This is a genomic window from Klebsiella sp. BDA134-6 (assembly GCF_015601345.1).
In the GTDB taxonomy this organism is placed as follows: domain Bacteria; phylum Pseudomonadota; class Gammaproteobacteria; order Enterobacterales; family Enterobacteriaceae; genus Klebsiella; species Klebsiella grimontii.
The window spans coordinates 5057189-5285496 of record NZ_CP064784.1; the positions used below are offsets into that span (position 1 = coordinate 5057189).

Here is a 228308-nt window from a genome sequence, read left to right on the forward strand (position 1 = left end):
TTCCCGCATGGCAGTTTGGCCATCAGCGTCAGTGCTGGCAGGACGGCGGGCGCAAAAACTGCGCTAAAGATCCGGAATACCGCAAGATGGAAAGCGACATGCATAACCTGCAGCCGGCGGTCGGCGAGGTCAACGGCGATCGCGCCAACTTTATGTACAGCCAGTGGAACGGCGGCGAAGGCCAGTACGGTCAGTGCGCAATGAAGGTTGATTTTAAAGATAAAGTTGCCGAGCCGCCGGCGCGCGCACGTGGCGCCATCGCCCGTACCTACTTCTATATGCGCGACCGCTACCAGCTCAATCTTTCCCGCCAGCAAACCCAGCTGTTTACCGCCTGGGATAAGATGTACCCGGTCACAACCTGGGAGTGCGAACGCGACGCGCGTATTGCCAAAGTTCAGGGCAACCATAATCCTTATGTCCTGCAGGCTTGCCAGGCGCAAAAGAGCTAACCTACACTAGCGGCAATTGTTAATTTGCAGCTTTACTCCTCCCCCTTTACTGGGGGAAGAGACATCTGCGCTAAGAACGGAACATCAAGCATGCGCATTCCTCGCATCCATCACCCGGAACGCATTACCACGGGTAGCCAGATAGCTCTTTCCGACGACGCGGCCAACCATGTCGGTCGCGTTTTACGGATGGGTAAAGGCCAGGCTATAGAGCTTTTTGACGGCAGCAATCAGGTCTTCGAGGCGGTTATTGTCGAGGCCGGTAAGAAAAATGTTCTGGTTGAAGTACAGAGCAGCAAAGTTGATAACCGTGAATCCCCTCTGCATATCCATTTGGGCCAGGTGATGTCCCGCGGCGAAAAAATGGAATTCACCATCCAGAAATCGATCGAACTTGGTGTAAGCCTCATAACGCCACTGTTTTCCGAGCGCTGTGGCGTTAAACTGGACGCCGAACGTTTGCAGAAAAAGATCCAGCAGTGGCAGAAAATCGCCATTGCCGCCTGCGAGCAAAGCGGCCGCAACGTGGTGCCGGAAATCCGCCCGGCCATGCAGCTTGAAGCCTGGTGTGCGGAGCAGGACGAGGGCCTGAAGCTTAATTTGCACCCTCGCGCCAGCGCCAGCATTAATACGCTGCCGCTGCCGGTCGAACGTATCCGGCTGCTGATTGGCCCGGAAGGCGGGCTTTCGGCAGAAGAGATAGCGATGACTGCTCGCTACCAGTTTACTGATATCCTGTTGGGACCGCGCGTTCTGCGTACAGAGACAACTGCGCTCACTGCCATTACCGCCCTGCAGGTGCGTTTTGGCGACTTAGGTTGAAGCGTTAACGGAGAAGAACAATGATTAAGCTCGGCATCGTGATGGACCCCATCGCAACCATCAACATCAAGAAAGACACCAGCTTCGCCATGTTGCTGGAAGCGCAGCGTCGCGGCTATGAACTCCATTATATGGAGATGAACGATCTGTACTTAATCAACGGCGAAGCCCGCGCCCGTACGCGCAAGCTAAGCGTCGAGCAGAACTACGACAACTGGTACGCGTTCAACGGCGAGCAGGATTTGCCTCTCGCGGAGCTTGACGTCATTCTGATGCGTAAAGATCCGCCGTTCGATACCGAGTTTATCTACGCGACCTACATCCTCGAACGCGCCGAAGAGCAAGGCACGCTTATCGTCAACAAACCGCAGAGCCTGCGCGACTGTAACGAAAAGCTGTTTACCGCCTGGTTCTCCGAGCTGACCCCGGAAACGCTGGTCACCCGTAATAAAGCGCAGTTGAAAGCCTTCTGGGAAAAACACGGCGATATCATTCTCAAACCGCTGGACGGTATGGGTGGCACCTCTATTTTCCGCGTAAAAGAGGGTGACCCTAACCTCGGCGTCATCACCGAGACGCTGACCGAGCTGGGCAACCGCTACTGCATGGCGCAGAACTATCTGCCAGCCATTAAAGATGGCGATAAGCGCGTGCTAGTGGTTGACGGCGAGCCGGTTCCTTACTGCCTGGCCCGTATCCCGCAGGGCGGCGAAACCCGCGGTAACCTTGCTGCCGGCGGTCGTGGCGAAGCGCGCCCGCTGACCGAAAGCGACTGGGCCATCGCCCGCCGCGTTGGCCCCACGCTGAAGGCCAAAGGCTTAATCTTCGTCGGTCTGGACATCATCGGCGATCGTCTGACGGAAATTAACGTCACCAGCCCCACCTGCGTCCGTGAAATCGAAGCCGCCTTCCCGATTTCCATTACCGGGATGCTGATGGACGCCATCGAGAAGCGCCTCAATAAATAAAGCGCTTATTCCGGCTGCAGGCCCGCGCCTGTAGCCTGGAGCCAGCGCAGGCGATTCGCTTTCAGGCTCAGGCAGGCAAGCCCCTGAAACCTGAAAGATAAAGTGAATCGACACTCCCTTGCTTTACCCGCATACTGGGTGCTGCTTTTTTGAACCAGGAACAGAACCTCTGACAATGAATTTACAGCATCACTTTCTAATTGCCATGCCTGCTCTCCAGGACCCGATGTTCCGTCGCTCCGTAGTCTATATCTGCGAGTATAACGATGACGGTGCCATGGGCATCATCATCAATAAGCCGATGGAAAATCTGCAGGTTGAAGGGATCCTGGAGAAATTAAAAATCACGCCTGAGCCGCGTAATCCCGAGATCCGCCTGGATAAACCGGTGATGGTTGGCGGTCCGCTGGCCGAGGATCGGGGTTTTATACTGCATTCGCCGCCTTCCGATTTCTCCTCCAGCATCCGTATTTCCGATAACACGGTGATCACTACCTCCCGCGACGTGCTCGAAACGCTGGGTACGGATAAACAGCCGGAGAACGTGCTGGTTGCGCTGGGCTATGCTTCCTGGGAGAAAGGCCAGCTGGAGCAGGAGATACTGGATAACGCCTGGCTCACCGCGCCGGCCGATCGGAATATTTTGTTTAGCACGCCGATAGCCGACCGCTGGCGTGAGGCTGCGAAGCTGATTGGCATTGATATCGTGACCATGCCAGCCGAAGCGGGGCACGCGTAATGAGCGGAACGTTTTTAGGCTTCGATTTTGGCACCAAAAGCATTGGCGTCGCCGTAGGGCAGCGCATCACCGGCACCGCCCGCCCCCTCCCCGCGTTGAAAGCGCAGGACGGTAAGCCTGACTGGAACGTTATTGAGAAACTGCTGAAAGAGTGGCAGCCCGAAGCCGTGATTGTCGGCCTGCCGCTGAATATGGACGGTACGGAACAACCCCTGACCGCCCGTGCGCGCAACTTCGCGAATAAAATCCATGGCCGCTTCGGCGTGCAGATAATCCTGCATGATGAACGTCTGAGCACGGTTGAAGCCAGAGCCGGGCTATTCGAACAGGGTGGATTCCGGGCGCTAAAAAAAGGCAGCGTGGATTCCGCTTCTGCCGTCATTATTCTGGAAAGCTACTTCGAGCAGAGTTACTGAAGCTGAATGATGGCGCCCCATACCAGCGGCAGGCGCCATCATCCGGATTTCATGTTTAGTGGCGCAGATGTTCATTCGCCCAGCTTACCGCCTGAGTCCGGTTCTTCACGCTTAGCTTACGGAACACGTTATACAGATGGGTACGCACCGTGTTTTCACTGATAAATAGCGCGCGGGCAATATCCAGATTTGTCGCCCCGCAGCGAAGTTCATTCAGAATTTCACATTCACGCTCGGTCAACGGTGAATTTTCCGCAGGCGCCGATACATGATCCGCAGCATACATCGCCGGGTGCATCACGCTCAATTCAGCCGTCTGTTCGCCGTTCAGCACAGCCCTAACGCCCTCAATTAAGCGCGATTCATCATCGTCATGACGGAAAACGCCGTACAGCGCTGGCCACTGCGCCATTTCGTAGAGCTCATACTTTTGTGCGCTATTGATAATCAATAAACGGGGGTTATCTCCCTGCATGCGAATAATATCACGCCATACGCTATTCAACTTTTTATTTGAAACCGCAATATCAAATAATATTACAGAATTTTTCAAAAGGCGTTGCGCGAGGGGTTTGTTAATATTTTGCAGAATGACCGATGCGGATAACCTTTCGGCCAGCCAGGTCGCAAATGCTTTGCTTTGAATGGAGGGGTGAGTAATAAAAGTAACCTGGTGAGAAAAAGCCAAATCCTCAGATAAATTAATCACTTAAAACTCTCCTTAGTTGATTTCCGCCTTCATAGCGGTTAAATGAATTAACAAGAATACGATCGTCTGTGTATTTATAAAAACAAACCACTTTTACACATTGAAACAATATTCCATGGGAATTTTCCTATCCCTGTAAACAGCATAAATCGAATGCCTTAAGAGAGTCAAAAGATTATCAAACTTTTTTCCTGGTTATGAGAGGTTTATGTCAATTCGTTTTTCATGGAATACATTATTCGGCTTAATCTTAGGTGTTTATTTGTAATATCAAATAAGGGTAGCAAACATTAATAAAACATTATTATAACAAGCTATTGGTAGGATCTCTGAATATAAAAAGCGCAGCTACAAAAGCCCGGCGGCCGTACGTTGCTGAAAGCTTTGCGTAAATGTTTGCATGCCCGATTGCTGCCCGGTTTGCATTACGCCGGGCAGCTGATGCGTTTTCCCCTCTCGGATCAAATTAGCCACCGCCGGGGTATTAACCAAAAGCTCGTATAACGCAACTCTGCCGCCAGCAGCATCTGGAAACAGTTTTTGTGCCAGCACCGCGCACAAACTTCCCGCCAGCTGACTGCGTACCTGCTCTTTCTCCTGCGCCGGAAAGACGTCCACCAGCCTCTCAACCGCCTGCGCCGCGCCGCGCGTATGTAGCGTCGCCATCACCAGATGTCCGGTCTCCGCTGCCGTTAATGCCAGGCGGATCGTTTCGCTGTCACGTAGTTCTCCTAACAGAATGACATCCGGGTCCTGACGCAGCGCGGCGCGCAGGGCAGCGGCAAATGAGGGGCAGTGGCGGCCGATTTCCCGCTGCTGAATCAGACAGCGCTCGCTGCGGTGAATAAATTCAACCGGATCTTCCAGCGTCAGGATATGACCGCTGAGGCGCTGGTTAAGATAGCCCACCATCGCCGCCAGGGTGGTTGATTTCCCGCTACCGGTAGCCCCCGTGACCAGGATAAGTCCGCTCTCCTCATTGAGCAGCTCCGTTAAGGCGGCCGGCACACCGAGATCCGCCAGCTGAGGGCAGGTTTCCGCCAGCAGACGCAGCGCCAGCGACAGACCGCGATTGTGCACAAATGCGCTGGCGCGCAGACGCGGCCCACCCGCCGGAGTCAGCGCGAAATCAACCTGTCCGCAGGCCTTCCACTGGTCGAGCTGCTCGGCGTTGAGCCAATCAGTGAGTATTTTGCCAATATCAGGGGAGGTAAACGGCGCGGGCTCCAGCTTGCCCTGGCGACGCCAGCGCGGCGCTGAAGCATTGCACAGGTGTAGATCGGAGACGTTATGCTTTACACTAAGGGCCACTATTTCTTCCAGTTCCATAACTCATCCTCGGTATATGAACGATATTGCGCATAACCTGGCACAGGTCCGGGACAAAATCTCAGCCGCTGCCGCACGCTGCGGCCGTGCTCCAGAAGAAGTTACGTTGCTTGCAGTCAGTAAAACGAAACCTGCGAGCGCTATCGAAGAAGCGATGGCTGCCGGCCAGCTCGCGTTTGGCGAAAACTATGTCCAGGAAGGCGTGGATAAAATCCGCTACTTTCAGGGAACGGGCGCAACCGGTCTACAGTGGCACTTTATTGGTCCGCTGCAGTCCAATAAGAGCCGTCTGGTGGCCGAGCATTTTGACTGGTGCCATACCGTAGATCGTCTCAAAATCGCCGTCCGCCTGAGTGAACAGCGCCCGGCTCAACTGCCGCCGCTCAACGTGCTAATTCAAATCAACATTAGCGATGAGCAGAGCAAGTCGGGTATTCCGCCTGAAGAGCTGGACGCGCTGGCGGCAGAAATCGCTAAACTCCCTAATCTGCAGCTACGCGGTTTAATGGCCATTCCCGCGCCAGAGTCAGAATATGTAAGGCAGTTTGCCGTCGCCCAACAAATGGCGGTAGCATTTGCGCGGCTAAAAACGCACTACCCTACCGTCGATACGCTGTCGCTGGGAATGTCGGATGATATGGAAGCCGCCATCGCGGCGGGAAGCACTATGGTGCGCATCGGAACCGCAATTTTCGGCGCGCGCGACTACAGCAAAAAACAAGGAATCTGAGGAACGCCATGAAGACGTTGACTTTCCTGCTCTCAACGGTCATTGAGCTTTACACAATGGTCGTGTTGTTACGCGTCTGGATGCAGTGGGCGCGCTGCGACTTTTATAACCCGTTTTCGCAGTTCGTGGTCAAGGCTACGCAGCCTGTCGTTGGGCCGCTGCGCCGTATTATCCCGGCGATGGGGCCGCTCGACAGCGCCTCCCTGCTGGTCGCATTTATTCTCTGCGTCGTGAAAGCTATCGTCCTTTTTATGGTCGTCACCTTCCAGCCGATTATCTGGATCTCCGCGCTGCTGATCCTTATCAAAACTGTCGGCTCGCTGATCTTCTGGGTTCTTCTGTTAATGGCGATCATGAGCTGGGTAAGCCAGGGCCGCAGCCCGGTGGAATATGTTCTGATGCAGCTGGCAGACCCGCTGCTGCGCCCGATCCGCAGGCTGCTGCCCTCAATGGGCGGCATTGATTTCTCGCCGATGGTGCTGGTTCTGCTGCTGTACGTAATCAATATGGGTATCGCCGAACTGTTGCAAGCTACCGGCAACGTTCTGCTTCCGGGGCTGTGGATGGCGCTATGAGTGCCGTCGAAGCCTGCGCTGACGGGTTGGTCTTACGGCTGTATATTCAGCCCAAGGCCAGCCGCGACAGCATCGTTGGTTTACATGGCGACGAGCTCAAAGTCGCCATTACCGCACCTCCCGTTGACGGCCAGGCCAACGCCCATCTGGTAAAATTCCTCGCCAAACAGTTTCGCGTAGCGAAAAGCCAGGTGCTTATTGAGAAAGGCGAACTGGGCCGCCACAAACAGATAAAAATCATTCATCCGCAGCAGATCCCGGACGGGATCGCCGCGCTGACAGAATAAACAGGATCTCATATGCAAAAAGTTGTTCTCGCTACCGGCAACCCCGGAAAAGTGCGCGAGCTGGCCTCGCTGCTGGCAGATTTTGGCCTCGATATCGTGGCGCAAACCGAGCTGGGCGTGGATTCCGCAGAGGAAACCGGCCTGACGTTTATCGAAAACGCCATTCTGAAGGCGCGCCATGCCGCGCAGGTGACCGGGCTCCCGGCCATCGCCGATGACTCAGGTCTGGCCGTCGATGCATTAGGCGGGGCGCCCGGCATCTACTCCGCCCGCTATTCCGGTGAAGATGCGACCGACCAGCGCAATCTGGAAAAGCTGCTCGACGCGCTGCGCGACGTGCCGGACGATAAGCGCCAGGCGCAATTCCACTGCGTGCTGGTCTATCTGCGTCATGCGGAAGATCCAACGCCGCTGGTTTGCCACGGCAGCTGGCCGGGCATCATCGCTCGTGAAGCCGCAGGCAACGGCGGCTTTGGTTACGACCCAATATTCTTTGTTCCGACGGAAGGTAAAACCGCAGCGGAGCTGAGCCGTGAAGAAAAGAGCGCCATTTCCCACCGCGGACGCGCGCTAAAACTGTTACTGGAAGCCTTACGTAATGGCTAATTTGCCGCCCCTGAGCCTCTATATTCACATCCCGTGGTGCGTGCAAAAATGCCCGTACTGCGATTTTAACTCGCATGCGTTAAAGGGCGAGGTACCGCACGACGACTACGTTCAGCATCTGCTGAACGATCTGCGGGCCGACGCCCACTATGCGCAGGGACGTGAAATCGGGACTATTTTCATCGGCGGCGGTACGCCGAGCCTGCTCTCAGGCACGGCGATGCAAACCCTGCTCGACGGCGTGCGCGAATCTCTTCCGCTGGCATCCAACGCGGAAATCACCATGGAAGCCAACCCCGGCACCGTGGAAGCGGATCGCTTTGTCGAGTATCAGCGCGCAGGTATTAATCGCATCTCCATCGGCGTACAGAGCTTTAGCGAACAGAAGCTGCAGCGGCTCGGACGTATCCATGGGCCACAGGAAGCCCGGCGCGCGGCAAATCTGGCAAGCGGTCTGGGACTGCGCAGCTTTAACCTCGATTTAATGCACGGTCTGCCGGATCAGTCTCTGGAAGAGGCGCTGGATGACCTGCGCCAGGCAATCGCGCTCAATCCGCCGCACCTCTCCTGGTATCAGCTGACCATTGAGCCAAACACCCTGTTTGGCTCGCGTCCGCCAACCCTGCCGGACGACGACGCGCTGTGGGACATTTATGAACAGGGGCATAGCCTGCTCAGTTCGGCGGGCTATCAGCAATATGAAACCTCCGCCTACGCTAAGCCGGGCTATCAGTGCCAGCATAACCTGAACTACTGGCGCTTTGGCGACTACCTGGGGATTGGCTGCGGCGCGCACAGCAAAGTGACGTTCCCGGATGGGCGCATATTGCGGACGGCGAAAACCCGGCATCCACGCGGCTACATGGAAGGCCGCTATCTGGAGCGCCAGCACGATGTGGAAGATGCGGATAAACCGTTTGAGTTCTTTATGAACCGTTTCCGCCTGCTGGAAGCCGCCCCGCGCGATGAATTCAGCCGCTACACCGGCCTTGATGAGCGTACGATCCGTCCGCAAATCGATGCCGCCATCGCCGAAGGCTACCTGATGGAAGATGAGCGCTACTGGCAAATTACCGAGCACGGTAAGCTATTTTTGAATTCCCTTCTCGAACTTTTCCTCAGCGAATAATCTCCTCTCCACTTATCCCGTTATAAAAATAGCGGGATAATTAATTATTCGTTTTTTACGAAACATCAATATCACTATTCCCGAAGCATCTCAATTCAACATTTCCAGTGAAAATAAATTCACATTCATTTATTGAAAATAAATATAACCAACCGCACAAAAATATCTTTTTGATCGACTTATTGAGAAAAAGTGTGAGACAGATAGCTTAAAGATGTACGACAACAAGGATAATATGTCATACAGAAACAAAGATTACCCCTTAAGATATTGACCAATTACCCCAAGTGCATGGAGCCGACTCATGAAAAAATTCTCTTTTTCTCGTTCTCTGGTGTGTGTATCTTTGCTTGCCCTGCTCTCCTCAGGCGCAAGCGCGGCTGAAAAAGTCACATTAAAACTGGCACATAACCTTGAACGCAGCCATGTTGTTCATCAGGCCTTTGAGGAGATGTCCAAAGAGGTTAACCAACTTTCCAACGGGGCTATAAAGATCCGTATTTATCCCAGTAGCCAAATGGGCAGCGCGCGTGAAACGCTGGAGTTATTACAAAATGGCGCGCTGGATATGACCAAAGGTTCCGCCAGCGATCTGGAGTCCTTCGATAACGTCTACGCGATATATAATTTACCGTTCCTGTTTAAAGACCAGAATCACTTCAATAAAGTCGTCTTCGGTGAGGTGGGTAAGGAAATAATGGAGTCTACGAAAGATAAAGGATTCTTTGCGCTTTCCGCTTATGTTGCCGGGACCCGCAGTTTTTACGCCAAAAAGCCCATCACTAAACCGGAAGATTTAAAAGGATTGAAAATCCGCGTCCAGGCCAGCCCGACAACCTTAAAAATGGTCGAATTAATGGGCGGTTCGCCAACGCCCATTTCCTTTGGTGAAGTTTATACCGCCATGCAGCAGGGCGTGGTGGACGGCGCGGAGAACAATGTGCCTTCCTGGGTGCAAACGCGCCATATCGAAATCGCGAAAGTGTTCTCTGAAGATGAACATGCCTCCATCCCGGATTTCCTCGTTATCTCCAGTAAAACCTGGGACAAACTGACGCCGGATCAGCAGCAAATCCTGATCAAGGCGGCAAAAGCTTCCGAAGCGTATCAGCAAAAACTGTGGGACAAGATCGACGCCGACACCCGCGCGCAGGCCAAAGCCATGGGCGGCGAAATCATCAAAGTGGATAAAGCACCGTTCCGCGCCGCCGTGCAGCCGCTGTTTGATGACTTCAAAAAAGATCCGAAGCAGGCCGCCCTGCTGGACAAATTTGAAGCTGCCGCCGAATAACACTTAGCGGGCCAGCCGCTGGCCCGCTTTCATCGGGAAAACAATGATGATACTTAACCGCATAAAGCTGGCGGTGGACCGCACGATCGCCGCATTCTCCGTCGCCGTTATGATTGCGCTGGTGGTCTGCGTCGTCTGGCAGGTGTTCAGCCGCTACGTGCTAAACCAGCCAAGCACCCTGACCGACGAGCTGGCGCGATTTTTGATGATCTGGGTCGGGCTGCTGGGTGCGGCATATACTGTCGGCGCCCAGCGTCATCTGGCGATCGATTTACTCGCCATGACGCTTCCTCCCCGCAAGCAAGCGCTGCTCAGCGTCATTATTAATCTGCTGATCTTTATTTTTGCCGGGTCAGTAATTGTAACCGGCGGCGTGAAGCTGATTGAAAAAACGCTGTCGACATCCCAGGTCTCGGCCGCGATGCAGATCCCCATGGGCTACGTGTATCTGATCCTGCCGCTAACCGGCATCATTATGATGTTTTACACGCTCTGTTTTATCAGCAACGGTCTGAAAAATATGAAAAACTATGAAGCGGGGGCAAATTGATGGACAGCTATATCGCACTGATGCTATTTGGCTCTTTCTTTATTCTGGTTTTTATTGGCGTCCCCATCTCCTTCTCCATTGGCATCGCGACCGTCGGCTCGATGCTGCTGATGTTCCCGTGGGATATTGCGGTGATTACCGTTTCTCAGCGCCTGGCGAACGGCCTCGACAACTTCGCCCTGCTGGCGATTCCATTCTTTATCTTTGCCGGCACCCTGATGAACAGCGGCGGGATTGCCATCCGCTTAATCAATCTGGCGCAGGTGATGGTCGGACGCGTGCCGGGATCGCTGGGCCACGTCAACGTGCTGGCAAATATGATGTTCGGCTCGATTTCAGGTTCGGCGGTCGCCGCGGCGGCGGCGGTAGGGGGAACGCTCAACCCCATTCAGACCCGGAAGGGCTACGACCCGGCGTTCTCCACGGCGGTTAACGTCTCATCATGCATCACGGGCCTGCTCATCCCGCCGTCAAACGTCCTGATCGTCTTCTCCCTGACGGCCGGGGGCGTCTCGGTTGCGTCGCTGTTTATGGCCGGTTATCTGCCGGGCATTCTGATGGGCCTGGCCATCATGGTGGTGTGCGCTTTTATCGCTAAACGTCGCGGTTATCCGGTTTCTGAACGTCCCACATGCGCCCAGGCAGCAAAAGCGTTTTTCGACGCCTTGCCCAGCCTGCTGCTGGTGATCATTGTGATGGGCGGGATCCTCGGCGGCATTTTTACCGCGACCGAAGCGTCGGCTATCGCCGTGGTTTACACCTTTATCCTGTCAGTGCTGATTTACCGGGAAGTGAAGTGGCGCGATCTGCCGAAGCTGATCCTTGAATCGGTGGTGATGACCTCCATCGTGCTATTGCTGATCGGCTTTTCCGTCGGCATGTCGTGGGCGATGACCAACGCCGATATACCCTACATGATAAGCGATGCGCTAATGGGGATTTCTGAAAACCCGGTGGTGATTCTGCTGCTGATAAATATCGTGCTGTTAATCGTCGGGATCTTTATGGATATGACCCCGGCGGTACTGATTTTCACGCCGATATTCCTGCCCATCGCGCAGGATTTGGGGATGGATCCGGTGCATTTCGGCATCATGATGGTCGCTAACCTGTGCATCGGTCTGCTGACGCCGCCGGTAGGCAGCGCGCTGTTTGTAGGCTGCTCTATTTCCGGCGTTAAAATTCAGCAGCTCATTAAACCGCTGCTGCCGTTCTACGCCGCCCTGCTGATCGCGCTGATGATGATTGTCTATATCCCGCAGATCTCGCTGTTTATTCCGCAGCTGCTGGGGCTGATGTGACCGACTGACCATAATCGCTACCTGCGCCCGCAGGTAGCGAATTAAAACTTACTTTAACGACCCCACCAGCGCTTTGCGGCTCTCCTCAAGGGAGACCACGCGGCCGCAGACGTCCTTACCAAACTGCTGGAAATCTGCCTCCTGGTTTTTCCATTCGTCCTGAATGGCCGTTTGCAGGCCGCCAAGGCTACCAAGGATCCCCTGCAGCGGGTTACCGCCGCCTTTGAGAACCGCCTTCGCGCCCATCTCGTTGATGCTGTCCTGCAGAATACCGCCCATCGCCTGGTTTACCAGCTGCTGGCCGTCGGCGCGCACCTGATCGATGGCTTTATAGTGGAACGTCAGCCCATCGTTGCGATGTTCAATAATACGGCCCATTTGCGCTTTCAGCTGCGCATCAAGCTTGGTCAGGCGGCTATGCATGCTGCTGCTGGCCCCCACCTGTTCGGTAATGATTTTATCCAGCGCGGCGCGGCCTTTTTCTACCCGCGTGCGGGCGCCTTCATCAATCCACGGCAGGCTGCTGCGCAGTCCAGCCTGATAGTCCTGCGCCTGCTCGCGCTGGGCGGCATTCAGCGCATAGGCTTTCCCGTTAAAGGTCAGATTGCCGTCCGGCTTAATCACCAGATCGCCGTTTTCGCCTTTCACCTGCACCTGCTGCGGGCTGAGGATGACATCGTCACGCGGCGTGACGCTACACTGGTAGTCCGCATGCGCGGACAAAGCGGTGACGGACAGCGCCACTGCCAACAGCGTTTTGCGCATCATTTAACTCCCTTCAGACAAAACGGGCCGGCAGTTGCCGACCCTTGTCAAACTTAGTCCCACCAGATATCAAAAAGTTCGCTGGTGCGTACATCGGCAAGCCCGCGATCTTCCAGCCATTTACGCACGATGGCCTGGTGTTCTTCGGTGCATTTGCCGATTTCCTGCAGGCAGATCAGCCCTTCCCAGGAAAGATAGCCGCTGCCATCAAAGGCCAGCTTATTAGGCTCAATCACTTCATCAATCAGATCGTTAACGGTCTGGTCGATCTGCTCTTCGCTGGTTCCTTCCGCGAAGCGCCACGCGACGGAGAAACCCACTTCCTGAAACTCGTCGATATGCATTTTTTTACGCAGACGACGGCTACGATTCGTTGCCATTATTTCACCCTCTCGAACATTAAGTCCCATACGCCGTGGCCAAGACGATGGCCACGCTGTTCAAATTTGGTTACCGGGCGCGATTCCGGGCGCGGCACATAGTCGTTGCTTTCAGACCGGTTACGATACCCTTCAAGCGAGGACATCACTTCCAGCATATGCTCGGCATATTGCTCCCAGTCGGTCGCCATATGGAAGACCCCCCCCAGCTTCAGTTTACTTTTCACCAGTTCGGCAAAAGGCGGCTGAACGATACGGCGCTTATTATGACGCGCTTTGTGCCACGGGTCAGGGAAAAACAGCTGCACCATGCTCAGGGAGTTATCCGGAATCATGGTATGCAGCACTTCCACCGCATCGTGGCACATGACGCGCAGGTTCTGCACGCCCTCTTCTTCGGCGGACGCCAGGCAGGCGCCGACGCCCGGCGAGTGCACTTCAATGCCGAGGAAATTCTGCTGCGGCTTCTCTTTCGCCATCGCCACCAGCGACGCCCCCATGCCAAAACCAATCTCCAGCGTGACCGGCGCTTCACGGCCAAACAGGGCGGCGAAATCGAGCGGCGCTTCGTTGAATTCAACGCCCATCACCGGCCAAATAGTGTCCAGCGCGTGCTGCTGACCTTTGGTCAGGCGGCCCTGACGACGGACGAAGCTGCGAATACGGCGCAGCGGGCGGCCGTTTTCATCGAATTCCGGAGATATGACGTCGTTTTTCATAAAAGTTAAGTCTGCTTGTGAGATGTGTTCGGAAAACGGGCATTATCCAAAGTTACCCGGCGGATGCAAGGGTTTACAGCCCCTCGCCCTTGTGCTGCAATCTGCCACCTTATAATCGCTTTCCCGGAGCCGTAGCTTTGACTTTTCTCGCCGCGCAATTTTCAGCCCAGGTGCTGGACTGGTACGACAAATACGGGCGCAAAACCCTGCCCTGGCAAATTGGCAAGACGCCTTACAAAGTATGGCTCTCCGAGGTGATGTTGCAACAAACGCAAGTGGCGACGGTTATCCCCTATTTTGAACGCTTTATGGCGCGTTTCCCAACAATTACCGATCTGGCGAACGCACCCCTCGATGAAGTCCTGCATCTTTGGACCGGACTTGGCTATTACGCCCGCGCGCGCAATCTGCATAAAGCGGCGCAGCAGGTGGCCACCCTGCACGGCGGAAAATTCCCGCAGACCTTCGATGAAGTCGCCGCACTGCCAGGCGTGGGCCGCTCCACCGCCGGCGCGATTTTGTCCCTTTCTCTCGGTCAGCATTATCCGATTCTCGACGGCAACGTGAAGCGCGTGCTCGCGCGCTGCTATGCTGTCAGCGGTTGGCCGGGGAAAAAAGAGGTTGAGAAACGCCTGTGGGAGATCGCCGAGGACGTCACGCCGGCCAAAGGCGTCGAGCGTTTTAACCAGGCCATGATGGACCTTGGAGCGATGGTATGCACCCGCTCAAAGCCGAAATGCGAGCTTTGTCCGCTGAATAACGGCTGCGTGGCCTACGCAAATCATTCATGGGCTCAATATCCAGGCAAAAAACCGAAACAGACGATCCCCGAGCGTACCGGCTATTTCCTGCTGATGCAGCACGGCGACAAGGTGTTTCTCTCCCAGCGCCCACCGGTGGGATTATGGGGGGGATTGTTCTGCTTCCCGCAGTTTGAAGATGAAGATACGCTGCGGGAGTGGCTGGCCCAGCGGCAGATCAAGGCTGAGAATCTGACGCAATTAACCGCGTTCCGCCACACTTTCAGCCATTTCCATCTGGATATTGTGCCGATGTGGCTTACAGTGCACTCATCCGGCGCATGCATGGATGAAGGGGGCGCACTCTGGTATAACTTAGCGCAGCCGCCGTCCGTCGGTCTGGCGGCCCCCGTGGAGCGCTTGTTGCAACAGTTAAAAGCCGGAGCACCGGTTTAGCTTTCTGGCGATTAAAGAGGATTAAGAATGAGCAGAACGATTTTTTGTACTTTCCTGCAGCGTGAAGCCGATGGCCAGGATTTTCAGCTGTATCCGGGCGAGCTGGGCAAACGCATCTATAACGAAATTTCCAAAGAAGCCTGGGCCCAATGGCAGCATAAGCAGACGATGCTGATAAACGAGAAAAAACTCAGCATGATGAACCCTGAGCATCGCAAACTGCTGGAGCAGGAGATGGTTCAGTTCCTGTTTGAAGGCAAAGACGTGCACATCGAAGGCTATACGCCGCCAGAAAAACAGTAAGGGCCTGACGGCCCTTTACAACAATAAACACAACACGCACTCCCGGAATGATGAAAAAATACTTAGCGCTAGCGCTGATTGCGCCTTTGCTCGTTTCGTGTTCCAGCTCAACCAAAAAAGGCGCCGAGTATAACGAGGCGTGGGTGAAGGACACCAACGGCTTTGATATCCTGATGGGCCAGTTCGCCCATAACATCGAGAACATTTGGGGTTATAACGAAGTTCTGCTCGCCGGGCCGAAGGACTACGTTAAATACACCGACCAGTATCAAACCCGCAGCCACATCAACTTTGATGCGGGGACGATTACCGTTGAAACTATCGCCGGTACCGACCCGGCCGGGCGCCTGCGCCAGGCGATTATTAAAACCCTGCTGATGGGCGATGACCCTAACTCCATCGACCTCTATTCTGACGTCGATGATATTCAGATTTCAAAAGAGCCGTTCCTGTATGGCCAGGTGGTGGATAACACCGGCGAGGCGATTCGCTGGGAGTGGCGCGCCTCGCGCTTCGCCGACTATCTGCTGCAAACACGCCTGAAAAGCCGCAGCAACGGCCCGCGCATGATCTACAGCATCACCATTAACCTGGTGCCGAACCACCTCGACAAACGCGCGCATAAGTACATTGGTATGGTCCGTCAGGCATCGCGCAAATACGGCGTTGATGAATCGCTGATCCTGGCGATTATGCAAACCGAATCCTCCTTTAACCCCTATGCGGTAAGTCACGCCGACGCCCTGGGGCTGATGCAGGTGGTGCAGCACAGCGCCGGGAAGGACGTGTTCCGTTCGCAGGGGAAATCAGGCCTACCGAGCCGCAGCTACCTGTTCGATCCGGTCAATAACATCGACACCGGCACCGCCTATCTGGCAATGCTTAACAACGTCTATCTGTCCGGTATCACCAACCCGACCTCGCGTCGCTATGCGGTCATCACCGCGTATAACGGCGGCGCGGGCAGCGTACTGCGGGTCTTCTCCAGCGATAAGGTTCAGGCGGCGAATATCATCAACAACATGACGCCGGGCGATGTTTATCAAACCATCACCAGCCGTCACCCCTCCGCCGAGTCGCGTCGTTATCTGTACAAGGTTAACTCTGCGCAGAAAGGCTATCGCCGCAGGTAATCTCCCTCCAGCGCCCTTGTTTCCTCAAGGGCGCCTTGCTTCTGCTATACACAATAGAGTTGCGCAACTGTTTTGCGATTTTCTGCGGCAGTTAACAAAAGCATCCGCCGCATAAATGATAGAATCCAACCAAAATAACGCTATAAATGTTATTTAAAACACAAAACAATTCTATATCCGTGAGGATCAAAACATGAATCTTAAGCTGCAGCTCAAAGTACTGTCGTTCCTGCAGTTCTGCCTCTGGGGAAGCTGGCTCACCACGCTCGGCTCGTATATGTTCGTCACCCTCAAGTTCGACGGTGCGGCCATCGGAGCGGTCTATAGTTCGCTCGGTATCGCCGCGGTATTTATGCCGACGCTGCTTGGTATCGTTGCCGATAAATGGATCAGCGCCAAATGGGTTTACGCCATTTGCCATCTGGTCGGCGCGCTGACGCTGTGGCTCGCCGCCCAGGTCACTACGCCGGGCGAGATGTTCCTCGTCATTCTGCTTAACTCGCTGGCCTATATGCCGACGCTGGGGCTGATTAACACCATTTCCTACTACCGTCTGCAGTCTGCGAACATGGATATCGTGACCGATTTTCCGCCGATTCGCATCTGGGGCACCATCGGTTTTATCCTCGCCATGTGGGGCGTCAGCTTCTCCGGATTTGAGCTAAGCCATATGCAGCTTTATATCGGCGCGGCGCTCTCCTTGCTGCTGGTGCTCTTCACCCTGACGCTGCCGCAAATTCCGGTGGCTAATCAGCAGAAAAACCAGAGCTGGACCGCCATGCTGGGCCTTGATGCCTTCGCGCTGTTTAAAAATAAACGTATGGCGATCTTCTTTATTTTCTCGATGATGCTGGGCGCCGAACTGCAAATCACCAATATGTTCGGCAACACCTTCCTGCACAGCTTTGATAAAGATCCGCTGTTCGCCAGCAGCTTTATCGTGCAGCACGCCTCGGTGATGATGTCGATTTCGCAGATCTCGGAAACCCTGTTCATCCTGACCATTCCGTTCTTCCTCAGCCGCTACGGCATCAAAAACGTGATGCTGATTAGTATTGTGGCGTGGATGCTGCGCTTCGGCCTGTTCGCTTACGGCGACCCGACCCCGTTCGGCACCGTGCTGCTGGTGCTGTCGATGATCGTTTATGGCTGCGCCTTCGACTTCTTCAACATCTCGGGTTCGGTGTTTGTGGAAAAAGAGGTTCGCCCGGAAATCCGCGCCAGCGCGCAGGGGATGTTCCTGATGATGACCAACGGCTTCGGCTGCATACTTGGCGGGATGGTAAGCGGTAAAGTGGTGGAGCACTTTACCGTCGAAGGGATCACCGACTGGCAAACCGTATGGCTGATTTTCGCCGGCTATTCGCTGGTTCTGGCTTTTGCCTTTGTAGCGCTGTTTAAGTACAAGCACGTCCGCGTACCAACCGGGGCGCAGACCGTCGCACATTAAATAATCGGCTTACCCCAGATTTATGAATAAAAAAACGCGCCCCGGTGTTATCAACGGGGCGCGTTTTTTATGCTTTCAGCACATAGCCATATAGCCGCTTAATGCCGTCAGGGTCCGTTTCGCTGTAGACCCCCTGGAGCTCCGGCGAGAAACCCGGCAGCATATTGACCCCCTCCTCCAGCGCCAGGAAATAGCGCAGCACCGCCCCGCCCCAGATCTCTCCGGGCACCACACACAGCACGCCCGGTGGATACGGCAGCGCGCCTTCCGCCGCAATCCGTCCTTCCGCTTCGCTTAAGCGCACCAGCTCAACGTTACCGCGAATAAACTCGCGGTTGGCGTCCTGCGGGTTCATCACCGCGCGCGGGAAGCTCCTCTTGCGGAACATCTCTTTTTGCAAATCCTTCACGTCAAAGCTGACGTACAGGTTATGCATCTCCTGGCACAGCTCGCGGATGGTGTAATCCCGATAGCGCACCGGATATTTATTAAAGATGGTCGGCAGAACGTCGGCCAGCGGGGTGTCGGATTCAATATGCTGCTCAAACTGGGCGAGCATCGCCACCAGCTGCGCCAGCTTCTCGGCGCTCTCTGCGGGCGTCAGGAGGAACAGAATGGAGTTCAGATCGCACTTCTCCGGCACGATGCCGTTTTCGCGCAGGTAGTGGGCCAGAATGGTCGCCGGGATACCAAAATCGGTATATTTCCCGCTCTCCGCATCGATCCCCGGCGTTGTCAGCAGCAGTTTACAGGGGTCAACGAAATACTGATCGCTGGCATAGCCTTCGAAGCCGTGCCAGCGCGCGCCCGGCTCAAAGCTAAAGAAGCGCCGTTCGCGGGCGATGGCTTCAGTGGGATGATCCTGCCACGGACGCCCCGCCACCACCGGTGGAATAAACGGCTGGATCATTTTGCAGTTGGCGATAATCGCCTTGCGCGCTTCAATACCCAGCGCCACGCACTCCGCCCACAGGCGGCGCCCGCTCTCTCCTTCATGAATTTTGGCATTCACGTCCAGAGCGGCGAACAGCGGATAAAACGGGCTGGTCGAGGCGTGCAGCATAAAGGCGTTGTTGAGCCGCTTATGCGGGCAAAAACGTTCCTGCCCGCGCAGGTGGTTATCTTTTTTATGGATCTGCGACGTTTGCGAAAAACCGGCCTGCTGTTTATGCACCGACTGCGTGACAAAAATGCCCGGATCGTCCGGCGTCAGGTCCAGCAGCAGCGGTGAACAGTCGGCCATCATCGGGATAAACTGCTCGTAGCCGACCCAGGCCGAGTCAAACAGGATGTAGTCGCACAGACCGCCGATTTTATCGACCACCTGGCGGGCGTTGTACACCGTCCCGTCATAAGTACCGAGCTGAATCACCGCCAGGCGGAACGGGCGCGGCGCATCGGCTTTTTCCGGCGCCGTCTCGCGTATCAGTTCACGCAGGTATTTCTCATCGAAGCAGCGATCGTCGATACCGCCAATAAAACCGAACGGATTGCGCGATGCTTCAAGATAGACCGGCGTTGCCCCGGCCTGAATCAGCGCGCCATGATGATTGGATTTATGGTTGTTACGGTCAAACAGCACCAGATCGCCGCGCGTCAGCAGCGCGTTGGTCACCACTTTGTTCGCCGCCGAGGTGCCGTTAAGGACAAAATAGGTTTTATCGGCGTTGAAGACCTTCGCCGCAAACTTCTGCGCGTGTTTGGCCGATCCTTCATGAATCAACAGATCGCCAAGCTTAACGTCGGCGTTGCACATGTCGGCGCGAAAGACGTTTTCGCCAAAGAAGTCAAAGAACTGCCGTCCCGCCGGATGCTTCTTAAAGAAGGCGCCGTGCTGATGGCCCGGGCACGCGAAGGTGCTGTTATCCATCTCAACGTATTGGGTCAGGGTATCGAAGAACGGCGGCAGCAGGTTCTCTTCATAGCCGCAGGCGGCGGCTTCCAGTTCGAGCCACTCCTGCTCTTTGCCGCTAACGATGGCCGTCACGCCTTCTGGTTTTTCGTGGTCAGCGTCACTGAACAGATAAACCGGCAGGTTGAACCCGGTGCGTTTCAGTAACGCAAGGATGCCGCTGCGGCTGTCCGCTACGGTAATGACGACTGCCGCCACATCGGTAAAATCGGTACTGTCCAGGGCCACCACGCGACGGTGGGTGGACAGGCGGGATACCAGCTCGCGGCTGGCGGCAATGTGCATTGATTTCATGAGCGCGAATACCCGTTTCCGGAGAGTAAAAGGCTTCGGCCAGGGCGTCTGGGCTCTGGCCAACGAAATGTCAGGGTCTGACTGGATCCCAGCTCCGACCGCCAGACATCAGTAAAAGCAGACCGCGTCCGATCTTACTGTTGTCCTGCAGTGAGCCTGCGTTACGCTCACCGCATGGCGGGCAGAAGTTGCAGTGTAAGGGTAGCAAGACGAGGCTGCCTGCGCATCTGTACGCAGCGGCACTGGTGATGTAGTGGCGATGTCGTCATCCCGGCGGCCTCATTCAGGAGAGGAGAAAATTCGCGCAATCATGTCACCTTTAAATCTACCGCGCAAGATGAATTACGTATGCAGCCACACCACGGATGCGCAAGCCTTTTTGCCCGATTGGCGTCATAATAATGCAGTCATTAGGGATAATTAACAGGAGTCATGTTGTGGTTACAGGGCCATTTATTAACGCCGGCGCGGTCCTTTTGGGCGGCGTACTCGGCGCACTCTTAAGTCAAAGATTGCCGGAACGGATTCGTACATCAATGACCTCTATTTTTGGCCTTGCGTCGTTGGGCATCGGCATTCTGCTGGTGATCAAATGCGCCAACCTGCCGGTGATGGTGCTTTCAACGCTGGTGGGCGCGCTGCTCGGCGAAGTGTGCAACATGGAGAAAGGCATTAATACGCTGGTCAGTAAGCTCCAGCAGCTGCTTTCGCCCAAAAAGGGGCAGAAAAAGGTCTCAGCGCATGAGTCCTATATTCAAAGCTACGTCGCGATAATCGTGCTGTTCTGCGCCAGCGGAACCGGGATTTTCGGCGCGATGCGCGAAGGAATGACCGGCGACGCCAGCATTCTTATCGCCAAAGCGTTTCTCGATTTCTTTACCGCCACCATCTTCGCCTGCACCCTGGGGCTGGCGGTCTCGGCCATTTGCGTACCGATGCTAGCCATCCAGCTGGCGCTGGCGGCCTGCGCATCGTTGATTATGCCGTTAACCACGCCGATGATGATGGCGGATTTCACCGCTGTCGGCGGGATGCTGCTGGTTGCCACCGGTTTGCGCATCTGCGGAATTAAAATGTTCGCCGTGGTTAATATGCTGCCGGCCCTGGTGCTGGCGATGCCGATTTCAGTGGCCTGGACGGCGTTTTTCGCCTGAAGATGCGTGCTTTTGACGCAATCTGGTGATAGATTGTTCAGTCTGCTGCGAAACAGATAAATTTCGTTGACGAGGTGCGGTGAATCAGGTTTAATGCGCCCCGTTGCCCGGATAGCTCAGTCGGTAGAGCAGGGGATTGAAAATCCCCGTGTCCTTGGTTCGATTCCGAGTCCGGGCACCACTATTTAAAGAACCCGCCCAAAAGGCGGGTTTTTGCTTTTCTGCGACCGGACTCTCCATCGAACTCCGTTCGATTATTCGCCGCACAGCGGCTCACCCCTTCGGGGCCAGCGCGACAAGCGCGCTGTTCAACGCCTGCGGCGTTAGTCCGAGTCCGGGCACCACTTATTCAGAGAACCCAGCCTATGGCTGGGTTTTTGCTTTTCTACGACCGGACTCTCCATCGAACTACGTTCGATTATTCGCCGCACAGCGGCTCACCCCTTCGGGGCCAGCGCGACAAGCGCGCTGTTCAACGCCTGCGGCGTTAGTCCGAGTCCGGGCACCACTTATTCAGAGAACCCAGCCTATGGCTGGGTTTTTGCTTTTCTACGACCGGACTCTCCATCGAACTGCATTCGATTATTCGCCGCTCGGCAGTCTTCATTTGCAAGATATTGGGTGGAAACTCGCTTATCAAAAGTTATACCCAAAACAACATGCTAAATCCGGTCAAAACGACGATACAGGCGATATTCAAAAACAGGCCGGCGCGCATCATCTCCTGCTGCTTGATATGGCCAGTGGCGAAAACGATAGCGTTTGGCGGCGTCGCCACGGGCAGCATAAAAGCGCATGAAGCCGCTATGGCAATCAATACCGACAGAATCACAGGCGACATGCCGAACGCTTCGGCCACTGAGGCAAATACGGGAATAAGCAAAGCGGCGCTGGCCGTATTACTGGCAAACTCGGTCAGAAACACCACGAATGCTGCAATCACCAGGATAATAATAAATATCCCCATATGAGCCACCATCCCGCTAATCTGGTTTGCCAGGAACAGACTGGTACCCGTCTCTTTCAACACATTACTTAAGCAGATACCGCCGCCGAATAATAACAGCACGCCCCAGTCAGCCGTTTTCTCTATATCCTTCCAGTGAACTACCCGAGCGAAATTGACTAATATAATGGCGCCTAAAGCCACAATGGTATCGAAGGATTTAAAACCGCCCAGCAGATCGTTAATGGGTCCGCTGAAAATCCAGAAGAATACGGTAAGGCCAAAAATAGCCAGGGTGACTATTTTGCCTTTATCCCAATCGACCTGTTCACTATTCGTTTCGAAGGTCCCCTTAAGTTCCGGCCTGAACACGAGGTAAAGAATCGCAATAGCGACTGGCAGTAAGACGATCATTGCCGGGAAACCGAACTTCATCCAGTCAAAGAAGGAGAGCCCCACCTCAGCGGCGGCAATCGCATTCGGTGGACTGCCGACGATGGTCGCCATTCCGCCAATGCTGGCGCTATAGGCAATACCGAGGAGCACAAACACATAGGTTGAATGGCGGTTTTTGCCATCGACTTTACTCAGGATCCCCAATACCAGCGGCATCATCATTGCGGCCGTCGCCGTATTACTGATCCACATTGACAGCAGCGCCGTCACGCCAAATAGCATAAAGACCGCGAGGCGCATTTTGCCCCTCGCCATCGCTAATACTTTATCGGCAATGACTTTATCCAGCCCCTGCACATGCATCGCCGCCGCCAGAGCAAAGCCGCCGAGGAAAAGGAATATCGTAGAGTTAGCGAAACTGTTTAGCGCCGCCTGGGTATTAAATACCCCCAACAGCACGGCCATAACGGGAACCATTATTGCCGTAACGGTCACGTGCAGCGCTTCCGTTAACCATAATACGGCGATAAAAGCGAGCATACTCAGTCCCATGACCACCTTCGGCTCATAGGGTAGCGTGTTGTAGAGAACGATAAACAGAACAATATCGAGCAAAATGATGATGCTGTTACGATTAAAAAACCACTCGTGGGTATTGGTGGGTAAAGGACTCATGTCGTTTTTATTCATAGTAGCTTCCTTGTAACTGGTTACGACTGAATCATTACATGTATATGTCTATCAGGTATAAATTATGTTCCTGTTCTGTTAACTGGATCGTACCAGACAATTTCCCGGCTGAATGACACCCAGGTCAGGATATTTCCGGAAAGAGGTTCCTGATATAGACGATTTATTGAAGCGAGCAGGCCGACTTTATTAGCTTTAATTTCCTGCACCTGAATTTAGATCGTTGGCTACTTTGCCGGTATACGCGGCATTGATAGTTTCACCAACACCTAAACTAACCCCAGAGATCCATCGAATATTTTCGGCAATCTATTTCTGAAATAGAGATAAAGCAGCGCGTAAAAACGGATAATTCGGTGAAAAACCGGGCAAAAGCGCGCTATTCTGGAAATCAACACGCCCAGGCGGCTAACAACCTTTCCCTCCGGACGGCTAAAAAGCATCTTATATTCCTTTTTGCTCTTAGCGGCAGACAAAAGTTCTTTAAAATGCCAATTTTGCAGCCCTACCATTCAAATCATCTCGATACGAATGGGCAAAATGTTATGTCAGTTTTTCATTCCGTTAGCGACCTGATTGGTCATACTCCCCTGCTGCAGCTTCATAAGCTGGATACCGGCCCCTGCGGCCTGTTTCTAAAACTGGAAAATCAAAATCCCGGCGGTTCGATAAAAGACCGCGTCGCGCTATCCATGATTGCCCAGGCAGAGCGCGAAGGAAAATTAAAACCCGGCGGCACGATTATCGAAGCCACCGCCGGCAATACAGGCCTCGGGCTGGCGCTGATCGCCGCGCAGAAAAATTATCGCCTGATCCTGGTGGTGCCGGACAAAATGAGCCGTGAGAAGATTTTCCACCTGCGCGCGCTGGGAGCGCAGGTGCAGCTTACCCGCTCGGACGTTAACAAAGGCCATCCCGCCTACTATCAGGACTACGCCCGGCGTCTTGCCGACGAAACGCCAGGCGCCTTTTATATCGACCAGTTTAATAACGAAGCTAACCCGCTGGCGCATGCCACCACCACCGCCCCGGAGATCTTCCAGCAGCTGGAAGGCGATATCGACGCGATTGTCGTCGGCGTCGGCTCCGGCGGAACGCTCGGAGGGCTACAGGCCTGGTTTGCTGAGCACTCCCCCAAAACGGAATTTATCCTCGCCGACCCGGCGGGCTCCATTCTGGCGGACCAGGTCGAAACCGGACGCTACGGCGAAACCGGCTCGTGGCTGGTGGAAGGGATCGGCGAAGACTTTATTCCGCCGCTGGCCCATCTTGAAGGCGTCCGCAGCGCATACCGCGTCACCGATAGCGAAGCTTTCGCCACCGCCCGCCAGCTGCTGCAGGTTGAGGGCATTCTCGCGGGCTCCTCTACCGGAACGCTGCTCACCGCTGCCCTGCGCTACTGCCGGGCGCAGACAACCCCGAAACGCGTGGTGACCTTCGCCTGCGACAGCGGCAATAAATATTTATCAAAGATGTTTAACGATGACTGGATGCGCCAGCAGGGCTTTTTAAGCCGTCCATCGCGCGGCGATCTCAGCGATTTTATCGCCCTGCGCCACGACGAAGGGGCAACCGTCACCGCCGCGCCGGACGATACCCTGGCGGCCATCCTCGCGCGTATGCGCCTCTACGACATCTCGCAGCTGCCGGTGCTGGAAAACGGCCGGGTCGTCGGCATTGTCGACGAATGGGATCTGATTAGCCACGTCCAGGGCGACAGTCAGCGCTTTTCACTGCCGGTCAGGGAAGCAATGACGCGTAACGTGGAGACTCTGGATAAGCACGCGCCGGAAAGCGCGCTGAAGGCCATTTTCGATCGCGGCCTGGTGGCCGTTATCGCCGACAACGATCGTTTTCTTGGCCTCATTACCCGCAGCGATGTGCTGACCACCTGGCGTAACCGACTCGAACAGTAAGGACTTCTCAATGACAAATTTGCATACCCTGAGCGTACATAGCGGCGCATTTACCGATGAACACGGCGCGGTGATGCCGCCTATTTATGCCACCTCCACCTTTGCTCAGCCCGCGCCGGGCCAGCATACCGGGTACGAATATTCGCGCAGCGGCAACCCGACCCGTCACGCGCTGGAGACGGCGATTGCCGACCTGGAAAGCGGCACGCGCGGTTACGCCTTTGCTTCCGGTCTGGCGGCCATCTCAACCGTGCTGGAACTGCTGGATAAAGACAGTCACCTGGTCGCCGTCGACGATGTCTACGGCGGCACATACCGGCTGATTGAAAACGTTCGCCGCCGCAGCGCCGGCCTGCGGGTAAGCTGGGTGAAGCCCGACGATCTGGCGGCCATCGAAGCAGCTATTCGGCCCGATACGCGCATGATCTGGGTTGAAACGCCGACCAACCCGCTGCTTAAGCTGGCCGACCTCAGCGCCATCGCCGCCATTGCGCGGCGGCACAATATTATCAGCGTTACCGACAACACCTTCGCCTCGCCGGCCATCCATCGTCCGCTGGAGCTGGGCTTTGATATCGTGGTGCATTCGGCGACCAAGTATCTTAACGGCCACTCCGATGTGGTCGCCGGGCTGGCGGTGGTCGGCGACAACGCCGCGCTGGCGGAAAAGCTGGGCTATCTACAAAACGCGGTTGGCGGCGTGCTCGATCCGTTCAGCAGTTTCCTGACGCTGCGCGGTATTCGTACCCTGGCGCTGCGTATGGAGCGCCACAGCAGCAATGCGCTGCTGCTTGCCGAGTGGCTGGAGCAGCAGCCGCAGGTCGAAAGAGTCTGGTTCCCGTGGCTGGCTTCGCATCCGCATCATCAGCTGGCGCGCAGGCAAATGGCGCTTCCCGGCGGGATGATCTCCGTGGTGGTCAAAGGCGATGATGGCTACGCCGAACGGATCATCCGTAAGCTGAAGCTGTTTACCCTCGCGGAGAGCCTCGGCGGCGTGGAAAGCCTGGTGAGCCAGCCGTTTAGCATGACCCACGCGTCGATCCCGCTGGAGCAGCGGTTAGCCAACGGCATTACTCCTCAGCTGATTCGTCTGTCGGTAGGCATTGAAGATCCGCAGGATCTGATCGCCGACTGGCGCCACGCGCTGCGCGACTAAGCAGATTGCCCGGCGGCGGCTAACGCTTTGCCGGGCCGACAAGCCCCCCATCACATCAGGCCCGCCGCCCGGCAGAGACTTAAGCACTCTGCCCGTTGTGGCGCTGCCCCTGCAAAAGATGCTCAACAAACCGCGTCAGCTTCGGCAGCGGCCGAAGATCCTGCCGCCAGAGTAAATGAACCGGCCTCGGCTGCGGGGTATACGCCTCCAGCACGCGCACCAGTTTGCCGCACTCGAGCGCATCCGCCAGCAGCACTTCCGGCTGCAGCAGCAGTCCAGCTCCGGCGATCGCCGCCGTTCGCAGGGCATAGCCATCATTGCAGCGCAGGACGGCATCGCGCTTCCAGCGGACGCCCTCCTCGGCGCCCGGCAGCTTCCACTCATTGCGCGCGGTCCACACCGTATGCGACAAACAGAGGTGATCGGCCAGGTCCGCAGGCGTCATCGGGGTACCGTAGCGGGCTAAATACCCGGGCGCGGCGCAGATCGTCATCCGGTAGGGCGCGAGATACTTTGCTACCAGATCGTTATTGCGGATCTCGCCGATGCGGATCGCCAAATCGATACCTTCATCCACCAGATCGACCATCCGGTTAGTCAGATCCAGCTCCACGCGCACGTCGGGCCAGGCCTGGAGAAAAGTGGCGGCCAGCGGAGCAATGACGCAGGCGCCAAACGACGTTGGCGCGCTTACCCGCAGCGTCCCCGCGGGCGCGATCCGCAGCCTCTCCACCGCGCTCTCGGCGATTGAAACCTGTTCAAGGACGCGTTTCGCCTCGTCAAAATAGACCCGCCCGGCGTCGGTGAGGCTCTGGCGGCGGGTATTGCGCTCAAGAAGACGGGTATTAAGCTGCCGTTCGATCAGCGCGATATATTTCCCGACCATCACCGCCGACATATCGAGGCGCGATGCGGCTTCGGTAAAGCTTCCGCACTCCACCACCGCAATAAAGGTCTCCATCGCCCGCAGCTTATCCATATTACAAACTCCTGGTTAGTAATCATTTAACTTTTAGCCAGTTTATCCGATATTTGTTTTATTAAAGAATAGCCTCTCATCCGAGAGAGGAATCTGCTATGAAAATCATCGTTATTGGCGCCAGCGGTACCGTTGGCCGCGCGGTTGCGCAAGAGTTAAGTCAGCGTCATGAGGTTATTCACGTCGGCCGCACTCAGGGCGACTATCAGGTGGATATCACCTCACAGCAAAGCGTAGAGAACCTGTTTGAGAAAATCGGTCGGGTAGACGCGATTGTTTCCGCCACTGGTAATCTGTTCTTTGGTCCGCTGGCGACCATGACCGATGACGATTTCAACCAGGGCTTACAGGATAAACTACTGGGGCAGATTCGCCTGGCGTTGACCGGCCAGCATTATCTGAACGACGGCGGATCTATTACGCTGATTAGCGGGATCGTCGCCCATGAGCCCATCGCTCAGGGCGTCAATGCCACCACCGTCAATGCTGGGCTGGAAGGATTCGTTCGCGCCGCCGCCTGCGAACTACCGCGCGGAATACGCATTAACCTGATTAGCCCGACCGTATTAACGGAATCGGCGGCAGCCTACGACGGTTTCTTCCCCGGTTTTGCCAGCGTTCCCGCCGCCAGCGTGGCTCAGGCCTACCGCCGCAGCGTGGAAGGCATCCAGAGCGGACGGATCTATAAGGTCGGCTACTAACCGGTACCGCTGCGGGCCGGAATCCCCCTTCCAGCCCGCAGCGGCGCTTACATCCTGTTTCATCAACGGCTACACTGCTCCTTCAATTTGCCTTTTTGAATGACTCATGTTGAAGAAACTTGCTTTTATCGCCCCGCTTTTGACGCTTATCGCCCTGCTTATCTGGTGGTTCACGCCCCGCTACGCCGAAGAGGATGTCGCGTACTACCGCTCCGTCTTCTGCGTTATCGACCATCAGGACAGCCGCGCGTTTCTCCGCGATATGGAAAATATGATTGAAGGCGGCAATTCGGATTATGCGCTGCATAAGACCCATTACGTGCCCGCTCTGGGCCAACGGATGCTGGACACCTGGCAGCAGCTCACGCCGGAAGAGCAGAAAAGTATCAGCCAGGACCAGCAGCGCTGTCGCCAGCTGATGAGTGAAAAGTAGCGCCCGGATTAAGGGGGATTACTGCGCAAAATGACTCGCTGACAATAATAGAAAATAACATTCCGCTGCGACGAGCGGAATGTTAAACATAAACATGGCGAATGAATAACAGTATTTAGCGCGCGCAAAAGTTATATTTAATCGATAGCCTGACGTTATTATCATCCTATTTATTTAAAAAATTTCGTTTCAGAAATAATTTCGTCACAATCCCCTCTTATATTTTCAAGCCTTAATAAACAAAGAATTATAACCAATAATTATCGAGGCTTATGTTGATTCGCTATATTCCCGTTTCGCTCTCTCTGGTCGCCGCTGCCGTTTCCTGCGTGCTCTACGCTGCGCCGATAAATACGCCCGTGCTCGCTACGATGGATAATTTCCGCGATATTGCTGGCACGACGACTGTTTATACCACCAGCCGCGACGGCACCCTGCGCACAGGCGTTTTTTATCGTTCCAATGCCCTGGCATTATCCTCCGCGGACCAGTCGACGCTGAGCACGCTCGGTATCAGCGATGTTTATGATTTGCGCACGGCCAGCGAAATCGCCAGCAGCCCGGACGTGATGCCCGACGGGGCGAGGTATACCCATATTGATATCATCGGCAATACCGCTTCGGGCAGCAACATCACCTCAATAACGTTCAGTAGCGCCGCGGAAGCCAAAGCAATGATGCAGCAGACTAACGTCGCCTTCGTCAGCGATGCCGGGATGCGCGCCCGGTTCACCACGCTATTTAACGATCTGGCCAGCGCCGAAGGCGCAGCGCTGTTCCATTGTACCGCGGGCAAGGACCGCACCGGCTGGACCGCCGCGATGCTGCTGAGCATTGCCGGCGTCGATGAGGGGACCATTATGGAAAACTACCTCGCCACCAACGATTATACCCGCCAGCGCGTTGAAGCGACCCTGGCGATGATGCCCCCCGCCATGGCGGCGATTTACGAGCCGCTGCTGGGCGTTGACGCCAGCTATCTTCAGGCCGGGCTGGATGAAATCAGCCGCGAGTACGGATCGGTTGATAACTATCTGAAGCAGGGCCTGGGGCTGTCGCAGGAGACGCTCTACGTCCTGCGCGGCAAAATGGTGCAGTACGGCCAGCTGCCGGGGCAAAGCGAACTGCGGGGGAATGCGGCGCAGGGCGCAGCGCTGCTTAACGCCCTGCAAAATAGCGGGCTAGCGGGCCGCTACACCGACTATAACTATTATCTGCAATCGGCCATTGATGCCGGAACCCTCGGCGGCGTGGAGACTCAGGTCGGCGGGCAGATCTACGCGGACGCCGCCAGCTACCTGCTGCGCAGCGGATCGCGATTAGACAGGGCGTTAACGCCGAATATTGATAGCCGTCAGCTGCGGGATGGGGAAGGAAAACTGTGGTTGACCGGGCTTAGCGGCTATCTTGGCACCGATGGTTCCGCCCGCGCCGCCAGCAGTAATGAGCATACCACCGGCTCGCTGCTGGGCTATACCTGGCGGTTTAACGCGCAGCTTAGCGGCTACGGCACTCTGGGATATAGCTGGGGCTCGCTGGGCAGCGCCAGCGCCGATGCGGATGCCAACACCACTCTGCTGGGGTTTGGCGGTCGCTATGCTTTTGAGGATCTAAATCGTGGTTTATTTGCCGCCGCCGATCTTAACGCAGGCTGGATCGATTATAGCAGTACGCGCCGGCTGAATAGCGGGCTGGGTACGGCCACCGGCGATACCCATGGCCAGCTGGTTGGCGGCACGCTGCGCCTCGGCTACGTGAGTCCACTCGATTTTGCCAGCGTTGAGTACGCCATCGGTACCCGCCTGACCCACCTGCGGATGGACGCTTTCCGCGAAAGCGGCAGCGAGCTGGCGCTCAACGTCGACCGCGTCAGTGAAAATAACGCCAGCGGTATTGCCAATGTGAGTATCGCATTTCATTCGCAAAACGGCGGCGGCTGGCGCTTCACGCCGGCGATAAATATCGGCTATGAACATAGTTTCAGCGGCCCTTCGGTACGCACTCAGGGCCAGGTTTATCACTATGAAGTCGTACAGAACGCGGCCTTCGATAGCCGTGACATGGTCAACGCTGGCGCCAGTTTGAGCATCACGCGCGGTGCGCTGAGCCTGAACCTTGGCGGCCAGGCTGATGTCGCCAGCGGCGGCGACAGCCACGGCTACAGCGGCAACCTTAGCGTGGGCTACGCCTTTTAAACATCTACAGCGGGCCGCCGCCGCTGGCGGCTCGTTCTTAGCCACGTAATTGTAAAACGGTTAAAAATCCACTGCCGAGGATCGGCGCATTTTTCGCCGTCATGGGCAAAACGAAACGCTGGCAGGAAAGGTAAAACAGAAATTATGTTTCAATCGGCTACTGGCAGCGGCAATCATCAATCTGATGCATGATTGTCCTTACCATAAAAAGTAGTTGATCTGGTATCGACAAGCTCTTATTTTGCTTCTCAGTTTTTAAACGAGATGAAACTGATGCCTACTATCACAGCCAGTAGTATGAAAGAAGCAAAAGAGTTAATGAATTGTGGAAAGTACAAAGAAATCGTCCTCAATTTCGATATTGATGCTGACGATTTTTTCACCCTCGCAACATCCCATTCAGCAACAAAAGTCACCATCACAGACAGAAATAATCGCTCATCGGTCAAAGCAGAAAAATAATAAAAACCCCTGAGGCTCTTCTTATGCTGTTAGCTATTGGTACCGTCGCTGTTGCTTTTCTTTCCACGCTGATGCTGATCTGGCTTGACGATCGCATTGCCGACCAGGATTAACGACCCGGGCCAGCGATAAGTCGCAAAACGCCCGCCTCTGTGTTTCTTTCGCCCGTCGCCATCGGCTGCGGGCGATTCAAAAACCCCGCCCATGCCATTTTCACGCTACGCATTGATGATTTTCGCCCGCCGGGCAGGTCATGCATTCGCATAAAAACAGGGGCTTAAAGAAGAAAACGAGAAGGGAGCCCCGCGCCGCCGACGGCGCGGAGCAAGACGATTACAGCGACTTAGCCAGACGCTCGACGGCGGTCATCAGACCGTCTGCCGACACCGTAGAGTAGGAAAGACGCAGCGTGCGGGTATCCGGGTTATCGTTATAGAACGCTTCCCCTGGAACGTAAACCACGCCGTTTTCCAGCGTTTTCTTCATCCATTCCATGGTATCGAACGGATAGCGGAAGCGGGCCCACAGGAACATACCACCTTTAGGACGGCTGAACTCCAGATGCTCGCCAAGCTGCGATTCCAGCGCGTCGGCCAGCGCCACGCACTTCTTGCGGTAATCCTCGCGGATCAGGGCAATCTGGCTTTCCAGACGGTTCATGCTCAGGTATTCCGCGGTGATGACCTGCGAAAGCATGTTAGTGTGCAGATCCGCCGCCTGTTTGACGATCACCGTCTGCTGCGCCAGCCAGTCCGGCATGACGATCCAGCCAATACGCATCCCCGGCGCGAGGATCTTGGAGAAGGTGGAGGTATAAACCACCTGATCTTCACAGCCCAGCTCAACCGCGTACTGATACAGCGGACGGCGCACTTCGTCAGTGAAGCTAATTTCGCCATACGGATCGTCTTCAATGATGACGAAGTCGTGCTTTTTCGCCAGCTCTACCAGGCGGCGACGGCGTGCTTCGCTCAGGGTTTTCCCGCCGGGGTTGCCAAACGTCGGCACCAGGTAAACGGCTTTCACACGCGTGGTTTCCAGCAGGTCGGCCAGTTGCTCCACCAGCATGCCGTCATCATCGGTATCTACGCTGAGAATGTTCGCCTGCGCCAGCTGGAAGACCTGCAGCGCCGCCAGATAGGTCGGACGCTCAACGACGATCGCATCGCCCGGATCGAGCAGCGTGCGGGCGACGATATCCAGCGACTGCTGCGAACCGGAGGTGATATAGACATGGCTTGCCGAACAGGCCACGCCGCGCGCCTGACAAAGTTCGCTAACGGCCTGACGCAGCGGCGGATAACCTTCGGTCAACCCGTACTGGAACGCATCGTTAAAGCGCCCGTTCATCACCTGCTGCACTGCCAGGTTCAGGCCTTCGGTATCAAAAAGCTCCGGGGCCGGAATACCGCCGCCCAGAGAGATAACGCCGGGCAGTTTACTGTGCTTGAGGAGTTCGCGGACGGCGGAGGGCTTAAGTTCACCCGCGCGGGCGGCGAGTCGCCGATCGTGCATACTATTTTCCTTTTCTGTCTTGTTGTTGTGATGTTTTATCTATTTTTAACGGTCATTCACCGGTCGCGCGACGCTGACCGGGGCTACGGGTTCGTATGTTCGGTAGCCCGGACAGATGCGCAGCATCGCCTCCGGGATATTCTTCAGCATCCAGCGGCCTTGCCCGGGTGCGGCGCGATGCGCCTTGCCCGGGCTACAAATGCCGCAGGTGACGAGAACCGCAGCCCGGATAAAGCGCTCACTGCCGCAATCCGGGGCCAAACTTAACGGCTATCTGTGTCTTTTAGCACGATTAACGGTTCAATATCGCTCTCTTTTTTAACCACCAGAGAATCATCTCCGCGCAGGCAGGTCCCGCCATAGTTACCGCCGACGGTGAAGGTGCAAACCTGGATGTATTTGCCATCCACTTTTGGCAGGCACCACAGCTGCTGATAGATATTTTTGCGGTCGAAAAACTGGCCGCTGGTTTTATCCAGCACTTCGTCCTGCGGGCCAATCAGGTCGATATTGTTGCCGCAGCGGCCCGAGATAGGCTTAACCGCATAGCCGCTTTCCGCCAGCTGCTCGTTAACCACAAAATCGGTATCCAGAAGATAGCGATGATTAGGGAACAGCGACCACAGCACCGGCAAAATCGCCTTGTTGCCTGGGATGACGGTCCACAGCGGCTCGAAGACTAATACTTCCGGGCGCAGCAGAACGTCTATCAGGCGAACTTCATTATTCGGGTGTCCGGTACGGATCGGCACCGCCGCGTACTCATCGGCGCTGACTTCCCGCACCTGCTCAATAGCGGTTTCCCATGCCCAGGTTTTCCAGACGCAGTTGACCAGACGACCGTCAGCATCGATCAGCTGCCCGGCGGCATCCCAGCGCAGCTCATCCAGGCCAAACAGAATTTTGCTCTCGAAACCGGCCTGGGTCAGCGAACGCTGGATAAACTGCGCGTGGTAGTTCTCCTCCAGATCCTTATCCTGCATGATGTGTACAAAAGGACGCGCCCGGCTGTGCTTCCACGCCCCGGCCAGCTCATCCAGCAGATTTTCCGCCGGGTTGTGGCCGGTGCCGTAGTAGCCCTGTTTCAGCCACTGTTCGAGGATTAGCCCGCCTTCGGTATGGCAGGACGCGGAGTCGGCGTTGTACTCATACACCTTGAGCCCCCGCTCATCCATACAGAAATCCATGCGGCCGGTAATCATATGATGGCGACGGCGCTGCCACGAGAGGCGCAGACGCGGCCAGAGAATTTTCGGAATATCGAACAGGGCCAGCAGGCTGTCATCCTTCATCACCTTGTCGGTGGCGTGCAGGTACATCAGGTGCAGCTCGTTGGTGGCCTTGATAAGCTCCTGCTCGGCGCTTTCGCTGATGGTGAAATACTGGTAAGGGTCTTTATTGATGACGTGGCCGTTGGCTTCCACATAGGCTTTTTGCAGCGAATCTTTCTCGTTGAGCCAGTTGCCGCGGTATTGGCCTTTATTCGGCAGCCGCGCGCCTTTAATGGCCATCGCCTCACCCGGCAGCACCGGCTGCGGCAGGCTGTGCTCGGTATCGGCGGTTTGGATCATCCAGCCGAGGATTTCGGTATCGGCAAAGGTGTCTTTAATCGTGTAGAGGCCGTTTTTCACTTCCAGCGTCAGCTCGCGGGTCCACTGCTGGCCCTGCGGCAGCGGCGAGTGAATCACGTTCTGTTCGGCGATCCTGACCTTATTCCCAACCAGTTGCGTAATCACCGCCACGTGGCCAGTGTGCTTAAACTCGCCGCCTTTCTGCCAGATCAGCAGCGAGCCGGCGATCGGCGGACGGCGGGAGCCGTTGGCGAACGCCTGCAGCGGCAGAATATTGTCGTTGACCACCTCGCGGAGAAAACGCAGGGAGAAGATTTCATAGGCCATGCCGACATCGGTGAAAACAAAGCCGTAGGTGAGGAACAGAAAGCGGCGCGCGAACTCCACGCACTGCCATTTGTGCCCCATATACTCATTACCGATATAGCTGCGGAACGTGGCGTCATCCGGATAATCTTGCGGATTTAAGCTACTGTAATTCGAAGAATAAATCGCCACGCCGCCCGGTGCGTAGCCTAATAGTGTACCAAACGGGGCGTCACTGCTTGTCGAACCTTTGCTCATTTAGCCTGACCTCAAATTAATGCAGCCCGGGCAGTTGGCGAAACAAAACTCCCTCTTCTTATCCTGCCGCAGGCACTTACCAGACAGAGGTGGAGTGATGATACCACTCATTCGATTCGCTAATCGTGCCCTTAAGGAAAATAAGCCTGCGCCGCCGGGCAAAAGTGATATCGTTATTTGAGATAAAAAAAACAGGAGTCGACAATGAGCACACCTTCGCATCTGACTGCCCAACCGCTGGTCTGGGGGCATGGCCCACGCACCTTTGAGGTGTTCCTCGAACCCACCTGCCCTTTCTCCGTGCGCGCCTTTAATAAGCTGGATGATCTGCTAGATGAAGTTGGCGCGGATAACGTGACGATCAAAATTCGTCTCCAGTCCCAGCCCTGGCATCTGTTTTCCGGCGTCATCGTGCGCTGCATTCTTGCCGCTTCCACCTTGCCGCACGGCCGGGAGCAGGCGCATAAGGTCCTTAAAGCCGTCGCCGACCACCGTGAAGAGTTTGAGTTTACCGACCACTGTAGCGGGCCAAACATGGACGTCACGCCGCAGCAGATTATCGAGCGTATCGAACGCTATAGCCACGTTTCGCTGGCTGCGGCGTTTGCCCGCCCGGAGCTGCAAAACGAGATCAAATGGCACAGCAAGTACGCCCGCCAGAACGGCATTCACGTGTCGCCGACCTTTATGGTTAACGGCCTGGTGCAGCCGGATCTCGGCAGCGGCGACGACGTCAGCGTATGGGCCGCGCGGATTCTGGCTTAGACCGGCGCACCGAAAGGTTAGCGCCACGACTTCAACACCTCACTAAAAAGGCAGATCAGCATGTCAGAGAAGAACTACCAGCCACCGAAAGTGTGGGAATGGAAGCAAAACAACGGCGGCGCATTCGCCAATATCAACCGTCCCGTCTCCGGCGCAACGCACGATCGGGTGCTGCCGGTGGGCGCGCACCCGCTTCAGCTCTATTCGCTGGGGACGCCCAACGGGCAGAAGGTGACCATTATGCTGGAAGAGCTGCTGGCGTTAGGCATCAGCGGCGCGGAATACGACGCCTGGCTGATTCGCATCGGCGAAGGCGATCAGTTCTCCAGCGGCTTTGTCGAGGTTAACCCGAACTCGAAAATCCCCGCGCTCCGCGACCACTCTACCACGCCGCCGACCCGCGTTTTTGAATCCGGCAGCATCCTGCTCTATCTGGCGGAAAAGTTTGGCTTCTTCCTGCCCAAAGATCCAGCAGGCCGCACTGAAACCCTCAACTGGCTGTTCTGGCTACAGGGCTCGGCCCCGTTCCTCGGCGGCGGCTTTGGCCATTTCTTCAGCTATGCGCCGGTGAAAATCGAATACGCGATCGACCGCTTTACGATGGAAGCCAAACGCCAGCTTGACGTGCTCGACAAGCAGCTTGCCCGCGGCCGTTTTGTGGCGGGAGAAGAGTACACCATCGCCGATATGGCCATCTGGCCATGGTACGGCAACGTGGTGCTGGGGAACGTTTATAACGCCGCCGAGTTCCTTGATGCCGGTAGCTATAAAAACGTGTTGCGTTGGGCGCAGGATGTTGGCAATCGCCCGGCCGTACAGCGTGGACGCATGGTTAACCGCACCTCTGGCCCGCTTAACGAGCAGCTTCACGAGCGCCATGACGCCAGCGACTTCGACACGCAAACCGAAGATAAACGCCAGGCTTAGCACCCATGCCCGCCGGAGGCTTCAGCCTCCGGCTTTTAGCGCAGATACTTCTCAAACCATGCCAGCGTGCGTTGCCAGGCGAGCTCAGCCGCGGCCCGGTCATAGCGCGGCGTGGAATCATTATGAAAGCCGTGGTTAACACCCTGATAAATATAGGCCTCGTAGACTTTATGGTGTGCCTTCAGCGCTTTTTCATAGGCGGGCCAGCCTTCATTAATGCCGCTATCCAGTCCTGCATAATGCAGCAGCAGCGGCGCGTTAATTTTATCGACCTCATTCAGCGGCGGCTGGCGACCGTAAAACGGTACCGCGCAGGCCAACTCGGGGATCGCTACCGCCGCCGCGTTGCTGACGCCGCCGCCGTAGCAAAATCCGGTGATGCCGACCTTCCCCGTCGCCTGCGGGTGCTGGCGCATAAACGTGACCGCCGCAAAGAAATCATTCATCAGCTTCACGGGATCGACCTTCTGCTGTAGCGCGCGGCCTTCATCGTCGTTACCGGGATAGCCGCCGACGGAGCTCAGGCCATCCGGCGCCAGCGCGATATAGCCCGCTTTCGCCACCCGCCGGGCAACGTCTTCAATATAGGGATTCAGGCCTCGGTTCTCATGCACCACCACCACGGCGGGCGCTTTGTCGGCTATTTTCGCCGGCGTCACCAGATAGGCCCGCACTTCACCATGGCCGTCAGGAGAGGGATAGCGCATATACTCCGGGCGGATATCCGGGTCAGTAAACGCCACCTGCTCCGCCAGAGCATAGTCGGGCTTCAGCAGGTTAAACAGCGCCAGCGCGGTCATCCCGCCGACGGTATACTTCCCCGCCAGCTGGAGAAACTCGCGTTTGCTGATTTTGCCGTGGGCGTAGTAGTCATAGTACTCGAGCAGCTGCTGGGGAAAATCTTTGGCCGTGAGTCGCGTCATCACCCTTCCTCCGTTGTTAAGCGCTCTTTAAGCAAAGCAGAAGCGCGAGCATGCGCCAGCGGCGAGGGGCAGAAATGGTGGATTTTGTTGGCCGGGTCAGGCGCAAGCCGCCACCCGGCAGAAAGACGAGCGCAATATCTAAAACAGCTCGATCATCAGCCTCAGTGTTTCACTTTGGTCAGACGATCGAGGTAGCCCATCACAAAGGCCGACAGCACAAAGGTCAGGTGGATAATGACGTACCACATCAGCTTATTGTCCGGGACGTTTTTCGCATCCATAAACACCCGCAGCAGGTGAATAGAGGAGATCGCCACGATGGAGGCGGCAACCTTATTTTTCAACGACGTCGCGTCCATTTTGCCCAGCCAGCTGAGTTTTTCTTTACCCTCGTTAATATCCAGCTGCGAGACAAAATTTTCATACCCGGAGAACATCACCATCACCAGCAGACCGCCCACCAGGGTCATATCCACCAGCGACAGCAGGGTCAGAATCATATCCGACTCACTGACGCTAAAAATATGCGGCAGTATGTGGAAGATCTCCTGAAAAAATTTGATGGTCAGCGCAATCAGACCGAGCGAGAGGCCAAAATAAACCGGCGCCAGCAGCCAGCGCGAGGCGTACATAGCATTTTCCAGAAAGCGTTCCATAAGATCCTGTCAGTTAACATAAACGGCCGCCATTATACCGCAACAGGGCAACGTTTATGCAACACTCGTCCAACAGGAGAGCAATTCGAGGAGATAAAAAAGGCCGGCGCAAGGCCAGCCTGGGAGATGAGTCGGTAAGGGATTACTTCGCTTTTACGGTTTCTTCGCCCACCAGACCAATCTTCAGATAGCCCGCCTGGTGCAGGGTATCCATGACCTTCATCATCGTCTCGTAGTCTACGGTTTTATCTGCGCGGAAGAAGACGGTGGTATCTTTCTTGCCTTCGGTCAGGGCATCCAGGGACGTAATCATGCTCTCTTCGGTGATGGGGTCATTACCAAGGAACATGGTTTTGTCCGCCTTCACCGACAGGTAGATCGGCTTTTCCGGGCGCGGCTGCGGCTGGCTGGAAGACGCCGGAAGATTCACCTTCACGTCTACGGTGGCCAGCGGCGCCGCCACCATAAAGATGATCAGCAGCACCAGCATGACGTCGATAAACGGCGTCACGTTGATGTCGTGCATTTCACCGTTATCATCGAGGTTTTCGTTAAAATGCATGGCCATAAAGCATCAACCTACGCGAAGTTTCTGGGCGGTACGCACTGGCTTAACGCCGCTGGCGCTCAGGTCCAGATCGCGGCTTTGCAGCAGCAGAACTTGGGCGGCGACATCGCCAAGTGAAGCTTTGTAGCTGGCAATCATACGGGCGAAGATGTTGTAGATGACCACCGCCGGAATCGCAGCGAACAGGCCAATTGCCGTAGCCAGCAGAGCTTCCGCGATGCCTGGCGCCACGACCGCCAGGTTAGTGGTCTGGGTCTGGGCAATACCGATAAAGCTGTTCATGATGCCCCAGACGGTACCAAACAGACCAACAAACGGGGAAATCGCGCCGATGGTCGCCAGATAACCGTTGCCGCGCCCCATGTAACGACCCACCGCCGCCACGCGACGCTCCAGTCGAAAACCGGTACGCTCTTTAATGCCTTCGTTATCTTCAGAACCTGCGGACAGCTCCAGCTCGTTCTGCGCTTCGTTGATCAGTTGGGAGGTCAGGCTTTTCGCCTCGAACGCGTTAGCGATATCGCTGGCCTGGTCGAGAGAGCGTGCTTCTGCAACCAGCTGCTGTTCGCGCTTGAGGCGACGCTTGCTGGCCAGGATCTCTGCGCCTTTGCCGAAAAAGATAGCCCATGTGACTACCGACGCCAGAATCAGGCCGATCATCACTACCTTAACGACAATATCGGCATGATGATACATACCCCAAACGGAGAGATCCGCCTGCATCAAATTATTACCCACACTGTATCTCCAGGACGTAAATCACAAAATCTGCGCACAATAATATCAAAACGACATCGAATTGATAGTGGTTCTCATTAGTATTTACACTGTGCAGCAAATCACGATTATTTTCCTTGCGCTTACGCAGTAAAAAAGTTGCTGACCCCACCGTTGGTAAAATTTTTACCTGTATCCGCCGCGACCCGGTACATTAACGGGTATTCATGTTAGTTTAGACGTCCAGACGTATAAAAACAGGTTATCTGAACATGGCTGATAAACATCTTGATACTGCGCTGGTTCACGCCGGACGCAGCAAAAAATACACTCAGGGCTCGGTAAACAGCGTCATTCAGCGCGCCTCATCGCTGGTTTTCGACACCGTCGAAGCGAAAAAACACGCCACCCGCAACCGCGCCAAAGGCGAACTGTTCTACGGGCGTCGCGGGACGCTGACCCACTTTTCCCTGCAGGAAGCGATGTGCGAGCTGGAAGGCGGCGCCGGCTGTGCCCTTTTTCCCTGCGGCGCGGCGGCGGTGGCCAATACCATTCTGGCATTTGTCGAGCAGGGCGACCATATTCTGGTAACCAACACCGCCTATGAACCTACCCAGGATTTCTGCACTAAAATCCTCGCCAAACTCGGCGTCACCACCGTCTGGTTCGACCCGCTCATCGGCGGCGATATCGCCCGTCTGGTACAGCCGAACACCCGCGTGGTGTTCCTCGAATCCCCCGGATCCATCACCATGGAAGTTCATGATGTTCCGGCGATCGTCGCGGCGGTGCGCCGCGTCGCTCCCGAAGCCATCATTATGATCGACAACACCTGGGCGGCGGGCGTGCTGTTCAAAGCGCTGGAGTTTGGTATCGATATCTCCATTCAGGCCGGCACCAAATACCTGATCGGCCATTCCGACGCGATGGTCGGTACCGCCGTGTCCAATGAGCGCTGTTGGGCGCAGCTGCGCGAAAACGCCTATCTGATGGGGCAAATGGTGGATGCCGATACCGCCTATATGACCAGCCGCGGTCTGCGCACTCTGGCGGTGCGTCTGCGTCAGCACCATGAAAGCAGCCTGCAGATTGCCGAATGGCTGGCCCAGCATCCACAAGTGGCCCGCGTGAATCACCCCGCTCTGCCCGGCAGCAAAGGCCATGAGTTCTGGCAGCGCGACTTCACCGGCAGCAGCGGCCTGTTCTCTTTCGTGCTCAATAAACGCCTGACCGACGCCGAACTCTCCGCTTATCTGGACCACTTCAGCTTGTTCAGCATGGCCTACTCCTGGGGCGGCTTTGAATCGCTGATTTTAGCCAACCAGCCGGAACACATTGCCGCAATCCGCCCTGATGCTGAAGTTGATTTCAGCGGCACGCTGATCCGCCTGCATATCGGGTTAGAAAATGTTACCGATCTGCAGGATGATTTAGCGGCGGGCTTCGCGCGTATCGTGTAAAGTGACAGTCAGTGGCAACAATAGCGGACGTTTTTTAGAAAAACGGCCGCTTTAGTTGCGCCCGGGATCAAGGTGCCCGAGCCTCTTCAGGAGTACACTAGACAAAAAACACGGTACCACTTAGGAAAGTCCATGGTTGTCATTCAAGAAATTGTCGCCGCGCTGTGGCAGCATGATTTTGCCGCGTTGGCAAACCCCCACGTTGTGGGCGTTGTATATCTGGTCATGTTCGCAACCCTGTTTCTGGAAAACGGTCTGCTGCCCGCCTCATTTTTACCGGGCGATAGCCTGCTGCTGCTCGCCGGGGCGCTGATCGCCAAAGGCGTAATGGACTTTGTACCTACGGTCGCCATTTTAACCGCAGCGGCCAGCCTCGGCTGCTGGCTGAGCTATATCCAGGGGCGCTGGCTGGGTAACACCATCACGGTTAAGCGCTGGCTTGGGCATCTGCCGCATAAGTACCATCAGCGGGCAACCTGCATGTTTGACAAACACGGCCTGCTGGCGCTGCTGGCCGGGCGTTTCCTGGCGTTTGTTCGCACCCTGCTGCCCACCATGGCGGGCATTTCCGGGCTGCCAAACCGCCGCTTCCAGTTCTTCAACTGGCTGAGCGCGCTGCTGTGGGTTGGCGTGGTTACCGGCCTGGGCTATGCGCTGAGCATGATTCCCTTCGTTAAGCGTCATGAAGATCAGGTTATGACCTGTCTGATGATTCTGCCTATCGCGCTGCTGATCGCCGGGCTGCTCGGTACGGTTATCGTGGTGATTAAAAAGAAATACTGTAACGCCTGATCGTTTGCCGGGGCGGCGCGGATTCGCCGCCCTTACATCGTTCGTCACATCCCCTGAATCGTTCTGATTCGCGCCGCATCTTCCCCCGGCGTCATGCCGAAATAACGCTTAAACTCGCGGCTGAACTGCGACGCGCTTTCATAGCCCACCCGCATCGCCGCCGCGCTGGCCTTCATACCATCGTGGATCATCAGCATGCGCGCTTTATGCAGGCGATAGGTTTTCAGGTACTGCAGCGGGGAGGTGCTGGTGACTGATTTAAAGTTATGGTGGAACGCCGAGACGCTCATATTTGCTTCCGCCGCCAGCTGATCGACACTGAGGTTTTCCGTGTACTGGCTTTCAATACGCTTCAATACGCGGCTGATCAGGCTGAAGTGGGTCTGCCGGCTGACCAGCGCCAGCAGCGCCCCCCCGCACGGCCCGGTCAGCACGTGATAAAGGATTTCGCGGATAATCTGTTTGCCAAGAATGCGCGCGTCCAGCGGGCGCTCCATTACGTCCAGCAAGCGCTCCGCCGCGCACAGAATCTCTTCGGACAGCACCGCGGAGTTAATCCCGCTCGACGCCATGGACGGCTGAAACTGCTCATCTTCGCCGATATCCATCAGCAGCTCTTGCAGTTGCAGAATATCGACATTCAGCCGAATCCCCGCCAGCGGCACTTCCGGGGTGGCGAAGGTTTCGCATTCAAACGGTAGCGGTACCGTCAGCAGCAAATACTCATTGGTGTCATAGCGAAAGGTACGCTCGTTAATGTAACCAATTTTATGCCCGGAAAAGAGAAAAACGATCCCCGGCTGATACATGACCGGCGTCCGTGTCCCCGGCTGGGTACCGTACAGCAGGCGAATATCCGGCAGCAGACCATTAAGCACTTCCTCTTTATCTTTCAGCTGATTAACCTTACTCGTTAGTAACTGACATATCTCAGCGCGGTTCATTTGGCGGGCCTCTGCGAACGTTTTTTTACCTCCGTATTGTGCGCACTTCCGGCGTATTTCTCCAGCCCCAAGGAGAAATGGGCAAGACAACGGCAGGAATGTGCATTGAGGGGAACGGGCGACGGGAACACAATGTCCGTCATCTGGCAGAGGTATCGTCTCTGTTGGCGGTTTTATCTATTTGAGGGCATCAGCCATGAATAATTTCGACCTACATACCCCAACCCGCATTCTGTTCGGTAAAGGCGCGATTGAAAATCTGCGCGATCAAATCCCGGCGGATGCTCGCGTGCTTGTCACCTACGGCGGCGGTAGCGTGAAGAAAACCGGCGTGCTTGATCAGGTTCTCAGCGCGCTGAACGGCATTGACGTCCGGGAATTTGGCGGCATCGAGCCCAACCCATCCTACGAAACGCTGATGAACGCGGTAAAAATTGCGCGTGATGAAAAAATCACTTTCCTGCTGGCGGTGGGCGGCGGTTCCGTTCTCGACGGCACCAAATTCATCGCCGCGGCGGCCCACTACAATGCCGATAGCGATCCGTGGGAAATCCTCGAAACCTACGGCAGCAAAGTGGCCAGCGCCATCCCGATGGGCTCCGTGTTGACGCTGCCGGCGACCGGTTCCGAATCCAATAAAGGCGCGGTCATCTCGCGCAAAACCACCGGTGACAAACGCGCGTTTATGTCCAGCCACGTCCAGCCGGTGTTCGCCATCCTGGATCCGGTTTACACCTATACCCTGCCGCCGCGCCAGGTGGCTAACGGCGTCGTCGACGCATTTGTCCATACCGTTGAACAGTACGTCACCTATCCGGTCGACGGCAAAATTCAGGACCGCTTTGCCGAAGGCATTCTGCTGACCCTGGTGGAAGACGGCCCGAAAGCGCTGAAAGAGCCGGAAAACTACGACGTACGCGCCAATATTATGTGGGCGGCCACCCAGGCACTGAATGGCCTGATTGGCGCAGGCGTGCCGCAGGACTGGGCGACCCATATGCTCGGCCACGAGCTGACCGCCATGCACGGTCTCGATCATGCCCAGACCCTGGCTATCGTCCTGCCTGCGCTGTGGAATGAAAAACGCGACGCTAAACGCGCCAAGCTGCTGCAGTACGCCGCTCGCGTCTGGAACATCACCGAAGGTTCTGAAGAGCAGCGTATCGATGCCGCCATCGCCGCAACGCGTGATTTCTTCGAACAGATGGGTGTCCCGACGCGCCTTTCTGCCTACGGTCTGGATGGTAGCTCTATCCCGGCGCTGCTGGCGAAACTGGAAGAGCACGGCATGACCCAACTGGGCGAAAACCAGGATATTACGCTGGACGTCAGCCGCCGTATTTACGAGGCTGCACGCTAATCAACCTCCTCTCCGACGCGTAAACTCGCGCAAAGGAGAGGAGTTTAACTACCGTTTTTAGCTATTTCGTCCAGACTTAATGCTACCCCTCGGCGGATTTTATTCCGCTGAGTTCATTAACAGGAGGAAGGCATGACACATCCAACCGTTATAAAACTACACGACGGCAACCTGATGCCGCAGCTGGGGCTCGGCGTGTGGAAAGCAGGCAACGAGGAAGTCGTCTCCGCCATTCATAAGGCGCTGGAAGTCGGTTATCGCTCGTTTGACACCGCCGCCGTGTACCAAAATGAAACCGGCGTCGGCAACGCATTGAGCAGCGCAGGCGTTCCCCGCGATGAGCTGTTCGTCACCACGAAACTGTGGAATGACGATCAAAAGCAGCCCAAAGAAGCGCTGCAGGAAAGTCTGAAAAAACTGAAGCTCGACTACGTCGATTTATATTTAATTCACTGGCCGGTTCCGGCAACGAACCACTTCGTCGACGCCTGGAAAAGCTTAATTGAGCTGCAGCAGCAGGGGCTGGCAAAAAGCATCGGCGTGTGTAATTTCCAGGTTCATCATCTGCAAAAAATCATCGATGAAACCGGTGTCGCTCCGGTGATAAACCAGATTGAACTTCACCCGCTGATGCAGCAGCGTCAGCTTCACGCCTGGAATGCGACGCATAAGATCCAGACCGAGTCCTGGAGCCCGCTGGCGCAGGGCGGCGAAGGGGTATTCGATCACAAAATTATTCGTCAACTGGCGGATAAATACGCTAAAACCCCGGCGCAGATCGTAATCCGCTGGCATCTGGACAGCGGCCTGGTGGTGATCCCGAAATCGGTGACGCCATCGCGCATTGCCGAGAATTTTAACGTCTGGGACTTCCGTCTTGATAAAGATGAATTAAGTGAAATCACTAAACTGGACCAGAACAAACGCCTGGGGCCAGACCCGGATCAGTTCGGCGGTTAATCTTCCCCGCTCCGTCGGATTTCGGCGGAGCATCGCTTTGCGGACCGGTTAAAACCACGTACATTGAGAGTTTGTTGCAATCAAATGGATGTGTGCTGATGAGCTGTATTTTCTGTCAAATTGTTGCGGGGAAAGCCCCCTGCCATAAGGTGTGGGAAGATGAACACCACCTCGCCTTTCTCTCTATTTTCCCCAATACCGACGGTTTTACGGTCGTGATCCCAAAGAAGCACTACCCCAGCTATGCGTTTGATATGCCGCCGCAGGCGCTGGCCGATTTGGTGCTGGCGACGCAGAAAGTGGCGAAGCTTCTGGATAAAGCCTTTGATGACGTGGGCCGTACGGGGATGTTTTTTGAAGGCTATGGCGTTGACCATGTCCACAGCAAGCTCAGCCCGATGCACGGCACCGGCGATATGACCCAATGGCGGCCTATCGAGTCGCGTCAGACTCAGTTTTTTGCGCAATACGAAGGCTATCTCTCTTCCCACGATCACGAGCGGGCGGATGATGAAAAGCTGGCGGCGCTGGCCGCCAGAATCAGAGAAGCATAGCCACATAACGGCTTTTGCCGTTGAGGCTTTGGCCCGGTAGCCTATAACCACCGGGCAAGAGATTAACGCCCTGCTTTTACCCGCTTTTTCTGGCCTGCCGGCGTCTGGCGCTGATGCGCCACCGGCGTATGCTTGGTTAGCGCCGGACGAGTATGGCGGTTCTGGCGACGCGCTTCGCGCATCTCGTCGATCGTCGGCGCCGGTACCAGGCAATCGCGACGGCTGCCGATCAGGTGCTTTTTACCCATGGTCTCCAGCGCCTGGCGAATCAGCGGCCAGTTGGCCGGGTCGTGATAGCGCAGCAGCGCCTTGTGCAGGCGGCGCTGTTTGTCGCCCTTCGGCACCACTACATCCTCACTCTTATAGCCAATCTTACCCAGCGGGTTCTTACCGGTGTAATACATGGTGGTCGAGTTCGCCAGCGGCGATGGATAGAAGTTTTGCACCTGATCCAGGCGGAAACGATGCTGCTTAAGCCACAGCGCCAGATTCACCATATCTTCATCCCGCGTCCCCGGATGGGCGGAAATAAAGTACGGGATCAGATACTGCTCTTTACCCGCCTGCTTCGAATAGGTATCAAACAGCTGCTTAAAGCGATCGTAGCTGCCCATTCCTGGCTTCATCATCTTCGACAGCGGCCCCTCTTCCGTATGCTCAGGGGCAATCTTCAGATAACCGCCAACGTGGTGGGTGGCCAGCTCTTTAATATAGCGCGGGTCTTCAACGGCGATGTCATAACGCACGCCGGACGCGATAAGGATCTTTTTGATGCCTTTCAGGTCACGGGCGCGGCGGTAAAGATTAATCGTCGGCTCATGGTTAGTGTCCATATGCGGACAGATATCCGGATAAACGCATGACAGGCGGCGGCAGGTTTGCTCGGCGCGCGGCGACTTGCAGCGCAGCATATACATGTTGGCCGTCGGACCGCCAAGATCGGAAATAATGCCGGTAAAGCCGGGAACCGTGTCGCGAATCGCTTCGATTTCATTGATGATCGAATCTTCGGAGCGGCTCTGAATGATGCGGCCCTCATGCTCGGTAATCGAGCAAAACGAACAGCCGCCAAAACAGCCGCGCATGATGTTAATCGAGAAGCGAATCATCTCGTAGGCCGGAATGCGGGCATCGCCGTATGAAGGATGCGGAACGCGCTTATACGGCAGGGCAAACACGCTATCCATCTCTTCAGTGGAAAGCGGAATAGCGGGCGGGTTAACCCAGATATAGCGTTCGCCGTGTTTCTGCATCAGCGCGCGGGCGCAGCCGGGGTTAGTTTCATGGTGCAGAATACGCGACGCGTGCGCGTAGAGAACCTTGTCGCCTTTCACCTTTTCAAAAGAAGGCAGCAGGACATAGGTCTTTTCCCACGGCTTCGGACGCGGCGGCTGTACGGTAACGCGCTTCGCTTCCTGTTTTGGCGGTGCGACGGTTTTGTTATCCGCGCACGGCAGATCTTCACCGTACGGATGCGGGATCGGATCGATTTTCCCCGGCGTGTCCAGACGCGTGGAGTCCACCCCGCTCCAGCCCGGCAGCGCTTCCTTCACCATGATCGCGGTGTTGCGAACGTCGCGAATTTGCCCGATAGGCTCGCCGGCGGCCAGACGGTGCGCCACTTCCACCAGCGGACGCTCGCCGTTGCCGAACATCAGCATATCGGCTTTAGAGTCCACCAGAACCGAGCGACGCACGGTATCAGACCAGTAGTCGTAGTGCGCGGTTCGGCGCAGGCTGGCTTCGATACCACCGAGGATCACCGGCACATCTTTCCACGCTTCTTTGCAACGCTGCGTATAAACCAGCGTGGCGCGATCCGGGCGCTTGCCGGCCACGTTCCCCGCCGTGTAGGCATCGTCATGGCGCAGCTTACGGTCAGCAGTGTAGCGGTTGATCATCGAATCCATATTCCCGGCGGTGACGCCGAAGAACAGATTCGGTTTACCCAGGCGCATAAAGTCGTTTTTATTATTCCAGTCCGGCTGGGAAATAATCCCCACGCGGAACCCCTGCGCTTCCAGCATGCGTCCGCAGATCGCCATGCCAAAGCTCGGGTGATCGACATAGGCATCGCCGGTAACCAGAATAATGTCGCAGCTATCCCAGCCAAGTTGATCCATCTCTTCTCGCGACATCGGCAAGAACGGCGCGGGGCCAAAGCAGGCGGCCCAGTACTGCGGCCAGGAGAAAAGGTCACGATCCGGTTGGATCAGGGATATTGCGCTCATATTGCTTCCGGGGAAATGATAAAAAAATAATCAAAAAGGGCGGCGATTATAAGCCGGAACGATGGAAGAAATGAAGGAGGTTTTTCCGATCCCGGCCGGTATGGGCCGGGACAGAATACATTACGGCGCCGGATTCACCAGAATCTGGCCAATAGAGCCACGGTCGGCAAGCTCCAGCGTCTGACTTAAGTACTGGAACGGGAAGTGCGGCCAGGAGGGCTGATTGTAATAGACCAGCAGCTCAACCTGACCATCGATCCAGACGGTATCCTTCCAGCCGCGATCTTCCGGGAACGGCGCGGAGCCGTTGACGTTACGCACCTGAAACATCACGCCTTCAATATGGAAGGACTGCGGCCGGTCGGCGCGCACCGTCCAGCGCTCCCAGGTTCCCTGCTGCGCCGTAATATCGATACGTTGCGGATCCCATAGCTGACCGTTAATACCCGGATCGTCACCAAGCGTGATATCGCGGCTGCGAATCGCCGCGCCAGCCAGAATCTCCGTCGGCAGCAAACGCACGGGCAGGCTATCGGTCACCAGCGGCAGCAGGCCCGTCGGGCGCAGCGTCAGAATCAGGGTGGAAATCAGGATGCTCGACGGTTCGAAGAAGCCGCGAATACGATCGACGATGCTGGCCGCTTCCCCGCAGGTGATCGATACTTCATCGCCGTTAGTCATATCGACCAGAATTTCACGACGCTCACCCGGCGCCAGCGACAGCTGCTTCAGCGAAACCGGCGCCGGCAGCAACCCCTGATCGCCGGAAATCACGTGCAGCAATCGACCATCGCTCATCTGCAGCTGATAGCGACGGGAGTTGGACGCATTCAGCAGGCGCAGGCGCACCCAGCCGCGCGACACTTCCACGAAAGGCCCCTGAACGCCGTTCACCAGCAGCGTATCGCCAACGAACCCTCCGCTACCGGGCTCGCTATACTCAGGCGTACCGAAATTATCCAGACGCTTATCCTGAATAATCACCGGGAAATCATCCACGCCGTAGTGATTGGGGATCGGCAGATTTTTACTGACATCATCTTCCACCAGCCACATCCCGGCCAGACCGTTATAGACCTGTTTTGCCATATGGTTTGGCGTGTTGGCCTGATACCACAGCGTCGCCGCGCTTTGGCGGATTGGCAGTACCGGAGCCCAGTCGGCGTTGGCGGACATCATGCGCGCGGCGCCGCCAATCAGCGGACCGGGGACCTGCAGGCCGCGGATCGTCATCGCCACGTTTTCCGTCAGGCGGTTGCTGTAAATCAGCTTCACATCGTCGCCATTCCAGACGCGAATGGTTGGCCCCATATAGCGGCCGTTAATCCCCCACACCGATGCGCGGGTTCCGGGCGTAAACGACCAGTGCGCTCGCTGTAGCGTTAAAAATAGCGGCTGCCCGCGGCGGGACTCCAGCAGAGGAGGGATCGGCAGCGCAGGCTGCTGACCAGCGGCCTGTGCTTTCAGCGGCGCGGCGCCTGCGCACAGCGCTACGCCTGAAGCCTTAATGAACTGACGCCGACTGAGTGACATATTTACTCCATGAAATACTGACTAATTAACAAGGGAATTCGTTTCCCGCCAGCAATACGCGCGCGCTTCGCGGCGTTTCCTGTGTTATTTCTTTGCGGCCGCTTCGCGTTCGGCAACTTCTTTATCCAGCTCAGCGATTTTAGCGGACATCAGCTCGCGACAGTGCGTCGCCAGCGCGCGAACGCCCTCTTTTCCATACTGACTGGTGTCTACCGGCGGCAGCATTTCTACAATCACCAGACCGTTATTCAGGCGATTGAGATTAATTTTATTCGATGTATTAGAAACGCACACCGGAATAATTGGCACGCCAGCCGCGACAGCCGCATGAAAAGCGCCGGTTTTAAAAGGCAGCAGACCGCGGCCTCGACTGCGGGTCCCTTCTGGAAACATCCAAAAAGAGATATTGCGCTTTTTAAACGCGTTCACGACTTCGGCAATAGTGCCGTGCGCTTTTGCCCGGTTATTGCGGTCAATCAGCAGGTTCCCCGTTAGCCAGTAGAGCTGGCCGAAAAAAGGGATCCACGCCAGGCTCTTTTTACCCACGGTAACGGTCGGCGGCTGCACAATATTTGATGCCGTCACCATATCATAGTTATTCTGGTGGTTAGCGATATAGATAGCGTTGCCGTAGCTTTCCGCATCGGCCGGCTTGCGCAGCTCGACTTTCAGGCCGAAGACCGGCGACAGTTTGCCAAACAGGTGACCGAAGGTGGCGACGTGCTTAGGATTACGAGGACTGAACAGACAATAAATACAGCCGAAGATGCAGACCAGAATACAATAGATGACAACGATAATTAGTCGAAAAATAAATAGCATAGCTACCTCTAAAACCCAAACCGCTTAGAATTATACTCGCTGTTTCGCAGATTGCAGGCATCGGGCATCATTGCAAAGCGCGTTAAGCACCCCGAACGATCCTGACGGATATTGTTAATCGCAATGCCTGAATAAACAACGATTTTGCGGTAAATATTAACCTCCCCCGCCTTACTGCGGGGGAGGATCATCCTACTCTTCGCTATCGCCCGCGGAGGCGCGACGCGGTGAGTCAATCTCCACCCGGTCGATTTTCTGCAGTCCACGCATCAGAGAGCCGCGGCGGCCGCGCTCGCCGGTGACTTTTTGCAGCTCTTCCGGACGGAGTTTGATTTTCCGTTTGCCGACGTGAATCGTCAGCGTACTTTGCGGCGGTAGGACAAACAGATGCGCCAGGCCATCCTGACCCGCAGCCGCTTCCGCCGACGGGATGTTGATAATCTTGTTGCCCTTGCCTTTCGACAGCTGCGGCAGGTCGCTGACCGGGAACATCAGCATGCGGCCGGCGGCGGTAATGGCCAGCAGCATATCGGACTCGTCCTCAATCACCAGCGGCGGCATCACGTGGGCGTTATCCGGAAGGCTAATCAACGTCTTACCGGCGCGGTTGCGCGCGACCAGATCGTTGAAAGTACAAATAAACCCGTAGCCTGCGTCGGACGCCAGCAGCAGTTTTTGATCATCGGCCTCCATCAGCATATGCTCCACCGTCGCCCCCGGCGGCAGCGTCAGCTTACCGGTGAGCGGCTCGCCCTGTCCGCGTGCGGACGGCAGGGTGATCGGGTCAATCGCGTAGCTACGCCCGGTGGTGTCAATAAAGACCACCGGCTGATTGCTCTTCCCTTTCACTGCGGCTTTAAAACTGTCTCCCGCTTTATAGTTCAGTCCCGGCGCGTCGATATCATGGCCTTTGGCGCTGCGTACCCAGCCGCTCTGCGACAGAACGATGGTCACCGGCTCGGACGGCAGCATATCGTGCTCGCTCATCGCTTTCGCTTCTTCACGCTCGCGCAGCGGCGAACGACGATCGTCACCAAAGGCGTCGGCATCGGCCTGCAGCTCTTTCTTCAGCAGGTTATTCATTTTGCGTTCAGACGCCAGAATGGCCTGCAGATGGTCGCGTTCTTTTTCCAGCTCGCTTTGTTCACCGCGGATCTTCATCTCTTCCAGTCGGGCGAGATGGCGCAGTTTTAACTCCAGAATCGCTTCCGCCTGGGTTTCGCTGATGCCAAAGCGCGACATCAGGGCCGGCTTCGGCTCATCTTCGTGACGGATAATTTCGATAACTTCATCGATATTCAGAAACGCCACCAGCAAACCTTCCAGGATATGCAGGCGCTTGAGGACTTTTTCCAGACGGTAGCTGAGACGACGGCGCACGGTATCGCGGCGGAAAGTCAGCCATTCCGAGAGGATTTCCAGCAGGTTTTTTACCGCAGGACGGTTATCAAGCCCGATCATATTCAGGTTGATACGATAGCTCTTTTCCAGATCGGTCGTCGCGAACAGGTGGTTCATCACCTGCTCCATATCCACGCGGTTAGAGCGCGGGACGATCACCAGACGAGTCGGGTTTTCGTGATCCGATTCGTCGCGCAGGTCATCCACCATCGGCAGCTTTTTGTTGCGCATCTGGGCGGCAATCTGTTCAAGCACGCGGGCGCCGGAAACCTGATGCGGCAGCGCACTGATCACCACCGCGCCGTCTTCTTTCGTCCACACCGCGCGCATACGCACCGAACCGCGGCCATTCTGGTAGATTTTGCGGATCTCGGCACGCGGAGTAATGATTTCCGCTTCGGTCGGGTAATCCGGCCCCTGTACGATATCCAGCAGATCGTCCAGCGAGGTCTGCGGTTTTTCAATCAGGGTAATGGCCGCCTGAGCCACTTCACGCAGGTTGTGCGGCGGAATATCCGTCGCCATACCGACGGCGATGCCGGTAGTGCCGTTGAGCAGAATATTGGGCAGGCGCGCAGGCAGCATTTTCGGCTCCTGCAGAGTGCCGTCAAAGTTTGGTACCCAGTCAACGGTGCCCTGCCCCAGTTCGCTCAGCAGCAGTTCAGCATACTTCGACAAACGGGATTCGGTATAACGCATCGCGGCGAAGGATTTAGGATCGTCCGGCGCCCCCCAGTTCCCCTGACCGTCAACCAGCGGATAGCGGTAAGAGAAGGGTTGCGCCATCAGCACCATGGCTTCATAGCAGGCGCTATCGCCGTGCGGATGGTATTTACCCAGCACGTCGCCGACGGTGCGGGCGGACTTTTTGAACTTGGCGCTGGCGTTGAGACCCAGCTCAGACATCGCATAGACGATGCGACGCTGGACCGGCTTCAGGCCATCGCCAATAAACGGCAGCGCCCTGTCCATGATGACGTACATGGAGTAGTTCAGGTAGGCGTTTTCCGTAAATTCATGCAGCGCGAGGCGCTCTGCCATATCGCTCATTAATCGTGAATCCTCAATCTGCGTACCGGCCGTTCGGACGGCAAAACTACCGGCGATAATACCCTATCTGACGCCCTGAGTCACAGGGCGTTAGGCTGGTTGAGGAATTCCGTGGACATCCTTCATTTCAGCGGAAGATAAACGTCCGTCTGCAGCTCATGCTCACCGACTTCATGCACAAAATTGAGGTAGCGAAAGAAAACCGGGAAATCGCGCAGCGCCTCTCCCGATGCGGGCAGCCAGTCGCGATAAAGAAACCAGATACTCTGCGCGAGCGTGTCCAGAGAACCGTAATGACGCCCTACTGCGCAGCGCCCGCCGGGGATCTCGCCATTCACCACGCCAAAGCTGTTTTCCGGCACCGGCTGGCTGACCGTACCGCCAATATCGAAACGAAAATCGTCAGCCGGCGTGGCAGCGGGGTCGTCCCAGGAGATCCCCCAGGTTGCGCAGCTGGCGACCGGGGACAGACCGCTCTTCTTGCGCCAGGCGATAAACTTCGCGGCGGTCTCATTGACTAAACCAGGGTTACCGCGATGCTGCAGCATCGCGATCTGAGTGGTAGGAAGCTGGATTATTTTAACATCCATTGGGTGTTGCTCCTGTAGCGTATGTTTCGGTACACGTCGATGCCATTCCAGCCAGTCCGGCTGTTGGCGGAATTGGCTGGGGCTTTGCGCGAAGGCGCTGCGGAAGGCGCGGCTGAACGACTCCGGGTTCTGGAACCCCGCATCAAGGGCAATATCGATAATCTTTTCCTGTGGATTAAACGCCAGTCGCCAACAGGCGCGACGCAAACGTAACCATTGGATATAGCGATAGAGCGGTACCCCGCTATAGGCGCTGAATTGCCGGTGAAAATGATACGGCGAGCTATGGGCTATCGCACTGAGCGTCTCCAGCGACAGCGGCGTGTCCAGATGACGTTCAATGTACAAGCACACTTGCTGAAAACGCCCGGCAAAGGCCGGGCTTACCTGAGTATCGTTCATCGCATCCTCCCGGAAACATACTCTGACAGAGCGAGGAGTGCGGTTCCTGACCGATCTTGCTTAAGATGATGAGAAAACTATGGCGTGATTTTACGAATCTGCTTTACGTCGATTTCCACTGAGTTCCAGTCTTTATCCACTTCACCCTGAATCTCTACCGTATCCTGCGGGGTCACGGTCACGCCGTTCCAGCGCTTGTGATCGATATCGACGTTCACGGTGCCGGAGCTGTCCTGGAATTTATACAGGTCGTCGGAAATACGCTCCACGATTTTACCGCGCAGGGTCACCCAGGTATCGTCACGCAGGGTTTTCGCATTCGCGACCGTCGTTACGCTCCCGTTCGGGCCAATGAACCCGCCGTTTTGCGTGGTCGTCTGGCTGGTTTGCGTCGAGCCGGGTCCGGAAAACCCGCCCTGCTCAGCGGCCAGTACCGGCATGGAAACTAAGGCGATGATAGCGGTCATTGCGGCGATTTTCTTCATGATGTGTTCTCCCTTTGTGTTTATATCGTCACTATTACACCGGGCAAAACTTAACAACTTCTTAAGCGGAAAAAATAAATTTTATTCCTGTACAGCGCGCGCCGCAACGCGCTTTACTGCGGGAATATCCAAGGGACACAGGAGCAGAAAATGCGCATTTTACTGGTGGAAGACGACAAACTGATCGGTGACGGCCTCAAAACCGGACTGACCAAGCTGGGCTTCAGCGTCGACTGGTTTACCCGCGGCGAAGAGGGGAAAGCCGCGCTGTATCACGCCGCTTACGACGCCATTATTCTTGACCTGACCCTGCCCGGCATCGATGGGCTGGATATTCTGCGCGAATGGCGCGACAAAGGCCGCCACGAACCGGTACTGATCCTGACCGCCCGCGACGCGCTTAACCAGCGCGTCGAAGGATTACGCCTCGGCGCCGATGACTATCTCTGCAAACCTTTCGCGCTGGTTGAAGTCGCCGCGCGCCTGGAAGCACTGATGCGCCGCGCCCACGGCCAGAGCAGCAGCGAACTGCGGCACGGCAATGTGGTCCTCGATCCTGGCCGACTCACGGCCACCCTGAACGACGAGAGCCTGCCGCTCAAGCCAAAGGAGTTTGCTCTGCTGGAGCTGCTGATGCGCAATGCCGGACGCGTGCTGCCGCGTAAGCTTATTGAAGAAAAGCTCTATAGCTGGGATGACGACGTCTCCAGCAACGCGATAGAAGTACACGTCCATCATCTGCGCCGTAAGCTCGGCAGCGCTTTCATTCGTACCGTACACGGTATCGGCTATACCCTGGGGGACGCATGAAGCGGCTGGGGAAACTGAGCCTGCGCGTCCGCCTGACGCTGCTTTTTTTGCTGCTGACCAGCGCCGCCTGGGGCATTGCCAGCTTTGTGGCCTGGCAACAGACCACCGACAAGCTGGATAAGCTGTTCGATACCCAGCAGTTGTTGTTCGCCCGCCGCCTGAGCGCGATGAATTTCGACGAGCTCCATACCCTCGCGCCACAGGTGCGGACAAAGAAAAAGGTCAAACACGGCCATCTCGACGACGATGCGCTGGCTTTCGCTATCTTTACCACCGACGGCAAAATGGTGCTTAACGATGGCGAAAATGGCCAGGATATCCTGTGGGGTAACAACCGGGAGGGGTTCAGCGACGGCTACCTGCGCGGCGATGATGACGAATGGCGCTTTCTGTGGCTCACCACCCGCGACGGGCGCCATCGTATCGTCGTCGGCCAGGAATGGGATTACCGCCGCGAGATGGCGCTGGATATCGTCACCTCCCAGCTTACACCCTGGCTGGTTGCACTGCCGCTGATGTTTTTGCTGCTCATCGTGCTGTTAAGCCGGGAACTGGCGCCACTGAAAAAGCTGGCCAACACGCTGCGCACCCGAGCGCCGGATTCCGCCGAAACGCTAAATAGCGAGAACGTGCCCAGCGAAGTTCGCCCGCTGGTCGACGCGCTAAATCAGCTCTTTACCCGGACGCATGACACCATGATCCGCGAGCGTCGGTTCACCTCCGATGCCGCCCACGAACTGCGCAGCCCACTGGCGGCGCTGAAGGTGCAAACCGAAGTGGCCCAGCTCTCGCTGGACGATCCGCAAGGGCTGGATAAAGCCCTGGAGCAGCTCCACCAGGGTATCGATCGCGCAACCCGCCTGGTCGACCAGCTACTTACCCTATCGCGCCTGGATTCGCTGGCGCAGCTGGATGATGTTCAGACGATCGCCATTGATGAACTGCTACAGTCTGCGGTCATGGAGATGTACCACCCGGCGCAACTGGCCGGACTTGAGCTACGCCTGCACCTGAACGCGAAGAACATCTTGCGCACCGGGCAGCCGCTGCTGCTAAGCCTACTGGTGCGCAATCTTTTAGATAACGCGGTGCGCTATAGCCCCGCCGGAAGCCAGGTCGACATCACCCTGGATGCCGGTGAATTCCGCGTACGCGACAACGGCCCGGGCATCAGCGCCGAGGCCCTGGCGCGCGTCGGCGAGCGCTTTTATCGTCCTCCAGGCCAGGAGCAGCCCGGTAGCGGCCTCGGGCTCTCCATAGTCAAACGCATCGCCGCGCTGCACGGGATGACGGCAAGTTTCGGCAACGCCCGCGACGGCGGATTCGAGGCGCGCATTCGCTGGTAGCGGCATTATTGCTATAAAAGCAAAAGACTTTGCACATTTTGCTCATTTTACCGCTCTGCCCGGCGGGGTAAAATTAACCACAAAATTGAAAAGTTGAGGATAAAAAATGAGTAACATCCTGATTATTAATGGCGCAAAAAAGTTCGGCCACTCTAACGGCCAGCTGAACGACACCCTGACTGAAGTCGCGGAAACCTATCTGCGCGACCTCGGGCATGATGTTAAAGTGGTCCGCGCCGATAGCGACTACGACGTGAAAACCGAAGTGCAAAACTTCCTGTGGGCCGATTCCGTTATCTGGCAAATGCCGGGCTGGTGGATGGGCGCGCCGTGGACGGTGAAAAAGTACATTGATGACGTCTTTACCGAAGGTCACGGCGCGCTGTATGCCAGCGATGGCCGCACTCGATCTGACGCCAGTAAGAAATATGGTTCCGGCGGCCTGATTCAGGGGAAAAAATATATGCTGTCTCTGACCTGGAACGCGCCGATGGAAGCCTTCACCGAAAAAGATCAGTTCTTCCACGGCGTTGGCGTCGACGGTGTTTACTTGCCATTCCATAAGGCCAACCAGTTCCTTGGGATGAGCGCCCTACCTACCTTCATCGCCAACGATGTGATCAAAATGCCCGATGTTCCGCGTTATACGGCAGAATATCGCAAGCATCTGACGGAAATTTTTGGTTAACTGTAGTGAGTTATGAAAAGACGACAAGCGCGGCTCATTTTAGCGGCGGCTTGAAGTATGATGAGAATATACAGAAGGAGTTGAGTTAACCATGTTGACAGTGATCGCTGAAATTCGTACTCGTCCGGGCCAACACCATCGCCAGGCGGTGCTTGATCAGTTCGCAAAAATAACCCCGACCGTTCTTCAGGAAGAAGGCTGCCATGGCTATGCGCCGCTGGTCGATCACGCCGCTGGCGTCAGTTTTCAGACCACTTCACCGGATTCCATCGTGATGGTCGAGCAGTGGGAAAGCGTCGCCCATCTTGAGGCGCACCTGCAGACTCCGCACATGAAAGCCTACGGCGAAGCCGTTAAAGGCGACGTGCTGGAAATGAACATTCGTATTCTCGAAGCGGGCATTTAAGCAAGCAAATAAATCGGCCGGTTTCCCGGCCGATTTTTTATTATCCGTCCAGCTCCGCCAGATCGCCCTTCTCCTGAAGCCAGTTACGCCGATCTTCAGAGCGCTTCTTCGCTAACAGCATATCCATCATGGCGGTTGTCTGCTGCTCGTCTTCATCGTTGATAATCAGCTGTACCAAACGGCGGGTATTCGGATCCAACGTGGTCTCGCGCAGCTGCATGGGGTTCATCTCGCCCAGCCCTTTGAAGCGCTGTACGTTCGGTTTGCCTTTCTTGCGCTTAAGCTGCTCCAGCACGCCGGTTTTCTCTTCTTCTGTGAGCGCGTAATACACCTCTTTGCCGAGGTCGATACGGTACAGGGGCGGCAGCGCCACGTAGACATGGCCGTGTTTGACCAGAGTACGGAAATGCCTGACGAACAGCGCGCACAGCAGCGTCGCGATGTGCAGACCATCGGAGTCGGCATCCGCCAGAATACAAATCTTGCCGTAGCGCAGCTGGCTCAGGTCGTCGCTATCCGGGTCGATACCAATGGCGACGGAAATATCATGCACTTCCTGGGAAGCCAACACTTCATCGGAAGAAACTTCCCAGGTGTTCAGGATTTTACCTTTCAGCGGCATGATCGCCTGATATTCGCGATCGCGCGCCTGCTTGGCCGAGCCGCCCGCGGAATCCCCTTCCACAAGGAACAGTTCGGTGCGGTTCAAATCCTGGGCGGTGCAGTCCGCCAGCTTACCGGGGAGCGCCGGACCGCTGGTTAGCTTTTTACGCACCACTTTCTTCGCCGCGCGCAGACGACGCTGGGCGCTGGAAATCGCCATCTCCGCCAGCAGCTCTGCCGACTGGACGTTCTGGTTTAGCCACAGGCTGAAGGCGTCTTTGACCACGCCGGAAACAAACGCGGCGCACTGACGTGAAGAGAGGCGCTCTTTGGTTTGCCCGGCAAACTGAGGATCCTGCATCTTCACGGAGAGCACGTAGGCGCAGCGTTCCCAGATATCTTCCGCCGACAGCTTCACGCCGCGCGGCAGGATGTTCCGATATTCACAGAACTCGCGCATGGCGTCCAGTAGCCCCTGGCGCAGACCATTAACGTGGGTTCCGCCCTGCATCGTAGGAATCAGGTTGACGTAGCTTTCGGTCAGCAGCTCGCCGCCTTCCGGCAGCCACAGCAGCGCCCAGTCGACCGCTTCAGTATCACCGGAGAAGGTGCCGACGAACGGTTTTTCCGGCAGCAGAGGCAGGCCGTTAACCGCTTCGCTAAGATAGTCGGTCAGACCATCGGCATAGCACCAGCGCTGTTCGCTATCGTTGACCAGATCGCGGAAAACAATCTCTACGCCAGGGCAAAGAACGGCCTTGGCTTTTAATAAATGCGAGAGGCGTGAGACGGAAAAACGCGGGCTGTCAAAAAAGCTTTCATCCGGCCAAAAGTGCACGCTGGTACCGGTATTACGCTTACCGCAGGTACCGGTCACGTGGAGATCTTCTACTTTATCGCCGTTTTCAAAGGCGATGCTGTAGATCTGGCCGTCGCGGCGCACGTTCACCTCAACGCGTTTCGATAAGGCGTTGACCACCGATATCCCTACGCCATGCAGGCCGCCGGAGAACTGGTAGTTCTTATTGGAGAATTTCCCCCCCGCGTGCAGGCGGCAAAGAATCAGTTCAACTGCCGGAACCCCCTCTTCAGGGTGGATATCCACCGGCATTCCGCGGCCATCATCGATAACTTCCAGCGACTGATCGGCATGGAGAATGACCTCCACGCGTTTCGCGTGACCGGCCAGGGCCTCATCCACGCTGTTATCAATAACTTCCTGACCAAGATGATTTGGACGTGTGGTATCAGTGTACATTCCCGGACGGCGGCGAACCGGCTCAAGCCCGGTGAGTACCTCAATGGCATCAGCGTTATATGAAGATTGCGTCATGGTGTGTATTCGTAGGTCGTTCCGAACCGCTCAGCGCAGGCCCAGAAAATCGATAATCTGAGTGAAATGATCTTCAAAGCCAACAAATGCGTGATTACCGCCCTCCTCTACCGTCTGTCGGCAGGAGGCGAAATAATCAACGGCCTGGCGGTAATCAAGCACTTCATCGCCCGTTTGCTGCAATAACCAGATTAAATCCGGCGCTTCCAGCGGGTCAATTTGCATGACTTTGAGATCGTAAATATGGCGAGACTCTAGCACATATTGCTGCCCCGTGTATGGATTCTCATTAGGGCCAAGGAAATTGTTCAATAGCTCAAACGGGCGCACCGCAGGGTTCACGACCACCGCCGGTAGCATAAAGCACTGCGATAGCCAGGTCGCGTAATATCCCCCCAGCGACGACCCGACAACACCCAGCGGTTCACCGCCATGCTCCAGCACCAGAGACTCCAGATGCTCAGCCGCTTGCGCAGGGTAAACCGGGAGCTCCGGTATCACCATTGAGATGTCAGGATAGGTCCGCGCCAGCCACTCTTTCAACGCAGTCGCTTTTGCCGAGCGCGGCGAGCTGTTAAAACCATGCAGATAGAGAAGCGTAGACATCAGTATCCTTCTGAAGCGATATCCGGGTGAAATTTCACGCCTTCAAGGCGGCAAACTTCAGTGGTCAATGTGCCGTCAGGATGCAGATCCAGCCAGCGCCAGCCCGGAGAGACGGTATCCAGCGTGAAGTTAGCGCAGTGCGGCTTAAACTGCACGCAGGTGGATGGCGTGGCCATCATGCGCCGACCGTTCCAGTCAAGATCCAGTTCCTGATGAATATGGCCGCACAGCAGATGCTTAACGCGAGGAAACGCGGCCAGCGCGCAATCAAGCGCCCCGGCATTGCGCAGGCTATGCTGATCCAGCCAGCTACAGCCTGACGGCATAGGATGGTGGTGCAACAGCAGCAGCGTATACCGCTCCGGGACTTCCGCCAGCTTCTGCTCCAGCCATTCCAGCTGGAAATCGCTCAGTTCGCCATGCGGCACGCCGAACACCTGGCTATCCATGAGCAGTATTTGCCAATGGTCGCCCAGCAATACGCGTTTAGCGGGGGAGATGCCTGATTCCTGCAGCGTGCTGTACATCGCCGGTTGAAAATCATGATTACCCGGCAGCCAGACGCAAGGTGCAGCAAAACTCGCGATGCCCTCAGCAAAATGCTGATAGGCCGCGGCAGAGTGATCTTGCGCCAGATCGCCTGTAGCAACAATCAGGTCGCATTCTCGCTGTGAGGCGCGGATAGCATCCAGTACGGCCTGATAGCTTTCCCAGGTATTGATGCCTAACAGCGTTTCGTGTTTTTCAGCAAACAGGTGAGTATCGGTAATTTGTAATATCCTGACTCTGGCCTCACCAGCCAAAGGTAGGTTTAACAGGCTTTCCAAATGGTGTCCTTAGGTTTCACGACGCTAACAAACCGGAATCGCCATCGCTCCATGTGCTAAACAGTATCGCAGCCAATCGGCCAAAAACTGATTAATTTGATGCTTTTCGTCGCGTTGATGCAACTTTTTATTAGGATAATCATACCGCGCTTTGAAGCGAAAGATCTGCTGGCTTGAACACACTTCAGCGACCATTGCATCGTGATAGAGCCGTACCGTCATTGACGGCAGACTCCAGTAGCTCACCGAGGGAGCCGTCTGCTCAATCGCTACTAACGTAGTGTAGCGGGTCGATTCGACGATGGTTAATCGGTATTGCGCGTTGCCCACCTGGTAACTCACCTTTTCTCCCGCTGCATCCGTTCGCGGCAACAGGCGGCGCAGCTGGGCAAAGTTGGTTTCACACAGGCGCATCATTTCAGGAAAGTCAGGCGTATAACGCTTCATTTTGTCCACTCGTTGCGTAAATTGTGATAATGCAGTTGCAGCCATTGCAGCGCGATGACAGAGGCTGCGTTGTCGATTTTCCCCTCTTCCACCCATTTGTAAGCCTGTTCCCGGCTCACCACATGGACGCGAATATCCTCATTTTCGTCGGCCAATCCATGAATCCCTTTCGCCGTCGTGGCATCGACTTCTCCCACCATAATAGACAGTCTTTCGCTGGTGCCGCCGGGGCTGGCCAGGTAGCTCAGGACCGGTTTAATCCGGCCAACATTAAGCCCGGCCTCTTCCACCGCTTCACGACGTGCGACATCTTCAGGAGATTCGCCTTCTTCTATCATACCGGCGACCATTTCAAGCAGCCACGGGCTCGCGCTAGTATCGTACGCCGCAATACGGATCTGCTCGACGAGCACAACTTCATCGCGCACCGGGTCAAAGGGTAGCAAGACTGCGGCGTGCCCGCGCTCAAAAATTTCACGCGTCACTTCATCACTCATGCCGCCGTTAAACAGGCGATGGCGAAAACGATATAAATCGAGCGAAAAAAAACCGCGATAAAGCGTTTCGCGTGCAATAATTTCTACATCGTTTTTAGAGAAGGTAATCCCCTGCTGATTGACGTCGCTCATTTCGATATCCTGTAGAACATGAAGTTATGAATTTATAGGCGGTGTGGCTACCGTTTTACGGCTCGTATGTTAGATTGGTGCAAATTACCGCCCCATGGCACATAACGCCAACTTTTTACGGTAACAGACTCTATACAATCAGTGATTATTTTTAGAATTTGAGTAGCGCTAAATGCTTCACAACAAGGAATGCAAATGAAGAAACTCTTTCCCATCCTTATCGGCCTGGGCCTGACTGGCTTCAGCGCCATGAGCCAGGCAGAAAACCTGCTGCAGGTTTATCAGCAGGCGCGTATCAGCAACCCTGATCTGCGTAAATCAGCAGCCGATCGTGATGCCGCATTCGAGAAGATCAACGAAGCGCGTAGCCCGTTACTGCCGCAGCTCGGTCTGGGTGCAGATTATACCTATACCAGCGGCTTCCGTGATGCTAAAGACCAGAATTCCGACGTCACCAGCGGATCGCTGCAGCTCACGCAGGTTCTGTTTGATATGTCGAAATGGCGTGCGCTGACGCTGCAGGAAAAGAACGCCGGCATTCAGGACGTCACCTATCAGACGGACCAGCAAACGCTGATTCTGAACACCGCGACGGCCTATTTTAAAGTGCTGGCCGCTATCGATACGCTCTCCTATACCGAAGCGCAGAAACAGGCTATTTACCGCCAGTTAGATCAGACCACCCAGCGCTTTAACGTTGGCCTGGTGGCGATTACTGACGTACAGAACGCCCGTTCACAGTACGATGCCGTGCTGGCAAACGAAGTCACCGCGCGCAACGACCTCGATAACGCGGTTGAAGAGCTGCGCCAGGTGACCGGCAACTACTATCCGGAGCTGGCCTCGCTGAATGTTGATGGGTTTAAAACCACGAAACCATCGGCGGTGAACGCGCTGCTGAAAGAAGCGGAAAACCGCAACCTGTCGCTGCTGCAGGCCCGACTCAGCCAGGACCTGGCGCGCGAGCAAATTCGCCAGGCGCAGGATGGGCATCTGCCGACCCTGAATTTAAACGCGACCAGTAGCGTATCTAATAACAGCTACAATGGTTCTAAAAACACCACGCAGGACAGAGATATCGGGCAGAACCAAATCGGCCTGAACTTCTCCCTGCCGCTGTATCAGGGCGGGATGGTGAACTCCCAGGTTAAACAGGCGCAGTACAACTTTGTCGGCGCCAGCGAGCAGTTGGAAAGCGCGCATCGTAGCGTGGTGCAGACCGTTCGTTCCTCTTTTAACAACGTGAACGCGTCCATCAGCAGCATCAATGCCTACAAACAGGCCGTGGTCTCTGCCCAAAGTTCACTGGATGCCATGGAAGCCGGTTATTCAGTGGGAACGCGTACCATCGTCGATGTCCTGGACGCGACCACCACGCTGTATAACGCAAAACAGCAGCTGTCCAACGCGCGTTATAACTACCTGATTAACGAGCTGAACATCAAGTCCGCGCTCGGTACGCTGAACGAGCAGGACCTGGTTGCGCTGAACAACACGCTGGGTAAAGCGATTCCGACCTCGCCGGACAGCGTCGCGCCGGAAAATCCGCAGCAGGATGCCAGCGCTGACGGCTACAGCAACACCGCCGCGGCAAAACCGGCGTCCGCACGCAGCACCAACGGCAGCAACCCGTTCCGCCAGTAATCACGCTTGCGCACTCCACGCTTCGCTTACCCCGCGGGTAAGCGAAGCGTTAAACGTAAGGCAACGTAAAGATCCCCCGCTTTCCGCCCCTATTCGCTTCATTTTCCACCACTCATCCTCTATCCTGAGCGTTAACAAAACGCATACCACTGGGTCCAGGAAGACAAACATGAAACGGACAAAAAATATTAAACACGCCTCCTTCCGCAAAAGCTGGAGCGCTCGTCATTTAACTCCCGTCGCGCTTGCCGTGACGGCGGTATTTATGCTCGCCGGTTGTGAACAAAGCGATGAAACGGTTTCTCTGTATCAAAACGCCGATGACTGCTCTGCCGCTAACCCGAGCAAATCCGCAGAGTGCACCACCGCTTACAATAACGCGCTTAAAGAAGCGGAACGTACCGCGCCGAAATACGCCTCCCGTGAAGATTGCGTCGCCGAATTCGGTGAAGGTCAGTGCCAGCAGGCGCCGGCTCAGGCTGGCATGGCTCCGGAAAACCAGGCCCAGGCGCAAAGCAGCGGCAGCTTCTGGATGCCGCTGATGGCTGGCTACATGATGGGCCGGATGATGGGCGGCGGAATGGGCGCTCAGCAACCGCTGTTCAGCTCAAAAAATCCGGCCAGCCCGGCCTATGGTAAATACACCGACGCGGGTGGTAAGAGCTACGGCGCAGCGCAGCCTGGCCGTACTATGACCGTGCCGAAAACCGCGATGGCGCCGAAGCCGGCCACCACCAGCACCGTGACGCGCGGCGGGTTTGGCGACTCGGTCGCTAAGCAATCAACAATGCAGCGTAGCTCAGCAAGCTCCTCTTCTTCACGCTCAATGGGCGGCTAAGCGACATGGAAAGAATCAGCATTACCGAGCGCCCGGACTGGCGCGAAAAGGCGACAGAATATGGCTTTAACTTTCACACTATGTACGGCGAGCCGTACTGGAGCGAAGAGGCCTATTACAAACTGACGCTGGCGCAGGTTGAGAAGCTTGAGGATGTTACCGCTGAACTGCATCAGATGTGTCTGCAGGCGGTAGAGAAAGTCATCGCCAGCGATGAGTTAATGGTCAAATTTCGCATCCCCAAACACACATGGGGCTTTGTACGTCAGTCGTGGAAAACCCATCAGCCTTCGCTGTATTCGCGTCTCGATCTCGCGTGGGACGGCGTAGGTGAGCCGAAGCTGCTGGAGAACAACGCCGATACGCCAACGTCTCTGTATGAAGCGGCATTCTTCCAGTGGATCTGGATGGAAGATCAGCTTAACGCCGGTCAACTTCCGGCGGGCAGCGATCAGTTCAACAGCCTGCAGGAGAAGCTGATCGAACGCTTCAGCGAGCTGCGCGAGCAGTTCGGCTTTCAGCTGCTGCATATGGCCTGCTGCCGCGATACCGTTGAAGACCGCGGTACCGTGCAATATTTGCAGGACTGCGCCGCAGAAGCGGGTGTGGCAACCGAATTCCTTTACATCGAAGATATCGGTCTTGGCGAAAAAGGTCAGTTTACCGACCTGCAGGACCAGGTGATTGGTAATCTGTTCAAGCTCTATCCGTGGGAGTTCATGCTGCGTGAGGTCTTCTCTACCAAGCTGGAAGACGCTGGCGTGCGCTGGCTGGAGCCAGCGTGGAAGAGCATTATCTCCAACAAAGCGCTGCTGCCGCTGCTGTGGGATATGTTCCCCAACCATCCAAACCTACTGGCCGCTTATTTCAGCGAAGATGCGCATCCGGAGATGGACAAGTACGTTATCAAGCCCATCTTCTCACGCGAAGGCGCTAACGTCTCTATCGTGGAGAACGGTAAAGTGCTGGAGTCGGTAGAAGGGCCGTACGGCGAAGAAGGCACCATCGTCCAGGAGTTCTATCCCTTGCCGAAGTTTGGCGACAGCTACACGTTGATTGGCAGCTGGCTAATTAACGATCAGCCTGCGGGAATTGGCATTCGCGAAGACCGGGCGCTGATCACTCAGGACCTGTCGCGCTTTTATCCGCACATTTTCGTCGAGTAACACTGAACCCCGGCTGCACCGCTTACTGCCGGGGTTTTGTTTTTTCTCAAGCGCCAATCACTACTGACAGCATACTCAACGACCCCATCTCTATTCCTTCAACCGGAATAGTTATCGGCTCCTCGCCGTCCCACGCCCCCAGTACGTACAACAGCGGTAGGAAGTGATCGGCCGTCGGGTTAGATAGCGATCCACCTTCATGCGCCAGGTAATTCACCAGCGGATGCTCAGCCACGGGGCCTTTCCAGTTCAGATTCGCTTTCACGTAGTCATTAAACGACTCAGCCCAGGGATATGGCGTATTCTCGCCGTGCCAGCGCGCGGTACGCAGGTTATGCACCACGTTGCCGCTTGCGACCAGCATAATCTCTTCATCGCGCAGCTGAGCCAGCTTACGCCCCATTTCGAAATGCCATGCGGCGGGTTTCGTGCTATCAATACTCAGTTGCACCATCGGAATATCGGCATCGGGATACATTTTAATCAACACGCCCCATGAACCGTGGTCAAAGCCCCAGGCTTCTTTATCCAGCGTCACCGGCACCGGCGCCAGCAGCTCAACCAGGCGTTGGGCCAGCTCAGGTGAACCCGGCGCCGGATAATGCGTATCGTAAAGCGCCTGTGGAAAACCGCCAAAATCATGGATCGTTTTCGGCGCCTCCATCGCGGTCACTCCCGTACCGCGTGTAAACCAGTGCGCGGAAATCACCACAATGGCTTTAGGCCGCGGCAGCGTCTCGCCCAGATGCCGCCAGGCGCGGGTATAGATGTTATCTTCCAGCACGTTCATCGGACTACCGTGGCCTAAAAAGAGCGCGGGCATGCGGGTACGGGACATAGTGATATCCTTTATTAAGAAAGTTGATGTATTTACATTACGCTCTTTCTATGGAGGATAAACTCAGATAAGCATGATGATGATCGTCAGAAAATTTGAATGTAAGAGTCGGTAAAGCGTGCATCAGCGCGTTTGCGATCGTTAATGAAGAGAAATACTCTTCATAAGAATCATTTTCATAAGGAGATGCAGGATGTCATCCCCCATAATTTTGACCCTGCTGGCAGGGAGCGCCACCTTTATTGGGGCAATTTTCGGCGTTATCGGGCAGAAACCCTCGAACCGCTTATTGGGGTTCTCTCTGGGTTTCGCCGCCGGGATCATGCTGTTGATTTCGTTGATGGAAATGCTGCCTGCCGCGCTGGCTACCGAAGGTATGTCGCCGCTGCTCGGCTACGGCATGTTTATTATCGGTCTTCTGGGCTATTTTGCGCTTGATCGCATACTGCCTCACGCCCACCCCCAGGATCTGATGTCTCCCGGTATTTCCCGCCCGCGCAATCTGCGCCGTACGGCGATATTGCTGACGTTAGGCATCAGCCTGCATAACTTCCCCGAGGGCATAGCGACCTTCGTGACGGCCAGCAATAACCTCGAACTGGGGATGGGGGTCGCGTTAGCCGTTGCGCTACATAACATCCCGGAAGGGTTGGCGGTAGCCGGACCGGTTTATGCCGCCACGGGTTCCAGAAGTAAAGCGGTATTCTGGGCGGGTCTTTCCGGCATGGCGGAAATCCTTGGCGGCGTGCTGGCCTGGCTGGTTCTGGGCAGCGTGATATCCCCGGTAATGATAGGCGCGGTCATGGCCGCGGTGGCCGGTATCATGATTGCGCTGTCAGTCGATGAGCTTATGCCACTGGCGAAAGAACTCGATCCGCAAAGCAACCCGAGCTATGGCGTGCTGTGCGGGATGTCGGTGATGGGATTAAGCCTGGTGGTTTTGCAAACGGTGGGAATCGGCTAAAAGACAAAAACAACAAAGCCCACTTGAGGTGGGCTTTGTTAAGCGAATAAGCCAAAATCAGCTGGCTTTACGCTCGTGTTCGCGACGGTAAGCCGCGAGATCTTCGATAGTGACCACAGCCATATTGTGTTGCTGAGCAAACTCGATGCACTGAGGCGCCCGAGCCATAGAACCGTCGTCGTTGGTCAGTTCGCACAGCACGCCAGCCGGTTTGAAACCCGCCAGGGTCACCAGATCGATAGTCGCTTCGGTATGGCCGCCGCGGGTCAGGACGCCGCCCGGCTGCGCGCGCAGCGGGAAAACGTGGCCAGGACGGTTCAGGTCGGACGGCTTGGCGCCATCGGCAATTGCCGCGCGCACGGTGGTCACACGGTCAGCGGCGGAAACGCCGGTGGTCACGCCTTCAGCGGCTTCGATGGTCACGGTAAAACCAGTACCGTAGGCGCTGGTATTGTTCTCAACCATCATTGGCAGGTCGAGCTGTTTACGGCGATCTTCCGTCAGGCACAGGCAAACAATACCGCTGCCGTGACGAATAGTCAGGGCCATTTGCTCAACGGTCATGGTTTCAGCGGCGAAAATCATATCGCCTTCATTTTCACGATCTTCATCGTCAAGTACCATCACACCGCGGCCTTCGCGCAATGCATCTAAAGCGTGTTCCACACGTTCAAAAGCGGTACCAAAAGAGGAAAGTAGCGTCTGATTCATGGTAAAAAAAACCTCATTAATTGTATGGTTACCAGAATCAGGGCAGTCTTAGGAGCGCCGGTTTAGCGGCAAAAGTCAACGCAAGCGGGCAGAAACCCGACTGAGCCGTTACTCTCTCCCATCCGGACTCTAACCGTCGGCCCCGGAATTACACCGGATCTGCTGACCTTTCTGCATTCACAGAAAGCGCTCGCGGGCTTTCAACGCTATGGTTGATTTACCGCCGGTGGGGAATTTCGCCCCGCCCTGAGAATAAGCAAAGTCACTATAACGCTATTGACTATCGTCGGCAATGCATAAGCTTCAAACATTTATGGTTTATAGGCACCGACGATCGCACTACAATGAGCGCATAACCGACCAGAGCAGGATACCACCATGATTGACCCGAAAAAAATTGAACAAATCGCCCGTCAGGTTCATGAATCGATGCCAAAAGGGCTCCGCGATCTGGGGGAAGACGTGGAGAAAAAAATTCGTCAGGTGCTCCAGTCGCAGTTAACTCGCCTGGACCTGGTAAGCCGCGAAGAGTTCGACGTGCAGACGCAGGTGCTGCTGCGCACGCGTGAAAAGCTGGCGCTGCTGGAGCAGCGTCTTAACGATCTGGAAAGTCGTTCGTTGAGCGCGCCGGCGACACCAGACGCTGAAGAGAAGCAGTAAAAACAAGCAACGGGCCGCAAGGCCCGTTGTTATATCGGTAAGGTGGAAAGTTGATTAGTGCTCCAGCTCCGCTTCTGGCGTCATAGCGTTGTTCGCCTGCCGGCAGTAAAGCTCATAGCGTTGACAAAACCATTCACGATGCGCTTCATCCATATTGCCAACAATGGCCTGAAGATCGACGGGCTGACCTTGTGCGTTCATTCTGGCGAAACTCTGAGCCAGGAAATCAAAATTCTTCATTAAATACATATCGTTATTCTTCATACGCATACTCCTTCAGCCGTTGGTGTTCTGATTGGTCATATGCTTTTTACTTACTTCAGTATTTATCCTTACCTTAACGTTTTTTGTACGAAAAATGCGCCCAACATGGTGATTTATTGAGCCAAATCATTTATGCCGTCATTAAATATAAAGAGGCCCGCAATTAGGCGATCGCGGGCCTCTTTTGTTCTGTGTTGCAGCGTTATCGCCGGTTACGCCTCGGTTAGCGCGATAATCCCGGATATACCGCCGCTACAGTGCGGAGAGAACACATTACTGTTTGTTATCTTTCTGGATCTTCTTAATGATATTGGTCGTCGAGCAACCGTCTTCGAAGTTGAGCACCAGCACCTCGCCGCCGTTTGCCCACACCTCTTCACTACCGGCAATCTGTTCCGGCTTATAGTCGCCGCCTTTCACCAGCAGATCCGGCAGAATGCCTGCAATCAGCCGCTGCGGAGTGTCCTCTTCAAAAGAGACCACCCAGTCGACGGCTTCCAGCGCGCCCAGCACGATCATTCGCTGATCCAGCGGATTGACCGGACGAGACTCGCCTTTCAGACGCTTCGTTGATGCGTCGCTGTTCACCGCCACAATCAGCCGATCGCCCAGCTTGCGAGCGTTCGCCAGGTAGGAAACGTGGCCCGCGTGTAAAATGTCGAACACGCCGTTGGTCATCACCACTTTCTCGCCACGCTTGCGCGCCGCGGCGACCGCCAGCTTCAGCTCTTCTTCACCCATCACGCCAAAACCGGTCTCTGAGCGCCCGCGTACCGCGTTCTCCAGTTCGATAGGTGAAACGGTTGAGGTACCAAGTTTACCCACCACGACGCCCGCCGCCGCGTTGGCAAAATAGCAGGCCTCTTCCAGCGTGTTGCCGGAAGCCAGCGTTGCCGCCAGCACGCCGATGACCGTGTCGCCCGCGCCGGTAACATCATAAACTTCCTGCGCCTGAGTAGGCATATGCAGCGGCGGCCGCCCAGGCTGCAGTAGCGTCATCCCTTGCTCGGAACGGGTCACCAGCAGCGCGGAGAGGTCAAAATCGGCGATGATTTTCATCCCGCGTTCAACGATCTCTTCTTCATCCTTACATTTACCCGCTACCGCCTCAAACTCTGAGAGGTTAGGCGTCAGCAGGGTGGCGCCGCGATAGCGTTCAAAATCAGTGCCTTTCGGATCAATGAGCACCGGGACACCCGCGTCGCGAGCCAGCTTAATCATGGTCTGAACGCTGGTCAGCGCGCCTTTGGCGTAATCAGACAGCACCAGCGCGCCAATGGAACCCAGCGCCTGCTGAATCCGCTCGTGCATCGGCTGCGGGTCGACGCCGGAGAAACCCTGTTCAAAATCAAGACGAATCAGCTGCTGGTTACGCGACAGTACGCGCAGTTTGGTAATCGTCGGGTGCGTCGGGACAGAAACAAAATCGCACTTCACGTTAACGTCGGCCAGCGCCTTACTCAACGCGCGGGCGGCATCGTCAATCCCGGTCAGGCCAACGAGGCGAGAGGTCGCGCCGAGGGACGCAATGTTCATCGCCACGTTTGCCGCGCCGCCAGGACGTTCTTCGATATTTTCCACCTTCACCACCGGCACCGGCGCTTCCGGCGAAATGCGGCTGGTGGGACCATACCAGTAGCGGTCCAGCATCACATCGCCAACCACCAACACTCCTGCACGTTCAAACTCTGGCAGCGTTACTTTCATTCCTCTCTCCTGCGAGACGCAAACTTTGCGCGCGATAATAGCACACCCGTTTTTTTAGTTAAGCCATCAACCACTTCTGCCAGCTGGCGCTGACCTGTTCGCGCTCCTGGCTAAACGCCTCTGGCGCCACGTTCCCCGGCTGCTCCTGCAGAGCCAGGTGATGTAGCGCATCGCGCAGCGTGGTGTAAGCGTGAGTTAACGCCCTCGCCTCTGCCTCGTCCATAATGTCATTCTGCGCCAGCAGTTCCAGAATACGGACGTTATCGGACCAGCGCGTGAGCTTCGGTTTATCACTGGCATAGCGTAGGACCAGATACTGGGTAATAAATTCAATATCGGTGATTCCCCCGGCATCGGCTTTAATATCAAAGCGATCGTGATGCTTATTCCCCAGATGAGCGCGCATTTTTTCACGCATTTCCCGCACTTCTGTTTGCAGTTTTTCGCCTTCTCGCGGAGCGGTGAGAATATCCCGACGAATGGCGTCAAAGCGCGTCTGTAGCTCAGGATCGCCGTACACTACGCGGGCGCGAACCAGCGCCTGGTGCTCCCAGGTCCATGCCTCGTTTTGCTGATAATCAGCAAAGGAATCGGCGGTAGTCACCAGCATGCCCGCCGCGCCAGAAGGACGTAAGCGAGCGTCCACTTCGTACAAAATGCCCGACGAAGTGCGAGTGCTGAAAAGATGCATGATGCGCTGGGCCAGGCGCAGATAAAACTGACGACCGTCGATTTCGCGCTCGCCGTCGGTCATCACCTCCATCGGACAATCGTGGAGGAACACCAGGTCGAGATCGGAACTGTAGCCCAGCTCCCAGCCTCCGAGTTTACCGTAGCCGATCACCGCAAAACCGCGCCCCTGGCGATCGTGCAGGTGCGTCGGCTGCCCATAGCGGGCCACCATCTGCAGCCAGGCTTGCTGGACCACCGCGTCAATCATCGCCTCCGCCAGCCAGGTCAAGTGATCGCTCACTTTCATCACCGGCAGGGTTCCGGCGATATCGGCCGCAGCGATATGCAGCAGCTGCGCCTGCTTAAACTGGCGCAGCGCCTCCAGCTGCTGCTCTTCATCCTCTTCCGGTACGCGCAGCAGATACTGCCGAAGCTCGTCGCGATAGGCATCGGTGGCCGTCGGTTGATAAAGCGTATTCGGGTCCAGTAGCTCGTCCAGCAGCAGCGGATGGCGAGCCAGCTGGCTGGCGACCATCGGCGACGCCGCGCACAGGCTAATCAGGTGCTTTAACGCGCCGGGGAATTCGCTCAGTAGTTCCAGATAGGTTGTGCGGGTGACAATCCCGGTGAGCAGCGGCGTAATGCGCGCCAACGGCACCGGGGCATCGGCGCGCGAACAAATTTCGCTGAGCAGGTGCGGCATGAGCTGGTCAAGCACCTGGCGGCCGCGCGGACCAATCGTGCGCCGGTCCAGCTCTTTACGAAAATCGGCGATCAGCGCCAGCACGCTGCGGCGATCGCTGTCGGCAAGATGCGCCAGCGCCGGGCTGGTATCATCCTCCTGCAGCGCGTCCTGCCACAGTTCGCGCCAGTACTCTTCAAGCTGTTCATCCGGCGACTGGGTTTCATCATCGCCAATCAATTCATTAAACACGCGCCGCACGTTGGCCATCTGCTCCGCCAGCCGCGCGCTGAGCGCATCCCAGTCGGCAGCCCCCATCCCCCAGGCCAGCCGGGCGCGATTAAGTTCATCCTGGGGCAGGGTTTGCGTCTGCTCGTCGTTGATGCTTTGCAGCAGGTTTTCCAGGCGTCGCAAAAACAGATAGGCTTCGCGCAGGCTCCGCGCATCGCCTTCCGGCAGCAGGTGCAGCTCTTCGATAGCGGCCAGCGTCGGCAGCAGGGCCCGCTGTTGCAGCATCGGCTCGCGACCGCCGCGAATCAGTTGGAAGACCTGGACGATAAACTCCACTTCGCGGATACCGCCCGCGCCAAGCTTGATATTATCCTTCAGACCCCGGCGGCGCACTTCACGGGCGATCATTCCCTTCATGCTGCGCAGTGACTGAATCACGCTGAAATCAATATAGCGGCGGAAGACAAACGGCCGCAGCATGGCGCGCAGCTCGCTGGCGTAAACGCCATCGTTATCGCCCATGATTCGCGCTTTTACCATCGCGTAACGCTCCCAGTCGCGCCCCTGCTCCTGGTAATAATCTTCCAGCGCGGCAAAGCTCAGCACCAGTGGGCCGCTGTCGCCAAACGGGCGCAATCGCATATCCACGCGGTAGACAAAGCCATCCTGGGTGGGCTGATCCAGCACCTTAATCAGGCGCTGTCCGAGACGGGTAAAAAACTGCGCGTTATCCAGCTCACGACGGCCGCCGCGGGTGGAGCCGTGCTCCGGCCAGGCGAAAATCAGATCGATGTCGGAGGAGAAGTTCAGCTCGCCGCCGCCGAGCTTGCCCATGCCGAGGATCAGCAGCGGCTGCGCTGAACCTTCAGCATTACACGGCGTCCCCCATTCGCGACAGCAGGCGGCGTAAAGCCAGTCGCGCGCGGCGACGATTAAGGTCTCCGCCAGCGCGCTTAGCTGCTGCAAACTGCTCTCTTCGCTGACCAGCGATAGCGCCTGGGCCCAGGCGATGCGCACCATAATCCAGCGGCGAAACTGGCGCAGCTCGCGCATCAGCGCGGCCTCATCATTGACCTCGGCCAGGCGAACCTGCAGCCACTCGGCGTAGTGGTGCCACTCCAGCGCCTCGGGAGGCGAACTTTCAAGTTCCGCCAGCCATTGCGGCTGCGCGATCAGACTCTGCTCGACAAAATCGCTGAAGGCCATAACCGATTGCGCCCGTTCGCTCAACGTCGATACGGGAAAATCCGCTGGCAGTCGGTCTACAACCGTCTGCCAGTGCTGCTGTAACTGCGAAGAAAGCGGCATCTTAGGGGCTCCCTGGCCTGAAATTATCGTTTTCCACTATGCAGCCAGAACGGCTCCGCTGCCAGCGCCTGGCGACGAAAATATTCGATAACGCTACTGTCGTTATGCGCAATCGCCCGGCGGGTCTCTTGCCAGTTTTCCAGCCACGGCCCGGCGACGTCGAGATAGGCTCCGGATAACAGCTGAACGGTGTCAATTTCGCGGGTCAGGCGCGGAAGCTGATCGACATAACCGTCAGCGGACGGCTGGCGAAAGGTGTTTTTCAGCTCCGCCGCAGCTCTGGAGAGCTGAATATCAGCGAAGCGTTTAAACGATCCGGCAATTTTCTGCTCCCCGGCAGCGTTCAGGAAAGGACGCCAGCCGCGGTTTACTAGCAGATCGGTGAGCGTCAGCTTGGCTCTGACGGTCGCCACGCTGAAAAGCGCCGCCTGGGCCGTTTCGGCCTCGGCCAGCGCCGTTTCGGCTTCATTCAGACGCTCACGCAGCAGCGTGGTGGCCTTGCGCGGGACAATACCGCCAAATAGCACCAGCGCGTGCCGCACGCGGCCAATAGCGTGCAAAATCTCCGCTTTCGCTTTCGCATTGCCGCGATTGAGGAGTTCATCATGATACAGCCAGTGCGCGAGCGCGCTTTCCAGCGCCGCTTCCAGCGCCTGTTCGACGCTGGCCTTCGGCGCGACGCGAAGGATCGTTAACGCGGTCAGCGGACGTTCTTCATTACCCTGCGCCAGATGATAACCGCGCGCCGCCTTGCTCAGGCTACCCTGGCGCAGTACGCCGGTATCCAGCAGGCGACGGGCAAGGGTCAGAATGTCCTGCGTTTTACCGGACAGCAGTTCCAGCTCCAGTTCACAAATCGGTTCCTGATGCTCGCCGGCTGTCACTTCGCCGCGGTCGAGCGCGATTTCAATTTCGCTGTCGCCTTCCTTGACCACCCATCTTTCACGCGCAAAATCGGTGTTGAAAAGCGGCTGTACGTTCTGTGCGAGCTCCGCCGGCAGTTCCCCCTGCGGCCAGACCTCAGCCGGCAGTTTCTCCAGCGCCAGCTCCGGCGTGTCCAGCGGAATGTTGTATTCCGGACGCTGATGCAGGCCGCCGACGACGCGCCCGGCGATTTTCAGCGTCATTTCATAGCGCCCCTGGTCACCGCGAATGCGTAGCCCCATGTCGTGGCGGCGCAGCCAGTTATCCGCCGTTTCATAGTAAATATTCAGCAATTGACCCGCGGGCGTATGCTTTGCCTCCAGCGTACTGAGGTGCTGACGCAGCGCGTCAACGCCATCCTGAGCGACGATAAACTTTAATTCGATTTCTTGAGCCATGACTGAATTCTTCCGCTTATATGCTGTGCCGGGAAATTGCGGCGAACTAACAACGATATTTCTTGTCAGTAAATAGTATTTTGCGGCGAATCGCCATGCAATGCGCATTTTGCCGGGCCACCTCCTGGATGATTCCGATTGTGGCGGAAAACTTTGCGTCGCTTCGGCGATGCCACTACTATCGTTCAACTTTTTATGACCAAACGATGACCTGATGCCTAAATTACGCCTTATTACATTGACTTTGCTGGCGCTGAGCGCCGCCACGGCGGTTCACGCGGAAGAAAAACGTTACGTTTCAGATGAACTGAATACCTGGGTGCGCAGCGGTCCAGGCGATAACTATCGTCTCGTGGGCACCATCAACGCCGGGGAAGAAGTCGCGGTGCTGCAAACCAACGACAGCACTAACTATGCTCAGGTACGCGACGGCAGCGGCCGTACAGCCTGGATCCCCCTGAAAGAGCTGAGCAACGAGCCCAGCCTGCGCACCCGCGTGCCGGATCTGGAAAACCAGGTCAAAACCCTGACCGACAAACTCAACAACATCGACACCACCTGGAACCAGCGCACGGCGGACATGCAGAAGAAAGTCGCCGGTAGCGACGCCGTGATTAACGGCCTGAAAGAAGAGAACCAAAAGCTGAAAAATGAGCTGGTTGTCGCGCAGAAAAAGGTAAACGCCGCGAATCTACAGCTTGATGACAAACAGCGCACCATTATCATGCAGTGGTTTATGTACGGCGGCGGCGTGCTAGGCGTCGGCCTGATCCTCGGACTGGTGTTGCCGCACCTGGTACCGAGCCGCAAACGCAAAGACCGTTGGATGAACTAATTCGTCTTCTCTGCCAGACTTACGTATCATCGTAAGAAAATGAAGACGGGAGAGTAAGGCGTGAAGGTTTATCTGGTCGGTGGTGCAGTACGAGATGCGTTATTAAGGCTACCGGTTAAAGACAAAGATTGGGTCGTAGTTGGCGCCACGCCTCAGCAACTTCTCGACGCGGGCTACCAGCAGGTAGGCCGTGATTTTCCCGTGTTCCTTCATCCGCAAAGCCGCGAAGAGTATGCCCTGGCGCGTACCGAGCGCAAGTCAGGTTCTGGTTACACCGGCTTTACCTGCTATGCCGCAGCCGACGTTACCCTTGAACAAGACCTGTTGCGCCGCGATCTGACGATCAATGCGCTGGCCCAGGACGCCGACGGCCAGGTTATCGATCCCTACGGCGGCCAGGCTGACTTACGCCAGCGCCTGTTGCGCCACGTCTCGCCCGCCTTTAGCGAGGATCCGCTACGCGTCCTGCGCGTGGCGCGTTTTGCCGCCCGCTACGCGCATCTGGGGTTCCGCATCGCCGATGAAACCATGGCGCTGATGCGCGCCATGGCCGATGCCGGCGAGCTGGCGCACCTCACGCCTGAGCGGGTGTGGAAAGAGACGGAAAGCGCCCTTTCCACCCGCAATCCGCAGGTCTTCTTCCAGACATTACGCGACTGCCGCGCGCTCAAGGTGCTGTTCCCGGAAGTCGACGCGCTTTATGGCGTACCGGCCCCGGCTAAATGGCACCCGGAAATCGACACTGGCCTGCACACGCTGATGACCGTCACCATGGCGGCAATGCTCTCGCCCGAAGTGGATGTCCGTTTTGCCACCCTATGCCACGACCTGGGGAAAGGGCTGACGCCGAAAGCGCTCTGGCCGCGCCATCATGGTCACGGCCCGGCGGGGGTTAAGCTGGTCGAGCAGCTCTGCACCCGCCTGCGAGTACCAAACGACATTCGCGACCTGGCGAAGCTGGTCGCCGAATTTCACGATCTGATTCATACGCTGCCTATCCTGCAGCCGAAGACGCTGGTCAAGCTGTTCGATAATATTGACGCCTGGCGCAAGCCGCATCGTGTCAGACAAATCGCGTTAACCAGCGAGGCCGACGTGCGCGGGCGCACCGGCTTTGAAGCCTGCGATTATCCGCAGGGACGCCTGCTGCTGGAAGCCTGGGATGTTGCCCGGTCGGTCTCAACAAAAGAGGTGGTTGCCGAAGGTTTTCAGGGCGTTGAGATTCGTGAAGAGCTGACGCGTCGGCGAATTCAGGCCGTCGCCCGCTGGAAAGAAAAGCGTTGCCCTCAGCCGCGGGACTGAGGGCGGGCGCTTAGAAGAAGACCACGTAGACCGCTGCCGCGACAATAAAGCGGTAGATGGCGAACGGGATAAACGAAATACGTTTAATCAGCTGCAGGAAGGTTTTAATCGCAATCAGCGCAACGATAAACGCCGTGACAAAACCGACGGCAAACATCGGAATATCGCTGGCGTTCAGGAACCCGATGCTCTTGTACATATCCAGTACGGTTGCCCCCATCATCATCGGCACCGCCAGCAGGAACGAGAACTCAGAGGCTGCATAGCGGCTTACGCCCATCAGCATCCCGCCGGAAATCGTCGCTCCGGAACGCGAGAAGCCCGGCCATAGCGCCAGACACTGGAAGCAGCCGATGACGAACGCCTGACGATAGGTCATATCATCAATGCCCACCGCGCGCGGCTGTTTTGGCTTCAGCACTTCCGCCGCGATCAGCAGCACGCCGCCCACAATCAGCGCATACATCACGTTAATCGGGTTAAACAGCGACTTGATGGTATCGTGGAAAATCAGCCCCAGCACCACCGCCGGGATCATCCCCAAAAGAATATGGATAAGCGACAGGCGACCGCTGCCCTGGCCTTCATGTTCAGGCTTTTTGCCAAAATGAATGCCGATTAAGCCAAACAGACGGCGCCAGAACATCACCACAACGGCCAGAATGGAGCCAAGCTGAATCACTACTTCAAAAGTATTTGCGGTATCGCCTTCAAAACCCAGCAGATGACCGACAATAATCATATGACCAGTACTGGAGACAGGTAAAAATTCTGTCAAACCCTCAACCACACCCAATATTGCCGCTATCAGCAGCGAGTGTATATCGCTCATCCAATTAAACCCTTTAAAAAGTAAAATGAAAAAAACCAGGAACGAAGAACCGAGCTATCAGGCGTGCTTATTTGGCCGCAGACAGCGCGCAGAAAAATGAGCGTACAGGTTGTACGCAAGGATTTCGAGCGCTGTTCTGGAACAAAACGGCAAATAGCATAGCCTGATGGTCGGATTCTATGACCGGTATAAACACACTTTGTTTAACGAGTATGACCTGAAAAGTTTTGTTTCAGATTAAGGCCACGTTCAATAATGACGCCAACGTTGGCCGCTCGCGCTACCGCGCCGGGCTTGCTGACTTTAATACGTACCCATGGTGATTGAAACTTTTCCAGCAGCAGGTCGGCTATCTCTTCCGCCACGCGCTCCACCAGCGCAAAGCGCGCTCCCTCAACGTGGTTGATCACCAGCTCACTGATATCAGCATAGCTGAGGCAATCGTTGACATCATCACTGGCCGCCGCTTTACGGTTATCCCACGCCATTTCGATATCGAACACCAGCTTCTGTTCGATGGTTTGTTCCCAGTCGTAAACACCAATCGTGGTGATTACCGAAAGTTGCTCTATAAATACAATATCCATCACGACCCGCCTGCTTTTTGACTAAACCGGATACCACTTCTGGCCAATTATGCGTATTATCCACAGATGCAAAGACATCCCCTAAATAATTTGCGTTGCAGTAAGACCGCGACGCGGCAAGGCTCCAGGCGCATGGCATTGCGATGCGTCCGGGCGGGCCAGCGCGCCGACGGCGCTGGGGATAAACCAACTCTTTCTAAATGGAACAGCTGATGAGTGCAATCGCGCCTGGACTGGTTATCCTCGCCTACCTCTGCGGCTCAATCTCCAGCGCCATTCTCGTTTGCCGCCTCGCTGGCCTTCCCGACCCCCGCGACAGCGGCTCCGGCAATCCAGGGGCGACAAACGTCCTGCGAATTGGTGGCAAAGGCGCAGCCGTAGCGGTGCTTATTTTTGACGTACTGAAAGGCATGCTGCCGGTCTGGGGCGCGTGGGCGTTAGGCCTGACGCCGTTCTGGCTCGGCCTGGTGGCGATCGCCGCCTGCGTGGGCCATATCTGGCCGGTATTTTTTAACTTTCGCGGCGGCAAAGGCGTGGCGACCGCCTTCGGCGCCATTGCTCCTATCGGCTGGGATCTTACCGGCGTGATGGCCGGAACCTGGCTGCTGACGATTCTACTTAGCGGCTACTCCTCTCTTGGGGCCATCGTGAGCGCGCTGATTGCGCCCTTCTATGTCTGGTGGTTCAAACCGCAGTACACTTTCCCCGTTTCGATGCTGTCTTGCCTGATCCTGCTGCGCCATCATGACAACATTCAGCGTTTGTGGCGTCGTCAGGAAACCCGCATCTGGTCTCGTTTCAAAAAGAAGAAAAAAGCGCCGGAGCAGAAATAGCCTTTGCTTCGCCACAACTCGCGGCAAGGCGGCAAGTGAGTGAGTACCGATGAACTTACTCCAGTCAGTGATTCGGGCGAGCGACAAATCTGCCGGGAGCAGATTTGAACGTCGCTTGCGACGGCCCGGCAGGGCGAGGCCCATGGATGGGCCGAGTAGCCCGTTGCCAACGCGGCCATGGCCCGAAGTATGACGGGCATAAGCTTTTCATATGACCGGGATGGTTAGCCCCCGATCAATACTCTTCGCTGCTGTTTTATCTTGATTTTGCAGGGGCGCGACATTGCACGGCACCGTGTTACCACAGAATAAAAAAGGCTGGCAGGCCTCGCTGGACCTCCAGTTTCAATTTCTCGGCGGGAAAACCACGCTCGCCTCCCGTCGTCATGTCGGTCCCCTCACCGTTCAGCGCCCGTTTTACCCCGAAGAAGAGACCTGCCATCTCTATCTGCTTCATCCGCCCGGCGGCATCGTCGGCGGCGATGAGCTCACCATTAGCGCGACCATTGATCCCGATTGCCATACGCTGATAACTATGCCCGGCGCCAGCAAGTTTTATCGCAGCAGCGGCGCGCAGGCGCGGCTTCAGCAAACCCTGACGCTGGCCGAAAACTCGACGCTCGAGTGGCTGCCGCAGGACGCGATCTTCTTTCCCGGCGCCAACGCCTCGTTGCATACCGCATTTCATCTCGCCGCCTCCAGCACGCTGCTGGCCTGGGACCTGCTGTGTCTTGGCCGGCCGGTCATCGGCGAAGCCTTTAGCCACGGCGCGCTTGCCAATCGCCTGGAGGTGTGGGTCGACGGCTCTCCGCTGCTGATTGAGCGCCTTAGCCTGGCCGATGGACAGCTGGCCTGCGTCGCGCAGCAGCCATGGGTGGGAACGATGCTGTTCTACCCGGCGAACGAAACGCTGCTGGAAGGCGTACGCGAAAAACTTACGCCGCTGGCAAACTACGCCGGCGCGACGCTCACCGACGGCCTGCTGACGGTACGCTTTCTAAGTGACGATAATCTGCGTTGCCAGCGGGCGATGCGCGATATCTGGCAATTTATGCGCCCGCACCTGACCGGCAAATCTCCGGTACTTCCCCGAATCTGGCTGACTTAAGAGAACGCTATGGAACTGACACCCCGAGAAAAAGACAAGCTGTTGCTGTTCACCGCCGCGCTGGTGGCGGAGCGTCGCCTGGCCCGCGGCCTGAAGCTCAACTATCCCGAATCCGTGGCCCTGATTAGCGCCTTTATTATGGAAGGTGCGCGCGACGGCAAAAGCGTCGCCGAGCTGATGGAAGAGGGGCGCCACGTCCTGAGCCGCGATCAGGTCATGGAAGGCGTGCCGGAAATGATCCCCGATATCCAGGTCGAAGCCACCTTCCCGGACGGCTCGAAGCTGGTTACCGTCCATAACCCGATAATCTGAGGTAGCGCGATGATCCCAGGAGAATATCAGGTAAAACCCGGCCAGATAGCGATTAACGTCGGCCGCGCCACCTGCTGCATTATCGTTGAAAATCACGGCGACCGGCCGATTCAGGTCGGCTCACATTACCACTTCGCCGAGGTCAACCCGGCGCTGAAGTTCGATCGCCAGCAGGCGACCGGCTATCGCTTGAATATCGCCGCCGGCACCGCAGTGCGCTTCGAGCCGGGCCAAAAACGCGAGGTGGAGCTGGTGGCGCTGGCCGGAACCCGCGCGGTGTACGGTTTTCGCGGTGAGGTGATGGGCGCGCTGGAGGCAAATGATGAGTGAAATATCACGTCAGGCCTATGCTGACATGTTCGGCCCTACCACCGGCGATAAAGTTCGCCTGGCTGACACCGAGCTGTGGATCGAAGTCGAAGATGATTTGACCACCTACGGCGAAGAGGTCAAATTTGGCGGCGGTAAAGTGATCCGCGACGGAATGGGACAAGGACAGATGCTTTCCGCCGAGTGCGTGGATCTGGTGCTGACCAACGCCCTGATCGTCGATTACTGGGGGATCGTCAAAGCCGATATCGGCGTCAAAGACGGACGGATCTTCGCGATCGGCAAAGCCGGCAACCCGGATATTCAGCCCAACGTCACGATCCCTATCGGCGCGGCCACGGAAATTATTGCGGCGGAAGGCAAGATCGTCACCGCCGGCGGCGTCGATACGCATATTCACTGGATCTGTCCGCAGCAGGCGGAAGAAGCGCTGGTCTCCGGCGTTACCACCATGATCGGCGGCGGGACCGGCCCGGCGGCAGGCACCAACGCCACGACCTGCACGCCCGGGCCGTGGTACATCTCGCGGATGCTGCAGGCAGCGGACAGCCTGCCGGTCAATATTGGCCTGCTGGGTAAAGGCAACGGCTCGAATCCCGACGCGCTGCGTGAGCAGGTCGCGGCCGGGGTTATCGGCCTGAAAATTCATGAAGACTGGGGCGCGACCCCGGCGGCAATCGACTGCGCGCTGACCGTGGCCGACGAAATGGACGTGCAGGTAGCGCTGCACAGCGATACCCTCAATGAGTCCGGATTCGTTGAGGATACCCTGGCGGCCATCGACGGACGCACTATCCATACTTTCCATACCGAAGGCGCGGGCGGGGGCCATGCGCCGGATATTATTACCGCCTGCGCGCACCCCAATATTTTGCCGTCATCGACCAACCCGACGCTGCCCTATACCGTCAACACCATTGACGAACATCTGGATATGCTGATGGTTTGCCATCACCTCGACCCGGATATCGCCGAGGACGTAGCGTTTGCCGAATCGCGCATTCGGCGTGAAACCATCGCCGCGGAGGACGTCCTGCACGACCTCGGCGCCTTCTCCCTCACCTCGTCTGATTCGCAGGCGATGGGGCGCGTCGGCGAAGTGGTGTTGCGCACCTGGCAAGTAGCGCACCGCATGAAAGTTCAACGCGGACCGCTGGCGGAAGAGAGCGGCGATAACGACAACTTCCGCGTGAAGCGCTATATCGCTAAATACACCATTAATCCGGCGTTGACCCACGGTATCGCCCACGAAGTCGGCTCGATTGAAGCCGGTAAACTGGCGGATCTGGTGCTGTGGTCCCCGGCCTTCTTCGGCGTGAAACCGGCAACGATCGTTAAAGGCGGCATGATCGCCATGGCGCCGATGGGCGACATCAACGCCTCTATCCCAACGCCGCAGCCGGTACACTATCGCCCGATGTTCGGCGCGCTGGGCAGCGCACGTCACAGCTGCCGTTTGACCTTCCTGTCGCAGGCGGCGGCGGAAAACGGCATCGCTGAACGGCTGAACCTGCACAGCGCGACGGCTGTGGTGAAAGGCTGCCGCGCGGTACAAAAAGCCGATATGCACCACAACGGTCTGCTGCCCAATATTACCGTGGATTCGCAAACCTACGAGGTGCGCATCGACGGCGAACTGATTACCAGCGAACCGGCGGACGTGCTACCAATGGCGCAACGTTATTTCCTGTTTTAAGGAGCGCACATGCTTTATTTAACCCAACGGGTGGAGACACCGGCGCAGGCCACCGCCAGCGTTACCCTGCCGATTGACGTGCGGGTAAAAAGCCGCATAAAAGTCACGCTTAACGATGGTCGTCAGGCGGGCCTGCTGCTACCGCGCGGCCTGCTGCTGCGCGGCGGCGATATTCTCAGCAACGAAAACGGCAGCGAGTTCATTGAAGTGATCGCCGCCGATGAAGCCGTTTCGGTCGTACGTTGCGATGACCCCTTTGTGCTGGCGAAGGCCTGCTATCACCTTGGCAATCGCCACGTACCGTTGCAAATTATGCCCGGCGAGCTGCGCTATCATCACGATCACGTCCTGGACGATATGCTGCGCCAGTTTGGTCTGGCCGTGGATTTCGCGCATCTGCCGTTTGAACCGGAAGCCGGTGCCTACGCCAGCGAGTCGCATGGCCATCACCATCATCACCATCATGAGCACAGCCACTAAATGCCGACGCCGGAAAAACGTCTGCGCTTGATGCAGCTTGCCAGCAGCAGCCTCCCGGTTGGCGGCTACAGCTGGTCCCAGGGGCTGGAGTGGGCAGTGGAAGCGGGCTGGGTAGCAGATACCGCCGCCTTTGAGCACTGGCAGCTGCGGCAGATGGAGCAGAGCTTTTTTACCGTCGACCTGCCGCTGTTTGCCCGCCTCTACCGGGCCTGCGAAGCGGGCGATCTGGCCTGCGCCCGGCGCTGGACCGCTTATCTTCTCGCCTGCCGGGAAACTCGCGAGCTGCGCGATGAAGAGCGCAACCGCGGCGCGGCCTTCACCCGGCTGCTGGCCGACTGGCAGCCGGACTGCCCGCCCGAGTGGCGCAAGCTGTGCCAGCAAAGTCAGCTAACCGGCATGGCGTGGCTCGGCGTACGCTGGCAAATCGCTATTCCTGACCTGGCCCTGAGCCTTGGCTATAGCTGGATTGAAAGCGCGGTAATGGCGGGCGTCAAGCTGGTGCCCTTTGGCCAGCAGGCGGCCCAGCAGTTGATTCTGCGCCTGTGCGACCGCTACGCGGCGGACATGGACAGCGCCCTTGCCGCCCCGGACGACGCCCTCGGTTCGGCGACGCCGCTTGCGGCTATCGCTTCCGCCCGGCACGAAACCCAGTATTCCCGATTATTCCGTTCTTAGGAGAAGGTATGAACATGATTAAGCAACCGTTGCGCGTCGGCGTCGGCGGCCCGGTCGGCTCCGGAAAAACCGCGCTGCTGGAAGCCCTTTGTAAAGCCATGCGCGACACCTGGCAGCTGGCGGTGGTCACCAACGACATCTATACCAAAGAAGATCAGCGCATTCTCACCGAAGCCGGTGCCCTGGAGCCTGAACGAATTGTCGGCGTCGAAACCGGCGGCTGCCCGCATACCGCTATTCGGGAAGATGCGTCGATGAACCTTGCCGCGGTGGAAGCGCTGAGCGAGAAATTCGGCAATCTCGATCTCATCTTTGTGGAAAGCGGCGGCGATAACCTGAGCGCCACCTTCAGCCCGGAGCTGGCGGATCTCACCATCTACGTGATCGACGTGGCGGAAGGGGAAAAGATCCCGCGCAAAGGCGGACCAGGGATCACCAAATCCGACTTCCTGGTGATCAACAAAACCGATCTTGCACCGTACGTGGGCGCGTCTCTGGAAGTGATGGAGCGCGATACCCTGCGCATGCGCGGCGAACGCCCGTGGAGCTTCACCAACCTGAAAAGCGGTGACGGCCTGCAAAATATCATCGCCTTTATCGAAGACAAAGGCATGCTCGGCAAGTAACCCCTGCACCATCCCGGCGCAGAGGTGTCGGGATGGTGCACGCCCTGCCCTCTCTTTAGCCATCCCCTTCATGAAGCCCTGATAGCGCCTGCCCTGCGATGTGGCATAAGGTTTGCTAATTCCAGTCATGCCTAACCATTAAGGAATGACTATGTCATCACTGGATATAAAAACTGATTTACCTGCGCAAACCAGTGCCTCCGGCTCCAAAGAAACGCTGGAAGATTATACCCTTCGCTATGCTCCGCTGAGCTTTCGCCGCTGGGGACCGGGGGTTGTGGCGGTGACCGCCTTAGGCGGCATCGCCTATCTGGCTGACTTTTCTATTGGCGCCAGCATCGGCATGGCGTGGGGCACCACCAATGCAATTTACGCGATCCTGCTGGCGGCGCTGGTTATTTTTCTTACCGGTATCCCGCTGGCGATTACCGCCGCGCGCTATAACATCGACCTTGACCTGATCACCCGCAGCGCCGGTTTCGGCTACTTTGGCTCGGTGATCACCAGCATTATCTTCGCCGGATTTACCTTTATCTTCTTCGCACTTGAAGGCTCGATCATGGCGCAGGGGCTGCTGGTAGGCCTGGGGATCCCGCTGTGGATGGGCTACCTCATTGCCACGCTGATGGTATTGCCACTGGTGGTCTACGGCATGAAGGCGCTGACTCGCCTTCAGGTCTGGACGACGCCGCTGTGGCTGGTCCTGATGGTGGTTCCGGTGGCCTGGCTTATCGCCAAAGACCCGGATCTGGTGGATGGATTTATGAACTTCGCCGGTAAAAACAACGCTGCAACGGTAGATTTAACCGCCATTATGCTCGGCGCGGGGGTGTGCCTGTCGCTGATCATGCAGATTGGCGAGCAGATCGACTATCTGCGCTTTATGCCGCCAAAAACCGCGGAAAACAGCAAAAGTTGGTGGCTGGCGGTGTTCTCCGCCGGTCCGGGCTGGGTCGTGTTAGGCGCGATTAAACAAATTATCGGCGCTTTCCTCGGCTTCTATCTGCTGACCCGCTTCCCTGCGGTGCACAACACCGAACCGGTGCAACAGTTCGTCAGCGTTTTCGATAACCTGGTCCCCGGTTGGCTGGCGCTCACCCTCGCGGTGGTGCTGGTGGTTATCTCGCAGATTAAAATTAACGTCACCAACGCCTATTCCGGCTCGCTGGCGTGGACCAGCGCCTGGACACGCACCACCAAGCGCTACCCGGGGCGGATTATTTTCGTCATCGTCAACCTGACGATTGCCCTTGCCCTGATGGAAGGCGACATGTTTAGCGCTCTGGCGTGGATCCTCGGCTTCTATTCTAACTTTGCCATCGCCTGGGTAGTGGTGGTCGCCACCGACATCACCCTCAACAAAGGGGTGCTGAAGCTGGCGCCGGCGCAGCCGGAGTATCGCCGCGGGATGATCTACAACGTCAACCCGGTAGGCGTGGTCTCTTTTGCCCTCGCGGCAGGCCTGTCGATTAGCGCCTTCTTCGGCCTGTTGGGCGAAACGCTGGCACCGTTCTCGCCGCTGATTGCGCTGGTGGTGGCTTTCGTGATGACGCCGGTCATGGGGATCGCTACCCGCGGGCGCTATTACATTAAACAGCACGATGACGGTATTGCCGAGCCGCGCTACGATGCGCAGGGTAACGCGTCGATCACCGTTTACCGCTGCCTGAGCTGCCGGGAAGAGTACGAACGTCCTGACGTGATGCATTCGCACAAGCACCAGGGGGCGATTTGTTCGCTATGTAAGAGTATGGAATAAGCAGGAAGGCAGGCCGACAGGACGTCGGCCTGTGAAACATCAGACGTTATGCCGCCGGGAGCTCAGCCAGCGGCCAGCGCGGACAAACGGTGACGCCGAGCTCCGCTTTCGCCCCGGAGTGCAGACGAACCATCCCGGCATAGGCAATCATCGCGCCGTTATCGGTGCAAAATTCAGGACGGGCATAGAAGACTTCCCCACCGCGCTTTTGCATCATTTCCGCCAGCTTCGCGCGCAGCGTACGATTAGCGCTGACGCCCCCCGCCATCACCAGCCGTTTAAAGCCGGTTTGTTCCAGCGCGCGGCGACACTTAATCATCAGCGTATCCACGACCGCGTCTTCAAACGCGCGGGCAATATCGGCGCGGGTCTGGTCGTCATCGCCGTTGCTGCGGATGGTGTTCGCGGCAAAAGTCTTGAGGCCAGAAAAGCTGAAATCCAGCCCGGGGCGGTCGGTCATCGGGCGCGGGAAGACAAAGCGCCCTTCGGTGCCCTGGGAGGCCATCTTCGACAGCATCGGGCCGCCGGGATAATCTAACCCCAGCAGTTTCGCTGTCTTATCGAAGGCTTCGCCCGCCGCGTCGTCAATCGATTCGCCTAGCAGTTCATACTGGCCAATGCCGGTGACGCTGATCAGCTGGGTATGGCCGCCGGAAACCAGCAGCGCGACAAAAGGATACTGCGGCGGATTATCTTCCAGCATCGGCGCCAGCAGGTGCCCTTCCATATGGTGTACCGGGATCGCCGGCACGTTCCAGGCGAACGCCAGCGATCGGCCAACCGTTGCGCCGACCAGCAGCGCGCCAACCAGGCCCGGGCCCGCCGTATACGCAACGGCATCAATCTCTTTTGCCGTCAGCCCCGCTTCTTTGAGCGCCGCCTGAATCAGGGGGACAGTTTTACGCACGTGGTCGCGCGAGGCCAGCTCAGGCACCACGCCGCCGTAATCAGCGTGCAATTTCACCTGACTATACAGCTGGTTGGCTAACAGACCTTTTTCGTCGTCATAAATGGCGATGCCGGTTTCATCGCAGGATGTTTCAATTCCCAGTACACGCATGGCTAGTTTTACCTCGTTTCAATACCGCGCAGTGTAGGACCAATGCGGATTGATGTATACCCTAAGAATTTCAGGTCGCGGGAAGGCAGCGACGCAGCACATCCCCCGGAGCGTACGGAAAGTACGTGACTGGGGTAAGCGACAAATCTGTCAGGAACAGATTTGAACGTCGTGGAACGACGGCCCGTAAGGGCGAGTCTCATGGATGAGACTCGTAACTCAAAAGCCAACGCCCCTGCGGGCTGAAAGACGACGGGTATAAAACTTTCCTCACCCCTGGCGTTCACTTCGTGTATACTCCCTGTCCTTATAAAAGTCCCTTTCAAAAATCGCGTCGGTGCTTTACAAAGCAGCAGCAATTGCAGTAAAATTCCGCACCATTTTGAAATAAGCTGGCGCTGATGCCAGCGGCAAACCGAATTTATCAAAGGTGAGAGTTACATGCCGGTAATTAAAGTACGTGAAAACGAGCCGTTCGACGTAGCGCTGCGTCGCTTCAAACGTTCATGCGAAAAAGCAGGTGTTCTGGCGGAAGTTCGTCGTCGTGAGTTCTATGAAAAACCGACTACCGAACGTAAACGCGCTAAAGCTTCTGCAGTGAAACGTCACGCGAAGAAACTGGCTCGCGAAAACGCACGCCGCACTCGTCTGTACTAATCTGTTGGGAGCCAGGCTCTCAATTCAGACCGAGTTGTAGTTGTAAGGCCGTGCTTCCGAAAGGAATGCGCGGCTTATTTTCGTTTATGCATTAGCATATACACTACACCATTCAGGATGCTCTCAGGCAGCAAGGGAGTGAGTCCCGGCGCTTACTCAAGTAAGTGGCAGGGGTGAACGAACTCAGCCGACGCAGAGGCAAGCTGAAGGCTCAAGTGTATAAAACGGGGCATATGGCTGGACGAATCCCACGAGTATTTATCAATGACCTGCTGGCGCGCACCGACATCGTCGATCTGATCGATGCCCGGGTAAAGCTGAAAAAGCAGGGCAAGAATTATCACGCGTGCTGTCCGTTCCATAACGAAAAAACCCCCTCTTTCACCGTCAACGGTGAAAAACAGTTTTACCACTGCTTCGGCTGCGGTGCGCACGGCAACGCTATCGACTTCCTGATGAACTACGACAAGCTCGAGTTCGTGGAAACCGTCGAAGAGCTGGCCGCCATGCATAATCTTGACGTGCCGTATGAAGCAGGTAGCGGACCCAGCCAGATCGAGCGCCATCAGCGGCAAAATCTCTATCAGCTGATGGATGGTCTGAACACGTTTTATCAACAGTCTCTGATGCAACCCGCCGCCGCCCCCGCGCGCCAGTATCTGGAAAAACGCGGCTTAAGCAGTGAGATCATTACGCGTTTTGCGATTGGATACGCCCCTCCCGGCTGGGATAACGTCTTAAAACGTTTTGGCGGTAATCAAGAAAATCGCCAGTCGCTGATTGATGCAGGCATGCTGGTCACGAACGATCAGGGGCGCAGTTACGACCGCTTCCGCGAACGGGTGATGTTTCCCATCCGCGATAAGCGAGGCCGGGTGATTGGTTTTGGTGGTCGCGTGCTGGGTGACGCCCTGCCGAAGTACCTGAACTCCCCGGAGACCGATATTTTCCATAAAGGCCGCCAGTTGTACGGTCTTTATGAAGCGCAGCAGGACAATGCTGAACCGTCCCGCCTGCTGGTGGTCGAAGGTTATATGGACGTGGTGGCGCTGGCGCAATTCGGCATCAACTATGCCGTTGCGTCGTTAGGAACGTCGACGACAGCTGACCATATTCAGCTGTTGTTCCGGGTCACCAATCAGGTGGTTTGCTGCTACGACGGCGACCGGGCTGGCCGCGATGCCGCCTGGCGCGCGCTGGAAACGGCGCTGCCGTATATGACCGACGGGCGTCAGCTACGCTTTATGTTTCTGCCGGATGGCGAAGATCCGGATACGCTGGTGCGCAAAGAGGGGAAAGACGCATTTGAAGCGCGGATGGAGCAGGCTCAGCCGCTCTCCACGTTTTTGTTCAACAGCCTGTTACCGCAGGTGGATTTGAGCACCCCGGACGGCCGCGCGCAGCTGAGTACGTTAGCCTTGCCGCTGATAACGCAGGTGCCGGGTGAAACGCTGCGCATTTACCTGCGCCAGGAGTTAGGCAATAAGCTGGGGATTTTAGATGATGCGCAGCTTGAACGTTTAATGCCAAAACAGTCTGAAAATGGCATCCAGCGCCCCGCTCCGCAGCTAAAACGCACGACCATGCGTATACTGATAGGGTTACTGGTACAAAACCCGGACCTGGCCCCGCTGGTACCGCCTCTCGAAGGGCTGGACCCACGTAAAATGCCTGGACTTGGTTTGTTCAGCGAACTGGTTAACACCTGCCTGGCACAGCCGGGCCTGACTACCGGACTGCTTTTAGAGCAATATCGCGGCACAAATGAAGCCGCAACCCTTGAAAAACTGTCGATGTGGGACGATATAGCAGATAAGGATATTGCTGAAAAAACCTTCACCGACTCGCTCAACCATATGTTTGATTCACTGCTGGAACTGCGGCAAGAAGAGTTGATAGCTCGCGACCGCACTCACGGTTTAAGCAGTGAAGAACGCCGGGAACTCTGGACTATCAGCCAGGAACTGGCCAAAAAATAAACGAAAGATTAAATCATTCAAGTTGTATCAAGGCAGCAAGAGAACGTCCCCCTGGAAGGCAACATAAGCCCATGGGCAGGATGAGGGAACGTAGCTAACGCAGAGACAACTTGAAGGATGAAGTATTTAACGGCTTAAGTGCCGAATATCGTTCGGGAAGACCCCGACAGCCGCTCGAGGCGCAGCGGCAATAATATAAGTACGCCCTCGCTTTAAATGTTGGCAGTTCGCCTGCTTACACCAATCAAACGAATTAAGTGTGGATACCGTCTTATGGAGCAAAACCCGCAGTCACAGCTGAAGCTTCTTGTCCAACGTGGTAAGGAGCAAGGCTATCTGACCTATGCCGAGGTCAATGACCATCTGCCGGAAGATATCGTCGACTCCGACCAGATCGAAGACATCATCCAAATGATCAACGACATGGGCATTCAGGTGATGGAAGAAGCGCCGGATGCCGATGATCTCTTGCTTGCTGAAACGAACAACAATACCGACGAAGATGCGGAAGAAGCTGCCGCGCAGGTTCTCTCCAGCGTTGAGTCTGAAATCGGACGCACAACCGACCCGGTGCGCATGTACATGCGTGAAATGGGTACCGTCGAACTGCTGACGCGCGAAGGCGAAATTGACATCGCTAAACGCATCGAAGACGGGATTAACCAGGTCCAGTGCTCAGTTGCGGAATACCCGGAAGCGATCACCTATCTGCTGGAGCAGTACGATCGCGTTGAAGCGGAAGAAGCACGCCTGTCCGATCTGATCACCGGCTTTGTCGACCCGAACGCTGAAGAAGATCTGGCGCCAACCGCCACTCACGTCGGTTCTGAACTCTCTCAGGAAGAGATGGATGACGACGAAGACGAAGATGAAGAAGAAGACGACGACAGCAGCGATGACGACAACAGCATCGACCCTGAGCTGGCGCGCGAGAAATTCGCCGAGCTGCGTACGCAGTACGAACTGACCCGCGACACCATCAAAGCGAAAGGTCGTAGCCACGCCGCAGCGCAGGAAGAGATCCTCAAGCTGTCTGAAGTGTTCAAACAGTTCCGTCTGGTGCCAAAACAGTTCGATTATCTGGTTAACAGCATGCGTGTCATGATGGATCGCGTTCGTACTCAAGAACGTATCATCATGAAGCTGTGCGTTGAACAGTGCAAAATGCCGAAGAAAAACTTCATCACTCTGTTCACCGGCAACGAAACCAGCGAAACCTGGTTCAATGCGGCCATCGCCATGAACAAGCCGTGGTCAGAGAAGCTGCTTGACGTGAAAGAAGACGTTCAGCGCGGCCTGATGAAACTGCAGCAGATTGAGCAAGAGACCGGCCTGACCATTGAGCAGGTAAAAGATATCAACCGTCGTATGTCCATCGGTGAAGCGAAAGCGCGCCGTGCGAAGAAAGAGATGGTTGAAGCGAACCTGCGTTTGGTTATCTCGATCGCCAAGAAATACACCAACCGCGGTCTGCAGTTCCTCGACCTGATCCAGGAAGGCAACATCGGTCTGATGAAAGCGGTTGATAAGTTTGAATACCGCCGCGGCTACAAGTTCTCCACCTACGCAACCTGGTGGATCCGTCAGGCGATCACCCGTTCTATCGCAGACCAGGCGCGCACCATCCGTATTCCGGTGCATATGATTGAGACGATCAACAAACTCAACCGTATTTCCCGCCAGATGCTGCAGGAGATGGGCCGCGAGCCGACGCCGGAAGAGCTGGCCGAGCGTATGCTGATGCCGGAAGATAAAATTCGTAAGGTGCTGAAAATCGCCAAAGAGCCGATCTCCATGGAAACGCCAATTGGCGACGATGAAGATTCGCATCTGGGAGATTTCATCGAGGATAACACCCTCGAGCTGCCGCTGGACTCTGCCACCACCGAGAGCCTGCGCGCCGCCACCCATGACGTTCTGGCTGGCCTGACCGCCCGTGAAGCGAAAGTCCTGCGTATGCGCTTCGGTATCGACATGAATACCGATCACACGCTGGAAGAAGTGGGTAAACAGTTCGACGTTACCCGCGAACGTATTCGTCAGATCGAAGCGAAGGCGCTGCGTAAACTGCGCCATCCAAGCCGCTCTGAAGTGCTGCGTAGCTTCCTCGACGATTAATTTCGCCGCGTGCCGCAAAAAGCCAGTCATATGACTGGCTTTTTTTATGTCTGAACAAAACATATTTATTTAAGAAATATTAAAACCCCATTCGAAAACCCCTAAAAATACATTCAGGCTATATTCTTAATTACTTCTTTATCGGCATATAAACAACTGGACTCATCGTTTTACGTTTGTACCATGGGTTTATGGATGGCCCGGAGAGCATAAAACGGAAGATAAATCATAGGGAAATTAAATGAATAGCAAGCGTAAAATTCAGTTGGCTGATTTTAATAGAAAGGTTATTTTAACCACGTCTAATACCTTATTTCTCAACCGCGGAATAGAAAGTACCACCATGGATGAGATCGCCCATGAAGCGGGTTTTAGCAAAACAACGCTTTATACCTATTTTGAAAATAAAAAAGACATTCTGGATCATCTTATCCTGGAGGGAATGGAGCGTTTCTATCAGGAGGTGATAAAAATAGCCAGTCGGCAAAATTCATTCCGCGAGTTTTATCGCGAGCTATGCCATGCGCTGATCGCTCTCCACGAAACGAGCATTGCCTATTTTCCCGCTATCACAGGGCAAATCGCGAATTATGAAAAAATCACTAAAAACAATAAAGCGTTGAAGAGTATCTCTATGATTGGTGAACAGATAAACCATATTATCGCCGCGCAAATCACCGGCGCCGCCGAAAAAAAAGAGATCGGGCTGAATGCTTCCGCCGCGGACGTCACAATGCTGTTCTGGCTCTGCCTGACCGGACTCGTGGAAAAATCCTCGCATAGAGAATCCTATTTTTTACGTCACCTTGAGAAAGACCGAAAATCCTTTCTCGACTTCGCTTTTGACTCAATATTATTAATGATAGAAAAAGGGAATGTTAGCGATAATGTAAAAGCTGGCTAAAGCCACGGACTTTAGCCAGCGCGGCTACGCGACGACCAACCCCCCGGAGTCGTCCGCAGCTCATTATAGCCCTCGCGTGGCCAGCGCCTCGTCGAGTTCCCGGTAGGCCTCCACCAGCTTATCCAGCGTCGCCCGGTTGAGGCCGCTGGGATTCGGCAGCACCCACACTTCCGTCGCGCCAATGGTCACCTGCTGCTTGCCCCATTTTACGCCACGCGCCTGAAACGCTTTCTCAAAGGCCTGTTTACCGAGGATCGCCAGCGCACGCGGCTGATACTCTTCCATTTTCCTGACCAGCTCCCGGCCACCGTCTCGGAGCTCCAGCAGCTCGACCTCGCTGGCCTGCACCGTTGGGCGCTCGACGAGCATGGTGATCCCGCAGCGAGTATCCAGCAGCTGAAGTTCCTCCTCGGGCTTCAGCAGACGGTCGGTAAAGCCGGCCTGGTGAATCACCTTCCAGAAGCGATTTCCCGGATGGGCAAAATGAAAACCGGTATGGGCGGAAGACTTCCCCGGATTGATACCGCAAAAAACGACCCTCAGGTCCGGCGCCAAAATATCGTTAATCATGTTTTCCCCAGCTCAATACCTAAAAGGTCATTATAAAGGATTGAAAATGCGTTGTTTATAAAAACAGCAGGCGTGCGTTTTAGGCTGGATTGCGGGGAACAGTTACTTTATAATCCTTCGCCACGGCCCCTTAGCTCAGTGGTTAGAGCAGGCGACTCATAATCGCTTGGTCGCTGGTTCAAGTCCAGCAGGGGCCACCAGATACAGCAAGGGCTGACGAGAAATCGTCAGCCCTTTTTGCATTATGCGGCCCCATCGGGGCGCCACAGCTTAAAATGAGGTCAGGTTACACCAGCGCCTGCAGCTGTTCGCGCATATAGACGGTGAAGTATTCCGGGTTTTTAATGACGATCCGCTTACCAGAGGCAATTTTGTCCGCCCATCCGGCGACTTTTTCCGTGAACCCGACATCCCATCCCTCCTTTTCACCCCGGGCCGTGACCTCGGCAGGGTTCGCCGGTACGCCTAGTTCATGCAAATACTTCAAAATTCCCTTAGCGGTACTTTCATCCATAGTATTTGGCACCGACAACGAGGTGTTCATACCACCAATAAAATCCAGGGCTTTATCGATTGCTGTTGGCATGCTCTTATCCTTAAAATTAACCACGTAATGAACATGCTTACACTATGGACCCATCTTTGCCGGGATATCAAAGAGATCGTTGCCTTTCTTTGATTCAGACCGCAGCTAAACGCTTGCGTGCTGCTTTTCTGCTCGACTATTCCGTATCACTCCCCACAGGAAACTACTCCATACGTCCGCGCTTAAACTGACCGGCGTCGATATCGTAGTGCTTCATTTTGCGCCACAGCGTGGTGCGGCCGATATTCAACAGCTGCGCCATCTCCTGCACCCGACCGCTGGTCACCCGGGCGGCATGGATAATCGCCTCTTTCTCAATGGCGCTGAAGGTCAGGCTGGTGGGCAGCAGCGAAGAACCCGCGTCGACCCCGGGCCGCTCGGCAAACAGATATTCCGGCAAATTACTCAGGCGGATATGGCCGTTATCGCTGCTAATGGCGATATTCTCGATAACACTGTTCAGCTCAAAATCATTGCCCGGCCAGGAGTAGGCCACCAGTTGCGCCAGCGCATCATCATCGACCTTCAGCCGCGAGGAGAAGCGCTTTTCCAGGCTCTTAAGGCGATTGTGCACCAGCGAGGGAATACTGTTGCGCCGCGCTCGCAGCGGGGGAATAACGATTTCAAAAGAGTGCAGCGCGTAGTAAAGCTGGCGGCTAAAGCGGTTTTGCTCCACCAGATTGGCAAGATCGACGGTAGTGGTGGCGATCACTTTGACGTCCACCGGGATCAAGCGACGGGCGTCCAGACGGGTTAATACCCCCTGCTTGATTACCTGCAGCAGCGCGGACTGCAGCTCCGGCGCCAGATATTCGATTTTTTCAAGAAACAGCGTCCCGCCGTTGGCCAGCTCAAGACGGCTAAGGCGACCGTTTTCATCGTCCGTCGGCGCGCTGCCCATAAAATCCTGGCCCAGGACACTGTCGGCATACAGCTGGCAGTTGACCGCGATATACGGCCCGCCGCCCCGCTCGCTCTCATTGTGAATCGCCTGGCTGAGCAGCTCTTTGCCCACCCCCTCTTCACCGCACAGCAGCACCGGGAAAGCGCCACGCGCCGCCTGGCGACCAAAGTGAATCAGCCGCCGGGTTTCCGGGTCGTCCGCCGACATCTGTTCAAAGGTATGGCTCACTTTGCCAAGCTGGCTGGTCATCAGTTGGCGCATCTGCTCGACCGGATGCAGCAGCAGAATAAAGCTGTTGCCCTGCTCTTCGACGATTGGCTTGAGCGTAATTACGGCGTCGACAAACTGATGCTGGCTCTCAAAGGTGACTTCCACATGATTCAGCCCACGCGCGTGCTTAATAGCCCGGCGCAGCAAGGCCGGCAGCGTCACCAGCTCATTGATGTTTTTCCCCTGGCTGGCCTGGGCATCAAGATGCAGCAGTCTCGCGGCCTGCACGTTAAGAAATTGCAAAACTCCCTGCTCATTCCACGCCATCACCCCGTCATCCATACTCTCCAGTAGACCGTACATCTGGTTAAGATGGCGATTCGACTCTGACAACAGGCTGTCGGTGAGCAGTGAGTTACCGACTTCCCGCGCGATAGCCAGGGTCAGGGAGAGATCCGGCGAAGCCTGCTCTTCGGCCAGGCAGCACAGGGAAATGGAACCGAACAGGCGCCCGTGGTTATCAAACACCGGTGTGGAGCTAAACGACCATTCGTGCAGCGCATGTTTAAAATGCTGCTCGCCCGTCGTTTTGACCGGCTGCCCGAGCATGGAGGCCAGAGAGAGCGCGCAGCTGCCGATAATGCTTTCCGCGCAGTAGCTGCCGTCACGAAATCCCAGCGCCGCCAGTTGGTCGAGGGTCTGCGGATCGCCGCAGCGGCTGAGAATACAGGCGGACTCATCAAGGATAAACAGCGCGCAGGGGCGGTTATCCATAAACTCCCAGGCATCTTCCAGCGCCGCCTGGCCAATCGTCAATAGCGCGGTCTTGCGCCGGCAAATCGATTCGAAGGTCAGCCCCTGCGCCTGATGCGGCGTTTGCCAGGTTTCCCGCTGCATAAACTTACTGCAGCGATGCCACGACTGGGTTATCACCAGGGGAAAGCTCTGAGTCTGCGCAGTCATATCCATTTCCGCTGTTACATAAACGACAACCCCTCCGGCGGCGACCGCCAGAGGGGGATAAAACGCCCCTTCTCATTAACGAAGCGGGACAGGACCACGATAAATTAACGCGCCAGCCACTGCTGTCCAAGCAGATCGGCGGTCAGAATCGCCGCATGTACGCTCTGCACGCTGACCGGGAACGGCATGTTATGAATGGTTTCCCCTTCCGCACAGGTCGCTTTAGCAACTGCCTGAATTTTCTCATCGATGCCCTCTTTAACGCCCATTTGCGCCAGCGTGACCGGCAGGCCGACGGTATGGCAGAAGTTCAGCACCGTTTCGATCTCTTCCATCGGGCTATTTTGCAGCACCAGCTGCGCCAGGGTACCAAAGGCCACTTTCTCGCCATGGTACAGATGGTGACACTCTTCGAGGATGGTGAAACCGTTGTGAATGGCGTGCGCGGCGGCCAGACCGCTACTTTCAAAGCCGATACCGCTGAGGTAGGTATTCGCTTCAACGATGCGTTCCAGCGCATCGGTCACCACCCCGGCCTGGGCGGCGAGGCGGGCTTTTTCGCCTTCCGCCAGCAGCGTATCATAGCACAGGCGCGCCAGGCTCAACGCCGCCGCCGTCGACTGGCCGCCCGCCATGCTGGTGGCTCTGGCGTCGTAGCAGGCCTTGGCTTCAAACCAGGTTGAAAGCGCATCGCCCATCCCGGCCACCAGCAGGCGCACCGGGGCTTTGGCGATAATCGCCGTATCCATCACCACCATATCCGGGTTTTTCGGGTAAATCAGATACTCTTCAAACTCACCGGCTTCGGTGTAGATAACCGACAGCGCGCTGGTTGGCGCATCGGTGGAGGCGATCGTCGGGATCACCACCACCGGTAGCTTCTGGTAGTAGCCAATGGCTTTCGCCGTATCGAGCGTCTTGCCGCCGCCGATACCCACCACGCCGCGGCAGCCGTGCTGCTTCAGAATGGCGATCAGGCGATTGATCTCAACGTGGCTACACTCGCCGTTGAAGCGCTCCGCATGGCAGCTGATGTTGTGGCTGTGTAAACCTTCCAGCACTTTTTCTCCCGCCAGCTTCATTACGAAGTCATCGGCAATCACGAAAAAGCTGTCCGCCAGGTTTTTGGCGTATTGCCCAAACAGCGTGGATGCATCTGGTCCCTGGAGATATTTGGCTGGAGATTGAATAACTTTTAGCATTCCGTTCACCCTCAAATAAGTGCATGTTTTGACATGATGGGCCCCGGTATTTCCCCGTCCGGCCATGTATTAAAGGCGGGAACGAAAGCGCTACCTGAGCGATGCCATCACTGTAGGGCGAGCCGCGGGCAAAAAAATCTTTCCCCTTTTTGTCCCGATTTGAAACAGCACATAAATTTTATTGTTCCATATTGGAACATGAATTCACATGAAACGGTGGGATTGCGATCTCGATCCGCCCCTTCGACGCAAAAGAAGGCCACTAAGCGGGCGAGCGTTGGCGTTTTTCACCGCCATGGGCGGCAAGAGAGGGCAAAATTATTTCTTTACGCAGGTCTTGCAGGCAGGTGAAGCCAGATGAAATAGCCGCTTTAGCTCGCATTTTTTCATTTCCCGGCGCAAAAGCGTTTCATTTCGGAACAAAAATGAATAATTACGTTTCGTAATGAAACTCCTTTTATCGCAGTTTTTTTCCCCGCTAACTCAGCCAGAATCATTACATCGCCCGATATCGCACATCGTCAGGCGGTACCCCTACACGATGACCGCCTCCATCAGCAGAGAGGCCGCATCGAAACTCCGACGGAGAATAAACAATGAAGAAACTGATTAACCGTGTCGAAGATGTCCTGAGCGAACAACTGGCTGGTCTGGCAAAAGCGCACCCTGAACTGAGGCTGCACCAGGACCCGCTCTACGTTACCCGCGCCGATGCGCCGGTGGCCGGGAAAGTGGCGCTGCTCTCCGGCGGCGGCAGCGGTCATGAGCCGATGCACTGCGGCTATATCGGCCATGGCATGCTCTCCGGGGCCTGCCCGGGGGAAATATTCACCTCCCCGACGCCGGATAAAATGTTTGAGTGCGCCATGACTATCGACGGCGGCGAAGGCGTGCTGCTGATTATCAAAAACTACACCGGCGATATTCTTAACTTCGAAACCGCCACCGAGCTGCTGCACGAAAGCGGCGTTAAGGTCACCACCGTGGTGGTCGATGACGACGTGGCGGTGAAAGATAGCCTCTACACCGCCGGACGGCGCGGAGTGGCCAATACCGTGCTGATTGAAAAACTGGTGGGCGCGGCCGCCGAACGCGGCGACTCGCTGGAATCCTGCGCCGAACTGGGGCGCAAGCTCAACAACCACGGCCACTCTATCGGCATCGCGCTCGACGCCTGCACCGTGCCGGCCGCCGGGCAGCCCTCATTCGAACTGCAGGACGATGAGATGGAGTTCGGCGTCGGCATTCACGGCGAACCGGGCATCGACCGCCGCCGATTCACCTCCCTCGATCGCACCGTTGACGAAATGTTCGATACCCTGCTGGAAAACGGCGCCTATAGCCGCACGCTGCGCCACTGGGACAACGTGAAAGGCGCGTGGCAGGAGGTATCGCAAACCAAGCAGGCGCTGCAAAAAGGCGATCGGGTTATCGCGCTGGTCAACAATCTCGGCGCCACGCCGCTGTCCGAACTCTACGGTGTCTATAACCGTCTGACGCAGCGCTGCGAGGAAACCGGCATCGTTATCGAACGCAATCTTATCGGCAGCTACTGTACCTCTCTGGATATGGTGGGTTTTTCCATCACTCTGTTAAAAGCCGATGACGAGACGCTGGCATTATGGGACGCCCCGGTTCACACCCCGGCGCTGAACTGGGGAAAATAAGGAGCACGACATGTCATTAAGCAGAACGCAAATCGTAGACTGGCTCTATCGCTGCGGCGATATCTTCACAAAAGAGAGCGATTTTTTGACCGGTCTGGACCGGGAAATCGGCGATGCCGACCACGGCCTGAATATGCATCGTGGTTTCAGCAAGGTGGTGGAAAAGCTGCCGTCGATTGCCGATAAAGACATTGGTTTCATTCTTAAAAATACCGGTATGACGCTGCTCTCCAACGTCGGCGGGGCCAGCGGCCCGCTGTTCGGCACCTTCTTTATTCGCGCCGCCCAGGTGACCCAGGCCCATCAGAGCCTGACCCTGGAAGAGCTTTATCAGACCTTCCGCGAAGGCGCGGAAGGGGTGGTGAATCGCGGCAAAGCCGAACCGGGGGATAAAACCATGTGCGACGTCTGGCTGCCGGTGGTGGAATCGCTGCGCCACTCCAGCGAACAGCACCTGTCGATACAAAGCGCCCTTGATGCTGCCTGCGAACAGGCGCAAACCGCCGTCCACGCCACCATCGCCATGCAGGCCCGTAAAGGGCGGGCCAGCTATCTGGGCGAACGCAGCATCGGGCATCAGGATCCGGGCGCAACCTCGGTGATGTTTATGGTTCAGATGCTGGCTGCTGCAGCTAAAGAGTAAGGAAAACGCGATGGTAAACCTGGTTATTGTTTCTCATAGCGCCCGTCTGGGCGAAGGTGTCGGAGAACTGGCCCGGCAGATGTTAATGAACGATGGCTGCAAGCTGGCGATCGCCGCCGGCATTGACGATCCCGCCAGCCCGATCGGCACCGATCCGATTAAGGTAATGGAAGCCATTGAATCCGTCGCCGACGCCGATCATGTGCTGGTGATGATGGATATCGGCAGCGCCCTGCTGAGCGCCGAAACCGCGCTGGATCTGCTCGATCCGGTGATTGCGGCGAAGGTCAGGCTGTGCGCGGCGCCGCTGGTTGAAGGGACGCTGGCGGCGACGGTGAGCGCCGCAGCCGGAGCCGACATCGACAAGGTGATCGAGGACGCCATGAATGCGCTGGAGGCAAAGCGCGTACAGCTCGGGTTACCATCGCAACCGCAGCCCCCTTCGCTGACCGCCGCGCTGGCCGATGACCGCGACGCGCGCTCGGTTTCCGTAGTGATTCAAAACCCTAACGGCCTGCACGTTCGCCCGGCGTCAAAGCTGGTCGCCGCGCTGGCGGGATTCAACGCCGATCTGGTGCTGGAGAAAGAGGGAAAGTGCGTCACGCCGGATAGCCTCAACCAAATCGCCCTGCTTCAGGTGTGCCGGAACGATACCTTAAGGTTGCTGGCCCGCGGCCCGGACGCCGACGCCGCGCTGGCGGCATTCCAGGCGCTGGCGGCGGAGAACTTCGGCGAGCAAACGGAGGCAACGCCCGCTTTGCAGCCCACCCGTGCCGCTCGCGTTCAGGGCCAGGTCGTACTCTACCCTCGGCCTCAGAACAGCGTTACGCGGGAAAAGATCGCCGCCATCGGTCAGCAGCAGCTGCGCCTGAAAGGGGCTATTGATCGGACGCTGGACGATCTTAGCGCGCTGACGGCCCTGGCGGAGGAGAAATATTCCGCCGACATCGCGGCGATCTTCTCCGGGCATCATACTCTGCTCGATGATCCTGATTTATATACAGCAGCGTGCGAGATCGTGCGCGACGAGCAGTGCAGCGCGGAGTGGGCGTGGCATCAGGTGCTGAGCGATTTAAGCCAACAATATCGCCATCTCGACGATGCCTACCTTCGCGCCCGCTATATTGATATTGAAGATATTTTGCACCGCACGCTGCGTCACCTTAACGAGAGCAGCGAAGCGCTGCCGCAGTTTAGCGCGCCTTCAATCCTCGTTGCCGACGATATCTTTCCCTCTACCGTCGTGCAGCTCGACGCCCGTCAGGTTAAGGGGATCTGTCTGCAGGAGAGCAGCGAGCACGCTCACGGCGCCATTATCGCCCGCCAGGCGGGTATCGCAATGCTTTGCCAGCAGAGCAATGTGCTGACGACGCTGCAAAATGGCGAGACCGTCACCCTTGATATTCCCGGCAAACGCGTGATTCGCGGCTAACCTGCCCCCATCTTTCCGCCCCGGAGGCTGCCTCCTCCGGGAACTCGCTTAACTTTCAGGATCCGTTATGTCTCAATTCTTTTTTAATCAGCGCGCCAACCTCGTCAACGACGTGATTGAAGGAACCATTATCGCCAGCCCGTGGAATAACCTGGCGTGGCTGGAGAGCGATCCCGCCATTCGCGTGGTGGTGCGTCGCGATCTCGACAAAAACAACGTGGCGGTGATCTCCGGCGGCGGTTCCGGCCACGAGCCGGCCCACGCGGGCTTTGTCGGTAAAGGCATGCTGACCGCCGCCGTCTGCGGCGATCTGTTTGCCTCGCCGAGCGTCGATGCGGTGCTGACCGCTATCCAGGCGGTGACTGGCGACGCAGGCTGTCTGCTGATCGTCAAGAACTACACTGGCGATCGTCTGAACTTCGGTCTCGCCGCGGAGAAGGCGCGCCGCATGGGCTATAACGTTGAAATGCTGATCGTTGGCGATGATATTTCGCTGCCGGATAATAAACATCCGCGCGGCATCGCCGGGACAATTCTGGTGCATAAAGTGGCTGGCTACTTCGCCGAACGCGGGCACAATCTTGCGACCGTGCTGCGCGAAGCGCAGTATGCCGCCGGACATACCTTCAGCCTCGGGCTGGCCCTTGCCAGCTGCCATCTGCCGCAGGATGCGGAAGCGGCCCCGCGCCATCATGCGGACCAGGCCGAGCTGGGCATGGGGATCCACGGTGAACCGGGCGCATCGGTCATCGCTACCCAGAACAGCGCGGAAATCGTTACGCTGATGACGGAGAAGCTCAGCGCCGCCCTGCCGGAAACCGGTCGTCTGGCGGTGATGATCAATAATCTCGGCGGCGTATCGGTTGCCGAAATGGCGATTTTGACCCGCGAGCTGGCGCATACGCCGCTGCATCAGCGTATCGACTGGCTGATAGGCCCGGCTTCGCTGGTGACCGCGCTGGATATGAAAGGTTTCTCCCTCACCGCCATCGTGCTGGAAGAGAGTATTGAGAAGGCGCTGCTTTCCGCGGTAGAAACTGCCGGCTGGCAGACGCCGGTGCAGCCGCGCAAAATCAGCGTGATGCCGTCCTCGCTGCGCAGCTCGCGGGTGGAGTTTGCGCCCTCGGAGAATAGCGTGGTTGCGGACTACGTTGAGCGGGTGACCGGCACGCTGTCCGATCTTGAAGCGGACCTCAACGCGCTGGATGCCAAAGTCGGCGACGGCGATACCGGCTCCACCTTCGCCGCCGGCGCGCGCGACATCGCCGACTTGCTACAGCGTCGCCAGCTGCCGTTGGCTAACCTCGCTACGCTATTCGCGCTGATTGGCGAGCGTCTGACCGTGGTGATGGGCGGCTCCAGCGGCGTGCTGATGTCGATTTTCTTTACCGCCGCCGGGCAGAAACTGGAACAGGGAGCAAGCGTCGCCGAAGCGCTAAACGCCGGGCTGGCGCAGATGAAGTTTTACGGCGGCGCCGATGAAGGCGATCGGACCATGATTGACGCCCTACAGCCGGCGCTGGCGGCGCTGCAGGCCGAGCCGGATAATCTGCGGGCGGCTTTCGCAGCGGCCCAGGCGGGGGCGGATCGTACGCTTCACGCCAGCAAAGCCAACGCCGGGCGCGCGTCGTATCTCAACAGCGATAGCCTGCGCGGCAATATGGACCCCGGCGCCCATGCGGTGGCGATGGTGTTTAAAGCGCTGACGCAGAGATAATCCCCCTGCTCGCGCTGCGCTTAGCAGGGCTACAGGTTCACCCTCGTCTGCGGGCTGGTCGCCCGGACAGATGCGCAGCATCGCCTCCGGGAAAATCAGCCGCTCTGCTCCCGCGGGCGGCGCAAAGCGCCTGCCCGGGCTACGGGTTCACCTCCGTCTGCGGGCCGGTAACCCGGACAGATGCGCAGCATCGCCTCCGGGAAAATCGGCCGCTCTGCGCTCTGCTCCCGGGGGCGGCGCTTAACGCGCCTTGCCCGGGCTACGGGTTCACCCCCGTCTGCGGGCCGGTAGCCCGGGTAAGGCGCCAGCCGCAACCCGGGTTTTCTCTGCTCTTACTTGTTGTGCCAGTAGGCCTGCGAACGCACCAGCTGCGGATCAATCTCTTCGCCTTCAAAGCGCGCCAGCAGCGACTTCACCGCCGCGCCTTCCCCGGTCAGCCAGATAAAATAATCGTCCGCCGGAACCACCACCTGCGCCAATTTTTCGGCCACGGCGGCTGGTTTATGCCCCACCACCCACTCGATATTAAAGCCATCAAGATCGGCCAGGTAATCTTGATAAGACTCATCGCTAATGGTGACGATCGCCGTGACCTGCGGGCGCGTCGGAAGCTGCTGCAATCCGAGGAGACGGCGGCGCAGCGCGGGCATTCCGGACTCATCGGTCACGTACAGCTGCCAGGCGTAATCTTCCGGCACCACCAGCGAACCGCGCGGGCCGCCGATCACCAGCTTATCGCCCATTTTCGCCGCCAGCGCCCAGCTGCTGGCAATGCCGCCATCGTGAATAAAAAAGTCGTACGCCAGCTCATGACGCCCGGCGTCGTACAGCGGCGTATAGTCGCGGGTCGCCGGACGCACGCCATCGCCCCAGTTAATACCTTCATCCGTCACCTCCGGCGGCGTGAACGCAGCGCCCGCGGCCGGGAAAAAGAGCTTGGTGTGGTCGTCAAACCCCTGGGAAACAAAGCCTTCCAGCGCCTCTCCGCCCAGCACGACACGCTGGAATGCGCTGCCGATACGCTCGACGCGCAATACGGTTAACTCACGGAAGCGCAGTTCATTACGTACGCGCTGCGGGTATTTGGGGTGTCTGGTCGTTGTCATCTTTCATCGCCTTCGTGAACGGAATAGATATATCTAAAAATCTTGCAAATGATAATGATTGCCATTAAAAAAGAATGCAAGCATTTTTTGATATAGTCATAGAAAAACGCCAAAAAAGCCAAAATCAAAAATTAAATCGTTAAATATCAATTAAATAAAAAATATACTCACTACTGTGTTGCAACTTTATTAATTTTAGATATAAATTAGATATATCAAATAATCACAGGAACAAAACATGAGACATCATCACGAAGAAGGACGTGGGCCACGTGGACGCCACGATGAACATGGCGAACACGGCGAGCATGGCCGCAGGGGCGGCGGACGTCGGCAGCGCTTCTTTGGCCACGGCGAGCTACGCCTGGTGATTCTGGACATCCTCACCCGTAACGCCAGCCACGGCTACGAGCTTATCAAAGAGATCGAAACCATGACCCAGGGCAACTACAGCCCGAGCCCCGGCGTCATCTATCCGACGCTAGACTTGCTCCAGGATCAGGGCTTAATTAGCGTGGCTGACGAAAACGGTCGTAAAAAAATCGCCATTACCGCCGACGGCAGCCAGCTGCACGCGGAAAACCAGCAACAGCTGGAGCAGATTCAGGCCAGGCTGCAGGCGCGTATGGTGGGTTGTGAACTGCGTAAAAATCCGCAGATGAAGCGCGCGCTGGAGAATTTTAAGGCGGTACTGGATTTAAGGGTTAACCAGCAGGCCATTACCGAAGCTCAGCTAAAGCAGATCGTCGGCGTGATTGATCGCGCGGCAATGGAGATTTCCCAGCTCGACTAATCCTCTGCCCCATCGCTGGGCAGCCTGCACCGCCGCGGCGCGCGCGGCGGAAGCCCTTATTCACCGGGTTTTACGCCTTCAGGAGTAAAACATGCCAATAATAGCGTCGTGAGATTAAATTTTGCTCAATCGCAATTTCACGTTGCGTTTATCCCGATTTTCCTGGCCCGCGCCGAAGTGGCGTAATCCCTGCAATACTTAATTCAGTATCATGTGATACGCCCCTCCCAGGAGCACATTTTGAACAGGTTACCTTCCAGCGCATCGGCTCTTGCCTGCAGCGCGCACGCACTGAATCTCATTGAGAAGCGAACGCTCGATCATGAGGAGATGAAATCACTTAATCAGGAGGTCAGAGAATACTTTAAAGAGCATGTGAACCCAGGGTTTTTAGCGTATCGAAAATCGGTCACTGCTGGCGGGGATTACGGAGCCGTAGAGTGGCAAGCGGGAGGGTTAAATACGCTTGTCGACACTCAGGGACAGGAGTTTATTGACTGCCTGGGTGGGTTCGGGATTTTTAATGTAGGGCACCGTAATCCAGTTGTCGTTTCCGCCGTCGAAAATCAACTCGCTAAACAACCTCTTCATAGTCAGGAACTGCTGGACCCGCTGCGGGCCATGCTGGCTAAAACCCTGGCGGCCTTAACGCCGGGCAAACTGAAATACAGCTTCTTTAGCAATAGCGGCACCGAATCGGTCGAAGCGGCGTTAAAGCTGGCGAAAGCTTACCAGTCTCCGCGCGGCAAATTTACCTTCGTCGCCACCAGCGGCGCGTTTCACGGCAAATCGCTCGGTGCGCTTTCCGCCACCGCGAAATCGACTTTCCGTAAGCCTTTTATGCCGCTGCTGCCGGGATTCCGGCACGTACCGTTCGGCGATATTAACGCCATGCGTACGTTGCTGAGCGAGTGCAAAAAGACCGGTGATGACGTCGCGGCGGTGATCCTTGAGCCTATTCAGGGTGAAGGCGGGGTGATTCTGCCGCCGCCGGGCTACCTGCCCGCGGTGCGCAAGTTGTGCGACGAATTTGGCGCGCTGCTGATCCTCGATGAGGTGCAAACCGGTATGGGGCGCACCGGCAAGATGTTTGCCTGCGAACATGAAAACGTCCAGCCGGACATTCTGTGCCTTGCTAAAGCACTGGGCGGCGGGGTGATGCCGATTGGCGCAACGGTCGCCACCGAAGAGGTATTCTCGGTGCTGTTCGACAATCCGTTCCTGCATACCACCACGTTCGGCGGCAACCCGCTGGCCTGCGCGGCGGCGCTAGCGACCATCAACGTGCTGCTGACGCAAAACCTGCCCGCGCAGGCGGAGCAGAAAGGTGACATGCTGCTGGACGGCTTCCGTCAGCTGGCCCGCGAATATCCAGATCTGGTGAATGACGTGCGCGGCAAAGGCATGCTAATGGCGATTGAGTTTGTCGATAACGAAATCGGCTATGACTTTGCCAGCGAGATGTTCCGCCAGCGGGTACTGGTGGCCGGAACGCTGAACAACGCCAGGACGATCCGCGTAGAACCGCCGCTGACGCTGACGCTGGAGCAGTGTGAACAGGTACTAAAAGCGGCCCGCCTGGCCCTGGCGGCGCTACGGGTTTCGGTAGAAGAGGCATAGTAACCTGCCCTCTCCCGCCGTGGGAGAGGGTATTACGCTATACCACCCGCACGCCGGCAGGCATCAGCCTTTCCGGCGTGAGCAGGACGCTTTCGCTGCCATCGTCGGTTTCGGCGCAGAGCAGCATGCACTCCGACGTTTCACCGCGCATTTTGGCTTTTGCCAGATTACACAGGACCACGACCGTTTTTCCCAGCAGCTCTTCTTCGCTGTAGTACGGCACAAGGCTGGTTACCGTCTGCAACGTGCGATCGCCAACATCAATCCGGGCAATATAGAGCTTGTCGGCATTCGCATGCCGTTGCACTGCCACAATTTTTCCCGTACGCATTTCAAGTCTGGCAAAATCATCATAAAGCACCGTTTCCATCTTGCACTCCTCAAGTAAAATTTTAGTAAAATATAACAAATGCCGTCGAGGTTTCCGCATAATAGTGCGAGTAATGTTAGATTCATCACTCTTTTTCGCGGCAGGATCGCGGTGACAGTGATGAATAATACGGCGGAAATTTACTGAAAAGAGATGCAGCAGCCCGCGCTTGCTTTACAATGGTTTGCGTCGATGGGGCAACGTCAGATAAGGAAAACAATGGCCACACTAAAAGATATCGCGACCGAAGCAGGCGTTTCACTGGCGACGGTTTCTCGCGTTTTAAACGACGACCCCACGCTGAACGTCAAAGAAGAGACAAAACATCGCATTCTTGAGGTGGCGGAAAAGCTGGAATATAAAAGTACCAGCTCGCGTAAGGCTCAGGTTCACACCGTAGGCCACCATCATATTCTGGCCATCTATAGCTATCAGCAGGATCTGGAAATCAACGATCCCTACTATCTGGCGATCCGCCACGGCATCGAAACGCAATGTGAGAAGCTCGGTATCGAGCTGACCAACTGCTACTTTAACAATGCGCTACCCGAGCTGAAAAAAGTGACCGGCGTTCTGATTGTCGGCCAGCCTTCGCGGGCGATTCGCGAAGCCGCCACGGCGTTAACCGACAACGTCTGCTTTATTGATTTCCATGAACCCGGCAGCAGCTATGACGCCGTCGATATCGATCTGGTGCGCATCGCCAAAGAAGTTATCGACTTTTTTATCGCCCAGGGCGCACGGCGCATCGGCTTTATTGGTGGCCAGGATGAGCCGGGTAAAGCCGACATCCGCGAAGTGGCCTTCGTCGAGTATGGCCGCCTGAAGGGGGTGGTTTCGGAAGAAGATATCTGGCGCGGAGGGTTTTCCAGCTCCTCCGGCTATGAGCTGGCAAAAACGATGCTGGCAAAAGCGGATTTCCCCACCGCGCTGTTCGTCGCGTCAGACTCTATCGCCATCGGCGTGCTGCGCGCCATACATGAACGCGGTCTCTCTATCCCGGAAGATATCTCGCTCATTAGCGTTAACGATATCCCAACCGCGCGTTTTACCTTTCCGCCGCTCTCTACGGTGCGCATTCATTCTGAAATGATGGGCAGCCAGGGCGTCAACCTGCTGGTTGAGAAAGCCCGCGATGGCCGCGCGCTGCCGCTAAACGTCTTTGTCCCCAGCGTGCTGAAGCTGCGCGGCACCACCCGCTAATCTCGTTTCTGGCGCTGAATCCTCTGCGCCTGGCTCCCGGGGGCGGCGCTTGACGCGCCTTACCCGGGCTACGGGCGCACCGCCATCTGCAAAACGTTAGCCCGGACAGATGCGCAGCATCGCCCCGGGAAATTCAGCGTCTCTGCGCCGCCTCCGGAAATATCCCTCTCCCAACGCCAACCGCAGGCGCCCGGTAACGCTCATTTTGTGATCGAGTTAAAGTAAATCACTCTCGCCGGTTTTATTTAGTAAAACTTTTACTAAAATACACCTTATCCGCTTAGTCCGTTCAGGGAGGCGATATGAATCGCTGGGAAAACCTTCAACTCACTCATGAAAACCGGCTGCCTCCGCGCGCCTATTTCTTCTCTTACGATTCGCAGGCCCAGGCGCGAACCTTCGCCCGTGAAATCAGCAGCCGCTTTCTGTCCCTTAGCGGACAGTGGAACTTCCGCTTCTTTAATAACCCGCTGCGGGTGCCGGAAGCGTTCACCTCGCAGTACATGAGCGACTGGGGACCGATCACCGTGCCGGGAATGTGGCAGATGGAAGGCCACGGCCAGCTACAGTACACCGACGAAGGCTTCCCCTTCCCGATTGACGTGCCCTACGTTCCGACCGACAACCCAACCGGCGCCTATCAGCGTATCTTTACCCTCAGCGACGGCTGGCAGGGCCAGCAGACCATCATTAAATTTGATGGCGTCGAGACCTATTTTGAAGTTTACGTTAACGGTCAGTACATCGGTTTTAGTAAAGGCAGCCGCCTGACGGCAGAGTTCGATATCAGCCGCGCGGTAAAAACCGGCGACAACCTGCTTTGCGTTCGCGTCATGCAGTGGGCGGACTCCACCTATATTGAAGATCAGGATATGTGGTGGTCGGCGGGTATTTTCCGCGACGTGTATCTGGTGGGCAAAAACCCGCTTCACGTCCAGGACTTCACTTTGCGCACCGATTTTAACGATGACTACATCGACGCCACGCTCTCCTGCCAGCTGGTGCTGGAAAATCTCAATGCGCAGCCGGGCGCAGCGACGCTGGAATACGCGCTGTTCGACGGCGAAAAGGCGCTGTATGAAGGCACAACGCAGCGCCTGACCGTCAGCGAGCAGTTGAACGTCGACTTTGCGATCGACGTGAGGGCGCCGCAGCAGTGGTCGGCGGAAAACCCGTACCTCTATCACCTGGTGATGACGCTGAAAAACGACGTCGGAGAGATTATCGAAGTCATTCCGCAGCGCGTCGGCTTTCGCGATATCAAAGTGCGCAACGGCCTGTTCTACATCAATAACCGCTACGTAATGCTGCACGGTGTTAATCGTCACGACAACGACCATCTGAAGGGCCGCGCCGTGGGGATGGATCGCGTTGAGAAAGATCTGCTGCTGATGAAGCAGCACAATATCAACTCGGTACGTACCGCCCACTATCCCAACGACCCGCGTTTCTATGAGATGTGCGACATTTACGGCCTGTTCGTGATGGCGGAAACCGATGTCGAATCCCACGGCTTCGCCAACGTCGGCAACCTGAGCGCCATCACCGATGACCCAGAATGGGAGCATATTTACGTTGAGCGGATCGTCCGCCACGTCCATGCGCAGAAAAACCATCCGTCGATCGTCATCTGGTCGCTGGGCAACGAGTCCGGCTACGGCTGCAACATTCGGGCGATGTATCACGCCGCGAAAGCGATCGATGATACGCGGCTGGTGCATTACGAAGAGGATCGTGACGCGGAGGTGGTGGATATCATCTCCACCATGTATACCCGTGTGCCGCTGATGAACGAATTCGGGGAATATCCGCATGCCAAGCCGCGAATTATCTGCGAATACGCCCATGCGATGGGCAACGGTCCCGGCGGGCTGAGCGAATACCAGAACGTATTCTATCAACATGACAGTATTCAGGGCCACTATGTGTGGGAGTGGTGCGATCACGGAATCCAGGCCACCGACGACAGCGGCGCGGTGTGGTACAAATTCGGCGGCGACTACGGCGACTATCCCAATAACTACAACTTCTGCCTCGACGGGCTGATTTTCTCCGATCAGACGCCTGGACCCGGGCTCAGAGAGTACAAGCAGGTTATCGCCCCGGTAAAAGTGCAGGCGATAAACATCCGCGAAGGCGAACTGCGCGTCGATAATAAGCTCTGGTTCTCGACCCTTGATGACTACACCCTGCGCGTGGAAGTACGCGCCGAGGGGACTACGCTTGCCAGCCAGCAGCTTAAGGTGCGCGATCTTGCGCCAAACAGCAGTCGCGATATCAAAATCGACCTGCCGGCGCTCGACGACCGCGAAACCTTCGTCAACATCATGGTGACCAAAGATTCCCGTACGCCGTACAGCGAAGCCAACCACCTAATCGCCGTCTACCAGTTCCAGCTTAAAGAGCAGACCGCAGCAAAAACACCGCTGATTAACACCAGCGCTACCTCGCTGCGCATTGCCGATGAACGTCTGAGCTACAGCATCACCGGGCACAACTTCCGCGTAGTGTTCTCGAAAGTCAGCGGCAAACTGAGCGAATGGCAGGTGAACGGCATCGACCAGGTGACCCGCGAGCCGAAGATCAACTTCTTCAAGCCGATGATTGATAACCACAAGCAGGAATACGAGGGGCTGTGGCAACCCAATCATCTGCAAATTATGCAGGAGCATCTGCGCGAATTCAGCGCCGAGCAGCGCGGTGACACGGTGATTATCACCGCCCGCAGCATCATCGCGCCGCCGGTTTTCGATTTTGGCATGCGCTGCACCTATCGCTGGCAGATTACCCCGCAGGGCCATATTAACGTTGAGCTTGCGGGTGAACGTTACGGCGACTATCCGCATATTGTGCCGTGCATCGGTTTTATGCTGGGCATTAACGGCCAGTTTGAACAGGTGAATTACTACGGTCGCGGTCCCGGCGAAAACTACGCCGACAGCCAGCAGAGCAACATCATTGACCTTTGGCGAACCACCGTGGACGACATGTTCGTGAACTATCCGTTCCCGCAGAACAACGGCAACCGGCAGCACGTACGCTGGGCCGCGTTTACCGACCGTCACGGCAGCGGTCTGATGGTGGTCCCGCGCGATCCGCTTAACATCAGCGCCTGGCACTATACGGCGGAGAATCTGCACGCCGCGCAGCACTGTAACGAACTGCACCGCAGCGATGACATCACCCTGAATATCGACGCCCGTGTGCTCGGTCTGGGGTCTAACTCTTGGGGGAGCGAGGTGCTGGATAGCTGGCGCGTCTGGCTCAAACCGTTCAACTATGGCTTTACGCTGCTGCCGCTGGAAGGCGGGAGCGCTTCCTCGCAGACGCTGGCGAATCATAGCTTTGACGCTGGTTTCTTTTCCTCCGATTCACACAGCGAGGCTGAAAAATGAGAATTCTCGATAATTTAGAACAGTTTAAGCAAATCTATCACAGCGGACGTAAATGGCAGCGCTGCGTGGAGGCCATCAATAATATCGATAATATTCAACCAGGAGTTGCCCACTCTATCGGCGATTCGCTCTCCTATCGCGTGGCAAGCGACAGCACCACGGATGCGCTGTTCGTTGGCAACCGCCGCTATTTCGAGGTGCATTACTACCTTCAGGGTCAGCAAAAAATTGAGTTTGCCGCCAAAGAGCAGCTGCAGACCGTGGCCTGCTATCGCGATGAAACCGACCGTGAATATCTCAAAGGCATCGGTGAAACCGTGCAGGTTCACGAAGGTCAGATGGTGATTTGCGATACCCATGAAGCTTATCGCTTTATCTGCGACTCGCCGGTCAAAAAGGTGGTGCTCAGAGTGACTATCGAAGACGGCTACTTCCTGAATAAGTAAGCCCGCGTGAAGCAAGATGAGGCCAGCGGGTTTATTCGTTGGCCTTCCCGGTCCCAGCCCTCAATGCGGGCCAGATCATTTTTCGGAGGACCTATGTCCGAATCAGTTCGTGCCAAAATAGGCAAATTCGCCTTACTGTCGATGGCGTTTGCCGCCGTATTTAACGTACGAAACATCGTTAATAACAACATCGAGTTAGGGCTCAGTTCCGCCCCTATCTTTCTGTTTGCCACGGTGGTCTATTTTATTCCGTTTGTGTTTATCATCGCCGAATTCGTTTCAGCGAATAAAAATTCCGAATCAGGTATGTACGCCTGGCTGAAGCAGCCTTTAGGTACCCGCGCGGCCTATCTCGGCTCGTTCCTGTACTGGTTTGTGAACCTGTTCTTTTTCCTGTCGCTGCTGCCGAACGTGGTGGCCTACGCTTCGTACGCCATTATGGGTTACGCCATTCCTTTCTCGCCGATGGTCACTTCGCTGATCTCTATCGTCCTGTTCGCCATGGCCACCCATATTTCCACCAAAGGTGCGACCTGGCTGGGAAAAATATCCGAATGCGTAGCGTATGGCGTTTTCGCGCTATTTGCGATTTACGTGGTCGGCGCTTTTACCGCGCTGGGCGCAGGCCATGTTCCCGCGCAGCCGATTACGCTGCACGCCATGGCGCCTACCATCAACTGGGCGACGCTGGGGATCATGTGCTGGATTTTCCAGGCGGCTGGCGGGGCTGAAACCGTCGCCGCGTACCTGAACGACACTAAAGGCGGGCAGAAATCGTTTATTAAAGTCATCATCACCGCCGGGATCCTGATTGGCGGCATGTACGCGCTGGGATCTTTGCTGGTCAACGTCTTTGTGGCACGTGAAGATCTAACCTATGCGGCCGGTATGGTGGAAATTTTCACCGGTCTCGGCGCTTATTTCCATATTTCGGAAGCGCTGATGGGCCGCTTCGTCGGCATTATTCTGTTTATCGCCATTTTCGGCAGCATGATGATGTGGACCGCCGCACCGGTAAAAATTCACTTCTCGGAAATTCCTGCGGGCATCTATGGCAAAAAAACTACCGAACTGAACGTCCACGGCGTGCCGGTGCGCGCTGCCTGGTGGCAATTTCTCTTCGTCTTCTTGATGCTCATCGTGAACGGTTTCGGCTCCGCCAGCGTTCAGCAAATGATGAACACCGCGATTAACCTGACCGCGGGTACCGCGATGCTACCGCCGCTGTTTATCATGGCCGCCTACTTTGTTTTCCGCTGGAAACATGACGATACGCCGCGCGACTTCCGCATGGGTTCAAGAAAGGTTGGGATGGCCGTGGTGTCGATGCTTATCGTTATTTTCCTGGTCAGCATGACCGCCTCCGCTTTCCCGCCAGGAGTCGACCTGGTGAATGCCTTCTTCATTAACGTCTTTATGACCGCAGTCTTCTCCGGGCTCGCATGGTGGTGGATAACCCGCTTTGAGAAAAAACAGCGCAAGAACCAACATACACCCCTGAAATCAGCGGCAAATACGGTGAAATAAGCCACCGTTGCTCCCGCCAGCGGGATATCCCTGGCGGGATTTTTTTACCCACAAGCCAAGCTCTGTCACCCGACCATTTTCGTGATCGAGTTAAAGCAATTCATTTTTACCGCTTTTATTTACTAAATATTTTACTAAAATTAACCACGATACTTAACTACCTCTACCCTACAAACAACACAATCCCCTTCGGCCATTCTCTGAAGGACAATGTGTGGAGATGTGTTATGTCTGATATCAAACGTAATACCATCGGCAAGTTCGGCCTGCTGTCGCTGACCTTCGCTGCCGTCTTCAGTTTTAACAACGTGATCAATAACAATATTGAGCTGGGACTGGCCTCTGCTCCGATGTTCTTCCTCGCTACCCTGCTCTATTTCGTTCCTTTCTGTCTGATCATCGCGGAATTCGTTTCGCTGAATAAAAACTCTGAAGCGGGCGTTTATGCCTGGGTGAAAAGCTCGCTGGGCGGACGTTGGGCTTTTATTACCGCCTATACCTACTGGTTTGTGAATCTGTTCTTTTTTACCTCACTGCTGCCGAGGGTCATCGCGTATGCCTCCTACGCCTTCCTCGGCTACGAGTACATTCTGACCCCCGTCGCCACCACGATGTTGAGCATGGCGCTGTTCGCCCTGTCGACCTGGGTGTCCACCAACGGCGCAAAAATGCTGGGTCCTATTACCTCGGTGACCTCGTCGTTAATGCTGCTGCTGACGCTTTCCTACATTCTGCTTTCCGGCAGCGCGCTGGCGGGCGGTATTCAGCCGGCGGATCCGATTACCGTGGATGCGATGATCCCGAACTTCAACTGGGCGTTCCTCGGCATCACCACCTGGATCTTTATGGCTGCCGGCGGAGCTGAGTCCGTCGCGGTGTACGTCAATGACGTGAAAGGCGGATCGAAATCCTTCGTTAAGGTCATCATCCTCGCCGGGATCGTAATTGGCGTGCTGTACTCTATTTCCTCGGTGCTGATTAACGTGTTTATCAGCAGCAAAGAGCTGAAATATACCGGCGGATCGGTACAGGTCTTCCACGGTATGGCGGTCTGGTTTGGCCTGCCGGAAATCGTGGTCAACCGTTTTGTCGGCCTGGTCTCCTTTACCGCCATGTTTGGTTCGTTATTAATGTGGACCGCGACGCCGGTCAAAATCTTTTTCTCCGAAATCCCGGCCGGAATATTTGGTAAAAAAACCGTCGAGCTCAATCAAAACGGCGTACCGGCGCGCGCGGCGTGGATTCAGTTCCTGATTGTGATTCCACTGATGATTATCCCGATGATGGGTTCCAGTACCGTGCAGGATTTAATGAACACCATTATCAACATGACCGCCGCCGCCTCAATGCTGCCGCCGCTGTTTATCATGCTGGCGTACCTCAACCTGCGCCGCAGGCTCGATCACCTACCGCGCGATTTTAAAATGGGCTCGCGCGCAACCGGCATTACGGTGGTTTCCATGCTGATTGTTATTTTCTCCATTGGCTTCGTCGCCTCAACGTTCCCGACCGGCGGCAATATTTTGACCATTATTTTTTATAACGTCGGCGGCATTGTTATCTTTCTCGGATTTGCGTGGTGGAAATACAGCCAATACGTGAAGGGATTAACTCAGGAAGAAAAAAGAATTGAAGCGGCGCCAGCCTCTGACGCGTCATAAGCCATTTTACTTAAAACAATAAACCCCAATACCTCTTAATAACACGATGAAAAATAATAATTCGATTTACGGGGCGCTTGCCGCCCTGGCCTTCTGCACACCTGCCGTAGCGGCCGATTTTGCTCACCCGGCGGAACATGATGACATGAAAACGCCTGAATTGAGCGCCACTTCATACCGTTTTTACGGTGAATTGGGGGTCGGCGGATATATGGATTTAGAAGGCGAGGATAAACATAAATATAGCGATGGCACTTATATTGAAGGCGGGCTGGAAATAAAGCACGGCAGCTGGTTTGGCTTAATTTATGGCGAAGGTTGGACGGTTCAGGCCGATCGTCAGGGTAATGCCTGGGTACCGGACCACGGCTGGGGTGGATTTGAAGGCGGAATAAACCGCCTCTACGGGGGATATAAAACCGAGAGCAGCACCGAAATTATGCTCAGCCTGCGCCAGGACTCCTCGCTCGACGATCTGCAGTGGTGGGGCGATTTCACGCCCGATCTCGGCTACGTGATCCCCAATACCCGCGACATTATGTACGCACTCAAGGTGCAGAACCTGGCGGGAGATTTTCGCTATAGCGTGACCGCCACGCCGTCCGGGCACCACGATGAAAGCAAAGCGTGGCTCCACTTCGGCAAATACGACCGCTACGACGATAAATATACCTACCCAGCGATGGTTAACGGCTACGTCCAGTACGATATCGCCAAAGAGGTCACCTGGATGAACGGTCTGGAGGTGACCGATGGTACCGGACAGCTGTTTTTAACCGGTATTCTCACTCCCAACCTCGCCGCCCGCGCCTGGCACCATACCGGGCGCGCCAGGGGAAAAGACGTGCCGGGAACGGAAACCGGCTTTATGGCCAGCGCCATGTATGAAGCGCTCAAGGGCGTGTATCTCTCCACCGCCTATAGCTACGCCAAACACCGCCCGGATCGCGCTGCCGAGGAAACCACCTCGTTTATGCAGTTCGGCGTCTGGTACGAGTACGGAGGCGGACGTTTTGCCACCGCTGCGGACAGCCGCTTCTACATGAAAAACGCCTCCGGCGACCCGAGCGATCAGGTTTTCCTGATGCAATATTTCTACTGGTAAAAAGGGATATCAATACCGTGAAAATCATCACCACTCTGACGCCGCTGGCCTGCGCCCTGCTGCTAAGCTTTTCCGCCCACGCGCTCACTGCGGATGACTTTAAAAATGTTATCAACCGCAGCGGCGCGCCGCAGGCGATGCAGGATTTTGATTACGATGATCACCAGCGCTTCAACCCGTTTTTTGATTTGGGCGCATGGCATGGGCATCTGCTGCCGGACGGTCCGGCCACCATGGGCAGCTTTCCGGGGCCCGCCCTGCTCACCGAGGAGTACATCAACTTTATGGCGACCCATTTCGATCGCCTGACGGTGTACCAGAACGGCAAAAAAGTCGCCTTCACCCTGCAGGCCTGGAGCCTGCCCGGGGCGCTGGCGCAAACGCTCTCCGCGCCCGGCGTACGGGTCGAGATGACCCTGCGCTTTGCCAGCGCCCACACCTCTTTACTGGAGACTAAAATCACCAGCAGCGGTCCGCTTAAGCTGGTCTGGGACGGCGAGCTGCTGGAGAAGCTCTCCGCCAAAGAGGGGAAACCGCAGTCAACGCAAACCATCGACCAGGCTTTCCCGGACTATCAGCGCCGCCTGAGCGCGACCCACGACGGTCTGACCGTCAGCTTCGGCAAAGTCCGCTCAGCATCGGATTTAATGACCTCCGGCGAATCGCAGTATCAGATCCATCGCTCCCTGCCGACGGTCACCCAAATCGACGGCCATCGATTTACCAGCAGCGCGCACATCAACGGCTCGACCACGCTTTATACCACCTACTCGCACCTGCTGAACGCCGAGCAGGTTCGTCTCGAGAAAGCGCAAATCCGCGATATTCTGGCGCGACCGGCGCACTATCTGCGCGCTTCCGAGGCGCGCTGGAACGGCTATCTGCAAAAGGGGCTGACTAACCCTGACGCCACTGAGCAACAAACCCGGGTGGCGGTGAAAGCGATCGAAACCCTTAACGGCAACTGGCGCGCGCCGGGCGGCGCCGTTGAGCACAACACCGTCACGCCATCGGTAACCGGGCGCTGGTTCTCCGGCAACCAGACCTGGCCGTGGGATACCTGGAAGCAGGCCTACGCTATGGCCCACTTCAACCCGGAGATCGCGAAAGAGAACATCCGCGCCGTCTTCTCCTGGCAGATTGCCGCCGACGATAAAGTGCGTCCACAGGATGCCGGGTTCATTCCGGATCTGATCGCCTGGAACCTGAGCCCGGAGCGCGGCGGCGACGGCAGCAACTGGAACGAGCGAAATACCAAACCGAGCCTGGCGGCCTGGTCGGTGATGGAAGTCTATAACGTCACCAAAGATAAAGCCTGGCTGGCGGAGATGTATCCGAAGCTGGTGGCCTACCATGGCTGGTGGCTGCGCAACCGCGACCACAACGGCAACGGCGTGCCTGAGTACGGCGCGACCCGCGATAAAGCGCACAACACCGCCGACGGCGCGATGCTGTTTACCGTGAAAAAGGGCGATAAAGAATGGACGCTTTCCGGCCTGAAAACCTACGAGCAGGTGACGGCGAAAGGCGATTACGACAGTCTGGAGATCCCGGCGCAGGTGGCCGCCTCCTGGGAGTCGGGGCGCGATGACGCGGCTGTTTTCGGCTTTATCGATAAAGATCAGCTGGATAAGTACATCGCCGGCGGCGGTAAGCGTAGCGACTGGGCGGTGAAATTTGCTGAAAACCGGGGTAAGAACGGCAGCCTGCTCGGCTATTCGCTGTTGCAGGAGTCGGTCGATCAGGCCAGCTACATGTACAGCGACAACCACTATCTGGCGGAAATGGCGACCCTTCTCGGCAAGCCGGAGGAGGCAAAACGCTACCGGGCGCTGGCGCAAAAGCTCGCCGACTATATCAACACCTGCATGTTCGACCCGCAGAGCAAATTCTATTATGACATTCGCATTGAAGCGCAGCCGCTGGCAAACGGCTGTGCCGGTAGGCCGATCGTCGAGCGCGGCAAAGGGCCGGAGGGCTGGTCGCCGCTGTTCAACGGCGCGGCCACTCAGGCGCATGCCGATGACGTCATTTCGGTGATGCTGGACGCCAAAGAGTTCAACACTTTCGTACCGCTGGGTACCGCCGCATTAACGAATCCGGCGTTTGGCGCGGATATTTACTGGCGCGGCCGCGTGTGGGTGGACCAGTTCTGGTTCGGTCTGAAAGGGATGGAGCGCTACGGCCACCGCGAAGAGGCGCTGCAGCTGGCGGACGCCTTCTTCAGGCACGCCCGGGGTCTAACCTCCGATGGCCCGATTCAGGAGAACTACAATCCGCTCACCGGCGCTCAGCAGGGCGCGCCGAACTTCTCCTGGAGCGCGGCGCATCTGTACATGCTGTATAACGACTTTTTCCGTAAGCCATAGGATATTGCCCTCACCCTCTCCCACAGGGAGAGGGAACTGTCCAACCCCCTATTTAACAGATGGCTCCTCTTTTTCCCCTCTTCCCGTGGGTGAGGACTCGTCTTACGCCTCCGGCAGCAGGCCGATAAAGCTGCGCTTCTGCCGCGGCTGCGACATTAGCTCCTCCAGCTTCGCCACGCAGGCCAGATAGTGCGGGGTTTTCTTGTGCGCCAGCACCGCTTCATCATCTTTATAGGCTTCATAGATAAAAAAGCGCGTCTTCACCTCCGGGTCCTGCAGGACATCAAAGCGAAGATTGCCCGGCTCCTGCAGCGCCCCTTCGTGGTTGGCGCGGAACACCTCAAGAAACTCGTCGACCCGTTCCGGTTTGATATTGATTTCCACCAGCGTTACGTTCATTGCAGCTCTCCCTGTTTTTCCTCCTGCCAGAACTGATACGCCTCACGGGCGCTTAAGTTCTCATGCACCACTTTTTTCACCGCCTTGAGCATCGCGCGCGGCGCGCTGGACTGGAAGATATTCCGCCCCATATCCACGCCGGAAGCCCCCTGGTCGATCGCCCGCCAGCACATCTCCAGCGCCTCCTGCTCCGGCAGCTTTTTGCCCCCGGCGATGACGATCGGCACCGGGCAGCTGGCGGTGACTTTCTCAAAGCCTTCCTCAACAAAGTAGGTTTTCACGAACTGCGCCCCCATTTCAGCGGCAATGCGGCTGGCCAGCGAAAAGTAGCGGGCGTCGCGGGTCATCTCTTTGCCCACCCCGGTTACCGCCAGCACCGGCATACCGTAGCGGTTGCCGGCGTCCACCAGCTTGATGATGTTGTTGATCGACTGATGCTCATGTTCGCTGCCGATATAGACCTGCGCCGCCACCGCGCAGACGTTCAGGCGCAGCGCGTCCTCCATCGCCACCGCCACGCACTCGTTGGAAAGTTCGCTGAGGATCGAGTTGCCGCCGGAAGCGCGCAGCACCACCGGTTTGTTGGTCGCCGCCGGCACCTGGCTACGCAGCACGCCGCGGGTACACATCAGCACGTCGGTCTCCTCAAACAGCGGCGCGATAGAGAGATCGATCCGCTCCAGCCCGGTAGTCGGCCCCTGAAAATAGCCGTGGTCGAACGCCAGCATCACCGTACGGTTGCTCTGCGGGTTGAAGATACGCGCCAGCCGCGATTGCATCCCCCACTCCAGCGAACCGCAGCCCTTCAGCGTGTAGAGCGTGTTCTGCTGCGGACGGTCTAAGCCGAAGTTTTTTCCCTCTTTGATATCGTCTAAATCAGCCATCTCATCCTCCATCAGAAATCGTAGTTATTGATATTCTCTTTGGTGAACACCACCCGCTCCGGCAGCAGCACGATGCCGTTGCCTTTCGCTTCATACTGGTAGCCCTGCACGCTGTTGGGCTCGACTTTCAGGGCGCCAAGATCTTTCACATCGACGCTGTCGCCGACGTTCAGATCGCCCTTTTTCAGCAGACGATCGGCGACGTTAACCGCGATCTTACCCTGCTGCACCACGTCCCACAGACCGAAGGCTTTTACCGTGCCGCGCTCCACGTAGGGGCGCATCACGTTCGGGGTACTAAAGCCGACAATCGCCACGCCCTGGCGCTTGAGGTTCTCTGCCGCCTGGGCGGCCGCCGGTAGCGCGTTGGCATCCGGAGCGATAATGGCGTCGAGATCCGGGTACGCTTTTAAGATCCCCTCGGCGGTTTGCAGCGATTTAGTGGCGTCGTTATAGCCAAACTGGGTGGTCACCACTTCCCACTGCGGATGCGCTTTTTCGATTTTGGCCTTCGCCTCTTTTACCCACTGGTTCTGGTCGGTCACCGTCGGGCTGGAGTAGAAAAACGCCACTTTGGCGGTAGGCTTCGTCACCTGCTTTTCCGCCATCGCCACCAGCAGACCGCCGAGCTGCTGCGGCGTCCCCTGATTGATATAGATGCTGCGGCACTCCGGTTTGGTATCGGAGTCCCAGGTCAGGACCTTGACCCCGCGCTGCATCGCCCGCTTCAGCGCCGGGCACAGGCCGTCCGGCGATACGGCGGAGACGATAATCGCGTTGTAGCCCTGGTTGACGAAGTTGTTGATCAGCTGTACCTGGCCGGAAACGCTCGGTTCGGTCGGGCCGTCGTAGGTGACGTCCACGCCGAGCGCTTTGCCCGCCTCTTTCGCGCCGTTGCCGCCGCTGGTAAAGAAACCGACGCCGACCAGCTTAGGAATAAAGGCGATGCGGTCAGCCGCCTGGGCCGATGCCATACCCAGCGCCATTGCCAGCACGATCAGTTTTGTTTTCATTTTTATGCTCCGATTGTTTTACGCGAGAAAAGACGCCGCCAGCTCATCCGCACCCATTCACGGTGCAGACTCAGCGAACGCCCCATCACCACCACAACCAACAGCGCCCCTGACAGCGCGCTCGACACCTGGTTGGGGATGCCGACCATTTGCAAACCTTGTTGTAAATAGCCCACCAGCAGCGCGGCCAGCGCCGTGCCGATGATCGAGCCGGAACCACCGTAGATATTGGCCCCGCCGAGTACCGCGGCGGTCAGCGCGGGCATCAGCAGGTCGCGGCCTAAGTCCGAGCGCGCCGAGCCGAAATAGGAGACCATCACCAGCGCCGCCACTGCCGACGCCACGCCCACCAGGCCATACAGCGCGTAGGGCATCCCGTTAACGGAAAGCGCGGCGTAGCGCGCGGCGCGCGGGTTCTGGCCAAGCAGAAAAAGGTGCCGCCCAAAGCGCCCGCGGTGGGCCAGCAGCCAGAAGAAAAAGGTGATAATAGCGAACAGCACCAGCGGTATAGGCAGGCCGAACAGGGTCAAATTGGCGAAGGCGGTAAAGCTATCCGGGAATCCGCCGATGCCTTCGTAGCCGGTCGCCCCGGCCATGCCCGACAGCAGCAGCGCGCCGCCGCCGTAGAGGTACAAGGTGCCAAGGGTAATCACCAGCGGGCTAATGCCGGTGTAGTGAATCAGCGCCGCGTTCAGCAGCCCGCACAACAGGCCGAGCAGCAGCGTCAGGGGGATCGCGAGGCTCATTGGCCAGCCCGCCTGCATCATCACCCCCAGCGCGATGGCGCACAGGCCGATAGTGGAACCGAGCGAAATATCAATCCCGCCGCTGATGATCACCAGCGTCAGCGGCAGCGCCACGATGCCAATGCAGATAAAATCGCTGGTGCTGAACAGCAGCATATTGAGATCCAGCATGCGCGGATTCAGGGCGCCAAACAGCAGGATCTCCAGCACAAGTAACGCCAGCAGCGCGCTTTCCCAGTTGAGCTTCATTTACGCCACCTCTTTGTTTTTGCGTTGGGGAAACGGGGCCACGCGCTTGCCCCCTTTGTTGCCGGGCTGAAAGCGGCTGTACTTCAGCGCCCGCTGATGGCGGGCCAGCGCCTGACGCAGACGCCCGTCGAGCACCAGTACGCCGAGCAGGACCAGGCCGGCGATGAAGTCGTTCCACCACGCCGGGAGACGGAACAGCACCAGCACGGTATCGATTTGGGTGAGGAAGAAGGCGCCGAGAAAAGCGCCGAGCAGCGTGCCGGTACCGCCAAGCAGCGAGATCCCGCCGAGCACGCAGGCGGCGATGGCCTTCATCTCCAGGCCGCTGCCGGTCTGATTGGGCACAAAGCCAATCTGCGCGGCGAACACAATCCCGGCACAGGCCGCCAGCATACCGTTAAGGGTGAATGCCAGCATCCGCGTGCGGTTCACCGCCACCCCGAGCTGGCGGGCCGCGGCGAGGTTATCGCCAACGGCGTAAAAATCGCGGCCAAAGGCGGTGCGCGACAGTATCCAGCCGCCCGCCAGCAGCAGCGCCAGCACCAGCCAGCCCAGCGGCGAAATGCCGATGAACGCCGGTTCCGACAGCGCCTTCAGGCTGTTCGGCAAGCCTTCAATCCACTTGCCGCCGGTCCACAGCAGCATCACTCCGCGATAAAGCCCGAGAGTGCCGAGGGTGGCGACAATCGCCGGTATCCGCAGCCCCACCACCAGAAGACCGTTAAAGGCGCCGGCCAGCGCGCCGATCGCCAGCGCGAAGGCGATAGCGGTCATCAGGCCATAGCCGCTATTCAGCGCCACCCCCACCGCGATAGCGCTCAGGCCGACGGTGGACCCCACCGAAACGTCAATATTGCGGGTCAGCATCACCAGGGTTGCCCCCAGCGCCAGCAGGCAGAGGATCTGCGAACTGGCGAAGATCATGCCCAGGGTCTGTAAGCTGAAATAGGCCGGGTTGAGCGCCACCAGCCCGGCAAACAGCACCACGATGGCGAGAAAGGCGCTCAGTTCGCGATTTTTCAGTAACGTTTTCATGCCTGCCCTCCGAAGGCCAGGGTCATCATCCGGTCAACGCTGACCGCTTGCTGCGCCAGCTCGCCGCTCTGCCTGCCCTGATGCATCACCAGTACCCGGTCGGCCAGGCCGACGAACTCGTCGAGATCGCTGGAGATCATCAGCACCGCCACGTTTTGCGCGGCGACGCTTTTCAGCAGCTGATAGATATCAGCGCGGGCGGAAACGTCGACGCCGCGCGTTGGCTCATCAACGATCAGCAGCAGCGGGTTAGCTTCCAGGCAGCGCGCCAGCAGCACTTTCTGCTGATTGCCGCCGGAGAGCGTACGCACCGGGCGATCGCCATCGGCCATTTTGATCCCCAACGCCCGGTGATAGCGCTCAACCACCGCCGCTTCGCGCCTGTTCTGCTGCCACAGCGATGGCTGGTTAAACATCACCGTGTTCCAGCGCACCGGCGCATCGAGAAACAGCCCGGAAACCTGCCGATCCTCCGGCAAATAGACCAGTCCGCCGGCCAGCCTGGCGCGTGTACTGTCGCGGCTGATATCGCGGTTCTCCAGCCACACCCGCCCGGCGCGCGCCGGCCTGAGACCGTAGAGCGTTTCGGCGAATTCGGTTCGCCCGGAGCCGACCAGCCCGGCGAGGCCGACGATCTCTCCGGCACGGATCTCCAGGCTGAGATCGATAAATCCCTCCCCGGTGAGCTCCTCCACCCGCAGCACCGGGAAATCCTGCGCCTGGGTGCGGCGATTACCCGGCAACGCCAGCCACAGCTTTTGCGTGTCGCTCAGCGCGCGATCGCGGCTGACCGGCGTCATCGCGCCGATCAGCTGATTGTCGCCGTACTGCGCGGTCTCTCCGCTCAGCACCACCGCGCCATCGCGCATTACCGAGACGTGGCTGGCGACCTGGCGGATCTCCGGCAGTTTGTGCGAGATAAACACGATCCCGACGCCGAGCGCCTGTAAAGAGCGGATCTGACGGAACAGACGTTCGGTTTCCCCCGGGGTTAATGAAGCCGTGGGCTCATCGAGGATCAAGATCTGCGCGTCGCGCATCAACCCGCGCAGGATCTCCACCATTTGTTGATCGGCGACTTCCAGAGTGCTGGCCGCCGCCTCAAGGTTGAGCTGGCAGTTGAGCTGCTGAAGCTTTTCCCGCAGGCGGGTCTCGTTATCGGCCCGCTTCGGCAGACGAAAAAGAATATTTTCCCGCACCGTCAGATTGGGGAATAACATCGGTTCCTGCGGCACCAGATACACACCCTGCTGATGGGCCTGGGCGGGAGTGAGGCGCGCAAACGCGCGTTCGCCGAGGATAAGCTCACCGCTGTCGGGCGTTTCCACGCCGGCGATAATCTTCATCAGCGTCGATTTCCCGGCGCCGTTGCCGCCCATCAACGCGTGTACCTGGCCGGAAAGCAGCGTGAAATCAATCTGCTTCAGCACGGTGACGCCGGAGAACTGTTTGCAGATTTGGCGAGCTTTAAGCAGTGGCTTCATCATCGCGCCTCGTTTTGAACAAAAGATTTTTTAAATTAATAATGTTCAAAAGCGTAGACGGTGAACTATATTTACAACCGTGCAACGATCACAGTTTTATGCTTTAGATCGTTTGAATAAAACCAGCGAACAATGAAAGATCGGTTTTGCCAGTCGGCTCACATTTTCCGACCGCGCAATAACGAACATATGATCTAAATTTTTATAAGAGTTCACTTTATGAGCGAAAAACGCATTACGGAAGAGAGCCGCTACGCCGGGCTGGCGTTAGCCGAGGAGGAGCTGGTGGCGCGGGTGGCGTGGTGTTACTACCACGACGGCCTGACGCAGAACGACATCGGCGAGCGTTTAGGACTACCGCGGTTAAAGATCTCCCGCCTGCTGGAGAAGGGCCGCCAGTCGGGGGTGATCCGCGTCCAGATTAATTCGCGCTATGAAGGCTGCCTGGCGCTGGAAACCGAACTTCAGCAGCGCTTCGGCCTGAAAATCGCCCGCGTGCTGCCGGCGCTGAATACGCCCCCGATGAACACCCGCCTGGGGATTGGCGCGGCGCAATCGTTAATGGGCGTGCTGGAGCCGGGACAGCTGCTGGCGGTGGGCTTTGGCGAAGCGACCATGAGCTGCCTGCAGCACCTGAGCGGGTTTATCGGCTCCCAGCAGATTCGGCTGGTGACGCTTTCCGGCGGCGTGGGCCCGTATATGACCGGTATTGGCCAGCTTGACGCCGCCTGTAGCGTCAGCATGATCCCCGCGCCGCTGAGGGTATCATCGGCCGATGTGGCGGAGATCCTGCGCCGGGAATCGAGCGTTCGCGACGTGATCCTCGCCGCCACGGCGGCGGATGCGGCGGTGGTGGGCATCGGCGCCATCGATCAGCGCCGCGACGCCACCATCCTGCGCTCCGGCTATATCAGCGAGGGCGAGCAGCTGATGTACGCCCGCAAAGGCGCGGTGGGCGACATTTTAGGTTATTTCCTGCAGGCCGACGGTAAACCGGTTGAAGGGCTGGAGATCCATCGGGAACTGCTCGGGGTCACCCTTGATGAGCTGGCGCAGCTGCCGACCATCGTTGGCGTCGCCGGGGGCACAGAAAAAGCGCAGGCGATTTACGCGGCCCTTATCGGCAAGCGGATTAATGGCCTGGTAACGGAAGAGACAACAGCACGCGCGGTGCTCACGCTGGCCTCATAACGGCTCTGCGCCGCGCAACACGAGCGAGGCGCATGTCATGAGTTACCTGTTAGCGTTAGATGCCGGGACCGGCAGCATTAGGGCGGTAATTTTCGATCTCAACGGCCGCCAGATTGCGGTCGGCCAGGCCGAATGGAAGCACCTGAGCGTGGACAATGTCCCCGGCTCGATGGAGTTCGACCTTGGCACCAACTGGCAGCTGGCCTGCCAGTGTATCCGCCAGGCGCTGGCCGCCGCCCATCTCTCTGCGGGGGATATTCAGTCCGTCGCCTGCTGCTCGATGCGTGAAGGCATCGTGCTTTACGACCGCAACGGCGAGGCCATCTGGGCCTGCGCCAACGTTGACGCCCGCGCCAGCCGGGAGGTGGCGGAGCTCAAAGAGATCCACGACAACCATTTTGAATCGGAAGTGTACGGCGTGTCGGGGCAGACCCTGGCGCTAAGCGCCATGCCGCGCCTGCTGTGGCTGGCCCATCATCGCCCGGATATTTACCGCAGCGCGGCGACCATCACCATGATCAGCGACTGGCTGGCGGCGAAACTTTCCGGCGAGCTGGCGGTCGACCCCTCTAACGCCGGGACCACCGGCATGCTCGATCTGTTCAGCCGCGACTGGCGGCCGGCGCTGCTGGATATGGCCGGACTGCGGGCCGACATTCTTTCGCCGGTAAAAGAGACCGGCAGCGTGCTGGGGGCAGTAACCGACGCGGCGGCGGCGCAAAGCGGGCTGCGCGCCGGCACGCCGGTGGTGATGGGTGGCGGTGACGTCCAGCTCGGCTGCCTCGGGCTAGGCGTGGTGCGCGCCGGGCAGACCGCGGTGCTCGGCGGCACCTTCTGGCAGCAGGTGGTGAACCTGCCGGAAGTGCGCACCGATCCGGAGATGAATATTCGCGTTAACCCGCACGTCATTCCCGGTATGGCGCAGGCGGAGTCCATCAGCTTCTTCACCGGCCTGACCATGCGCTGGTTCCGCGATGCCTTCTGCGCGGAAGAGAAGCTGATTGCCGAACGCCTCGGCGTCGACGCCTACAGCCTGCTGGAAGAGATGGCCAGCCGCGTGCCGGCGGGTTCTCACGGGGTGATGCCGATCTTCTCTGACGCCATGCACTTTAAGCAGTGGTACCACGCCGCGCCGTCGTTTATTAACCTCTCCATCGACCCGGAAAAATGCAATAAAGCCACCCTTTTCCGCGCGCTGGAAGAGAACGCGGCGATTGTTTCCGCCTGTAACCTGGCGCAAATTTCGCAGTTTTCCGGCGTGAAGTTTGACGGCCTGGTCTTTGCGGGCGGAGGCTCAAAAGGCGCGCTGTGGAGCCAGATCCTCAGCGATGTTACCGGCCTGCCGGTACGGGTGCCGGAGGTCCGCGAGGCGACGGCGCTGGGCTGTGCGATCGCCGCCGGTGCTGGCGCCGGGCTATACAGCGATATGGCGGCGACCGGCGAGAAGCTGGTGAACTGGCATCGGGAATTTACGCCCAATCCGGCGCACCGCGAGCTGTATCAGGAGATGATGGCCAAATGGCAGTCGGTGTACGCCGAGCAGCTCGGTCTGGTGGATAGCGGGTTGACAACCTCAATGTGGCAGGCGCCGGGTCTGGCGCATCGCCAACGCGTAACGCCATAGCCCCTCTTCTTCTCCTCCCCACCGAGGGAGGAGGAACTCTTCACCGTTCTTTGAATCCCATCACAATCGCCGCACTCCCCTTTTCCCTTTTCGCCCGCGACGGCTAAATTAGTAACTCATCCGACCACATAACAATAATTTTACACTGGAAGAGATTATGAGCCGCTACCCGTCGCTTTTCGCCCCGCTTGACCTGGGGTTCACAACGCTCAAAAACCGCGTGTTGATGGGCTCGATGCATACTGGCCTGGAGGAGCTGCCGGACGGCGCGCAGCGGCTGGCGGCTTTTTACGCCGAGCGCGCCCGCCACGGGGTGGCGCTGATCGTCACTGGCGGAATTGCCCCCGCCCCTTCCGGCGTCACCATGACGGGCGGCGCGGTGCTTAACAACGCCAGCCATCTCTCTCATCATCGCCATATCACCGATGCGGTACACGAGGAGGGCGGCAAAATCGCCCTGCAGATCCTGCATACCGGGCGCTACAGCTACCAGCCGAAGCTGGTGGCCCCTTCCGCGCTGCAGGCGCCGATCAACCCCTTTATGCCTCACGCGCTGAGCCACGAAGAGATCCTGCAGCTGATCGATGATTTTGCCCGCTGCGCCCAGCTGGCGCGGGAAGCCGGGTACGACGGCGTCGAAGTGATGGGTTCGGAAGGCTACCTGATTAACGAATTCCTTGCGGCGCGCACCAACCTGCGCGACGACCAGTGGGGTGGCGACTACGCCCGACGTATGCGTTTTGCCGTCGAGGTGGTCAGAGCCGTGCGGGAGCGCGCGGGCAGCGATTTTATTATTGTCTACCGCCTGTCGATGCTCGACCTGGTCAGCGGCGGCAGCACCCTGGCGGAGGTCACCGCGCTGGCGAAAGCGATTGAGGCCGCGGGGGCCACGATTATCAATACCGGTATTGGCTGGCACGAGGCACGCATTCCCACCATCGCCACCCCGGTACCGCGCGGCGCGTTTAGCTGGGTCACCCGCAAGCTGAAGGGCGCGGTGTCGATCCCGCTGGTCACCACCAACCGGATTAACGATCCCGACGTGGCGGAAGCGATCCTGACCCGCGGAGACGCTGACATGGTCTCGATGGCTCGCCCTTTTCTCGCCGATAGCGAATTTCTCTCTAAAGCGCAGAGCGGACGAGCGGAGGAGATCAATACCTGTATTGGCTGCAACCAGGCCTGCCTCGATCGGATCTTCGCCGGCAAAGTCACCTCGTGTCTGGTCAACCCGCGCGCCTGCCATGAAACCCTGATGCCTATAGTGCCCGTGGCGACGCCGAAGCGGCTGGCGGTGGTCGGCGCCGGCCCCGCCGGGCTGGCCTTTGCCGTTAACGCCGCCTCGCGCGGACATCAGGTTACCCTGTTTGATGGTCACCGCGAGATTGGCGGCCAGTTTAACATCGCCAAACAGATCCCCGGCAAAGAGGAGTTCTATGAAACCCTGCGCTATTACCGTCGAATGCTGGATCTTACCGGCGTCGCGCTGCGGCTTGAAACTCTGGTGACAGCGGACGATCTGCTGGCATTTGATGAGGTTATCCTCGCTACCGGGATCGCCCCGCGGATGCCGGATATCGTGGGGATCGATCATCCCAAGGTGCTGAGCTATCTCAATGTCCTGCGCGATAAAGCGCCGGTCGGCGAGAAGGTGGCGATTATCGGCTGCGGCGGGATCGGCTTCGATACCGCCATGTACCTTAGCCAGTCCGGCATCGCCACCAGCCAGAATATCGGCGAGTTCTGTGCAGAATGGGGGATCGATACCAGCCTGCAGAGCGCGGGCGGATTACGCCCGGAAGGGATGCAGCTGGCTAAAAGCCCGCGCCAGATCGTGATGCTGCAGCGCAAAACCAGCAAGCCCGGCGACGGGCTGGGGAAAACCACCGGCTGGATCCATCGTGCTACCCTGCTGGCCCGCGGCGTCAAAATGATCCCCGGCGTCAGCTATCAACGGATCGATGATGCCGGCTTACATGTGACGATCGGCGGCGAATCTCAGGTGCTTAACGTCGATCATGTGATTATCTGCGCCGGTCAGGATCCCCGCCGCGAGCTGGCCGATCCGCTTCGGGCGGCGGGTAAACCGGCGCATTTGATTGGCGGCTGCGACGTGGCGCTGGAGCTGGACGCCCGGCGGGCAATCGCTCAGGGCACCAGGCTGGCGCTATCAATTTAGGGAAAGAAGACCCGACCAGTTGCCCGGCTAAGGCGTCAGCCGCAAGCCGGGGAAGCCGATAAGGCTTAGCGCTGCTTGCGCACCTTTGTCGCTTTCAACACCACAAATTTATTATTGGTGGCGATCGTCGTGCAGTTACCGAACGCGCGCTTCAGCTTGCGGAAATAATCAAGGTGGCGGTTGCCGACAACGTACAGCTCGCCACCGTACTTCAGGCTGCGGCGGGCATCGTTAAACATCTGCCAGGCAATATGATCGGTGATCGCATGCTGCTGATGGAACGGCGGGTTACAGAGGATGGCGGCGAAACGGTCCGGCTCAATATCAGACAACGCGTTATTCACCACAAACTCGCAGCGCTCGATGTCATCCGGCAGGTTGGTTTCAACGTTCAGCCGGCTGGAGGCCACCGCCATATAGGACTCATCGGTGAACATCACCCGGGCGTCTGGGTTTAAGGCCAGCGCTTTCAGGCCAATCACGCCGTTGCCGCAGCCGAGATCGGCGATCTCGCCTTCGATATTTGCCGGCAGATGTTCCAGGAAGAAGCGCGCGCCAATATCCAGGCCGCTGCGGGCGAACACGTTGGCGTGGTTGTGGATCGTCCACGGCGTACCGTCCAGCTGCCAGCTATAGGTCTGCGACGCATCGGCCACCTCAGGCGCGGTAAAGGTACAGAAAATCAGCCGCGCCTTTTTCCATGCCAGCGATGTGGTGGTGGTGCCGAGGATCTTCTCAAACAGCGCCAGGGTGGAATTATGCACATCCCGCGCTTTCGCGGCGGCAACAATGCGGGTTTCCGGCGTGACAACCGCACGCAGCGCGCGCAGCTGCTGCTCCAGCAGCGCCAGCTGTTTTGGTACTTTAATTAGCACCAGTTTCGGAGCTGCGGGCAGTTCGCTCAGGGGATCCTGAAAACGTACGCTCTCTTCATCAATGCCGTTCATCCGCAGGTTGTAGCGGGTCGCCAGCTCAGATACGTAGGAATCGTTGATGCTGACCGGATTGCGTTCCGCGAGCGCGCAGCCCAGCGCGCCGAAGCTGTCATTGAAAATGAGCGTCAGGCCGTCGACATCATTCACCTGTTGCAGCAGATATTCATCCGCCGCTTCCCACGCCTGAAGCGCTTCCTCTTCAGCATTTGGCGGGAACCGCTCTAATGTGAATAACTCACCGTTTAACTCTACCTGGCTCATCGCCTTTGTGCCTCCGGAACTCTAAAACCCGCGAGTTTATACGCAAACTTCGCCCAGTAGAATAGAGATGCGCCGATTATCTCCTTCTGCCGGGCGATAGCTCGTTACGCCGGGAGGTCGTCCTGCGCCAGGCGCGACAGGCGTTTATCGTCCAGACTGTACTTGCTCATGATAACAATCAGCAGCGCCACCAGTACCCCGGGGAAGACGGTGAACAGCAGCTTGATCATCTGCAGCGCGGAGTCGGTTTGCTGCGCTGCGCCGCCAACGTAGTCGCCCCATGCCAGCATATAGCCCACCAGCGCGCCGCCGATGGCGATCCCCAGCTTGATGGCAAACAGGTTTGTTGAAAAAACGATCCCGCTGAGTTTTTTGCCGCTACGTTTCTCTTCCGCATCGATGATATCGGACAGCATGCTCCACTGCAGCGGCGTGGCGGCCAGCTGAATAATATTGATGATAATCACCAGCGCAAAGATAGCGGCCACGTTCCCCGCCGGGACGAAGTACATGCCTATCAGCAGCAACGCCTCGATGGCCATCGAGATTTTAAACCCTTTCACTTTATCAATATTTTTAAAGATAAACGGGGAGAGCATTGCACCCAGCACGCCGGAGGCCAGGGTGGTGGTCAGCAGCAGGCTGCCCAGATCCGCCCGCCCCATAATGTTGTTGACGTAATAGAGCGTGGTCCCGCCTTTAAACAGCACCGCAATCAGGTTAACAACGTTGAGCGCGAAGAGAATGCGCCAGTCCTTATTGGCGAGCAGAGTTTTCAGATCGTCAAGAATGCTGCTTTGGTTGTTGACCGCGATATCCGTGGTGTAGCGCTCTTTCGTCAAGCCGAAGCAGATAAAGAACAGGATGATGCTCAGGCACCCCATCACAATCATGGTGTAAAAATAGCCGTTTTGCACGTTACCCTGACCCAGCCAGGCCACCAGCGGCAGCGCGGTCAGCGAGACAATCAGACCACCGAGCGTACTGAGCGCAAAGCGCCAGGACTGAAGCGAAACGCGCTCGCGGGAATCGTTAGAGATATTATTGATCATCGCGCAATACGGAACGTTAATCGCCGTATAGACCAGTGATAATAAGGTATAAGAAACATAGGCGTAAATCAGCTTGCCAGTATAACCGAAATCCGGCGTATAAAATGTTAAGCAGCAAAGTACGCCAAAAGGAATCGCGAACCATAAAATATAAGGGCGGAATTGCCCATATTTAGTCCGGGTACGATCCGCCACCGCCCCCATTAATACATCGGTCACCGCGTCTAATACCCTTACCGCGAGAAACATGGTTCCCATATGTGCCGGATTTAAACCAAATACGTCGGTATAAAACCAGGCCATAAACAGCATGACCGTCTGCCAGACTAAATTACAACCGGTATCTCCTAACCCATAGCTAAATTTTTCTTTAATACTGATACGGGCAGTGTTCATCGCGCCTCCGCCAGAAAGATCGTTAATATTTGTCCTCTGTACGTTATTGCTTAGGGCTTACCAATTATGTATAAATCATCCTGTTAAATATAAGAAGAGTGTACCCGATGAGTGACGAATCTCCCGTTTTCGAAAAGATCCCCGTGGGCGCCGGCGAGCTATTTACCCTGCGGGTAGATAACATTAATAATTTCAACGGCATAAGCGTAGTCCCTCATTTTCATATGATGGACGAACTGATGTGGTTCAGAGAGTCGGAGGGCAGCTATTCGATTGGCGATGAGAAATTTACGATAAAAAACAATACCCTGATTTTCGTCCCCGCCTTATTGATCCATGAAATGACGCTCCCGGCCGCTGCCAGCCACAAGCGTTATCTTATGCAATTCGAAAAAGAGTGGCTCGAGGGATACGACCTGTCGCTCCCCGCCGCCCACTGCGGCGCGGTCGCTTACCTTTCCGGCGAGGAAGCCGAGCGCCTGGAGCTGCTGCTGAGCTGGTGCGGCGAGTTCAGCGACTTTACCGATTCGCTGTTTCGCTCCCTGATGCAGACCGTGCTGCTGCACGCCTTTAATAGCCTGAAAGATTCCGTCCCCATTACTGAACGCACCAACCACCGCTATCTGAGCGAGCTGATCGAACTGCTGCAATCTATTGATGAGAATGAAAATTTTGAGATGACAACCGAAGAAGCCGCCCGCCGCTGCCGGTGGTCGAAATCCTGGTTTTCCCGCACCTTTAAATCCGCCTTCGGCATCAGCTTCAAAAAATTTATGCTGCTGCGCAAACTGAATATCGCTATCAATCTACTGACCAACACCGACCTGAAGATTAGCGATATCTCGCAAAGCGCCGGCTTCACCGACAGCGCCTACTTCTGCCTCAAGTTTAAGGAGATGATGAACGACACCCCGCTGGCCTTCCGTCACAAAGTCAGAAGCACCGATGCCGTAGGGCGTCGGGCGGAGAAATAACGCGTTTTTGTGAACCGCATCACCAGATAAGTAGACGTTTATTATATAAATAGCCAGAGTCTATATATCCCCGTCGCCTTCGCCTATTTACAATCATCGCTATATTTTGCGCATTAAGGGTAAATACGATGATTCAGAATCCTGTTTTTAAAGGTTTTAATCCTGACCCCAGTATCTGTCGGCGCGGCGATGATTATTATGTGGCTGTATCTTCCTTTGAATGGTTTCCCGGCCTGCCGATTTACCATTCGAGAGATCTCAAACATTGGCAATTACTCACCCACGTTCTTACCGATGATAATAATCCGGATTTAAAAAAGCTGCCCTCCGCCAAAGGCATTTGGGCCCCGAGCCTGACCTGGTGTGAAGAGGAAAAGCTGTTCTACGTTATTTATGGTGTGATGAATTCCATGAATTCACGTTATTTCGATGTAGATAACTATCTTATTACTGCCAGTGAAATCACCGGCCCGTGGAGTGAGCCGGTTTATCTCCACTCTGCCGGATTCGATGCTTCTATCCTACACGACAGCGACGGTAAAAAATGGATCGTTTCCCTGGAGTGGGAAACCCGCGAAGGTTACGAAAAACCGGGCGCCATTTGCCTGGTGGAGTATTCGCCGCAAACGCGAAGCGTTGTCGGCTATCCGCAGCGGATCTGGCGCGGTGGTACCGATCGCGGCTGTATTGAAGCACCGCATTTGACGCGCCGCGGCGACTATTACTACCTGATGGTCGCCGAAGGCGGTACCGGCTACGGCCATGCGGTCACCATGGCGCGCGCAACGCAGGTCGCCGGCCCCTATGAGGGCGATCCGCAAAACCCCATAATCACCTCCTGGCCGGAGAACTTTAACGCTCGCCACGACGCAGGCCATCTCAAACCACACTACTTCAATCCGCAAACCTATCTGCAAAAAGCCGGGCACGGCAGCTACGTCGAGACCCCAACGGGCGAAGTCTGGTTAACCCATCTTTGCAGCAGACCCTTCCGCAAGGAGCTGCGCTGCCCGCTAGGCCGCGAGACGGCGATACAAAAGATGGTATGGAGCGACGATGGCTGGCTGCGGCTGGCGGCCGGGGGGAACCTCGCTCAGTACCAGGTGGAAGAGTCGAATCTGCCTTCTCAGCCGTTTCCGGCTAAACCAGACAGGGATGATTTTGATGGGCAGACGCTGGATAACGCCTTCTATGCGCCGCGGATCCGCTTTCAGCGCTTTACCAGTCTTGAGCGTAAGGCGGGTTACCTGGCCTTACGCGGTCAGGAGTCGCTGAGCTCGCTCAATAAAGTCAGCCTGCTGGCGAAAAAGCTCACCTCGGTATACGCCACTATCGTTACGAAGATGGATTTCAGCCCGGAGATTTATCAGCACAGCGCCGGCCTGACGCTCTACTACGACAACATGAACTATCTGTTTTTGCATAAAACCTGGGATGAGGCCGCCGGTGCAGCGCAGCTGGCCATCATTTATATGGATAACGGCGAGCGTCACGACGACCCGCAGAAAATCCGCCTTGCGGAGGGAGAAGTCTATCTGGCGATGGCGATTAACGGCCGGGAGATACAGTGCTCGTGGTCCGTCAATGGCGAGAAATATCAAAATATCGGCGCGGTCTACGACACCTCGCGCTTTTCCGATGAATACAGCGGCTACGGCGAGTTTACCGGCGCGTTTGTCGGTATGGCCTGCGTGGATAGCATGCTGCATCGTAAAGAGGCGCTGTTTGACTTCTTTAGCTACCGGGCGGTAGAAGACGCGATGATCGAGTAACGCCGCCTTTCTGGCATCCTGCCCGCGCGGGGTGCTAGAATCCCCGGCAGTTGTCGCTGAATGACCCAAACAGGCTGCATGAGCACTTTAACCTATCTCCAGGGCTACCCTGAATCCCTGCTGGCGCAGGTCACCACGTTAATCGAACAGAACCGTCTCGGCGAGGTGCTGAAAAAGCGCTATCCGCAGGGTCACGATATCAACAACGATAAAGCGCTGTACCAGTATACCCAGGATCTAAAGTCGCGCTATCTGCGCGGCGCGGCGCCCATTAACAAGGTGATGTACGACAACAAGATCCACGTCCTCAACAACGCGCTCGGCCTGCATACCGCGATCTCCCGCGTTCAGGGCGGCAAGCTGAAGGCCAAAGCCGAAATTCGCGTCGCCACCGTCTTTCGCGACGCACCGGAGGATTTTTTGCGGATGATCGTGGTGCACGAGCTGGCGCACCTGAAGGAAAAAGAGCACAACAAAGCGTTCTATCAGCTGTGCTGCCATATGGAGCCGCAGTACCATCAGCTGGAGTTTGATACTCGCCTGTGGCTGACCCAGCTTTCGTTAGAGCGTTCTGCGCCATAGCGCACTGGTTTTGTCATGATGGCGTGCTACAGTGACGAAAGGTCCCTTTTACGGAGTTCGTCAACGTTTATGATACGTTTCGCAGTTGTTGGCACAAACTGGATAACCAAGCAGTTTGTCGATGCCGCCCATGAAACCGGCAAATATAAACTCACCGCCATCTACTCCCGCAGCCTTGAGCAAGCCCAGGCCTTCGCCAGTGACTATCCCGTCGAACATCTGTTCACTTCGCTGGAAGATTTAGCGCAAAGCCCTGACGTTGACGCGGTCTATATCGCCAGCCCAAACTCGCTGCACTTCCCGCAAACCCGCCTGTTTCTACGACATAAAAAGCACGTGATTTGCGAAAAACCGTTGGCCTCGAACCTGCAGGAAGTCGAAGCCGCGATTAAAACGGCGCGGGAAAATAACGTGGTCCTCTTCGAAGCGTTCAAAACCGCCAGCCTGCCAAACTTCCTGCTGCTTAAACAGTCGTTCGACAAGATCGGCAAGCTGCGCAAAGCCTTTATTAATTACTGCCAGTACTCTTCCCGCTATCAGCGCTATCTCGATGGCGAAAATCCCAATACTTTCAATCCGGCCTTCTCTAACGGCTCGATCATGGACATCGGCTTTTACTGCCTGGCCTCCGCGGTGGCGCTGTGGGGCGAGCCTCGCGCGGTGCACGCAACCGCCAGCCTGCTGGAGAGCGGCGTTGACGGCCAGGGCACGGTTGTTCTGAGCTACGGAGATTTCGATGTCACCCTACACCACTCGAAGGTAAGCGATTCGGCCATCCCGAGCGAAATTCAGGGCGAAGCCGGCGCGCTGGTGATCGAAAAAATCTCCGAATGTCAGAAAGTCTGCTTCGTGCCGCGGGGCGGCAAGTCTCAGGAACTCACCCAGCCGCAGCATATCAATACTATGCTGTATGAAGCGGAGGAGTTCGCTCGTCTGGTTGAAGCCAACGAGGTGGCTCATCCGGGTCTGGAAGTAAGCCGCATCACGGCGAAGCTGCTGAGCGAAATTCGTCGCCAGACCGGCGTGGTCTTCCCGGCGGATAGTCAGTCGGTGGCGTAAAGCTGTGTAAATGGTCCGTCGACCTCCATTGACGCCATTTATAACCTGTAATACTTTGTTACGCGCAAAGGGGAGTAACTTCCTTGCCGGCCGATCGTCATTACGATGCGTGAAAAACCGCATCCGGTCGCCGGGCAACAGATTCTTGTTGTAAGTGAGACCTTGCCGGAAGGCGAGGTCTATGCATAAAAGCGCAACGGCTGCCGTCTTCCGACGTCAGCCGTTTTGTTTTTATGTAAGGAATATCGTAATGAATACTGTCGGCACACCGTTGTTATGGGGCGGATTCGCAGTGGTCGTGGTCATCATGCTGGCTATCGATCTGCTGCTGCAGGGACGGCGTGGTGCGCATAGCATGACCATGAAGCAGGCCGCTGGCTGGTCCATTCTCTGGGTTACCCTCTCGCTGCTGTTTAACGCCGCTTTCTGGTGGTATCTGGTGCAGACCGAAGGTCGCGCCGTGGCCGACCCGCAAGCGCTGGCGTTCCTCACAGGCTACCTGATCGAGAAAGCGCTGGCGGTGGATAACGTCTTCGTCTGGCTGATGCTGTTCAGCTACTTTGCCGTTCCGCCTGCGCTACAGCGCAGAGTACTGGTCTATGGCGTACTGGGCGCGATCGTACTGCGTACAATCATGATCTTCGCCGGCAGCTGGCTGATTTCTCAATTTGAGTGGCTGCTCTACGTCTTCGGCGCATTCCTGCTGTTTACCGGCGTGAAGATGGCGCTGGCGAAAGAGGATGATTCCGGCATCGGCGATAAACCGCTGGTGCGCTGGATCCGTAATCATCTGCGCATGACGGATAAAATCGAGGGTGAGCGCTTCTTTACCCGCCAAAACGGCGTGCTCTACGCGACGCCGCTGCTGCTGGTGCTGATCCTGGTTGAGCTGAGCGACGTTATCTTTGCCGTCGACAGTATTCCCGCCATCTTCGCCGTGACCACCGATCCGTTTATCGTGCTGACCTCAAACCTGTTCGCGATTCTCGGCCTGCGCGCCATGTATTTCCTGCTGGCTGGGGTTGCGGAGCGCTTCTCCATGCTGAAGTATGGCCTGTCGGTAATTCTGGTGTTTATCGGGATCAAAATGCTGATCGTCGATTTTTACCATATTCCCATCGGCATTTCGCTGGGCGTGGTCGGTGGTATTCTGACATTGACGCTGCTTATCAACGCTTGGGTCAATAAGCAGAACGATCGGAAAAAACAGCTGCAGTAAGAAATAAACGGCCGGGTGAAGACCCGTTTCACCCGGTCGGCAACGTTCACCGCGCATTATTCTTACTCATGTCACAAAATAGTTAATACATAGTTAAAAAATAAGATCCCAACGCGATAAACAGCATTTTACCCTTCCACAACAGCGTTCTTTCCGTATACTCAACCAGGCAAACATCTATTTACATCCGGACATAAACGTTACAAATAACACGTAGCCGGGACGAAAAGCGACATCACTGGAAGGAATGAATTATGGCAACCCCATCACCCCGATCGACCCTGCTACGGCGACTGGCTCAGGGCAGTCTGGTCAAACAAATTTTAATTGGTCTGGTACTCGGCGTACTGCTGGCGACGGTCTCAAAACCGGCCGCCGTGGCGGTTGGACTGCTGGGTACGCTGTTCGTCGGCGCGCTGAAAGCGGTAGCGCCGGTGCTGGTGCTGATGCTGGTCATGGCCTCCATCGCCAACCATCAGCAGGGGCAAAAGACCAGCATCCGCCCGATTCTGTTCCTCTATCTACTGGGGACTTTTGCTGCCGCGTTAACCGCGGTGCTGTTTAGCTTCCTTTTTCCGTCAACGCTGCACCTGAGCGCGGCGGCAGAGAGCATCACCCCTCCGTCGGGTATCGTCGAAGTCCTGCGCGGGCTGCTGATGAGCATGGTTTCTAACCCCATTAACGCGCTGCTGAACGCCAACTATATCGGGATTCTGGTATGGGCCGTCGGTTTAGGGTTCGCGCTGCGCCACGGCAATGAAACCACCAAAAATCTGATTAACGACATGTCCCACGCGGTAACCTTTATTGTTAAAGTGGTGATTCGCTTTGCGCCGCTGGGTATCTTCGGCCTGGTCGCCTCCACGCTGGCGACGACCGGTTTTGAAACCCTGTGGGGCTACGCCCAGCTGCTGCTGGTACTGGTTGGCTGTATGCTGCTGGTGGCGCTGGTGATTAACCCGCTTCTGGTGTTCTGGAAAATCCGCCGCAACCCGTATCCGCTGGTGATGACCTGCCTGCGCGAAAGCGGCGTATACGCCTTCTTTACCCGCAGCTCCGCCGCCAACATTCCGGTGAATATGGCCCTGTGCGAAAAGCTGAATCTGGATCGCGATACCTATTCGGTCTCTATTCCGCTGGGCGCGACCATTAACATGGCCGGCGCGGCGATTACCATCACGGTTCTGACCCTGGCCGCCGTACATACGCTTAATGTTCCGGTCGATCTGCCGACCGCGCTGCTGCTGAGCGTGGTCGCCTCGCTGTGCGCCTGCGGCGCTTCCGGCGTGGCGGGCGGGTCGCTCCTGCTGATCCCACTGGCCTGTAATATGTTTGGTATCCCGAACGATATCGCCATGCAGGTGGTCGCCGTGGGCTTCATCATCGGCGTTCTGCAGGACTCCTGCGAAACCGCGCTGAACTCCTCGACCGATGCGCTGTTCACCGCCGCCGCCTGTATCGCTGAAGACGATCAGCTGGCGAAAAACGCCCTGCGCAGTTAATCTCTCCCCTCCCCTCCGCTAACGCGCGGAGGGGTTCTCTTCCTGCACCGCCTTTTCCGCTTTAAACGGATCGATACCGCGCTTTTGCATCCGCCGGAAACGGATGATGTTCATACCATTCATTAGCAGGAAGCTGCCTTCAATCAGGGTGCCGCCGATCGAACCCAGCCAGGCGTTGTGGATAACCCAGCAGGCGGTCGAACACCACATGACGCAGCGGACGGTTAACCCCGAGCAGCGAAAGAGCGCCCAGGTGCTGGCCAGCGTGCCAATAATTGGCAGCAGCTCCATAGCATGCTGCAGCTTTGCCAGCCCCAATACCAGGGTGAGGACAATAAACACGGTCATTACCCACAGCTTACGGGTACGCATAGAGATAAGGGTTCGGACGGTATTGAGCTCAGCACTCATGCCCGCCGGATACGCGCCCATCAAAAAGAAATGTACGCCAATGGTGGCGCTGTAGACGGCCAGCTGCAGCTTAAAGCGGCGCTCATCGCGGTTGAAAAAGGTCGTAATCCCGATCAGAAAGGCGATAACGCCGACGCCCTGGGCAAGCCAATACGCGGTCATGAAAAGTCCTTATAAAACAAAACGGCGCATCATTATCTGAAACGCCGCTTCCGGAATACCGCCCTTTTATTACTCTAAAGATTTCGCGCCACAGCAAGGCGGCAAGTTTAGACATCCCCGGGAGCTTACTGAAGTAAGTGACCGGGGTGGATAAATGCTGCCAACACAGCGGTGGTGCGAAAGATGACGAGTAATTAAAGGGTGACGCCGCTTTTGAAAATAGCCAGCTCGCGGAAATCATTCCGCTCATTACAGGTCTGCTTACCGTTAGCGAAGTCCACAATGGTATCGACAAACTCCTCCAGCAGCTGCGGCATCGCTTTACCGTGAATCAGCTGACCGGCATCGAAGTCGATCCAGTGCTTTTTCTTCGCCGCCAGTTCGCTGTTGGTGGCAATTTTTACCGTCGGCACGAAACCGCCGTACGGCGTGCCGCGCCCGGTACTGAAGAGCACCATATGGCAGCCCGCGCCGGCCAGGGCGCTGGTCGCTACCGCGTCGTTGCCCGGGGCGCTCAGCAGGTTCAGGCCGTGCACTTTTAGCCGCTCGCCGTAGCGCAGGACATCGACCACCTGGCTGGAGCCCGCTTTCTGCGTGCAGCCCAGCGACTTATCCTCCAGCGTCGTGATACCGCCCGCCTTGTTGCCCGGCGATGGATTCTCGTAAATCGGCTGGTCATGAGCGATAAAGTACTGTTTGAAATCATTAACCATCGTCACCAGCTTGCCAAACGTCTCTTCATCACGACAGTGGCTCATCAGCAGCTGCTCGGCGCCGAACATTTCCGGCACTTCGGTCAGGACGGTGGTGCCGCCGTTGGCAATCAGATAATCCGAGAACCGACCCAGCATCGGGTTAGCGGTAATGCCGGACAAACCGTCAGAGCCGCCGCACTCAAGGCCAAACTTCAGTTCGCTCAGTTTACCCGGCTCGCGCCTGTCGTGACGCATGACGTCATATAGCTGACGCAGATGCTCCAGCCCGGCTTCCACTTCATCATCCTGGTGCTGGCAGACCATAAAGTGAACGCGCTCAGGGTCGAACTCACCCAGCGTTTCGCGGAAGGCGTCAACCTGATTGTTTTCGCAGCCCAGACCGACCACCAATACCGCCCCGGCGTTCGGGTGACGCACCATGTTTTGCAGCATAGTGCGGGTGTTAATGTGATCGTCCCCGAGCTGCGAGCAGCCGTAGGTGTGGCTGAAAAGGTGAACGCCGTCGATACCTTCCGCGTCGTTGGTTTCCTTCAGAAAACGGTTCTGCATCTGGCGCGCCATGGCGTTGACGCAGCCGACGGTCGGTAGGATCCACAGTTCGTTGCGCACCCCGACTTCGCCGTTAGCGCGACGATAAATCTGGATGTCGCGATCCGCCGGCTGCGCGGCGGGCTCGCTAAGATCCGGTTGATAGCTATACGCGTCGAGATCGCTCAGGTTAGTACGCGTATTGTGGGAGTGAATATGTTCCCCCGGCGCAATATCCGCCAGCGCATGTCCTATCGGCAGACCATACTTAATGACGTTGTCTCCCTTCGCAATCCCGCGCAGCGTAAACTTATGCCCGCGCGCAATATCCTGAGCCAACGTGACCGTATCGCCGTCAATGGTGACTACCGAGCCTGCCGCCATATCCGCCAACGCTACCGCGACGTTATCGTGCGAATGGATTTTAATGTATTGCATATCAACCGACCTCTGGTCTTAGTTCAGTTCAATGGCGAAGTAGTCACGCGCATTGTTAAAGCAAATGTTTTTCACCATCTCGCCCAGCAGTTGAATGTCCGCAGGGGCTTCTCCCGCTTCAACCCAGCGGCCAATCATCTGGCACAGGATGCGGCGGAAGTATTCATGACGGGTGTAGGAGAGGAAGCTGCGGCTATCGGTCAGCATGCCGACAAAGCGGCTCAGCAGGCCAAGCTGCGCCAGCTGGGTCATCTGACGTTCCATACCGTCTTTCTGATCGTTAAACCACCAGCCGGAACCGAACTGCATCTTGCCCGGCATGCCTTCGCCCTGGAAGTTGCCGATCATGGTGCCCAGCACTTCGTTGTCGCGCGGGTTCAGACAGTAGAGGATGGTTTTTGGCAGCAGATTTTCTTCGTTCTGTTTGCTGAGCAGTTTGGACAGCTCTTCCGCCATCGGACGGTCGTTGATGGAGTCAAAACCCACATCCGGCCCTAACAGCTTGAACTGACGCAGGTTGTTATTGCGCAGCGCGCCGATGTGATACTGCTGTACCCAGCCGCGGCGGGCATATTCCGCGCCGAGGAACACCAGAACCGCGGTTTTGAACTGCGCGACTTCACGTTCGCTGAGAGTTTCACCGGCCAGACGGCGCGCCAGGATACTATCCAGTTCGCTTTCGTTGGCTTCCGCGAACAGCACCACGTCCAGCGCGTGGTCAGAAACTTTACAGCCGTGAGCGGCAAAGTGATCCAGACGTTTGGTCAGTGCGGACTGCAGGTCGGCAAAGCGGCGAATATCGGTGTCAGACACTTCGCCCAGCTTCGCCATGTAGTCGTTGAAAGTTGCCTGCTCAATATTGAACGCTTTGTCCGGGCGCCAGCTCGGCAGCACTTTGACGGAGAATGAGCTGTCTTTCGCCACGGAGGCGTGATGCTCCAGCGAATCGACTGGATCGTCGGTGGTGCCGACCATTTTCACGTTCATCTGCTGCATGATGCCGCGGGCGGAGAAGCTCTCCTGCGCCAGCAGATCGTTGCACTGATTCCAGATTTCATCCGCCGTTGCCGGCGAGAGCACCTTACCTGTAATACCAAAAGGGCGGCGCAGCTCAAGATGGGTCCAGTGGTATAACGGGTTACCGATGGTATGCGGTACGGTGGCCGCCCAGGCGTCAAATTTCTCGCGATCGGAGGCGTCGCCGGTGCACAGACGCTCTGCTACGCCGTTGGTGCGCATCGCGCGCCACTTGTAGTGATCGCCTTTCAGCCAGATGTCATACAGATTTTTGAAGCGATAATTCTCGGCAATCTGCTGCGGCGGCAGGTGGCAGTGATAGTCGAAAATCGGCTGGTCTTTCGCGTAATCGTGGTACAGGCGGCGGGCAAACTCGGTATCAAGCAGGAAATCTTCGGTCATAAACGGTGTCATTTTCGTGTCCTCTTCGCCCCCGAAGGAGCCCATCAGATGATTGACTATAATGCTGACAAAGTTATCACACCAATTTCCACAGACCGAAGTATTTTTCGTGAGTTAGATCAATAAACGACGACAAAAAAAGTACCATCAAAGGAGTAAACTCCCCGCCAAAGCGCGCCAGCTCTGGCCTTTGTCGCAAGAATGAATGCCCACACAAACTTTCCCACTTTTGTGACGTCACTCAACTTTTGAAGTTGTATGACAAGTTATCTTGCTGCCGTCAAAACATATAAACCGACGGAATGCATTACCGACGAATAATCACGTCGGATTTACCGGTATGGACACCGAATTTAGACACAACAGTTGATGGCAAGGTTCGGGCCATACGAGGTTTCCTCTCCTGAACCCTCCGTTTCACCTTCTTCGCCTCAGTGACAGGGCTGGAAGATAGCCGCACCCGCTGCGGATATATAACAAACGATGAGGTTTACATGCGTAAAATTAAAGGGTTACGTTGGTACATGATCGCACTGGTGACGTTAGGTACCGTGCTGGGGTACCTGACGCGTAACACTGTGGCGGCAGCTGCGCCGACTCTGATGGAAGAATTACACATCTCCACCCAACAGTATTCCTATATCATCGCGGCCTATTCCGCTGCCTATACCGTCATGCAGCCCGTTGCCGGCTACGTGCTGGACGTGTTAGGTACTAAAATCGGCTATGCCTTCTTTGCGATCGCCTGGGCGGTGTTCTGCGGCTCTACGGCGCTGGCGGGAAGCTGGGGCGGTCTGGCGCTGGCGCGCGGCGCGGTGGGTGCCGCCGAAGCGGCAATGATCCCTGCGGGCCTGAAAGCCAGCTCCGAATGGTTCCCGGCAAAAGAGCGTTCTATCGCCGTTGGCTACTTCAACGTCGGCTCCTCGATCGGCGCCATGATTGCCCCGCCGCTGGTGGTTTGGGCCATCGTGATGCACAGCTGGCAGATGGCGTTTATCATCTCCGGCGTTCTGAGCTTTGCCTGGGCGATGGCGTGGCTGGTTTTCTACAAACACCCGCGCGATCAGAAAAAATTAACGGAAGAAGAACGCGACTACATTATCGGCGGCCAGGAATCTCAGCATCAGACTAACAACGGCAAGAAAATGTCGCCGTGGCAGATTCTGCGCAACCGTCAGTTCTGGGGTATCGCCCTACCGCGTTTCCTTGCCGAGCCGGCGTGGGGGACCTTCAACGCCTGGATCCCGCTGTTCATGTTTAAAGTCTACGGCTTTAACCTGAAAGAGATTGCGATGTTTGCGTGGATGCCGATGCTGTTTGCCGACCTCGGCTGCATCGTTGGGGGCTATCTGCCGCCGCTGTTCCAGCGCTGGTTTGGCGTTAACCTGATCGTTTCGCGTAAAATGGTGGTGACCATGGGCGCGCTGCTGATGATTGGCCCGGGGATGATCGGTCTGTTCACCAGCCCGTTTGTCGCCATCGCCCTGCTGTGCGTCGGCGGCTTTGCTCACCAGGCGCTGTCCGGCGCGTTAATCACCCTCTCTTCCGACGTATTTGGGCGTAACGAAGTGGCGACGGCGAACGGCATGACCGGTATGGCCGCCTGGCTGGCGAGCACCATGTTCGCCCTGGTGGTCGGCGCGCTGGCGGACACTATCGGCTTTAGCCCGCTGTTCGCCGTGCTGGCGGTTTTCGATGTGCTGGGCGCCGTGGTTATCTGGACCGTGCTGAAAAATAAATCAGCGGATGACGACAGTACCCCGCTCGAGACGAGTAAACCCGCCACGCAAAGCTAGACGCAGGCGAGTTGCCTCCACCCGAAGCCGCCTTGATATAGGCGGCTTTTTCGTCTGTTTTTATGGTGAGAAGCGTGTAAAAGTGGTATAACAAATCCAATATTGTCGCCATCTCCCGGGAGCGAATATGGAAATCACTGAATCGCGTCGTCTGTATCAGCAGCTTGCCGCTGAGCTTAAGTCGCGCATTGAACAAGGCGTCTACCTTGTGGGCGATAAGCTACCCGCAGAGCGGTTTATCGCTGATGAAAAAAGCGTGAGTCGTACCGTGGTTCGCGAAGCCATCATTATGCTGGAAGTTGAAGGCTACGTTGAGGTTCGCAAAGGCTCCGGCATCCACGTTATCTCCAATCATCCAAAACATCAGCAAATTGCCGATGAATCGCTGGAATTCGCCAATTATGGTCCTTTTGAGCTGTTGCAGGCCCGCCAGCTGATAGAAAGCAATATAGCCGAATTCGCGGCGACTCAGGTGACCAAGCAGGACATCATGAAGCTGATGGAAATCCAGGAAAAAGCGCGTAAAGAGAAGTGCTTTCGCGATTCCGAATGGGATCTTCAGTTCCATGTCCAGGTAGCGCTGGCGACGCAAAACACCGCGTTAGCCGCGATCGTAGAAAAAATGTGGACCCAGCGCGTGCATAATCCGTACTGGAAAAAACTGCACGACCATATCGACTCGCGTACCGTCGATAACTGGTGCGACGATCATGACCAAATTCTTAAGGCGCTGATTCGCAAAGATCCGCATGCAGCGAAGCTGGCCATGTGGCAGCATCTGGAAAATACTAAGCTGATGTTATTCAACGAAACCAGCGATGACTTTGAATTCAATGCCGATCGCTACCTCTTTGCCGATAATCCAGTGGTTCACCTCGATACGGCCGCCAACGGCGTAAAATAGACGCTTATCCTCATACCGGGCAGCGATTCCTTCACTGCCCGCAACGCCCTCAGGGTAAGCAAAGCATATATAGTGTCAGCCTGTGTAAATACACTCGCCACCCTCCTTCGCAATCAGCAAAATCAGAATGCAACAAACTGCAATTTCTCTGACGTAAAGTCAGCGGGTTTGTTACAATTAGATGCATTTTGTCGTTCTGAGAGTTAGCTTTGGCTTACTTCACTTTTAAACAGGGAACCGTTCAGAGCGCAGCAGCGACCCTAATCTAATAAAAAGCTATGTCGCCGTGCATATACCGCGTTCAGACGTGCCGTTAACCGATGTACCAGGAATCGTGAATGGAACTATTAACTCAATTATTGAATGCCTTGTGGGCTCAGGATTACGAAACTCTCGCGAATCCATCCATGATTGGCATGTTGTACTTTGTCTTATTTATGATTTTGTTCCTTGAGAACGGTTTACTGCCTGCCGCCTTTTTGCCCGGCGATAGCCTGCTGGTGCTGGTCGGTGTCCTTATTGCCAAAGGCGCGATGGGCTTTCCGGAAACCCTGCTGCTGCTTACCGCGGCGGCAAGTCTCGGCTGCTGGCTAAGCTATATCCAGGGCCGCTGGCTGGGTAATACGCGAATCGTACAAAACTGGCTATCGCACCTCCCCTCGCACTACCACCAGCGCGCGCATCATCTGTTCCATAAGCACGGGCTTTCCGCGCTGCTGATTGGCCGTTTTATCGCCTTCGTTCGTACGCTGCTGCCGACCATCGCCGGACTATCCGGCCTGAGCAGCGCACGCTTCCAGTTTTTTAACTGGATGAGCGGTCTGCTATGGGTCCTGATTCTGACCTCCCTGGGGTACCTGCTGGGGAAAACGCCGGTATTCCTGAAGTATGAAGATCAGCTGATGTCCTGCCTGATGCTGCTGCCCGTCGCACTGCTGGTATTTGGCCTGATTGGTTCGCTGATTGTCCTGTGGAAGAAAAAATACAGAAGCCGGGGCTAACAATGGCGATGCAACGATCCTCTCTGCGTCAGATAAGTTGGGTGCTGGGCGGTTCGCTACTCCTGTGCGGCCTGTTCTGGCTCTGGCTCACCGTGCAACAGCAGGAGTCGACCCTGGCTATTCGTCCCGTCAGCCAGGGTATCAGCATGCCGGACGGTTTTTCCGTCTGGCATCATCTCGACGCTAACGGCATCCGCTTTAAAAGTATTACGCCGCAGAATGACGGCTTGATCATCAAGTTTGACTCCAGCGCTCAGGGAGCCGCGGCAAAAGAAGTTTTGGGCCGCGCCCTGCCGCATGGCTATATTATCGCGTTACTGGAAGATGATGATTCGCCTACCGCCTGGATTTCACGCCTGCGCGATACCCCGCACAGATTCGGCTAATGCACGAAAATTCCGAATATTTTCACCCTGTTTGGTGATTTCCCGTTTTACTTACTATCATTAAGTCTGCGGGAGTCACCAGGCTCACGTTAATCAACTGGATAGGGTATATCCTCCAGATATTCCCTCACACAATGGAAGGTTTTATCCATGAAACACCGCATTGCTTTGATCCTGGTTCTGTCTTCACTGAGCGCCAGTGCCTTTGCCATCTCCCCTTGTCAGGAAAAAGAACAAGATATTCAGCGGGAGATCAGCTACGCCGAAAAACATCATAACCAGCACCGTATTGATGGTCTGAAACGGGCGCTTAGCGAAGTGCAGGCAAATTGTAGCGACAGCCAGCTCAAAGCCGATCACCAGAAAAAAATCGCCAAACAGCAGGCAGAAATAAGCGAACGCCAGAATGACCTGCGCGAAGCCGAACAGAAAGGCGATGCTGATAAAATCAGCAAGCGTCAACGTAAACTTGATGAAGCGCAGCAAGAACTGAAAGCGCTACAGTCTCGCGAGTACTAATCGATTAAGCAAGACCAATATGGACCACTTTCACAGGAGATAAAACATGGCTAAAGATAACGTTGCAGAAGACCTGCGTGCGGAACTGAAAACGCTGGCTGATACCCTGGAAGAAGTGCTGAACTCCTCCACGGATAAGTCGAAAGAAGAGATTGGTAAACTGCGCAGTAAAGCCGAAAGCGCGCTGAAAGAGAGCCGCGTTCGCTTGGGTGAAACCAGCGACGCCATTGTGAAGCAAACGCGCGAAACCGCTGCGCGTGCGGATGAATATGTCCGTGAAAACCCGTGGACCGGCGTAGGGATTGGTGCTGCCGTCGGGCTGGTGCTGGGTGTCCTGCTGACGCGTCGTTAATTATGGCGAACTCTCAAAACACGCAAGGGCCGGGGCAAAGCGTTTTCGGCATTGGCCAGCGGATAGTCACCCTGCTGGTCGAAATGGTCGAAACGCGCCTGCGCCTCGTCGTCGTGGAGCTGGAAGAGGAGAAGGCCAATCTCGTCCAGCTATTCCTGATGCTTGGGCTGACGCTGCTGTTCGCCGCGTTCGGCCTGATGAGCATGCTGGTACTGATCATCTGGGCCGTCGATGCGCAATATCGGTTAAACGTGATGATCGCTACCACCGTGATTCTGCTGCTGGCGGCGCTCATTGGCGGGGTCTGGACGTTACGCAAAGCACGTCGTTCAACGTTCCTGCGCCTGACCCGCCAGGAGCTGGCTAATGACCGGGCATTGCTGGAGGATGACAAGTCATGAGCCGCGACCAGCAGGAACGCGAACGACAAAAGGCGCTTTTGCTACGTCAAATCCAACAGCAGCGGCTGGATCTCAACGCCAGTCGCCGCCGCTGGCTTGAGGCGACCGCGCCTATCGACCGTGGCTGGAACACCCTGCTCAACCTGCGTTCATGGGCAATGGTTGGCAGCGGCCTCGTCGCCGTATGGTCCGTTCGCCATCCGCGCTTTTTGCTCCGCTGGACAAAACGCGGCCTCGGTATCTGGAGCACCTGGCGTATGGCTCGCAAGCTGTTGCAGCAGACCGCATCGCGCTAAGGCTGATTTCTCACGTCTGGGTTATGTCAGCCGGGTCAGGTGCCAGCCGCCGCCCGGCATCAATATCGTCATGCTGTACCCATCAGATTTTCCCTTCTGCTCGCCGCCCTCATCACTCTTACGCTACGCCGCTATAACATCCTTTATATTCATTTCGTTTATCAATAATTGCTCAGAAACTTTGAAAAAGATCTACAGTTTTCCTTGCTAACAATCACATCTCATCCTCGCTAATATCCTCTCCATCGACAGCAAGCCCGCGTAACTACGCAGGATTGCACCAAAAAACGAAATCGCCGCCCTTTGGGTTTCCTGGAGTAAGAAATGAAAAAATTAGAAGATGTTGGTGTACTGGTAGCGCGCATTCTGATGCCCATTCTGTTTATCACCGCAGGTTGGGGAAAAATCACCGGTTATGCGGGTACTCAACAATATATGGAAGCCATGGGCGTCCCTGGGTTTATGCTGCCGCTGGTTATCCTGCTTGAGTTCGGCGGCGGTCTGGCAATCCTGTTCGGTTTCCTGACCCGTACCACCGCGCTGTTCACCGCAGGCTTCACCGTGCTGACCGCGTTTCTGTTCCACAGCAACTTTGCTGAGGGCGTGAACTCGCTGATGTTCATGAAAAACCTGAGCATCGCAGGCGGCTTCCTGCTGCTGGCTATCACCGGTCCGGGCGCGTTTAGTATCGACCGCGTACTGAATAAAAAGTGGTAAGCGCACTATACTAGTAAATAAAAAAGCGAGGGGACTTCTCCTCGCTTTTATTATCTATACCCTAAATAATTCGAGTTGCAGGACAAAACGGTTAACCGTTTGAACAGCGCTTGCGCTGGCCCTGAAAGGGTGAGTCCCGTAGGGGCGAATCACGCGGCGACGCAGTGAATCCCCAGGAGCTTACTCGAGTAAGTGACTGGGGTGAGCGAGGAAAGCCAACGCACAAGCAACTTGAAGTATGACGGGTATAAAGGAGGAAATAATGGGACAATTAGTTGACGGCGTCTGGCACGATACCTGGTATGACACCAAATCCACCGGGGGGCGATTCAAGCGTTCTGTTTCTGCCTTTCGCAACTGGCTAACCGCCGATGGCGCGCCGGGCCCAAGCGGCGAAGCCGGGTTCGCTGCGGAAAAAGACCGTTACCATCTGTACGTTTCTCTTGCCTGTCCATGGGCGCATCGCACCTTAATTCTGCGCAGCCTGAAAGGGCTGGAGCCGTTTATTTCCGTTTCAGTGGTCAACCCCCTGATGTTTGAAAACGGCTGGACTTTCGACGATAGCTTCCCGGCAGCCACGGGCGATACCCTCTACCAGCACGAATTTCTCTATCAGCTCTATCTGCACGCCGATCCGCACTACAGCGGGCGCGTTACGGTGCCGGTATTGTGGGACAAAAAACAGCAAACCATCGTCAGCAATGAGTCGGCGGAAATCATCCGCATGTTGAATACCGCGTTTGACGGACTGGGTGCCCGCGCAGGGGATTACTACCCGCCTGAGCTGCGCGCGCAAATTGATGAGCTGAACGGCTGGATCTATGACAACGTCAACAACGGGGTCTATAAAGCCGGATTCGCCACCAGCCAGCAGGCCTATGACGAAGCGGTCGATGGGGTATTTACGTCTCTGGAGCGTCTGGAACAAATCCTTGGCCAACACCGCTTCCTGACCGGCAATCAACTGACGGAGGCCGATATTCGTTTGTGGACCACCCTGGTTCGTTTCGACCCGGTGTATGTGACCCACTTTAAATGCGACAAACGCCGCATCAGCGATTATCTCAATCTTTATGGCTTCCTGCGCGACATCTACCAGATGCCGGGAATCGCGGAAACGGTGGACTTCGCCCATATTCGCAACCATTACTACCGTAGCCATAAGACGATCAACCCGACCGGGATCATCTCCGTCGGCCCGCAGCAGGATCTTAACGAACCGCACGGCCGCGATCTTCTCTTCCGCTAAGCGATTGGGCGCGATTTACCGCGCCCAATAATTCACAAAACAAATATTTACCGCCATTTCATTCACGTCTATTCTTATTTCGATCGCTTTAAAAACAAGTGATTGACGGCTAATCGAGGCGTAAAAATGGACTGGTATCTTAAAGTATTAAAAAATTACATTGGATTTGGCGGCCGCGCCCGGCGCAAAGAGTACTGGATGTTTATTCTGGTCAACATCATCCTGACCGGCGTACTCAGCATTATTGATAAAATGCTCGGATGGCAGCGCGCAGGAGGAGAAGGCATTCTGACGACCATCTATGGCGTGCTGATCTTCTTACCGTGGTGGGCGGTGCAGTTTCGTCGATTGCACGACACCGACCGCTCGGCATGGTGGCTGTTATTACTGCTGATCCCCGTGATCGGCTGGCTAGTGATCCTGGTCTTCAATTGTCAGAACGGCACTCCCGGCAATAATCGCTTCGGGCCGGATCCCAAACCGACCTCCTACTGAATAATGCGCCCCTCGTTAAAAAGGGGCGCATTTTGTTTTATCTAGCCATAAATAGCTTCGGAATTTCCCGCAGACACCATGATTTCGCCTCCCCCATGCTGTCCCGGCGCCAGGCCATAATAATGTCGATCTCGTTACTGTACTCCGGGCTGACCACCCGCAGGCGCCCTTCGGCAATATCCTGCTCAACCAGCGGATACGGCATCGTGGCGACGCCCAGTCCTGCCAGCAGGGCCTGGCGTTTATCTTCGATCGAGCTCACTGTTAATCGCGGCTGTTTGTCGAGTAGCTGCACCGTCAGCACCGGACGTTCGCGGGCGGTGTCCGCCACCGCCACGCCGCGGTACTTAACGCGCGTCACTTCAGAGAGCGGCTCCGGTTCCTGGTGAATGGGATGGTCAGGCGCGGCAACGTAGACGCTCATGACCGAGTAGAGCTTACGGGAGTTAATTTCCGAGGAAGAGCGAAAATGCATATCCGGCGCAACGACAATATCCGCCCGCCCCTGCTCAAGGCGCTCCCATGCTCCGGCCAGCACTTCGGTAATAATCGACAGCTGAGTGTTCGATTTGGTCGCCAGCTTTTCAATTAACGGAAACAGGTCGGTGGTGGGTACCAGCGCCTCGGTGACGATGGTCAGGTGCGTTTCCCAGCCGCGCGATAGCGCTTCGGCATCGGTTGTCAGCTTATCCGCCGCTTCCAGCAGAACGCGCCCGCGCTCGAGCAGCATTCGGCCAACGTTGGTGAATTTTGTTCGATGACCTGAACGGTCAAACAGAACGACATCCAGCTCTTCTTCCAGCTTTTGCATGGTATAGCTGAGCGCTGAAGGCACTCGACCAAGCTCATCAGCCGCCGCCGCAAAGCTTCCGCGCCGGTCAATCGCATCCATAACGCGTAACGCTTCCAACGTTAATGCTCTCTCTTTAGCCATCGTTCTCTCATTCAGGAAATTTGAACATACCGGGCAGAATATCTGGCTAACAATACAGCGTCCATACCTTTACCATTGATTTAGTGTAAAGAGAGGTCAAGAAGATGATTACAACCCGAACAGCCAAACAGTGCGGTCAAGCCGACTTCGGCTGGCTGCAGGCCCGCTACACCTTTTCCTTTGGCCACTACTTCGACCCGAAATTGCTAGGTTACGCGTCGCTGCGCGTGCTCAACCAGGAAGTTCTGGCGCCCGGCGCGTCGTTCCAGCCGCGTACCTATCCGAAAGTCGACATTCTGAACCTGATACTGGAAGGTGAAGCGGAATACCGCGACAGCGATGGCAACCATATCCAGGCTAAAGCTGGCGAAGCGCTGCTGATCTCTACCCAGCCCGGCGTGAGCTACAGCGAGTACAACCTGAGCAAAGAGCGCTCGCTGACGCGAATCCAGCTGTGGCTGGATGCCTGTCCGCAGCATGAAAATCCGCTTGTGCAAAAAATCGCTATCGCCGAGGGAGCGCAGCAGCTGCTGGCTTCGCCGGACGGCAGCCAGAAGAGTCTCCAGCTGCGCCAGCAGGTATGGATCCACCATATCAATCTGGCGAAAGGCGAGCAGCTTAGCGTGCAGCTCCACGGCCCACGGGCCTACCTGCAGTCGATTCACGGCACGGTGCATGCGCGGGTACAGGAAGAAGAGAAACAGGCACTGACCTGCGGCGATGGCGCGTTTATTCGTGACGAAGCTAACATTACCCTCGTTGCCGATACGCCGCTGCGCGCTTTGCTGATAGATTTACCTGTGTAACAACGGCGGTAAGGGAGTGTGTCAGTGGGCAAGAAGAAAACAAAAAAAGCGGCGCTAGCAGCGTCGCAGCCGCAGCCAGAAACCATGACAACGGTTAGCTTTGGTTATGAAGAGATGTTGAGCGAACTGGAGGCGATCGTCGCAGAAGCGGAGATACGGCTCCAGGAAGAAGAAAGCGTCGCCTGACGTCAATATCGGCCCCAGCCGGGGCCGATAGATTTACTCACTCAGCGCCTGAGCTAAATCTTTTTGTACCTGCTTACGCTGTTCTGGCGTCAGGACCTGATTGACATCAAAATAGTACTTCACGCGATAATAGCGAACCTGCTGTTCGACTTTACTAAACGCCGCCAGCTGATCTTTGACCGCTTTTTCATTCCATTTTCCGGAATCGATCACATCAAATAATACGCCGTCTTTAATATCTTTCTGGGAGATCTGCTGAACGCTTTTCTCCAGCTGTTGATGCAGGTTTTTAATTTTCGTTACCTGATCGTTGGTCAGTTTTAAGTGCTGGACGATCGGATCCTGCGCTGGGGCTGGCGCAGCGTTAACATCCGCAGCCTGTGCCGCCATTGAGAAGCCCGTGGCGAGGAGGGTTGTCACTGCAATGCGAGTCATTAATTTCATTTTAGTTTTATCCTGATTAATTATCACCGATGTGGCCGGCCATTATTTTTCAGAAGCAGATGAAGAAATGTAAAAAATAGTTCGCATAAATGTATGTAAATCAGGAAATATATAAAAGACATGAATGCTATAATTAAATTCATTTATTTAAAATATATAAAATAAGCGAGGATAACGCATAACCGCATGAGTCATAATGCGGTTGATGGCAGGCCTGTTTCCCCACCTTGTGCCCGCTTTCTTGTCAGGTGGCGGCTAACGCCTTACCTGACCTACTCCCCCCGCCTCCTATGCCCGCTAGCGTCGAGGACAGGCATTCATCTGCCCTGTGTTTCAACCTGCCATAGGAAGCAAAAACCCCCGCCATTTCTGACGAAGGTTTTCTGAAAAGTTGAAGCTGACCGTTAAGCCGCTTTCTTTTGGGTATAGCGTCGTGGACAGGCATTCATCTGTCCTGTGTTTCAACCTGCCATAGGAAGCAAAAACCCCCGCCATTTCTGACGAGGGTTTTCTGAAAAGTTGAAGCTGACCGTTAAGCCGGGTTCTTTTGGGTATAGCGTCGTGGACAGGCATTCATCTGTCCTGTGTTTCAACCTGCCATAGGAAGCAAAAACCCCCGCCATTTCTGACGAGGGTTTTCTGAAAAGTTGAAGCTGACCGTTAAGCCGCTTTCTTTTGGGTATAGCGTCGTGGACAGGCATTCATCTGCCCTGTGTTTCAACCTGCCATAGGAAGCAAAAACCCCCGCCATTTCTGACGAGGGTTTTCTGAAAAGTTGAAGCTGACCGTTAAGCCGCTTTCTTTTGGGTATAGCGTCGTGGACAGGCATTCATCTGTCCTGTGTTTCAACCTGCCATAGGAAGCAAAAACCCCCGCCATCGCTGACGAGGGTTTTCTGAAAAGTTGAAGCTGACCGTTAAGCCGCTTTCTTTTGGGTATAGCGTCGTGGACAGGCATTCATCTGTCCTGTGTTTCAACCTGCCATAGGAAGCAAAAACCCCCGCCATTTCTGACGAGGGTTTTCTGAAAAGTTGAAGCTGACCGTTAAGCCGCTTTCTTTTGGGTATAGCGTCGTGGACAGGCATTCATCTGTCCTGTGTTTCAACCTGCCATAGGAAGCAAAAACCCCCGCCATCGCTGACGAGGGTTTTCTGAAAAGTTGAAGCTGACCGTTAAGCCGGGTTCTGTCGTGGACAGTCATTCATCTAGGCCAGCAATCGCTCACTGGCTCAAGCAGCCTACCCGGGTTCAGTACGGGCCGTACCTTGTGAACCCCTATTTGGCCTTGCTCCGGGTGGAGTTTACCGTGCCGCGAACTGTTACCAGACGCGCGGTGCGCTCTTACCGCACCCTTTCACCCTTACCTGATCCCACTTGCGTGGGCCATCGGCGGTTTGCTCTCTGTTGCACTGGTCGTAGGCTTGCGCCTCCCAGGCGTTACCTGGCACCCTGCCCTATGGAGCCCGGACTTTCCTCCCCTCCGCCCGTCTCCCCCGAAGAGGACGACGACGAAGCGGCGACTGTCTGGTCAGCTTCGGCGCGCAGTATAGAGGGTTTGCCAGCGGTTGTCATCCTTCCGTCGCCATTCCGACCTGCAATGTCGCCGCAATATTACGCGACGCACGATAAATATTGTCCGCCGCGCCGCGAAACGCCTCTTCCAGCGTCGTTACGCTGTTCAGCACGCTAAACACCGCATCAATCCCATACTGGTGAACCACGCCCACGTCGCGGGTCAGACTACCGGCAATGCCAATTACCGGTTTATGATACTTTTTCGCCACGCTCGCCACGCCAACCGGCACTTTACCGTTAATGCTCTGGCTATCCAGCCGACCTTCGCCGGTCACCACCAGCGAACAATCGAGGATATGCTCTTCCAGATTCAGCGCCTGGGTCACGATTTCAATCCCGCTGCGTAATTCAGCGTTCAGGAACGCCATCAGCGCGGCGCCCATACCGCCCGCCGCGCCCGCACCGGCAACCTGCTTCACATCGACATGCAGATCGGCCTTAATAACGTCCGCATAGTGCGCCAGGTTGCTGTCCAGCTCGCGGATCATCGCTTCGGTAGCCCCTTTCTGCGGGCCAAATATCCTTGATGCGCCGGTATCGCCGATCAGCGGATTGGTGACATCGCAGGCCACCCGAATGGCGCAATCATGCAGCCGCGCATCGAGACCGGTAATATCTATCGAATTCAGACTACACAGGCTACCGCCGCCGTGGCCGATCTCCGCGCCATTGGCATCGCAAAGACGCGCGCCCAGCGCCTGCACCATCCCCGCGCCGCCGTCGTTGGTGGCGCTGCCGCCAATGCCAATGATGATATTTTTCGCCCCATGATCCAGCGCCTGCAAAATCAGCTCGCCGGTACCGCGCGACGTCGTCAATAGCGGGTTACGCTGAGCAGGCGGCACCAGCCCCAGCCCGCTGGCCGCAGCCATTTCGATAAACGCGGTTTTGCCATCGCCGGAAAGCCCCCAGCAGGCATCCACCGGGACGCCCAGCGGCCCCGTCACGCAGGCGCTCATCTCGGTTCCCTGCGTCGCGGCAATCATCGCCTCAACGGTCCCCTCGCCGCCATCGGCGAGAGGAACCTTCACGTAGAGCGCATCGGGGAAAATTTCCCGAAAACCTTTTTCTATAGCCTGGGCAACCTCGGTAGCCGAGAGGCTTTCTTTATAAGAGTCTGGGGCGATTACGATTTTCATAGTTATGTAGCCTGACAGTGCCGCGCAAGGCAAGAATTACAGGGCGCGCATCCGCGCCCTTCTTGTTAGCGAGTGACTTCCACTTTCGCCAGTTTTTCGTAGTAGCATGCAAGCGCGCTATGGTCGGCGGTACCCAAACCGTCGGCGCGCAGCGCCTGCATCATCTCCATCACCGCGGCGGTCAGCGGCAGCTGGGCGCCCACGCCGTGGGAGGTGTCCAGCGCGTTCGCCAGATCCTTAATATGCAGATCGATACGGAAGCCCGGCTTGAAGTTGCGGTCCATTACCATTGGCGCTTTGGCATCCAGCACGGTACTTCCGGCCAGCCCGCCGCGGATGGCCTGATATACCAGATCCGGGTTCACGCCCGCTTTGGTCGCCAGCGTCAGCGCTTCGGACATCGCCGCAATGTTCAGCGCCACGATCACCTGGTTAGCCAGCTTGGTCACGTTGCCCGCGCCGATCTCGCCGGTATGCACCACGGAACCCGCCATCGCTTTCAGCAGATCGTAATATTTGTCGAAAATCGCTTTATCACCGCCCACCATCACCGATAGCGTACCGTCGATGGCCTTCGGTTCGCCGCCGCTGACCGGCGCATCCAGCATATCGACGCCTTTCGCTTTCAGCGCTTCGCTGATTTCGCGGCTCGCCAGCGGCGCGATGGAGCTCATATCGATCAGCACGGTGCCTGGCTTCGCGCCTTCGATAATGCCGCCTTCGCCCAGCGCCACTTCTTTCACGTGCGGCGAGTTCGGCAGCATGGTGATGATCACATCGCACTGCTCGGCAATCGCTTTCGCTGATGCCGCAGTTTCTGCGCCTGCGGCAATCACCTCGGCAATCGCTTCCGGGTTACGGTCAGCAACCACCAACGAGTAACCTGCCTTGAGGAGGTTTTTACTCATTGGTTTACCCATGATACCGAGGCCAATAAAACCAACTTTCATTGTCATGTCTTTATCTCTCTAGTTTCGGTGGTGGTTATTTCTTAAAGGAATCAGCCAGTTTTTGCGTGGCAGAGCGGAATACGCCCAGGTCGCTGCCGACGGCGACAAAGGTCGCGCCCCATTCCAGATAGCGCCGCGCGTCGGCTTCAACCGGCGCCAGAATACCGCTCGGCTTACCGTGCTTTTTCGCGCTGGCAAAAATGTGCTGAATCGCTTTCTGCACTTCCGGATGGGAAGCATTACCCAGATGACCCAGCGCAGCGGCCAGATCGCTTGGGCCGACAAAAATACCGTCCACGCCCGGCGTGGCGGCTATCGCATCAACGTTATCCACGCCCTGCTGGCTCTCGATTTGCACGAGAATGGTGATATTTTTGTTCGACTGCGCGAAGTAATCCGGCACGGTGCCAAACATATTGGCGCGGTGCGAAACGGATACGCCGCGAATGCCTTCAGGCGGATAGCGGGTTGAGGCAACGGCGTTAACTGCCTGCTCTTCCGTTTCGACAAACGGAATCAGGAAGTTATAAAAACCGATATCCAGCAGGCGCTTAATGATCACTGGTTCGTTGGTTGGTACGCGGACGACCGGCGCGCTGGCGCTGCCTTTCAGTGCCATCAGCTGCGGGATAAAGGTGGAGATGTCGTTCGGCGCATGTTCGCCGTCCAGTACCAGCCAGTCGAAACCTGCAAGGCCTAAAACTTCGGTGCTAATTGGGCTCGCCAGCGCGGACCAGCAGCCAATCTGAACCTGATGCGCCGCCAGGGCCGCCTTAAATTTATTCGGGAAGATATCGTTATTCATCACTTATACCTTGTCACTTAACCGTTAATTATTTCTGCAGTTCCATGCGTTTGATGTCGCCGACCACAAACAGATAGCAAACCATCGCCATCAGGGCCGAGCATCCGACGAAGACCAGCGCTGCGTTGAATGAGTGCAGCTCGCTCACCAGGTAACCGATAACCAGCGGGGTTACGATGGAAGCGACGTTACCAAAGACGTTAAAGACGCCGCCGCACAGGCCGACAATCTCTTTCGGCGCGGTATCGGAAATCACCGGCCAGCCCAGCGCGCCGAACCCTTTACCGAAGAAAGCCAGCGCCATCAGGGTCACCACCAGCGCGGTGTTATCGGTGTAGTTACACAGAATGATGGTGGAAGCCAGCAGCATTCCGAGGACGATCGGCAGCTTACGCGCCACGGTGATGGAACAACCGCGTTTAATCAGATAGTCGGAGAACACCCCGCCCAGCACGCCGCCGGCAAAACCGCACAGCGCCGGAATCGATGCGACCAGACCCACTTTCAGAATCGACATGCCCTTTTCCTGCACCAGATAAATCGGGAACCAGGTGAGGAAGAACCAGGTGATGGTATTGATAAAATATTGGCCGAAGAACACCCCCAGCATCATGCGGTTGGTCAACAGCTGCTTGATATAGTGCAGTTTAGGTCCGTTGGCCGCCGCGCTGCCGGGCTTTTTATGGTCCATATCAACCACTGCGCCGTTCTCGGAGATAAACTTCAGCTCCTCTTGCGTCATGCGCGGGTGCTCGGTGGGGTTATGGATCAGTTTTACCCACAGGCCGGTCAGCACAAAACCAATCACGCCCATGACGGTGAAGACGTGCTCCCAACCCCAGGCAAAGGTCAGCCAGCCCAGCAGCGGCGAGAACAGCGCCAGAGAGAAATACTGCGCAGAGTTAAAAATCGCCGATGCGGTGCCGCGCTCTTTCGTTGGAAACCACGCAGCGACGATACGGGCGTTTGCCGGGAAAGATGGCGCTTCAGAGAAACCCAGCATAAAGCGCATAAAAAACATGGAGATACCCGCCCACGCCAGCGGAAACATATCCACAAAGCCTTGCAGGAAGGTAAACAGCGACCAGAAGAACAGGCTGTAAGAGTAGACTTTCTTCGAGCCAAATTTATCGAGCAGCCAGCCGCCGGGGATCTGCATCAGCAGGTAGGCCCAGCCGAATGCGGAGAAAATATACCCCATTGAGACCGCGCTCAGCTGCAGTTCTTTCGCCACCTCTGTACCGGCGATCGAGAGCGTCGCCCGGTCGGCATAATTAACAGCGGTAACAATGAAAATGATCAACAGAATTAAATATCGAGTTGGCACTTCCTTTTTCTGTTCTATCATTGCATCCAGACTCATCTAATATTCCTCAGGTACAACACACCTTCCATTATTTATTTTGGCGTGATTCTTCATTATTCATAAATCAATATCAGGAAGTATCGATTTACCTATCCGGCGCATTGCAAGCATGACTCAGTATAATCAGCTCATGGTATTTAATCACTGTGCATAACCCCCACAAAGAGATAACAAAAAACATTATAATTGTGCAAATGCAATAATCAGTGGGCGCTGATGCACAATTCCAGTGATTTCCTTCTATGCCTGACGCCCTCTCGCAAAAACGAGTGATTTAGATCACATTTTTAAATCTAAACACCTGACATTCTTAATTCCATAAATCTGAGCATCAGAAATTGAATATATCCTAAATATTTCGAGTTGCATGAAGACGGCAACGCAGGGAATCCCCAGGAGCTTACTAAAGTAAGTAACCGGGGTGAGCGAGGAAAGCCAACGCACATGCAGCTTGAAATATGACGGGTATAAACGTTTTATTTTATTATTCGCACCTTGCTGGAGAATACTGGACAATGGCTGACATTGAAATTAGACAAGAATCGCCAACGGCGTTTTATATAAAAGTACACGAAACGGATAACGTGGCGATTATTGTTAACGATCGAGGTTTAACGGCCGGAACGCGTTTCCCTGACGGGCTCACGCTGGTTGAACATATCCCGCAAGGCCATAAAGTCGCGCTGGTCGATATTCCCGTCCACGGTGAAATCATCCGCTATGGCGAAGTGATTGGCTATGCGGTACGCGATATCCCGCAGGGCAGCTGGATTGACGAATCACTGGTCGAACTACCTAAAGCGCCGCCGCTGCATACCTTACCGCTGGCGACCAAAGTCCCGGCGCCGCTGCCGCCGCTGGAAGGCTATACCTTCGAAGGCTATCGCAACGCCGACGGTAGCGTGGGCACCAAAAACCTGCTCGGCATTAGCACCAGCGTGCACTGCGTGGCGGGCGTCGTCGATTATGTGGTGAAAATCATCGAACGCGATCTGCTGCCGAATTATCCCAACGTCGATGGTGTTGTGGGTCTGAACCACCTGTATGGCTGCGGCGTGGCGATTAACGCCCCGGCGGCGGTTGTCCCGATCCGTACCATTCATAACCTGGCGCTCAATCCAAACTTCGGCGGCGAAGTGATGGTAATTGGCCTCGGCTGCGAAAAACTGCAGCCGGAGCGTCTGCTGGAAGGTACCGATGATGTGAAAAGCATCCCCGTGGATAGCGCCAGCATCGTCAGCCTGCAAGACGAAAAGCACGTCGGTTTTAAATCGATGGTCGACGATATTCTGCGAGTTGCCGAGCGTCATCTGGAGAAGCTAAACCAGCGCCAACGTGAAACCTGCCCGGCCTCCGAGCTGGTGGTCGGTATGCAGTGCGGCGGCAGCGATGCGTTTTCTGGCGTCACCGCCAATCCGGCAGTGGGCTACGCATCCGATCTGCTGGTGCGCTGCGGGGCGACCGTTATGTTCTCGGAAGTCACCGAAGTACGCGATGCAATCCATCTGCTGACGCCACGCGCCGTCAACGAAGAAGTGGGCAAACGTCTGCTGGAAGAGATGGCCTGGTATGACAACTATCTCGATATGGGCAAAACCGACCGCAGCGCCAACCCCTCCCCGGGCAACAAGAAAGGCGGTCTGGCGAACGTCGTAGAGAAAGCGCTGGGTTCTATCGCCAAGTCCGGGAAAAGCGCGATTGCCGAAGTGCTCTCTCCGGGGCAGCGCCCGACCAAACGCGGTCTGATTTACGCCGCGACGCCGGCTAGCGACTTTGTCTGCGGTACTCAGCAGGTGGCATCCGGGATCACCGTGCAGGTGTTTACTACCGGTCGCGGTACGCCGTATGGCCTGGTCGCCGTGCCGGTCATTAAAATGGCGACACGAACCGAGCTGGCAAACCGCTGGTACGACTTAATGGATATCAACGCGGGAACCATCGCCACCGGGGAAGAGACCATCGAAGAGGTGGGTCTGAAGCTGTTTGAGTTTATTCTTGATGTCGCCAGCGGCCGCAAGAAGACCTTCTCGGATCAGTGGGGATTGCACAATCAGTTGGCGGTGTTTAACCCGGCGCCAGTGACGTGATGCGTTAAAATGCTTATCCCGCTCGTCAAATCTCGAGCGGGATTCACCAGGCTACTTCTGTCTGTTAAAAAAGGCCTCTATCTGCGCCTTCGTCGAAGTCCCTTCCATCGGCCCACGCTGGGTAATCGCCAGTGAACCGCTGGCATTAGCCCATCTCAACGCTTCCTGCGGCGATGTGCCCGACAGGAACAGACTGACAAAGGTTGCACCGAAACAGTCACCCGCTCCCGTAGGATCCACAACCGGGACATGAAACCCGGCAACATGATGCGTTTCCCGGGCGCTGAAATAGCTCGCTCCGCGCGGACCGCGTTTAATCACCACGTGCTTAACGCCGCGCTTTAAAAGTTTATCCACCAGCACCTGTTCATCGCGCCCCGGATTGAGACCAAAGTAATCCAGTTCGCCGTCGCTTGGCAGGAAGATATCGGTGTAATCAAGAATATATTCAAAGGCCTGCGACATTTCTGGGATATTGAGCATCTCTTTACGAATATTCGGATCGAACGAAACCGTGCCGTTGCGCGCTTTGATATTTTCAATCGCCTTACGCATCGCATCGATCATGCGAAACGAAAACAGCGAGGAACCCATAATGTGGAAATGATTGCACTGATTAAGCAGGCTTTCGTCAATATGATCGGCAGTCAACAGACCGCAGGCACTGTTCGGCATATTAAAAATAAAATCGCGCTGTGCCTGACTCCGATAGCTTACAAAAGCACTGCCAGTAGTCGCTTTTTGCAGTATGGCGATACCGTTGACATTAACGCCATCGGCATCCAGTCGCGCGATATTCATTTCGCCAAACGCATCATTGCCGACGCAGCTAAAAAGCACCGAACCAAAACCCAACTTTGCCACCTGATCGGCAAAAATTGCCGGTGCACCGCTGGGATATGGCCCCCAAAACTCTCCCGGGCGAGAAAAGCCCTGGTTCTCTTCTTTTGCCAGAAACTCCACCAGTAGTTCGCCGATGGTGCAAATGGTCACTTTCATCATCGCTCCTTTACTTTGCTTTTTGCAAAGCAGGGTTGAGCCATGTCAGGCACTCATTATTGGTATAGCTGTTAGTCAGCCCTGCGGCGAGTAGACGGGCATGATATTCCGCAGCAACAACCTGCGGCGTAACGATGCCGCTAAGTTGCTGCAAATTGCCAATCGCGTAACGCTTATCGCCATAGACCGGACGATGTGCGGCTACCGCGATTACCCTCTCGCTTTGCGACACCGCTTCGCTCAGCAGGCGGGCGCTGGCTTCCTGTCTGACGCTTAAAGTGCCATCCTCAGCAATATGATCGACAGCTATCAGCGCTCGCGAGGGGCGATAATGACCCAGCGCGCTTAACGCCAGATCGCCTTCGACTATTTTTCCACTACTCCCCAGCACGCCGCCGAGCAGCACGGTTTCGCCATTCAGAAACTCCTGCGCCAACGGCACATGCGCCAGGTCGTTCAACAGTAGACAGAGCTCGTCGTAACCGGCAAGGAAGGGGATCACTTTACGTAATATCGAGCCCTGACCCAGGAATAGCGTTTCACTATCTTCGATCTGCGCGGCGATCTGGCGAGCCATTTCGGTCTCCAGCGCTTTATCGGTGACAACTGGCACCTCCTGAATCAGCGCAACCGGCGTACCTGCCTGAGAAGTGTATATTGCGCCGCCAAAAGAGCGCTTCAGGTAGCCCTGCTGTTCAAGGTAGTTAAGATCGTTACGAATCGTCACCCCGGAAACAGCCAGCATTTCAGCCAGATCGTCGACTTTGATCTCTCCGTTCTTACGCACGATCTCTGCGATGTCCAGGCGCCTTTTCAGCAGACTTGTTGACGGTTTTGCCACAGTGTTGTGCCTTCTTATTTTCTCCCAGAATAACTTTCATTTTTAAATTTCCCCACCACATTGTCAAACGCAAGACCGTCCATATGGGTTTAATACCAAATTAAAATCATTTAATTCATAAAGTTACAGCATTCCTTGCGCCTTAATGTAATTTTAAAAAAGAAAATAAACAAGAAGAAATAACTTTCATTTATAAAAAAACATCACTGATGTGTGCGTTTGATCACAACAAAAACGGGAGTCGGTCGCTACATTACTTTCAAAACGAAGGTTATTAACGAAAATAAACTTACAATATGAAAGTTAAGGAGTATGAATGTTCATTATTTCCAGTAAAAATATGCTGTTGAAAGCCCAACGCCTTGGCTATGCCGTTCCTGCCTTTAATATCCACAACCTGGAAACGATGCAGGTGGTGGTAGAGACGGCAGCCGAGCTGCGTTCTCCACTGATCCTTGCCGGCACCCCGGGAACTTATAGCTATGCAGGAACCGGTAACGTAGTAGCGATCGCTCGCGATCTGGCTAAGATCTGGGATCTTCCTTTAGCGGTCCACCTCGATCACCACGAAGATCTGTTCGATATCACGCGCAAAGTACAGGCCGGTATCCGCTCGGTCATGATCGACGGATCGCATTCGCCTTTTGAAGAAAACGTCGCGTTAGTCAAGAGTGTTGTTGAACTGAGCCACCGCTATGATGCCAGCGTCGAAGCCGAGCTTGGCCGCCTGGGCGGTGTGGAAGATGATTTGGTGGTTGATGCAAAAGATGCGCTGTATACCAACCCGGAACAGGCGCGCGAATTTGTCGCCCGCACCGGCATCGACTCTCTGGCGGTGGCAATCGGTACGGCGCACGGCCTGTACGCAGCGGAACCTAAACTCGATTTTGACCGCCTTGCCGCCATTCGCGATCGCGTTGACGTTCCTCTGGTTCTTCATGGTGCGTCGGGCCTGCCCGATAGCGACATCCGTCGGGCAATTTCGCTGGGCGTGTGCAAGGTCAATGTCGCCACCGAACTGAAAATCGCTTTCTCCGATGCCCTGAAGCACTATTTCGAAGAAAATCCGGATGCTAACGATCCGCGTCATTACATGAAACCGGCCAAAGCGGCGATGAAGGATGTCGTACGCAAAGTCATTCACGTTTGCGGCTGTGAAGGACAACTGTAATTATCGGATCGAAGGAGCAATGTCGTGATCCATACCCTGACACTCAATACGGCAATCGATATGAATATCTTTTGCGATCCGCTGAAGCCGTCGGCAGTGAACCGAACCCGACACACGGAATATTGCCCAAATGGTAAAGGAGTGAACGTATCGCTGATATTAAATCATCATCAGCAGCCCACTCACATTATAGGTATTTTCGGTGGTTTCACTGGCCGCTATATTGTGGAAGAGTTACGTCAGAAAAAAATTAAAGTGACGCCGGCATGGGTCTCTGAGCCAACCAGAATTAATATTTTTATTAATGACGGCATTGAGGAATATAAGCTTGTTAATCCTGGTGCAAAAATTGATGATGAGTGCAAGCAGCAGGTTATTCATCACCTGGAATGCGTTTCCGCTGGGGATTATTTGGTCATTAGCGGCAGCCTGCCTCCAGGAATTGAAAGTCGGTTTTATGGCGAGATTATTGAATTATGCCAGCAGAAAGGCTGCGAAATTATTCTCGATATCAGCCATCCGGTCCTGCGCCAGCTGCTGGAATTACGCCCTTTGCTGATCAAGCCTAACGATGATGAGCTGCGGGAAATCTTCAGTCTCGATGTCAGTAGCCACCAGCAGGTGCGCGAGGCAATGCATACGCTGCACCAGCTCGGCGCTCGCAACGTGCTGTTAACGATGGGCGCCGAGGGTCTCTACTTTTCTGATGGTGAAAGCGTGTGGTTCTGCTCCGCACCCAAAATAGATCTGGTCAGCTCCGCCTGCGCCGGTGATGCCGCACTAGGCGCTTTTCTCAGTAAATGGCTTAACGAGGAAGACGTCACTCACGCCCTGGCACTAGCCAGCGCGACCGGCGCCGATGTCGCCGGTTCCGCTGGATTAGGAAAATTACAACGCACAGAAGAATTATTACAGCAAATTCAAGTCGTCCAATTATAAAGGTCCGATTATGAAAAAAATCATTGCAGTTACCGGTTGCCCTACGGGTATTGCGCATACTTTTATGGCTGAAGAGGCCTTAAAAACCGCAGCAAAGAAATTAAACATTGAAATTAAAGTCGAAACCAACGGCGCTTCAGGTGTTGAAAATGCGATTACTCCTGCGGATTTAAAAGATATTTATGGTGTTATTATTGCCGCTGATAAAGATGTTAACGCCGAGCGATTTAATGGTCTACCTGTCATTGAAGTTCCGGTTAAAGAAGCCATTCACCATCCGGCTGATTTAATTAACAAAGTTATCAGCGGCCAGGCGGCGCGTCGTCAGGGTATTTCTTCCTCCCACGCTTCAACGGAGAAATACGAGCAGGAGTCTTTCGGTCGCCAGGTATATAAGCACCTGATGAGCGGCGTCTCTAACATGCTACCGTTTGTTGTCGCCGGAGGGATTTTGATTGCCATCTCCTTTCTTTGGGGCATCTACTCCGCCGATCCAAACTCGCCGCAATATAACGTTATCGCCGCCACGCTAATGAAAGTGGGTCAACAGGCCTTCTCAATCATGGTGCCGATTTTCACCGCTTATATCGCCTGGTCTATTTCCGGGCGTCCCGGTATGGTCGCGGGATTTGTCGGTGGGCTATTAGCCAACGCTACCGGCGCAGGCTTTCTCGGCGGGATTATCGCCGGTTTCGCCGCCGGTTATTTTATGCTGCTGATCCGCAATATGCTCAACGGCCTGCCGCGCCAGTATGAAGGACTGAAATCGATCTTCATTATGCCGCTCGTTGGCGTACTGGTGATTGGCGTGATGATGGTGCTGCTGGGTCAACCCGTCGCCGCTATCAACAACGCGATGATGAACTGGCTGAGCTCATTGCAGGAAGCAAACCCGATTCTGCTGGGCATTGTGGTAGGCGCGATGTGCTCCTTCGACTTTGGCGGCCCGGTGAATAAAGCCGCCTACGTTACCGGTACGCTGCTGCTTGGTCAGGGTAACTACTTCTTTATGGCCGGAGTTTCCGCCGCCTGCATCACGCCGCCGCTGGTTATCGCACTGGCAACGACCTTCTTTCCGAAAGGCTTCAGTGAAGAAGAGCGCGCCGCCGGAATGGTCAACTATATCCTCGGCTGCACTCATATTACTGAAGGCGCTATTCCGTTCGCCGCGAAAGATCCTTTACGCGTCATCCCTATGATGATGATCGCCTCTTCCATCTCTGCGGTTCTCAGCTATAGCCTGCAAATTCAGGTTCCTGCTCCACACGGCGGCTTCCTGATCCTGCCGCTGGTGAGCAAACCGCTGATGTGGGTACTGTGTATTCTCGCCGGTTCTGCCTGCGGCGCGGTCATGCTGGGATGCTGGAGGTTATGGCAAAAACGGAACCAGGAAGCGGCGACGCTTGCCGGTGCCATTAAATAAGGAGCTATTTATGCAACTGAGTTGCGCAGATATCCATTTCGACCACGCGATCAAAACGAAAGATGAAGCGCTGCAACGCGTCGTTGGCAGATTAACCGAAGCAGGGCATACCACGCCCGCTTATCTGAACGGCATGCGCGACCGCGAAGGGCAAATCAGCACGTACCTTGGCAACGGTATCGCCATTCCTCACGGCACGCCGCAGAGCCGCGATGCGGTGCTGAAAACCGGAGTGAAAGTGCTGGCCTGCCCGCAGGGGGTAGATTGGGGAGAAGAACAAACGGCTTATCTGATAGTGGGTATCGCCGCACAGGATAGCGAACACCTCGATATCCTACGCCAGCTTACCCATGCCATGAGCGACGAGCGCGTGCCTGAAGCGCTCTCGCGCGCCGAGAGCCCGCAGGCGGTGCTGAAGATTCTGGCCGGAAATATCTTTCCGGCCGAAGGGGAAGAGATGAAACCGCCTCCGGCGTTCGATGAAGAGGCGACGTTTACCCTACGCAATCCCCACGGACTGCACGCGCGGCCAAGCGCGGTCCTGGTGAAAGCGGTGAAGCAGTGGCGATCGCAAATTCGGGTGGAAAATCTCGACACCCGTTCCGCTATTGTTGATGCCAAAAATCTGATGCGGGTCGTTTCTCTCGGCGCAAAGCAGGGGCATCGGCTGCATTTTATGGCCAGCGGGGAAGATGCCCATCAGGCGCTGGAGGCTATCGGTACGGCCTTTAATGCCGGATTAGGCGAAATTGCCGCACAGCCGCAGCAGGTCGTTCAGCCAGCAGAAAAGCCTAAACGGAGCTGGCTTTCACGAATATTTAGTTAAATTTCAATAAATTAAAAACGCTCTGCCGTCATCGCCAGAGCGTTTTTTTATCTTCAACTTTCGCAACATTACGTTTTATCTTTCTTTTTTTCGAGATTGATCACAAATCAAAACAAAGGAGTTTGCGAGCAAAACAAAACATAACGAATATATTCGAAAGAAAACGGAGGTTTGAAATGAAAGATATTATTTCCCGACACAAAGCTGGCGAACACATCGGCATCTGCTCAGTTTGTTCCGCGCATCCGCTGGTTATCGAAGCCGCGCTACGTTTCGATCTGCATACCAACAACAAGGTGCTTATCGAAGCAACCTCTAATCAGGTTAACCAGTTTGGTGGCTACACCGGTATGCAGCCTGCGGACTTCCGCGATTTCGTGAATAAAATTGCCCAGGACGTTGGTTTTCCGTCAGAACGCATCATCCTCGGCGGCGACCACCTTGGCCCGAACTGTTGGCAGGACGAGCCTGCCGCCGAAGCGATGGAAAAATCTGTCGACCTGATTAAGGCCTACGTCGCCGCAGGCTTCAGCAAAATCCATCTCGATGCCTCGATGTCCTGCGCTGACGACCCGGTACCTCTGAACCCGGCCGTCGTCGCTGAACGCGCCGCCCGCCTGTGCCAGGCCGCAGAAGAGGCAGCAAGCGATGAGCTGAAGCGCCATCTGACCTACGTGATTGGTACCGAAGTTCCGGTACCGGGCGGCGAAGCCAGCACCATAGGCAGCGTCCATGTGACCCGCGCGCAGGATGCGGCGGCGACGCTGGAAACCCATGAAGCCGCCTTCCGCAAACTGGGTCTTAACGCAGCGCTGGAGCGCGTCATTGCTATCGTGGTGCAGCCCGGCGTTGAGTTCGACCATACGCAAATTATCCATTATCAGCCGGAAGCCGCCAAAGCGCTCTCCTCGTGGATCGAAGGCACGCCGATGGTCTACGAAGCGCACTCAACTGATTACCAGTCTCGTCAGGCCTACCGGGCGCTGGTGCGCGACCATTACGCCATCCTCAAAGTGGGCCCGGCGCTGACCTTCGCACTGCGTGAAGCCATTTTTGCCCTCGCACAAATGGAAAATGAGCTGGTCGCTCCGGAGTCCCGCAGCCGCGTAATGGAAGTGATTGATGAAGTGATGCTTAACGAGCCGGGCTACTGGAAAAAGTACTACCGCCCGACCTGGAGCCAGGCAATGGTGGATATCCACTTCAGCCTGTCCGACCGCATTCGCTACTACTGGCCACATCCACGTATTCGCCAGAGCGTGGAAAAGTTAATTGCAAACCTGACCGAAACTAAGCTGCCGCTGGGCCTTATCAGCCAGTATATGCCCGTGCAGTTTGAACGACTGTCGTTAAACGAACTTTCCGCCGTGCCGCACGACCTCATCCTCGACAAGATTCAGGATGTGCTGCGAGCTTACCGTTACGGCTGTTCATCTGAAATCGCCTGAGTAAAGAGGATTTATGAGTCAATTGTTTGTTCGTACCGGCATTCATTTTAGCTCCAGCCAGCAGGCGTTGGAGCATATTGGCGAAGAGATGCTGGCGCGCGGCGTCGTGCATGATAGCTACCCACTGGCGCTGCTCGAACGAGAAGCAACTTTCCCAACCGGCATTGCGCTGGAGCAGCACGCGGTCGCTATTCCCCACTGCGAGGCAGTACATGCGAAGTCTCCGGCTATCTATCTGATTCGCCCGGATAATCCGGTCCCTTTTCAACGCGCTGACGACGACGGAGAAATCGACGTTTCGTTAATCATCGCACTGATTGTAGAAAATCCGACCGCACAGCTACAGCTGCTGCGCCGGTTATTTAGTGAGCTACAGAATCCGACCACGCTTGAAGCATTATTGGCTGCCTCGCAAGAGCAGCTGCCCGAGCTGTTTCGGCACTCTATCCTTGAGTCAGAACCCAGCGTTCAGGCTTTATAACAGACTGATAATAAAAGGGGTACCCTATGAAACGTAAAGTAATTGTAGCCTGTGGAGGCGCTGTTGCCACCTCGACCATGGCCGCAGAAGAGATCAAAGATCTGTGCGCGGACCATAGCATTGAACTGGATCTGGTGCAGTGTCGAGTGAATGAAATCGAAACCTATATGGACGGCGCGCACCTCATCTGCACCACCGCCCGGGTCGACAGAACCTTTGGCGATATTCCAGTGGTTCACGGCATGCCTTTCATATCCGGCGTAGGTATTGAAGAGCTGCAGCAAAAAATCCTGAACATCCTGACGGAGTAACGCTCATGTTTAGCGAAATCATGCGTTATATCCTCGATCTTGGTCCAACGGTGATGCTGCCGATCGTGATCATTATCTTCTCCAAAATACTGGGGATGAAGCTCGGGGACTGTTTTAAATCAGGCCTGCATATCGGGATTGGTTTCGTTGGTATCGGCCTGGTCATTGGCCTGATGCTCGACTCTATCGGCCCGGCGGCAAAAGCGATGGCGGAGCATTTCCAGATTAACCTGCACGTGATTGATATTGGCTGGCCAGGGTCGTCGCCGATGACCTGGGCATCGCAAATCGCGCTGGTGGCGATTCCTATCGCCATTGCAGTCAACATCTTCATGCTGGTGACCCGGATGACTCGCGTTGTGAACGTCGATATCTGGAACATTTGGCATATGACCTTTACCGGCGCAATGCTGCATATCGCCACCGGCTCTTACTGGATCGGTATTCTTGGCGTGGTGGTACATGCGGCTTTCGTCTACAAACTTGGCGACTGGTTTGCGAAGGATACTCGCGACTTTTTCGGCCTTGACGGTATCGCTATTCCGCACGGCAGCTCAGCTTATTTAGGGCCGATAGCGGTGCTGGTCGATACGATTATTGAAAAAGTCCCCGGCTTGAATCGTATTCACTTCAGCGCTGACGATATCCAGAAACGCTTCGGCCCGTTCGGCGAGCCGGTCACCGTCGGCTTTGTTATGGGGCTGGTCATCGGCGCGCTGGCAGGCTACGACCTGAAAGGTATTCTGCAGCTGGCGGTGAAAACCGGTGCTGTGATGTTGCTGATGCCGCGCGTTATCAAACCGATCATGGACGGCCTGAACCCGATAGCCAAACAGGCGCGTAAACGTCTGCAGGCAAAATTCGGTGGCCAGGACTTCCTGATTGGTCTCGACCCGGCACTGCTGCTTGGCCATACCTCGGTCGTCTCTGCCAGCCTGATCTTTATCCCGCTGAGTATTCTTATCGCGGTCGTGGTGCCGGGCAACCAGGTCCTGCCGTTCGGTGACCTCGCAACCATCGGTTTCTTCGTGGCAATGGCGGTTGCGGTGCATCAGGGGAACCTGTTCCGTACGCTAATTTCCGGGATCATCCTGATGGGGATCACGCTATGGATTGCGACGCAAACCATCGGCCTGCATACCCAACTGGCGGCTAACGCCGGCGCTCTGAAGGCGGGAGGCCTTGTGGCCTCCATGGACCAGGGCGGTTCGCCGATTACCTGGCTACTCATTCAGCTCTTCACCTGGCAAAACGTGGTGGGTTTTGCGGTTATCGGTGTCATCTATGTTGCCGGCGTGCTGCTGACGTGGCGCCGGGCTCGCAACTTTGCCGCCGCAGAGAAAGCGGCCACCGCGCAACAGAGCCCAAGCATTTCTTAACCTCAAGGGGGAGCATCCGCTCCCCCGGACATTCCTGGAGAATTATATGCAATCAGTGGTAATCCATGCTGAGGGGACAGTGCGCGTTGAAGAACGCCCGATACCGGCTCTGCAAACGGAAAATGATGTCCTGGTGAAAGTCGTCAGCTCAGGATTGTGCGGTTCTGATATTCCGCGCATCTTCGCCAAAGGCGCACACTACTACCCCATCACCCTGGGTCATGAGTTCAGCGGTTACGTTGAATCTTACGGCTCCGCGGTGACCGATCTGCAGCCTGGCGACGCAGTGGCCTGCGTGCCTCTGCTTCCCTGCTTTAACTGCCCGCAGTGCCAGCGCGAATATTTCTCTCTTTGCAAGCAGTACCAGTTTGTCGGTTCGCGCAGCGAAGGCGGCAATGCGGAGTATGTGGTGGTCAAGCGCGCCAACCTGTTCCGTCTGCCGGATCGGATGCCGATTGATGACGGCGCGTTTATTGAACCAATGACCGTCGGCCTGCATGCCTTCCATCTGGCTCAGGGCTGCGAAGGAAAAAACGTCATTATTATTGGCGCAGGCACGATTGGTCTGCTGGCGCTGCAGTGCGCCCGCGAACTGGGCGCCAAAAGCATTACGGCAATCGATATCAACCCGCAGAGGCTGGAACTGGCAAAAACGCTCGGCGCAACGCACGTTTACAACAGCAAAGAGATGAGCAGCAAAGAGATTCAAACGGCGCTAGAAGAGCTTCAGTTCGACCAATTGGTGCTGGAAACCGCCGGTACGCCGCAAACCGTCGCGCTGGGCATTGAGGTCGCCGGACCGCGAGCGCAACTGGCGCTGGTGGGCACGCTGCACCACGATTTGACGCTGCTCTCCGCCACCTTTGGCCAGATTCTGCGTAAAGAGCTGACTATCGTCGGCAGCTGGATGAACTACTCAGGTCCGTGGCCGGGAGAAGAGTGGCAAACGGCGGTACGCCTGCTGACGGAAAAACGCATTCAGCTTGCTCCGCTTATCGCCCATATCGGCAATGCAGAAAGCTTTGCCCGCGAAGTTCAGGCGCTGAACGGCGCGCCGATGCAGGGAAAAATTCTGCTAAAACTTTCCTGATCGACTGAGCCAGCAATCAGAGCTGGCTCACATAACCTTTCGAAAATTATCGTTCAACTTTCATTACCCTTCGATTACACTAAGATCAGTTAATTATCAGGCAAATTAATATGAACTCATTTGAGCGAAGGAACAAAATCGTCGAAATGGTTAATGCGCAGGGTAGCGTATTGGTACTGGACCTTTCGAATCTCTTTGGCATCTCCGAAGTGACTATCCGGGCCGATCTCCGTTTGCTGGAGGAAAAGGGGTTACTCACCCGCTTTCACGGCGGCGCCGCGAGGCCTGGCAGCAATTTGACCGAAGGAGATAACCAGGAAATTATACTTGAAGACCGTTATCAGCTGGCCAGCGATCCGAAGAAACGGATCGCTCAGGCGGCGGTAGCGATGATTAGCGAAGGCATGACGGTAATCCTGGATAGCGGCAGCACTACTCTGCTGATTGCCGAGGCGCTGGTACGCATGACCAATATTACGGTGATTACCAATAGCCTGCCCGCGGCGTTTACGCTATCAGAAAACAAAGATATCACGCTGGTCGTGTGCGGTGGCACCGTGCGTCATAAAACGCACTCGATGCATGGCACCATCGCTGAACGCTCGCTTCAGGGTATCAGCGCCGATCTGATGTTCGTCGGCGCAGACGGAATCGACACCACCAATGGCATCACGACCTTCAACGAAGGCTACTCCATCAGCGGCGTCATGGCCGCTGCGGCGCATAAGGTGGTAGCAGTACTGGATGCCAGCAAATTTAATCGTCGCGGGTTCAACCAGGTTCTGCCGATGGAGAAAATAAACTGCGTCATTACCGATAGCGGAATAAACGATGAGTATCGGAAGGCATTAAAAAGTACTCGGATTGAGTTACACATCGTATAGAAAATAAGGCAGATGCGGTGACATCTGCCCTATTTGACCATCACGTTTTGTACGCTGATAACCCGCTAAAGAATGCGCCAGGTTCCCCTTTTTTTTGCGCCGGTCCGCTGTAATCTTCCCTTTTGCTGCAGCGTCTTCAGATGCCGCTCAACGGTTCTGGCAGAAACATCCATTTCCTGAGCCATGTCTTTCGCGGTGCGCGTGGGTTCTTTAGACAAAAGCTTGAGGATCCGTTCCTCAACGGCCGCCAGCATTTCCACTTTTTCTTCCGACATTTCTTCCGACATTTCTTCCGACAGAGAAGCTGTTTGTCCCATGCCATCTTTCAACGCGATAACCACATTTTCCAGCATAAATTCAATAAATGGCGTGCTGTCACTCTGGCTATCACACATCCCTAAAACCTGGTAATAGCGCTCCTGCTGATAATGCATCAACGTTTCAACTGGTAGCCAGGCAAGCTCCGCGCGCCATTGGCTAAGAATCAAGGTTTGCCATAGGCGTCCCATTCGGCCATTACCATCGGCAAATGGATGGATAAACTCAAATTCGTAGTGGAAGACAGCTCCAGCGATAAGCGGATGAATGTCAGTGACTTTCAGCCATAGCAGCAACTCGTTGATCAAACGTTCGACCTGAGAGGCGGGGGGAGCCATATGAACCAGTCGGGTATCCCGGTAAATCCCTACATCTCCGTCACGCAGCTGGCCAGGGTTATCAACCAGCCCTATCATCAGCGTCCGGTGGGCGGTCAAAAGATCGGTTAACCGGTGGCTTTTCCATGCAGGCATTTTTTCATATGCCAGAATAGCGTTTCTCACTTCCTGAATATCTTTTGCTGGCGCAAGAACACGTTTACCCTCCACCAGCGCAGTGACCTGATCGGTACTCAGGCTGTTATGCTCTATCGCCAGCGACGCCTGAATCGTACGAATACGATTCTCTTTTCGCAGAAGGGGGGAGGCTCGTCCCGTTTGAGCTGACCAGTGCCCTAACAGCTCACCAACCTCAACAACCAGATTGAGAATGGCAGGAGAAATGCTAAACGGCGGCTGGTAATGACTCATGAGGTTAGTCTCCCTGCTGCTCCAGGGCATACTTATACAGGGCGTTTTTCTTCACGCCGTGGATTTCCGCGGCCAGAGCGGCCGCTTTTTTTAGCGGCAGCTCGGCCTGCAGCAGGGCCAGGGTACGCAGCGCTACCGCCGGCAGCGCCTCTTCCTGCGCTTTAAAACCTTCTACGATCAGCACCATCTCGCCTTTACGGCGATTTTCGTCCTCTTTCACCCATGCCAGCAGCTCGCCAATTGGCGCCCCGTGAATCGATTCCCAGGTTTTGGTCAGCTCGCGCGCCAGTACCACGTAGCGGGACTCGCCCAGCACGGTACAAATATCTTCCAGGCTTTCCAGCAGGCGGTGGGTGGATTCATAAAAAATAATCGTCCGCGGCTCTTCTTCCAGCGCCTTCAGCGTATCGCGACGCCCTTTGGATTTGGCGGGCAAAAAGCCTTCATAGCAGAAACGATCCGAAGGCAGGCCGGCTGCGCTTAGCGCCGCAATCGCCGCACAGGGTCCGGGCAGCGGCACCACGCGGATATTGGCCTCGCGGCAGGTGCGCACCAGATGATAGCCGGGATCATTAATCAGCGGCGTTCCGGCGTCGGAAACCAGCGCGATGTTTTGCCCCGCTTTAAGCTTCGTGACCAGCGTTTCCGCCTTTTGCTGCTCATTGTGGTCATGAAGCGCGAATAATCGGGCGTTGATCGCAAAATGCTGCAGCAGCAAACCGGTATGACGGGTATCTTCCGCCGCAACTAAATCAACGGTTTGCAGCACTTCCAGCGCGCGCTGCGTGATATCAGACAGATTCCCTATCGGAGTGGGTACAATAAAGAGCTGTCCCTGAGAATTATCTGCTGATTCGTGTTGTTTCATTGTCTCGTCCGTATTGCCGAATTAATATTGAGCATTGAGCCAAAAAAATATCACTGGATACATATGGTACCGTCAACATTTCTTCGTTCTAAACCCGTGCGTTGTCTGCCCGTACTGCTGGCCGCTCTGATCTTTGCTGGCTGCGGTACCCATACCCCGGACCAAAGCACGGCGTATTTGCAGGGTACGGCCCAGGCTGACTCCAGTTACTATCTGCAACAGATGCAGCAAAGCGCGAATGATAGCAAGACCAACTGGCAATTACTTGCCATTCGTGCACTGCTGAAGGAAGGTAAGAAACCGCAGGCGATTGATCTATTCAATCAGTTGCCATCTAATCTCAACGCCGCGCAAAGCCGCGAAAGATCGCTGCTGGCGGTTGAAGTGAAGCTGGCGCAGAACGATTTCCAGGGCGCGCAGACGCTGCTCAGCAAGCTCGACCCGGCAAGCCTTGAGCAGAATCAGCAGCCCCGCTACTGGCAGGCGCAAATTGACGCCAGCCAGGGTCAACCCTCGCTGAACCTGCTGCGGGCCCTGATTGCCCAACAGTCGCTGTTAAGCCTGCCTGCGCAAAAGCAGAAAAACATCGACGCGACCTGGAAAGCGCTCACCGCCATGACCAAAGATCAGGCCAACGCGCTGGTCATTAACGCCGACGAGAACGTCCTGCAGGGCTGGCTGGACCTGCAGCGCATGTGGTTTGATAACCGCAACGACCCGACGATGCTCAAGGCGGGTGTGAAAGACTGGCAGACCCGCTATCCGCAAAACCCGGGGGCGAAGATGCTCCCGACGCAGTTAGTGAATATGCAGAACTACCAGGCCGCATCGACCAATAAAATCGCCCTGCTGCTGCCGCTAAACGGCCAGGCGGCGATTTTTGGCCGCACCATCCAGCAGGGCTTTGAAGCGGCGAAGAACGGCGCGCCTGCCGTTGCAGGAAGCGCGGTTCCCGCCCAGGTCGCCCAGGCGGCGAATGTTGCCGAAAGCACGGTGATCAGCCCATCGCAGGCGGAGGTTACCGATCTGACGACGACCAATAACGCCCAGACCCCGGTACAGGCGCCAGCGGCCGACCAGGCGCAACCCGCGGCGCCGGTCACCGCGCCAGCTGCAGTACAAGCCCCGACGCCGGAGGCTACCAGCCAACCGACGGAAGCGCCGCAGGCTCAGGCCGTCGCCGCAACGCCAGCCAACCCTTCGGCAGAACTGAAAATCTACGATACGACCACTCAGCCAATGAGCCAGCTGCTGGCCCAGGTGCAGCAGGACGGCGCGACCATCGTTGTCGGTCCGCTGCTGAAAGATAACGTCGAAGATGTCATCAAGAGTAATACCTCGCTGAACGTGCTGGCGCTCAATCAGCCGGAGAAAGTCGAAAGCCGAGCCAATATCTGCTATTTCGCCCTCTCGCCGGAAGATGAAGCCCGTGACGCGGCGCATCACATTCACGATCAAGGCAAACAGACTCCGCTGCTGCTGGTGCCGCGCGGCGCCCTGGGCGATCGGGTCGTTACCGCCTTCGCCAACGAGTGGCTGAAGCTGGGGGGCGGTACGGTGCTGCAACAGCGTCTGGGCTCCACCGCCGAGCTGCGCGGCAGCGTCAACAGCGGTATTTCGCTAAGCGGTACGCCGGTCTCAACCCTACCGTCAGGGCAGGACAGCGCCCTGGGCAGCCCGAGCGATATGCCGGTCAGCAGCACTGGCGGCGTCGACGCCGCGTATATTCTGGCCACGCCGGAACAAATCGCCTACATCAAGCCGATGATCGCCCTGCGTAACGGCAGCCAGAGCGGCGTTACGCTGTACGCCAGCTCTCGCAGCGCCCAGGGGACTTCCGGCCCGGACTTCCGCCTGGAAATGGAAGGCCTGCAATATAGCGAGATCCCGATGCTGGCAGGAAGTAACCCGGCCCTGCAGCAGCAGGCGCTGGCCGCCGTTCGTAACGATTACTCGCTGGCGCGTCTGTACGCCATGGGCGCCGACGCCTGGTCGCTGGCCAACCATTTCTCGCAGATGCGCCAGGTTCCCGGCTTTGAACTGAACGGCAATACTGGCGATCTCACGGCCACGCAGGATTGCGTGATCAACAGGAAACTGTCATGGCTCAAATACCAGGGTGGGCAAATCGTCGCGGCCAACTAAGTAAACAGACCGGCGACGCCTGGGAAATCCAGGCGCGCCGCTGGCTGGAGAGCCAGGGTCTGCGTTTTATCGCCGCCAACGTCCGCGAGCGCGGCGGCGAGATAGACCTCATCATGCGCGACGGCAGCATCACCGTCTTTATCGAAGTACGCTATCGTCGCAGCGCAAACTACGGCGATGCCGCCTCCAGCGTCACGCCGCAAAAGCAACAACGACTGCTCAAAGCCGCGCGTCTGTGGCTCTGCCGACAGAATGGGAGCTTTGAGACTGTGGATTGCCGTTTCGATGTGGTAGCCTTCACCGGAAACGACATCCAGTGGCTAAAAAACGCCTTTGGCGAATAGCGTAAACGAATTAAGGGATCCCGTGCTCGACAGAATCAAAGCCTGCTTCACCGAAAGCATTCAAACCCAAATTGCAGCAGCGGAAGCACTCCCGGACGCCATCTCCCGTGCGGCGATGACGCTCGTTCAGTCGCTGCTGAACGGCAACAAAATCCTCTGTTGTGGTAATGGCACTTCCGCCGCCAACGCACAGCATTTTGCTGCCAGTATGATTAACCGTTTTGAAACAGAGCGTCCTGGTTTACCCGCCATTGCACTAAATACCGATAATGTGGTCTTAACCGCAATTGCCAACGATCGCCTGCATGACGAAATCTATGCTAAGCAGGTGCGTGCGTTGGGACACGCCGGCGATGTGCTGCTGGCGATTTCTACTCGCGGCAACAGCCGGGACATCGTGAAAGCCGTGGAAGCGGCGGTCACCCGCGATATGACTATCGTGGCGTTAACCGGTTATGACGGCGGTGAACTGGCTGGCCTGTTAGGGCAGCAGGACGTCGAAATCCGCATTCCCTCGCATCGCAGCGCGCGAATTCAGGAAATGCACATGCTCACCGTCAACTGTCTGTGCGATTTGATCGATAACACGCTTTTTCCACACCAGGACGATTAAGGAGAACACATGAAGGCTCTCTCGCCCCTCGCCATTCTGCTGTCTGCGCTACTGCTTCAGGGATGCGTTGCTGCCGCGGTAGTCGGAACGGCAGCTGTCGGCACTAAAGCCGCGACGGACCCGCGTACGGTAGGTACTCAGGTGGACGACAGCACGCTGGAGCTGCGCGTCAACAGCGCGCTGTCGAAAGATGAACAAATCAAGAAACAGGCTCGCATCAACGTGACCGCCTATCAGGGCAAAGTCCTGCTGACCGGGCAGTCCCCAACGTCCGATCTCTCCGCGCGCGCGAAGCAAATCGCTATGGGCGTAGAAGGGACAACGGAGGTGTTTAACGAAGTGCGTCAGGGCCAGCCGATCGGCTTAGGCACCGCGTCTTCGGATACCTGGATCACCACCAAAGTCCGCTCCCAACTGCTGGGTACCGACCAGGTGAAATCCTCTAACGTGAAGGTGACAACCGAAAACGGTGAAGTGTTCCTGATGGGGCTGGTTACCGACCGTGAAGGTCGCGCGGCGGCGGATATCGCCAGCCGGGTGAGCGGCGTGTCTCGCGTCACCACCGCCTTTACCTATATCAAGTAAGCGTCTCTGCCTCCCGGCCTGCGCTACGCTAAGCCGGGCTACGGGTTCACCGTTGGCTGTGGGCCGGTAGCCCGGACAGGCGCGCAGCGCCGCCTCCGGTAAGATCATCAGAGTAAAGCGACGCCCCCAACCACCGCACCGCACAGCGCCACCAGCCCGCCGGTCAGCCACAGCGCCTTCGCCGGGAACGCTTTACGCAGCATAATCAGTGACGGTACGCTAACAGCAGGCAGCGTAATCAGCAGCGCCAGCGCGGGCGCCACGCCCATTCCAGCCAGCATCATGGTCTGCACAATTGGGATCTCCGCCGCCGTCGGTATGACAAACAGGCAGCCGGCAATCGCCATGGCAATCACCCAGAACAGCGTATTATCCACCACGCCATCAGCGTGAGGGAATAGCCACACGCGCGCGGCGCCCAGCACCAGAACCGCCAGAATATAAACCGGGATGGTATTCCAGAACAGCGTCCACAGCGCGCGCAGCCAGCGGCTGAAGAAGGCGCCCTGCGCGGTTTCCGCAGACAATTCCGGCACATCTGCGGGCTGCGTCGCCGCTTCTTTCACCCATTTCTGCACCAGCGTGGCGACCACCAGTACGGTCGCCAGTCCGGCCAGCAGGCGAATTAGCGCGAACTGCCAGCCCAGCACGAAGCCCATAAACACCAGCGTCGCCGGGTTGAGCAACGGATTGCCCAGCCAGAATGCCAGCGCGCCGCCCATGGATACCTGCTGTTTACGCATGCCCGCCGCCACCGGCGCGGCGCAGCAGGTACACATCATCCCCGGCAGAGAGAACGCGGCCCCTAGTAGCGTGCCGCGAAAGCGCGACTGGCCCAACGTGCGCAGCAGCCAGTCACGTGGGATCAGCACCTGAATAAGCGATCCCAGCAGCACGCCTAATACCGCTGCTTTCCATACCGCCAGAAAATAGACCAGCGCGTAATCCCAGGCCGCAGCGAAAGGATTTGCGTCACCGTTAGCGAGGATAGATTTACCGATACTGTGCGTCTCGGCGGCGGTAAAAGCTTTGCCGTAGTAGGGCTGCCATTTGACGAACCACAGGCCGACGATAACGATGAGAAAAAAGAGCGCGGGCTTCCACCATTGAAACGGTGCTGCCGCCTGAGATGAAGACTGACCAGCCATAGCATTCCCCAGGGAGTGTCATGTTAAATTGAGGCCATGAATACTACGCTTTCAGGGAAATTTTGGAAATTATTAATCCCCTGACCGCGCCGCTCTCTCACGAAGCTGCGATGACGAGAGAATCTGTACGCCTTCATGCGTTGGCGATAGCGCCTCCGCGAGCAATGCGCTCGCCACGTCCCGCGCGTCTATCGATTTCAGGTTCCCCGGCAGGAGGCGGAAGAGCGGCGCAAACAGGGTCTCGCTGGTCCGCTGCTTTTCGCGTTCGCCTATCAGCATGGACGGGCGAGCAATGGTCAACCGCGGCCACTGCTGCGCAATCAGCGCCTCTTCCATCTCGCCTTTTACCCGATTGTAGAAAAAGGGCGAATGCGCGTTCGCCCCCATCGCGCTGACCACCAGCATATGCTGCGCGCCCAGCCTTTTCCCCACCAGCGCGGTATCAATAACCAGCGTATAATCGGCATGCACAAACGCCTCTTTGCTCCCCGCCTCCCGGCGGGTAGTTCCCAGGCAGCAGAAAACGATATCGATCGGATCGATCACCTGCGCCAGAGCATCCGTGAGCTGCGGATCGTGCGGGTTAAACACGCCGGCGATATCGGCCAGCGGTCGACGCGTGGGCGCGGCAATGGATTTAATCGCCGGCGCGTTAAGCAGCATTCGTAGTAAGTGACCACCAACTAACCCGGTCGCCCCCGTTAACAGTACCTGACTCATCGAAACTCCTTTGCAGACTTTTCTATGTTGCGATCCCAGCCTCATGTTCCAGACTTAATACTCTACGAGGTAATTATCCATCATCATCAAGGAAATGCCTCATTCCACACCGAAACACTGGAGGAAGAATGAGTAAGAAGATAGCCGTATTAATTACCGACGACTTTGAAGATTCAGAATTTACCTCACCGGCTGACGCCTACCGTCTGGCCGGCCACGAGGTGGTCACGATTGAAAAACAGGCGGGGAAGAAGGTAAAAGGGAAAAAAGGGGAAGCCGAAGTTGTTATCGATAAAGCTATTGATGACGTCAGCCCTGCCGACTTCGACGCCCTGCTGCTGCCGGGCGGATATTCACCGGACTCGCTGCGCGGCGACCAACGCTTTGTCACCTTCACCCGCGACTTTGTCAACAGCGGCAAACCGGTCTTCGCCATCTGCCATGGTCCGCAGCTGTTGATTAGCGCCGATGTGATTCGCGGGCGTAAGCTGACGGCCGTGAAGCCTATCGTTGTCGACGTGAAAAACGCCGGCGGCGAATTCTATGACCAGGAAGTGGTTATCGACAACGAGCAGCTGGTGACCAGCCGAACCCCGGACGACCTGCCGGCGTTTAATCGTGAAGCCTTACGCCTGCTCGGCGCCTGATTCACGCAGCCAGTGCAGCTTTTTACCAAAGCCCAGCGTGTTATCGGTGAACTTGATCTCATCGGGACGAATCTCCCAGACGGGCGCCGATAGCATGCGGGCCACCGGAAAACGGCTGACGTAGCGCTTACGCATCGCCGCCTCTTCTTCCCCGGCCAGGCGGCGAATTTTGCCTTTAAACTGCACGCCGCGGATCAGCGCGACGGTCTTCGGCTGGCCGTTGACCGTCCCGGCTACGTTGGCGCCTTCCCCGGTCATTTGGCCATGGCGCGTTTTTTCATCGCTGAGCAGATAAAATGCGACCTGCTGCGGGTCATAGACGTAAAAGGCGTTGGCGCACCACAGCTCGTCATCGCGGGCGACGCACCAGGTCACGACGTGCTGTTTGCCCAGCCAGCGGCTGATAGCAGCGAGCGTATCCATCTTTACTCTCCAGTATGTTATGGTGCTCACACCTTAACATAGCGATCTCTGTACCGTGTGCTGGTTTCTCTATCTGATTCGTACCGCCGATAATCGCCTCTATACCGGGATTACCACCGATGTTGCACGCCGCTTTTGCCAGCATCAGGACGGCAAGGGCGCGAAAGCGCTGCGTGGCAAAGGAGAGCTTCAGCTGGCCTTTAGCAAAGAAGTTGGTGAACGCTCACTAGCGTTGCGTCTTGAATATCGTATCAAGCAGCTAACGAAGCGCCAGAAAGAGCGCCTCGTTGCCGGGGACGGATCATTTGAGGCTCTGCTGGAAAGCCTCAGAAGCGGTTAAAGTGGTCGCTATATTCGACCAGCCCGCTCACGCCGTTCAGCGCGTCATCGGCCAGACGATGAACCTGGAAAGCCTCGGCGCTATCGGGCCAGCGGCAGCGCAGGTCGAAACGCGCCGCGGGTTCAAAGCCCAGACGGCCATAGAGTGCCGGATCGCCAAGCGTCACGACGGCGGCATAGCCAAACTCGTTCAGGGAATCGAGCCCTTCATAGACCAGCTGACGCCCGATGCCCTGGCCGCGGTAGCTTTCATCGACCGCCAGCGGAGCCAGTCCGACCCACTGCAGCTCTTCGCCTTCGACGGCGACCGGGCTAAAAGCCACGTAGCCTACGACCTGGCCTTCGTCATCCGTCGCCACCACGCCCAGCGTGATCAGACCATCTTCACGTAGACTGTGCACCAGCTGCGCTTCCGCGTCGCCGCCGAAGGTACGACGCAATAAAGCATCGATTCCCGGCGCATCAATCCCAATCTCTACTCGAATCAGCATGCCTCACCTACCGATGTCTGTTCAGGTTTCTGCGGGCCTTTCAGACCAGCTTCAACAAAGTCCGCCAGCTGCAGCAGCATGATGCGCAGCGCCTTTGGCATCTGCTCCAGCTCAATGGCATCCATCAGGTTTTTTACATACAGTCCCAGCTCGGTATCGCCTTCGATAACCAGGCGACGCTGGAAGAACAGCGTATCCGGATCCTGCTTACGCGCCGCAATCATCAGCAGGTCGCTGGCGTCAGCGCTGAAGCTGACGTCCGCTTCGGCCGCAGGGCTGACCACCAGACGCCCATCAACCACCGAGGTATACCACAGCAGACCGATGTCACGCACATGAATACTTAACCAGCGCCCCTCGAGAAAATCCAGTTCCCCATCCGCCAGCGCCTGGCGAAATTGCCAGCTTAATACTTGTTCCAGCACCTGGCGCTTGAGGGCAAATGGCGCCAGCTTAACCGGCACGCTCATCATCGACGGGCCAAAGTGAACCAGTTTGGAACGCAGTTTATCCAACACAAGCTTTACTCCATGAATGCAATAGTTCATCTATTGTGCCATATCAAATAAACGACATAGCGGCGTAAATCAACAAAATCACGATGCCGGGCCGCTGGTATTGATCCCGCCAATACGCTTTTAACTGCCTCAAATCAAAAATTGTCACCAGAAGGTTAACTAAAATCCCAGCTCATTAACCATCCAGCGTCCCTGACGGGCCGCGTTTTTCAGGAAAAATTATGGAGCTGCTCTGCCCAGCCGGTAACCTTCCGGCGCTTAAGGCGGCCATCGAAAACGGCGCCGATGCCGTCTATATCGGGCTGAAAGATGACACCAACGCCCGCCACTTTGCCGGCCTTAATTTCACCGAAAAGAAACTGCAGGAAGCCGTCAGCTTTGTGCACCAGCATCGTCGCAAACTGCATATTGCCATTAACACCTTCGCTCATCCTGATGGTTATGCCCGCTGGCAGCGCGCGGTCGACATGGCGGCGCAGCTGGGCGCCGATGCGCTGATCCTCGCCGATATCGCGATGCTGGAATACGCCGCCGAGCGTTACCCGCATATTGAGCGTCACGTTTCCGTTCAGGCTTCGGCCACCAACGAAGAGGCGGTGAAGTTTTATCATCGCAATTTCGACGTCGCCCGCGTGGTGCTGCCGCGCGTGCTGTCGATTCACCAGGTCAAACAGCTGGCGCGCGTCACGCCGGTGCCGCTGGAGGTTTTCGCCTTCGGTAGCCTGTGCATTATGGCGGAAGGACGCTGTTACCTTTCCTCCTACCTCACCGGCGAATCGCCGAATACCGTCGGCGCCTGTTCGCCGGCGCGCTTCGTGCGCTGGCAACAAACGCCGCAGGGCCTGGAATCACGCCTTAACGAAGTGTTGATCGACCGCTACCGGGATGGTGAAAACGCCGGTTATCCCACTCTCTGTAAAGGGCGTTATCTGGTCGACGGCGAGCGCTATCACGCGCTGGAAGAACCCACCAGCCTGAATACCCTGGAGCTGCTGCCGGAGTTGATGGCGGCAAATATTGCCTCGGTGAAAATCGAGGGCCGCCAGCGCAGCCCGGCCTACGTTACCCAAGTGGCGAAAGTCTGGCGTCAGGCGATCGATCGCTGCAAAGCCGATCCGCAAAACTTCGTGCCGCAGTCCGCGTGGATGGAAACCCTCGGTTCCATGTCCGAGGGGACGCAAACCACCCTTGGCGCCTATCACCGTAAATGGCAGTGAGAACAGCAATGAAATATTCATTAGGGCCGGTGCTTTATTACTGGCCAAAAGAGACGCTGGAAAATTTTTATCAGCAGGCGGCAAGCTGCAGCGCGGATACGATTTACCTCGGCGAAGCGGTATGCAGCAAACGTCGCGCCACCAAAGTCGGCGACTGGATCGACATGGCAAAAGCGCTGGCGGGAAGCGGTAAACAGGTGGTGCTTTCTACCCTCGCGCTAGTGCAGGCCTCCTCTGAGCTGGGCGAACTTAAACGCTATGTCGATAACGGCGAGTTTCTGATTGAAGCCAGCGATCTCGGGGTCGTCAACCTGTGCGCGGAACGTAAGCTGCCGTTCGTCGCCGGCCATGCGCTCAACTGCTACAACGCCGTCACCCTGCGCCTGCTGCTCAAGCAAGGCATGGTGCGCTGGTGTATGCCGGTTGAGCTTTCCCGTGACTGGCTGGCGAACTTGCTGACCCAGTGTGACGACCTGGGCATCCGCCATCAGTTTGAAGTGGAGGTGCTCAGCTATGGCCACCTGCCGCTGGCCTACTCCGCCCGCTGCTTTACCGCGCGCTCGGAAGACCGGCCTAAAGATGAATGTGAAACCTGCTGCATCAAATACCCTAATGGGCGCGACGTGCTCTCGCAGGAGCAGCAGCAGGTATTCGTCCTCAACGGCATTCAGACCATGAGCGGCTACGTCTACAACCTCGGGAATGAGCTCAGCACCATGAACGGGCTGGTGGATATGGTTCGCCTGTCGCCGCTTGGCAGCGAGACCTTCGCGATGCTGGAGGCCTTCCGCGCCAATGAAAACGGCGCTGCGCCGCTGCCGCTGACGGCGAACAGCGACTGCAACGGCTACTGGCGACGGCTGGCCGGACTGGAATTGCAGAGCTGATTAACCGCTCACTTTGTTAATGGCTATCGCTGCTTTTTAATGCACTATTAAAGATGCAGCTTTTCTGGCAGGCGTATCACGGATACGCCTGGCTGGAAGAAGACCTTCAATCTGATGACGATGCTGTAGCAAAGTGAGCCTTTATGACTGACAAACCTGTTTCGTTCTCGGTGCTCGATCTGGCGCCGATCCCGCAAGGTTCTTCCGCAAAGGAAGCCTTCTCCCACTCTTTAGACCTGGCGCAGCTGGCGGAAAAGCGCGGTTATCACCGCTACTGGCTGGCCGAGCACCATAATATGGTCGGTATCGCCAGCGCCGCGACTTCGGTGCTGATTGGCTACCTTGCCGCGAATACCACCACTCTTCATCTTGGCTCCGGCGGCGTGATGCTGCCGAATCATTCGCCGCTGGTAATTGCCGAGCAGTTCGGCACGCTCAATACGCTGTACCCAGGACGTATCGATCTCGGCCTTGGCCGCGCGCCGGGCAGCGATCAGCCAACCATGCGCGCGCTGCGTCGCCATATGAGCGGCGATGTCGATAACTTCCCGCGCGACGTCGCGGAGCTGGTGGACTGGTTCGACGCCCGCGATCCTAATCCGCACGTGCGCCCGGTTCCCGGCTATGGCGAGAAGATCCCGGTCTGGCTGCTCGGCTCAAGCTTGTACAGCGCCCAGCTGGCGGCGCAGCTTGGGCTGCCGTTCGCCTTTGCCTCGCACTTCGCCCCGGATATGCTTTTCCAGGCCCTGCACCTCTACCGCACCCACTTCCAGCCGTCAGAACGGTTAGAGAAGCCGTACGCGATGGTGTGCATTAATATTATTGCCGCCGACAGCGACAGAGATGCGGAGTTTCTGTTTACCTCTATGCAGCAGGCGTTCGTCAAACTGCGCCGCGGCGAAACCGGGCAACTGCCGCCGCCGGTGCAAAATATGCATCAGCTGTGGTCCGCTTCAGAGCAGTATGGCGTCCAAAAGGCGCTGAGCATGTCGCTGGTCGGCGATAAAACCAAAATCCGCCACGGGCTGGAATCGATCCTGCGGGAAACCCAGGCCGATGAAATCATGGTCAACGGCCAAATCTTCGATCATCAGGCGCGCCTGCATTCATTTGATTTGGCGATGCAGGTGAAAGAAGCGCTTCTCGGATAGTGAGCAATGCGGCATTTTTGCCGCATTTTTTTCCGCCTGAATGACAATCTGTGACCCACCTCATTCTTCTCGCGCCATTTCCCTCATCTGGTTACGTTAAGCGTAATTACGTTACCCCGAGCGTAATTGTTCTCTAAAAAGAGCGATGTTACTTTCTCTCTTGTTTTACTTTTCATAAATGCACGCCTCAAAGAGAACCGCCATGAGCCAACCAACAGCCAGTGCGATAAGGATCGGTGAGTGCTTATTAAAAGCGCTATTAATGGAAGTTTGCGCCTGGCCGAAACCCGGCCTGGTGACGCCGCACTCGCAGGGCGCACATGACGATATGGATATATGGCTTTTTATTACCAGTAGTTCTGCCATAGCGCCCTGTTTTTATGCTTGCGCGCAGGCCGGTGAATATCATCAGGGTGCGCTGGCAGATTTATTTCCCCAAATACGTCTTATCGGTATTGAATACGAATCCAGGCTGCTGCAATCCACCCGCCAGATAAATACTCAGCGCGGCATACTCTTTGCCGGAGCCGTTCTGGCAGCCGCCGCAGGCTGGCTGAAAGGTCAGAGACAGCCGCTTTCCAGCGAGTCATTAAGTCAGTGCGTCGCCGGGCTCTGCCTCGATCTCTGCCGCAACGATTTTGCGGCGCTCGCTCATCGTTCACCGAGAACCCACGGTGAAAAACTGTATCTGGCGTTTGGTGTCACAGGCGTGCGCGGCGAGGCAGAACGGGGCTTTCCGCTGGTCTGCCGTATTGGTCTCCCAACCCTGCGCCAGGCGCTCTCGCTGAGATTTAGCTGGCGTGAAGCACTGGTACATACGCTGCTCGCGCTAATGGCGCACTGCGATGATACGACGGTACTTTCGCGCGCAGGCCCCCCTGCGCTGCACGAAATGAAACATCGCGCGCAGCGCCTGGTCAACCTGGGAGGAATGAGCCACCCCGGCATAGAACATGAGCTCAACGAATTTAATGCATGGTGCGTGGACAAATGGGTCAGTCCGGGCGGGTCGGCAGATTTATTAGCGCTGACCCTGGCGATGTATTTTCTTTGCTATCAATTGCAAGAGGTCCCTAACGAGGAAGATATATGAGTATCTATTTATATACATTATTAACTTATGCCATGACGATTTTTATTTCGTTTGCCGTGGTCGGAGTAATTGTTGGCGTTAATAGAGTAATGAACAAGCTGAATATTACCGACGACTAATACGCCTTGGTTTATGCGTTATCAGGAATATATTTTATGGATATCTTTATTAAGCTCTTTTCGGGTATTGGTACCTTTTTTATTGAAGATCCCAAAATAGCCATTGCGCGAATATTATTAATCATTCTGGGTTTTATCCTGGCGTGGATGGGTTTTCGCCGCACCCTCGAACCGCTGATTATGGTGCCGATGGGCTTAGGCATGATTGCCGTTAACGCCGGGGTACTGTTTCTCGCCGGCGGGCAAACCGGCACCTTAATTCTCGACCCGATGGTCAGCGACCCCGTTGAGCTGGTCAACATCATGCAGATTAACTTCCTGCAGCCGGTTTATAACCTGACCTTCAGTAACGGTCTGATCGCCTGTATCGTTTTCTTCGGCATCGGCGCGATGAGCGATATCAGCTTTATTCTGCTCCGCCCCTGGGCCAGCATCATCGTTGCGCTGTTCGCCGAAGCGGGTACCTTCGCCGCGCTGCTGCTGGGAATAGAAGTATTTGGCCTCCCGGCTAACGAAGCGGCTTCTATTGCGACCATCGGCGGCGCGGATGGTCCGATGGTGCTCTTCGCCTCCTTGATTCTGGCGCCGAATCTGTTTGTCCCCATCGCCATTATCGCCTACCTGTATCTGAGCCTGACCTACGCCGGCTATCCGTATCTGGTGCGTCTGCTGGTACCGAAAAAGTACCGCGGGATGGAAGTGGATATCGAATATCCCACCGTATCCAAAAAAGCGAAGTTTATCTTCACCATCTGCGCCTGCCTGCTGCTGTGTCTGCTGCTGCCGGTCGCCGCGCCGCTGATCCTCTCTTTCTTTCTCGGGATCGCGATTAAAGAAGCGGAGATCGAACCGTTCCAGAAGCTGCTTGAGACCACCCTGACTTATACCGCGACGCTGTTTCTCGGCCTCCTGCTCGGCACGCTGTGCGAAGCGCAAACCATTCTCGACCCGAAAGTCGGCATCATTCTGGTTCTCGGTATTGGCGCGCTGGCTATATCGGCAATCGGCGCCCTGCTCGGCGGCTGGTTTATCTGGCTTATCTCGAAAGGACGCTACAACCCGGCCATCGGCATCGCAGGGGTTTCGTGCCTGCCGACCACCGCCAAAATCGCGCAGAAAGAAGTCAGCCATGAAAACCCCTATGCCGTCATTCTGCCGCTGGCGATGGGCGCAGGCGTCAGCGGCCTGATCGTTTCGGCCATCGCCACCGGGGTCTTTATCTCCACGCTATTCCTGCTGAAATAAGGGAGTAAAAACATGCTTAAAGAGCACAACTGGCATCAACTTAAGGATGACACGGCGCAGCGCCTGAAGCTGCTGGCTCCGTATTTCCGCACTGGAAAGATCGTCGATGCTAACGATACCGTCGCGGTGCTGGAGGCGGCGATCCGTAGCTTTGATCGCGTCAATATTGAAGGTAACAATCAGAAGCAGGCCGACTTTCTCGCCGAATGCCTGTGCAAAGTCGACCCGCAAAAAATCTCTGGCCTGCATATGGTGCAGTCGTCCGTGCCGCTCAGTTCGCACCTCGATCTGTTCGAGAAGGGCATTGCCGAAAAGCTCGACTTCGCCTACGCCGGCCCGCAGGATGGCCGCCTCGCGCAGCTTATTCAGCAGGGTAAGATCAAACTTGGCGCCATCCATACCTACCTTGAGCTGTTCAGCCGCTATTTTGTCGATCTCACGCCGCGAGTGTCGTTAATCACTGCTTTTGAGGCGGACAAAGACGGCAATCTCTACACCGGTTTTAACACCGAAGATACGCCGGTGATCGCCGAAGCCACCCATTTTCGCCAGGGGATCGTCATCGCCCAGGTGAACAAGATCGTCGATAAAGTACCGCGCGTCGATATTCCCGGCGACTGGGTAAATGCGGTTATTGAAGCGCCGCGCCCGTTCTACGTTGAACCCCTGTTCACTCGCGATCCGGCGTTGATCACCGATACCCACGTGCTGATGGCGATGATGGCGCTCAAAGGCATTTATGCCGAATACGGCGTCGAGCGCATTAACCATGGCATCGGCTTCTTCACCGCCGCCATTGAGTTGCTGCTGCCCACCTACGGCGAAGAGCTGGGGTTAAAAGGCAAAGCCTGTACCCACATGGTGCTGAACCCGCACCCGACGCTGATCCCGGCGATCGAGAGCGGATGGATCCAGTCCGTTCACTGCTTCGGCGGCGAACTGGGTATGGAAAAATACGTCGCTGAACGCCCGGACGTGTTTTACATCGGCCAGGACGGCAGCCTGCGATCGAACCGCGCCTTCGCCCAGGCCGCCGGGCACTACGCGCTGGATATGTTTATCGGCGGCACGTTGCAAATCGATAAGTACGGCAACAGCAGCACCGCCACAGCCAGCCGCGTTTCCGGTTTTGGCGGCGCGCCGAATATGGGCTGCGATGCCAAAGGCCGTCGCCACGTAACCCGCTCCTGGCTTAAGTGCGGAGAAGAGTTCAACGCCACTCAGCAGCAGCTTATTGGCGAGATGCCGCGCGGCAAACGCCTGGTCGTCCAGATGCAGGAGACCTTTCGCGAGAAGCGCCAGCCGGCCTTCGTTGACAAACTGGATGCCTGGAAACTGGCGGAAAAAGCCGGTCTCGCCCTGCCACCGGTGATGGTTTATGCCGATGACGTTACCCACGTGCTCACCGAAGAGGGGCTCGCCCACCTGCACCGCTGCGAAGGGCTGGAGCAGCGGATGGCGGCCATTCGCGCCGTCGCGGGCTACACCGATATCGGCCTCGCCGCCGACCCAGCGCAAACACAAGCGCTACGCGATGCAGGCATTGTGCAAACGCCGGAAGATTTAGGCATCGACAGACGCCGCGCCAACCGCCAGATGCTGGCGGCGAAGAGTATTCGCGATTTGGTCGAGTGGTCCGGCGGCCTGTACAACCCTCCTGCTCGATTCCGTAACTGGTAAGGGAATAGCAAATGGCTCTACATCAAATATCACATCATTTCAGCGGCAAAAGCGACCGTCCGTCTCTGCCGCGCACCGTGCACTGCGGCATCGTCGGTTCCGGCGATCTGGAAGTGTTACTGGAACCGAAAACCCTGGCAGGCGGAATCGACATCAGCATTTGTACGCCGGTCACCGGCTTCGACGCTATCTGGGAAATCGTCCTCACCCGTTTTCTCGATAATGGCCCGCTGGGCGATATGCAGGTCAGCATTAACGATAATAGCGCGACGCCCGCCGTCGTGGCGCTGCGACTTCAGCAAGCATTACAACAGGCCATGCCGGGAGAAAACCATTATGAATGATCTGCGTTTTCTGGAAGCCAGCGCCCGCGAGCGCGCCAAAGGTCTGGTGGATAAAGGCACATTTACCGAGCTGATCGGCCCGGCGGCAAAATGGATCAGCCCCCACCTGCCGGTACTGGGCGAAGCCGTGGAGTTCGATGATGGCATGGTCACCGGAGTTGGCCTGCTCGGCCAGCATCCGACCATCGTCATCTCTCAGGAAGGCCGTTTTATCGGCGGCTCCGTTGGCGAGGTTGGCGGCGCAAAGATGGTTGGCGCGCTGATGCTGGCGGATAAGCTGGCAGCACAGACTCACGACCCGGCACGCCGCCCAATCGTGCTTATCTCGTTTGAAACCGGCGGCGTACGCCTGCACGAGGCCAACGCCGGGCTGCTGGCGCATGCCGAGTGCATGGATATGCTGCAAACCCTGCGCGGCCGCGTACCGGTCGTCGCCCTGATCGGCAGCAAGATCGGCTGCTTCGGCGGTATGGGCTTTGTCGCCGCCGCGACCGACCTGATCGTCATGAGCGAATCAGGCCGTCTCGGACTTACCGGCCCGGAAGTCATTGAGCAGGAGATGGGCCGAAGCGAATTCGACGCCTCCGATCGCGCACTGGTGTTCCGCACCACCGGCGGCAAGCACAAATATATCGTCGGCGACTGCAACTACCTGGTTGCCGATTCGCTGGCCGCCTTCCACCAGCAGGCTTCACTGATTGCCGACCTGCCGTGGTCTGAGATTGAAGCGATGCGCCGGATCGGCAGCGAGGCGAAAGTCCGCACCCAAATGGCGCTGACGCAAAAAATCAACGAGCTTGCTCCCGTCGATGCGCGCGATGTCTGGGCTGCGGCAGGAAATTCAGCGCCGCAATCGCTGGTTGATATGGATCTGGAAACCTTCCTGAGCAATGTCCAACGCCTGTCCGTGGAGGAAGCATAATGGAAAATTTACTTGGCCAGGGGCGCGCCGCTATCGACCTGATTGTCGATGAGGGCAGCTTTGCCGAAAACGCGCTGGCGGGACTCAATCTCCCCTGCGACGACTACGGCCCCGGCGCGGTGGTTGGCAGCGCACGGATTAACGGCGAAATCTGCACGACGATCGCCAACGACGCCATGTCCTTCAACCCCCGCTTCCCCGTCGTCTACGCGGGCGTTATCGGCCTGGAGGAGGGGTATAAAATGGCGCTGGCGGTCTACCGTACGCTGGCGATGGATAAAGACAAACCGGCTGCCGAAAAGCGTCCGCTGGTGCTGATTGTCGATACGCCAGGGAATGGGCCGGGCAAGCTGGAAGAGATTATCGGCATGAATAAGGCCACCGGCGCATATCAGCTGGCGCTGGCCGAAGCACGCCATGCAGGGCACCCGATCGTCGCCATGGTCATTGGTCGCGCAATAAGCGGCGCGTTTCTCTGCCACGGCCTGCAGGCCGACCATATTCTCAGCCTGACCTCGGAATTCGGCACCATGATCCACGTGATGCCGCTCAGCAGCATCGCGCGCATTACGCGTCAGGACGTCGAGCGCCTGAGCGAACTTGCCCGCAGCAACCCGGTGTTTGCGGCGGGACCAGAGTTCTTCTGGCAGCTAGGCGGTGTTGAAGAGCTGGTGAAAACCATCCCGGCAATGAAAGAGACCATCGCCCGACACATAGCTGAAGTGCGCCGGCAAAAAGCGGCAGCGGGTATCCCATCGACTGGCCCACAAGGTCGTGGAGTCTCCGGCGAAGAGCGAGGCGGCAGAAAAGCGCGTGGCGTCATTCTGGCGCAAATGCGCGAAGAGTACCAGCACGTCGCGGCGCGTTATCAGCCCGGCTGAGCCAGGGAGAAGAGCAAAATGAACGATCCCATCGCCACGCTTGAATGGCTGCTTGAGGCCCAGCCCGGCATTCCCTCTCTGGAGGAGATGCCGTGCCGGACGCTGGATGATAAAGGCATTGCCGGCCCCACGGCTGCGCACGTGATTGAAGAGATCCATACGCCGCTCAACCTGGCGCTGGTGACCTTTACCACCGGCAGTAGCGCGTTTCAGAATATCGTCGGCGTCACGCACAACGAACTGGCGCTGCGCACCGCCGCCGGAAAGCGAGCGCTGGCAGCATGTGGCGTAACCGCAGGGCAGCTGGTGCTGGTGACCTACGCGCCGCTGGTCAACGTGTTTACCCGCCAGGCGCTGGATGAGAGCGGCCTTCGCTGGTCGTTTTTATCCCGCTCCTGCCGGGATGCGCTGCTGATCGCCCTGTGCCGGCAGCCGCCGGACGCGGTGGTGGGTGAGTCCTCTTTTTTACGCGCCACCCTGGAGCAGGCGCTGAAGATGGGCCTGGAGCACAGGCTAGCGAAAAAGCTGACGCTGATCGTGGCGGGTACGCCGCTGGATGAAGCGCTGGTTCCGCTGGCAGCTTCGCTGGGTTATGCACTGCACGATATGTATGGCTGTCAGGAATTCGGCTGGCTGACGCTTGATGGCATCCCGCTACGCGAAGATATTTCGCTGGTTCCCGCTCCACAGGGCGGAGACTGGCGGGAAGCGATCGTCGGCGGTTTACCAACCGGCGACAGCTTTCCCGTCGCCGCCAGCGGACATCTCTGCAATCCGCAGGGCAAAATCCAGACCTGGAAGCGCCAGCGCACCACGCCGGAATACGACATGGTGGTCATGGCGACCACCGCACGGCATCGGGAGATCGTGGAGCGCACCGCCCGGACGATTTTGCGTATTAAGGGACGCGTTTGCCACGTGTCAACGCAGCTGATAACCGAGGCCACGGCCACCCATATCCGCCTCTGGCCAAAGTCGGTTCCCGGCGAATGTACCGCAGGCGTTGCGCCCATCGATATTATCGGTCCGCAGGCAACGGCCCAGTTTGACGCTCTGCTGCAGTCCCAACGGGATTTACAGCAGCAGGCGAAAAACGATCCTGCCTGGTGTAAAGCGCGATGACCGCCCTGCAACGACATACCCTGTGCTGGCTGGAGCCTTCGGCGCTGAATGAAATCGCGGCGCAGCTGGAGTGTGAATTCAGCCACCTTCCTGCCGTACTGCGGCAGCAAACGTGGGAATATCTGCTCAGCGGATCGCTACCGGGCATCGTACGTCGCGGCTTGCGGAGTGAGAATCGTGTTCCCCTTGGGTTCTGTTTCCCACTGCGCTGGCAAGGTCAGCGAGTGCGTCTGGCCACTGAAGCGGCGTTATCCGCGATAACCCGTTACTCAACGCCAGAGCAAACGGCATCGCTCTCCATTGCAGAGCGTACTAATGCGATACGCGCATTCCATGCCTTGCGACAGGCATGGCGCTGGCACGGGCTCCGGCTCGGGGTCTGGGGTTCGGTGGCGCTGGAAATGGTCACGCCGTGGCAGTGGAGCGATACCCACTCAGATCTGGATATTCGCGTTATTCCCACCGCGCCAGGCGAACTCAACGCATGCTGGGCCTGTTTACGTCATACCGAAGAGCAATTTCAGTTACGTATTGATGGCGAGATTGGTTTAGCTGATGGATACGCAATCAATATCAAAGAGTGGTTCAGCGGAAGCGCAACTCTGCTGGCTAAAGGTGAGAATGATGTTCAATTAAGATCGCGACAGCAGGTCACGGCAGCAATAAGAACATAACTCTGTTTAATATATCAAAAAGGAATCTAATATGTCTGAAGTTAAATCAAAAGTTCCGGGTGTGGTCGATGAAGTAAAAGCCTCTGCCGGAGATAAAATTGAAAAAGGCCAGGTGGTGATTGTGCTCGAAGCCATGAAAATGAAAATGCCGGTCGCCTCGCCGGAGGCGGGTATAATAAAAACTCTGGCGCTCAATACCGGAGACCGCGTCAACCCAGGCATGGTGTTATTTGAAATTATTGCAGAGTAAAGTGAGTCAACACGCATTTAATTAAAAAAACAATGCGACATTCTATTGTGAGATTATTTCTATGTTAATGTCATATCAGTAAGCATTTTGCTTGCTGATATGATAAATCATAGTGACTGAGCAAACCTGTGTTCTTACGAATGTCCGCAAATAAAAACGCGCTATGCTAAAAGCCGCTGATTTATTTTTTGTCATTTCTCCAACGCGGGCATTATCAACCCGCTTTGTGTAATTCGCTTTTAGTATGGATAGACAAAGAGAAACATCATGATTATTTACGGATTGATGTTAATGGGAATGTGCATGTTCGCCGGGCTAATCGTTGGCGATCTTCTTGGCATGGCGTTGGGTATTTCCGCCAATATCGGCGGCATCGGCTTCGCGATGCTGTTTTTAGTTATCGTGTCACAAAAATTAGTGGATAGAGGATTGCTCTCAAAGCCTGCAGAACAGGGAGTAGGTTTCTGGAATGCAATGTATATCCCGATTGTCGTCGCCATGTCGGCAAACCAGAACGTTATCGCCGCCCTTAAAGGCGGTCCGGTCGCATTGATTGCCGGCGTTGGCGCCGTTTTTATTGGTTTTCTGCTGATTAAACCTTTGAGCAAAATTGGCGGTCACGGCCATCAGGAAAGCTCCACCGTTAGCGAGGAGTGTAAGTAATGGAACAGCTGACAAAGATTTTAACCGGTAGCTTCACCAGCAACGGTTTGATTACCGCTTTTGTCGTGGTGGGTATCGTATGTTGGGCCGCAAGCTGGATCTCAACACATCTGCTTCGCGGCAAGATACACAGCTCAGCTATTGCCATCGTCGCCGGATTGCTGCTGGCCTGGCTTGGCGGGGAATTGACCGGCGGTAAAAAAGGTCTGGCCGATATCAGCCTGTTCAGCGGTATTGCGCTGATGGGCGGCGGTATGTTCCGCGATTTCGCCATCATTTCCACCGCCTTCGGCGTCAAACTTGAAGAGCTGAAAAAAGCCGGTATGGCCGGCGCGCTGGCGCTGGTTATCTCGACGGTGCTCTCTTTTTATCTCGGAGCAATTGTCGCCTGGGCTTTTGGCTATACCGACGCCATCAGCATGGCGACCATTGGCGCGGGGGCCGTAACCTTTATCGTCGGCCCGGTAACCGGCGCAGCGCTTGGCGCAAGCTCGGATGTTATCGCGCTGAGCATCGCCGCTGGCGTGATTAAGTCTATTGCCGTCATGATCTTAACGCCGCTGGTAGCGAAAGCCGCAGGCCTGAACTCGCCTGCCGCCGCTATAGTCTACGGCGGGCTAATGGGTTCCACCAGCGGGGTCGCCGCGGGTCTGGCGGCCACGGACCCGAAACTCGTTCCCTATGGCGCAATGACGGCAACCTTTTATACCGGCCTTGGCTGTCTGCTGGCCCCTTCGGCCCTCTATCTCTCTTTAACCCCCTTCTTTTAATGACGATCGCCTGCTGTTATGCAGCAGGCGCAAGGGATGTTCAATGTATTCATTTCAGCGCATGAAACCAGGGCAAATCGCGCTTCTGGCCTCACTTTGTACGCAAGAAGACGAAGATAATTTTCGCCAGAAGCTGTTAGCGGATAAGCCCGAACATAAGGTGGGTTTTGTTTTTATGACCGGGACGTCGGATGAATTAAAAAATAAGCTACAGCGCTGTATCATCGGCTGCGCGTTTAAGCATCAGATAATTACGCGCCAGGAGTCGGCCATTTTTACGTTATGCCAGGTCAGCCACCAGGCACTGACCCATGCTTTAGCAAACAGCATCAACGGCGACCGGATGAGAATCAAGATAGCCTTAGTCAGTAATCCAAAGTGGCTTGCCGTCGCTATCTACGGCGAAAGCGTGGTCTATCAGCGATTGAGTCATGAGCTTATGGGGTTTTCTCTGTCTCGCTTTTCTCCATCATAAGCTGTCTGGCGTACATACGGCACTCGGCTAGCAAAGACAGCAGACCCGGATGATTTTCCTGACTACGTGGGAAAACCAGCGAGATTTCCTGTTCCATTCTATAGGGCTCCTGCAGCGGCAGCAGACGAATGCCGTTACTAAACAGGCCGCTCATCCGCCCCGGGATTAAGGTATAGCCCATGCCGGCGTTCACCATACTCATCAGTGAAAAAACATCATGTACCCGGACGGTGATGTCGGGCGTAAATCCAGCAATCTGAAAGGCCTCCTGAAATCCTCTCCAGGTCGCGAAGCCTTCGCTCAAGGCAATAAACTTTTTATTTTGCAGATGCCGTAAATCTACGGGGGTCGATAAGCTATCCGCTTCGGTTACCGGAACCGCAAGGTAGATGGAATCAGAGAATATGGTCCATGTCTCAAATAACTGGATGTTGTAATCATCGGGAGTCGATATCAGAACCGCATCAATCTTCTCTTCATTAAGCGCTTCTAATAATTTTTTATTAGAATTCATGATAAATTCAATGGTCAGTTCCGGGCAGCGTTTTTTCAAACCCTGAACAATTTGCGGTGCAGTTTTTAACACTAACGAATAAAGTAGCCCTAACCGTAAAACCTGAGAATGGTACCCCGAAGCCTTGCGAGTAAGATAAATACAGCGTTCCAATGCATTAATGACTTCCCGCGCTTCCTTTTGCATAACCCATGCGCCAGGTAAAGGATAAAGATTGCGGCCATTATGGGTAAACAAAGGACAGCGTAAATTATCTTCCAGCGAATGAAGCGCGCGATGAACGCTAACGGATGAAATGTTCATTAGCTCTGCAGTTTTTGATATGTTCATCGACTCCATATAGCTAAGGAAAATCTCGAGCTTCCGCAGAGTAATATCGTTATTCAGCATATAAATATTCCCTTATTCAAGACAATATTTATAGTAAGAGAAATAAAGAAAATATTTTTTGAGCCAGATCGTTAAATCTGGCTCAGCGGAAAATTCAATTATTGATAGGTGGGTAATACATTAAAGCTCGACAGGAAATGCACAATCACGTTACCCAGACCAAACAGCAGGACCAAAGCAATCATCGGCTTTCCGCCCCAAACGCGAAACAATGGGCTACCAAAACGTTTACGCGATGCGCGAGCCAGCAGCGCTGGTACGATTGCCGCCCAGATGGTCGCTGCCAGACCCGCATAACCGATCGCGTAGAGGAACCCGTTCGGCCACAGCAGGCCGCCCACCATTGGCGGGAAAAAGGTGAGAATCGCAGTTTTAAAGCGTCCCAGCGCGGAGTCGTCGAACCCGAACAGATCCGCCAGATAATCAAACAGGCCGAGCGTCACGCCAAGGAATGAGCTGGCTACGGCAAAGTTTGAGAAGATCACTAACAGCAGATCCAGACTCCGGCTATTCAGTACCCCGCTGAGCGCCTGGACCAGGACATCAATATTGCCCCCCTTCTGCGCGATACCGATAAACTCCGGACGAGGGATATTGCCCATCGTCACCAGCAGCCACACTACGTACAGACCCAGCGCCAGTAGCGTGCCGTAAACCAGGCATTTAACGATAGTGCGCGGATCCTTACCGTAGTACTTCATCAGACTCGGCACGTTGCCGTGATAACCGAAGGACGCGAGGCAGAACGGCAGCGTCATCAGCAGATAGGGCATATACGAGGCATTTTGTTCAGCCACGTTAAACAGGGTGCTCGGCTGGACGTGTCCCAACAGGCTGCCAAAGGTCAGAAAGAAGGTAATGACCTTAGCTCCCAGCACAATGGCCGTCATGCGGCTCACCGCTTTGGTACTCAGCCAGACAATAAACGCCACCAGCAGGGCAAAACCAAAACCTGCCGCCCTTGCCGGTATGTTCAGCGACATTTCGCTAAACGTATGGTGCAGGATCGAGCCGCTGGCAGAAATATAGGCATAAGTCAGAATATAAAGTACAAAGGCGATCGACACGCCGTTAAGCAGATTCCAGCCTTTGCCGAGCAGATCTTTCGTAATAGTATCGAAGCTCGAGCCAATCCGGTAATTCAGGTTCGCTTCGAGGATCATTAACCCGGAGTGAAGCATACAAAACCAGGTAAAAACCAGCGCAGCCAGAGACCAGAAGAACCACGCGCCGGACATCACAACCGGCAGTGAGAACATACCCGCCCCAATAATCGTCCCACCAATAATCACTACGCCGCCAAACAAGGACGGTCGGGTTGCCGTAGTGGTAAGTGTCGCCATTTGCCGAAATCTCCAGTCGAAAATACTTTTGTTGTTATCAATGTGACGCACTGTACCAGTACACGAGTACAAAGAAAATAAAAAAAGCCCCAATCGTTGAGATCGGGGCTGTATCGTTTACTTTACGTTAGCGGAAACGCTAATTATGCATCGCCACCGAAACGACGACGACCTGCGGAGTCATCGCGACGCGGAGCTGAAGCATCATCGCGGCGCGGCGCGCGGCCGCCTTCACGACGTTCGCCGCTGAAACGACGACCTTCACTACGACCGCCTTCGCGACGCTCGCCGCCAAAACCACGGCCTTCACGACGTTCACCGCCGCCGAAGCTACGACCGCCTTCACGACGCTCTCCGCCGCCACGACGTTCGCCGCTGCGCTCAGGACGCGGCTGAGCATCACCCAGCAGCTGCATGTTCATCGGCTTGTTCAGGATGCGGGTACGAGTAAAGTGCTGCAGCACTTCGCCCGGCATACCTTTCGGCAGTTCGATGGTGGAGTGAGAACCAAACAGTTTGATGTTACCGATGTAACGGCTGCTGATGTCGCCTTCGTTGGCGATTGCGCCAACGATATGACGAACTTCAACACCGTCATCACGGCCCACTTCAATCCGGTACAGTTCCATATCGCCAACGTCACGACGTTCACGCTTAGGACGATCTTCGCCGCTGCGTTCAGGACGATCGCCGCGCGGGCCACGGTCGTTACGGTCGCCACGACGCTCAAAACGATCGTCACGGTCGCGGAACTCGCGCTTAGGACGCATAGGCGCATCCGGCGGCAGGATCAGCGGACGTTCGCCCTGAGCCATTTTCAGCAGCGCTGCGGCCAGCGTTTCCACGTCCAGCTCTTCACCTTCGGCAGACGGCTGGATTTTCGCCAGCAGCGCACGGTACTGATCCAGATCGCTGCTTTCCAGCTGCTGCTGAACTTTCGCGGCAAATTTTTCCAGGCGACGTTTGCCCAGCAGTTCTGCGTTCGGCAGTTCAACTTCCGGAATGGTCAGCTTCATCGTGCGTTCGATGTTGCGCAGCAGACGACGCTCGCGGTTCTCAACGAACAGCAGCGCGCGGCCAGCACGACCCGCACGACCGGTACGGCCGATACGGTGAACGTAAGACTCAGAATCCATCGGGATATCGTAGTTAACCACCAGGCTGATACGCTCAACGTCCAGGCCACGGGCCGCAACGTCGGTCGCAATCAGGATATCCAGACGACCGTCTTTCAGACGCTCCAGGGTCTGCTCACGCAGGGACTGGTTCATGTCGCCATTCAGCGCAGCGCTGCTATAGCCGCTACGCTCCAGCGCTTCGGCAACTTCCAGGGTCGCGTTTTTGGTACGAACGAAGATAATCGCCGCATCAAAATCTTCCGCTTCCAGGAAACGCACCAGCGCTTCGTTTTTACGCATACCGTAAGCAGTCCAGTAGCTCTGGCTGATGTCCGGGCGAGTCGTTACGCTCGACTGGATGCGCACTTCCTGCGGCTCTTTCATAAAGCGGCGGGTAATACGACGAATCGCTTCCGGCATGGTAGCGGAGAACAGAGCGGTCTGATGACCTTCCGGGATCTGCGCCATAATCGTTTCTACGTCTTCGATGAAGCCCATGCGCAGCATTTCGTCAGCTTCATCCAGAACCAGACCGCTCAGCTTAGAGAGATCCAGCGTACCGCGTTTCAGGTGGTCCAGCAGACGACCCGGGGTACCGACAACAATTTGCGGTCCCTGACGCAGCGCGCGCAGCTGCACGTCATAACGCTGGCCGCCGTAGAGGGCAACCACGTTTACGCCGCGCATATGTTTAGAAAATTCCGTCATTGCTTCAGCAACCTGTACCGCCAGTTCGCGGGTCGGCGCCAGCACCAGAATCTGCGGTGCTCTCAGCTCAGGATCAATGTTGTTCAGCAGCGGTAAAGAGAACGCTGCGGTTTTACCGCTACCCGTCTGGGCCATACCCAGAACGTCGCGGCCGCCCAGCAGATGCGGAATGCACTCAGCCTGGATCGGAGATGGTTTTTCGTAACCCAGATCGTTAAGCGCTTCAAGGATGGGAGCCTTCAGGCCCAGATCTGCAAAAGTGGTTTCGAATTCAGCCATGTAGTACGTGTGCCTCAAAATTAATGGCGGCCAGTCTACATAACTCATCGTGAAAATTTACGGTAATTTTCATTGAAAAGTGTGAACCGGCTCAAAGTAGGTGTATTAACGAACAACAACGCCCTCACCCGCAAAGGTGATGGCAATCAAAAAAGGGCTGATGTGTTCGTCAGCTATTGCTGGTCCGATTCTGCCAGGTCATCTTGCTCCTGGCCCAAGAGCGATAATTCCAACAATGCGTATCGGTGCTCAACGTAGTTATGAACGTTGTTTGCGACCGCCAGTTTGAACAGTGCCGTAGCGCTGTCCTTGTCCCCCAGACTTAGGTAGTACTTACCTAAATAGAAGTTGGTTTCACTGAGATGCTCAGCGAGCGAGGTGTTATCCGTTGCGTCTGCCTTCAGGCGGGTCATTAGCTCTTTTTCGCTAATGTCGCCAAGGTAGAACCCGACAATGTTCCATCCCCATTGTTCTTTATCCGACTTGTCTAAGCGCTGTCTCAGTGCTTCAAGCGCCTGCTTCTCATTGAGCTGACGCTCAGCGAGATAAAGCCACAGGCTTCGGAAAGGATCATTGGGATCGTCTTGATAAAACGCCAGCAGATCATCTTGCGCTAACTTAGCACGACCGCCGTAATACAGGGCGATGCCGCGATTTAAGTGCGCGTAGTTGTAAGTTGGATCAAGCTCAAGTACAGAATCAAACGCTTCATAGGCAGCATCAAAATTGCCTGCCTGCGTTAAATAAATGCCTAAGTAGTTGAATACTTCAGGCATATCCGGTCGGATTGCCAGCGCTTGTGAAAAATCATTTCGCGCTAATGCCCTCAGACCGAGACTATCATACAACACTCCGCGCTCATATAAAAGCTGTGCGCGTTCGTCATCGGTTAAAGCCCGACTGGCAAGAATTTGTTCCATGCGCGCCAGAATCACTTCTTGCTGCAAAGTCGGTTGCAATGGCACCGCGAGGACTGCGTCCTTACGCCAGGCAGAGTTGCTGCATCCTGCCAGCGTGAGAGCTGTCGCCACGAAACACCAGCGCAAAAAAGGCTTCATTTCCCACTCCCGAAGACAACGATTGGATGAACGTCCAGTTCCCCGGCTGCAAACAGGGCGTCCTGCCCGTAATGCGCCCTCCGCTATGCGGAGGGCAAACGGCAACCTTACTCGCCCTGCTGTTCGGCAGCCGGAGCTTCCGGCGCAGCCGCAGGCTGAGTTTGTTCAGTTGCTTCTTTGATGCTCAGACGGACACGGCCCTGACGGTCAACTTCCAGTACCTTAACCGGCACTTCCTGACCCATCTGCAGATAGTCGGTCACTTTCTCAACGCGCTTGTCGGCGATTTGAGAGATGTGGACCAGACCTTCTTTACCGCCGCCAATGGCAACAAACGCGCCAAAGTCAACGATGCGGGTCACTTTACCGTTATAGATACGGCCAACTTCGATCTCAGCGGTGATCTCTTCGATACGACGAATCGCGTGCTGCGCTTTGTCGCCGTCGGTTGCCGCGATCTTCACGGTACCGTCGTCTTCGATTTCGATAGTGGTGCCGGTTTCTTCGGTCAGCGCACGAATAACGGAACCGCCCTTACCGATGACGTCTTTAATTTTGTCCGGGCTGATTTTGATCGTGTGGATACGCGGTGCGAATTCAGAGATATCGCCGCGCGGCGCGTTAATCGCCTGTTCCATCACGCCCAGGATGTGCAGACGCGCACCTTTAGCCTGGTTCAGAGCAACCTGCATGATCTCTTTGGTGATACCTTCAATTTTGATATCCATCTGCAGAGCAGAGATACCTTCGCGGGAACCCGCTACTTTGAAGTCCATATCGCCCAGGTGATCTTCATCGCCCAGAATGTCAGACAGTACGACGAAGTTGTCGCCTTCCTTCACCAGACCCATTGCGATACCCGCAACGGCGGCTTTCACCGGCACGCCTGCGTCCATCAGCGCCAGAGAAGCGCCACAGACGGAAGCCATGGAGGAGGAACCGTTAGATTCGGTGATTTCAGAAACCACGCGAACGGTGTACGGGAACTCTTCGATAGTCGGCATAACGGCCAGGACGCCGCGTTTAGCCAGACGACCGTGACCGATTTCACGACGCTTCGGAGAACCAACCATTCCCGTTTCGCCTACGGAGTACGGAGGGAAGTTATAATGGAACAGGAAGGAATCCGTGCGCTCGCCCATCAGCTCATCGATGTTCTGCGCATCACGTGCGGTACCCAGCGTCGCGGTAACCAGCGCCTGAGTTTCGCCACGGGTAAACAGTGCGGAACCGTGGGTACGCGGCAGAACGCCGGTACGAACGTCCAGACCACGAATCATATCTTTTTCACGACCATCGATACGCGGCTCACCGGCCAGTACGCGGCTACGAACCACGTTTTTCTCGATTGCGTGCAGGATTTCACCCAGTTCGTTAGCGTCCAGGGATTCATCTTCCGCAACCAGGGTCGCGATAGTTTCAGATTTGATCACGTCAACCTGAGCATAACGCTCTTGTTTGTCGGTGATACGGTAAGCATCGCTCAGGCGAGATTCAGCCAGCGCGGCAACGCGCGCGTTCAGCGCCGCATCAACCACTTCCGGCTGCCAGTCCCAACGCGGTTTACCGGCTTCTTTCACCAGGTCGTTGATGTTCTGAATAACAACCTGCTGCTGGTCGTGACCAAACACAACCGCGCCCAGCATCTGGTCTTCGCTCAGCAGTTCAGCTTCGGATTCAACCATCAGTACTGCGGCTTCGGTGCCTGCAACAACCAGATCCAGTTTGCTGGACTTCAGCTCTTCCTGGGTCGGGTTCAGCACGTACTGGTCATTAATATAACCAACGCGAGCGGCGCCAATTGGGCCGTTGAACGGAATACCAGACAGGGACAGGGCTGCGGAAGCACCAATCATCGCGACGATATCCGGGTTAACCTGCGGGTTAACGGAAACCACGGTCGCAATAACCTGAACTTCGTTGACAAAACCTTCCGGGAACAGCGGGCGAACCGGACGGTCAATCAGACGCGCGATCAGGGTTTCGCCTTCGCTCGGACGGCCTTCACGACGGAAGAAACCACCCGGGATTTTACCTGCAGCGTAGGTACGCTCTTGATAGTTAACGGTCAGCGGGAAGAAATCCTGGCCTGGTTTCGCTTTTTTCTGGCCCACAACGGTAACGAATACCGCGGTGTCATCCATGCTAACCATAACGGCGGCAGTTGCCTGGCGCGCCATCATGCCGGTCTCCAGGGTTACGGTATGTTGGCCGTACTGGAATTTACGAACGATCGGATTAAGCAAAATTCTATCCTTATATCTATAGATGATGTCAAATCCACGATAAGACATCGTATGACCCGATCTTCTGCATCCTCGCGACTAATGACAACCTTTACCCGCCCCTGCGAGTCAAGCCTCTCATTAGCCGCGCGAACCTCTGCATGAAGATCATTAATAGCAACAATACATGAGTTTTTAATGAATTGCTGCCGCCCGGTCGAAAAAAGGGGCCGTGAGGCCCCTTCTTCTGAAACTCGCAGAATTAGCGACGCAGACCCAGACGCTCGATCAGCGCAGAGTAACGTGCAACATCTTTACGTTTCAGGTAGTCGAGCAGTTTACGACGCTGAGAAACCATGCGCAGCAGACCACGACGGCTGTGGTGATCTTTTTTGTGCTCTGCAAAGTGACCCTGCAGGTGGTTGATCTGTGCAGTCAGCAGTGCAACCTGAACTTCAGTAGAACCGCTGTCGTTTTCGCCACGACCGAACTCAGAAACGATTTTTGCTTTAGCTTCAACGCTTAGAGACATTTTCGAACTCCAAAATTAAAAGAAAGAAAGGGTGCCGATCTCTAATTCAGCAACCCCTGATATAACGCCCGCAAATGTTAAATCACTTTGGCGAGCGTTAAGCGGCGATATTCTACTCGCAGCAGCCTTTTATCGCAAGGAAAGCGCTCAGGCAGGGTATTCAACCACCAGACGACGAGGCGCAACGCGGCCTTCATCATCAATTTCCCCCATACCAAGAAACTTCTCTTCCGCACCTTCCGTGACGCGAACCAGTCCCTGCAGCGGCGCGCCCGATGTACGAATCGGGTTACCGTTTTTAAAGTAGACGGCTGAGGTTTCCGGAATATTAATCAACGGGTAATCCGAAGCCGGACTGTCCATCGGCATCAGCAGCGGGTCCAGCAGCTGGGCGGCGGGAATATCCTGCGCATTGGCCTGTTCGACCAGCGCCTGCAGCTGCTCCAGCGTCACCATTCGTTCGACAGGATATTTACTGACCGCCAGGCGACGGAGGAAAGTGACGTGCGCGCCGCATCCTAGTTTCTCGCCTAAATCATCAATAATCGTGCGAATGTAGGTGCCTTTCGAGCAGTGGATTTCCAGCTCAAGCTCGCTACCCTCATGACGAATAAATAGCAGTTCGTATACCGTAATCGGCCGGGATTCACGCGGTACTTCAATCCCCTGTCGGGCATATTCGTACAGCTTTTTCCCCTGGTATTTCAGCGCCGAATACATCGAGGGTATCTGCTGAGTTTCGCCGCGGAAGCCGTCAAGCGCGGCTGCCAGCTGCTCTGGGCTAAAAGTCAGCGGACGCTCTTCCACCACCTGACCATCGGCATCAGAGGTATCGGTGCGCTGTCCGAGCTTTGCAATCACGCGGTAGCGCTTGTCAGAATCGAGCAGATACTGGGAAAACTTTGTCGCTTCCCCGAGGCAAATCGGCAGCATACCGGTCGCCAGCGGATCCAGCGCCCCCGTGTGCCCTGCCCGGTTGGCATTATAAAGCCGTTTGACTTTCTGCAACACGTCATTGCTGGATGCGCCTTGCGGTTTATCCAGCAACAGAACGCCGTGCACATCGCGGCCGCGACGACGAGGACGACTCATTAGTCCTCCTTGCTGTCGTCCGGGTTCACACGACGCTCATCGTCATGTTTCACCACGCTGGTCACCAGATTCGACATGCGCATCCCTTCGACTAACGAATTATCGTAGAAAAACGTCAGTTCCGGCACGATACGCAGGCGCATCGCTTTGCCCAGCAGCGAGCGAATAAAACCAGACGCTTCCTGCAAAGCCTTGATGCCCGCTTTCACGGCGGCTTCGTCTTTATCGTTCAGGAAGGTCACAAACACTTTGGCATAGGCCAGGTCGCGGGACATTTCAACGCCTGAAACGGTCGTCATCATGCCCAGACGCGGGTCTTTAATTTCGCGCTGCAGGATGATTGCGATCTCTTTTTGCATCTCCTGGGCCACGCGCTGCGGGCGACCAAATTCTTTCGCCATAATAAATTCTCCAGACAAATAAGGGGGCCACGCGGCCCCCTTTAATTTTGTATAACCGGGTGGCGCTGCGCTTCCCCGGCCTACTAAACGATTAATCGATGGTACGTTGAATCTCGATGATTTCGAACACTTCGATCATATCGCCGACGCGAACGTCGTTGTAGTTCTTAACGCCGATACCACATTCCATGCCGTTACGGACTTCGTTTACGTCATCTTTGAAGCGGCGCAGGGATTCCAGCTCGCCTTCATAGATAACCACGTTGTCGCGCAGAACGCGGATTGGGTTGTGACGCTTAATCGTACCTTCGGTGACCATACAGCCCGCGATGGCGCCGAATTTCGGCGATTTGAACACATCACGCACTTCAGCCAGACCGATGATCTGCTGTTTCAGTTCCGGAGACAGCATGCCGCTCATCGCAGCTTTCACTTCGTCGATCAGATGGTAAATGACGGAGTAGTAGCGCAGATCCAGGCTTTCCGCGTCGATAACTTTACGCGCAGATGCATCAGCACGAACGTTAAAGCCAACCAGAATCGCGTTGGATGCGGCCGCCAGGGTTGCGTCGGTTTCGGTAATACCACCTACGCCGGAACCGATGATCTTCACTTTCACTTCGTCGGTAGACAGTTTCAGCAAGGAGTCGGAGATCGCTTCCACAGAACCCTGAACGTCCGCCTTGAGGACGATGTTCACTTCGTGAACTTCGCCTTCGGTCATGTTGGCGAACATGTTCTCCAGCTTAGATTTCTGCTGACGAGCCAGTTTAACTTCACGGAATTTGCCCTGACGATACAGCGCAACTTCACGCGCTTTCTTCTCGTCACGCACGACGGTCACTTCGTCGCCAGCAGCCGGTACGCCAGACAGGCCGAGGATTTCCACCGGAATGGATGGACCCGCTTCCAGCACTTCCAGACCCAGTTCGTTACGCATCGCACGAACGCGACCGTATTCGAAACCGCACAGGACGATGTCGCCTTTATGCAGCGTACCTTCGCGTACCAGAACGGTTGCAACCGGACCACGACCTTTATCGAGGAAGGATTCGATCACCGCGCCGCTCGCCATACCGTTGCGAACCGCTTTCAGCTCCAGAACTTCAGCCTGCAGCAGGATAGCATTCAGCAGATCGTCAATACCGGTACCGGCTTTAGCGGATACAGGGATGAACTGCGCTTCGCCGCCCCACTCTTCCGGCATAACGCCGTACTGAGAGAGCTCGTTTTTAACGCGATCAAGGTCCGCTTCCGGCTTATCAATTTTGTTCACCGCAACGACCAGAGGTACCTGCGCCGCTTTCGCGTGCTGGATAGCTTCGATAGTCTGCGGCATCACGCCGTCGTCTGCCGCCACGACCAGAACCACGATATCCGTCGCCTGCGCACCACGAGCACGCATAGAAGTAAACGCGGCGTGACCCGGGGTATCCAGGAAGGTGATCATACCGTTGTCGGTTTCAACGTGGTACGCACCGATGTGCTGGGTAATGCCGCCCGCTTCGCCAGAGGCCACTTTCGTTGAACGAATGTAGTCCAGCAGAGAGGTTTTACCGTGGTCAACGTGACCCATGATGGTCACAACCGGTGCGCGCGGTTCAGCCGCAGCGCCGGTGTCACGGTCACTCATTACCGCTTCTTCCAGCTCGTTTTCACGACGCAGGATAACTTTGTGGCCCATCTCTTCGGCAACCAACTGCGCGGTTTCCTGGTCGATGACCTGGTTAATCGTCGCCATGGCGCCCAGCTTCATCATCGCTTTGATGACCTGAGAACCTTTGACGGCCATCTTGTTGGCCAGATCGCCAACGGTGATGGTTTCGCCGATGATAACATCACGGTTAACCGCCTGAGCCGGCTTCTGGAAGCCTTGCTGCAGAGCAGAACCTTTACGATGCTTACCGCCTTTACCGCCGCGAACGGCCGCACGGGCTTCTTCACGATCGGCTTTCGATTCAGCGTGTTTGTTGCCTTTCTTAGCCGGGCGCGCTGCTTTCGCATTACGTCCACGGCCACGACCGCCTTCAACTTCACGATCGTTGTCGTCTTCAGCCTGACGCGCATGCTGAGAAGTCGTTACGTGATAGTCAGTGGTCTCTTCAGGAGTTTCTGGCGCTTCAGTCCAGTTCTTTTCATTTTCTTGAGCCATACGGCGTGCTTCTTCCGCTACACGGCGCGCTTCTTCTTCAAGTTTGCGGCGTGCTTCTTCTTCCGATTTGCGCTTGAGCTCCGCAGCTTCGTTTTCGCGGCGTTGCTTTTCAGCCTGGGCGGTTTTGGTCATATCGTCGGTTTGTTGATTGCTCACTTTGTCTTTTTCCGCGGCTTCACGTTTCGCTTTATCGGCGAGTTCACGTTTCGCTTGTTCTGCGGCCTCACGTTCAGCTTTTAATTGCGCCTCGCGTTTGGCTGATTCTTCAGCTTCACGACGGGCTTGCTCTTCCGCTTCACGCTGCGCCTGCTCTTCCGCGGCAAGGCGTTCGGCCTCTTGCGGATCGCGTTTCACAAAGGTGCGTTTCTTGCGGACTTCGATTTGTACCGATTTGCTCTTTCCACCGGTACCCGGAATATTTAACGTGCTGCGCGTTTTGCGCTGCAGCGTCAGCTTGTCGGGCGCCGAGCCGTGTTCACGGTTCAGGTGCGTCAACAAGGTTTGCTTCTCTTGCGCGGTCACAGAATCATCAGCCGATTTGCGGATCCCTGCATCAGCAAACTGCTGTATCAGGCGATCCACAGAGGTCTGAATCTCTGAGGCCAGCGCTTTAATGGTCACATCTGTCATGCTGTTCCTTCCTGCTACAGTTTATTACGCTTCGTCGCCGAACCAACAAATATTACGAGCGGCCATGATAAGTTCTCCGGCTTTCTCGTCGGTCAAGCCTTCGATATCAGCCAGATCATCAATGCCCTGCTCGGCGAGATCTTCCAGCGTACAAACACCACGGGCGGCCAGGGTGAATGCCAGAGCGCGATCCATACCTTCGAGATTCAACAGATCGTCGGCAGGTTTGCTATCTCCCAGGCTCTCTTCTTTGGCCAGCGCCAGCGTGGTCAGCGCGTTTTTCGCCCGCTCACGAAGTGCTTCAACGGTCGCTTCATCCAGACCGTCGATTTCCAGCAGTTCCTTCATTGGCACATAGGCCAGTTCTTCCAGAGTGGCGAAACCTTCTTCAACCAGCAGCGTGGCGAAATCTTCATCAATATCAAGATATTTAGTGAAGGTATCAATCGCTGCATGGGCTTCGGCCTGATGCTTAGCCTGGAGGTCGTCAACGGTCATGACGTTGAGCTCCCAGCCGCTGAGCTGAGATGCCAGACGTACGTTCTGACCGTTACGGCCAATGGCCTGCGCCAGGTTGCCCGCTTCTACTGCGATATCCATGGTGTGCTTGTCTTCATCTACCACGATAGATGCGACGTCAGCCGGAGCCATGGCATTAATCACGAACTGAGCCGGGTTATCGTCCCAAAGCACGATATCAATACGCTCGCCGCCCAGTTCAGTCGAGACAGCCTGAACGCGCGCGCCGCGCATACCGACGCAGGCGCCAACCGGATCGATACGCTTGTCGTTAGTTTTAACAGCGATTTTGGCACGAGAGCCAGGATCGCGTGCAGCCGCTTTAATTTCGAGAACTTCTTCACCAATTTCCGGTACTTCAATGCGGAACAGTTCAACCAGCATTTCCGGCTTGGAGCGAGTCACGAACAGCTGCGCGCCGCGCGCTTCCGGACGAACTGCGTACAGTACGCCGCGGATACGGTCACCCGGACGGAAGTTCTCACGAGGCAACATGTCTTCGCGCAGGATCACGGCTTCAGCATTGTTGCCCAGATCCAGCGTAATGTTGTCGCGGTTCACTTTCTTCACTACGCCCGTGATGATTTCACCTTCGTGCTCACGGAACTGATCGACCACCATCGCGCGTTCGGCTTCACGTACTTTTTGTACGATAACCTGCTTGGCGGTCTGCGTAGTGATACGGTCAAAGGTAACAGATTCAATCTGGTCTTCGACGTAATCGCCGGGATTCATGCTTTCATCTTCGTAGCGCGCAGCTTCCAGCGTGATTTCGCGCGTCGGCTGGGTCACTTCTTCCACAACCAGCCAGCGACGGAATGTGTCGAAATCACCGCTTTTACGATCGATTTCTACGCGAACGTCGATCTCTTGCTCATATTTTTTCTTGGTAGCCGTTGCTAGCGCACTTTCCAACGCTTCGAAAATTTTCTCACGCGGCAGCGCCTTTTCGTTGGAAACGGCTTCAACAACAGCCAAAATTTCTTTGTTCATCGGGGCCTTTCACCTCAATCCAGACTGTTAAAAGTGGGGAACCAGGTTCGCCTTCTGGATGTTACTCAGCGCGAACACTTCATCTTTGCCTTCGACGGTTACCGTGATCATCTCACCGTCTACCGCTTTGATAAGGCCCTGCCATTTGCGTCGGTTCTGCACCGCCATACGCAAAACCAGCGAAACTTCTTCGCCAATGAAACGCTCATAGTGCTCGGCGGTAAACATAGGACGATCGAGACCAGGGGAAGAAACTTCCAGGTTATAAGCGACTGTAATTGGGTCTTCTACGTCCATAACAGCACTGACCTGGTGGCTCACATCAGCACAATCATCAACATTGATGCCATCTTCACTATCAATATAGATGCGCAGTGTGGACGTGCGACCGCGAATAAATTCGATGCCGACCAGCTCAAAGCCAAGCGCTTCAACTGGCGCAGTGAGCATCTCTGTTAATTTTTGCTCTAATGTGGACAAACCCACCCCCAAGACATAAAAAAAGGGCGTATAGCCCAGTTATTCTGAAGTCAGATAACAAAAAACCCCGATAAATCGGGGCTTTAGATAACTGAACCCTGAGATCGCAACTGCGATCTGGAACACTTTCCAGAAGAATTCTTTCAAATTCGTCTACGAAGGACCCGGTCCTCACAGTATATTTGAAAAAGTACTTAATGGGAAAGTGGTTGCGGGGGCCGGATTTGAACCGACGACCTTCGGGTTATGAGCCCGACGAGCTACCAGGCTGCTCCACCCCGCGCCTGAAACGTGGCATATTTTACTCGTTTTGAGCAAAAGACGCAAATACTGCTGGGATTTGGTACCGAGAGACGGGACATAAAATCGTAGTGAATTGTATTGATACTTCATATATTTTGTCAACATGAATTTCACATTGCCAGGTTTCGGTTCATGCTGGTATTTCTGGGTTTTTTGGCAAAAAGCGGCTCAGCCTCTTCCTGTCGCCAGCAAAAAATGATTAAATGAAAACTCACAATTAATGCATAAACATGCAATAAAGATTGTTGAGTCAAACTCACCACAGTCTATCTAGCAGGGTTTTATTTTATGACGACGATTCTCAAGCATCTCCCGGTTGGCCAACGTATTGGTATTGCTTTTTCTGGTGGGCTGGATACCAGCGCCGCGCTGCTGTGGATGCGTAAAAAGGGAGCAGTCCCTTATGCATATACCGCCAATCTGGGACAGCCAGACGAAGACGATTACGAGGCCATTCCTCGTCGTGCCAAAGAGTATGGTGCTGAAGGGGCTCGTCTGATCGACTGCCGTAAGCAACTGGTTGCGGAAGGCATCGCCGCGATCCAGTGCGGCGCATTTCATAACACCACCGGCGGATTGACCTACTTTAATACCACTCCGCTGGGCCGCGCAGTGACCGGTACCATGCTGGTCGCGGCCATGAAGGAAGACGGTGTTAACATTTGGGGCGACGGGAGTACCTATAAAGGCAACGATATCGAACGTTTCTATCGTTACGGCCTGCTGACCAACGCTGAGCTGAAAATTTACAAACCTTGGCTGGATAGCGACTTTATCGATGAGTTAGGCGGCCGCCAGGAGATGTCAGAGTTTATGATCTCCTGCGGGTTTGACTATAAAATGTCCGTTGAAAAAGCCTACTCAACCGACTCCAATATGCTGGGCGCCACGCACGAAGCTAAAGATCTTGAGTTCCTGAACTCCAGCGTCAAGATTGTGAACCCGATTATGGGCGTCAAGTTCTGGGACGAAAGCGTCAAAATCCCGGCGGAAGAAGTCACCGTTCGCTTTGAACAAGGCCACCCGGTTGCGTTAAACGGACAAATCTTTAGCGATGACGTTGAGATGATGCTGGAAGCTAACCGCATCGGCGGCCGCCATGGTCTGGGTATGAGCGATCAGATCGAAAACCGTATCATCGAAGCGAAGAGCCGCGGCATTTATGAAGCCCCGGGCATGGCGCTGCTGCATATTGCCTATGAGCGTCTGCTGACCGGTATTCATAACGAAGATACCATTGAGCAGTACCATGCGCACGGTCGTCAACTGGGTCGTCTGCTGTATCAAGGGCGCTGGTTCGATTCCCAGGCGCTGATGCTTCGCGACGGCCTGCAGCGCTGGGTAGCAAGTCAAATCACTGGCGAAGTCACGTTAGAACTGCGTCGCGGCAACGATTACTCCATTCTGAATACTGTCTCTGATAATCTGACCTATAAAGCAGAGCGTCTGACGATGGAAAAAGGTGACTCGATGTTCTCCGCTGAGGACCGTATCGGCCAGCTGACGATGCGCAATCTGGATATCACCGATACTCGCGATAAGCTGTTTGGCTACGCGCAGTCCGGACTGCTGACCGCCTCTTCCGCCACCGGTTTACCGCAGGTGGAAAATCTGGAGAATCGCGATAAATAATCCGCAACAACGTTCCAGCCGGCCTTAACCCGCCGGCTTTTTTACTCTCGCAATAAATCCTAAATAACATAACCAATTAATTGCTATAACTGATGATATAGAAACTTTCAATAATCACAGCCTATAATTGGTGAACGCCTTTATAGTTATTCCGAGAGGATCATGATGAATATTAAGCCTCCCGTCAGGCCACAAGCCCATATCGATCGTCTAATGGCCATGCTGGAACCGCATGCCACACCGCTGAATGTTGTCGCTCGCAAAAGGCTAAGCTGGGAATATAAAGGAAAAATCCAGCTCTATCTTTTCAAGAAAGGCGGGCTATCCATTTTTCGTTCATCGGATAGGTTACTGATGGTCACGGTGTATGAACCGCACTTGTTTGGCGTGGCTGAGATGCTACAACCGAGCCGTAGCCATGGTCTACGCGCGGAAATTGACTCAGAGATATTGCGGATTGACAGCGACATCGCGATGCAGCTATTCAGTCAGCACAGCATGTGGGAAGAAGTCACCAGACTGCTGGCCTATCATACTTCTTATTTAGTGTATCGTGACGATCTAGTCTTACAGCAGCGTACTTATTCCGTGATTCGCAATCACTTAATGGAAATGATCCTGTTATCAGAGGAAACCCGGCTGCGGGTATCTATTCTGGAATACATTCAGGACCGAACACACCTCTCCCGTAGCAGCATTCTCAATGTGCTATCAGCCTTGAAAAAAGGGGCCTATATCGAGTATGCCCGCGGCGGTTATTTACAAAGTATCGCCTCCCTGCCTGAGAAATTTTAACGCCTTCCCCCGTTCCTTTGTCGTCTCCCGCTATCGTTTAAATTTAAACGTATAAACGATAACGGCGAACGATAAATACTTTTATGCTGGGAGTCCGTGTCAATCGACAGCTGGATAAATTAATTATTCGATAGCGTCATTCATCGGTTGGCCTGAATGCGGATACCTGCACCGTATGTATAGCATCGGCGCTGGGTAACAGCGAAAAAAGCTTAATCCAGAATCCCGTTAATTTTGCCCGAACAATCGTATCGGGCATTTTTTTACCCGAAGGAATATGAAAAATGCGCATGTTTACAGCAAAGCCTATCCTGCTAATCGCTACTCTCTGTACCAGCAGTACCGCCTTCGCCTCCCTCAACCTCCACGGCGAAGCCGGTTCAGAGTTTACCAATCTGTCGGCAAGCTTTGGCGCGGAGCACCCCGGCATGGCCGTTAGCGGTAACTGGGCGCACAGCGATAATGATGGTGATACGGCTGGATTAGGGCTGGGTTACAATTTTAATCTCGGCCCGTTTCTGTTAACCGCTGGCGGAAAAGCGCTATACCTGAATCCGAAAGATGGGGATGAGGGCTACGCTATCGCGCTCGGAGGAGGCGCGCAGTTACCGCTTGGCGACTTCGTTACTCTGTTCGGCGAGTCTTATTATTCACCTGATTCCATGTCCAGCGGCGTAAATGATTACCTCGAAGCGAATGCCGGTGTCAGGATAAATATCATTAAGTCTATGAACATTGAAGCGGGTTATCGCTACATCAATATGACAGGCAAGCATGACCATCGCGATAATAAACTTGCGGATGGCGCCTATGCAGGTTTCAATTTCCGCTTCTAATCGTTTAACCAGGGGTTGCCGATCGGCAATCCCTGGTTCATGCAACCGAAGGGACAGACTTCAGCAATTTATTAATCTCCTGCAAGCCCGCGATATTGTTCTCTTTACGGTAGACATCATTCATTGAAGATATTTGCTCCAGTTTGGTTAACGCACCGTAAACCTGGTATGCTTCACCGTCTTTATTAAAGACATCTCGATTATCCGCATCCTGTAAATAGTTGTCTTTAAGCGACTGGCTGAGCTTGCCGATTAGCATACTGTTATCCTGAAAACAGCTGACTACCTTTGCCGACGCCTGCGCGGGTTCCGAATTCGCGATCACCGGTACAAGGATAGTATTCAGGGTATCAACCGTTTCTGGAGATGAATGACGACTACATCCAGCCAGGCCTAATATGCTGGCAATGATAACTATTTGAAAAGTACGCATGGCGTCACTGTACCTCGTCTAAAAATTGATGAGGATGACTTTAGCGATTTAGCAGGGGTCAAAACCAGCGCAGTGTTGTTTATAAATAAACAACGGATAGGGAAATAAAAACGAAAAAAGACGCTTTCAGCGTCTTTTTTCAAAAATTGGTACCGAGGATGGGACTCGAACCCACAAGCCCGTTAGGGCACTACCACCTCAAGGTAGCGTGTCTACCAATTCCACCACCTCGGTACGGATACTACTTATCAGTGCGGGATGTCGCTGCTCGGCTGCGCCGGCGCTGTCTGCTGAGTTTGCTCAGTTTTCGGAGCGCTCAGATTATCCCACTCACTTCCTTTATTGGTCTTGTTGCTGTTGATATTGCCCAGCGCCAGACTGATGATGAAGAACAGCGCAGCCAGGATACCAGTCATACGGGTCATGAAGTTACCAGAACCGCTGGATCCAAACAGAGTGCCGGAAGCGCCTGCTCCGAAGGAGGCTCCCATATCAGCGCCTTTACCTTGCTGCAGCATAATCAGACCCACAAGGCCAATTGCCACAATAAGGAAAACAACTAAAAGAGCTTCGTACATAATCAACCTGTTCCTTGCGGATTTGCCGCATACCAAGTGCTTCGACCAATAAAGCGGGACGTTTTAACGTTTCCCACTGAAGCGGGTGTGAATACTAACCAAAGCGAATGACCTTCGCAAGGGCAATTTCAGTGCATTGTATCAAGTGCGGAAAAAAACAGCAAAAAGCGATTTCTATCGACTAAAAAGGCGGCAGCCGTCGCCTTTTTAGTCACTTAACAAAGAGATTAAACGCTTTTGACGGCATCGGCGATACGATGGGCAAATTCGTGCACCTGCTCTTCATGCTCGCCTTCCACCATAACGCGAATCAGCGGCTCTGTGCCTGATTTACGCAGCAGTACGCGACCCCGATTTCCCAGCGCCGCTTCTACTTCCGCGGTTACTGCTTTTACATGCTCATGTTCCAGCGGGTTGCCGCTACCTTCAGTAAAGCGAACGTTAACCAGAAGCTGCGGGAACATTTTCATTCCGCTGCACAGGTCGTGCAGACTCATATGGTTACGCACCATCGCCGCCACCACCTGCAGGCTGGCGACAATCCCATCCCCCGTCGTGGTTTTATCCAATAAGATCACATGGCCGGAGTTTTCTGCGCCAATGCGCCAACCTTTCTCCTGCAGTTTCTCCAGCACATAGCGGTCGCCTACCTTCGCGCGAACGAATGGAATGCCCAGCTGTTTAAGCGCCAGTTCAAGTCCCATGTTGCTCATGAGCGTCCCAACAGCGCCGCCCCGCAGCCCCCCCTGACGCAGGCCCTCACGGGCAATGATATAGAGGATCTGGTCACCATCAACTTTGTTGCCTTCGTGGTCCACCATAATGACCCGATCGCCATCACCATCGTAAGAAATACCCAGGTCGGCTTTTTCCGCCAGTACACGCGCCTGCAGGGCACGAACATCCGTCGCCCCGACCTCTTCATTGATGTTGAGGCCATCAGGCTCACAGCCCATCGCAATAACCTGAGCGCCCAGCTCGCGGAAAACATTCGGCGCAATGTGATAAGTCGCCCCGTGAGCGCAGTCGACCACCACCTTCAAAGCATTGAGGCTAAGCTCGTTCGGAAAGGTGCCTTTGCAAAACTCGATATAGCGACCAGCGGCGTCGACGATACGACTGGCTTTACCCAGCTCGGCGGAATCGACGCAGGTCAGCTCTTTTTCCATTTCGGCTTCAATGGCTTCCTCTACCTCATCCGGCAGCTTGGTGCCTTCGATAGAGAAGAATTTGATGCCGTTGTCATAGAACGGATTATGTGAAGCGGAAATGACAATCCCGGCTTCCGCGCGGAAGGCGCGCGTCAGATAAGCAATTGCCGGCGTTGGCATCGGCCCGGTAAAAGAAGCGGATAATCCCGCAGCAGCCAGGCCAGCCTCCAGCGCGGACTCCAGCATATAGCCTGAGATACGGGTATCTTTACCAATAATAATCTTCCGTGAGCCGTGACGTGCCAGCACCTTACCAGCTGCCCAGCCCAGCTTTAATACAAATTCTGGCGTTATTGGCGCATCGCCTACGCGGCCACGAATACCATCTGTACCAAAATATTTGCGGTTACTCATAACGTTTATTTTCCTTAGCGGCCAGGGTAGCTTCCACCACGCGCAGCGCTTCTACCGTTTCTTTGACATCATGGACGCGAATAATCTGCGCGCCCTGCATTGCAGCAATGACAGCGCAGGCCAGGCTGCCACTCAGGCGCTCCGTCGGCCCGACATTGAGCAACTGACCTACCATCGACTTACGCGACATACCTACCAGCAGCGGAAGACCAAAATGATGGAACTCTCCCAGTCGGGCAAGCAGTTCATAATTATGAGAAAGATTTTTACCGAAACCGAATCCCGGGTCGAGCAACAATTTATCTTTTGCGATACCGGCACGTTCGCAGCGCACAATATGTTCGACAAAAAAGCGCTCAACGTCAGCAAACACGTCCGCGTACTTCGGCGCGTCCTGCATTGTCTTCGGCTGGCCCTGCATATGCATCAGACACACCGGCAAGCCCGTTTCAGCCGCAGCCTCCAGCGCTCCCGGTTCGGTCAGCGAACGGATATCATTGATGATATGCGCGCCAACACGCGCCGACTCGCGAATCACTTCCGGTTTTGAGGTATCAACAGAGATCCAGACTTCAAAGCGCTGGGCAATCGCCTCCACCGTCGGAATGACTCGCGCCAGCTCTTCCTCGACGCTGACATCCGCAGCCCCCGGACGCGTCGACTCCCCACCGATATCAATGATAGTCGCCCCGGCATTGATCATCAGATTGGCGTGTTTAACGGCTTCGACCAGCGTGTTGTGAGTCCCGCCGTCAGAGAAAGAATCCGGAGTAACGTTAAGAATACCCATCACATGTGGGTGAGAGAGATCGAGGGTTGAGCCCTGGGCTACAAGTTTCATCGCTAAATCCCTGAGTCAGAGAAAGGTTGAAAAAGAAAAACCCCGGAGCATATGCTCAGGGGTTTTAAAAAGTACAACAGCGTCAATAACGGCTAACTTATTTGTCGCCCAGCTGTTCTGACATGGTATTGCCCGGGTTTGGCGTACGCGGTTCATCAACCGGACGCGGCGCACGCGGCGTGCCATTGTTGTCAGAATTGTTGGACGAGCCCGGTTCTTCCCAGCCAGCTGGCGGGCGAACATCGCGGCGAGCCATCAGGTCATCTATCTGCGGGGCGTCGATGGTTTCATATTTCATGAGCGCATCTTTCATCGCGTGCAGGATGTCCATGTTATCGTTCAGCAACTGGCGTGCACGATTGTAGTTACGCTCAATCAGTGACTTCACTTCCTGGTCGATAATGCGCGCCGTTTCATCGGACATATGCTTCGCTTTCGCGACGCTGCGGCCAAGGAAAACTTCACCTTCTTCTTCGGCATACAGCAGCGGGCCGAGTTTGTCAGAGAAGCCCCACTGAGTCACCATGTTACGCGCCAGGTTGGTCGCGACTTTGATGTCGTTCGACGCACCGGTAGAAACATGCTCTACGCCGTAGATAATCTCTTCCGCCAGACGACCGCCGTAAAGGGTAGAAATCTGGCTTTCCAGCTTCTGACGGCTGGCGCTGATCGCGTCGCCTTCAGGCAGGAAGAAGGTAACGCCCAGCGCGCGACCGCGCGGAATAATCGTCACTTTGTGTACCGGATCGTGTTCCGGCACCAGGCGACCAATAATTGCGTGACCGGCTTCGTGATACGCGGTGGACTCTTTCTGCGCTTCCGTCATCACCATGGAGCGACGTTCCGCACCCATCATGATTTTGTCTTTCGCTTTCTCGAATTCAACCATCGATACAACGCGCTTGTTGCCACGAGCGGCAAACAGCGCAGCTTCGTTCACCAGGTTTGCCAGGTCAGCACCGGAGAAGCCAGGCGTACCGCGGGCGATAATTGCCGCGTCGATATCCGGCGCCAGCGGTACGCGACGCATATGTACTTTCAGAATCTGTTCACGACCGCGGACATCCGGCAGACCGACCACAACCTGACGGTCAAAGCGGCCTGGACGCAGCAGCGCAGGGTCAAGAACGTCCGGACGGTTGGTTGCCGCGATAACGATAATACCTTCGTTACCTTCGAAGCCGTCCATCTCTACCAGCATCTGGTTCAGCGTCTGCTCACGTTCATCGTGACCACCACCCAGGCCAGCGCCACGCTGACGGCCCACGGCGTCGATTTCATCGATAAAGATGATGCACGGTGCCGCTTTCTTGGCCTGTTCGAACATGTCGCGCACGCGGGATGCACCGACACCAACGAACATTTCAACGAAGTCAGAGCCGGAAATCGTGAAGAATGGAACCTTGGCTTCACCCGCGATGGCTTTTGCCAGCAAGGTTTTACCGGTACCCGGAGGGCCGACCATCAGGACGCCTTTCGGGATTTTACCGCCCAGCTTCTGGAAACGGCTCGGTTCACGCAGATATTCAACCAGTTCACCCACTTCTTCTTTCGCTTCGTCACAACCGGCGACATCGGCAAAAGTGGTTTTGATCTGGTCTTCCGTCAGCATACGCGCCTTACTCTTACCGAACGACATGGCGCCTTTGCCACCGCCGCCCTGCATCTGGCGCATAAAGAAGATCCAGACGCCGATAAGAAGCAGCATCGGGAACCAGGAGATGAAGATAGAAGCCAGCAGGCTCGGTTCTTCTGGCGGCTCACCTACCACCTTGACGTTTTTAGTCAGAAGGTTATCAAGCAGCTTAGGATCGTTCACCGGGATGTAGGTCGTGTAACGGTTACTATCTTTCTTGGTAACGTTTATCTCACGTCCGTTGATACGCGCTTCGCGAACCTGGTCCTGATTGACCTCCTGCAGGAAGGTAGAATAATCCACCTTGCGGCCATTCGACTCGCTGGGCCCAAAGCTCTGGAATACTGACATCAGCACAACGGCAATGACCAGCCAGAGTATTAGGTTTTTCGCCATGTCACTCAAGGGATTAACCTCATATTACAACTGTGTTAAAAACAGCGTCAGGATACTCTATATCCAGCGTCTTTCAAACTTTCGTTTGAAATCTGCCGGTTATGGTTTACGCCCGGTCGCTACAATATACACTTCACGCGAACGGGCGCGAGAAGAGTCCGGCTTACGAACTTTGACCTTCGTAAACAGGGAGCGAATCTCTCTTAGATACTCATCGAAGCCTTCGCCCTGGAACACCTTCACTACAAAACTACCACCTGGCGCTAATACATCACGAGCCATTCCAAGCGCCAGTTCCACCAGATACATGGCCCGGGGAATATCCACCGCCGGTGTTCCACACATATTTGGCGCCATATCGGACATGACAACTTGTACTTTACTGTCACCTACACGCTCAAGTAACGCTTTCAGGACTAATTCATCACGAAAGTCGCCCTGAAGGAAGTCCACACCAACGATTGGATCCATAGGTAAAAGATCGCAAGCAATGATGCGGCCGCTGTTACCGATCTGCGTAACCGCGTATTGCGACCAGCCACCGGGTGCAGCGCCGAGGTCAACTATCGTCATCCCCGGTTTAAAAATCTTGTCACTTTGCTGTATTTCATCAAGTTTAAACCAGGCACGGGAACGTAACCCCTTTTTCTGTGCCTGCTGAACATATTTATCGCTAAAGTGTTCCTGAAGCCAACGACTTGAGCTGGCAGAACGCTTTTTACCTGTCATTTAACATTCCCATTTCGGGTTCATCGTACTTCGCGACGTAAAAATCGACGCGGTAGTTTGGCGATATATGGGAGATGGCGGTAGAATGAACCGTTTTCAATCCCAACGTAAGCAAAAAAATACGATGAATCTGAGTACTAAACAAAAACAGCACCTGAAAGGTCTGGCACATCCGCTCAAGCCGGTAGTTATGCTTGGCAACAATGGTTTGACCGAAGGGGTACTGGCCGAGATTGAACAAGCGTTAGAGCACCATGAACTTATCAAGGTGAAGATCGCCTCGGAAGATCGCGAAACTAAAACCTTGATCGTGGAAGCTATCGTGCGCGAAACCGGCGCCTGTAATGTACAGGTCATCGGTAAAACGCTGGTTCTGTACCGCCCAACTAAAGAGCGTAAAATCTCGCTGCCACGCTAAGAATATCCTGGTTATCGACACAACTTTGTGTAAATCGAGGGTTTTCTGCGGGTAGACGAGCAAAATGCCATGCTCCGGACGCTGATAAAAGGCCGCTACGCGGCCTTTTTCCTTTCTTTACAATCCATCAACATCGTAGCGTTAAATTCGGATTAAAGGTACTCAACCTTCAGAATTTCGAATTCGACTTCACCGCCCGGTGTACGGATTACCACAACATCATCCTGCTCTTTACCGATTAAACCACGTGCAATCGGTGAGTTCACAGAGATCAGATTTTGCTTAAAATCGGCCTCATCATCGCCGACGATACGGTAAGTTTGCTCTTCATCCGTATCGAGATTCAGAACGCTAACCGTCGAACCAAAAATCACCCGGCCGTTGTTAGGCATTTTAGTGATGTCGATAACCTGCGCGTTCGACAGCTTTGCTTCAATATCCTTAATGCGGCCTTCACAGAAGCCCTGCTGTTCGCGGGCAGCATGATACTCTGCATTTTCTTTAAGATCGCCGTGCTCGCGCGCATCAGCGATGGCAGCGATGATTTCAGGGCGGCGTACGGACTTCAGGAAATCCAGTTCTTCGCGCAGTTTTTCAGCGCCACGTAAGGTCATCGGAATAGCTTGCATTTGTTATACCTCTTTTTCATTCCTTCATGGAGCAGACAATACCGCTCCGCAGCCGGTCAAGACTTGAGCAGGGCCGGAGCAAAAGAAAACCGACCCGGAAAGTCATCCCCAGGTCAGCAGCAATTTTCAATTTGATACGTATTTTACCCTGAAGTTCACTATGGGTCATCGTTTACTTTACAGGGCGATGCACCGTAGTATGACGGACTGGTTTCAGGCTGTTAGCGCGAGATTATGCGATTTTCCAGATTTATCATCGGATTGACTGCCGGTATAGCGCTTAGCGCTCAGGCAGCGAATATTGACGAGTACATCAACCAGCTTCCTGCGGGCGCAAACCTTGCCTTTATGGCGCAGAAGGTGGGATCCCCAACGCCGGAGATAGACTATCATAGCCAGCAGATGGCGCTCCCGGCCAGCACCCAAAAGGTGATAACCGCGCTTGCTGCGCTGCTGCAGCTGGGTCCGGACTTCCGCTTCACCACCACGCTGGAAACGAAAGGCAGTCTTGATGGCGGTGTCCTGAAAGGCGACCTTATTGCGCGCTTTGGCGGCGATCCTACCCTTCGGCGTCAGGATATTCGTAATATGGTGGCCACGCTGAAGAAAGCCGGCGTCCAACGAATTGAAGGTAATGTCCTGATCGATACCTCCATCTTCGCCAGCCATGACAAAGCGCCGGGCTGGCCATGGAACGATATGACGCAGTGCTTTAGCGCCCCGCCGGCGGCGGCTATTGTCGATCGAAACTGTTTCTCCATCTCGCTCTATAGCGCGCAAAAACCGGGCGATCTTGCGTTTATTCGCGTGGCGTCTTACTACCCGGTGACCATGTTCAGCCAGGTACGAACGCTGGCGCGCGGCTCTTCTGAAGCACAGTATTGTGAGCTTGACGTGGTTCCCGGCGATCTGAACCGATACACCCTGACCGGCTGTCTGCCGCAGCGCAGCGAGCCGCTGCCGCTGGCTTTCGCTATCCAGGATGGCGCCAGCTACGCCGGCGCAATTCTGAAAACGGAGCTGACCGATGCTGACATCACCTGGAGCGGTACGCTGCTGCGTCAGACGCTGGCGAACGATCCGGGTACCGTCCTGGCGAGCACCCAATCTGCGCCGCTGCACGATCTGCTGCGTATTATGCTGAAAAAATCGGACAACATGATCGCCGATACGGTATTCCGCACCATTGGACATGCCCGCTTCAGCGTACCGGGTACCTGGCGAGCCGGATCCGATGCCGTACGGCAGATCCTGCGCCAGCAGGCCGGCGTCGATCTCGGGAATACCATTATTGCCGATGGCTCAGGTCTGTCGCGCCATAACCTCATCGCGCCAGCCACGATGATGCAGGTGCTGCAGTACATCGCCCAGCACGATAACGAGCTCAACTTTATTTCGATGCTGCCTCTGGCCGGCCACGATGGTTCTCTGCAATATCGAGCGGGTCTGCATCAGGCCGGCGTTGATGGCAAAGTTTCGGCGAAAACGGGTTCACTGCAAGGGGTGTATAACCTGGCCGGTTTCATCACCACCGCCAGCGGGCAGAAGATTGCGTTCGTGCAATACCTGTCTGGCTACGCCGTGCCTCCGGCCGACCAGCGTAATCGCCGCATTCCGCTAGTGCGCTTCGAAAGCCGATTATACAAAGACCTCTATCAGAACAACTAAAGCAAAAGGGCCGCATCATTGGCGGCCCTTTCGTTTGTTCAGGATTAACGTTTGTAGATGAATTCGACGCCTTCTTCGTCGTCTTCGTCCCAATCATCATCCCAGTCTTCATCATCTTCTACTTCAGCTTCTTCAAGCTGCTGACGATGATAGTCGTCCCACATAAACTCGACTTTTTCTGCCGGCTTCGCTTCTTCCGCATGGACAATCGGGTTTTCGATGATAAAGGTCATCACGTCCCAGCACAGGTCTTTTACGCCCTGCTGGCTGGCCGCCGAAATCAGGTAGAACTTATCTTCCCAGCCCAGCGCCTGCGCGATAGCTTTCGCTTTCGCTTCCGCCTCAGCTTTGTCCATCAGGTCAATCTTGTTAAAGACCAGCCAGCGCGGCTTAGAAGCCAGTTTCTCACTGTATTTTTCCAGCTCGCCGATAATAATCCGCGCGTTCTCAACGGGATCGGATCCGTCAATCGGCTCGATATCGATGAGATGCAGCAGCACGCGACAGCGCTCCAGGTGCTTCAGGAAGCGAATACCGAGGCCTGCGCCTTCCGCTGCGCCTTCAATCAGCCCAGGGATATCCGCCACCACAAAGCTCTTCTCGTTATCCATACGCACCACGCCGAGGCTTGGCACCAGCGTCGTAAACGGATAGTCAGCGACTTTAGGCTTGGCAGCGGAAACGGCACGAATAAAGGTCGATTTACCCGCATTCGGCATCCCCAGCATCCCGACGTCCGCCAGCAGCATTAACTCCAGCTGCAGATCGCGCTTATCGCCCGGCGTCCCCATCGTCTTTTGACGCGGAGTACGGTTGACGGATGATTTGAAACGGGTGTTGCCCAGCCCGTGCCAGCCGCCTTTGGCGACCATCAGGCGCTGACCATGCTTGGTCATATCGCCCATCGTCTCGCCGGTCCCCTGGTCGATTACACGGGTCCCTACCGGCACTTTCACCGTCACGTCTTTACCGCGTTTACCGGTACAGTCGCGGCTCTGGCCGTTTTGCCCGCGCTCGGCGCGGAAAGACTTCTCAAAACGATAGTCGATGAGGGTGTTCAGGTTTTCGTCCGCTTCAAGCCAGACGTCACCGCCATCACCACCGTCACCGCCGTCCGGGCCGCCTCTCGGGATATATTTTTCGCGGCGGAAGCTAACGCAACCATTGCCGCCATCACCTGCTACGACCAGGATCGTTGCTTCATCAACAAACTTCATTTTACTCTCCGTAAATCATTCGCCTGAGCGGGGGAGCGGCACAACCGCTTCTCGCTTACGCCATCGTCCCCAAAGACGATGACCGACGGCGGAATACATCGCGCCCGCAACCACGACAAACGCACCGAGATAACCCATCAGGTTCAACAGCGGTCTGGCGAAAACGTCGGGCCAGGCCAGTGATAATAAATCTGAAAATAGCAGCGTAAACAACGGTGTTAAGGTAATCAACGCGCTCACCTGCGCTGCCTGCCAGCGCGCCATCGCTTCCGCCAGCGCACCGTAGCCTACCAGGGTGTTTAGGCCGCAAAAAACCAGGCAGGCCAGCTGCCAGTCGCTTAATGCCAGTACCTGCGAAGGCTTCGCTAATGGCAATAGCGATATCGTACATAAAGTGTACAGCAAAAAAAGGATTTGCTGTGACGCCAGACGCCGCAATAACACCTTTTGCGCGACGCCGTAGCATACCCATACCGTCGCCGCCCCGACGCCGAAAATTACCCCCCACGTGTAGTCCGTCAGGCGAGTAAAAATCTCGATCAGGCTGGTGTTAAAAAACATCACCAGACCGCTCACCAGCATCAGCGCTCCCACAACCTGAGTGCCGCGCATTTTTTCTTTAAGGACAAAAACGCTGGCCACCATCATGCCGACCGGGGACAGCTGGCCAATCACCTGAGAAGCGGTGGGGCTGAGATATTGCAAGGAAGAACTAAACAGAATGAAGTTACCGAACAAACCACCCGTCGCAATGACCAGCAGTATCAACCACCGCGGCTTACGAAAAATACGCAGCGGAGGCAGCTTTCTTTTCATGGCCAGGATGGCGCCAAGACCAAAACTTGCCATCAAAAAGCGATAAAAAACCACCGTCGGCGGCTCCATCACTTCAAGAACCTGCTTCATTGCGATCGGCAGGCCCCCCCAACACATCGCCGTGGTGAGCGCTAAAAGAATGCCGATGCCGGCCTGCTGCTTCATGCCCGTTTTCCCTGCAGAAAATTTTCCGGGTTTTCAATGTAAAAAGCCCCGCAACACGTTGCGGGGCTTTAATCCGTTACCGGACCACGAAAAACTTACTCAGCAACGATGCTGATGTATTTACGGTTGTTCGGGCCTTTAACTTCGAATTTCACTTTACCGTCTGCTTTAGCAAACAGAGTGTGGTCACGACCGCAACCTACGTTAGTGCCAGCGTGGAATTTGGTGCCACGTTGACGAACGATGATGCTACCCGCCAGAACGGATTCGCCACCGAAACGCTTAACGCCCAGGCGTTTAGCTTCTGAATCGCGACCGTTACGAGTTGAGCCGCCAGCCTTTTTATGTGCCATTTAAATCTCTCCTCAGGTCTTAGGCGCTGATGCCAGTAATTTTCACATCAGTGAACCACTGACGATGGCCCTGCTGCTTACGGTAGTGTTTACGACGACGAAACTTAACGATTTTAACTTTCTCGCCACGACCGTGTGCAACAACTTCAGCTTTGATTACGCCGCCCTCAACGAAAGGAACGCCGATTTTAATTTCTTCACCGTTTGCGATCATCAGCACTTCTGCGAACTCAACAGCTTCGCCAGTTGCGATGTCCAGCTTTTCCAGGCGAATGGTTTGACCTTCGCTTACTCGGTGTTGTTTACCACCACTTTGGAAAACCGCGTACATATAGAACTCCGCTTCCGCGCACCTCTTCGTATGATTCAGAGTGCGCTATAAATATTCACAATAGGGCGCGAATATTACGCAAAACGCGAGCCTTTGACAAGAGCGATCAGCGATCAACGCAGAAAAAAAACACAACTTTCACTCCAGCGTTTATCTGCGGCAATTTTTCAGTACAATCACATCTTCTTTTAATTCTATCTTAATCCTTCTGTGATCCTATTGGATACGCGGAAACAGGACATTTGGCCCGGCTTTTGCGATGAATTTAGAAAAAATCAATGAGTTAACCGCGCAGGATATGGCGGGCGTCAATGCGACAATTCTTGAGCAACTCGACTCGGATGTTCAGCTTATCAACCAGTTAGGCTATTACATCGTTAGCGGAGGCGGTAAACGCATTCGCCCGATGATCGCCGTGCTGGCCGCGCGTGCCGTTGGATATCAGGGAAACGCTCACGTCGCCATTGCTGCGCTGATCGAATTTATCCATACCGCCACCCTACTACATGATGACGTCGTCGATGAGTCTGATATGCGCCGGGGCAAAGCCACCGCAAACGCCGCTTTTGGCAATGCCGCTAGCGTGCTGGTTGGCGATTTCATCTACACCCGCGCCTTTCAGATGATGACCAGCCTCGGCTCATTGAGAGTGCTGGAAGTGATGTCGGAAGCCGTTAACGTCATTGCTGAAGGCGAAGTCCTGCAGCTGATGAACGTGAACGACCCGGATATCACCGAAGAAAACTATATGCGGGTCATTTACAGCAAGACCGCCCGTTTGTTTGAAGCCGCGGCCCAGTGCTCCGGGATCCTGGCCGACTGCACCATGGAGCAAGAGAAAGCGTTACAGGACTATGGGCGCTATTTGGGTACCGCTTTCCAGCTGATTGACGATCTGCTTGACTACAGTTCGGATGGTAAGCGGCTGGGTAAAAACGTCGGTGATGATCTGAATGAAGGCAAACCCACCCTTCCGCTCCTGCACGCTATGCAACACGGCAGCGCAGAACAGTCCGCCATGATCCGCGGAGCGATCGAGCAGGGTAACGGCCGCCATCTACTCGAAGCCGTGCTGGAAACCATGGCAGCCTGTGGCTCGCTGGAATGGACCCAAAAACGCGCGGAGGAAGAGGCTGATAAAGCAATTGCCGCCCTCCAGGTCCTTCCCGATTCTCCGTGGCGTGAAGCGCTAATTGGTCTTGCCCACATCGCCGTGCAGCGCGACCATTAACCCCTCCTCTCACTTTCCCGCGTAGAATCGCGGGAAAGTTCCAGTAAGCGCCATTAAAGTCATTTTCAACCTCATTTCTTGATTTATTCTTAATATCAAAGCCATTAAAAGAACTTGTTAGAACATTACTGGAACTCAAGGTATAGTCATTTTGTCGCCCATTAAGGGACGAACGGAATGTTTATTACCAGGAGAATTTATGGATAAGTTCATCGACTGGCATCCGGCGGATATTATTGCCGGATTACGCAAAAAAGGGACGTCGCTGGCAGCTGAATCGCGGCGTAATGGTTTAAGTTCTTCAACGCTCGCCAATGCGCTGAGTCGGCCCTGGCCCAAGGGCGAGCTGATTATCGCTCACGCTCTGGAAACCGATCCTTGGGTAATATGGCCATCGCGCTATCACGATCCCCATACCCACCAGTTTATCGACAGAACGCAGATGATGCGTCAGAGGAAGAATAACAAATAAAGCGAGGTTGCAGACAACAGCCCCCGGACATACGTCAGAGGGCTGCTGCAATAGGCTTATTCGGCTTTCACGCGTTCGATATTCGCGCCAAGCGCCTGAAGTTTGTCTTCGATACGTTCGTAGCCGCGGTCAATGTGGTAAATACGATCGACAATCGTCGTACCTTCCGCAATACAGCCCGCCAGCACCAGGCTGGCTGACGCACGCAGATCGGTCGCCATTACCTGGGCGCCAGAAAGCTGCTTCACGCCGTGGCAAATCGCCGTATTGCTCTCGATTTCCGCATGCGCGCCCATACGGATCAGCTCCGGGATATGCATGAAACGGTTTTCGAAAATCGTTTCGGTGATCACGCCGGTTCCTTCTGCAACCAGATTCAGCAAAGTGAACTGGGCCTGCATATCGGTCGGGAAACCCGGGTGTGGGGCAGTACGAACGTTGACGGCCTTCGGACGATTGCCGTGCATATCGAGGCTAATCCAGTCCTCGCCCGTTTCAATGTCCGCGCCGGCGTCGCGTAGCTTGGCCAGAACCGCATCAAGGGTATCCGGCTGGGCATTGCGGCACAGAATCTTACCGCCAGAAATCGCCGCCGCCACCAGGAACGTCCCGGTTTCAATACGATCCGGCAGAACGCGGTAGACGCCGCCGCCAAGGCGCGCTACGCCTTCGATGGTGATACGATCGGTGCCCTGACCTTTGATCTTCGCGCCCAGCGTGTTGAGGAAGTTCGCAGTATCGACAATTTCCGGCTCGCGCGCGGCGTTTTCGATAACGGTGGTGCCTTCCGCCAGCGTCGCAGCGCTCATGATGGTGACGGTAGCGCCAACGCTGACCTTAT

At 55.8% G+C, this 228308-nt stretch carries 222 protein-coding genes, 4 tRNA genes, 1 other RNA gene, 1 pseudogene and 1 riboswitch (2 of these 229 running past the window's edge); of the genes and pseudogenes, 132 read left to right on the forward strand and 96 right to left on the reverse strand.

The window, feature by feature from the left end:
- From endA to ruvX, 5 genes are all read left to right on the forward strand, one after another.
- Positions 1-452: the 3' portion of a deoxyribonuclease I gene (gene endA / locus IYV58_RS23355; RefSeq protein WP_195729290.1), read on the forward strand. It extends 256 nt beyond the left edge of the window; 452 of the gene's 708 nt are visible here — the last part of the coding sequence; its start codon lies off the left edge, out of view; the stop codon is at positions 450-452.
- A 90-nt stretch (positions 453-542) separates the two neighbouring features.
- Positions 543-1274 (forward strand): 16S rRNA (uracil(1498)-N(3))-methyltransferase, encoded by a 732-nt coding sequence (gene rsmE, locus IYV58_RS23360; RefSeq protein ID WP_004125147.1) that lies wholly within the window; start codon positions 543-545, stop codon positions 1272-1274.
- Between the two features lie 20 nt (positions 1275-1294).
- Positions 1295-2242 (forward strand): glutathione synthase, encoded by a 948-nt coding sequence (gene gshB / locus IYV58_RS23365; protein WP_049113275.1) that lies wholly within the window; start codon positions 1295-1297, stop codon positions 2240-2242.
- Positions 2243-2417: 175 nt separating this feature from the next.
- A complete protein-coding gene (locus IYV58_RS23370; protein ID WP_004125153.1) occupies positions 2418-2981 on the forward strand; it encodes a YqgE/AlgH family protein in 564 nt (187 codons plus the stop codon).
- Positions 2981-3397 (forward strand): Holliday junction resolvase RuvX, encoded by a 417-nt coding sequence (gene ruvX, locus IYV58_RS23375; RefSeq protein ID WP_004125157.1) that lies wholly within the window; start codon positions 2981-2983, stop codon positions 3395-3397. The genes IYV58_RS23370 and ruvX overlap by 1 nt, the downstream gene beginning before the upstream one ends.
- A gap of 55 nt (positions 3398-3452) precedes the next feature.
- On the opposite strand, the gene IYV58_RS23380 is transcribed toward ruvX, so the two are convergent.
- Both IYV58_RS23380 and IYV58_RS23385 read right to left on the reverse strand, forming a co-directional pair.
- The gene (locus tag IYV58_RS23380; RefSeq protein WP_123828819.1) at positions 3453-4106 is read right to left on the reverse strand and encodes a LuxR C-terminal-related transcriptional regulator; all 654 of its coding nucleotides are present in this window, start codon (positions 4104-4106) and stop codon (positions 3453-3455) included.
- 348 nt (positions 4107-4454) lie between these two features.
- The gene (locus IYV58_RS23385) at positions 4455-5435 is read right to left on the reverse strand and encodes a type IV pilus twitching motility protein PilT (RefSeq protein WP_004125170.1); all 981 of its coding nucleotides are present in this window, start codon (positions 5433-5435) and stop codon (positions 4455-4457) included.
- Positions 5436-5451: 16 nt separating this feature from the next.
- Here IYV58_RS23385 and IYV58_RS23390 point away from each other — a divergent pair, with 16 nt between their 5' ends.
- From IYV58_RS23390 to IYV58_RS23425, 8 genes are all read left to right on the forward strand, one after another.
- Entirely contained in the window at positions 5452-6165 is a 714-nt protein-coding gene (locus IYV58_RS23390; RefSeq protein ID WP_139529325.1) for a YggS family pyridoxal phosphate-dependent enzyme, read from the forward strand.
- Between the two features lie 8 nt (positions 6166-6173).
- Entirely contained in the window at positions 6174-6740 is a 567-nt protein-coding gene (locus IYV58_RS23395) for a YggT family protein (protein WP_004105714.1), read from the forward strand.
- Positions 6737-7027, forward strand: coding sequence for a DUF167 family protein YggU (gene yggU, locus IYV58_RS23400; RefSeq protein WP_112166741.1), 291 nt, complete (start codon positions 6737-6739; stop codon positions 7025-7027). Before IYV58_RS23395 ends, yggU begins: the two co-directional genes overlap by 4 nt.
- Positions 7028-7039: 12 nt before the next feature.
- Positions 7040-7633 (forward strand): XTP/dITP diphosphatase, encoded by a 594-nt coding sequence (locus IYV58_RS23405; RefSeq protein WP_049113279.1) that lies wholly within the window; start codon positions 7040-7042, stop codon positions 7631-7633.
- Positions 7626-8762 carry a radical SAM family heme chaperone HemW gene (gene hemW, locus IYV58_RS23410; RefSeq protein WP_195729291.1) on the forward strand — a complete coding sequence of 379 codons (1137 nt, stop codon included), beginning with the start codon at positions 7626-7628 and terminating at the stop codon, positions 8760-8762. The genes IYV58_RS23405 and hemW overlap by 8 nt, the downstream gene beginning before the upstream one ends.
- Before the next feature lie 304 nt (positions 8763-9066).
- Positions 9067-10053, forward strand: a complete 987-nt coding sequence (locus IYV58_RS23415; RefSeq protein WP_004125181.1) for a TRAP transporter substrate-binding protein — start codon at positions 9067-9069, stop codon at positions 10051-10053.
- Positions 10054-10099: 46 nt separating this feature from the next.
- Positions 10100-10603: a TRAP transporter small permease gene (locus tag IYV58_RS23420; RefSeq protein WP_049113283.1), complete on the forward strand. Its 504-nt coding sequence runs from the start codon at positions 10100-10102 to the stop codon at positions 10601-10603.
- Entirely contained in the window at positions 10603-11904 is a 1302-nt protein-coding gene (locus IYV58_RS23425; RefSeq protein ID WP_004125184.1) for a TRAP transporter large permease, read from the forward strand. The genes IYV58_RS23420 and IYV58_RS23425 overlap by 1 nt, the downstream gene beginning before the upstream one ends.
- A 48-nt stretch (positions 11905-11952) precedes the next feature.
- Here the strand turns inward: IYV58_RS23425 and IYV58_RS23430 are convergent, their stop codons facing one another.
- The 3 genes from IYV58_RS23430 to trmB are packed head-to-tail and all read right to left on the reverse strand — an operon-like array spanning position 11953 to position 13768.
- Positions 11953-12672 (reverse strand): YggN family protein, encoded by a 720-nt coding sequence (locus tag IYV58_RS23430; RefSeq protein ID WP_024358653.1) that lies wholly within the window; start codon positions 12670-12672, stop codon positions 11953-11955.
- A gap of 50 nt (positions 12673-12722) precedes the next feature.
- Positions 12723-13049, reverse strand: a complete 327-nt coding sequence (locus IYV58_RS23435; protein ID WP_004105731.1) for a YggL family protein — start codon at positions 13047-13049, stop codon at positions 12723-12725.
- Entirely contained in the window at positions 13049-13768 is a 720-nt protein-coding gene (gene trmB / locus IYV58_RS23440) for a tRNA (guanosine(46)-N7)-methyltransferase TrmB (protein WP_004125186.1), read from the reverse strand. Before trmB ends, IYV58_RS23435 begins: the two co-directional genes overlap by 1 nt.
- A 137-nt stretch (positions 13769-13905) precedes the next feature.
- Here trmB and mutY point away from each other — a divergent pair, with 137 nt between their 5' ends.
- The 4 genes from mutY to IYV58_RS23460 all read left to right on the forward strand — a co-directional run bounded on the left by mutY (position 13906) and on the right by IYV58_RS23460 (position 17850).
- Positions 13906-14964: an A/G-specific adenine glycosylase gene (gene mutY, locus IYV58_RS23445; RefSeq protein ID WP_004125187.1), complete on the forward strand. Its 1059-nt coding sequence runs from the start codon at positions 13906-13908 to the stop codon at positions 14962-14964.
- A gap of 27 nt (positions 14965-14991) precedes the next feature.
- A complete protein-coding gene (locus IYV58_RS23450; RefSeq protein WP_004105744.1) occupies positions 14992-15267 on the forward strand; it encodes an oxidative damage protection protein in 276 nt (91 codons plus the stop codon).
- 50 nt (positions 15268-15317) lie between these two features.
- A complete protein-coding gene (gene mltC / locus IYV58_RS23455; protein WP_004135825.1) occupies positions 15318-16400 on the forward strand; it encodes a membrane-bound lytic murein transglycosylase MltC in 1083 nt (360 codons plus the stop codon).
- A gap of 193 nt (positions 16401-16593) precedes the next feature.
- A complete protein-coding gene (locus IYV58_RS23460; RefSeq protein ID WP_195729292.1) occupies positions 16594-17850 on the forward strand; it encodes a nucleoside permease in 1257 nt (418 codons plus the stop codon).
- 67 nt (positions 17851-17917) lie between these two features.
- Here IYV58_RS23460 and IYV58_RS23465 read toward each other — a convergent pair whose 3' ends face one another.
- Entirely contained in the window at positions 17918-20056 is a 2139-nt protein-coding gene (locus IYV58_RS23465; RefSeq protein ID WP_014226846.1) for an ornithine decarboxylase, read from the reverse strand.
- 437 nt (positions 20057-20493) lie between these two features.
- Between IYV58_RS23465 and IYV58_RS23470 the strand changes: the two genes are divergently transcribed.
- On the forward strand, positions 20494-21210 hold the full coding sequence (locus IYV58_RS23470) for a DUF554 domain-containing protein (RefSeq protein ID WP_004135818.1): 717 nt from the start codon (positions 20494-20496) through the stop codon (positions 21208-21210).
- A gap of 105 nt (positions 21211-21315) precedes the next feature.
- Positions 21316-21391, forward strand: a tRNA-Phe gene (locus IYV58_RS23475).
- Between the two features lie 462 nt (positions 21392-21853).
- On the opposite strand, the gene IYV58_RS23480 is transcribed toward IYV58_RS23475, so the two are convergent.
- Positions 21854-23242 (reverse strand): SLC13 family permease, encoded by a 1389-nt coding sequence (locus IYV58_RS23480; protein WP_123828766.1) that lies wholly within the window; start codon positions 23240-23242, stop codon positions 21854-21856.
- Between the two features lie 545 nt (positions 23243-23787).
- Here IYV58_RS23480 and IYV58_RS23485 point away from each other — a divergent pair.
- Both IYV58_RS23485 and IYV58_RS23490 read left to right on the forward strand, forming a co-directional pair.
- On the forward strand, positions 23788-25158 hold the full coding sequence (locus IYV58_RS23485) for a pyridoxal-phosphate dependent enzyme (protein ID WP_064397229.1): 1371 nt from the start codon (positions 23788-23790) through the stop codon (positions 25156-25158).
- Between the two features lie 10 nt (positions 25159-25168).
- Positions 25169-26314: a trans-sulfuration enzyme family protein gene (locus IYV58_RS23490; RefSeq protein WP_049112486.1), complete on the forward strand. Its 1146-nt coding sequence runs from the start codon at positions 25169-25171 to the stop codon at positions 26312-26314.
- 79 nt (positions 26315-26393) lie between these two features.
- Here IYV58_RS23490 and IYV58_RS23495 read toward each other — a convergent pair whose 3' ends face one another.
- Positions 26394-27293, reverse strand: coding sequence for a LysR family transcriptional regulator (locus IYV58_RS23495; protein WP_004125213.1), 900 nt, complete (start codon positions 27291-27293; stop codon positions 26394-26396).
- Between the two features lie 98 nt (positions 27294-27391).
- On the opposite strand from IYV58_RS23495, the gene IYV58_RS23500 reads away from it, so the two are divergent.
- From IYV58_RS23500 to IYV58_RS23515, 4 genes are all read left to right on the forward strand, one after another.
- Positions 27392-27994, forward strand: a complete 603-nt coding sequence (locus IYV58_RS23500; protein WP_004125214.1) for a short chain dehydrogenase — start codon at positions 27392-27394, stop codon at positions 27992-27994.
- Between the two features lie 106 nt (positions 27995-28100).
- Positions 28101-28427 (forward strand): hypothetical protein, encoded by a 327-nt coding sequence (locus IYV58_RS23505; protein WP_004125215.1) that lies wholly within the window; start codon positions 28101-28103, stop codon positions 28425-28427.
- A 272-nt stretch (positions 28428-28699) separates the two neighbouring features.
- Positions 28700-30622 (forward strand): tyrosine-protein phosphatase, encoded by a 1923-nt coding sequence (locus IYV58_RS23510; RefSeq protein ID WP_227631560.1) that lies wholly within the window; start codon positions 28700-28702, stop codon positions 30620-30622.
- 273 nt (positions 30623-30895) lie between these two features.
- On the forward strand, positions 30896-31084 hold the full coding sequence (locus IYV58_RS23515) for a hypothetical protein (RefSeq protein WP_071988238.1): 189 nt from the start codon (positions 30896-30898) through the stop codon (positions 31082-31084).
- 333 nt (positions 31085-31417) lie between these two features.
- Here the strand turns inward: IYV58_RS23515 and IYV58_RS23520 are convergent, their stop codons facing one another.
- From IYV58_RS23520 to IYV58_RS28535, 3 genes are all read right to left on the reverse strand, one after another.
- Positions 31418-32599: an aminotransferase-like domain-containing protein gene (locus IYV58_RS23520; RefSeq protein WP_004125228.1), complete on the reverse strand. Its 1182-nt coding sequence runs from the start codon at positions 32597-32599 to the stop codon at positions 31418-31420.
- 263 nt (positions 32600-32862) lie between these two features.
- A complete protein-coding gene (gene gss, locus IYV58_RS23525) occupies positions 32863-34734 on the reverse strand; it encodes a bifunctional glutathionylspermidine amidase/synthase (RefSeq protein WP_004125230.1) in 1872 nt (623 codons plus the stop codon).
- Positions 34735-34810: 76 nt separating this feature from the next.
- A complete protein-coding gene (locus tag IYV58_RS28535; protein WP_305955025.1) occupies positions 34811-34939 on the reverse strand; it encodes a hypothetical protein in 129 nt (42 codons plus the stop codon).
- Here IYV58_RS28535 and IYV58_RS23530 point away from each other — a divergent pair.
- Both IYV58_RS23530 and yghU read left to right on the forward strand, forming a co-directional pair.
- Positions 34939-35499 carry a DsbA family protein gene (locus IYV58_RS23530; RefSeq protein ID WP_049113389.1) on the forward strand — a complete coding sequence of 187 codons (561 nt, stop codon included), beginning with the start codon at positions 34939-34941 and terminating at the stop codon, positions 35497-35499. The two genes, IYV58_RS28535 and IYV58_RS23530, sit on opposite strands and share 1 nt — an antisense overlap.
- A 60-nt stretch (positions 35500-35559) precedes the next feature.
- On the forward strand, positions 35560-36426 hold the full coding sequence (yghU, locus tag IYV58_RS23535) for a glutathione-dependent disulfide-bond oxidoreductase (RefSeq protein ID WP_004125234.1): 867 nt from the start codon (positions 35560-35562) through the stop codon (positions 36424-36426).
- 35 nt (positions 36427-36461) lie between these two features.
- On the opposite strand, the gene yghX is transcribed toward yghU, so the two are convergent.
- The 4 genes from yghX to exbB all read right to left on the reverse strand — a co-directional run bounded on the left by yghX (position 36462) and on the right by exbB (position 39311).
- Positions 36462-37349 carry a YghX family hydrolase gene (yghX, locus tag IYV58_RS23540; protein WP_142445254.1) on the reverse strand — a complete coding sequence of 296 codons (888 nt, stop codon included), beginning with the start codon at positions 37347-37349 and terminating at the stop codon, positions 36462-36464.
- Between the two features lie 161 nt (positions 37350-37510).
- Positions 37511-38005 carry a TIGR00645 family protein gene (locus tag IYV58_RS23545; RefSeq protein WP_004105804.1) on the reverse strand — a complete coding sequence of 165 codons (495 nt, stop codon included), beginning with the start codon at positions 38003-38005 and terminating at the stop codon, positions 37511-37513.
- Between the two features lie 142 nt (positions 38006-38147).
- On the reverse strand, positions 38148-38573 hold the full coding sequence (gene exbD, locus IYV58_RS23550) for a TonB system transport protein ExbD (RefSeq protein WP_004125236.1): 426 nt from the start codon (positions 38571-38573) through the stop codon (positions 38148-38150).
- Positions 38574-38579: 6 nt separating this feature from the next.
- Positions 38580-39311: a tol-pal system-associated acyl-CoA thioesterase gene (exbB, locus tag IYV58_RS23555; protein ID WP_004125237.1), complete on the reverse strand. Its 732-nt coding sequence runs from the start codon at positions 39309-39311 to the stop codon at positions 38580-38582.
- Between the two features lie 251 nt (positions 39312-39562).
- On the opposite strand from exbB, the gene metC reads away from it, so the two are divergent.
- Together metC and yghB are read left to right on the forward strand one after the other, a co-directional pair.
- Entirely contained in the window at positions 39563-40750 is a 1188-nt protein-coding gene (metC, locus tag IYV58_RS23560) for a cystathionine beta-lyase (protein WP_195729293.1), read from the forward strand.
- A 132-nt stretch (positions 40751-40882) separates the two neighbouring features.
- Entirely contained in the window at positions 40883-41542 is a 660-nt protein-coding gene (yghB, locus tag IYV58_RS23565; RefSeq protein WP_049101720.1) for a DedA family general envelope maintenance protein YghB, read from the forward strand.
- 44 nt (positions 41543-41586) lie between these two features.
- Here yghB and IYV58_RS23570 read toward each other — a convergent pair whose 3' ends face one another.
- Positions 41587-42486 carry an AraC family transcriptional regulator gene (locus IYV58_RS23570; protein ID WP_004125243.1) on the reverse strand — a complete coding sequence of 300 codons (900 nt, stop codon included), beginning with the start codon at positions 42484-42486 and terminating at the stop codon, positions 41587-41589.
- Positions 42487-42682: 196 nt separating this feature from the next.
- Here IYV58_RS23570 and yqhD point away from each other — a divergent pair, with 196 nt between their 5' ends.
- The 3 genes from yqhD to IYV58_RS23585 all read left to right on the forward strand — a co-directional run bounded on the left by yqhD (position 42683) and on the right by IYV58_RS23585 (position 45360).
- The gene (yqhD, locus tag IYV58_RS23575; protein WP_139529337.1) at positions 42683-43846 is read left to right on the forward strand and encodes an alcohol dehydrogenase; all 1164 of its coding nucleotides are present in this window, start codon (positions 42683-42685) and stop codon (positions 43844-43846) included.
- A gap of 132 nt (positions 43847-43978) precedes the next feature.
- Entirely contained in the window at positions 43979-44806 is an 828-nt protein-coding gene (gene dkgA / locus IYV58_RS23580; protein WP_049113394.1) for a 2,5-didehydrogluconate reductase DkgA, read from the forward strand.
- A 98-nt stretch (positions 44807-44904) separates the two neighbouring features.
- Complete coding sequence (locus IYV58_RS23585) at positions 44905-45360, forward strand: HIT family protein (RefSeq protein ID WP_004125248.1); 456 nt, start codon at positions 44905-44907, stop codon at positions 45358-45360.
- Positions 45361-45422: 62 nt separating this feature from the next.
- Here the strand turns inward: IYV58_RS23585 and IYV58_RS23590 are convergent, their stop codons facing one another.
- From IYV58_RS23590 to IYV58_RS23615, 6 genes are all read right to left on the reverse strand, one after another.
- The gene (locus IYV58_RS23590; RefSeq protein ID WP_049113396.1) at positions 45423-47591 is read right to left on the reverse strand and encodes a YgiQ family radical SAM protein; all 2169 of its coding nucleotides are present in this window, start codon (positions 47589-47591) and stop codon (positions 45423-45425) included.
- Positions 47592-47711: 120 nt separating this feature from the next.
- Positions 47712-49124, reverse strand: coding sequence for a cell division protein FtsP (gene ftsP, locus IYV58_RS23595; protein WP_004125252.1), 1413 nt, complete (start codon positions 49122-49124; stop codon positions 47712-47714).
- 84 nt (positions 49125-49208) lie between these two features.
- On the reverse strand, positions 49209-49946 hold the full coding sequence (plsC, locus tag IYV58_RS23600; RefSeq protein ID WP_004125254.1) for a 1-acylglycerol-3-phosphate O-acyltransferase: 738 nt from the start codon (positions 49944-49946) through the stop codon (positions 49209-49211).
- A gap of 192 nt (positions 49947-50138) precedes the next feature.
- Positions 50139-52397, reverse strand: coding sequence for a DNA topoisomerase IV subunit A (gene parC / locus IYV58_RS23605; RefSeq protein ID WP_004125256.1), 2259 nt, complete (start codon positions 52395-52397; stop codon positions 50139-50141).
- A gap of 122 nt (positions 52398-52519) precedes the next feature.
- Positions 52520-53389, reverse strand: a complete 870-nt coding sequence (locus IYV58_RS23610; protein ID WP_112166964.1) for an AraC family transcriptional regulator — start codon at positions 53387-53389, stop codon at positions 52520-52522.
- A gap of 77 nt (positions 53390-53466) precedes the next feature.
- A complete protein-coding gene (locus tag IYV58_RS23615) occupies positions 53467-53874 on the reverse strand; it encodes a YgiW/YdeI family stress tolerance OB fold protein (protein ID WP_004125269.1) in 408 nt (135 codons plus the stop codon).
- A 150-nt stretch (positions 53875-54024) separates the two neighbouring features.
- On the opposite strand from IYV58_RS23615, the gene qseB reads away from it, so the two are divergent.
- From qseB to IYV58_RS23635, 4 genes are all read left to right on the forward strand, one after another.
- Entirely contained in the window at positions 54025-54684 is a 660-nt protein-coding gene (qseB, locus tag IYV58_RS23620) for a quorum sensing response regulator transcription factor QseB (protein WP_004125272.1), read from the forward strand.
- The gene (gene qseC, locus IYV58_RS23625; RefSeq protein ID WP_004125275.1) at positions 54681-56030 is read left to right on the forward strand and encodes a quorum sensing histidine kinase QseC; all 1350 of its coding nucleotides are present in this window, start codon (positions 54681-54683) and stop codon (positions 56028-56030) included. Before qseB ends, qseC begins: the two co-directional genes overlap by 4 nt.
- A 106-nt stretch (positions 56031-56136) precedes the next feature.
- Positions 56137-56718 (forward strand): NAD(P)H-dependent oxidoreductase, encoded by a 582-nt coding sequence (locus IYV58_RS23630; RefSeq protein ID WP_049113401.1) that lies wholly within the window; start codon positions 56137-56139, stop codon positions 56716-56718.
- A 91-nt stretch (positions 56719-56809) separates the two neighbouring features.
- Positions 56810-57124, forward strand: a complete 315-nt coding sequence (locus IYV58_RS23635) for a putative quinol monooxygenase (RefSeq protein ID WP_004125281.1) — start codon at positions 56810-56812, stop codon at positions 57122-57124.
- Positions 57125-57164: 40 nt separating this feature from the next.
- Here IYV58_RS23635 and parE read toward each other — a convergent pair whose 3' ends face one another.
- The 5 genes from parE to nudF are packed head-to-tail and all read right to left on the reverse strand — an operon-like array spanning position 57165 to position 61569.
- On the reverse strand, positions 57165-59060 hold the full coding sequence (gene parE, locus IYV58_RS23640) for a DNA topoisomerase IV subunit B (protein ID WP_004125286.1): 1896 nt from the start codon (positions 59058-59060) through the stop codon (positions 57165-57167).
- A 30-nt stretch (positions 59061-59090) separates the two neighbouring features.
- Positions 59091-59666: an esterase YqiA gene (gene yqiA, locus IYV58_RS23645; protein WP_004125289.1), complete on the reverse strand. Its 576-nt coding sequence runs from the start codon at positions 59664-59666 to the stop codon at positions 59091-59093.
- On the reverse strand, positions 59666-60493 hold the full coding sequence (gene cpdA, locus IYV58_RS23650; protein WP_004125292.1) for a 3',5'-cyclic-AMP phosphodiesterase: 828 nt from the start codon (positions 60491-60493) through the stop codon (positions 59666-59668). Before cpdA ends, yqiA begins: the two co-directional genes overlap by 1 nt.
- Positions 60494-60517: 24 nt before the next feature.
- Entirely contained in the window at positions 60518-60940 is a 423-nt protein-coding gene (locus IYV58_RS23655; protein WP_004125296.1) for a DUF1249 family protein, read from the reverse strand.
- Positions 60937-61569 (reverse strand): ADP-ribose diphosphatase, encoded by a 633-nt coding sequence (nudF, locus tag IYV58_RS23660; RefSeq protein ID WP_004125299.1) that lies wholly within the window; start codon positions 61567-61569, stop codon positions 60937-60939. The genes IYV58_RS23655 and nudF overlap by 4 nt, the downstream gene beginning before the upstream one ends.
- A gap of 195 nt (positions 61570-61764) precedes the next feature.
- Here nudF and tolC point away from each other — a divergent pair, with 195 nt between their 5' ends.
- From tolC to IYV58_RS23675, 3 genes are all read left to right on the forward strand, one after another.
- Positions 61765-63213, forward strand: coding sequence for an outer membrane channel protein TolC (gene tolC, locus IYV58_RS23665; RefSeq protein WP_004125302.1), 1449 nt, complete (start codon positions 61765-61767; stop codon positions 63211-63213).
- 169 nt (positions 63214-63382) lie between these two features.
- Positions 63383-64051 carry a DUF1190 family protein gene (locus tag IYV58_RS23670; RefSeq protein ID WP_004125303.1) on the forward strand — a complete coding sequence of 223 codons (669 nt, stop codon included), beginning with the start codon at positions 63383-63385 and terminating at the stop codon, positions 64049-64051.
- A 5-nt stretch (positions 64052-64056) separates the two neighbouring features.
- Positions 64057-65217, forward strand: a complete 1161-nt coding sequence (locus IYV58_RS23675; protein ID WP_004125306.1) for a glutathionylspermidine synthase family protein — start codon at positions 64057-64059, stop codon at positions 65215-65217.
- A gap of 46 nt (positions 65218-65263) precedes the next feature.
- On the opposite strand, the gene ygiD is transcribed toward IYV58_RS23675, so the two are convergent.
- The gene (gene ygiD / locus IYV58_RS23680) at positions 65264-66055 is read right to left on the reverse strand and encodes a 4,5-DOPA-extradiol-dioxygenase (protein ID WP_195729294.1); all 792 of its coding nucleotides are present in this window, start codon (positions 66053-66055) and stop codon (positions 65264-65266) included.
- 193 nt (positions 66056-66248) lie between these two features.
- Here ygiD and zupT point away from each other — a divergent pair, with 193 nt between their 5' ends.
- On the forward strand, positions 66249-67019 hold the full coding sequence (zupT, locus tag IYV58_RS23685; RefSeq protein ID WP_049112688.1) for a zinc transporter ZupT: 771 nt from the start codon (positions 66249-66251) through the stop codon (positions 67017-67019).
- A 57-nt stretch (positions 67020-67076) separates the two neighbouring features.
- On the opposite strand, the gene ribB is transcribed toward zupT, so the two are convergent.
- Positions 67077-67730 (reverse strand): 3,4-dihydroxy-2-butanone-4-phosphate synthase, encoded by a 654-nt coding sequence (gene ribB, locus IYV58_RS23690; RefSeq protein WP_004125315.1) that lies wholly within the window; start codon positions 67728-67730, stop codon positions 67077-67079.
- 106 nt (positions 67731-67836) lie between these two features.
- A riboswitch (FMN riboswitch) is annotated at positions 67837-67988 on the reverse strand.
- 120 nt (positions 67989-68108) lie between these two features.
- Between ribB and ubiK the strand changes: the two genes are divergently transcribed.
- A complete protein-coding gene (gene ubiK / locus IYV58_RS23695) occupies positions 68109-68390 on the forward strand; it encodes a ubiquinone biosynthesis accessory factor UbiK (RefSeq protein WP_049089054.1) in 282 nt (93 codons plus the stop codon).
- Positions 68391-68444: 54 nt separating this feature from the next.
- On the opposite strand, the gene glgS is transcribed toward ubiK, so the two are convergent.
- Positions 68445-68654, reverse strand: a complete 210-nt coding sequence (glgS, locus tag IYV58_RS23700; RefSeq protein WP_004125321.1) for a cell surface composition regulator GlgS — start codon at positions 68652-68654, stop codon at positions 68445-68447.
- On the opposite strand from glgS, the gene IYV58_RS28540 reads away from it, so the two are divergent.
- Positions 68646-68774, forward strand: a complete 129-nt coding sequence (locus tag IYV58_RS28540) for a hypothetical protein (protein WP_305955102.1) — start codon at positions 68646-68648, stop codon at positions 68772-68774. The two genes, glgS and IYV58_RS28540, sit on opposite strands and share 9 nt — an antisense overlap.
- 153 nt (positions 68775-68927) lie before the next feature.
- Here IYV58_RS28540 and hldE read toward each other — a convergent pair whose 3' ends face one another.
- Genes hldE through IYV58_RS23715 form a run of 3 tightly spaced genes read right to left on the reverse strand, consistent with a single transcriptional unit; the run spans position 68928 to position 74576 of the window.
- Positions 68928-70361, reverse strand: coding sequence for a bifunctional D-glycero-beta-D-manno-heptose-7-phosphate kinase/D-glycero-beta-D-manno-heptose 1-phosphate adenylyltransferase HldE (gene hldE, locus IYV58_RS23705; protein WP_195729295.1), 1434 nt, complete (start codon positions 70359-70361; stop codon positions 68928-68930).
- Positions 70362-70419: 58 nt separating this feature from the next.
- Positions 70420-73254 carry a bifunctional [glutamate--ammonia ligase]-adenylyl-L-tyrosine phosphorylase/[glutamate--ammonia-ligase] adenylyltransferase gene (gene glnE / locus IYV58_RS23710; protein ID WP_195729296.1) on the reverse strand — a complete coding sequence of 945 codons (2835 nt, stop codon included), beginning with the start codon at positions 73252-73254 and terminating at the stop codon, positions 70420-70422.
- 23 nt (positions 73255-73277) lie between these two features.
- The gene (locus IYV58_RS23715) at positions 73278-74576 is read right to left on the reverse strand and encodes a CYTH domain-containing protein (protein WP_049112692.1); all 1299 of its coding nucleotides are present in this window, start codon (positions 74574-74576) and stop codon (positions 73278-73280) included.
- A gap of 214 nt (positions 74577-74790) precedes the next feature.
- On the opposite strand from IYV58_RS23715, the gene IYV58_RS23720 reads away from it, so the two are divergent.
- Together IYV58_RS23720 and IYV58_RS23725 are read left to right on the forward strand one after the other, a co-directional pair.
- Positions 74791-75411 carry a TIGR04211 family SH3 domain-containing protein gene (locus IYV58_RS23720; RefSeq protein WP_004125329.1) on the forward strand — a complete coding sequence of 207 codons (621 nt, stop codon included), beginning with the start codon at positions 74791-74793 and terminating at the stop codon, positions 75409-75411.
- Between the two features lie 60 nt (positions 75412-75471).
- On the forward strand, positions 75472-76713 hold the full coding sequence (locus IYV58_RS23725; protein WP_142469400.1) for a multifunctional CCA addition/repair protein: 1242 nt from the start codon (positions 75472-75474) through the stop codon (positions 76711-76713).
- A 10-nt stretch (positions 76714-76723) separates the two neighbouring features.
- On the opposite strand, the gene bacA is transcribed toward IYV58_RS23725, so the two are convergent.
- Together bacA and folB are read right to left on the reverse strand one after the other, a co-directional pair.
- The gene (gene bacA, locus IYV58_RS23730) at positions 76724-77545 is read right to left on the reverse strand and encodes an undecaprenyl-diphosphate phosphatase (protein ID WP_004125333.1); all 822 of its coding nucleotides are present in this window, start codon (positions 77543-77545) and stop codon (positions 76724-76726) included.
- Positions 77546-77748: 203 nt separating this feature from the next.
- Complete coding sequence (gene folB / locus IYV58_RS23735; RefSeq protein ID WP_004125349.1) at positions 77749-78132, reverse strand: bifunctional dihydroneopterin aldolase/7,8-dihydroneopterin epimerase; 384 nt, start codon at positions 78130-78132, stop codon at positions 77749-77751.
- A gap of 212 nt (positions 78133-78344) precedes the next feature.
- On the opposite strand from folB, the gene plsY reads away from it, so the two are divergent.
- A complete protein-coding gene (gene plsY / locus IYV58_RS23740) occupies positions 78345-78965 on the forward strand; it encodes a glycerol-3-phosphate 1-O-acyltransferase PlsY (protein WP_004125351.1) in 621 nt (206 codons plus the stop codon).
- Between the two features lie 210 nt (positions 78966-79175).
- Here the strand turns inward: plsY and IYV58_RS28410 are convergent.
- A pseudogene (locus IYV58_RS28410) lies at positions 79176-79259 on the reverse strand (short-chain dehydrogenase); the annotation flags it as partial.
- Between IYV58_RS28410 and IYV58_RS23745 the strand changes: the two are divergent.
- The 8 genes from IYV58_RS23745 (at position 79249) to IYV58_RS23780 (ending at position 85951) form a co-directional block, all read left to right on the forward strand.
- Positions 79249-80073 (forward strand): urease accessory protein UreD, encoded by an 825-nt coding sequence (locus IYV58_RS23745; RefSeq protein WP_004125353.1) that lies wholly within the window; start codon positions 79249-79251, stop codon positions 80071-80073. The pseudogene IYV58_RS28410 and the gene IYV58_RS23745 overlap by 11 nt on opposite strands.
- A 9-nt stretch (positions 80074-80082) precedes the next feature.
- Positions 80083-80385 carry an urease subunit gamma gene (locus IYV58_RS23750; protein WP_004125356.1) on the forward strand — a complete coding sequence of 101 codons (303 nt, stop codon included), beginning with the start codon at positions 80083-80085 and terminating at the stop codon, positions 80383-80385.
- 9 nt (positions 80386-80394) lie between these two features.
- Positions 80395-80715, forward strand: coding sequence for an urease subunit beta (locus IYV58_RS23755; protein WP_049112561.1), 321 nt, complete (start codon positions 80395-80397; stop codon positions 80713-80715).
- On the forward strand, positions 80708-82411 hold the full coding sequence (gene ureC, locus IYV58_RS23760; RefSeq protein WP_195729713.1) for an urease subunit alpha: 1704 nt from the start codon (positions 80708-80710) through the stop codon (positions 82409-82411). The genes IYV58_RS23755 and ureC overlap by 8 nt, the downstream gene beginning before the upstream one ends.
- Positions 82412-82420: 9 nt before the next feature.
- Complete coding sequence (gene ureE / locus IYV58_RS23765; protein ID WP_004125362.1) at positions 82421-82891, forward strand: urease accessory protein UreE; 471 nt, start codon at positions 82421-82423, stop codon at positions 82889-82891.
- The gene (locus tag IYV58_RS23770; RefSeq protein WP_004125365.1) at positions 82892-83566 is read left to right on the forward strand and encodes an urease accessory protein UreF; all 675 of its coding nucleotides are present in this window, start codon (positions 82892-82894) and stop codon (positions 83564-83566) included.
- A gap of 8 nt (positions 83567-83574) precedes the next feature.
- Positions 83575-84192 carry an urease accessory protein UreG gene (gene ureG / locus IYV58_RS23775; RefSeq protein WP_004105899.1) on the forward strand — a complete coding sequence of 206 codons (618 nt, stop codon included), beginning with the start codon at positions 83575-83577 and terminating at the stop codon, positions 84190-84192.
- Between the two features lie 151 nt (positions 84193-84343).
- The gene (locus IYV58_RS23780; RefSeq protein WP_004125368.1) at positions 84344-85951 is read left to right on the forward strand and encodes a purine-cytosine permease family protein; all 1608 of its coding nucleotides are present in this window, start codon (positions 84344-84346) and stop codon (positions 85949-85951) included.
- Positions 85952-85997: 46 nt separating this feature from the next.
- Here IYV58_RS23780 and tsaD read toward each other — a convergent pair whose 3' ends face one another.
- Positions 85998-87011 carry a tRNA (adenosine(37)-N6)-threonylcarbamoyltransferase complex transferase subunit TsaD gene (gene tsaD, locus IYV58_RS23785; RefSeq protein WP_195729297.1) on the reverse strand — a complete coding sequence of 338 codons (1014 nt, stop codon included), beginning with the start codon at positions 87009-87011 and terminating at the stop codon, positions 85998-86000.
- Between the two features lie 441 nt (positions 87012-87452).
- On the opposite strand from tsaD, the gene rpsU reads away from it, so the two are divergent.
- The 4 genes from rpsU to IYV58_RS23805 all read left to right on the forward strand — a co-directional run bounded on the left by rpsU (position 87453) and on the right by IYV58_RS23805 (position 92669).
- Positions 87453-87668 (forward strand): 30S ribosomal protein S21, encoded by a 216-nt coding sequence (gene rpsU / locus IYV58_RS23790; RefSeq protein ID WP_001144069.1) that lies wholly within the window; start codon positions 87453-87455, stop codon positions 87666-87668.
- A gap of 233 nt (positions 87669-87901) precedes the next feature.
- Positions 87902-89647: a DNA primase gene (gene dnaG, locus IYV58_RS23795; protein WP_032742204.1), complete on the forward strand. Its 1746-nt coding sequence runs from the start codon at positions 87902-87904 to the stop codon at positions 89645-89647.
- A gap of 273 nt (positions 89648-89920) precedes the next feature.
- Entirely contained in the window at positions 89921-91765 is a 1845-nt protein-coding gene (gene rpoD, locus IYV58_RS23800) for an RNA polymerase sigma factor RpoD (protein ID WP_004125383.1), read from the forward strand.
- A 241-nt stretch (positions 91766-92006) separates the two neighbouring features.
- On the forward strand, positions 92007-92669 hold the full coding sequence (locus IYV58_RS23805) for a TetR/AcrR family transcriptional regulator (RefSeq protein WP_004125385.1): 663 nt from the start codon (positions 92007-92009) through the stop codon (positions 92667-92669).
- 63 nt (positions 92670-92732) lie between these two features.
- On the opposite strand, the gene mug is transcribed toward IYV58_RS23805, so the two are convergent.
- Entirely contained in the window at positions 92733-93239 is a 507-nt protein-coding gene (mug, locus tag IYV58_RS23810; RefSeq protein ID WP_004125394.1) for a G/U mismatch-specific DNA glycosylase, read from the reverse strand.
- A gap of 124 nt (positions 93240-93363) precedes the next feature.
- On the opposite strand from mug, the gene IYV58_RS23815 reads away from it, so the two are divergent.
- A tRNA-Ile gene (locus IYV58_RS23815) sits at positions 93364-93439 on the forward strand.
- A gap of 86 nt (positions 93440-93525) precedes the next feature.
- On the opposite strand, the gene IYV58_RS23820 is transcribed toward IYV58_RS23815, so the two are convergent.
- The 3 genes from IYV58_RS23820 to IYV58_RS23830 all read right to left on the reverse strand — a co-directional run bounded on the left by IYV58_RS23820 (position 93526) and on the right by IYV58_RS23830 (position 97104).
- On the reverse strand, positions 93526-93849 hold the full coding sequence (locus IYV58_RS23820; RefSeq protein ID WP_071988240.1) for a DUF1889 family protein: 324 nt from the start codon (positions 93847-93849) through the stop codon (positions 93526-93528).
- A gap of 139 nt (positions 93850-93988) precedes the next feature.
- Positions 93989-95902: a dihydroxyacetone kinase operon transcriptional regulator DhaR gene (gene dhaR / locus IYV58_RS23825; RefSeq protein ID WP_371320546.1), complete on the reverse strand. Its 1914-nt coding sequence runs from the start codon at positions 95900-95902 to the stop codon at positions 93989-93991.
- Between the two features lie 104 nt (positions 95903-96006).
- Positions 96007-97104, reverse strand: a complete 1098-nt coding sequence (locus IYV58_RS23830) for a glycerol dehydrogenase (protein ID WP_004125400.1) — start codon at positions 97102-97104, stop codon at positions 96007-96009.
- A 596-nt stretch (positions 97105-97700) separates the two neighbouring features.
- On the opposite strand from IYV58_RS23830, the gene dhaK reads away from it, so the two are divergent.
- From dhaK to IYV58_RS23850, 4 genes are all read left to right on the forward strand, one after another.
- Positions 97701-98771 (forward strand): dihydroxyacetone kinase subunit DhaK, encoded by a 1071-nt coding sequence (gene dhaK, locus IYV58_RS23835; RefSeq protein WP_049114281.1) that lies wholly within the window; start codon positions 97701-97703, stop codon positions 98769-98771.
- A gap of 10 nt (positions 98772-98781) precedes the next feature.
- Positions 98782-99414 (forward strand): dihydroxyacetone kinase subunit DhaL, encoded by a 633-nt coding sequence (gene dhaL, locus IYV58_RS23840; protein ID WP_004125405.1) that lies wholly within the window; start codon positions 98782-98784, stop codon positions 99412-99414.
- Between the two features lie 10 nt (positions 99415-99424).
- On the forward strand, positions 99425-100846 hold the full coding sequence (gene dhaM / locus IYV58_RS23845) for a dihydroxyacetone kinase phosphoryl donor subunit DhaM (RefSeq protein ID WP_195729299.1): 1422 nt from the start codon (positions 99425-99427) through the stop codon (positions 100844-100846).
- A gap of 67 nt (positions 100847-100913) precedes the next feature.
- Positions 100914-102563, forward strand: a complete 1650-nt coding sequence (locus tag IYV58_RS23850) for a glycerone kinase (RefSeq protein ID WP_049114274.1) — start codon at positions 100914-100916, stop codon at positions 102561-102563.
- 332 nt (positions 102564-102895) lie between these two features.
- Here the strand turns inward: IYV58_RS23850 and IYV58_RS23855 are convergent, their stop codons facing one another.
- Positions 102896-103669, reverse strand: coding sequence for a siderophore-interacting protein (locus IYV58_RS23855; protein ID WP_195729300.1), 774 nt, complete (start codon positions 103667-103669; stop codon positions 102896-102898).
- 238 nt (positions 103670-103907) lie between these two features.
- On the opposite strand from IYV58_RS23855, the gene IYV58_RS23860 reads away from it, so the two are divergent.
- Positions 103908-104462, forward strand: coding sequence for a PadR family transcriptional regulator (locus tag IYV58_RS23860; protein WP_049114550.1), 555 nt, complete (start codon positions 103908-103910; stop codon positions 104460-104462).
- Positions 104463-104702: 240 nt separating this feature from the next.
- The gene (gene ygjG, locus IYV58_RS23865; protein WP_004125417.1) at positions 104703-106082 is read left to right on the forward strand and encodes a putrescine aminotransferase; all 1380 of its coding nucleotides are present in this window, start codon (positions 104703-104705) and stop codon (positions 106080-106082) included.
- 37 nt (positions 106083-106119) lie between these two features.
- On the opposite strand, the gene IYV58_RS23870 is transcribed toward ygjG, so the two are convergent.
- Positions 106120-106452: a tRNA-binding protein gene (locus tag IYV58_RS23870; protein ID WP_004125420.1), complete on the reverse strand. Its 333-nt coding sequence runs from the start codon at positions 106450-106452 to the stop codon at positions 106120-106122.
- 219 nt (positions 106453-106671) lie between these two features.
- Between IYV58_RS23870 and ebgR the strand changes: the two genes are divergently transcribed.
- The 7 genes from ebgR to ygjK all read left to right on the forward strand — a co-directional run bounded on the left by ebgR (position 106672) and on the right by ygjK (position 118158).
- Positions 106672-107655, forward strand: coding sequence for a transcriptional regulator EbgR (gene ebgR / locus IYV58_RS23875; RefSeq protein WP_004125422.1), 984 nt, complete (start codon positions 106672-106674; stop codon positions 107653-107655).
- 302 nt (positions 107656-107957) lie between these two features.
- Positions 107958-111050: a beta-galactosidase subunit alpha gene (gene ebgA, locus IYV58_RS23880; protein WP_139529346.1), complete on the forward strand. Its 3093-nt coding sequence runs from the start codon at positions 107958-107960 to the stop codon at positions 111048-111050.
- The gene (locus tag IYV58_RS23885) at positions 111047-111496 is read left to right on the forward strand and encodes a beta-galactosidase subunit beta (protein ID WP_004125430.1); all 450 of its coding nucleotides are present in this window, start codon (positions 111047-111049) and stop codon (positions 111494-111496) included. Before ebgA ends, IYV58_RS23885 begins: the two co-directional genes overlap by 4 nt.
- A 93-nt stretch (positions 111497-111589) precedes the next feature.
- Positions 111590-113023 carry an amino acid permease gene (locus tag IYV58_RS23890; RefSeq protein ID WP_004125433.1) on the forward strand — a complete coding sequence of 478 codons (1434 nt, stop codon included), beginning with the start codon at positions 111590-111592 and terminating at the stop codon, positions 113021-113023.
- Positions 113024-113250: 227 nt separating this feature from the next.
- A complete protein-coding gene (locus IYV58_RS23895) occupies positions 113251-114684 on the forward strand; it encodes an amino acid permease (protein ID WP_195729301.1) in 1434 nt (477 codons plus the stop codon).
- A 46-nt stretch (positions 114685-114730) separates the two neighbouring features.
- Complete coding sequence (gene ygjJ / locus IYV58_RS23900) at positions 114731-115789, forward strand: protein YgjJ (protein WP_004125437.1); 1059 nt, start codon at positions 114731-114733, stop codon at positions 115787-115789.
- Between the two features lie 17 nt (positions 115790-115806).
- Positions 115807-118158, forward strand: coding sequence for an alpha-glucosidase (ygjK, locus tag IYV58_RS23905; RefSeq protein ID WP_142445266.1), 2352 nt, complete (start codon positions 115807-115809; stop codon positions 118156-118158).
- A gap of 102 nt (positions 118159-118260) precedes the next feature.
- Here the strand turns inward: ygjK and lsrG are convergent, their stop codons facing one another.
- The 6 genes from lsrG to lsrA are packed head-to-tail and all read right to left on the reverse strand — an operon-like array spanning position 118261 to position 123968.
- Positions 118261-118557 carry a (4S)-4-hydroxy-5-phosphonooxypentane-2,3-dione isomerase gene (lsrG, locus tag IYV58_RS23910; RefSeq protein WP_049113930.1) on the reverse strand — a complete coding sequence of 99 codons (297 nt, stop codon included), beginning with the start codon at positions 118555-118557 and terminating at the stop codon, positions 118261-118263.
- A complete protein-coding gene (gene lsrF / locus IYV58_RS23915) occupies positions 118554-119441 on the reverse strand; it encodes a 3-hydroxy-5-phosphonooxypentane-2,4-dione thiolase (protein ID WP_004125444.1) in 888 nt (295 codons plus the stop codon). The genes lsrG and lsrF overlap by 4 nt, the downstream gene beginning before the upstream one ends.
- An 11-nt stretch (positions 119442-119452) precedes the next feature.
- Positions 119453-120454 (reverse strand): autoinducer 2 ABC transporter substrate-binding protein LsrB, encoded by a 1002-nt coding sequence (lsrB, locus tag IYV58_RS23920; RefSeq protein WP_087828352.1) that lies wholly within the window; start codon positions 120452-120454, stop codon positions 119453-119455.
- Positions 120455-120456: 2 nt separating this feature from the next.
- Positions 120457-121449 (reverse strand): autoinducer 2 ABC transporter permease LsrD, encoded by a 993-nt coding sequence (gene lsrD / locus IYV58_RS23925; RefSeq protein ID WP_087828351.1) that lies wholly within the window; start codon positions 121447-121449, stop codon positions 120457-120459.
- On the reverse strand, positions 121450-122484 hold the full coding sequence (gene lsrC / locus IYV58_RS23930; protein ID WP_004125452.1) for an autoinducer 2 ABC transporter permease LsrC: 1035 nt from the start codon (positions 122482-122484) through the stop codon (positions 121450-121452).
- The gene (gene lsrA, locus IYV58_RS23935; RefSeq protein WP_142446975.1) at positions 122481-123968 is read right to left on the reverse strand and encodes an autoinducer 2 ABC transporter ATP-binding protein LsrA; all 1488 of its coding nucleotides are present in this window, start codon (positions 123966-123968) and stop codon (positions 122481-122483) included. Before lsrA ends, lsrC begins: the two co-directional genes overlap by 4 nt.
- A gap of 219 nt (positions 123969-124187) precedes the next feature.
- Here lsrA and lsrR point away from each other — a divergent pair, with 219 nt between their 5' ends.
- The 3 genes from lsrR (at position 124188) to IYV58_RS23950 (ending at position 128962) form a co-directional block, all read left to right on the forward strand.
- Positions 124188-125159 (forward strand): transcriptional regulator LsrR, encoded by a 972-nt coding sequence (gene lsrR, locus IYV58_RS23940; RefSeq protein WP_004125457.1) that lies wholly within the window; start codon positions 124188-124190, stop codon positions 125157-125159.
- 37 nt (positions 125160-125196) lie between these two features.
- Complete coding sequence (gene lsrK, locus IYV58_RS23945) at positions 125197-126783, forward strand: autoinducer-2 kinase (protein ID WP_049123015.1); 1587 nt, start codon at positions 125197-125199, stop codon at positions 126781-126783.
- A 157-nt stretch (positions 126784-126940) separates the two neighbouring features.
- Entirely contained in the window at positions 126941-128962 is a 2022-nt protein-coding gene (locus tag IYV58_RS23950) for an NADPH-dependent 2,4-dienoyl-CoA reductase (protein ID WP_142445267.1), read from the forward strand.
- Between the two features lie 65 nt (positions 128963-129027).
- Here the strand turns inward: IYV58_RS23950 and rlmG are convergent, their stop codons facing one another.
- Together rlmG and IYV58_RS23960 are read right to left on the reverse strand one after the other, a co-directional pair.
- The gene (gene rlmG / locus IYV58_RS23955) at positions 129028-130158 is read right to left on the reverse strand and encodes a 23S rRNA (guanine(1835)-N(2))-methyltransferase RlmG (protein WP_154902660.1); all 1131 of its coding nucleotides are present in this window, start codon (positions 130156-130158) and stop codon (positions 129028-129030) included.
- A gap of 104 nt (positions 130159-130262) precedes the next feature.
- On the reverse strand, positions 130263-131606 hold the full coding sequence (locus tag IYV58_RS23960) for a glycoside-pentoside-hexuronide (GPH):cation symporter (RefSeq protein WP_087828348.1): 1344 nt from the start codon (positions 131604-131606) through the stop codon (positions 130263-130265).
- Between the two features lie 107 nt (positions 131607-131713).
- Between IYV58_RS23960 and IYV58_RS23965 the strand changes: the two genes are divergently transcribed.
- From IYV58_RS23965 to sstT, 6 genes are all read left to right on the forward strand, one after another.
- Positions 131714-132580 carry an AraC family transcriptional regulator gene (locus IYV58_RS23965; protein WP_087828347.1) on the forward strand — a complete coding sequence of 289 codons (867 nt, stop codon included), beginning with the start codon at positions 131714-131716 and terminating at the stop codon, positions 132578-132580.
- Between the two features lie 128 nt (positions 132581-132708).
- Positions 132709-134352, forward strand: a complete 1644-nt coding sequence (locus IYV58_RS23970) for a glycoside hydrolase family 43 protein (RefSeq protein ID WP_142445271.1) — start codon at positions 132709-132711, stop codon at positions 134350-134352.
- A gap of 78 nt (positions 134353-134430) precedes the next feature.
- Positions 134431-134934 carry a M48 metallopeptidase family protein gene (locus tag IYV58_RS23975; protein WP_009651851.1) on the forward strand — a complete coding sequence of 168 codons (504 nt, stop codon included), beginning with the start codon at positions 134431-134433 and terminating at the stop codon, positions 134932-134934.
- 69 nt (positions 134935-135003) lie between these two features.
- Positions 135004-135993, forward strand: a complete 990-nt coding sequence (locus IYV58_RS23980; RefSeq protein ID WP_049112061.1) for a Gfo/Idh/MocA family protein — start codon at positions 135004-135006, stop codon at positions 135991-135993.
- Positions 135994-136243: 250 nt separating this feature from the next.
- Positions 136244-137212 (forward strand): TerC family protein, encoded by a 969-nt coding sequence (locus tag IYV58_RS23985; protein WP_004125484.1) that lies wholly within the window; start codon positions 136244-136246, stop codon positions 137210-137212.
- Positions 137213-137466: 254 nt separating this feature from the next.
- Entirely contained in the window at positions 137467-138714 is a 1248-nt protein-coding gene (gene sstT / locus IYV58_RS23990; protein WP_004125486.1) for a serine/threonine transporter SstT, read from the forward strand.
- A gap of 18 nt (positions 138715-138732) precedes the next feature.
- Here sstT and IYV58_RS23995 read toward each other — a convergent pair whose 3' ends face one another.
- The 3 genes from IYV58_RS23995 to uxaC form a co-directional block, all read right to left on the reverse strand.
- Positions 138733-139287 carry a YgjV family protein gene (locus IYV58_RS23995; protein ID WP_004125488.1) on the reverse strand — a complete coding sequence of 185 codons (555 nt, stop codon included), beginning with the start codon at positions 139285-139287 and terminating at the stop codon, positions 138733-138735.
- 194 nt (positions 139288-139481) lie between these two features.
- On the reverse strand, positions 139482-140969 hold the full coding sequence (locus IYV58_RS24000; RefSeq protein ID WP_112167000.1) for a UxaA family hydrolase: 1488 nt from the start codon (positions 140967-140969) through the stop codon (positions 139482-139484).
- An 18-nt stretch (positions 140970-140987) separates the two neighbouring features.
- Positions 140988-142400 (reverse strand): glucuronate isomerase, encoded by a 1413-nt coding sequence (gene uxaC, locus IYV58_RS24005; protein ID WP_087828343.1) that lies wholly within the window; start codon positions 142398-142400, stop codon positions 140988-140990.
- Positions 142401-142882: 482 nt separating this feature from the next.
- Between uxaC and IYV58_RS24010 the strand changes: the two genes are divergently transcribed.
- The 11 genes from IYV58_RS24010 (at position 142883) to IYV58_RS24060 (ending at position 150504) form a co-directional block, all read left to right on the forward strand.
- Positions 142883-144184, forward strand: a complete 1302-nt coding sequence (locus IYV58_RS24010) for an MFS transporter (RefSeq protein WP_004125495.1) — start codon at positions 142883-142885, stop codon at positions 144182-144184.
- Between the two features lie 127 nt (positions 144185-144311).
- Positions 144312-145088, forward strand: a complete 777-nt coding sequence (exuR, locus tag IYV58_RS24015) for a transcriptional regulator ExuR (protein WP_004125496.1) — start codon at positions 144312-144314, stop codon at positions 145086-145088.
- Positions 145089-145426: 338 nt separating this feature from the next.
- Positions 145427-146089, forward strand: coding sequence for a DedA family general envelope maintenance protein YqjA (gene yqjA / locus IYV58_RS24020; protein WP_004125499.1), 663 nt, complete (start codon positions 145427-145429; stop codon positions 146087-146089).
- An 8-nt stretch (positions 146090-146097) separates the two neighbouring features.
- The gene (gene mzrA / locus IYV58_RS24025; protein WP_162626098.1) at positions 146098-146475 is read left to right on the forward strand and encodes an EnvZ/OmpR regulon moderator MzrA; all 378 of its coding nucleotides are present in this window, start codon (positions 146098-146100) and stop codon (positions 146473-146475) included.
- 150 nt (positions 146476-146625) lie between these two features.
- The gene (locus IYV58_RS24030) at positions 146626-146994 is read left to right on the forward strand and encodes a DUF1090 domain-containing protein (protein WP_004125504.1); all 369 of its coding nucleotides are present in this window, start codon (positions 146626-146628) and stop codon (positions 146992-146994) included.
- 46 nt (positions 146995-147040) lie between these two features.
- A complete protein-coding gene (locus IYV58_RS24035; RefSeq protein ID WP_004125506.1) occupies positions 147041-147346 on the forward strand; it encodes an ElaB/YgaM/YqjD family protein in 306 nt (101 codons plus the stop codon).
- Between the two features lie 2 nt (positions 147347-147348).
- Entirely contained in the window at positions 147349-147747 is a 399-nt protein-coding gene (locus IYV58_RS24040) for a phage holin family protein (protein ID WP_004125508.1), read from the forward strand.
- Positions 147744-148043, forward strand: a complete 300-nt coding sequence (locus IYV58_RS24045; RefSeq protein ID WP_004125510.1) for a YqjK-like family protein — start codon at positions 147744-147746, stop codon at positions 148041-148043. The genes IYV58_RS24040 and IYV58_RS24045 overlap by 4 nt, the downstream gene beginning before the upstream one ends.
- 324 nt (positions 148044-148367) lie before the next feature.
- Entirely contained in the window at positions 148368-148760 is a 393-nt protein-coding gene (locus IYV58_RS24050; protein ID WP_004125512.1) for a DoxX family protein, read from the forward strand.
- Positions 148761-149022: 262 nt separating this feature from the next.
- The gene (locus IYV58_RS24055; RefSeq protein WP_049113435.1) at positions 149023-150009 is read left to right on the forward strand and encodes a glutathione S-transferase family protein; all 987 of its coding nucleotides are present in this window, start codon (positions 149023-149025) and stop codon (positions 150007-150009) included.
- Between the two features lie 126 nt (positions 150010-150135).
- Entirely contained in the window at positions 150136-150504 is a 369-nt protein-coding gene (locus tag IYV58_RS24060; RefSeq protein WP_004105984.1) for a DUF805 domain-containing protein, read from the forward strand.
- Between the two features lie 37 nt (positions 150505-150541).
- On the opposite strand, the gene IYV58_RS24065 is transcribed toward IYV58_RS24060, so the two are convergent.
- The gene (locus IYV58_RS24065; RefSeq protein ID WP_049113438.1) at positions 150542-151438 is read right to left on the reverse strand and encodes a LysR family transcriptional regulator; all 897 of its coding nucleotides are present in this window, start codon (positions 151436-151438) and stop codon (positions 150542-150544) included.
- Positions 151439-151542: 104 nt separating this feature from the next.
- Between IYV58_RS24065 and IYV58_RS24070 the strand changes: the two genes are divergently transcribed.
- Both IYV58_RS24070 and IYV58_RS24075 read left to right on the forward strand, forming a co-directional pair.
- A complete protein-coding gene (locus tag IYV58_RS24070) occupies positions 151543-152244 on the forward strand; it encodes a pirin family protein (protein WP_004125522.1) in 702 nt (233 codons plus the stop codon).
- A 24-nt stretch (positions 152245-152268) separates the two neighbouring features.
- On the forward strand, positions 152269-152430 hold the full coding sequence (locus IYV58_RS24075) for a hypothetical protein (RefSeq protein WP_004125524.1): 162 nt from the start codon (positions 152269-152271) through the stop codon (positions 152428-152430).
- A 33-nt stretch (positions 152431-152463) separates the two neighbouring features.
- Here IYV58_RS24075 and IYV58_RS24080 read toward each other — a convergent pair whose 3' ends face one another.
- The 6 genes from IYV58_RS24080 to garP all read right to left on the reverse strand — a co-directional run bounded on the left by IYV58_RS24080 (position 152464) and on the right by garP (position 158706).
- Positions 152464-152874, reverse strand: coding sequence for a Spy/CpxP family protein refolding chaperone (locus tag IYV58_RS24080; protein WP_004125527.1), 411 nt, complete (start codon positions 152872-152874; stop codon positions 152464-152466).
- 1157 nt (positions 152875-154031) lie between these two features.
- Positions 154032-154410, reverse strand: an RNA gene (gene rnpB / locus IYV58_RS24085) — RNase P RNA component class A.
- A 32-nt stretch (positions 154411-154442) separates the two neighbouring features.
- Positions 154443-155588 (reverse strand): glycerate 2-kinase, encoded by a 1146-nt coding sequence (gene garK, locus IYV58_RS24090; RefSeq protein ID WP_112167199.1) that lies wholly within the window; start codon positions 155586-155588, stop codon positions 154443-154445.
- 65 nt (positions 155589-155653) lie between these two features.
- Positions 155654-156544: a 2-hydroxy-3-oxopropionate reductase gene (gene garR / locus IYV58_RS24095; protein WP_004105999.1), complete on the reverse strand. Its 891-nt coding sequence runs from the start codon at positions 156542-156544 to the stop codon at positions 155654-155656.
- A gap of 28 nt (positions 156545-156572) precedes the next feature.
- The gene (garL, locus tag IYV58_RS24100) at positions 156573-157343 is read right to left on the reverse strand and encodes a 2-dehydro-3-deoxyglucarate aldolase (RefSeq protein WP_024358723.1); all 771 of its coding nucleotides are present in this window, start codon (positions 157341-157343) and stop codon (positions 156573-156575) included.
- Between the two features lie 28 nt (positions 157344-157371).
- Positions 157372-158706: a galactarate/glucarate/glycerate transporter GarP gene (gene garP, locus IYV58_RS24105; RefSeq protein ID WP_004125538.1), complete on the reverse strand. Its 1335-nt coding sequence runs from the start codon at positions 158704-158706 to the stop codon at positions 157372-157374.
- A 518-nt stretch (positions 158707-159224) separates the two neighbouring features.
- On the opposite strand from garP, the gene garD reads away from it, so the two are divergent.
- On the forward strand, positions 159225-160796 hold the full coding sequence (gene garD / locus IYV58_RS24110; RefSeq protein ID WP_142481276.1) for a galactarate dehydratase: 1572 nt from the start codon (positions 159225-159227) through the stop codon (positions 160794-160796).
- Positions 160797-160847: 51 nt separating this feature from the next.
- Here garD and IYV58_RS24115 read toward each other — a convergent pair whose 3' ends face one another.
- Together IYV58_RS24115 and IYV58_RS24120 are read right to left on the reverse strand one after the other, a co-directional pair.
- Positions 160848-161795: a sugar kinase gene (locus tag IYV58_RS24115; protein WP_049113444.1), complete on the reverse strand. Its 948-nt coding sequence runs from the start codon at positions 161793-161795 to the stop codon at positions 160848-160850.
- Positions 161796-161805: 10 nt separating this feature from the next.
- Positions 161806-162600: a DeoR/GlpR family DNA-binding transcription regulator gene (locus tag IYV58_RS24120; RefSeq protein ID WP_162626106.1), complete on the reverse strand. Its 795-nt coding sequence runs from the start codon at positions 162598-162600 to the stop codon at positions 161806-161808.
- 352 nt (positions 162601-162952) lie between these two features.
- On the opposite strand from IYV58_RS24120, the gene IYV58_RS24125 reads away from it, so the two are divergent.
- From IYV58_RS24125 to IYV58_RS24170, 10 genes are all read left to right on the forward strand, one after another.
- The gene (locus IYV58_RS24125; RefSeq protein WP_049113447.1) at positions 162953-163807 is read left to right on the forward strand and encodes a tagatose bisphosphate family class II aldolase; all 855 of its coding nucleotides are present in this window, start codon (positions 162953-162955) and stop codon (positions 163805-163807) included.
- A gap of 24 nt (positions 163808-163831) precedes the next feature.
- A complete protein-coding gene (gene pfkB / locus IYV58_RS24130; protein ID WP_049113449.1) occupies positions 163832-164746 on the forward strand; it encodes a 1-phosphofructokinase in 915 nt (304 codons plus the stop codon).
- A 10-nt stretch (positions 164747-164756) separates the two neighbouring features.
- Positions 164757-166169 (forward strand): PTS fructose transporter subunit IIC, encoded by a 1413-nt coding sequence (locus IYV58_RS24135; RefSeq protein ID WP_049113450.1) that lies wholly within the window; start codon positions 164757-164759, stop codon positions 166167-166169.
- Between the two features lie 10 nt (positions 166170-166179).
- Positions 166180-166995, forward strand: a complete 816-nt coding sequence (locus IYV58_RS24140; RefSeq protein WP_049113451.1) for an HPr family phosphocarrier protein — start codon at positions 166180-166182, stop codon at positions 166993-166995.
- A gap of 176 nt (positions 166996-167171) precedes the next feature.
- The gene (gene gatZ / locus IYV58_RS24145) at positions 167172-168443 is read left to right on the forward strand and encodes a tagatose-bisphosphate aldolase subunit GatZ (protein ID WP_049113452.1); all 1272 of its coding nucleotides are present in this window, start codon (positions 167172-167174) and stop codon (positions 168441-168443) included.
- A gap of 13 nt (positions 168444-168456) precedes the next feature.
- Entirely contained in the window at positions 168457-168924 is a 468-nt protein-coding gene (gene gatA, locus IYV58_RS24150; protein ID WP_004135877.1) for a PTS galactitol transporter subunit IIA, read from the forward strand.
- Between the two features lie 26 nt (positions 168925-168950).
- Positions 168951-169235 carry a PTS galactitol transporter subunit IIB gene (gene gatB, locus IYV58_RS24155; RefSeq protein ID WP_004106023.1) on the forward strand — a complete coding sequence of 95 codons (285 nt, stop codon included), beginning with the start codon at positions 168951-168953 and terminating at the stop codon, positions 169233-169235.
- 5 nt (positions 169236-169240) lie between these two features.
- On the forward strand, positions 169241-170614 hold the full coding sequence (locus IYV58_RS24160; protein ID WP_049113453.1) for a galactitol-specific PTS transporter subunit IIC: 1374 nt from the start codon (positions 169241-169243) through the stop codon (positions 170612-170614).
- A 46-nt stretch (positions 170615-170660) separates the two neighbouring features.
- Complete coding sequence (gatD, locus tag IYV58_RS24165; RefSeq protein ID WP_049113455.1) at positions 170661-171704, forward strand: galactitol-1-phosphate 5-dehydrogenase; 1044 nt, start codon at positions 170661-170663, stop codon at positions 171702-171704.
- Positions 171705-171814: 110 nt separating this feature from the next.
- Positions 171815-172588: a DeoR/GlpR family DNA-binding transcription regulator gene (locus IYV58_RS24170; protein WP_049113456.1), complete on the forward strand. Its 774-nt coding sequence runs from the start codon at positions 171815-171817 to the stop codon at positions 172586-172588.
- A 65-nt stretch (positions 172589-172653) separates the two neighbouring features.
- Here IYV58_RS24170 and IYV58_RS24175 read toward each other — a convergent pair whose 3' ends face one another.
- Positions 172654-173655, reverse strand: coding sequence for a Fic family protein (locus IYV58_RS24175; protein ID WP_195729302.1), 1002 nt, complete (start codon positions 173653-173655; stop codon positions 172654-172656).
- Positions 173656-173659: 4 nt separating this feature from the next.
- A complete protein-coding gene (gene rsmI / locus IYV58_RS24180) occupies positions 173660-174523 on the reverse strand; it encodes a 16S rRNA (cytidine(1402)-2'-O)-methyltransferase (RefSeq protein WP_195729303.1) in 864 nt (287 codons plus the stop codon).
- Positions 174524-174586: 63 nt separating this feature from the next.
- On the opposite strand from rsmI, the gene IYV58_RS24185 reads away from it, so the two are divergent.
- Genes IYV58_RS24185 through dolP form a run of 4 tightly spaced genes read left to right on the forward strand, consistent with a single transcriptional unit; the run spans position 174587 to position 178210 of the window.
- The gene (locus tag IYV58_RS24185; RefSeq protein WP_004125572.1) at positions 174587-176668 is read left to right on the forward strand and encodes a penicillin-binding protein activator; all 2082 of its coding nucleotides are present in this window, start codon (positions 174587-174589) and stop codon (positions 176666-176668) included.
- Complete coding sequence (locus IYV58_RS24190; RefSeq protein WP_049115747.1) at positions 176626-177012, forward strand: YraN family protein; 387 nt, start codon at positions 176626-176628, stop codon at positions 177010-177012. Before IYV58_RS24185 ends, IYV58_RS24190 begins: the two co-directional genes overlap by 43 nt.
- Before the next feature lie 22 nt (positions 177013-177034).
- Positions 177035-177625: a DnaA initiator-associating protein DiaA gene (gene diaA / locus IYV58_RS24195; RefSeq protein WP_002918211.1), complete on the forward strand. Its 591-nt coding sequence runs from the start codon at positions 177035-177037 to the stop codon at positions 177623-177625.
- A 9-nt stretch (positions 177626-177634) separates the two neighbouring features.
- Positions 177635-178210, forward strand: coding sequence for a division/outer membrane stress-associated lipid-binding lipoprotein (gene dolP, locus IYV58_RS24200; protein ID WP_004125578.1), 576 nt, complete (start codon positions 177635-177637; stop codon positions 178208-178210).
- A gap of 107 nt (positions 178211-178317) precedes the next feature.
- On the opposite strand, the gene IYV58_RS24205 is transcribed toward dolP, so the two are convergent.
- Positions 178318-179358: a permease gene (locus tag IYV58_RS24205; protein ID WP_195729304.1), complete on the reverse strand. Its 1041-nt coding sequence runs from the start codon at positions 179356-179358 to the stop codon at positions 178318-178320.
- Between the two features lie 72 nt (positions 179359-179430).
- A complete protein-coding gene (locus IYV58_RS24210) occupies positions 179431-180078 on the reverse strand; it encodes an NAD(P)H-binding protein (protein WP_004125583.1) in 648 nt (215 codons plus the stop codon).
- Between the two features lie 128 nt (positions 180079-180206).
- On the opposite strand from IYV58_RS24210, the gene IYV58_RS24215 reads away from it, so the two are divergent.
- Positions 180207-180725, forward strand: a complete 519-nt coding sequence (locus IYV58_RS24215; RefSeq protein WP_004125585.1) for a type 1 glutamine amidotransferase domain-containing protein — start codon at positions 180207-180209, stop codon at positions 180723-180725.
- On the opposite strand, the gene IYV58_RS24220 is transcribed toward IYV58_RS24215, so the two are convergent.
- On the reverse strand, positions 180705-181148 hold the full coding sequence (locus IYV58_RS24220; RefSeq protein WP_004139879.1) for a YhbP family protein: 444 nt from the start codon (positions 181146-181148) through the stop codon (positions 180705-180707). The two genes, IYV58_RS24215 and IYV58_RS24220, sit on opposite strands and share 21 nt — an antisense overlap.
- A 55-nt stretch (positions 181149-181203) precedes the next feature.
- On the opposite strand from IYV58_RS24220, the gene IYV58_RS24225 reads away from it, so the two are divergent.
- Positions 181204-181488, forward strand: a complete 285-nt coding sequence (locus IYV58_RS24225) for a GIY-YIG nuclease family protein (RefSeq protein WP_004125589.1) — start codon at positions 181204-181206, stop codon at positions 181486-181488.
- Here the strand turns inward: IYV58_RS24225 and IYV58_RS24230 are convergent.
- Positions 181475-181978, reverse strand: a complete 504-nt coding sequence (locus IYV58_RS24230) for a GNAT family N-acetyltransferase (protein ID WP_004125592.1) — start codon at positions 181976-181978, stop codon at positions 181475-181477. The genes IYV58_RS24225 and IYV58_RS24230 overlap by 14 nt on opposite strands.
- Positions 181972-182496 (reverse strand): ubiquinone anaerobic biosynthesis accessory factor UbiT, encoded by a 525-nt coding sequence (ubiT, locus tag IYV58_RS24235; RefSeq protein WP_004125595.1) that lies wholly within the window; start codon positions 182494-182496, stop codon positions 181972-181974. Before ubiT ends, IYV58_RS24230 begins: the two co-directional genes overlap by 7 nt.
- A gap of 221 nt (positions 182497-182717) precedes the next feature.
- Here ubiT and ubiU point away from each other — a divergent pair, with 221 nt between their 5' ends.
- The 15 genes from ubiU to IYV58_RS24310 all read left to right on the forward strand — a co-directional run bounded on the left by ubiU (position 182718) and on the right by IYV58_RS24310 (position 195989).
- A complete protein-coding gene (gene ubiU / locus IYV58_RS24240) occupies positions 182718-183713 on the forward strand; it encodes a ubiquinone anaerobic biosynthesis protein UbiU (RefSeq protein ID WP_004125598.1) in 996 nt (331 codons plus the stop codon).
- A gap of 8 nt (positions 183714-183721) precedes the next feature.
- Positions 183722-184600 (forward strand): U32 family peptidase, encoded by an 879-nt coding sequence (locus IYV58_RS24245; RefSeq protein WP_004125600.1) that lies wholly within the window; start codon positions 183722-183724, stop codon positions 184598-184600.
- Between the two features lie 143 nt (positions 184601-184743).
- Positions 184744-185751 (forward strand): luciferase-like monooxygenase, encoded by a 1008-nt coding sequence (locus IYV58_RS24250; protein WP_004125603.1) that lies wholly within the window; start codon positions 184744-184746, stop codon positions 185749-185751.
- 202 nt (positions 185752-185953) lie between these two features.
- Positions 185954-186844 (forward strand): triphosphoribosyl-dephospho-CoA synthase, encoded by an 891-nt coding sequence (locus IYV58_RS24255; protein ID WP_004125607.1) that lies wholly within the window; start codon positions 185954-185956, stop codon positions 186842-186844.
- A 155-nt stretch (positions 186845-186999) separates the two neighbouring features.
- On the forward strand, positions 187000-188208 hold the full coding sequence (madB, locus tag IYV58_RS24260) for a Na+-transporting malonate decarboxylase, carboxybiotin decarboxylase subunit (RefSeq protein WP_004125613.1): 1209 nt from the start codon (positions 187000-187002) through the stop codon (positions 188206-188208).
- Positions 188209-188220: 12 nt separating this feature from the next.
- Positions 188221-189888, forward strand: a complete 1668-nt coding sequence (gene mdcA / locus IYV58_RS24265; RefSeq protein WP_049112250.1) for a malonate decarboxylase subunit alpha — start codon at positions 188221-188223, stop codon at positions 189886-189888.
- Between the two features lie 11 nt (positions 189889-189899).
- Positions 189900-190232, forward strand: coding sequence for a malonate decarboxylase acyl carrier protein (gene mdcC, locus IYV58_RS24270; protein WP_004125618.1), 333 nt, complete (start codon positions 189900-189902; stop codon positions 190230-190232).
- On the forward strand, positions 190225-191154 hold the full coding sequence (locus IYV58_RS24275) for a biotin-independent malonate decarboxylase subunit beta (protein ID WP_049112248.1): 930 nt from the start codon (positions 190225-190227) through the stop codon (positions 191152-191154). Before mdcC ends, IYV58_RS24275 begins: the two co-directional genes overlap by 8 nt.
- Positions 191154-192035, forward strand: coding sequence for a biotin-independent malonate decarboxylase subunit gamma (gene mdcE / locus IYV58_RS24280; protein WP_195729305.1), 882 nt, complete (start codon positions 191154-191156; stop codon positions 192033-192035). Before IYV58_RS24275 ends, mdcE begins: the two co-directional genes overlap by 1 nt.
- Positions 192036-192053: 18 nt before the next feature.
- Positions 192054-193157, forward strand: a complete 1104-nt coding sequence (locus IYV58_RS24285) for a hypothetical protein (protein WP_049112246.1) — start codon at positions 192054-192056, stop codon at positions 193155-193157.
- Positions 193154-193831 (forward strand): malonate decarboxylase holo-[acyl-carrier-protein] synthase, encoded by a 678-nt coding sequence (gene mdcG / locus IYV58_RS24290; RefSeq protein WP_004125632.1) that lies wholly within the window; start codon positions 193154-193156, stop codon positions 193829-193831. Before IYV58_RS24285 ends, mdcG begins: the two co-directional genes overlap by 4 nt.
- A gap of 31 nt (positions 193832-193862) precedes the next feature.
- Positions 193863-194081 carry an acyl-CoA carboxylase biotin carboxyl carrier protein subunit gene (locus IYV58_RS24295; protein WP_004125634.1) on the forward strand — a complete coding sequence of 73 codons (219 nt, stop codon included), beginning with the start codon at positions 193863-193865 and terminating at the stop codon, positions 194079-194081.
- A gap of 267 nt (positions 194082-194348) precedes the next feature.
- The gene (madL, locus tag IYV58_RS24300; protein ID WP_004125636.1) at positions 194349-194744 is read left to right on the forward strand and encodes a malonate transporter subunit MadL; all 396 of its coding nucleotides are present in this window, start codon (positions 194349-194351) and stop codon (positions 194742-194744) included.
- Entirely contained in the window at positions 194744-195514 is a 771-nt protein-coding gene (gene madM / locus IYV58_RS24305) for a malonate transporter subunit MadM (protein WP_004139827.1), read from the forward strand. The genes madL and madM overlap by 1 nt, the downstream gene beginning before the upstream one ends.
- Positions 195515-195557: 43 nt before the next feature.
- A complete protein-coding gene (locus tag IYV58_RS24310; RefSeq protein WP_004125640.1) occupies positions 195558-195989 on the forward strand; it encodes a HutP family protein in 432 nt (143 codons plus the stop codon).
- Here IYV58_RS24310 and IYV58_RS24315 read toward each other — a convergent pair.
- The 13 genes from IYV58_RS24315 to IYV58_RS24375 all read right to left on the reverse strand — a co-directional run bounded on the left by IYV58_RS24315 (position 195952) and on the right by IYV58_RS24375 (position 210706).
- Positions 195952-196893: a LysR family transcriptional regulator gene (locus IYV58_RS24315; RefSeq protein WP_004125642.1), complete on the reverse strand. Its 942-nt coding sequence runs from the start codon at positions 196891-196893 to the stop codon at positions 195952-195954. The two genes, IYV58_RS24310 and IYV58_RS24315, sit on opposite strands and share 38 nt — an antisense overlap.
- Positions 196894-196991: 98 nt before the next feature.
- Positions 196992-198236 (reverse strand): tryptophan permease, encoded by a 1245-nt coding sequence (mtr, locus tag IYV58_RS24320; protein WP_004125645.1) that lies wholly within the window; start codon positions 198234-198236, stop codon positions 196992-196994.
- Positions 198237-198379: 143 nt separating this feature from the next.
- On the reverse strand, positions 198380-200341 hold the full coding sequence (locus IYV58_RS24325; RefSeq protein ID WP_004125646.1) for a DEAD/DEAH family ATP-dependent RNA helicase: 1962 nt from the start codon (positions 200339-200341) through the stop codon (positions 198380-198382).
- Positions 200334-200414: a protein YrbN gene (yrbN, locus tag IYV58_RS24330; RefSeq protein ID WP_085903200.1), complete on the reverse strand. Its 81-nt coding sequence runs from the start codon at positions 200412-200414 to the stop codon at positions 200334-200336. Before yrbN ends, IYV58_RS24325 begins: the two co-directional genes overlap by 8 nt.
- 100 nt (positions 200415-200514) lie before the next feature.
- A complete protein-coding gene (nlpI, locus tag IYV58_RS24335) occupies positions 200515-201399 on the reverse strand; it encodes a lipoprotein NlpI (protein WP_004125647.1) in 885 nt (294 codons plus the stop codon).
- 107 nt (positions 201400-201506) lie between these two features.
- Entirely contained in the window at positions 201507-203645 is a 2139-nt protein-coding gene (gene pnp / locus IYV58_RS24340) for a polyribonucleotide nucleotidyltransferase (RefSeq protein ID WP_004125649.1), read from the reverse strand.
- 241 nt (positions 203646-203886) lie between these two features.
- Positions 203887-204156 (reverse strand): 30S ribosomal protein S15, encoded by a 270-nt coding sequence (gene rpsO, locus IYV58_RS24345; protein ID WP_002918244.1) that lies wholly within the window; start codon positions 204154-204156, stop codon positions 203887-203889.
- A gap of 147 nt (positions 204157-204303) precedes the next feature.
- Complete coding sequence (gene truB, locus IYV58_RS24350) at positions 204304-205248, reverse strand: tRNA pseudouridine(55) synthase TruB (protein ID WP_004125653.1); 945 nt, start codon at positions 205246-205248, stop codon at positions 204304-204306.
- Entirely contained in the window at positions 205248-205649 is a 402-nt protein-coding gene (rbfA, locus tag IYV58_RS24355) for a 30S ribosome-binding factor RbfA (protein WP_004106092.1), read from the reverse strand. The genes truB and rbfA overlap by 1 nt, the downstream gene beginning before the upstream one ends.
- 91 nt (positions 205650-205740) lie before the next feature.
- Entirely contained in the window at positions 205741-208431 is a 2691-nt protein-coding gene (infB, locus tag IYV58_RS24360; RefSeq protein ID WP_004125655.1) for a translation initiation factor IF-2, read from the reverse strand.
- Positions 208432-208455: 24 nt separating this feature from the next.
- A complete protein-coding gene (gene nusA / locus IYV58_RS24365) occupies positions 208456-209943 on the reverse strand; it encodes a transcription termination factor NusA (protein ID WP_004125657.1) in 1488 nt (495 codons plus the stop codon).
- Between the two features lie 27 nt (positions 209944-209970).
- Entirely contained in the window at positions 209971-210423 is a 453-nt protein-coding gene (rimP, locus tag IYV58_RS24370; protein WP_004125659.1) for a ribosome maturation factor RimP, read from the reverse strand.
- A gap of 206 nt (positions 210424-210629) precedes the next feature.
- Positions 210630-210706 (reverse strand) — tRNA-Met (locus IYV58_RS24375).
- A gap of 308 nt (positions 210707-211014) precedes the next feature.
- Here IYV58_RS24375 and argG point away from each other — a divergent pair.
- From argG to IYV58_RS24390, 3 genes are all read left to right on the forward strand, one after another.
- Positions 211015-212358 carry an argininosuccinate synthase gene (gene argG / locus IYV58_RS24380; protein WP_004125661.1) on the forward strand — a complete coding sequence of 448 codons (1344 nt, stop codon included), beginning with the start codon at positions 211015-211017 and terminating at the stop codon, positions 212356-212358.
- A 165-nt stretch (positions 212359-212523) separates the two neighbouring features.
- A complete protein-coding gene (locus tag IYV58_RS24385; RefSeq protein WP_004125663.1) occupies positions 212524-213153 on the forward strand; it encodes a winged helix-turn-helix transcriptional regulator in 630 nt (209 codons plus the stop codon).
- A gap of 284 nt (positions 213154-213437) precedes the next feature.
- Complete coding sequence (locus tag IYV58_RS24390) at positions 213438-213989, forward strand: YfaZ family outer membrane protein (protein WP_004125665.1); 552 nt, start codon at positions 213438-213440, stop codon at positions 213987-213989.
- Positions 213990-214026: 37 nt separating this feature from the next.
- Here IYV58_RS24390 and IYV58_RS24395 read toward each other — a convergent pair whose 3' ends face one another.
- The 7 genes from IYV58_RS24395 to rlmE form a co-directional block, all read right to left on the reverse strand.
- Complete coding sequence (locus IYV58_RS24395) at positions 214027-214422, reverse strand: hypothetical protein (protein WP_004125667.1); 396 nt, start codon at positions 214420-214422, stop codon at positions 214027-214029.
- Positions 214423-214569: 147 nt separating this feature from the next.
- Positions 214570-214656 (reverse strand) — tRNA-Leu (locus IYV58_RS24400).
- 14 nt (positions 214657-214670) lie between these two features.
- On the reverse strand, positions 214671-215000 hold the full coding sequence (gene secG, locus IYV58_RS24405; RefSeq protein WP_004125669.1) for a preprotein translocase subunit SecG: 330 nt from the start codon (positions 214998-215000) through the stop codon (positions 214671-214673).
- A gap of 227 nt (positions 215001-215227) precedes the next feature.
- A complete protein-coding gene (gene glmM / locus IYV58_RS24410) occupies positions 215228-216565 on the reverse strand; it encodes a phosphoglucosamine mutase (RefSeq protein ID WP_004125671.1) in 1338 nt (445 codons plus the stop codon).
- Entirely contained in the window at positions 216558-217406 is an 849-nt protein-coding gene (gene folP, locus IYV58_RS24415; RefSeq protein WP_004125673.1) for a dihydropteroate synthase, read from the reverse strand. The genes glmM and folP overlap by 8 nt, the downstream gene beginning before the upstream one ends.
- Positions 217407-217503: 97 nt before the next feature.
- The gene (gene ftsH, locus IYV58_RS24420; RefSeq protein WP_004854549.1) at positions 217504-219438 is read right to left on the reverse strand and encodes an ATP-dependent zinc metalloprotease FtsH; all 1935 of its coding nucleotides are present in this window, start codon (positions 219436-219438) and stop codon (positions 217504-217506) included.
- Positions 219439-219537: 99 nt separating this feature from the next.
- Entirely contained in the window at positions 219538-220167 is a 630-nt protein-coding gene (gene rlmE / locus IYV58_RS24425; protein ID WP_004106110.1) for a 23S rRNA (uridine(2552)-2'-O)-methyltransferase RlmE, read from the reverse strand.
- Between the two features lie 124 nt (positions 220168-220291).
- Between rlmE and yhbY the strand changes: the two genes are divergently transcribed.
- Entirely contained in the window at positions 220292-220585 is a 294-nt protein-coding gene (gene yhbY / locus IYV58_RS24430) for a ribosome assembly RNA-binding protein YhbY (protein ID WP_004139797.1), read from the forward strand.
- A 152-nt stretch (positions 220586-220737) separates the two neighbouring features.
- Here yhbY and greA read toward each other — a convergent pair whose 3' ends face one another.
- The gene (gene greA / locus IYV58_RS24435) at positions 220738-221214 is read right to left on the reverse strand and encodes a transcription elongation factor GreA (protein ID WP_004125674.1); all 477 of its coding nucleotides are present in this window, start codon (positions 221212-221214) and stop codon (positions 220738-220740) included.
- Positions 221215-221448: 234 nt separating this feature from the next.
- Here greA and dacB point away from each other — a divergent pair, with 234 nt between their 5' ends.
- A complete protein-coding gene (dacB, locus tag IYV58_RS24440) occupies positions 221449-222882 on the forward strand; it encodes a serine-type D-Ala-D-Ala carboxypeptidase (protein ID WP_004125675.1) in 1434 nt (477 codons plus the stop codon).
- 44 nt (positions 222883-222926) lie between these two features.
- On the opposite strand, the gene cgtA is transcribed toward dacB, so the two are convergent.
- The 4 genes from cgtA to rplU all read right to left on the reverse strand — a co-directional run bounded on the left by cgtA (position 222927) and on the right by rplU (position 225764).
- Positions 222927-224099: an Obg family GTPase CgtA gene (cgtA, locus tag IYV58_RS24445; RefSeq protein WP_004125676.1), complete on the reverse strand. Its 1173-nt coding sequence runs from the start codon at positions 224097-224099 to the stop codon at positions 222927-222929.
- Between the two features lie 15 nt (positions 224100-224114).
- Positions 224115-225080, reverse strand: coding sequence for a DMT family transporter (locus IYV58_RS24450; protein ID WP_195729306.1), 966 nt, complete (start codon positions 225078-225080; stop codon positions 224115-224117).
- A 95-nt stretch (positions 225081-225175) separates the two neighbouring features.
- Complete coding sequence (gene rpmA / locus IYV58_RS24455; RefSeq protein ID WP_003861831.1) at positions 225176-225433, reverse strand: 50S ribosomal protein L27; 258 nt, start codon at positions 225431-225433, stop codon at positions 225176-225178.
- Positions 225434-225452: 19 nt separating this feature from the next.
- The gene (gene rplU / locus IYV58_RS24460) at positions 225453-225764 is read right to left on the reverse strand and encodes a 50S ribosomal protein L21 (RefSeq protein ID WP_004106123.1); all 312 of its coding nucleotides are present in this window, start codon (positions 225762-225764) and stop codon (positions 225453-225455) included.
- A 259-nt stretch (positions 225765-226023) separates the two neighbouring features.
- On the opposite strand from rplU, the gene ispB reads away from it, so the two are divergent.
- Positions 226024-226995 carry an octaprenyl diphosphate synthase gene (gene ispB / locus IYV58_RS24465; protein ID WP_004125678.1) on the forward strand — a complete coding sequence of 324 codons (972 nt, stop codon included), beginning with the start codon at positions 226024-226026 and terminating at the stop codon, positions 226993-226995.
- A 199-nt stretch (positions 226996-227194) separates the two neighbouring features.
- Positions 227195-227467: a DNA-binding transcriptional regulator SfsB gene (gene sfsB / locus IYV58_RS24470; RefSeq protein WP_004125679.1), complete on the forward strand. Its 273-nt coding sequence runs from the start codon at positions 227195-227197 to the stop codon at positions 227465-227467.
- A 56-nt stretch (positions 227468-227523) separates the two neighbouring features.
- On the opposite strand, the gene murA is transcribed toward sfsB, so the two are convergent.
- Positions 227524-228308, reverse strand: partial view of a UDP-N-acetylglucosamine 1-carboxyvinyltransferase gene (gene murA, locus IYV58_RS24475; protein ID WP_004125680.1) — the 3' portion only. The gene runs 475 nt beyond the window's last position; 785 of the gene's 1260 nt are visible here — the last part of the coding sequence; its start codon lies off the right edge, out of view; its stop codon occupies positions 227524-227526.

Excerpts from the sequence above, each read along its gene's own strand:
- madM (WP_004139827.1), top strand. The coding sequence starts at position 194,744 with ATGGAACAGCTGACAAAGATTTTAACCGGTAGCTTCACCAGCAACGGT.
- IYV58_RS23995 (WP_004125488.1), bottom strand. The coding sequence starts at position 139,287 with ATGACCGCGTATTGGCTTGCCCAGGGCGTCGGCGTTATCGCCTTTCTG.
- garL (WP_024358723.1), bottom strand. The coding sequence starts at position 157,343 with ATGAATAACGATATCTTCCCGAATAAATTTAAGGCGGCCCTGGCGGCG.
- IYV58_RS24135 (WP_049113450.1), top strand. The coding sequence starts at position 164,757 with ATGAAAAAAATCATTGCAGTTACCGGTTGCCCTACGGGTATTGCGCAT.
- IYV58_RS23850 (WP_049114274.1), top strand. The coding sequence starts at position 100,914 with ATGTCTCAATTCTTTTTTAATCAGCGCGCCAACCTCGTCAACGACGTG.
- mdcG (WP_004125632.1), top strand. The coding sequence starts at position 193,154 with ATGACCGCCCTGCAACGACATACCCTGTGCTGGCTGGAGCCTTCGGCG.
- IYV58_RS24190 (WP_049115747.1), top strand. The coding sequence starts at position 176,626 with ATGGCTCAAATACCAGGGTGGGCAAATCGTCGCGGCCAACTAAGTAAA.
- mdcA (WP_049112250.1), top strand. The coding sequence starts at position 188,221 with ATGCTTAAAGAGCACAACTGGCATCAACTTAAGGATGACACGGCGCAG.
- parC (WP_004125256.1), bottom strand. The coding sequence starts at position 52,397 with ATGAGCGATATGGCAGAGCGCCTCGCGCTGCATGAATTTACGGAAAAC.
- lsrA (WP_142446975.1), bottom strand. The coding sequence starts at position 123,968 with ATGAAGCCACTGCTTAAAGCTCGCCAAATCTGCAAACAGTTCTCCGGC.
- rpsO (WP_002918244.1), bottom strand. The coding sequence starts at position 204,156 with ATGTCTCTAAGCGTTGAAGCTAAAGCAAAAATCGTTTCTGAGTTCGGT.
- IYV58_RS23950 (WP_142445267.1), top strand. The coding sequence starts at position 126,941 with ATGAGCCGCTACCCGTCGCTTTTCGCCCCGCTTGACCTGGGGTTCACA.
- dolP (WP_004125578.1), top strand. The coding sequence starts at position 177,635 with ATGAAGGCTCTCTCGCCCCTCGCCATTCTGCTGTCTGCGCTACTGCTT.
- nusA (WP_004125657.1), bottom strand. The coding sequence starts at position 209,943 with ATGAACAAAGAAATTTTGGCTGTTGTTGAAGCCGTTTCCAACGAAAAG.
- yhbY (WP_004139797.1), top strand. The coding sequence starts at position 220,292 with ATGAATCTGAGTACTAAACAAAAACAGCACCTGAAAGGTCTGGCACAT.
- gatZ (WP_049113452.1), top strand. The coding sequence starts at position 167,172 with ATGAAAGATATTATTTCCCGACACAAAGCTGGCGAACACATCGGCATC.
- IYV58_RS23590 (WP_049113396.1), bottom strand. The coding sequence starts at position 47,591 with ATGAGCGCAATATCCCTGATCCAACCGGATCGTGACCTTTTCTCCTGG.
- IYV58_RS24295 (WP_004125634.1), top strand. The coding sequence starts at position 193,863 with ATGTCTGAAGTTAAATCAAAAGTTCCGGGTGTGGTCGATGAAGTAAAA.
- IYV58_RS24450 (WP_195729306.1), bottom strand. The coding sequence starts at position 225,080 with ATGAAGCAGCAGGCCGGCATCGGCATTCTTTTAGCGCTCACCACGGCG.
- rsmE (WP_004125147.1), top strand. The coding sequence starts at position 543 with ATGCGCATTCCTCGCATCCATCACCCGGAACGCATTACCACGGGTAGC.
- IYV58_RS23780 (WP_004125368.1), top strand. The coding sequence starts at position 84,344 with ATGTCATCACTGGATATAAAAACTGATTTACCTGCGCAAACCAGTGCC.
- IYV58_RS23610 (WP_112166964.1), bottom strand. The coding sequence starts at position 53,389 with ATGAACGATACTCAGGTAAGCCCGGCCTTTGCCGGGCGTTTTCAGCAA.
- lsrK (WP_049123015.1), top strand. The coding sequence starts at position 125,197 with ATGAGTTACCTGTTAGCGTTAGATGCCGGGACCGGCAGCATTAGGGCG.
- IYV58_RS24125 (WP_049113447.1), top strand. The coding sequence starts at position 162,953 with ATGTTCATTATTTCCAGTAAAAATATGCTGTTGAAAGCCCAACGCCTT.
- IYV58_RS24230 (WP_004125592.1), bottom strand. The coding sequence starts at position 181,978 with ATGCTGATTCGAGTAGAGATTGGGATTGATGCGCCGGGAATCGATGCT.
- nlpI (WP_004125647.1), bottom strand. The coding sequence starts at position 201,399 with ATGAAGCCTTTTTTGCGCTGGTGTTTCGTGGCGACAGCTCTCACGCTG.
- dkgA (WP_049113394.1), top strand. The coding sequence starts at position 43,979 with ATGACACATCCAACCGTTATAAAACTACACGACGGCAACCTGATGCCG.
- nudF (WP_004125299.1), bottom strand. The coding sequence starts at position 61,569 with ATGAGCGACGTCAATCAGCAGGGGATTACCTTCTCTAAAAACGATGTA.
- IYV58_RS24050 (WP_004125512.1), top strand. The coding sequence starts at position 148,368 with ATGAAAAAATTAGAAGATGTTGGTGTACTGGTAGCGCGCATTCTGATG.
- IYV58_RS23985 (WP_004125484.1), top strand. The coding sequence starts at position 136,244 with ATGAATACTGTCGGCACACCGTTGTTATGGGGCGGATTCGCAGTGGTC.
- secG (WP_004125669.1), bottom strand. The coding sequence starts at position 215,000 with ATGTACGAAGCTCTTTTAGTTGTTTTCCTTATTGTGGCAATTGGCCTT.
- uxaC (WP_087828343.1), bottom strand. The coding sequence starts at position 142,400 with ATGACACCGTTTATGACCGAAGATTTCCTGCTTGATACCGAGTTTGCC.
- IYV58_RS24385 (WP_004125663.1), top strand. The coding sequence starts at position 212,524 with ATGAATATTAAGCCTCCCGTCAGGCCACAAGCCCATATCGATCGTCTA.
- gss (WP_004125230.1), bottom strand. The coding sequence starts at position 34,734 with ATGAGCAAAGGTTCGACAAGCAGTGACGCCCCGTTTGGTACACTATTA.
- ribB (WP_004125315.1), bottom strand. The coding sequence starts at position 67,730 with ATGAATCAGACGCTACTTTCCTCTTTTGGTACCGCTTTTGAACGTGTG.
- IYV58_RS24065 (WP_049113438.1), bottom strand. The coding sequence starts at position 151,438 with ATGGCTAAAGAGAGAGCATTAACGTTGGAAGCGTTACGCGTTATGGAT.
- sfsB (WP_004125679.1), top strand. The coding sequence starts at position 227,195 with ATGGATAAGTTCATCGACTGGCATCCGGCGGATATTATTGCCGGATTA.
- ruvX (WP_004125157.1), top strand. The coding sequence starts at position 2,981 with ATGAGCGGAACGTTTTTAGGCTTCGATTTTGGCACCAAAAGCATTGGC.
- yqiA (WP_004125289.1), bottom strand. The coding sequence starts at position 59,666 with ATGTCTACGCTTCTCTATCTGCATGGTTTTAACAGCTCGCCGCGCTCG.
- IYV58_RS23495 (WP_004125213.1), bottom strand. The coding sequence starts at position 27,293 with ATGGATAAGCTGCGGGCGATGGAGACCTTTATTGCGGTGGTGGAGTGC.
- metC (WP_195729293.1), top strand. The coding sequence starts at position 39,563 with ATGGCTGATAAACATCTTGATACTGCGCTGGTTCACGCCGGACGCAGC.
- yrbN (WP_085903200.1), bottom strand. The coding sequence starts at position 200,414 with ATGAAAATTACCGTAAATTTTCACGATGAGTTATGTAGACTGGCCGCC.
- IYV58_RS23405 (WP_049113279.1), top strand. The coding sequence starts at position 7,040 with ATGCAAAAAGTTGTTCTCGCTACCGGCAACCCCGGAAAAGTGCGCGAG.
- IYV58_RS23425 (WP_004125184.1), top strand. The coding sequence starts at position 10,603 with ATGGACAGCTATATCGCACTGATGCTATTTGGCTCTTTCTTTATTCTG.
- ygiD (WP_195729294.1), bottom strand. The coding sequence starts at position 66,055 with ATGTCCCGTACCCGCATGCCCGCGCTCTTTTTAGGCCACGGTAGTCCG.
- hldE (WP_195729295.1), bottom strand. The coding sequence starts at position 70,361 with ATGAAAGTAACGCTGCCAGAGTTTGAACGTGCAGGAGTGTTGGTGGTT.
- IYV58_RS23420 (WP_049113283.1), top strand. The coding sequence starts at position 10,100 with ATGATACTTAACCGCATAAAGCTGGCGGTGGACCGCACGATCGCCGCA.
- garR (WP_004105999.1), bottom strand. The coding sequence starts at position 156,544 with ATGACAATGAAAGTTGGTTTTATTGGCCTCGGTATCATGGGTAAACCA.
- rlmG (WP_154902660.1), bottom strand. The coding sequence starts at position 130,158 with ATGAGCCAGGTAGAGTTAAACGGTGAGTTATTCACATTAGAGCGGTTC.
- IYV58_RS24030 (WP_004125504.1), top strand. The coding sequence starts at position 146,626 with ATGAAACACCGCATTGCTTTGATCCTGGTTCTGTCTTCACTGAGCGCC.
- rplU (WP_004106123.1), bottom strand. The coding sequence starts at position 225,764 with ATGTACGCGGTTTTCCAAAGTGGTGGTAAACAACACCGAGTAAGCGAA.
- parE (WP_004125286.1), bottom strand. The coding sequence starts at position 59,060 with ATGACGCAATCTTCATATAACGCTGATGCCATTGAGGTACTCACCGGG.
- IYV58_RS23975 (WP_009651851.1), top strand. The coding sequence starts at position 134,431 with ATGAGCACTTTAACCTATCTCCAGGGCTACCCTGAATCCCTGCTGGCG.
- IYV58_RS23770 (WP_004125365.1), top strand. The coding sequence starts at position 82,892 with ATGCCGACGCCGGAAAAACGTCTGCGCTTGATGCAGCTTGCCAGCAGC.
- mug (WP_004125394.1), bottom strand. The coding sequence starts at position 93,239 with ATGATTAACGATATTTTGGCGCCGGACCTGAGGGTCGTTTTTTGCGGT.
- sstT (WP_004125486.1), top strand. The coding sequence starts at position 137,467 with ATGGCAACCCCATCACCCCGATCGACCCTGCTACGGCGACTGGCTCAG.
- greA (WP_004125674.1), bottom strand. The coding sequence starts at position 221,214 with ATGCAAGCTATTCCGATGACCTTACGTGGCGCTGAAAAACTGCGCGAA.
- lsrG (WP_049113930.1), bottom strand. The coding sequence starts at position 118,557 with ATGAACGTAACGCTGGTGGAAATCAATATCAAACCGGAACGGGTCGAC.
- dhaR (WP_371320546.1), bottom strand. The coding sequence starts at position 95,902 with ATGACTGCGCAGACTCAGAGCTTTCCCCTGGTGATAACCCAGTCGTGG.
- IYV58_RS24255 (WP_004125607.1), top strand. The coding sequence starts at position 185,954 with ATGAGCCAACCAACAGCCAGTGCGATAAGGATCGGTGAGTGCTTATTA.
- garD (WP_142481276.1), top strand. The coding sequence starts at position 159,225 with ATGGCTGACATTGAAATTAGACAAGAATCGCCAACGGCGTTTTATATA.
- lsrD (WP_087828351.1), bottom strand. The coding sequence starts at position 121,449 with ATGAAGCTCAACTGGGAAAGCGCGCTGCTGGCGTTACTTGTGCTGGAG.
- IYV58_RS23510 (WP_227631560.1), top strand. The coding sequence starts at position 28,700 with ATGTTGATTCGCTATATTCCCGTTTCGCTCTCTCTGGTCGCCGCTGCC.
- IYV58_RS24325 (WP_004125646.1), bottom strand. The coding sequence starts at position 200,341 with ATGGCTGAATTCGAAACCACTTTTGCAGATCTGGGCCTGAAGGCTCCC.
- gshB (WP_049113275.1), top strand. The coding sequence starts at position 1,295 with ATGATTAAGCTCGGCATCGTGATGGACCCCATCGCAACCATCAACATC.
- IYV58_RS23570 (WP_004125243.1), bottom strand. The coding sequence starts at position 42,486 with ATGAACCGCGCTGAGATATGTCAGTTACTAACGAGTAAGGTTAATCAG.
- qseB (WP_004125272.1), top strand. The coding sequence starts at position 54,025 with ATGCGCATTTTACTGGTGGAAGACGACAAACTGATCGGTGACGGCCTC.
- lsrF (WP_004125444.1), bottom strand. The coding sequence starts at position 119,441 with ATGGCTGATTTAGACGATATCAAAGAGGGAAAAAACTTCGGCTTAGAC.
- IYV58_RS23655 (WP_004125296.1), bottom strand. The coding sequence starts at position 60,940 with ATGAAGCGTTATACGCCTGACTTTCCTGAAATGATGCGCCTGTGTGAA.
- dhaL (WP_004125405.1), top strand. The coding sequence starts at position 98,782 with ATGTCATTAAGCAGAACGCAAATCGTAGACTGGCTCTATCGCTGCGGC.
- IYV58_RS23395 (WP_004105714.1), top strand. The coding sequence starts at position 6,174 with ATGAAGACGTTGACTTTCCTGCTCTCAACGGTCATTGAGCTTTACACA.
- IYV58_RS23870 (WP_004125420.1), bottom strand. The coding sequence starts at position 106,452 with ATGGAAACGGTGCTTTATGATGATTTTGCCAGACTTGAAATGCGTACG.
- plsC (WP_004125254.1), bottom strand. The coding sequence starts at position 49,946 with ATGCTATTTATTTTTCGACTAATTATCGTTGTCATCTATTGTATTCTG.
- IYV58_RS24310 (WP_004125640.1), top strand. The coding sequence starts at position 195,558 with ATGTATTCATTTCAGCGCATGAAACCAGGGCAAATCGCGCTTCTGGCC.
- IYV58_RS23630 (WP_049113401.1), top strand. The coding sequence starts at position 56,137 with ATGAGTAACATCCTGATTATTAATGGCGCAAAAAAGTTCGGCCACTCT.
- IYV58_RS24055 (WP_049113435.1), top strand. The coding sequence starts at position 149,023 with ATGGGACAATTAGTTGACGGCGTCTGGCACGATACCTGGTATGACACC.
- ebgR (WP_004125422.1), top strand. The coding sequence starts at position 106,672 with ATGGCCACACTAAAAGATATCGCGACCGAAGCAGGCGTTTCACTGGCG.
- ureC (WP_195729713.1), top strand. The coding sequence starts at position 80,708 with ATGAGTGAAATATCACGTCAGGCCTATGCTGACATGTTCGGCCCTACC.
- truB (WP_004125653.1), bottom strand. The coding sequence starts at position 205,248 with ATGAGTCGTCCTCGTCGTCGCGGCCGCGATGTGCACGGCGTTCTGTTG.
- IYV58_RS24215 (WP_004125585.1), top strand. The coding sequence starts at position 180,207 with ATGAGTAAGAAGATAGCCGTATTAATTACCGACGACTTTGAAGATTCA.
- folP (WP_004125673.1), bottom strand. The coding sequence starts at position 217,406 with ATGAAACTTGTAGCCCAGGGCTCAACCCTCGATCTCTCTCACCCACAT.
- IYV58_RS24210 (WP_004125583.1), bottom strand. The coding sequence starts at position 180,078 with ATGAGTCAGGTACTGTTAACGGGGGCGACCGGGTTAGTTGGTGGTCAC.
- IYV58_RS23895 (WP_195729301.1), top strand. The coding sequence starts at position 113,251 with ATGTCTGATATCAAACGTAATACCATCGGCAAGTTCGGCCTGCTGTCG.
- yggU (WP_112166741.1), top strand. The coding sequence starts at position 6,737 with ATGAGTGCCGTCGAAGCCTGCGCTGACGGGTTGGTCTTACGGCTGTAT.
- dnaG (WP_032742204.1), top strand. The coding sequence starts at position 87,902 with ATGGCTGGACGAATCCCACGAGTATTTATCAATGACCTGCTGGCGCGC.
- IYV58_RS23370 (WP_004125153.1), top strand. The coding sequence starts at position 2,418 with ATGAATTTACAGCATCACTTTCTAATTGCCATGCCTGCTCTCCAGGAC.
- exbD (WP_004125236.1), bottom strand. The coding sequence starts at position 38,573 with ATGGCCATGCATTTTAACGAAAACCTCGATGATAACGGTGAAATGCAC.
- IYV58_RS23465 (WP_014226846.1), bottom strand. The coding sequence starts at position 20,056 with ATGAAATCAATGCACATTGCCGCCAGCCGCGAGCTGGTATCCCGCCTG.
- glnE (WP_195729296.1), bottom strand. The coding sequence starts at position 73,254 with ATGCCGCTTTCTTCGCAGTTACAGCAGCACTGGCAGACGGTTGTAGAC.
- IYV58_RS23970 (WP_142445271.1), top strand. The coding sequence starts at position 132,709 with ATGATTCAGAATCCTGTTTTTAAAGGTTTTAATCCTGACCCCAGTATC.
- bacA (WP_004125333.1), bottom strand. The coding sequence starts at position 77,545 with ATGAGCGATATACACTCGCTGCTGATAGCGGCAATATTGGGTGTGGTT.
- exuR (WP_004125496.1), top strand. The coding sequence starts at position 144,312 with ATGGAAATCACTGAATCGCGTCGTCTGTATCAGCAGCTTGCCGCTGAG.
- yghU (WP_004125234.1), top strand. The coding sequence starts at position 35,560 with ATGTCAGAGAAGAACTACCAGCCACCGAAAGTGTGGGAATGGAAGCAA.
- IYV58_RS24140 (WP_049113451.1), top strand. The coding sequence starts at position 166,180 with ATGCAACTGAGTTGCGCAGATATCCATTTCGACCACGCGATCAAAACG.
- garP (WP_004125538.1), bottom strand. The coding sequence starts at position 158,706 with ATGAGTCTGGATGCAATGATAGAACAGAAAAAGGAAGTGCCAACTCGA.
- rbfA (WP_004106092.1), bottom strand. The coding sequence starts at position 205,649 with ATGGCGAAAGAATTTGGTCGCCCGCAGCGCGTGGCCCAGGAGATGCAA.
- IYV58_RS24010 (WP_004125495.1), top strand. The coding sequence starts at position 142,883 with ATGCGTAAAATTAAAGGGTTACGTTGGTACATGATCGCACTGGTGACG.
- IYV58_RS23830 (WP_004125400.1), bottom strand. The coding sequence starts at position 97,104 with ATGCTAAAAGTTATTCAATCTCCAGCCAAATATCTCCAGGGACCAGAT.
- mdcC (WP_004125618.1), top strand. The coding sequence starts at position 189,900 with ATGGCTCTACATCAAATATCACATCATTTCAGCGGCAAAAGCGACCGT.
- IYV58_RS23390 (WP_139529325.1), top strand. The coding sequence starts at position 5,452 with ATGAACGATATTGCGCATAACCTGGCACAGGTCCGGGACAAAATCTCA.
- dhaM (WP_195729299.1), top strand. The coding sequence starts at position 99,425 with ATGGTAAACCTGGTTATTGTTTCTCATAGCGCCCGTCTGGGCGAAGGT.
- IYV58_RS24250 (WP_004125603.1), top strand. The coding sequence starts at position 184,744 with ATGACTGACAAACCTGTTTCGTTCTCGGTGCTCGATCTGGCGCCGATC.
- IYV58_RS23515 (WP_071988238.1), top strand. The coding sequence starts at position 30,896 with ATGCCTACTATCACAGCCAGTAGTATGAAAGAAGCAAAAGAGTTAATG.
- mdcE (WP_195729305.1), top strand. The coding sequence starts at position 191,154 with ATGGAAAATTTACTTGGCCAGGGGCGCGCCGCTATCGACCTGATTGTC.
- ygjJ (WP_004125437.1), top strand. The coding sequence starts at position 114,731 with ATGAAAAATAATAATTCGATTTACGGGGCGCTTGCCGCCCTGGCCTTC.
- plsY (WP_004125351.1), top strand. The coding sequence starts at position 78,345 with ATGAGTGCAATCGCGCCTGGACTGGTTATCCTCGCCTACCTCTGCGGC.
- ureE (WP_004125362.1), top strand. The coding sequence starts at position 82,421 with ATGCTTTATTTAACCCAACGGGTGGAGACACCGGCGCAGGCCACCGCC.
- IYV58_RS23860 (WP_049114550.1), top strand. The coding sequence starts at position 103,908 with ATGAGACATCATCACGAAGAAGGACGTGGGCCACGTGGACGCCACGAT.
- madB (WP_004125613.1), top strand. The coding sequence starts at position 187,000 with ATGGATATCTTTATTAAGCTCTTTTCGGGTATTGGTACCTTTTTTATT.
- IYV58_RS23805 (WP_004125385.1), top strand. The coding sequence starts at position 92,007 with ATGAATAGCAAGCGTAAAATTCAGTTGGCTGATTTTAATAGAAAGGTT.
- cgtA (WP_004125676.1), bottom strand. The coding sequence starts at position 224,099 with ATGAAGTTTGTTGATGAAGCAACGATCCTGGTCGTAGCAGGTGATGGC.
- IYV58_RS24070 (WP_004125522.1), top strand. The coding sequence starts at position 151,543 with ATGATTACAACCCGAACAGCCAAACAGTGCGGTCAAGCCGACTTCGGC.
- IYV58_RS23885 (WP_004125430.1), top strand. The coding sequence starts at position 111,047 with ATGAGAATTCTCGATAATTTAGAACAGTTTAAGCAAATCTATCACAGC.
- IYV58_RS24035 (WP_004125506.1), top strand. The coding sequence starts at position 147,041 with ATGGCTAAAGATAACGTTGCAGAAGACCTGCGTGCGGAACTGAAAACG.
- dhaK (WP_049114281.1), top strand. The coding sequence starts at position 97,701 with ATGAAGAAACTGATTAACCGTGTCGAAGATGTCCTGAGCGAACAACTG.
- mzrA (WP_162626098.1), top strand. The coding sequence starts at position 146,098 with ATGCAACGATCCTCTCTGCGTCAGATAAGTTGGGTGCTGGGCGGTTCG.
- IYV58_RS23520 (WP_004125228.1), bottom strand. The coding sequence starts at position 32,599 with ATGCACGATCGGCGACTCGCCGCCCGCGCGGGTGAACTTAAGCCCTCC.
- IYV58_RS24160 (WP_049113453.1), top strand. The coding sequence starts at position 169,241 with ATGTTTAGCGAAATCATGCGTTATATCCTCGATCTTGGTCCAACGGTG.
- gatB (WP_004106023.1), top strand. The coding sequence starts at position 168,951 with ATGAAACGTAAAGTAATTGTAGCCTGTGGAGGCGCTGTTGCCACCTCG.
- ebgA (WP_139529346.1), top strand. The coding sequence starts at position 107,958 with ATGAATCGCTGGGAAAACCTTCAACTCACTCATGAAAACCGGCTGCCT.
- rpmA (WP_003861831.1), bottom strand. The coding sequence starts at position 225,433 with ATGGCACATAAAAAGGCTGGCGGCTCAACTCGTAACGGTCGCGATTCA.
- IYV58_RS23750 (WP_004125356.1), top strand. The coding sequence starts at position 80,083 with ATGGAACTGACACCCCGAGAAAAAGACAAGCTGTTGCTGTTCACCGCC.
- IYV58_RS23635 (WP_004125281.1), top strand. The coding sequence starts at position 56,810 with ATGTTGACAGTGATCGCTGAAATTCGTACTCGTCCGGGCCAACACCAT.
- yghB (WP_049101720.1), top strand. The coding sequence starts at position 40,883 with ATGGTTGTCATTCAAGAAATTGTCGCCGCGCTGTGGCAGCATGATTTT.
- IYV58_RS23855 (WP_195729300.1), bottom strand. The coding sequence starts at position 103,669 with ATGACAACGACCAGACACCCCAAATACCCGCAGCGCGTACGTAATGAA.
- IYV58_RS24045 (WP_004125510.1), top strand. The coding sequence starts at position 147,744 with ATGAGCCGCGACCAGCAGGAACGCGAACGACAAAAGGCGCTTTTGCTA.
- IYV58_RS23585 (WP_004125248.1), top strand. The coding sequence starts at position 44,905 with ATGAGCTGTATTTTCTGTCAAATTGTTGCGGGGAAAGCCCCCTGCCAT.
- IYV58_RS23415 (WP_004125181.1), top strand. The coding sequence starts at position 9,067 with ATGAAAAAATTCTCTTTTTCTCGTTCTCTGGTGTGTGTATCTTTGCTT.
- IYV58_RS23480 (WP_123828766.1), bottom strand. The coding sequence starts at position 23,242 with ATGAATAAAAACGACATGAGTCCTTTACCCACCAATACCCACGAGTGG.
- rpoD (WP_004125383.1), top strand. The coding sequence starts at position 89,921 with ATGGAGCAAAACCCGCAGTCACAGCTGAAGCTTCTTGTCCAACGTGGT.
- IYV58_RS23530 (WP_049113389.1), top strand. The coding sequence starts at position 34,939 with ATGAGCACACCTTCGCATCTGACTGCCCAACCGCTGGTCTGGGGGCAT.
- IYV58_RS23505 (WP_004125215.1), top strand. The coding sequence starts at position 28,101 with ATGTTGAAGAAACTTGCTTTTATCGCCCCGCTTTTGACGCTTATCGCC.
- rsmI (WP_195729303.1), bottom strand. The coding sequence starts at position 174,523 with ATGAAACAACACGAATCAGCAGATAATTCTCAGGGACAGCTCTTTATT.
- IYV58_RS23485 (WP_064397229.1), top strand. The coding sequence starts at position 23,788 with ATGTCAGTTTTTCATTCCGTTAGCGACCTGATTGGTCATACTCCCCTG.
- IYV58_RS23720 (WP_004125329.1), top strand. The coding sequence starts at position 74,791 with ATGCCTAAATTACGCCTTATTACATTGACTTTGCTGGCGCTGAGCGCC.
- IYV58_RS24275 (WP_049112248.1), top strand. The coding sequence starts at position 190,225 with ATGAATGATCTGCGTTTTCTGGAAGCCAGCGCCCGCGAGCGCGCCAAA.
- IYV58_RS23755 (WP_049112561.1), top strand. The coding sequence starts at position 80,395 with ATGATCCCAGGAGAATATCAGGTAAAACCCGGCCAGATAGCGATTAAC.
- IYV58_RS23450 (WP_004105744.1), top strand. The coding sequence starts at position 14,992 with ATGAGCAGAACGATTTTTTGTACTTTCCTGCAGCGTGAAGCCGATGGC.
- lsrB (WP_087828352.1), bottom strand. The coding sequence starts at position 120,454 with ATGAAAACAAAACTGATCGTGCTGGCAATGGCGCTGGGTATGGCATCG.
- mtr (WP_004125645.1), bottom strand. The coding sequence starts at position 198,236 with ATGGCGACACTTACCACTACGGCAACCCGACCGTCCTTGTTTGGCGGC.
- gatA (WP_004135877.1), top strand. The coding sequence starts at position 168,457 with ATGAGTCAATTGTTTGTTCGTACCGGCATTCATTTTAGCTCCAGCCAG.
- IYV58_RS24390 (WP_004125665.1), top strand. The coding sequence starts at position 213,438 with ATGCGCATGTTTACAGCAAAGCCTATCCTGCTAATCGCTACTCTCTGT.
- yqjA (WP_004125499.1), top strand. The coding sequence starts at position 145,427 with ATGGAACTATTAACTCAATTATTGAATGCCTTGTGGGCTCAGGATTAC.
- rpsU (WP_001144069.1), top strand. The coding sequence starts at position 87,453 with ATGCCGGTAATTAAAGTACGTGAAAACGAGCCGTTCGACGTAGCGCTG.
- IYV58_RS23670 (WP_004125303.1), top strand. The coding sequence starts at position 63,383 with ATGAAACGGACAAAAAATATTAAACACGCCTCCTTCCGCAAAAGCTGG.
- trmB (WP_004125186.1), bottom strand. The coding sequence starts at position 13,768 with ATGAAAAACGACGTCATATCTCCGGAATTCGATGAAAACGGCCGCCCG.
- gatD (WP_049113455.1), top strand. The coding sequence starts at position 170,661 with ATGCAATCAGTGGTAATCCATGCTGAGGGGACAGTGCGCGTTGAAGAA.
- glgS (WP_004125321.1), bottom strand. The coding sequence starts at position 68,654 with ATGAAGAATAACGATATGTATTTAATGAAGAATTTTGATTTCCTGGCT.
- lsrR (WP_004125457.1), top strand. The coding sequence starts at position 124,188 with ATGAGCGAAAAACGCATTACGGAAGAGAGCCGCTACGCCGGGCTGGCG.
- ispB (WP_004125678.1), top strand. The coding sequence starts at position 226,024 with ATGAATTTAGAAAAAATCAATGAGTTAACCGCGCAGGATATGGCGGGC.
- lsrC (WP_004125452.1), bottom strand. The coding sequence starts at position 122,484 with ATGAAAACGTTACTGAAAAATCGCGAACTGAGCGCCTTTCTCGCCATC.
- IYV58_RS23430 (WP_024358653.1), bottom strand. The coding sequence starts at position 12,672 with ATGATGCGCAAAACGCTGTTGGCAGTGGCGCTGTCCGTCACCGCTTTG.
- IYV58_RS23500 (WP_004125214.1), top strand. The coding sequence starts at position 27,392 with ATGAAAATCATCGTTATTGGCGCCAGCGGTACCGTTGGCCGCGCGGTT.
- IYV58_RS24040 (WP_004125508.1), top strand. The coding sequence starts at position 147,349 with ATGGCGAACTCTCAAAACACGCAAGGGCCGGGGCAAAGCGTTTTCGGC.
- IYV58_RS23965 (WP_087828347.1), top strand. The coding sequence starts at position 131,714 with ATGAGTGACGAATCTCCCGTTTTCGAAAAGATCCCCGTGGGCGCCGGC.
- IYV58_RS23980 (WP_049112061.1), top strand. The coding sequence starts at position 135,004 with ATGATACGTTTCGCAGTTGTTGGCACAAACTGGATAACCAAGCAGTTT.
- rlmE (WP_004106110.1), bottom strand. The coding sequence starts at position 220,167 with ATGACAGGTAAAAAGCGTTCTGCCAGCTCAAGTCGTTGGCTTCAGGAA.
- dacB (WP_004125675.1), top strand. The coding sequence starts at position 221,449 with ATGCGATTTTCCAGATTTATCATCGGATTGACTGCCGGTATAGCGCTT.
- IYV58_RS24185 (WP_004125572.1), top strand. The coding sequence starts at position 174,587 with ATGGTACCGTCAACATTTCTTCGTTCTAAACCCGTGCGTTGTCTGCCC.
- IYV58_RS23460 (WP_195729292.1), top strand. The coding sequence starts at position 16,594 with ATGAATCTTAAGCTGCAGCTCAAAGTACTGTCGTTCCTGCAGTTCTGC.
- IYV58_RS23545 (WP_004105804.1), bottom strand. The coding sequence starts at position 38,005 with ATGGAACGCTTTCTGGAAAATGCTATGTACGCCTCGCGCTGGCTGCTG.
- IYV58_RS24115 (WP_049113444.1), bottom strand. The coding sequence starts at position 161,795 with ATGAAAGTGACCATTTGCACCATCGGCGAACTACTGGTGGAGTTTCTG.
- yqhD (WP_139529337.1), top strand. The coding sequence starts at position 42,683 with ATGAATAATTTCGACCTACATACCCCAACCCGCATTCTGTTCGGTAAA.
- hemW (WP_195729291.1), top strand. The coding sequence starts at position 7,626 with ATGGCTAATTTGCCGCCCCTGAGCCTCTATATTCACATCCCGTGGTGC.
- IYV58_RS23960 (WP_087828348.1), bottom strand. The coding sequence starts at position 131,606 with ATGAACACTGCCCGTATCAGTATTAAAGAAAAATTTAGCTATGGGTTA.
- IYV58_RS24205 (WP_195729304.1), bottom strand. The coding sequence starts at position 179,358 with ATGGCTGGTCAGTCTTCATCTCAGGCGGCAGCACCGTTTCAATGGTGG.
- IYV58_RS24245 (WP_004125600.1), top strand. The coding sequence starts at position 183,722 with ATGAAATATTCATTAGGGCCGGTGCTTTATTACTGGCCAAAAGAGACG.
- glmM (WP_004125671.1), bottom strand. The coding sequence starts at position 216,565 with ATGAGTAACCGCAAATATTTTGGTACAGATGGTATTCGTGGCCGCGTA.
- garK (WP_112167199.1), bottom strand. The coding sequence starts at position 155,588 with ATGAAAATCGTAATCGCCCCAGACTCTTATAAAGAAAGCCTCTCGGCT.
- ureG (WP_004105899.1), top strand. The coding sequence starts at position 83,575 with ATGAACATGATTAAGCAACCGTTGCGCGTCGGCGTCGGCGGCCCGGTC.
- IYV58_RS24285 (WP_049112246.1), top strand. The coding sequence starts at position 192,054 with ATGAACGATCCCATCGCCACGCTTGAATGGCTGCTTGAGGCCCAGCCC.
- tsaD (WP_195729297.1), bottom strand. The coding sequence starts at position 87,011 with ATGCGTGTACTGGGAATTGAAACATCCTGCGATGAAACCGGCATCGCC.
- IYV58_RS23435 (WP_004105731.1), bottom strand. The coding sequence starts at position 13,049 with ATGGCAACGAATCGTAGCCGTCGTCTGCGTAAAAAAATGCATATCGAC.
- IYV58_RS23385 (WP_004125170.1), bottom strand. The coding sequence starts at position 5,435 with ATGGAACTGGAAGAAATAGTGGCCCTTAGTGTAAAGCATAACGTCTCC.
- mltC (WP_004135825.1), top strand. The coding sequence starts at position 15,318 with ATGAAAAAATACTTAGCGCTAGCGCTGATTGCGCCTTTGCTCGTTTCG.
- tolC (WP_004125302.1), top strand. The coding sequence starts at position 61,765 with ATGAAGAAACTCTTTCCCATCCTTATCGGCCTGGGCCTGACTGGCTTC.
- IYV58_RS23715 (WP_049112692.1), bottom strand. The coding sequence starts at position 74,576 with ATGGCTCAAGAAATCGAATTAAAGTTTATCGTCGCTCAGGATGGCGTT.
- IYV58_RS23675 (WP_004125306.1), top strand. The coding sequence starts at position 64,057 with ATGGAAAGAATCAGCATTACCGAGCGCCCGGACTGGCGCGAAAAGGCG.
- argG (WP_004125661.1), top strand. The coding sequence starts at position 211,015 with ATGACGACGATTCTCAAGCATCTCCCGGTTGGCCAACGTATTGGTATT.
- IYV58_RS24060 (WP_004105984.1), top strand. The coding sequence starts at position 150,136 with ATGGACTGGTATCTTAAAGTATTAAAAAATTACATTGGATTTGGCGGC.
- IYV58_RS24170 (WP_049113456.1), top strand. The coding sequence starts at position 171,815 with ATGAACTCATTTGAGCGAAGGAACAAAATCGTCGAAATGGTTAATGCG.
- IYV58_RS24000 (WP_112167000.1), bottom strand. The coding sequence starts at position 140,969 with ATGCAATACATTAAAATCCATTCGCACGATAACGTCGCGGTAGCGTTG.
- ubiU (WP_004125598.1), top strand. The coding sequence starts at position 182,718 with ATGGAGCTGCTCTGCCCAGCCGGTAACCTTCCGGCGCTTAAGGCGGCC.
- infB (WP_004125655.1), bottom strand. The coding sequence starts at position 208,431 with ATGACAGATGTGACCATTAAAGCGCTGGCCTCAGAGATTCAGACCTCT.
- IYV58_RS23890 (WP_004125433.1), top strand. The coding sequence starts at position 111,590 with ATGTCCGAATCAGTTCGTGCCAAAATAGGCAAATTCGCCTTACTGTCG.
- folB (WP_004125349.1), bottom strand. The coding sequence starts at position 78,132 with ATGGATATTGTATTTATAGAGCAACTTTCGGTAATCACCACGATTGGT.
- IYV58_RS24220 (WP_004139879.1), bottom strand. The coding sequence starts at position 181,148 with ATGGATACGCTCGCTGCTATCAGCCGCTGGCTGGGCAAACAGCACGTC.
- ftsH (WP_004854549.1), bottom strand. The coding sequence starts at position 219,438 with ATGGCGAAAAACCTAATACTCTGGCTGGTCATTGCCGTTGTGCTGATG.
- IYV58_RS24175 (WP_195729302.1), bottom strand. The coding sequence starts at position 173,655 with ATGAGTCATTACCAGCCGCCGTTTAGCATTTCTCCTGCCATTCTCAAT.
- IYV58_RS24315 (WP_004125642.1), bottom strand. The coding sequence starts at position 196,893 with ATGCTGAATAACGATATTACTCTGCGGAAGCTCGAGATTTTCCTTAGC.
- IYV58_RS24080 (WP_004125527.1), bottom strand. The coding sequence starts at position 152,874 with ATGAAATTAATGACTCGCATTGCAGTGACAACCCTCCTCGCCACGGGC.
- IYV58_RS23615 (WP_004125269.1), bottom strand. The coding sequence starts at position 53,874 with ATGAAGAAAATCGCCGCAATGACCGCTATCATCGCCTTAGTTTCCATG.
- ubiK (WP_049089054.1), top strand. The coding sequence starts at position 68,109 with ATGATTGACCCGAAAAAAATTGAACAAATCGCCCGTCAGGTTCATGAA.
- zupT (WP_049112688.1), top strand. The coding sequence starts at position 66,249 with ATGTCATCCCCCATAATTTTGACCCTGCTGGCAGGGAGCGCCACCTTT.
- IYV58_RS23490 (WP_049112486.1), top strand. The coding sequence starts at position 25,169 with ATGACAAATTTGCATACCCTGAGCGTACATAGCGGCGCATTTACCGAT.
- qseC (WP_004125275.1), top strand. The coding sequence starts at position 54,681 with ATGAAGCGGCTGGGGAAACTGAGCCTGCGCGTCCGCCTGACGCTGCTT.
- madL (WP_004125636.1), top strand. The coding sequence starts at position 194,349 with ATGATTATTTACGGATTGATGTTAATGGGAATGTGCATGTTCGCCGGG.
- yghX (WP_142445254.1), bottom strand. The coding sequence starts at position 37,349 with ATGACGCGACTCACGGCCAAAGATTTTCCCCAGCAGCTGCTCGAGTAC.
- IYV58_RS24395 (WP_004125667.1), bottom strand. The coding sequence starts at position 214,422 with ATGCGTACTTTTCAAATAGTTATCATTGCCAGCATATTAGGCCTGGCT.
- ftsP (WP_004125252.1), bottom strand. The coding sequence starts at position 49,124 with ATGTCACTCAGTCGGCGTCAGTTCATTAAGGCTTCAGGCGTAGCGCTG.